We start from the raw sequence: 213,144 nt of genomic DNA, 5'->3' as shown, positions 1-213,144 counted from the left end.
TCATAAAAAACTGCACCTTACTTTGTTGAGTGTCCAACATTTGGGGTGCAGTTCATATCGCCGCCCGGCTTTATGATTCGTGCTGCGGATATTATAAGTGCACAGGCACCAGAATTTCAGTGGCCACAATCACCACTACCAGCCCCACCAGCACCGGTACAGAAGTACGTTTTACCACTTCAAAAGGTGATATTTTTGCCATACCGGCTACTGCCACCACCACACCCGACACCGGGGATAAAGTACGTCCCAAATTCGAGGCTTGCAGCATCGGGATAACCAGATAGGCCGGATTTATGCCCATTTGAGCTGCCAGTTTCGGGATCAATTCGACAAACGCATAAAACGGCGCATTACCTGACCCGGTTGTCATTGCCGCCAGCATAGTGATCACCACCAGTACCAACATCATAATAATGCCACCGGTGCCAAAAGATTGAGCCAATCCAATCAGACCGCTGATAAAACCGACAGTGCTCAGCCCCTGCGCAAATACCCCTGCGGCGACCAACAGCATCACCACGGTGGCGAATGCATCAGCCATACCGCGGTAAGCGACCTCAAGGCCGGTAAATACGGTTTTTGCGCTAAAACTGCGGATGAACTCAATCACTGCGGCAGCCAGCATACAGATAACCAAGACCGTGATGATATGCAGCTCTGGCCCCCACTTACCATCAAAAATCAGCACGCCAATAATGGGGGTGAAAGGTAAAATGGCATAAAAGGCTGGCGCATTGGTGGTGATGTCGTTGACATCCATCATCTCATGCTTTTCCTGGCTTTTATTATCCAGATAGCGCTGCCAGAAGAAGTGGGCGATAGCCATACAGACAATCGCGGCAATAGAGATGGGTAAGGTGGTTTTGAAGGCGAAATCGACCAGTGGCATTTCAGAGGCTTTTGCCGCCAATACCACGTCACCAGACGTTGGAGCCAGAATAATAGCTGCCGGTGAGGCGCAAATGGCTGCTGCTGCGCCACGACTAATGCCCACATTGACCATCACCGGGAACAGTGTCGCCATCAGCAGCACCCCTAGCCCGGTTGCAGATGACACAGCCAAAGACATCAGGCAGGCCACAATATAAGCCGCAACCATCAGTAAATAGGGGGAGTTGATCATTTGTAGTGGTTTAGACGCAATCTTGACCACCACATCATTCGCACCGATATGCGTCATATAAGCCGCAAAACCACATAACATCATGATCATCATGCCGAGATCGCCACCACGGCTCATCAGCAGGATTTTGACATACTCAACGATGTCCGTCGCACGCCAACCGGTTGAGGTCGCGCTGGCGGGCAATACGTTTTTGCCCATCAGGGCGCTGATAATTAATAGTAATATACCACCGACCATCAGCACACCGGTTGCTGAATAGCCCTTAATGATATAACGGCCTACGCCAACGGCCACGACAATCCCAATCAAAAGATCTAACATATACCCTCTCTCACCGAATACTCGCCTGTTGCTGTGTATACCCTGTATTTTTGGCGCTGCAATATTGTTCGCGATACGCCAAATGCTTTAGGTATAAGTCTTTATTGTTGTTAAAACGCAGAAATAATTGTTAAAACGCAGAAATAGCCCTGCACTCTGCCCATAGTCCATGGGCGAGTTTATGACATCTATCAATTATTCGCAGAGATTTTAGAAACAAATATCAATTTGTGAGCAGAAGGGAGAATTTTATATTTAGAACAACGAGATTGGCGAACAAGAGTACAACAGAAATATAACAAACAAGCCATCATCTCCGATAAGCATAGCGACTTATCGGAGACCGCTCGCGTTTTAAAATTTATCGATCAACTTTTTAAGATCCTGACTACCGCGGCTGGACTGATTACGCTCAGCCCAATCATTGAGTGCTTTTTTAGCGCGTTGTTGTAATTCACCGCGCAATAGTTGCTCGACATTCAATTGGTAGCTGAGCTGAGTCCATGGCCCATATATACGCAGTGGAATATCGGTATTTTGTAATAGCCTGACCAGGTTATCTTGCCCACTCCAGCCTTGCAGCACCCGCACAGACAAATTCATGTCACACCGTTGTGCCGGTAAATTAAGCGCGCCGCTACCTTTAATGGCGATCAGCTCTGAATCCGCGATGAGATTACTGATTTTCATTGCCCCACGATTGAGTGCCAGATTCGCTTGCAGCTGTTTAACCTCTGTGTAACGCTCGTAACGGTCTTGACCTTTAACATCACTGGAGCTGCGGGTAACCGCTTGCTGAATAAGCTGCTGGATATTCAATCCCTCCAACCGTGCACTGTTCATGCTGAACTGCGCATCACCTTTCCAGCGGTGGTTGAATGACTCAACATTGAGGCCATCCCCCGACAACTGCGCCTTCAGGGAGAATTTACCCGTCATCACCGCTGGTAAACCCGCCGCCTGTAATACCGGTGCCAGTTCCATATGATTTATCACGGGATTGACACTCGCCAGCACCTTTTTACCCGTCACATCCAGTGATCCAGGTAGTGAAAAATCACCGCCCAACCCACTGCCCGTTAAGCGGCTAATCTGCACATCACCGCGCTGATTTGCCCCTTGCAGATGCAATTGATTGACGGTAATTTCGCGATAAACCAGATTATTTGCAGTGAGTGAGATTTGTGCGTTGAAGTCACGTAACGACTGCAAGTCCTGCCCAACATCCTCATCTGCCTGAATCGCGATAACCGGAGCTGTCACGGTAGACTGTTTGCCCGCATCTTTACTGACGGCAGTGCTTTTCGGCTCCCAACCAAAGATAGTGTCAAGGTTGAGATTATCGGCGGCAAGATTGATGGTGTAATCGGGGATGTCGCCCAGAGTGGCTTTAGCACTCCCGGTCAACTGGTTGTTATTGGCGGAGAAACTCAGCTGGTTTAACAATAATTGCTGAATATCACTTTGATAGCTGGCTTGTAATGTCCCCTCACCACTCACGCCACCAACAGGAATATCCGCACCTTCCAATTTATAGGCGAATTGGCTGATATTGGCGCTGAATTGCTGCGGGTAGTGCCGCATATCGGCATCAGCGACCATGGAAAAAGTCACATCCCGCTGATTACGGTTAACGCGGCTGGACAGGGTGATATGCACTTGGCGCTGATCGTCTTGTTTCAGCTCAAGATTGAGATCGCGGACATTGACCTGATCATTATCTGTTCGCTGCCAGATTAGCAGGCTATCGGCTATCTGGACTTTATTGATATCGAGCTTCCAGGCGCGGTGCTCATTGAGTGGCGCACTGCCGGATGGCGCTACTGGTGCGCCGGGCTGCTGCTGAGGCTCACTGTCTGGTGTTAAGCGGATAACCGCCCCTTTCAGCATCACCTGTTTGACATCAAGTTGGTGTGACAGCAGCGGCCACAGTTTGACATCAAGGCGCATGTTTTCAGCACTGACAACCGGCGCTGTCGCGCCCGGTGCGGTCAGTGCAGTTCGGCCAACAATAATGCTGAGTTGTGGCCAGACATGCCAACGTAAGTCGCCCTCCAATTGCAGGTGATAGCCACTTTTCTTCTCGACCTGTTTGACCATGTAAGCACGGAAATCATTAGGATTTACCAGCAATACTAATGCGCTCATTCCTGCCACGATGACAACCAGCAGAATAATTAACGTCGTCAGCAATCGTCTCATGACATCCTCTGTTGTCTAAACAAACTAAAAGTCTAAACAAGCTAAAAGTCTAAACAGGCTAAAATCTCAGCGAGAAAAATGGCTAGTCTTTATCGATCCGACTGGCCACCGCACCTTGTTGACCTCGATATTTTGCATCCTGACGGCTATTGTAAGGGCGGGCAGCCGGACCGGAGAGTGGTTCAAAACTCAGTGCGCCAATGAGCATTCCTGGGCGCAGCGCCAACGGCAATTTACCTGAATTATAGAACTCCAGCACGATCTTGCCTTGCCAACCGGGATCAATTCGGTGTGCCGTAACATGTACCATCAACCCAAGGCGGGCCAATGAGGAGCGGCCATCAAGCCAACCGACCAGATCATCGGGGATAGTCACTGACTCCAACGTCACCGCTAGTGCCAACTCCCCCGGATGCAGGAAGAATGCCTCCCCTTCTGGCAGATTGATCTCATCACTCATGACCCGTTCTAGCGCGGCGCTGACTTCATCTTTCGGGCCGCTTAAGTCAATAAATGCCGCCGTGTGGCCGGTGAAAACACGAAACTGATTACCTAAGCGAACATCGACCGTGGCACCATTGATACGTTCTACCGGTGGACGAGGATCAATACCCAATTTACCGCTGTCCAGCCAAGCTTCTATGTCACGATCGCACAGTCTCATTGCCAAAATCTCCATCAAAATTCACATGTTACAGCTGTATACTACGAAAGCTGCCATATTAAGCAGCAAAGGTCCAGACGAACATTACTCAAAGAACTGACTGATTTTCGCTTTTAGAATATCGATCGCAATTCGGTTCTTGCCGCCGCGCGGAACAATAATGTCAGCATATTGTTTGGATGGTTCTATAAATTGCAGAAACATTGGGCGCACAGTTTTCTGGTATTGAGCCATAACTGAATCCATTGAGCGGCCGCGTTCATTAACATCACGCTTCATCCGGCGCATCAGACAGATATCCAATGGAGTGTCGACAAAGATTGAGAAGTTCATCTCTTGGCGCAGGCGAATATCGGTTAGCAGCAAGATCCCTTCCAGAATAATGACTTTTTTCGGCTCTAAATGGACGGTCTCTTTTTTACGGGTGTGCTCAGTGTAGCTGTAAAGCGGTAATTCAACGGACTTACCCGCTTTCAACCATTGCAAATGTTCCAGCAATAAGTTGTGGTCCATGGCGCTGGGGTGGTCATAGTTGGTTTTGACCCGCTCTTCCATCGACAGATGACTCTGATCTTTGTAATAACCATCTTCAGGGATAACACCAATATGTTGGTCACCGACCTGATCGCGCAATTCACGATATAAGGTGCTCGCGATAAGACTTTTACCGGAGGCAGAGGCACCGGCTATCCCAATAATGACGCACTGGTGTGCTTTGTCAGTCATAAAATTAAAGACCTGATTACGAAGTGTGAGGGGGAGACAAAGCACGTGAGGTGCTTCGAGCGCGCCAATTATAGGGAGTTAGCCGGTTCGATGCCAGCCCTATACCCTGCGTACTTGAAATTACAGCGGTGTTGACCGCGCTCACTTCCCGAATCACTGACCTGTGTCAGCTCATCGGGATGCATTCGTTTGCCGCCTACCTGTAATTCCAATAACGCCGATATATCAATAAAGCCGCTTCTATACCGCTCGGAATGAGATTTCCGTTGGGATCGCTTCACCTTGCCAGTACATTTCTGCGGCAACATTGGAGGCCAACTGGCGATAGATATCAGCAAATTCACTATCAGGGTGGCTAATAACTGTTGGTTCGCCACGATCAAGGTCTTCGCGCAGTGAGATATGCAGTGGGATTTGACCCAATAGCTTGCAATGGTATTTCTGCGCCAGTTTCTCGGCACCACCAGTACCGAAAATAGGCTCCAGATGGCCGCAATTGCTGCAAATATGCATACTCATATTCTCCACGATACCCAGCACTGGCACATGAACTTTCTCGAACATCACGATGCCCTTCATGGCATCTATCAAGGCGATATCTTGTGGGGTTGTCACCACCAGCGCGCCTGTCACCGGAATGTTTTGCGACAATGTCAGTTGGATATCACCGGTCCCCGGCGGCATATCAATCACCAAATAGTCCAGATCCGGCCATAGGGTATCTTGTAGCATCTGCATCAAGGCCTTGCTGGCCATTGGGCCGCGCCACACCATGGCGTTCTCGTCTGTCACCAGATAGCCGATGGAGTTAGTCGCCAGACCATGGGCGATAATCGGTGCCATGTGCTTGCCATCAGGTGAGGTTGGCCGCTGATTCATAGTGCCCAGCATGTTCGGGATCGAAGGGCCATAAATATCAGCATCCAAAATACCGACTTTCGCCCCCTCCTCCGCCAATGCCAGTGCCAGATTCACCGCGGTGCTCGATTTCCCTACGCCGCCTTTGCCGGAGCTGACCGCCAGAATATTGCGCACCCCTTTGATGCCCGGCTGGTCATTGGCGCGTTTTAGCGTGGTGATGTTGTGCGATAGCTTCCAGTCAATGGCTTTAGCGCCAGTTACGGCCAACAACTCTTCACTGACGCTCTCTTTCAAAACGTCAAAACCAAACTGCCAGGCAAAAGGCATCACCAGCTCGATATGGAGCACATTGTCCAATAAGGCACAGTGATGAATGGCGCGCAGCGTGCCGAGATCCTTTTGCAGGGTTGGATGAATAAAGGCGGTAAGAACCTTTGAAATTTGTGATTGCAGCAGATCAGCGGTGGTCTGCTCAGGGGATTTTTGGCTCATCCCGGCTCCTTGAATTTATCGTTATTAACCTATGGATAATAACAATAGTGTACCAGAACTCGTTAGCGCCTGTGTGGGCCGAATAGTGAGAAAATCGGCTCAGGCCACATAACCGTCAGGGTTAATAACCAAATTGACTGAAAACAGGTGAAAACCTATTCGTTATGACTTAAGGCAAGATGCCGACCGCCTTACCCTAGCGGCAAACCGGCTTATCGGTTAACATCAAAGACCCTTTAATCGACATAAAGAAAGCAATTTCCCACTATGGCTCAAGTCGCGAAAAAAATATTGGTGACGTGCGCGCTACCATACGCTAACGGTTCTATTCATCTCGGTCACATGCTCGAGCACATCCAGGCAGACATCTGGGTCCGTTTCCAGCGAATGCGCGGCAACCAGGTTCATTTTATCTGTGCAGATGATGCTCACGGCACTCCAATCATGTTGAAAGCTCAGCAATTGGGTATCGAACCGGAGCAGATGATTGCCGAAATGAGCCAGGAGCACCAACAGGATTTCGCCGGTTTCGCTATCAGTTATGATAACTATCACTCCACCCACAGTGATGAAAACCGTGAACTGTCGAGCCTGATATACAGCCGCCTGAAGGCAAACGGCTATATCAAAAATCGCACAATTTCTCAGCTCTATGATCCTGAGAAAGGCATGTTCCTGCCCGATCGTTTTGTTAAAGGCACCTGTCCGAAGTGTAAAGCGCCAGATCAATACGGCGATAACTGCGAAGTCTGCGGCGCGACCTACAGCCCGACGGAACTTATCGATCCGAAATCTGCTGTTTCCGGTGCTACACCGGTGATGCGCGAATCTGAGCACTTCTTCTTCGATCTGCCTGCATTCAGCGACATGCTGCAAGCCTGGACGCGTTCCGGCGCACTGCAAGAGCAAGTTGCCAACAAAATGCAGGAGTGGTTTGAATCGGGTCTGCAACAGTGGGATATCACCCGCGACGCACCTTATTTCGGTTTTGAAGTGCCAGATGCGCCGGGTAAATATTTCTACGTGTGGCTAGATGCACCAATCGGTTATATGGGGGCGTTTAAAAACCTGTGTGACAAACGGGGTGATTTGGACTTCGATGAGTTCTGGCGTGAAGGCGCTGAAACCGATCTTTATCACTTCATCGGTAAAGACATCGTTTACTTCCATAGCCTGTTCTGGCCGGCGATGCTGGAGGGCAGTAACTTCCGCAAACCCACCAACCTGTTCGTCCATGGTTATGTCACGGTCAACGGCGCAAAAATGTCGAAATCCCGTGGCACATTCATCAAAGCGGGCACTTACCTAAAGCATCTGGATGCCGATTGCCTGCGGTATTATTATGCCGCGAAGCTCTCTTCCCGCATTGATGATATCGATTTGAATCTGGAAGATTTCGTCCAGCGCGTTAACGCCGACATCGTCAACAAAGTGGTGAATCTGGCCTCCCGTAACGCCGGTTTTATCAACAAACGTTTTGCGGGCAAGTTAGCCGACCAACTGGCAGATCCCGCGCTGTATAAAACCTTCACCGATGCAGCTGTCAGCATTGCTGATGCCTACAACAGCCGCGAATCAAGCAAAGCAATCCGTGAAATCATGGCGCTGGCTGATGTTGCCAACCGCTATATTGATGAGCAAGCACCTTGGGTGGTGGCGAAAGAAGAGGGCCGTGACGCCGAGTTGCAAGCCATCTGCTCTATGGGCATCAACTTGTTCCGCGTGCTGATGACTTATCTGAAACCGGTATTGCCATCCCTCAATGAACGTACTGAGGCTTTCCTCAATACCGAACTGACGTGGGATAGCATTGAACAACCGCTGCTGGGCCACCAGATTAATGGCTTTAAAGCGCTGTTTAATCGTATCGATTTGGACAAGGTAAACGAGATGGTCGCCTCTTCTAAAGAAGATATGGCGGCGACGGTGGTGGCAACCGGCCCATTAGCCGATGACCCGCTTCAGGAAGTTATCAGCTTCGATGATTTTGCTAAAGTAGATATGCGTATCGCGCTGATTCAACAAGCAGAATTTGTCGAAGGCTCAGATAAGTTACTGAAACTAACCCTGGATATCGGTGGCGAAACCCGCCAGGTATTCTCTGGCATTCGCTCGGCGTACCCGGATCCAAAAGTGTTGAAAGGCCGTTTGACCATGATGGTGGCAAATCTGGCTCCACGCAAAATGCGCTTCGGTATTTCTGAAGGCATGGTGATGGCAGCAGGCCCTGGCGGCAAAGATATCTTCCTGCTCAGCCCAGACGCTGGCGCTCAGCCAGGTATGCAAGTGAAGTAAAATAGAGTGATTTTACCACTATGCCGATGAGGGAGACCTGATCGGCATTTTTTTTCCTTTCCCGCATAGTTATCAGTGGTTCCCGTCACCCGCCCCTTAAGTCCCCCCGCCCTCGTCTTTGCTGCTTGTTTAGGCCATCCAAACTAAAAGATATAACGCGATCGAAAAATTCATAACAAAGTTAATTCCTTATCAAAAAAGTTATGGTTATGATGCTGCACAGAGACAGATAGACGTCTAGACACAAAGATAGCTATAACAACAACAGCAACACACACATTGCCTAACTTATCGACACCATGACGGAGTTCCGGATGAAAAAAATTGCTTCCCCATTACTGGCCCTGAGCCTGCTGACGGCCCTGCCGGCATTCGCTGCGGACACCGCCACGCTAGCCTCGATCCCTGATGCTATCGCCAAACATCAAGGGCAGATTAAGATCGCGGTGATCCGTAATTTGGGGTCTGACGACAACACTACACAGTTTCTCTCTGGCGTGTTGAAAGAGGGCAAAAAGCTCGGTTTCAAGGTGGATACTTTCTTGAGCAACGGTGATGACGCCCGTTTTCAGGACTTTGTGAATCAAGCTATCAGCCAAAAATATGATGGCATTATTCTTTCTCAAGGCCGTGATCCTTACTCAACTGAGCTGGTGAAGCGCATTGCGGCCAGCGGCATCGCCGTCTCGGTGTTTGACACCGCGATCCAGGGCGAGATCCCCGGTCTGACAGTGACTCAGCAGGATGATGCTTCCCTCACCAATGAATCCTTTGGTCAATTGGTCAAAGACTTCAATGGCAAAGCCAATATTATCAAACTGTGGGTGGCCGGTTTCCCACCAATGGAGCGCCGTCAGGCGGCTTACCAGGCGCTGCTGAAACAGCATCCGGGCATTAATGAGCTGGAGTCTATCGGCGCTGTCTCTTCGGATGTTCAAGGTGATACCGCCAATAAAGTGGGTGCAGTATTGGCGAAATACCCGAAAGGCAAAATTGACGCTATCTGGGGTACTTGGGATGCATTCTCTCAAGGCGCTTATAAAGCCTTACAGGAGAATGGCCGTACCGAAATCAAACTGTACAGCATTGATATCTCGAATCAGGATCTGCAACTGATGCGTGAAGCCAATAGCCCGTGGAAAGTCAGTGTCGCCGTAGACCCTAAACTGATCGGTGCGGTGAACTTGCGTCTGGTTGCCAAGAAAATTGCGGGTGAAGCCACACCTGCCAGCTATGAGTTCCGCGCCGCCTCCATTCCTCAAGCATTGCTAGCCAGCCAACCCGGCCCGGTTAACGTGGCCGGTTTGAGTAAAATCATTCCCGGCTGGGGCCAATCTGATGACTTTAACTCACCCTGGTTTGCCACCCTTGCGGCTAAAAACGCGCAGTAACGGCCAGCAGTCACGGTAGAGAGTCACGGTAGCTAATCACAGTAAGCAAGGGGCCAACATGGCCGATTGATTTGGAGTGAAATAGATGGCAACACAAGGAACCTTGCCGACACCAGAATACAGCCGCAATATGCGGCTGATTGGTCATAGCGATCAGGGCGGTAAACCAGATGGTGTGCAGGTCATGGTACATCGTGGTTACGCCTATGTCGGCCATATGGTGTCACAAGGGGTATCGATTATTGATGTCCGGGACGCGAAAAATCCGCGCACTGCCGGTTTTATCGCCGCACCCGCCAATACCTGGAATGTACACTTACAGGCCCATGATGACCTGCTACTGGTGATCAATGCCCGCGACCTGTTTGCTGAGGCCAGTTTTGCCGAAGAGAAGGTCTATTACACCCGCTCGGTGGCACAGACCCTCAGCACCCGTCAGGAGGGCCGTAACTGGAGCGCCGGATTACGTATTTTTGATATTTCGACACCGGATAAACCGCGCGAAATCAGCTTCCTGCCGCTTGATGGCATCGGCATTCACCGCATCTGGTACGTCGGTGGGCGCTGGGCCTATGTCTCTGCGCTACTCGATGGCTACAGTGATTACATCTTCCTAACCATTGATCTGGCTGACCCACAAAACCCCCAGGTTGCAGGTCACTATGCGCTACCCGGTATGCACACTGCCGCCGGTGAACAAGCCAACTGGCCAGAGGGCAAACGCTACGCACTGCATCATGCCATTATCAGTGGTGACACGGCCTATGGCAGTTGGCGCGATGGTGGACTGACCCTATTGGATGTCAGTGATCGGCACGCGCCCAAACTGATTAGTCATCGTAACTGGAGCCCTCCTTTTGGCGGTGGCACCCATACCGCGCTGCCACTGCCCGACCGCGACCTGCTCGTGGTGCTGGATGAGGCGGTACTGGATAATCAGGAAGATGGTGAGAAGCATATCTGGCTGTTCGACATTCGCGAGCCAAGCAATCCGGTGAGTATCTCGACCTTCCCCATCCCTGATGAGCGGGATTATGTAAAAAAAGGTGCACATTTTGGCCCCCATAACCTGCATGAAAACCGCCCGGGTAGTTTTATCAGCTCATCACTGATTTTTGCCACTTATCAGAATGCCGGTGTCCGCGCTTATGACATCAGCAACCCCTATCAGCCGAAGGAAACTGGCGCTTTGGTGCCCGCCGCACCGGAAAAAATGATGGATAAACGCCCCGGTCGCCCGCAAGTCATTCAGTCATGTGATGTATTTGTTGATGCGCAAGGGATTATCTACAGCACTGATTATAATGGTGGGCTATCAATCATCGAGTACTTAGGTTAAAAATCCCCTTCGCCCTTGAAGTTGCAGGGGTGTTAGCTACGCGCGCTTACCCGAATCACTGACCTGAGTCAGCTCATCGGGATGCCCTCGCTTGCTGCCTACCTGCAACGCCAATGACTTTGGGCAAGCTTATTACTGGCAGCTCTACTGTTTGCAAAATATATTTCCGCGCCCCCCTCTCTCTTCTCGCCGCAATAGTCTAATGTAATTGGTTGAGCTGCTGTCGTCGTGCTGTGCGCGTGCCATTTTTATTAGAAAATCCGCATAAAAACAGTTTGTTATCCAAATAATTACAAATAAGAAAATACCATGAAAGGATTTCCATCGCGTGTCACCAATCTGCTGATTGCTTCGCTGGTGTTAACCATTGGTCGAGCCGTTACCCTGCCCTTTATCACCATTTATCTTGCTGAGCATTTTCAACTGGCGCCGGATAAAGTTGGGCTAGTGCTAGGGGCGAGTTTGACATTGGGTATTTTCACCAGTCTATATGGCGGCTATCTGGTGGATAAATTCAATAAAAAGCAGTTGATCTTGCTGGCAATCACACTGTTTGCGGCCACCTTCTTTACACTGCCGTGGATAGAGCATCCGGCCTGGATTATCTTGATTTTGGCCCTGCTGCACTCGGCTTACTCGGTCTATGGCATCGCCATTAAAGCCTGCTTTGCCGACTGGCTACCGGTCAACGAACGCATCAAAGCCTTTTCTGCCAACTACACGCTAGTCAATGTCGGTTGGGCGGTCGGCCCGGCGTTAGGGGTATTAGTGGTCAATATCGGCCCGCAAGTGCCATTTATCATTTCAGGCGCACTGGCATTGCTGGTTGCCATCACCCTAAAATTCAGGATTAGTAGCACCGATATGTCAGCCGCTAAACCGACACTGACCGAACCCGCACCTGATTTTCGCCAAACATTCCGCATCTTGCGCCACGATAAGCGACTGATTTATTTCACCCTCGGCGGCATGTTTAGCGCAATTGTCTTTGGCCAATTCTCCGGCTATTTATCGCAATATCTGATTACCGTTGCCGATGCCCAATTTGCCTATCAGGTGATTGGGGCGGTCATGACCGTGAATGCCGTGATTGTGATCACCCTGCAATACCTATTGAGCCGCCGCATGAACCAGCAGAATTTAATGCGCTGGTTGATGCTCGGCACCCTGTTCTTTATCATCGGATTGCTTGGGTTTATGGTCGCGCAGGACTCAATCCCGTTATGGATGCTGGCAATGGCGATCTTCTCATTAGGCGAGATTATTGTTATTCCGGTCGAGTACTTGTTTATTGATTTTATTGCGCCCGCGAATCTTAAAGGCAGTTACTATGGGGCGCAAAATCTCGGTCAACTGGGCGGGGCTGTTAACCCCGTGCTTTGTGGTTTTCTGTTAGCCTATACTGCGCCGCAGATGATGTTCTATATGCTGATTATCGCGGCTATTCTCGGACTGGCCTTTTTCTATCGCGGTTATCTACTGGCTAAAACACCCGATGCTGGCCGCCAGCAGAATCAGTCGTGATTGGCATAGTTCCATTAAAATTATTCATAGTGTGATGGCTGGCACATAACCAAAGTTAATTGTATGATGAATACATTCCGTTACTCAGGACCCTCTCTATGCGCAATGTGACTTCACTTTGCTGGCAGTATTTGCGGGCTTTCGCCATTATTTACCTCTGCCTATGGATCGGTAAATTTGTCGCCTTGCTACTGCCCATCACCATCCCCGGCAGTATCATCGGTATGCTGATTCTGTTTACTCTGCTTGCATCGCAAATCTTGCCCTCAAGCTGGGTTAAGCCCGGTTGCCGCATACTGATCCGCTACATGGCGCTGCTGTTTGTCCCAATCGGTGTCGGCGTGATGCAGTATTACGATCAACTCACCAAGCAATTCGGCCCCATTGTCGTCTCCTGCTTTGTCAGCACCCTGATCGTGATGTTAGTGGTGGCGTATAGCTCACATTATGTCCACCGCGAGCGCAAAGTTATCGGCTCTCCAACCCATACGGAGGATGACAAATGATCAGCAACTTATGGTGGTCACTGCCACTGACCTTAATTGTCTTCTTCGCTGCCCGCTATCTGGCCCGCTGGCTAAAAATGCCGCTGCTTAACCCATTATTGATATCTATGGTTGTGATCATTCCATTGCTGTTGGTCACACAGATGCCCTACGCCAACTATTTTGCTGGCAGCAAAATCCTAAATGACCTGCTACAACCGGCGGTGGTGGCATTGGCTTTCCCGCTCTACGAACAGTTGCATCAAATTCGCGCGCGCTGGAAATCCATCATAACCATCTGTTTTATAGGCAGTATTACTGCCATGGTGAGTGGCACCGCCGTGGCCCTGTGGATGGGGGCGACACCCGAAATTGCCGCGTCAGTATTGCCTAAATCGGTGACAACCCCCATCGCCATGGCAGTGGCCGAATCTATTCATGGTTTACCGGCTATCAGTGCGGTATGTGTGATTTTCGTCGGTATTCTGGGGGCGGTATTTGGTCACAGCTTGCTGAATTTATTGAAAATCACCACTAAAGCCTCGCGAGGTTTGGCGATGGGGACGGCTTCCCATGCTCTGGGTACCGCCCGCTGTGCTGAGTTGGATTATCAGGAGGGCGCGTTCAGCTCGCTGGCACTGGTTATCTGCGGGATTATCACCTCACTGGTGGCCCCATTCTTATTCCCAGTGCTGCTGCATCTATTTGGCTAATTGCCCGTCCCTGACGGCGGTTAATCACCAAAAATAATGCATAAATTTGAGATACATCTCTCACTAGTTATTTTACTTGCATAAATTTCATATATAACGGGATCTGAATCACACTAATAGCCTCCTAAGCTGCCTAAAATAGCTTCCCGTTATAATTGGAGAAAATCCTATGCAAGCACGTTTTCACGCCCCTTGGGCTGAGCTGCCCGCTGCACTGCAATCCGCACTTGAACCTATTCTGAGCGCAAACGATTTCCCTGCCATGCTGACCGCCGATCAAGTGAAAACGGTGAAAGAGATCAGTGAGTTAGATGACGATGCGCTAGCTTTCGCATTGTTACCACTGGCTGCCGCTTGCGCACTCACGCCTATATCCCACTTTATGGTCGGTGCCATTGCTCGCGGGAAAAGCGGCAATCTCTATTTCGGTGCCAATATGGAATTTAGCGGCGCGCCATTGCAGCAAACCATCCATGCCGAGCAGTGTGCGGTCACTCACGCCTGGCTACGTGGTGAAACCGGTCTGGTCTCCATTACCGTCAATTACACGCCTTGTGGCCACTGCCGCCAGTTTATGAATGAGCTAAACAGTGGCACTGACTTGCAAATTCATCTGCCAGGCCGCCCTGCGTCTACGTTGGGCCAATATCTACCGGATGCCTTCGGCCCGAGAGATCTGGCGATCACCACCCTGCTAATGGACCCGGTGGATCATGGTTACTCGGTGGCAGCAATCGATCCTCTGACACAAGCCGCACTTCATGGCGCTAACCATAGCCATGCTCCTTACAGCCTTTCTCACAGTGGTGTTGCCGTCGAACTGGCTGATGGCACGATTTACACTGGCCGTTATGCTGAAAACGCGGCATTCAACCCAAGCCTGCCACCACTGCAAGCCGCATTGATTCTGACGAATCTCTCCGGCAAAGATTGCGGTGCTATTCGCCGCGGAGTGCTGGTTGAAGGTAATAACGCGATTTTAAGTCAGTGGGATGCCACCCATGCAACACTGGCGGCCTTAGGTTGCTCAGAGGTCAACCGCGTCACTTTTTAATTTGGTTATTTTTTAAGCCAAAAAGAGCTAATTTTCTGGGGTTATATCGTTAACCCCAGTTCACCAAACAACACATTCCCGCCGTTAATAACTAAATCTGCAAGATAACTCGCATTTCTACCAGTGACCGACATATTTAACTAACAAAAGCTGTACATATTTCTCTTATCTTTTAGGATCTGGGCAACTACCTGATAACGTCAACTATCTGATAACGTCTAAGAGTAAAACTCATGGAACTTGAATACGAAAGTAAGCGCCCCCTCTATATCCCCTACGCCGGTCCTATCCTGTTAGAATTCCCTCTGCTGAACAAAGGCAGCGCCTTCACCAACGATGAGCGCAACCATTTCAACCTGCACGGCTTATTGCCGGAAGCGGTTGAAACCATTGAAGAACAAGCAGAGCGTGCTTACCGGCAGTATCAGGATTTCAAAAACGACGACGATAAGCATATTTATCTGCGCAATATCCAGGACACCAACGAAACCCTATTTTATCGCCTGCTGGAAGCTCATCTCAGTGAGATGATGCCCATTATCTACACGCCAACTGTTGGTGAAGCATGTGAACACTTTTCGGATATTTATCGCCGTGCACGTGGGTTGTTTATCTCCTACCCCAATCGTGAACACATTGACGATATGCTGCAAAACGCCACCAAGCAAAACGTTAAAGTTATCGTGGTGACCGACGGTGAACGTATTCTTGGCCTTGGCGATCAGGGCATTGGCGGCATGGGTATTCCAATCGGTAAACTGTCACTCTATACCGCATGTGGTGGCATCAGCCCAGCGTATACTTTGCCAGTGGTATTAGATGTTGGCACCAATAACCCACAACGACTGAATGACCCGCTGTATATGGGCTGGCGTCATCCGCGTATTTCCGGTGACGAATATTATGCTTTCGTGGATGAATTCATCCAGGCAGTAAAACGCCGCTGGCCAAATGTGCTATTGCAGTTTGAAGACTTCGCTCAGAACAATGCCACCCCGCTACTGAACCGCTACCGTGATGAGCTGTGCTGTTTCAACGATGATATCCAAGGTACAGCAGCAGTGACCCTCGGCAGCCTGATTGCCGCCAGCCACGCGGCAGGCAGCCAGTTGCGCGACCAAACTGTCACCTTCCTTGGGGCCGGATCTGCCGGTTGCGGTATTGCAGAACAGATCATCGCGCAGATGATTTCAGAGGGGTTGAGTGAAGAGCAAGCTCGCGGGCGGGTCTTTATGGTTGACCGCTTCGGCCTGCTGACCGACAAGCTGCCGAATTTGTTGGCTTTCCAAAGCAAATTGGTACAAAAAAGTGATGCGCTGCAAAGCTGGAGTTTAACCAGTGACTCAATTTCACTGCTGGATGTGGTGCGCAATGCCAAACCAACCGTGCTGATTGGTGTTTCAGGCCAGCCGGGGCTGTTTACGGAAGAGTTGATCCGCGAGATGCACCAACACTGCCCACGGCCAATCGTGATGCCACTCTCCAACCCGACATCACGGGTTGAAGCTCGGCCAGAAGATATCATTAACTGGACTGATGGTGCCGCGCTGGTCGCGACCGGTAGCCCATTCTCACCGGTTAGCTATAAAGAGAAACTCTATCCGATTGCTCAGTGCAACAACTCCTATATCTTCCCCGGTATTGGCTTAGGTGTGCTGGCATCCGGTGCCAAACGTGTCACCGACGGAATGTTGATGGCCGCCAGCCGCGCATTAGCAGAGTGCTCACCGCTGGCACTTAACGGCGAAGGCGCGTTACTGCCCAATATCGATGATATTCAGGCCGTATCAAAAACAATAGCCATGCAGGTCGGCAAAGCTGCGCAGTTACAAGGTGTCGCTATTGTGACCTCAGAAGAAGCACTGGCGAAAGCCATTGAGCATAACTACTGGCAACCGCGGTATCGCACTTATAAACGCACCTCGTTCTAAACCTAATTCGGCCTGTGCTTCGGCATGGGCCGAGTAATGAGCGCAGCCAACACACCTGCAGCTTGAAAGATGACAATTATCCCCAATAGATTTCGAGTTGCAGGAAGGCGGCAAGCAAGAGAATCCCGATGAACTTACATCAGTAAGTGATTCGGGTGATTGAGCGCAGCCAACACACCTGCAGCTTGAAAGATGATGGGGATAGGTATTGCGCAACATGGACGGGTACAGTAGCCTTGCAACTATCACCAGTGAGTTGAATGCATCGAAGGCCAGAGAATGTGGAAACGCCTGATTATTAGCTTAATTATCATCGCAGGGTTGCTGATGGTCACAGCTATTGCGCTCGATCGCTGGATCAGTTGGAAAACTGCCCCCTTTATCTATGACGAGCTACAAGATTTGCCCCACCGACAGGTTGGCGTAGTACTAGGCACCGCCAAATATTATCGTACTGGTGGCATTAATCAGTTTTATCAATATCGCATTCAAGGCGCGCTAAATGCTTATAACAGCGGTAAGGTTAGCTACTTACTGCTCAGTGGCGACAACGCCCTGCACAGTTATAACGAGCCGATGACCATGCGCCGTGACTTGATCGCCGCCGGTGTTGCACCGGCTGATATCGTGCTGGATTACGCCGGTTTCCGCACACTGGACTCCATCGTCCGCACGCGAAAAGTCTTTGATACCAATGATTTTATTATCATTACTCAACGCTTCCACTGCGAACGGGCGCTGTTTATCGCTCAGTATATGGGAATTCAGGCGCAATGTTTCGCTGTACCATCGCCAAAAGATATGCTCAACGTTCGAGTACGCGAAATCTTTGCCCGCCTTGGTGCGCTATCTGATCTCTATATCCTGAAACGCGAACCCCGCTTCCTCGGGCCATTAATCCCTATTCCGGCGGTACACATCATACCGGATGACGCCCAAGGCTACCCCGCCGTCTCGCCCGAACAACTCGTCGAGCTAGAGCACCGACTGGCGCAAGAGAAACAGAAAACCACCCCCCCCTGAACCCGCAACAAAATGAGTTCTGGCAGACTGCTGACAAAACCCGATGACTCGATCTGGAACGGAGAGGACGGGTAGAAGAGTAAAGCGTCCGCGCCAGGGATGGCGCGGCTCGAGCCTCTAGGGACGGATTGACGGCGTCTTTACGATCTAGCTGTTCTCTCCGCAACCGGCACTTTGTCAATAACCTCGTTCTGGGTTTGGTTTTTGAATAGGTTTGGTCTTCGCCTTTGATCTTGAGCGCAATTAGAGGATGGGGAGGTGATCGCTTCGGTTGACATGAGATCGGTGTTCACTTGGCCTCCCGCGCCTCAACCGCCAGCAAAAACTAATCCCTTTGCCCCAAAAACAGCCCCACATCACTCTCAACCTCCCCCATCTCCTGCAACAACTGCAAGGTCTCCAGCGCCTCATCCTCATCCAGCCGACTCATCGCAAACCCCACATGCACCAACACCCAATGGCCGATCAATGCCGCGCTGGCCTGTGCATCCTCGGCCACCAGCATAATATTGACACTGCGCCGCACGCCGCACACATCCACCCACGCTGTACCCGCCTGCGTCTCATCCAATGCCACAATTTGCCCTGGAATACCTATACACATAATCTGGCCCCGCTCTCTTCCCGCCGCACTGTTCTAGCTATAAAAAGTAAACTCATTCCACCTCCAACCGCTTAATCATCACCCCATCATCCGCGGCACCAAGACGTAAATGGCTCCCCGCGCACAACGGGCAGCGCGTCACTTTGCTGCTAAGCAAATTAACCTCCTGCTGGCAGTCGTGGCACCACACCTGCGACTGCTGCTGGCTAAGGTGTAACACGCAGCCTTCCGCCAGCGTGCCACGACACACCAGCTCAAAACAGAACACCAATGCCTGCGGCTCGACACAGGAAAATGCACCAGTCTCCAGCCACACGCCGGTAATCCGCTGCGCGCCATGCAGTCGCGCCTGCTGCTCCATCATGGTAATCGCGTTTTGGCACAAGGTTATCTCATGCATGACTCTGCTGCTCCTGTGGTGATTACTTTGTGCGAGGTATTGCTTTGTGCCAAGTGATGCAAAGAATATGCCAGCAATACAGTGCTTTTTCGTAGTTCGTTACCCGATATAACAATCTGATAAATAAAGTTATTAGCCAGGTTTTCTGCACGACAGATTCATCATGCGAATAATCACTGTCGAAGTGTCATCGTCGAGCATGGCTTTCGTCACTAATGTCGACACTTCAGGCTGGCAACCATCCTGTTTTTACGGCCTTTTACCTCTCGGTTCACTCGCTGCCATTGGCCTAAGCCACAGCCAACGGGCCTCCACGCGGCTTTTCCCGCCGCCGCTACCGTGCTGGCACAAAATATGCTTTAGATCTGGGAAATGATCGCTATCAGCCTGACTGTCACCAGCTTTTTGTCCCGGAGGGTATGGCTATGAACCGCTTTGTGATTGCGGAGCCGAGGCTTTGTATTGGATGCAATACCTGCATGGCTGCTTGCAGTCAGGTGCATAAAGCCGAGGGTTTACAAGAGCATCCCAGATTGACCGTGATGCGTAACGCCACGGTTACGGCACCAATTCTCTGTCGCCACTGTGAGGATGCGTGGTGTGCACGGGTTTGCCCGGTCAATGCCATCACCCTGACCAATAACTCGGTTGAATTGGATGAAACCACCTGCATCGGCTGCAAACTCTGTGGCATCGCCTGCCCATTTGGCGCGATCACCCCGGCGGGCAGCAAACCCTTGGCGGTGCCGGAAACTTTCCCGGAATACATTCCGATGACCGAACTGTCCGATGTGCCGTTCAGCCCAGCCAACATGAACCCACTCCTCGCCTGGAACGCGGGGGTGCGCATGGTGGCGGTGAAATGTGACTTATGCCGCTTCCAGCCCCAAGGACCGGAGTGTGTGCGGGTCTGCCCGACCAATGCCCTGATACTAGTGGATGAACAGAGCATTGAACAGGCGAATCGGACTAAGCGCATGGCGGCGGCCAGTGGGTTAGCAAATGACCTGCCCTTTATGGCTATAGACAGCGCCCCCGCCATCTCTCACGAGGAGCAGAAAAGATGATGACTTCACTTGAGCTATTGTGGCTCTCTTTATTGCTCTATCTGGCAGGCGCGCTGCTCTCTTTACTGTTGGCACGGCGCGAAACCCTCGCGATTTATGCCTCTGGGCTGGCTTCATTGCTAGGTGGCATAGCCGGTCTGTTGGCCGCCGCGCCCACCTTGCTGGGTGGCGACATTATTACTTTTGCCACTGCGGGGCCATTCCCCTTCGCGACATTCAGTCTGCGCCTTGACCCATTGGCCGCCTTTATGCTGCTGGTGATTTCATTGCTGGTGGTGATAACCGCACTCTACTCATTGGCCTATGTGCAGGAGTACAAAGGGCGCGGTGCCTGGGGTATGGGGGTGTTTATGAACCTGTTCATCGCCTCGATGGTGGCACTGGTGGTGGTGGATAACGCCTTCTATTTCATCGTGTTTTTCGAAATGATGTCGCTGGCCTCATACTTCCTGGTGATCGCCGATCAGGACGACGATGCCATCAGCGCCGGTCTACTCTACTTTCTGATTGCCCATGCCGGTTCGGTACTGATTATGGTCGCCTTCTTCCTGCTCTATCGCCTCAGCGGCAGTCTGGAGTTTGCCGCCTTCCGGCAGGCGGATCCGCAACCGGTTATGGCCTCGATTATCTTCTTGTTGGCCCTCTTCGGCTTTGGCGCCAAAGCGGGGATGCTGCCTCTCCATGGCTGGTTACCGCGCGCGCACCCTGCCGCCCCATCTCATGCCTCGGCCTTGATGTCCGGTGTAATGGTGAAAATTGGCGTCTTCGGCATCATCAAGGTGGGCATTGATTTACTGGGTGCCAGCCAACTGTGGTGGGGAGTGGTGGTGCTGGCATTCGGCGCGATGTCGTCGGTGTTGGGGGTGCTCTATGCGCTGGCGGAGCACGATATCAAGCGGCTGCTGGCTTATCACACGGTAGAAAATATCGGCATTATCCTGATGGGCGTCGGGGTCGGCATGATAGGTATCGCCAGCCAACAACCGGTATTGGCCGCTTTGGGTCTGCTCGGCGCGCTCTACCATCTGCTTAACCACGCCGTTTTCAAAGGGCTGCTGTTCCTCGGTGCCGGTGCCATCATCTACCGCGTGCACACCAAGGATATGGAGAAGATGGGGGGGCTAGCCAGAGTGATGCCTTACACCGCGCTGGCCTTTTTGGTCGGCTGTATGGCTATCTCGGCTCTACCGCCTTTCAATGGTTTCGTCAGTGAATGGTTCACCTATCAATCACTGTTTACCATGACCAAAGATGGCGGTTTTATGATCCGTCTGGCGGGGCCGATTGCCATCGTGATGCTGGCTATCACCGGCGCACTGGCGGCGATGTGCTTCGTGAAAGTGTACGGCATCAGTTTCTGTGGCCTGCCGCGCACCGAAAAAGCAGCCCTTGCGCGGGAGGTGCCGTGGCCGATGACCGCCGCCATGCTGCTGCTGGCGCTGCTCTGTCTGGCGTTGGGGATCGGCGCGACTCAGGTGGCTCCGGTTATTGCTCGCATTGCCGCGAGCCTGATCACTGCCCCACAAATGCCCGCTCTACAGGTGGCGCAAGGGGCGGTGCTGTTCCCGCAACATAGCTCGCAGGCGATGCTCTCCACCCTCTACATCTTCTTTGGCTTACTTATCTTGCCGCTGGTGATTTTACTGGTCGCCCGCCTCTACAAAGGCAGCCGGCTGGCATTTCGTCATGGCGGCGACCCTTGGGCCTGCGGTTATGCCTATGAGCAGGCGATGACCGTCTCCGCCGGGGGCTTTACTCAGCCACTGCGGGTCATGTTCGCCCCGCTCTACCGGATGCGCAAAAAGCTGGACCCGGCACCGATGATGCAGAGTGCGCTGGAGCACTCAATCAGCGGCGCAACACGGGTGGAACCAGTATGGGACGACAAAGTTGTGGCCCCGCTTATCCGCCTGATCCAATGGCTCAGCCAGCGTATTCAATGGCTGCAACAGGGTGATTTCCGCCTCTACTGTCTGTATGTGGTCGCCGCGCTGGTGATCCTGCTGATTGTGGCGGCTATTTAAGGAGACGAGCAATGCCAACTACTGATATGCCGGCGCTCTCTATGATTGCCTTCGCCTGTGGGCAGGCGCTTTTCATGCTGGCGCTGGCTCCGTTGATGTCGGGTATCTCCCGCATGGTGAAAGCCCGAATGCACTCTCGCCGTGGGCCGGGGGTGCTGCAAGAGTATCGCGATTTAGCCAAGCTGCTGAAACGGCAAGATGTGGCACCGGCCAATGCTGGCATCATCTTCCGCCTAATGCCCTATGTGCTACTGGGCAGCATGTTGCTGATTGCCATGGCGCTGCCGATTTTCACTCTGGCCTCGCCGTTTGGGGTAGCGGGAGATCTGATAGCGCTGCTCTATCTGTTCGCGCTATTCCGCTTCTTCTTCTCACTGGCTGGCCTGGATAGCGGCAGCATCTTCGCCGGTATCGGTGCCAGTCGTGAGTTGACGCTGGGGGTGCTGGTGGAACCGACGCTAATCCTCTCGCTGTTAGTGGTCGGGCTGATTGCCGGCTCCACCAATATCGGCACCATCAGTACCGCCCTGTCTGAGGGCCACTGGCAGTCGCCGACCGCCACCGCGCTGGCGTTGCTGGCCTGCGGTTTCGCGGTATTTATCGAGATGGGCAAAATCCCGTTTGATGTCGCCGAAGCTGAGCAAGAGCTACAGGAGGGGCCGCTAACTGAATACTCCGGCGCGTCACTGGGGCTGGTCAAGTGGGGTATCAGCCTCAAGCAAGTGGTAGTGGCGCAACTGTTCCTCGCGGTGTTTATCCCGTTCGGCAAGTTGGCGGTGCTCAGCGGCCCTGGCCTGCTATGGGCGCTGGTGGCCTGCGTTGCCAAATTGGCGCTGATATTTGTCCTCGCCTCCATAGTGGAAAACAGCATCGCCCGTGGGCGCTTCCTGTTGACCTCCCGTGTTACCTGGCTGGGGTTTGGCGTTGCCGCCCTCTCCCTGGTTTTCTATCTCACCGGTCTTTAAGGCGCTAATAACCTCATCATGGAGAACATGGCTCTTATGAACATAGCCCTTATAAACACAGCCCTTATAAACATGGCCCCGATGAATATAGCCCTGGCGACTATTTTGCTCCCATTTGCGGGGGCTATCCTCACCGCCTGTCTGCCACAGCGCATGGCGAAATGGTCCTGTACCCTCTTTGCGCTGCTGGCCACCTTGGGTACAGTGCTGTTGGCCTATGGCTACTTAGCCGGCGGGAAGATTGATGTCACCTTTGAACTGATTCATTACGGTGATATAGCGCTATTTGGTCTGACTATCGACCGCATCAGTACACTGATTGCTTTCGCCGTGGTGTTCCTCGGCCTGCTGGTGAGTCTCTACTCCACGGGTTATTTGACACTGGGGAATCGCGAGCACCCGCACGAAGGCACCAACCGCTACTACGCGCTGCTACTGGTATTCATCGGTGCAATGGCGGGTTTGGTTTTATCATCCACCCTGCTGGGCCAGCTGTTCTTCTTTGAAATCACCGGCGGCTGCTCATGGGGATTGATTGGCTACTACCAGAGCCAAAAGTCCCTGCACTCGGCGCTAAAAGCGCTGTTGGTGACTCATGTGGCGGCCATCGGCCTCTATTTGGCGGCGGCGGTGCTGCTGGTCAACACCGGCACCTTTGCCCTGACAGCGCTGGCACAGTTAGATAGCAGCACCAAAATCATCGTGTTCGGCGGTATCTTGTTTGCCGCGTGGGGGAAATCAGCCCAGCTACCGCTGCATATCTGGTTACCCGATGCAATGGAAGCGCCGACCCCTGTCAGTTCCTATCTGCACGCCGCGTCAATGGTCAAAGTGGGCGTCTATATCTTTGCTCGCGCCATCTACTCGGCGGGCGACGTGCCGCAGATTATCGGCACTGTGGGCATGGTGATGGCGGTTATCACGCTGATTTATGGCTTCTTCATGTATCTGCCGCAAAAAGATATGAAGCGGCTGCTCGCCTACTCCACCATTACCCAGCTCTCTTACATCTTCTTCGCGCTGTCACTGGCGATCTACGGCTCGAAAATGGCCTTTGATGGCGGCATTGCCTACATCTTTAACCATGCCTTCGCCAAGAGTCTGTTCTTCCTGGTGGCGGGTGCGCTGAGCTACAGCTGCGGCACCCGCATGTTGCCGAAACTCAAAGGCATCATGGGCAAAATGCCGCTACTGGGGGTGGGATTCTGTGTCGCCGCGCTGGCGATAACCGGAGTGCCGCCATTCAACGGCTTCTTCAGCAAATTCCCTATTTTTGCCGCCGGCTTCTCACTGTCGCACGAACATTGGTTGCTGATCCCGCTGCTGCTCTTGGCGCTGATTGAGTCAGTGGCGAGCTTCGGCTGGTTTCTCTACTGGTTCGGGCAAACCGTGCCGGGCAAGCCATCAGAAGAGGTCGCCAGTGCCAAACCACTGCCGCTGGCGATGCAGGCAGTGCTGGTGATACTGGTGATCATGTCAGTGTGCTCAAGCTTTATTGCCGTCGCCTGGCTCGGATAAGGGAGTAAAAAATGACCGGAACACTATTCATCGACAATATTGCCATCAACAATCTTGTCATCAACAATCTGGCAGGGCTGCTGATCATTACCTCGCTGCTGGTAATTATCGTGAAGAGACCCGCCACTTCAGCGCTGTTTTATGCTTTGCAGTCACTGGTTTTGGTACTGATTTTCCTGGTGTTGGCTGAAACACTCAACGCCCATGAGTTGTACCTGTGGTCGTTAACCGCCTTTATCACCAAGGTGCTGCTGGTGCCGTGGATTATGTACCGCGCCTTTCGCCAGATGGAGGACCCCAAAGCCAATGGCGGGGTGATTGGCACTGCCAGCCTGATTTTTATCGCCGCCATCATCATCTTGCTGAGCTACTTCGTGGTCGAGCCGGTGCAGTTGCCGATGGTCAGCGCCCTGAAACCGGCACTGGCGGTATCACTGGGGCACTTCCTGATTGGCCTGCTCTGTATCGTCACCCAGCGCAATATTCTGAAAAATATCTTTGGCTACTGCCTGATGGAGAATGGCGCGCATTTGATGCTGGCGCTGCTGGCCTTTCGCGCACCGGAGCTGGTCGAGATTGGCATTGCCACCGATGCCATCTTCGCGGTGGTGGTGATGACGTTTATGGCGCGCAAGATCTACCGCACGCTGCACACGCTGGATGTTAAACAACTGACGGCGCTAAAGGGGTAATGAAATGAGCAATACTGACCTGCTGTTGTTACTGCTGGCGATACCTCTGATAGCCTCACTGCTGGCCTTTGCCTGTCGCGCCCTGGGCAGTGCCGCCCGCATGTCTTCCACTTGGGTGCATTTTATCGGCATCAGTTTGCTGCTGCTGGTGGCCTTAACGCTGGTGTGTCGGGTGGCCCTCGGCGGGGAGATTCTGGCGGCTCACCACTGGCTGCATATCGACAGCCTCAGTGCACTATTTCTCGCCATTCTGGGCATTATCGGTTTTATCACCGGCCTCTACTCGCTCGGCTATATGCGCCATGAAGTGAATAACGGCGAAATTACCGTCGGCACACTGTGCAACTATTATGGTTTCTTCCATCTGTTCCTGTTCACCATGCTGCTGGTGGTCACCAGTAATAACCTGATCCTGATGTGGGTGGGCATTGAAGCCACCACCCTCAGTTCGGCCTTTTTGGTGGGGTTATATGGTCAGCGATCCTCGCTGGAAGCGGCCTGGAAGTACATTATTATCTGTACCGTGGGGGTGGCGTTTGGGCTGTACGGCACGGTGCTGGTGTACGCCAATGCCGCCAATGTGCTGGCAGATCCCGGTAGTGCCATTTTCTGGACGGTGGTCGCTGAACACGCCAAAGAGCTAGATCCCAGCCTGATGCATCTGGCGTTTGTCTTTATCCTGATTGGCTTTGGCACCAAAACCGGGCTGTTCCCGATGCACTCATGGCTACCGGATGCCCACAGCGAAGCGCCCAGCCCCACTAGTGCGCTGCTATCTGCGGTGCTGCTCAACTGCGCCCTGCTGGTGATCATCCGCTATTACATCATTATCAGCACCGCTATCGGGCCGCACTTCCCGCAAATGCTGCTATTGGTGTTCGGCATGATGTCGGTTGCCGTCTCCGCGCTCTTTATTCTGGCGCAGCGCGACATGAAACGCCTGCTGGCCTACTCCAGCGTCGAGAATATGGGGCTGATTGCCGTGGCACTGGGGATTGGTGGCCCGCTGGGGGTAGTGGCCGCGCTGTTCCACACCTTAAATCACAGTCTGGCAAAAACCTTGCTGTTCTGTGGCTCCGGTAATGTGCTGCTAAAATATGGCACGCGGGATATGGGGGTGATTAAAGGCATTATCCGCGTCGCTCCCCTCACCGCAGTGTTACTGGCCGGTGGCGCACTGGCGCTGGCGGGGATGCCGCCATTTAGCCTATTTATCAGCGAATTTATGCTGGTAGCCGCCGCCATTAAAGCCGGCCATCTCTGGCTGGTGATTGTGCTGTTGTTGCTGCTGACACTGGTGCTGGCCGGATTGGTGCGCATGATTGCCAGCACGGTGCTGGGCACCCCGCCACCTGCGGTCAGCAAAGGTGAGCTGGGGATCCTCACCACTGCGCCGATGGTGATTTTACTGCTGCTGATGCTGCTCCTCGGGGTGCATATTCCCTCGCCAGTGACCCGTTTACTCACCGATGCGGCACAGATTGTTCTCAAAAGTGACAGCAGCGCCCCCCTTGAGCAGCCCTTTATGTTGCCGTGGCAATCGCGCGCCACAATAACAGCAATTTCTCCGGCTCAACCGGCCCCTTCCGGCGCAGATACCCATACCGCCCTGCAACTTACCCCGACACGTCAGGAGATGTAACGTGACTCACGAAACGCCCATTTCAGCCAATACGGTTTCAGGTCAGCCGCTGCCAAATCAGCCACACAGCGGTGAAAAGTTGGGGGCCGCCTATGTCGCCCGCCTGCGTGAACAATTTCCGGCGGCAATCCTCGATGAGGAGTGGCAGACCCACGACCAACTGACCATTACCATTAAGCTAAACAGCCTGCCGGAGGTGGTGGAGCACCTCTATTACCAGCAAGGTGGCTGGCTGTCGGTGCTGTTCGGCAATGATGAGCGCAGCTTGAATGGCTATTTTGCCATTTACTATGTGCTATCGATGGAGGGGCGCGAACAGTATGGCGCACAGACTGGAAAACGCTATGGCGACAAGTGCTGGGTGATTGTCAAAGCGCTGGTAAGCCCTGAACGGCCTGAGTTCCCGTCCGTCACACCGCGGGTTCCGGCGGCGGTTTGGGGTGAGCGCGAAGTGCGCGATATGTATGGCCTGCAACCGGTGGGTCTGCCCGATGAGCGCCGTTTAGTGCTGCCCGATGATTGGCCGGATGATCTCTATCCGCTGCGCAAAGACACCATGGATTATCGCCAGCGCCCCACACCAACCAGCGACACCGAAACCTATCGGTTTGAGAATGAAGCGGGCAGCAGTAGCCGCGTGGTGCCGATTGGCCCGATGCACATTACCTCCGACGAACCGGGTCACTTCCGCCTGTTCGTTGATGGCGAAGATATTATTGATGCCGACTACCGCCTGTTTTATGTCCATCGTGGCATGGAAAAACTGGCTGAAACCCGCATGGGCTATAACGACGTCACCTTCCTATCAGACCGTATTTGCGGCATTTGCGGCTTCACTCACAGTGTGGCCTACACCTCATCGATTGAGAATGCGCTGGGCATTATCGTGCCGCCACGGGCGCAGATGATCCGCACCATTTTGCTGGAAGTGGAGCGGCTACACAGCCATCTGCTCAATATCGGTTTGTCTTGCCACTTCGTCGGTTTCGATACCGGTTTTATGCAGTTTTTCCGTGTACGTGAAAAAGCCATGACCATCGCCGAGATGCTGACAGGGGCGCGTAAAACCTACGGTCTGAATCTGATTGGCGGGGTACGCCGCGATATCCTGAAAGCCGATCGCATTAAAACCCTACAGTTGGTGGCAGAGATGCGCGCCGATATCGGCCAGTTGGTGGATATGCTGATGAGCACTGCCAATATTGAGCAGCGCACTGTGGGTGTTGGCCTATTGGATCGAAAAATTGCCCGCGATTTCAGCCCGGTCGGCCCGATGATCCGCGCCAGTGGTTTTGCCCGCGATATGCGCCACGACCACACCTACGCCAACTATGCCAATGTGCCTAAAGAGCTGTTTAGCCTTGATGGCTGCGACGTGAACTCACGCCTGCTGGTGCGGGTGCGGGAGTTCTTTGACTCGCTGGTGATGATTGAATATGGCCTAAACCATATGCCAGGCGGCCCATTGCTGGAAGAGAGAGTCCACTATCAGCCCTACAAGTTTGCCCTCGGTTTCTCCGAAGCCCCCCGTGGCGAAGATGTGCACTGGAGCATGACCGGCGATAACCAAAAACTGTTCCGCTGGCGCTGTCGGGCCGCCACCTACGCCAATTGGCCAGTGCTGCGCTATATGCTGCGCGGCAATACCGTCTCTGACGCGCCACTGATCATCGGCAGTCTTGACCCCTGCTACTCCTGCACTGATCGGGTCACTTTGGTGGATGTGCGCAAGCAGAAATCCGTCACTGTGCCCTACAAAGAGATCGAGCGTTATGGCATCGAGCGCACCCATTCGCCGCTCAAATAGAGGGATGAATAATGTTAAAACTGTTTAAAACCATCCTGAGAGTCGGCGATACCACGGTGAAATATCCGTTTGAGCCGCTTGAGGTCAGTCACGGGTTTCGTGGCAAACCACAATATGATGCCGCACAGTGTATTGCTTGCGGCGCCTGTACCATGGCCTGCCCGGCCAATGCGCTGACCATGGAGACAGATATCGTCAGCGGGACTCGCCAGTGGCAGTTGTTCCTTGGGCGCTGTATTTTCTGCGGCCGCTGTGAAGAGGTCTGCCCGACCCGCGCGATTGTGCTGTCGCCAGAGTTTGAGCTGGCGGTGTTCAATAAAGCGGATTTATATCAACGCGCCAGCTTTACTCTCACCGATTGCCAGCAGTGTCAGAGACTTTTTGCGCCGAAAAAAGAGGTGGATTATGTCATGGCGCTGCTGATCCATTCAGGAGTGAGCGCGGAGGATGTTGAGCGGCAACGCCCCCATTTTGAAACCTGCCCTGAGTGTAAGCGCCAACACAATATCATCGGCAATAGCAATATCGCCATGAAGAGCAGTATCTCCATGAGTAACAGTATTTCCATAAATAACAGTATGATAACGAATCACCAGTGCGCAGGGGGGAGCCATCCATGAGCCAGCCACATTCATCAAAACCGGCTTGGGGGCATCATGTTAGCCAGCCGGTTGCGCTTGATCCTGCTATCGCGCAGCTAAAAAGTAAATTGCTGAAAGATATCAAACGCTCCGCCTATGTCTATCGGGTGGATTGCGGCGGCTGCAACGGCTGTGAAATTGAGATTTTCTCCTCGATTACGCCGCTATTCGACACCGAGCGTTTTGGTATCAAGGTCGTCGCCTCGCCGCGTCATGCGGATATCTTGCTGTTCACTGGAGCAGTCACCCGCGCTATGCGCAGCCCCGCGCTGCGCGCCTATCAATCGGCACCAGATCCTAAAATCTGCATCTCTTACGGTGCTTGTGGCTGCGGCGGTGGCATCTTCCACGACCTCTATTGTGTCTGGGGCGGCAGCGATACCATTGTACCAATTGATGTTTATATCCCCGGTTGCCCGCCGACACCGGCCGCCACCCTTTATGGCTTTGCGGTGGCGCTCGGCCTGCTGGAGCAAAAACTCAGGGGGGAAGAGAGTCAGGAGGCCGCTGACGAGCGGGTCGCCCTGATTCACCCTGATGCACCGCTGACACTACGTGTACTGCTGGAGCGTGAAGCACGCCGCATGGCCGGTTATCGCCACGGGCGGGAGATCACTGACCGCTTTTTGTCACTGCTGGTCAATCAGCCCTTGCCCGGGCTAGAGCAGCGCTGCCAGCGCTATCTCAGTCAGCAAGATGATCCGCGCCTGAGCGAGATATTTGCCAGCCTGCAACAGATCACGTTAATGCAACTGGCGGGGGGCCTCAGCTATGAGCGCTAAGGTGATTTTTTATGCGCTGAACCAGAAGTTTCTCGACAGTGACGATCAGATGCCCGAACAGGCGCAGCAGGTGATCTATTACTCACTGGCGATCGGCCACCATGTGGGGGTAATTGATTGCCTGAAAGCGATAATGGAGTGCCCGCTGGCCGAGTATGAGCAGTGGTTCAGCCAGTTGCCTGAGGGCGAAGCGCGCCGCAAAATGGCTGGCCTACTGAAGTTTGGTGAAATCACCATCGACAGCACCCACACCCAGTTGCTGGCGAAGGCTTTTGCGCCACTGGCGGAAGATGCCGCCTCACTCCATCGGCCCTGGAGCCAACAACTGCTGCAAACCCTGTACGATATCGAGCAGGAGCCGGCCATCTACTTAATGGTGAAACGCCGCCCATGAGCCATCTCAATGCAGTCACAAATCTAGTCTTAACCGTCGGCAACAGCATGATGGGTGATGATGGCGCAGGCCCGTTGCTGGCTGAGCGCATGAGCCAGCAGCCCTTAGCGAATTGGCAGGTGATTGATGGCGGTTCAGCGCCGGAAAACGTGGTACATCGTATCCGCGCCTTACACCCCACGCGGCTGATTATCGTGGATGCGGCGGATATGGCGTTAGCCCCGGGGGAGATTCGAATCATTGATCCCGAGCGAATTGCTGAAATGTTCATCATGAGCACCCATAATCTGCCGCTCAATTTTCTGATCGATCAGCTCAAGGAGGATATTAGTGAGGTGATTTTCGTCGGCATCCAGCCGACACTGGTCGCGTTCTACTTTCCGATGAGCGATATCGTCAAACAAGCCGTAGAAACACTCTATCAACAGCTGCCCCACTGGCAAGGTGACGGCGGTTTTACCCATCTTTAATTGAGTGACGGTGTGACGTCGTCAAATTTGCCGACGTCACACCCACCGACAGTTTCCCGCATTTCGCCCAACCGCATAAAATCCCAACAAATTCCTTATAAAACAAATAGATTTATTCACTTTCACTTCACTCATTCAACTTGGCATAAACCATGCAATATGTAGGTGAATATCGCGGTAGGGCCATGTGTCCAGACTGCTCAATTTATACCCCATCGATTTCAAGGTGCAGCCAACACACCTGCAACTTGAAAGATGAAGGGTAAGGAGATTAAACAATGAACCGGTTCATAATCGCCGACCCCAAAAAGTGCATTGGCTGCCGCACCTGTGAGGTCGCCTGTGTGCTGGCACACAATGGTGGCCGGCTGGAGGCCATGACCAAGGCCAATTTCGCTCCACGGCTGAAAGTGGTTAAAGGGTTGAATGTCAGTACCGCCATTATGTGTCGTCACTGCGAAGACGCGCCCTGTGCCAATGTTTGCCCGAACGGCGCGATTGTGCGAGCGGCTGACAGCATTCAGGTGCTGCAAGAGAAGTGCATTGGCTGCAAAACCTGCGTCGTTGCCTGCCCGTACGGTGCCATGAATGTGGTGACCAAACAGGTCGAAGTGATGTTCAACGGCCTCTCGCAGGGTTTTTGCCTCAAAGCCGAAGCGCAGAAATGTGACCTGTGCGAAGGGCGCGCTGCAGGACCGGCCTGTGTTTCTGTCTGCCCAACTCAAGCGCTACATATGATTGGCCGCGACACCCTGCAAGCCATGCTGCGCAAAAAACAGATGCGCGCCGCGCTGGATGAAGCCAACGAGATGAACTTCTAAGCCGATACTGCGGCTTCAAGAACGAAGGATAATTAATTATGCACAAGGCACTCACTGTTTGTCCTTACTGCGGCTCTGGCTGCAAAATCAACTTATTGGTTGAAAACGGCAAAGTCGTCGGCGCACAGGGCGCTAATGGGGTCACCAATCAAGGTGAACTCTGCCTAAAAGGCTACTACGGCTGGGATTTTCTCAATGATACCAAGCTACTGACGCCACGGCTGAAACAGCCGATGATCCGTCGCCAAAAAGGCGGCACACTGGAAGCGGTCTCTTGGGATGAGGCCATCGAGTTCGCCAGTAGCAAGTTGCGGGCGATTAAAGAGAAATATGGCCCGGAAGCCATTATGCACACCGGCTCATCCCGTGGGCCGGGCAATGAAACCAACTATGTGATGCAAAAATTTGCCCGCGCAGTGACCGGCAACAACAACATTGACTGCTGCGCCCGTGTTTGCCACGGCCCGTCAGTGGCGGGTTTGCAAGTGACACTGGGCAATGGCGCGATGAGCAACTCAATCTGCGAGATTGAAGAGACCAAATGCATTTTGGTATTTGGCTACAACGCCGCCGACCCCCACCCGATAGTCGCCCGCCGTATCCTCAAAGCCAAAGAAAAAGGGGCGAAAGTAATTGTTTGCGATCCGCGCCATATCGAAACAGCGCGTATAGCGGATTTGTGGCTGCCACTGAACAACGGTTCAAATATGGCGCTGGTTAATGCCTTTGCCAACGTGTTGATAAGTGAAGAGTTATACGATAAAGATTATGTCTCGCGCTATACCGAAGGTTTCGACGAATATCGCGAAATTGTCGCTAAATACACCCCTGAGTATGTCGAGGGTATCACTGGCCTGCCAGCGCAGACTATCCGCGAAGCAATGCGCATCTATGCCGCCGCGCCATCTGCCACCATTTTGTGGGGCATGGGCGTGACCCAATGGGGTCAGGGCGTGGATGTGGTTAAGGGATTATCAGGATTGGCGCTACTGACCGGCAACCTCGGTCGCCCGAATGTGGGTGTCGGCCCGGTACGTGGGCAGAATAACGTGCAAGGTGCCTGTGACATGGGCGCTCTGCCCAATATGTATCCCGGCTACCAGCCCGTTACCGATCCCGCCACACTGGAGAAGTTTGCCAAAGCCTGGGGCGTCCCCTCCCTGTCCGGCAAAATCGGCTACTCATTGACCGATGTGCCGCACAAAGTGAAAGAGGGCAAAATCAAAGCCAACTACGTGATGGGCGAAGATCCGCTGCAAACGGAGCCAGACCTTTCGATGATGCGCGAAGCCTTCAGCGAGCTGGAGCTGCTGATTGTGCAGGATATCTTTATGACCAAAACCGCCGCCGAGGCGGATGTGATTTTCCCTGCCACTTCATGGGGCGAACATGAGGGGGTCTACTCCGCCGCCGACCGGGGTTTCCAGCGCTTTGAAAAAGCGGTTGATGCTCAGGGTGACGTGAAACCGGATTGGGAGATCATCAGTCTGATGGCGACCGCCCTCGGCTATCCGATGAAATATCACAATACCAAAGAGATTTGGGACGAGCTGCGCGAACTCTGCCCGCTCTATTACGGCGCAACCTACGAGAAAATGGCTGGATTGGGCTATATCCCGTGGCCATGTACTACCGAGGATAGCCCCGGTACGCCGTGGTTATATGCCGATAATAAGTTTGACCGCCCCGGCGGTAAAGGATTGCTGTTTGCCAGCGAGTGGCGGGCACCAATGGAGCAGGTTGATGAGGATTACCCACTGGTGCTTTGTACCGTGCGCGAAGTGGGCCACTACTCTTGCCGCTCAATGACCGGTAACTGTTCGGCGCTGCAAACATTAGCCGATGAGCCGGGTTATGTGCAAATCAGTCCGCAGGATGCAGAGAAACTGCATTTGCGGGATCAACAGCTGGTCTGGGTTGAGTCGCGGCGCGGCAAAGTGATCACGCGGGTTTCCGTCAGTGAGCGCATTAATGTTGGCGCGATATATATGACTTACCAGTGGTGGATTGGTGCCTGTAATGAGTTGACCTTGGACCATCTTGATCCTATCTCTAAAACACCAGAGTACAAGTATTGCGCGGTGAAACTGGAGGCAATTTCGGATCAGGGCTGGGCGGAGAATTATGTCCAACAGGAGTATAGCCAGTTAAAAGCGCGGTTAAGTAGAGCAGCCGCCGTTAATTGAAATAGTGATGACTCACTACACGGCGTATAAGCTGTAGTGAGTCAAAGATTGACCACGCCCTGGAGCAGTTCGGCGACTTACGCCGCTAGGATCCCAACGGCGTGTTCCCCCTTGATTCAACTTTATTGGTTATCAGCCCGGAGAAAAATAGATTTACTCAGCCATTCCATCCTCTTCTTCAATACTTTTTACTGATATTCCTAATCGTTGCATACGGGATAACAAGGTGGTGCGTTTTAACCCCAGTTTGATTGCCGCTCCTTTTGCGCCAGCGACCACACCGTTGGTCTCCCGTAATACGCGAATAATGCGTGCACGTTCAGACTCTGAAAATTCCGGCTCTTCGCTTTCAGGTAATAGCGTTTTACGAACGGCCCGTTCCGCTGCGGGTTTGGCGACCTCTAACGGCGATAAATGATATTCCAACTCTTGTAACTGTAAATTCAGCGTGGTGCCTCGACTGAGAATTACCGCTCGCTCAATTACATTCTCCAGTTCGCGAATATTCCCCGGCCAGGGTAAACGACTCAGTAAACGTAATGTTTCACTGGGAATAGTATCGATGACGCGATTCATGCGTTTGGCTATTTTCTTAGTGAAAAATTTCACCAGCAGGGGGATATCTTCTGGCCGCTCGCGTAGCGGGGGGATCACAATAGGAAAAACATTGAGTCGATAGTAGAGATCACTGCGATATTCGCGATTGACCATCATCAATTTTAAGTCACGATTAGTTGCTGCAATCAGCCGAACATCCACCGGAATAATTTTACTGCCCCCCAAACGCTCTATTTCCCGCTCTTGTAATACCCGCAGGAGTTTCGGTTGCAGCTCCAGGGGAATATCCCCGACCTCATCGAGAAAGAGTGTACCGCCATCGGCCATCTCAAATCGGCCAATACGCTGTGATGACGCGCCGGTATATGCCCCCTTTTCATGACCAAACAGATCACTCTCCATTAATCCGGAGGGGATCGCCGCACAGTTCATTTTCACCATGCGCTTATTCTTACGCTGGCTTAAATTATGGATCGCGCGGGCGATTAACTCTTTACCGGTGCCGGTTTCGCCGAGGATCAGCACCGTGCAATCACTGGACGCCACCATTTCGACTTGTTCCAGCACCGCTTTAATACCAGCACTATGACCAATTATTTCGCCAAACTCCTCATTATGAATAATCTGATCCGTTAGATAGAGATTCTCATTTACCAGTGAGTCTTTCAGACGGCTAATTTCGTTATAAGCTAAGGCATTGTCGACTGCAATAGCAATGCGGGCGGCGATTTGCCGTAATAGTTTGAGATTGCTGTCGGTGAAAATATCACTCTGACATTGCGCCAGTGTTAATATGCCCAGCATCTTATGGCCAAAAAAGAGTGGCAGTAGGCAAACCACCTGCAAACCCTCATCCAGCATATTCGCCAATTGTTTATCTTCGGGGGCCAGGAGAGAAATATCCGCCAGATTAACCAGCAATAATTCCCGACGGTGTAAAACTTGTCCGGCTAAGGTGCCGGTGATATCCATCCTAGCTTGCTGATGCTGCACTGTTTTACCCGTTTGGTAGCGGGCCGAAAAGAGATGCAGTTTATTTTTATCGTCTTGGCTGCCACATATCGCCAGACTGATATAATCGATATTGAAAAAGCGGTGTATCTCTTTCGAAACCTCGGCCGCTAAGACATCCAATTCCAATTTAGAAATAACCGTATTAGTGACATCCACTAATATTCGGTAGTGATCCCGTTCAAAACGCAGTTTTTCACGTTCAGAAAATGCCCGATTTATTTCAGAGATATTATCAACCGCAATGGCGACCACATCAGCCAATAATCCCAGAAAAGTCATCGCCTGCTCATCGAATTCACTGTCGTCAGTCTTAATAAACTCAACACAACCTGACCAGTGATTATCATGGCCCAAGGGAAAATGACAGCCTGCATGTAGCCGCTGATAAGGTCCCAAATTACAGACAGACCCAAACTCCCTTTGCATACGCTGATGATCACTCTGCAAAGGTATTTGTTGCTGCCATGCCAGAGCACCGGGGCCTTCAGCAAACAGGATATTCTGCGACCCCGTGACTATATGGGTGGCATCATCATGGGTATAAAGAGTTATTTGGTTATACAGCGGATTAAGCAGCAATAAATTAACACGTTGAAAACGCACTACCGAAAAAGAGAGTTTTTTTAGCTCATTAACTAACTCGGTGATATCTCGGAGTAATAATAATTTTTTCGATACCGTGAATAGTGTATCTTGCCAAACCTGAGCCAATGTGGGACGGGGTAGTTTTTTTGCGCTATCCATATATTCCCAAAGTCATTAAGCCCAAAAATAGATGGTGGATACTTTAAGGTATTGAAATAAAGAAATATATATTAACCCGCGATAAGCTTGATCTGGGTTAATAAACAGTTTCATCAGAATTTATTGTTCTCCCCGCCTATTGAAATCACTTCTCATTTACATCAAAAAGAAAAAAACCAGTCCGGATACTCCCAGACTGGCTTTCATTTTTATCGTGACTTTACGGCCAATAATCGATTATTTCTTCTTCGCGTATTTCAGTGAGTCCAGTGCTACTGCAAAGATAATGATCGCACCCTTGATAATGTATTGCCAGTAAGGGTTCACGCCGATATAAGTCAGCCCGTAGTTAATGACGGTAAAGATAATAACCCCAGTCACCACGCCGATAACCGTACCGACACCACCGCTGAAGGAGACGCCGCCTACCACACAAGCCGCGATCGCATCTAGCTCATACATAAACCCGAGGTTGTTGGTCGCACTACCGATACGACCAGCTTCCAACATCCCGCCGAATGCATAGAACACACCGGACAAGGCGTAAATCATGATTAAGTTCAGTGGCACATTCACACCAGAAACTTTTGCCGCTTCTGGGTTGCCGCCGATGGCAAAGATATTTTTGCCAAAGCGAGTTTTGTTCCACAATACCCAAACAAAGCCGATAGCAATGAGCGCATAGAAGGTAATGTAGGAGAGTTTGAAATCACCAAACCGTAAGAATCCTTGCGCAAAGGTTGAGAATGCAGGGTCAAAGCCCGCAATTGGTGATGCGCCAACAAAGTCGTAATATAGGGAGTTAATACCGTAAACAATAATCATCGTACCCAATGTGGTAATAAAGGGAGTCACATTCAGATAAGCGATGATAATACCGTTGACCAGACCAATAATCGCACCAATCAGACAGACGGTTAAGATAACAATTGGGATGGGTACAGTCTGTAAATCAGGGAAAACTTTATTAACGTTGTCCATGGCTTGCAGCATAGTTGCAGCAACTACCGCCGCCAAACCTACCTGACGACCGGCTGACAGGTCCGTCCCTTGAGTCACAATCAGACCCGCTACACCCAGTGCGATAATAATACGCACGGAAGATTGGGTCAGAATATTACTTAAGTTCATCAGGCTTAAAAATGTCGGGTCCTTGACAATAATTATTGCCAGCAATACGAATAACACGACGTAAATCCCGCTCTCTTTAAGGTAAGTGAGCATACTTTTCTTATTTAACGCATTCATAATAAGAACCTTCGACTAGATTAGAGATGCAAGGATGCAAGGCGTAATATTTCATTTTGCGTGGTTTGTTTGGTTTCAACAATTCCTGCAACCTGACCATTACTCATTACCAAAATTCTGTCAGTGATCCCTAATAGCTCAGGCATTTCAGAGGAGATAATAATGATCCCTTTGTTTTTCTTCGCTAGTTCAGTCATTAACTGATAGATTTCAAACTTCGCACCGACATCAATCCCCCGAGTCGGCTCATCCAACATTAATATTTCTGGTTGAGTCAGTAGCCAACGGCCAATAATTACTTTCTGCTGATTACCACCCGATAAAGAACCAATACTGGTACGGTGACCCGGCGTTTTTACTCGCATCGCATCGATAACCCATTGGGTATCGCTCTTCATGCGCGTATTATCCAGCAGCCCAAATTTATTTTTATAGTTACGAATATTAGAGATTAGGGAATTAAAACCCACATCGAGATAAGCGTAAATCCCGGTTGACCGGCGCTCTTCAGTCACCAGTGCAAATCCATGATTAATGGCTTCATTAGCACTGTGGTTATTAATATTTTTGCCATGTAACTTAATGGTTCCGGATACTTTTTCGCGGATACCAAATAAGGTTTCAACGATATCAGTACGTTTTGCTCCCACCAGCCCGGCAATACCCAAGATCTCGCCTTTATGCAAATCAAAGGAGATATCACGGATAGAGGGTTGGCGTAGCGAGGTCAAATTCTTCACTTCCAGAATGACTTCACCGGGCGTATTCAGGCGATCAGGGAAACGTTGGCTCAGTGAGCGCCCCACCATCATAGAGATTATCTGATCCATGGTCAGCCCTTCCAGCGGCTGAGTGGTAATCCACTGACCATCACGTAATATCGTGATTTCGTCGCACAGCTGGAATATCTCTTCCATTTTGTGGGAGATATAAACAATTCCGCAGCCACGCTCTTTTAATTTGCGGATAATCGTAAAGAGGTGATTAACTTCTTTCTCTGTCAATGAGGACGTCGGCTCATCCATAATGACGATTTTGGCATTGTAGGAGAATGCTTTGGCTATCTCGATCATTTGCATTTGCGATACTGATAACGTGGCAACTTTATCGCGAGGATCAATATCAATATCCAATTCATCGAAGATGGCTTTGGTATCTTTGTACATTTTATCTTGATCGACAAAGAAACCTTTAGTTGGGTAACGACCCAGCCACATGTTGTCCATCACTGTACGTTGTAACACCAGGTTTAATTCCTGATGTACCATAGAGACACCATGCTCTAATGCTTCTTTCGAACTTTTAAACTCTATTTCTTGCCCCTGAAAGATGATACTTCCGGAGTCTTTTTTATAGATACCAAATAGACATTTTAATAACGTCGACTTACCGGCACCATTTTCTCCCATTAATGCATGGATTGAATTTGGCCGCACTTTAAGATTTACGTTATCTAACGCCTTTACACCCGGAAATGATTTATTGATATTACTCATTTCCAGCAACCACTCGCGGGGTTGTGCTGTATTAATATCGGCCATAGTTATACCTGGCTAAGAACCGCCACCGACTTGCTGGGTATATTCCCACCCACCAATAAGTGCGCACTCTAAAATAGGGATCAATGCAACAAAAAAACCTTCAGCCCCGGTGCCAGACTCCGTATACCGAATTCTCGGTGTCGGGGCCAGAAGGTTAATGACTTTCCACCCTTAATACTTGGGTGTATATCTTGTATCGCTTGTTATTTAGTAAACTGAGACAAGTTATCTTTATCAACACCGACATACGGAATACGGACGATTTTATTGTCGATTTTCCAGGTCGTGCCTTCAGCGGCAGGTTTACCGGCAGCCAGGTTTTTAGCCAGATCAAATGTCGCTTTAGCCTGATTGTTGGCATCGTTCAACACAGTACCGGCCATTTGACCTGATTTCACCATCGCTAACGCTTCTGGCAAGGCATCAACACCGAACACTGGAACGCTGGTTTTGTTGTGCGCTTTCAAGGCTTCGACTGCGCCCATTGCCATCGCATCGTTGTTGGCAATAACCACTTCGATTTTGTTTGCGTTAGGGCCAGATAACCATGCATCCATCTTATCTTTGGCCTGCGCGGTATCCCACATTGCGGTATCTAACTGTAACTGTTGAGTAGGAATACCTTTTTCATTCAATGTCTTAATCACGTAGGTGGTACGCGCTTCAGCATCTGGATGACCCGGTTCGCCTTTCAGCAACACAAATTGAATTTTGCCGTCTTTATTCAGATCCCATGCTGGGTTGGCTTGCCAGTGTTTAGCAATCAACTCACCCTGAATCACACCGGACTCTTTAGAGTCAGTACCCACATAGTAAGCTTTGTCATAGCTATCCAAGGCCTTACGTGAAGGTTCTTTGTTATAAAACACAATCGGTACATCGTTTGCGCGGGCTTTATCGATAACCACAGGTGCTGCTGCTGGGTCAACCAGGTTAATTGCCAGCGCTTTTACACCCTTAGCCAGCAACACGTCGATTTGATCGTTTTGCTTGGACTGGTCATTCTGCGAGTCATTCATCAGTAAGGTAACGTCAGGAGATGCTTTAGCATCTTTCTCTATCGCTTTACGGACCACGGACATAAAGTTGTCATCATATTTATAGATGGTGACACCAATACGGGTATCAGCTTGAGCAGCCGCGCCAAATAACATGCTGGCAGCCAGGGTTGCTAATGTGAAAACCTTCTTATTCATTTGTATCTCCGGGTTTATGTAGGGTAGTACAGGGTGATAACACCATCGCCTAACGAGAGAAAAACTGTCGTCAAACGGCTGACACTGAATATTTATCGTCCTTGAGCGCACTCCACTCCGAAAAAGCCGCCTGAGTCGTCATAAACCATGTCATTTACAAACAAGTTGTTTGCGGAACACATGCCTGTAAATCGCTATTCTAAAACCCGCTACCGTCTGTTTTTTTATCCGGTAACCGATGACATATTGATACATTCAGGTAGAAAACAGCTAGAGCATAGACGGCTCGTTGTTAAGAATCTGTGAATTTTCTCACAGATTGAAAACGGTTACACAAGAATAAATACTCAACTAGTGAGCGACCCCACAAATTGCGACAGAATGCCGTGGCACCAACGTCGGGGTAAAACAGTAGGTCGCCTGAGGATCTAGGGGGCGGCTGGCACCTTCCAGAGCCAGTTCTGTGGCTAAAGTTGCCATAGAAACAATCGGATAGCGGATTGTGCTGAGTTTGGGGCTGGTATAGCGAGCAATGGGGATGTCATCAAAGCCCACCAGCGAGAACTGCTCAGGGACACTGATACCGTTCTCTTTCAGTGCAGCCAATGCACCAGCAGCCATTGAGTCGTTATAGGCGAACACCGCACTGAGCTGTAAATTGCGCCCCAACAAGTCAATCATGGCACGCTCTCCCCCTGCCAAATCTGGCGTACCATAGGCGCGCCAACTGTCTAGAGCAGTGATACCGGCAGTCTCAAGTGCATTCAGGTAGCCGGTCTGGCGCTGCATGACATCATCAATGGGGTGATTTGAACCGAGGAAACCAATACGCTGATGACCCTGTTTGAGCAACAACCGACACGCCATTTGCGCACCGCTAACATTGTCTAATCCGACACAGCGATGCTCAAAACCAGGAATAATTCGATTAATCAGAACCATGCCGGGAACTTGCTCTAAAAAGCCGATTAATTCGCCGTTACTCAATGCCTTAGCGTGCACAACCAACGAATTACACCGCTGACGGAGTAGCACCTCAATGGCATGGCGCTCTTTATCGGCCTGATGGTAACTATTGCCGATCAACACATATTTTTGGTGCCGTTGAGCAACCGTGTCTACCGCTTTCACCAAGGCACCAAAAAAGGGATCAGAGACATCCATGACCACCACACCAACTGTGTCGCTGCTTTGTGTCGCCAGCGCCTGTGCATTGGCATTCGGGCGGTAGCCCAGTTCAGACACCGCTTTCAGCACCGCGGCACGGGTTTCTGGCCGGATAGCCGCGCTATTATTGAGAACTCGGGATACCGTCGCCAGCGAAACACCAGCCCGTGAGGCCACATCGCGAATGGTAATACTGTTGCCAGATGAATGCAGAGCGGCCATGACCTTATCCTATCAATCAGTCACCATGCGCGCGTTAGTATCAACCGGGCATGGCAGGTGGCCTATCCTACCCAGTTTGTTGAATTTGCCACGTGAAATACGTCACAAGAAAGAAAACGTTTACATACAAATTTGTAACCCGCTCATCATTTTTATATTGTGGACGTATTCAGGGCTTAGTGTTGCGAGGTTGTAACGATTGACCACAGGCATACGAAGTCAATTTTCGCCATAGCCATTCGACCGGCCCTTGGGGAAAATAAGCTAGCCAAAACAGAGAGAAGAGAATGTTACACAGCCAGACCAGCGGTACTACTGCCAACAACTGCAAGCGGTCAAGTTGCTGGTATAAGCCGAAGTGATAGAAGAGCAGCGTGCATATCAATGTTTGTAGCAAATAATTGCTTAGCGCCATTCGACCAACCTGTGACAGCCAATGGCTAACACGCCAGCCGGACAAGGTCGGCCAGAAGCCATAGAGTAATGCCAGATACCCCACCGCCTGTAATGGCGCCCCCAACTCGCGGGGGACTTGTAGCAAAAAGCCCGTCCAGCGGTAATCCCAGCCGACAGCCCATTGCAGCGCCACACCCGGTATCTGGATGAGCAATGAAAGCGGTATCAAACAGGCCGCAATCAGCCGGTAGTGGCGCAAGCTGAATTCACCGCGCAGCCAGCCGGAACGCATTAATCCTGCACCAAATAGCATGGAACCGGCCAGTTCCCAGCCATATTGCGCGCCGATGGCGATCAAATTGGATGACAACAGATCCAGCCGATTCTTCCACGCCTCCATCCCACCTTGTAGCTTCCAGAATTGCTCATATTGCAGATCTGCTGGCCCCGGTTGCCAGAAGCGGCCCGGCTCCCCGCTGGTGACAAATCCCAGCAGCAATAATACCGCGACCCCAAGCAGGTAAAGCACCGCACCAGTACGCAGTAAACTGGCGGCATCTTTGGCATCACGGATCATTCGCCAACACACCAGACCAATCAAACCATAAGCAAATAAGATGTCTCCATCCCAGAAGAAGATGCCGTGAATCAATCCCAGTAACAGCAACAAAGAGAGGCGTGCCCGTATCCAGCCCTTACCCCGCTTAAGCAGTAGTTCGAGGCCCGCGCCAAACAAAATGGCAAAAATGGACAAAAACTTCGCCTGCGCCACAATATCGAGAATGGCCCAGCTCCAGCTATCAGACAGTGAGGGCAGCCCCAGATAGGCGGGATTTAGATAAGCAGCCTTTGGCAGGCCAAAGGCGCTGATATTGAGCAGCAGAATGCCAAGAATGGCCAGCCCGCGCGCACTGTCTAACGTTGCGATGCGTTGACGCATACCTGACATCCTGTGTATGGGCACCCATTGGTGCCCTCTCTGGCAAAAGGCTAATTAGCCGTTGTGGTGTTAGCTATTATGACGAACAGCGCGCAGGAACTCCTGGCGAGTATTCTGGCTGGATTTGAATAATCCGCCTAATGATGTGGTGGTGGTGGCACTGGTTGCATCACGGATGCCCCGTGCTTTGACACAATAATGCACCGCATCAATCGAAACAGCGACATTATTTGTGCCCAATAGCGTCTGTAACGCCAGCAGAATTTGCTGCGTCAATCGCTCCTGCACTTGCGGGCGCTGGGCGAAGAACTGCACGATGCGGTTGATTTTGGATAACCCAATCACGCTATCTTTAGGAATATACGCCACCGTGGCTTTACCATCGATAGTCACAAAATGATGTTCGCAGGTGCTGGTGAGGGTGATATCCCGTACCGTGACCATCTCATCGACCTTCATTTTATTCTCAATCAAGGTGATTTTGGGGAAATTTTCGTAATCCAGTCCGGAGAAAATCTCATCAACATACATTTTGGCAATACGTCTTGGCGTATCGGCCAGGCTGTCGTCAGTTAAATCCAGATTCAATAATTGCATGACTTGCGTCATATGCTCTTGAATCAAAGTCTTGCGCGTTTCGGCATCTAACTCTTGCTTGCGCAATGGGGTTTCGAGGCCACGAGCCAGCAGCGCTTCATGAACCAACTCAGCTTCTTTACTTAGCGATGACATTCTTTTCTCCAACAGGCTACGCGTCTGGGCGAGATAAACATGATGCAGATCACACCCAGATTTTGCTCCACACTGTAGTTGAGAGCAAAATGATTATCCAGTGATTGTTATTCATATCCAATGGTTCTTTCTGTCATGATGAGCGCGCGGCCTCTGCTTATCCCTTAGCCGCCAATCCCACCACCACCGCTTCACGGGCGCGAGCTGGCGTTTTAATCACCAGTACACCGGCAATAATCAGCGCAACCACCGCCACATAGAGCGCCGGTTCCAGCCGATGGGTTAATGCGGTAGAGATAGCCGATAGTATCGGGCCGACCAGTTGCCCAATGGCATAACCCGTCGTCAACAACCCAGCCATATAGCGGGTATGTTCTGGTGCCAACTCACGGCCATGCTGCAATGAAAGCTGAACCACACTGAGGAAACCGCCACCGGTCAATAGTGCACCTAATGCCAACCCACTGACTCCTGGAACTAACTCGGCACAGAGCACCCCCAGCGCCTGAACCCATAATGTCAGCGCCAAACGGGTTTGTGAGGTCAAACAGTGGCGAGTCAAAATACCGATGGTGATCCCGATGACCGCCGCCCCGCCGAACACCGGCCAGACGAACTGAGCAAACAGGCTGTCGGGGAAACGCGCGCTGGCCATTTGTGATAGGAAGGTTGCGGGCAGAATATAGCCAAACCCCGCCAGACTGTAGCTCCAAACCAGACGTTTTAGCGCCGGGGTTAAGGTCAGCGGAACCGCAGCAATATGGGGGCGATGTAACTCTCCACTCCGTGGCAGATTGATACTTATGGCGGCAATAATAATCAGCGCCAATACGCCATACACTGTCCAGGCTTGTGCTGCTGATAACTCATAACTATGGATAAACACGGCAAGCATACCGCTGATGAATATACCGGCCCCCGGCCCGGCAAATACGGCGGCGCTAAGCGCGGGGCGACCAAAATGCGCCAGACGTTCATTGGTCCAGGCCGCAATCAGCACCATCGACCAACCACTGGCCCAACCAATGACAAAACGCACCACCCCATGCCACCACGGCCCGTCAACCACCGCCGACAGCAGAGTGAGGGCTACTGCCCCCCACAGCCCCAGCCATAAGCGCCGTTCAACATGGCGACTGGCCCGCATGGCATCAAAGGCACCAAACAGATATCCCAGATAATTAAAGGCCGCAACTAACCCCGCGCCGGTCAGGGTGAATTGATGCTCTGCAATCATCAGTGGCACTTGTGGCGTAAAAGCAAAACGCCCAATCCCCATTGCAACGACTAATGCCAGAAAGCCACTTATTGCGATTCTTAATGCCATCCACCCCACCTATTCATTACTCTGCCAGCAGATCTTTCTGCCAGTCCATTAAAAGAGAGTTGCCAATATCATGCCTGAGCATTAGAATCACAAAAAATGAATAATACTCACAAAGTTCATCACGAAAAGAGAATGTATATGGATCTGACACAGCTACGCATGTTTTGCTGCGTGGCGGAAACCGGTTCCGTTGCCAGAGCAGCGGAGCAGATGCACCGCGTCCCTTCAAATTTAACTACACGCCTGCGTCAGCTTGAAATTGAGCTGGGCGCAGACCTGTTTATCCGCGAAAAGCAGCGCCTACGGCTGTCCCCCATGGGCCATAATTTTCTCTGCTACGCCAACCGAATTCTGGCGCTGAGCGAAGAGGCGATGCGCATTACCCATGCGGGTGAGCCGGCAGGCCACTTTCCACTCGGCTCAATGGAGAGCACCGCTGCAACCCGTCTGCCCAATTTGCTGGCGGCTTATCACCAGCGCTATCCCAAGGTCTCTTTGTCGCTGACCACTGGGACTTCAGGTGAAATCATTGAGCAAGTCCGTGCCGGAACCCTAGCGACAGCCCTGGTCGATGGCCCAGTACAGCACGATGAGCTGCACGGCTGCCGCTCTTTCGAGGAGCAACTGGTGATCATTTCTTGTCTCGACCACCCACCTATTCTGCAAGCTCGTGATGCCGTGGATGAGACCCTATTCGCCTTTCGCCCCAGCTGTTCTTACCGACTGCGGCTGGAAAGTTGGTTCCGTCAGGCGGGTGTCCTGCCGGGCCATATTATGGAAATTCACTCCTACCATGCCATGCTAGCCTGTGTGGCAAGTGGTGCCGGGCTGGCGCTGATCCCACACGCCGTATTGGCGCTATTACCGGGCCATGAACGAGTACAAGTCCATCAATTACCAGCAGATATTGCCGATACCGCCACCTGGCTTATTTGGCGTAAAGACGCCTTTAGCCCCAATGTCCGCGCACTGAAAGAGCTGATCATTGAGCAGATTGAGACCCATTGATTGAGCAAGCAAAACTGAAGTTTCCGGTCATAATCTATACAAGGTAGGTTGCCGCTTTCCCGAAAGAACATGCGCAACATATATGATACATAAAGAATATATTTATATAACACACATTACAAAGAAGCTATAGGAGCAACACCATGGAGATGATTAAAACCCGCGCTGCAGTCGCATGGGGACCAAACCAGCCGCTGTCCGTTGAAGAAGTTGATTTGATGCCACCACAAAAAGGCGAAGTGCTTGTACGAATTGTCGCCAGTGGGGTTTGCCACACTGACGCCTACACCCTATCGGGCAAAGATCCTGAAGGGATATTCCCGGTGATCCTCGGTCATGAAGGTGGCGGGATTGTTGAAGCTGTGGGTGAAGGAGTGACCAGTGTTGCTGTCGGTGATCACGTGATCCCGCTCTACACGCCTGAGTGTGGCGAATGTAAATTCTGCCGCTCCGGTAAAACCAACTTGTGCCAGGCTATCCGCAGTACACAGGGCAAGGGCTTGATGCCGGATGGCACCACCCGCTTCTCTAAAAATGGCCAGCCAATCTTCCATTACATGGGTACTTCAACCTTCTCTGAGCTGACAGTGGTGCCAGAAATATCACTGGCAAAAATAAATAAAGAAGCGCCATTAGAAGAAGTTTGCCTATTGGGCTGTGGCGTCACCACCGGCATGGGTGCTGTGATGAATACCGCCAAAGTCAAACCCGGCGATACCGTCGCTATCTTCGGCTTGGGTGGCATTGGTTTATCTGCCGTTATTGGTGCACAAATGGCCGGTGCTAGCCGAATTATCGGCATCGACCTTAATACCAGTAAATTCGAGCTGGCCCGCAAACTGGGCGCGACTGACCTGATCAACCCGAAAGATTATGATAAACCTATCCAGGATGTAATTGTCGAGCTGACCGATGGCGGTGTAGATTTCTCATTTGAATGCATTGGCAACGTCAATGTCATGCGTTCAGCGCTTGAGTGCTGCCATAAAGGCTGGGGCGAATCAGTAATTATTGGTGTCGCCGGTGCTGGCGAAGAGATCTCAACGCGCCCATTCCAGTTGGTGACCGGCCGTGTATGGCGTGGCTCTGCATTTGGTGGCGTAAAAGGCCGCTCAGAATTGCCGGGCATTGTGCAGCAATATCTGGATGGTAAGTTCGCTCTGAGCGATTTCATTACCCATACCATGGGCTTGGATCAGATCAACGAAGCTTTTGACTTAATGCATGAAGGCAAATCCATTCGTACCGTGATTCATTTTGATCAATCGGCACAAAACCATTCTCTGCAAAACAAATAGAGCAAGGAGGCAGACAACGCATGAATACGTCACTTGAACTTCTCGAAGAGCACCGGATGTTTGGTGGATGGCAGCAACGCTATCGCCATGCCGCCAGCAGCCTGAATTGTAATATGACTTTCAGCATCTATCTGCCACCACCCCGGGATGATAACCCACCGCCAGTGCTCTACTGGCTGTCGGGGCTAACCTGTAATGATGAAAATTTCACACTGAAAGCAGGCGCACAGCGAGTTGCCTCTGAACTGGGATTGGTACTGGTAATGCCCGATACCAGCCCACGTGGCGAAGGCGTTCCTAATGATGATGGCTATGACTTGGGTCAGGGGGCGGGGTTTTATCTGAATGCAACACAAGCCCCTTGGTCGACACATTTTCGGATGTACGACTATATCAGCCAAGAGTTGCCCGCCCTGATCCGCCAACACTTTAGTGTTAGTGAACGTCAATCGATCAGTGGTCACTCAATGGGCGGTCACGGAGCGCTGATGTTGGCGCTGCGCAACCCGCAGCAATATCAGTCAGCCTCTGCTTTTGCGCCGATAGTGAATCCGTGTCAGGTGCCTTGGGGCCGCAAAGCCTTTACTGCCTATCTGGGCAGTGATGAAAGCCAGTGGCTGCAATATGACAGTTGCCATTTACTGACCCATGCAGAAGTTCAGCTGCCGATGTTGGTTGATCAAGGCAATGGCGATCAGTTCCTTGCCGAGCAGTTGCAACCAGCAAAATTAGCCGAACTGGCGCGCCAGCGTGACTGGCCGCTGACTTTGCGTATTCAGCCAGGTTATGATCATAGCTATTTCACCATAGCGACATTTATTGAAGATCATCTGCGCTTCCATGCTGGGTATTTACACCCATAACAGGGATAACTAACTGGATTATTTATTATAAATACCTTAAGCCCCTGCGGGGCTTTTTTATTTAATAGTGGATATCGAAAGTTATTCTCGTTACGTTAATAACCAATAAGCAATCAATACAATAAGAAAATTAATTAAGCATTATAAAACTCACTGCAAAAAAACGTTGATAAAATAGTGAAAAAGAATTACAAATAACTAGCTCAATAGATACCAAGATTGAGCGACCTCTAAAGGAAATTATTCAAATGGAGAATTATATGTATACTTCACACCAATCAGATAGAAAAAGAAACAATAGCAACTTAATGACATTAAAAGCTAAGTTAGAATCGTTAGAACAATCATTTAAAAGTAATTCACTCTCTATTAGTGACAATGAAATTGAAAATATAAAAAACAGCAATCACAACAACAAAATAACGGCCTGGAACTGGTCAAAAAGCTTTACACAACAATAAAGTAGCCAATGAAATCATTTAGTGAAAATAGATTAAGATGCTTTTATAAGCATCTTAATCTTAATAACAACCTTTTGAGATATTAATCCATTTGAAAATTACACCTCAATGAGGTGACAACAATTAGTATAACCATTAACGATAAATAACATCATCACTAAAATCTATTAAGGCCAGTGGATATCTCCCATGCTAACAAGTGAATTTTTCAATGACCTGAAGCTAAGCCCGCTATCAAGCCTGTTAGCAATAATAATAACGGCTATTGGATTGATATCATCTTTTCTGGTATTACTCCTTTACCTAACAGATTATCGCATTGAAAAACACAATAATAACTATAATGACATCTATAGGGTAGAGACCGTATTTAATCTACCTAACGGGGAAGAGGTTAAATCAGCGCAAGTCCCTCTACCACTTATTTCCGTACTAAAAAGTGATAAAAACATTAAGCAAGTGGATTATATCGTACGGATACTTACCCGTTTGCAGGTTAATGATAAGGCATACTCAAATGTTGATATCTATGCAGTTAGCACTAATTTTTTCAACACATTAAATCCTTATCAACAAAAAAACCTCTATCTGGCAAAGAATGAAATTATCATCACCCCTGAATTTAATCAGCAATATCTCCATTTGGATGCCCCTAAAGGGCAGATCATTACATTAGGGGATAAAGAGCAATATATCATTAAGGATGTCGTTGAACTCAACGCATCTAGCCGTTTTAAAACCACAGCAGTTATTGCCTTCTCCCCCGAGATTATTGAAGGTTATCATGATAAAAGACATGACTGGTATGATACGCATGTCTATGCTTTTATCACTATGAAATCAGCTATAAAACCCACTCCTGAGCAATTAAATTCGCACATTATCCGACACGCACCTCAACTCTCTGGCGCCCCCTTTAGCCCTGAAGAATTTATTCAACTTTCCGCCCGAAACATTACCGACATTCATTACGATAATGCATTACCAGATGAAATAAGCACCGTAATTTCAGTCTCTTACTTAAATACTCTATATGCCTCAGGTGTGTTTGTTTTTTTTGCGACGATGATGAATTTTTTCAATATTAACAACGTAATAAATACAAATAAGAGAAGCAGTTTTTATATAAAGAAAGCAGTTGGTGCATCCCACTATCAGTTACTCACTGAATCAATCCTTATCGCGACATTACAAACAGCATTTATGCTGTTACTTGTTCTGTTCATTTTAATCTCTCTCACGCAATTTTCAGATAGCATCAGGGAGTTGATGTTCATTCAAGGCGAACGCGATTTCTTAACCGCGTTCGCCATAACATCAGTAGCGACTTATGTTGCTATTTTACTCGCCCACTGTATTTTTCTGTCTGTTTTTATTTTCCCCAACAACACCTATGACATCAGCCCTTATGCTCAACAACCTCGCTTACGCTATATACATAGTATTATGTTTTGCATACAGATTATTATTGCTGGTACCATCATATACTTATGGGCAGGTATAATGACGCAGATGCGTTTTATGCAAAATGACAACTTTGGCTATGAAAAAGAAAACGTAGTGACATTTGCATTAAGTGATGAATTGAAATCAAAAACAATCATAAACAGTTTACAAGATGAATTAAGAAGCACTATTGGAATTGATAATATCGCTATGAGTAGCTGGCGACCATTTGATATGTCGCGCACTAACACCGCGGTATTCCATCATAATCAGCAAGAGAAAGACAAACTGGGTACAGTTAACTCACTCACCGCAGATAAGAATTTCATTAACACCTGGGGAATGAAAATAGTGGCAGGTAAAGAGAACCCACTATTACCCAGCGACGACAGCAATGTGCATCATGCTATTGTCACAAAATCGTTCATAACTTTAATGGGATTACACTCCTATGATCAGGTGCTTAACAATCTATTTTATATTAACGAAAATGGTTCTCAACAAGCAGTCAGGATACTGAAAGTGATAGATGACTTTTATCTAGCAGATCGAGAAGATGCCCCCTCCCCCTTACTTATTTTTATTAAAAACAGTTCCCAGCGCTATGCTGTAGTGAAACTAAAAAACATGCAAGATATGGGGGGGTTAGAGAAAATATTAGAGCGCTACAATATCAATACCGAGCAGATAAAATCAGTTAATAACCTACATAAAGAGCACTTCAATAATAGTATACTAATGCAAGAAACGATTAACATAGTCACTTTACTCTCAGTGATATTAATATTTATAAGCACAGTAATTACGGGGATCTCAGAAACAAAACGACTTGAAAATACATTAAAAATAATGGAGTCAATTGGAGGGTCAGCTTACACCAATATAATTTTCTTTATACAAGAAAACATCACACCTATCATTACAGCAATGATAATATCACTCCCCATAAGTTTTTTATTATTAACTCAGTGGCTAAACCAATACAGCCAGATTAAAGGATCATCCTATATCTATGGAGCAGGTTCACTTATTAGTTTTATTTTAAGCATTATTATTGTTATGGCTATCACACTCATTTTTAGCATCAACATGCTGAATAGAGAATCAAAGAAATAAAAATTATGGATATAAACATTGAGAAGAAAAACATTGTGAGCAAAACTGTTAAGTTAATCATCTTTTGTGTATTACTTCTATTTATTGCTTGCTTTTATTATCTATCTACAACCCAACGCACTTTACTTATTTCTAGAGATGATGCAATTTTTCATACTATTCAACCAGAAGTATATCAAGATTTATTGATTACTCGAGCCATCACAGTGCCAAAAGAGAGCATAATTGTATCAAGTGAACGAGGTGGCAAAGTGACTGAAATCGTTAAGCAAGCTTTTGATACTGTTGCTAAAGGTGATGTCATTGCCCGCTTATCTAACTATGAATTTATGCTAGAAACGACATCCAGAATAGCGAGTATTACCGAACAAATAAATAACCTGCGTAATATGAAAATGCAGATGGAACAAGATAGCCGAGACACGAAAATCAGTTTACAAGAGGCTCAACATCAAATAGCCATCATTTCTAAAGGATTAATGAGACATCAAGTACTTGATAGAAAATCCATGATTGCAAAGTCAGAGTTAGAGTACCAAACAGATATGTTAAAAAACTGGAAAATAAAAAGCAACATATTGAGAGAACACAATAATAAAAACAACGAGTCACTCCCTCTACAATTTATAAATATAGATAATTCTATTTTATTACTTGAGAAAATGTTGGGGGTAATTGAAAAAGGTATGGAGCAATTAGTTATTACTGCATCTATTGATGGAACTTTATCCGTCTTGGATATTGAATTAGGCCAGCAAATAAAACCAGGCGAAAAAATTGCAGTAATAGACAATTTAACATCATATTATTTCAATGTTTACTTCAGTGAGTACTATCTCGATAAAATCAAGCCACAAAGCCATATTACTTCCCCCATAAATGGTCAAGACACCCCACTGCTTATTGAGTCGGTATCCACTATTGTTGAAAATGGAAAGTTCAAGGCAAAACTGATCCCACTTCAAGAAAGCACCATGAAACTTAAAAGAGGACAATCTATTGAAATACAAATCCCATTACAAGAAGAGAGTAACAATGTGCTACTAGCACCGACTGAGAGTATTTTATCAGATAAGCACGGAGATAATTTTGTCTATATTTACCAGCCAGAATATGATCATGCGATTAAATCTAAAGTTGTCGTTAAATATCGCAATGCGATGAAAGTAGAAATCACATCTGGATTGAAGGCAGGACAAAAAATTGTATCGCCTCCTGCGGCCAATAATAATGAATACGATATCATTGAGTTCAAATAATATGTTAAATATGCAGAATGCTGAAAAGTGCTACACCACCAAAACGATTAAAACCAAAGTTCTTAGAGAACTCAACTTTAGGGTAGAAAAAGGTGATTTTGTTTCAATTATGGGGCCATCTGGATCGGGTAAATCAACACTACTTAATATCATTGGTATGTTTGATAGCCTTGATAGTGGATCCTTCTCCCTGGCTGGAGAGAATATTATCGGCATGAGCCACTCGCAAAAAATAACCTTAAGAAGAGCGCTAATAGGCTATATATTTCAATCATTTAACTTAATTCCTCATTTATCCATTTTTGACAATGTTGCATTACCACTTAAGTATCGTGGTGTTGCCAAAAAAGAGCGAGTTGAACGAGTTAATCAAGCTTTGAATCTTTTTAATATTGATAATCGGCGAAATCATAGACCTATGCAACTATCCGGGGGCCAACAACAGCGAGTGGCCATTGCCAGAGCAATGGTTTCAGAACCTGGATTATTACTGGCTGATGAGCCTACCGGAAATTTGGATAGTAAAAATGCCCGCTTGGTCCTTCAGCAATTAAAATATATAAATCAAAAAGGAACTACAGTTATTATGGTTACGCACTCAGATGATGCGGCAACATACGGAAACAGGATTATAAACATAAAAGATGGCAAACTCACATGACAAAATAGGAGTATACTATGGGGAGTGTAATACCGATAAAAAACATTGATTACGTTCAAATAAACGATATAAATCTACAGGAGTTGGAAAGACTCGATAAATGTGAATACAAGGAATTATCAGCTTATCTTATTGGTAGAATACCAGCAGAACAATTGCTCGATACTATTGAATTGGATATCTTCAATGAAGAGATAAATAAAAATATTTCAGCAAAAACTATTAAAGCAAAAAAACTCGTCATCGTATTGAAAGCAACTCGTCTATGTAACCTTCGTTGTACCTATTGCCATTCATGGGCTGAAGGTCCGAATCAAACGGTTTCATTTCAGACACTCGTCCGGACAGTACGGCAAATACTTGCCATTCCGAATGTTAACAGATTTGAGTTTGTCTGGCATGGTGGAGAAATTACACTATTGAAACCAGATTTTTTCAAAAAACTTATTTGGCTGCAACAACAATTTAAGCGACCTGAGCAATATATAACCAACACCATGCAATCAAATTTAGTCAACATTTCAGATGAGTGGTTAATATTTATCAGAGGCATCGGTATGAATGTCGGAATTAGCCTTGATGGCGTACCAGCTGTGAATGATAAGCGGCGCGTTGACTATCGAGGAAGGGGAACATCTGATCGTATTGCAAAAGGGATAAAAAAACTTCGCCAACATAATATTTTATATGGTGCGCTCATTGTTGTTGACCGAGACGTTTATCAAACTAATATGAGGGAGATGCTAGACTATTTCATCTCAATAGAGCTAACCAATATTGAATTCTTGAATATTGTCCCCGATAATAGGTTGGTTAAAGGTGAGCATATAGATAGTAGCTTTATCAGCTATGGTGATTTTATCCAGTTTCTATCAAACTTGTTTAATATTTGGGTAAAGGGCTACCAAGGGAAGATAAATATTGCTGTTTTTGACGATTTTATGAAAGTACTGAAAAACCCAAAAAACAAACCGGCAGCATGTTATTGGTCTGGAAATTGCTCACAAGAGATAATTACCTTAGAACCCAATGGTGATATCTCTCCCTGTGACAAATATGTAGGTGATAAAGACAGCATCTACGGCTCATTATTACATACTGATTTAGCTGATTTATTAGCTTATTCATCACACAATCAACAGGCCATCAATGAAGAGAACGAGGCGACAGAAAAAATGCGCCATTGTCAGTGGTTTTCTATCTGCCACGGTGGTTGCCCCCATGATCGGGTGATTAATCGCAAACATACCGAAGGATATAATGATACATGCTGCGGGACTGGAAAATTACTGGCAACCATACAGCGCTATTTAGCCAATACTCACTAAGGCTACATGCATTGTGACTATCGTATACACCAGAAAATTGTTATTAACCGCATTCCACCTGTCAATTAAGAGGTGGAATGCCAGTTATGTTGGCCTTTTAAGGCTAAAACGCCGACTCCGGCTGTAATAGAAAAGCTTGCTCCTCAGCACTGGATACTCGCCCGAGAATATGATTACGGTGCGGGTAACGGCCAAAACGATCAATAATCGCTTTATGGCGCAATTCATAATCTAGTTGAAGCTTATTACCTAATTCGGTATATAACGTCAACGCTTGCTGGTGAATTAATGCTGATTCTGAATGCATAAAGGGCATATACAGAAAACCACGTTGTATATCAGATAGCAGACCCGCCTGACCACTGCTAACGGCCTCTTGTGCCAGCACTAACGCCATGCCATCACAGGAGAAAGATGTGGGAAGATCACGAAACATATTTCGGCTGAACTGATCTAATACCAATATTTCAGCCAAACGCCCTTCAATATTTTGCCGCCAATGCGCCAGTTCCCCCTTTGATGCGGCCTGCCAGACAGAACCAAAATGCTGGCGTAGATGGGCATCAAAATCCTCATCCTTTTTAAACCACAACGCCGAGTCCATTTCACTAAACCAGAATTTAAGAATTTTTTGATAGTCCATATATCCCCCTGTTTCGTCAGACGACGATAAATGCCAATGAAAAAGAGCCGCGTCTATCAAGACAGTCTCAGTCTGTGGCCTCCATCCATTCACCCACTATACATTCTCTGCCATAATGGCTCTCTTATTTGGTAGCTCTGCATCCGCCATACCCTTAGCAGGGTGCACACAGACCACGGAGTTCAGCATGGATCACTGTAATACCTCGGATTTACTCTCTCTGGAACAAGCACTGACAAAAATGCTGTCACAGGTCACGCCATTGCAAGCAACAGAAATTGTCCCGTTAACCAATGCTGCGGGGCGTATCACAGCCCGTGCAATAATTTCCCCCATCTCTGTCCCCCCTTTCGCCAATTCGGCTATGGACGGTTATGCTGTGCGCTGTAATGAGCTTAGCAGTGGAGCGCCATTAGCGGTGTCCGGTAAGGCTTTTGCAGGCGCGCCATTTAAAGATGCCTGGCCCGCCAATACCTGTATCCGCATTATGACCGGTGCCCCTATTCCTGCGAAGGCCGATGCGGTCATCATGCAAGAACAGGCAGTGGTGACCGAACAAGGTGTCACATTTAATGGCAGTGTGCATATCGGGCAAAATATCCGTTTAGCGGGGGAAGATATCGAACAAGGTGCGGCAGTGTTCCCCGCTGGCGTAAAATTAGGCGCAGCGCAACTCCCCTTGCTGGCATCATTGGGGATTGCCGAAGTCACGGTTTTCCGCACTTTGAAGGTCGCTATTTTCTCTACTGGCGATGAGTTACAACCTATCGGGCAACCGCTGGGCGAAGGGCAGATTTATGATACCAATCGCTTTGCGGTGCGCTTAATGCTGCAACAATTAGGATGCCAAATCATTGACCTTGGAGTCATCCCTGATGATCAGCATGCATTGCGTAAGGCATTTGAGCAAGCCGATGGTACTGCGGATCTGGTTATTAGTAGCGGCGGCGTCTCAGTCGGTGAAGCGGATTACACCAAACAGATGCTGGAAGAGTTAGGTGATATCGGTTTCTGGAAATTGGCAATCAAGCCCGGCAAACCTTTTGCTTTTGGCAAATTAGAGAATGCCTGGTTCTGTGGCTTACCGGGTAACCCGGTCTCAGCGGCCCTAACCTTCTATCAGTTAGTGCAACCGCTGATTGCCAGGCTCTCCGGCCACTCTGAGTGGCATCCGCCAGTGCGCCTGAAGGCAAAAGCAGTGACTAAATTAAAAAAATCCCCAGGTCGTTTGGATTTCCAGCGCGGGATTTTCTCTACCAACGCCAACGGCGAGCTGGAAGTGCGTACCACTGGCCATCAAGGGTCCCATATATTTAGTTCATTTAGTCAGGGTAATTGCTTTATCGTGCTGGAACGGGAACGTGGTTCAGTTGAAATTGGCGAAGTCGTTGAAATAGAGTTATTTAACGCGCTGCTAGGGGGCTGAGATGTTGCCTGAACTTTCCGATGCACAAGCCCTGCGTTACAACCGGCAAATCGTCCTGCGCGATTTTGATTTTGACGGTCAGGAAAAGCTTAACGCAGCTAAAGTGTTGATCGTTGGGTTGGGCGGTCTTGGGTGTGCGGCAGCACAATATCTGGCAGTGGCAGGGGTGGGCCATCTTACCCTGCTGGATTTTGATAGGGTTTCTCTGTCCAACTTGCAACGGCAGATTCTGCATCGTGACAACCGTATAGGGATGTCTAAAGTGGCCTCTGCGGCGCAGACACTATCAGAGATGAACCCCCATCTGACACTGAAAACAGTTGATGCCCAGTTAGATGACGAGCAACTCGCTATCGCCATTGCTGAACACCAATTAGTGTTGGATTGCACGGATAATGTCGCCAGCCGCGAACAATTGAATCGTCTGTGCCATGCACAACGTAAGCCACTGGTTTCAGGCGCTGCCATTCGGATGGAGGGGCAAATCAGTGTCTTCACCTATCAGGAGAATCAGCCCTGTTATCGCTGCCTTAGCCGATTGTTCGGCGATAACGCGCTCACCTGCGTTGAAGCTGGGGTGATGGCCCCATTAGTAGGTATTATCGGTAACTTGCAAGCAATGGAAGCGATAAAATTACTGGCCAATTATGGTCAGGTGATATCAGGCCGTATATTGATGTACGACGCCATGACCGCAGAATTTCGCAGTTTAAAACTGGCAAAAGATCTCAATTGCGAGGTTTGCAGCAAGATTTAGCGGGGTTCAGTGCAAAAAAAAGCTGATGCAATGCATCAGCTCTCTTATTAATACCCGATCAGATAATCAGGACTGAATACCCTGGCTACGCAGATAGTCTTCGTAATTGCCGGTAAAGTCGATCAATTTTCTTGGTGTCATTTCAATCACTCGGCTCGCCAATGAACTGACGAACTCACGGTCATGGGAAACGAAGATTAACGTGCCTTCGTACATTTCCAATGCCATGTTAAGCGCTTCAATCGATTCCATATCCAAATGGTTGGTTGGCTCATCCATTACCAGAATGTTAGGGCGCTGCATCATCAACTTACCAAATAACATCCGCCCTTTTTCACCACCAGACAAGACCTGTACTTTCTTCTTGATGTCATCCTGGCTAAACAGCAAACGGCCCAACACACTGCGCACAGCCTGCTCGTCATCTTTTTCCTGTTTCCACTGGCTCATCCAGTCAAATACCGTCAGATCGATCTCAAAATCGCTGGCGTGATCCTGCGCATAGTAACCTATCTTACTGTTTTCAGACCATTTTACGCTGCCAGAATCTGGCTCATAATCCCCTACCAACGTTTTCAGCAATGTCGATTTACCGATACCATTTGGCCCGAGGATAGCCACTTTCTCACCCACTTCTAGACGCAGATCCAGTTTTTTAAACAGCGGGCCGTTATCAAAACCTTTCGTCAACAATTCAACTTCCAGCGCATTGCGGAACAATTTTTTATCCTGATCAAAGCGGATAAACGGGTTCTGACGGCTAGACGCTTTTACTTCATCAAGCTGAATTTTATCAATCTGGCGGGCGCGTGAAGTGGCCTGTTTGGATTTAGAGGCGTTGGCACTAAAGCGGCTTACAAAGGATTGCAGCTCAGAGATTTGGGCTTTTTTCTTGGCGTTATCAGAGAGCAGACGGTCGCGAGCTTGAGTCGCAGCCGTCATGTACTCATCATAGTTACCCGGATAAACACGCAGTTCGCCGTAATCCAGATCCGCCATGTGGGTGCACACCATGTTTAGGAAGTGACGGTCATGGGAAATAATGATCATGGTGCTGCTACGTTCATTCAGCACTTGTTCCAACCAGCGGATAGTATCGATATCCAGGTTGTTGGTCGGTTCGTCGAGTAACAAAATTTCTGGGTCTGAGAACAGGGCCTGCGCCAGCAAAACACGCAATTTGAAGCCGGGAGCGATTTCGCTCATCAAACCATAATGTTGCTCAACCGGTATACCGACGCCGAGCAACAATTCACCGGCACGGGCTTCTGCGCTGTAACCATCCATTTCACCATAGGCAACTTCCAGATCAGCCACTTTATAGCCGTCTGCTTCGCTCATTTCAGGCATGGCGTAAATGCGGTCGCGCTCTTCTTTTACTTCCCACAATTCGCCGTGACCCATAATAACGGTGTCCAGCACTGTGTTGTTTTCAAAGGCGAATTGGTCCTGACGTAATTTACCCAGGCGCTCATTTGGGTCAAGGAATACGTTGCCGCCGCTTGGTGCCAGATCACCACCAATAATTTTCATGAATGTGGATTTACCACACCCATTAGCGCCAATCAGGCCATAGCGATTACCGCCACCGAATTTTACTGAAATGTTTTCAAACAGCGGCTTGCTGCCGAATTGCATGGTGATATTGTTAGTACTTAGCACAGAGCTCGCTCTCGATTGGATTACTGAATAGGGATATTCAAGAATTATAGAAAATGTGATTCGGCGCGCATTATGCCACAAGATGGCAAGAGTATCGCCTGCAGTTTTGCACGAAATCTCAGCAGGGGGGATAAATCCGAAGATGAACGGCGGTTTTAACCGAGGTTGTTACGAACTATCTACAGTAAAAAGAGGCGAAATCGCCCCTAAAGTCACCTCAATAGACACTTAAGCTATCAGTGCTATGCCCCATCGACACATTGCAATGCGCGCTGTTTATCCAGCAAAAAAGGTCGCAAATAGCCCACCGTATTCGACATCGGTAACACCTCTTCGCTGAGACGAATATTCAGCACATGGCAAATATAGTGACGCCGGTGCACTATTCTTTGCCAAACCTCTGGATAATGGGTCGCAAGGTCATGACGCAGCTGTTGATCCGCCAGCGCAATACACTCCTCAGCACTCACCCCGGCATAACCTTTTACCGCAGGAATAATATCGATTTGGAATAACATACCACTGCTGATTATCTCTTGCGAATCACTATAAATAGGTGAACACAACCACTCTTCATCAGCCACTAAATGACCGGGATTTAATGACCAGTGATATTGCGATTTAGGGAGTACTGCCTCAACGAGCGAGTACATCTCTTTACCCGACATGCCAATACGAATATTTTCCAGCCAGGACACTACCGCGGTGTAATAAGGGATAGCGACTTTGTCGAGATAATCCCTTTCTGCTAAAGGCAGTTCATCCGCATGATGGGCAGCATACCCGGTTCGGCTACTCAGGCCGCCTTTAAACCCAGTGGTCAATGAAATCTTATCGCCAAGTTGCACCGCTTTATCTCCGGGATACAAATTAGCTTTATCAAAACGCGCACCTGTGGCTGCAATCATCACCACGGTATTCGGTTGCCCTTCGTCAGCAAGATAACTGCCCAATTGTTTTTCTGTTTTACCAATCTCTACGGCAGCCAGTGCCTTAAGAATACAATTAGATGCCAGATTCGCCCCATATTCATAATGTGCCAATTCATTAGCATTATTGGTGACTCTAGCCGCTGTATCACTGCCAATAAACAGAGCAGTAGCATTAATCACCACCGTGGTTGGTGAAACGGATTGCTTAATCGCATCGACAATAAAATACGGAATATCAAACAGCTGGCTATTATCGTCTCGTTTGCTGGTAAAGAGTTTCCATCCAGCCACCCCGACTTTTTTAGCCTGCTTAATACCAGTATCAGCCAACAACTCAGCCAATGTCTTGCTGTTTTCCATTGGCTGATTTGGCAGAGAAAAATAGGGAACATGAACGCCGATATTCTCCACTCTGGCATATTGCGATAACTTTAAATTCTCGTTGCCTAGTAATAAATAAGTCTCCCCTGAGACATGCAGCACCATCGCTGCTTCTTCAAATCGGGGAATAAACCCGGCCAGATACTCAAAGTTACCGCCATGCTCTTTGTCAGCATAAACAAATAGGTAATCGATACCCGCCCGCACCATATTGCTGATAATTTTGGCTTTGCGAGCAGCAATGGTGCTATCACTAATCGCGACCTTGGATACAGCGTTAAAACTTGATGGTGCATCAATAGGGTTAAGTTTTACCTGGCGCTTAGTAAGCATCTTTTCCATAGCCATCATGACCCTCATTAGTTAATTTAAAATCATCTGCCCAGTTATTTCTTTTGCGCTATAACCATTTAGCATCACGGGTAAAGGAGATGGTTAACCAGCGATGGGGGCCGGATTCACCAATCGCATGGGAGATTTCATCACGTATTTTGTCAAAATAGGGAACACCACTGTTTTCCATTTCAGGCGGTATAACGACATGAATTTCAACAAATAAGCCTCGACCAATACGAGTGGCGTAATGTGAGTAATCAATAAATTTATATTTCGCCATAAGCTTATCCATTAAGTTTTCCATGGACGTATCTAAGGTATCTGGCGTCATTTGTAATACTTCACGCACTGCCGCGATCACCGTTTTTATTGGAACAGGTATCAGTATCAGGGTTAACAGTGCTAATACGCTGGGGTCGGTATAGACAATTAAATGCTCATAACGAGTGCCTTCCATGCTCCAGGAGAGTAAAAAGGCCACCAATAGCGCAGAACTAATGCAAGCTGACATCAGCCAGCTCTTGGTATCCAGCGCTATTAGCTCAGACTTAACGCGCTTATTCAAACGATGCTGTTTTAAGAAGATGGTAAAACAGAAAATGCTAACAACCAGAGCATAAACAATCGCCCAGCCGAGTTCTAATTCTCGACCGCCATCGATAATACCTTTAATAGCATTAACAAATGCATACAGACAGAGGAAAGCCAATAAGCTGCCATTAAAAGCCAATACCAGCGGCTCTACATGCCAGAAACCATATTGAAAGCGCCGACTATTCGGTTGACCTAGCAGTCGTGAAACCAATAAGGATAAACTGCACATGCCCGCATCTAAGGCAGAGAACATACCATCAAAAATAATCGACATCGAACCACAAACAATACCGAAAACAATCCCCATAATGGCAATAATCAAAGTACAAAAAATCGATCGCCGTAAAATCTGCTGTTCAAGTTTAGTGTCATGTAGCATAAGTGGAGCCTGCTCACTGAGTGTCGTCATGGTTACAACCTATTTTTATTCCAACTTATTGTTTATTATAATTTATTAATTTCAATGCAGCTTGATATATGAATCACGATAAGAGCAGTGAAGATAAGTCAGAGCTAATAGTAGTTTGTCATATTATTCTATTTTTGCCAGTAAATTAGTCTGTCATCTTCAACACGATAGCTTGTTAATTCCTTGTTTTTATTTATTTTAAGTTTTATGGTTTTTGTTATCAGCGAGTTTATGCCGTCAACTTTCATTCTGATAGCATTAATAAAGGTTTCATTTTCATCTTTATCCTAGAGCCACCAGCCAGTAGATCTTTATACTTAAACTCTAATAACAGAGTTCATTAATTCTAATAACATATCTATGGGATTAGAAAAATAATTAGCACCAGTAAATGAGTAGAAGTTGTTATTCGTCAAGAATGCTATTTCTGCATCTAGATATTATCCAAGGTTTCGGTAATACCCGCTTCGGGGGAAATATGGCGACTAAGCTTAATATCCTATTAGTACATGGCGCCTGGGCTGATGGCTCACAATGGCGGCATATTATTCCAGCACTGCATGCCATGGGTCACCGGGTTATTGCAATTCAGAATCCGCTAACTTCATTGGCAGATGATGTTGAGCGGACTATTAAGCTAACAACCGCATTATATGGCCCAACACTATTAGTTGGTCACTCTTATGGCGGCATGGTGATTACTCAGGTCGGGCATCTGCAAAATGTGGTTGGAATGGTCTATCTCGCAGCTTTCGCTCCCGATGCCGGTGAAAGTTTATCCAGCCTCTTTGCCTTGCGTAACCCCCCCATTGGCGCAGCATACATTCGCCCCGATGATAATGGTTTTTTGTGGATCGATACTGATAAGTTCCATGAAATCATGTGCCAGGACGTTGATGAAAACGAAGCATTGGTGATGGCTTTGGTGCAAAAACCCTTAGCAGCACGTGCTTTTACTGATAAATCTGCCCAGCCAGCCTGGCGGGTGAAGCCTTGCTGGTATCAGGTTTCGACCGAAGACCGGATGTTGCCGGTAGAAACACAGCGCGGATTTGCCGAACGAATTCAGGCACAAATTGTGATTGAATTGCCTGCCAGTCACGCCTCACATATCTCTCATCCACAGCAGATCATTGACCTGATTGCCGCTGCGGCAAACGCAGTGAGATAATCTTTGCGCTGAACCTCATACTGAAATGAGTGCGGGTGCAAGGACAAAACGCATCACTGCCCCATGCCAATAGACGCAAAAAATCCGCCCGAGAGCGGATTTTTATCAAACACAGCATTTCAACATTAAAGCTGGATGCTGATACTCCTAAGCAGTTGCTTAGAAAGTATAACCTACGCCAGCAACCCAAGTACCAACGTCAACATTGCGGATACGGCTCTGCTCGTAAGAGACGTCCAAAGCAACGTTTTGGATTGGGTTGAACTGCATACCTGCACCATAGGTGAAGCCGTAATCGCTGGTGCTGTTTTTGTCGTTAGCAGAAGTTGGGAAGTTCTGGCTGAAACGGCCATAACCCACACCAACCAGGCCATAGATGCTAGCCCAATCATTGATACGGTAAGCTGGACCAGCGGTGATCGCGTTATATTGCGCTTTGTTGTAAACAGAGGCGCTGTCACCGAAGCTGCTTTTTTCAGTGTGAGTGAAAGAAGTGATGTAGCCCAGTTGGGAATCGCTCCACTCATAACGGTATTTCAGGTTGAAACCTGAAGATTTGTTAGCAACACCTTGGTAATCGCTCTGGGCATAACCACCAGAAACGGTGCTTTGACCTGCAAAAGCTGAACCTGCAGATACTGCTAATACACAAGCTGCTACCGCTGAAAGACATGTAATTTTAATCATAACCACCTCGAAAGACGCAAATTTTTAGATGAAACAAGAACACCATGAAATTATAACAACAAATAGTAGGAAACTCTGCTTACTAATGATTGTCTAATCATTTATTTGGTGTAACAAACAATTTCAAGTATCTTCCATCTTACTAATACGCTTACGATTTTGCCCTATTCTACACCTTTATGTGACAGCCATCACCAAAAGCCATTTCAGACGACTCTTAATTTTCAAGCTCAAATAAGCAGCAAAAATCGCGCTAAAAAACAACAAGCGCAGAAATAATTATTTTTTTATCGCTTTTGGCGAGGTGTTGGTGATTTTCAAACACTCTGCTGACATTTCATTTACACTGCCAATGACTGATACCTAATACTTTTCTTTGAGGCTCAAAAGGATGTCTTTGTCTCCTCCATCTAAACATTCACTCCCGCTGCTCCCTATTTTCTTGCTGGTGATCGCCATGATCTCAATCCAGAGTGGCGCATCGCTAGCGAAAAGTTTGTTCCCGCTGGTTGGCGCTCAGGGGATAACCTCGTTGCGACTCGGCATCGGCACACTGATTCTATTTGTTATTTTTAAGCCCTGGCGGATGCGGTTTGAAGCCGGTAGCCGTTTGCCCCTGCTGGTCTATGGCGTGACACTCGGTGGAATGAACTTTCTGTTTTACCTGTCACTGAAAACAGTACCACTGGGCATTGCTGTCGCGTTAGAATTCACCGGCCCTTTGGCCCTGGCGATGCTCTCCTCTCGCCGGCCGGTAGATTTTATCTGGGTAGGATTAGCCGTTCTGGGCCTCTGGTTCCTGCTACCACTAGGGCATAACGTCGGCACCATCGACCTATTCGGCGCAGCATGTGCACTGGGTGCGGGTGCCTGCTGGGCGCTCTATATTATTTCCGGACAGAAAGCGGGCGGCGATCATGGGCCGGGGACTGTTGCCATTGGCTCGCTAATTGCTGCACTGGTTTTCTGCCCCATTGGTGTGGCATATAACGGAATGGCGCTGTTCGACCCCGCCATTCTGCCGATTGCCTTGGCAGTCGCCATTCTGTCCACGGCACTGCCCTACTCACTTGAAATGGTTGCGCTGACCAATCTCCCTACTCGCACATTCGGCACATTAATGAGTCTGGAACCTGCACTGGCGGCAATTTCAGGATTAGTGTTCTTAAACGAGCATCTGACATTGATTCAATGGATGGCACTGGCATCAATCATCTGCGCCTCTATAGGCGCAACACTGACTATCAGACCCAAGCCACAGCTTGATAACATTACCTGAGAAGGGGCATAAGGTGGAGATTAGAGCTGCAACAACCGCAGATTTTGCTGAAATCTGGCCGCTATTTCAGGCGGTGGTGAGTGGCGGGGATACCTATGTATTCAGCCCCGATACACCGGAACAAGATGCCTACGACTACTGGTTTGGTGCGGGTGTCCGCTGTTTTGTCGCCGTACACCAGCAGCGTATTGTGGGGGTGTATAAGCTCATCAATAACCAGCGCGACTTAGGTGCCCATGTGGCGAATGCTTCATTTATGGTTGATGGGCAAGCGCGTGGCTTGGGGGTCGGCAAAGCACTCGGCCTTCATTGCATTGAGCAGGCGACCGCACTGGGCTACCGGGCCATGCAGTTTAACTTTGTCGTCAGCACCAATACTCTGGCTGTCGCGTTATGGCAAAAGCTAGGTTTTAAGATTATTGCCACCCTGCCAAAAGCCTTTAACCACCGCCAACTCGGTTATGTCGATGCCTATGTGATGCATCGGGTATTGGAGCCAAACTCGCACTAATTCCCCTTATTACTCCCAACGTTATTTTTATTTATTGCACGCCAACCCAGTCATTTCGCGGGTTGGCGTTTTTTATCGATTATTTTTCATTTTTTTTGCATCCAAAACCACAGGCTGATTCGTATAGGTAGATGTGAGGCAAGACTTCACCTCAACCATCTTAAAAGGAATACATTATGAAAACGCCTATTCGTACCGCTATCTGTGCTTCCTTGCTGTTCAGTACTGTTTCTATGGCCGCTATGATGTCCGAAACTGTCATGGTGGGTGGTGCTTCAATGTTCCCCAGCAAAAACATTATTGAGAATGCGGTGAACTCAAAAGATCACACCACCTTAGTGGCGGCGGTTAAAGCTGCGGGGTTGGTTGATACCCTACAAGGTCCTGGGCCCTTTACCGTGTTCGCGCCCACCAATGCCGCGTTTGCAAAATTGCCCGCAGGTACTGTTGAAAGTTTGGTCAAACCAGAAAATAAGGCCATGCTCACCCAAATCCTGACCTATCACGTGGTTGCGGGTAAGTACGATATGAAACAGCTAGAGAGTAAAATTAAAGCCGGTGGCGGGAGCGCCGAGCTGAAAACAGTCAACGGCCAATCACTATGGATTATGAATAATGGGCCGCATAACATTCAGCTTAAAGATGGCAAAGGTAACATCGCCAATATCAGCACCTATGATGTACAACAGAAAAATGGTGTGATCGATGTGATTGATACTGTTCTGATGCCTAAATAAAACCCGTCTATACTGGGTGCAGTGTCTCACTGCACCTGACGGATTTTTAGGGATTGGCGCATGAATGAATGTTCTGTGGAACAACAAGTCGGACTGATAGATGCCATTGCCAAAGGCGATCAGTCCGCGTTTGAGAAGCTTTACCGTTTGACCTCCCCCCGATTATTTGCGATCGCCTTACGTATGCTGCGTAACCACGCCCGTGCAGAAGAAGTTTTACATGACAGTTTTCTCACCGTCTGGAACCGGGCTGATAATTACAACGCCCAGCTCAGCGCACCACTGACCTGGTTGACCCATATCGTACGCAACCGGGCAATAGATCTGATGCGCGGCAGTGATAATCGTCTGCAAACACTTGACGCCGATGCAACGGATGCACTGACCGATAGCGCGCTGACACCACTGGCACAATTACAACAAGACGGCGAGGCTAAACAACTGGCAGACTGCTTAGCACATCTGCCCGCAGATCAACGCCAAAGTATTATGCTGGCTTATTATCAAGGGCTTTCTCATGGGGAGATCTCTGTTCATTTACGGCAACCCCTTGGTACGATAAAAAGCTGGATACGTCGTGCACTGGACCACCTAAAGGGCTGTGTAGGCTTATGAAAAACAGACGCGAATATGACTCAGCACTGGCCGCAGAGTATGCATTAGGCACCTTACGTGGCCTGGCACGGATGCGTTTTGAACGCCGCTTCCGTCGTGACCCACGGCTGGCGGCAGATGTTGCCAGTTGGCAGAGCCTGTTTACTCAACTGGACAATCAGCTCGCCCCTTTGGAGCCGCCTGAGCGCGTTTGGAAACGCTTAGCGCTGGAGCTACCACAAATCAATGTGCGCCACATCAAACGTCATCGTTGGTCATATGCCGGCTGGGCGGTCGCCGCTGGCCTGGCCGCACTCCTCATCGTGCCGCGTCTATTGGTGGAACCCCCTACCGCGATACCGATAGCCGTGCTATCAAATAGCCAGCAAAATAGCCAATGGGTGGTCAGTTTGGAAAAATCGACCCGCAATTTAACCTTAACGCCACTGAATCCAGTCGCGGTAAGCAGCAATAACAGCCTTGAGCTGTGGAGTATTCCTGCCGGTGAAAAGCCGCACTCATTGGGGTTGCTCAATACCAGCGGGCCGACACAACTTATATTGGCTGAAAACCAGCTAACCGATAACTCACTGTTGGCGATTAGCCTTGAGCCTCACGGGGGCTCCCCGACCAGTCAGCCAACCGGGGCGGTGTTGTTTAGCGGGCCATTGCAGAATCTGTAACATGCCCTTTTTATCTGGCGCGGCGACTGACGTCGACACCATCCCCTGTTGGCCGCGCTCAAGCATCCATATCACTGCGTTTTTTATTTCGGAGGCCATTCATGCAAGACTGGGACCCTGATTTATATCGCCAATTTGAAGCAGAACGTACCCGCCCGGCTAATGATCTGTTAGCGCAGATTGATATTGCCACACCGCGCTACATCAGTGACTTAGGCTGTGGGCCTGGCAACTCCACTGAATTGCTGCGCCAGCGCTTTCCCCACGCCCAGCTTGTCGGCATTGATAACTCGGTAGCGATGTTGGCGAGCGCGCAACAGCGCCTCCCTGATTGCGCTTTTCTTGAGGCAGATATCCGCCAATGGCAGCCTCCCCAACCACAAGATATTATCTATGCCAATGCATCATTACAGTGGCTAACTGACCATCAGCAACTGTTCCCACATCTGTTTTCTCAACTGGCACCGAACGGGGTACTTGCTGTGCAGATGCCGGATAATCTGGATGAGCCTAGCCATCGTGCCATGCGCAAGGTCGCGGAAAATGGGCCATGGCAACAGGCACTACAAGAAGCTGGGGCCACGCGGGCAAAAGTGCTCGCCGCCAGCCAATATTATGATTTACTGGCCCCCGCAGCTGAGCAGGTGAATATATGGCGCACCACCTATTATCATCCAATGCCCTCTGCTCAGGCGATTGTGGAGTGGCTACGCGCCACCGGCTTACGACCATTTCTGGAGCCGCTCTCTGAAGCTATGCGCTTAGATTTCCTGCAAGATTATCTGACCATTATTGATGCCGCCTATCCGCCACTCGTTGATGGCCGGCGTTTACTGGCATTTCCGCGCTTATTTATCATCGCCCGCGCGCGTCCATAATCCCACAATAAATACCGGTTAATTTAATTGGCCGGTATATCGCACTGATAAAACAACAATAAAATAGTCAATGGTGAGAACTATTTGTTTTTCATTAATTAATAATGTCTCAACTTAGCGTCAGCATAAAATACTCATGCAAAATATTGAAAATCATTTAAATAATAAAACAGATATAAATCACAGCGATAGTCATTATCAATTAGACATAAAAATAAAAGTGACACTATTTTATCAATGAAACACCAAATTACATTTTCAAACACTTTCGGCAGCTGGCTATTTAATTGATAGGCGCTATCTGACCTGCAAAATTAAATATCTTTGTTATACTTATTGCGGTGAAGAAATTGGCAATCAACTCAATAAAGGGATACCTATTATGAGTACAGCAAAACTGGTAAAAGCAAAATCTTCTGAACTAATCTATACCCGTAATGACGTTGATGAACATGATAAAACGCTGACGATTAAGCTATTAAACCAGATGGTTATTCAGTTTATCGACCTGTCGCTGATCACCAAGCAGGCTCACTGGAATATGCGCGGTGCGAACTTTATCGCGGTCCACGAAATGCTGGATGGCTTCCGCACGGCGATTAATGATCACCTGGATACTTTTGCCGAGCGCGCGGTCCAATTAGGTGGCGTGGCACTGGGTACAGCTCAGTTGGTTACCGATAAAACCCCACTGAAGAGCTATCCGACCCATATTCATAGTGTGCAAGAGCACCTGAAAGAGTTGGCTGATCGCTATGGTGTGGTCGCAAACTTCATCCGCAAAGCCATCGCTGAAGTCGATGATGAGGCGAGCGCCGACATGTTTACCGCTGCATCTCGTGATCTGGATAAATTCCTGTGGTTCCTTGAGGCAAATATTGAGTAATCACCCCCATTGCTATCTAACATACCGGCCATTTGCCAGATGACCGGTATTTGAAAGATGACTCGATCGATAACGGCGAGGACAGGCAGAAGAGTAAAGCGTCCGCGCCAGGGAGGGATTTATGGCGTCTTTGCGATCAGCCTGTTCTCTCCGCTGTGGGTACTTTGTCAATAACCTCGATAGGGCCGGTTAACCGGCCCACAATTAACGGAGATCATATGGCAAGTGGATGGGCCGGAGACGGCGCAGTACAAGATCAAATTGACTCCACCCTTGAAGACGCCGTTCAGCGCGCACGACAGGCTCTTGGCAAAGGCGAGAGTGAAATCTACTGCCTAGAGTGTGGGCAAGCCATTCCCGAGGCGCGACGAACCGCGCTGGCTGGTGTGAAGTATTGTCTGGCCTGCCAAAACGAATTAGATAAGCATCAGGCGAACCATGCCGGCTACAACCGCCGTGGTAGCAAAGATAGCCAACTCAGATAGCCCCCGCACGACTCACTCCCAAGCTGCACCCTTTTCAAGCAAAAACTCGATACAGTTAACAACATTGTTGCATAAGTGTTATTTATCGATTGTTTCTTATTGATTGACGAGTTAATAATAAGTAAATATATAGTTTGTTGCACCACAATGATAATCACGCACCATTTTGGTGAGTCAGTATGGTGCAAGAAAAGCTTGCTAAGTAGTTTCAGGCTAACTACCCAAAACAAACTCTTTATTTTTAAATAAGTTGCATTTCTGGCACGATCTTTTCATATTGCTCCCTGAAATATAAAAATGGATCTCTTTGCCCCAAGTTATTGCATCGCAGGTTAACTGCGATGTCGGTACAAAAGGTATATCCACAAAAGCACAAAGGAACACCCACTTATGAAGTCACTTGTTAAAGTTTCATTGGTCGCACTCGCGCTGGCCTTTGCCGTTAGCTCCCACGCCGCAGAAAAAGAGTTGATTGTTGCTACAGATACCGCTTTCGTCCCATTTGAGTTCAAACAAGGGGATAAATACGTCGGTTTTGATATCGATTTATGGGATGCCATCGCGAAAAAACTGGATGTGAAATACACTCTGAAACCAATGGATTTCAGTGGCATCATTCCTGCGCTGCAAACCAAAAACGTAGATCTGGCACTGGCGGGTATCACCATCACCGACGAACGTAAAAAAGCGGTCGATTTCTCTGACGGCTACTACAACAGCGGTCTGCTGGTCATGGTCAAAGCGGATAACAACGACATCAAAGGCGAAGCGGACCTGCAAGGCAAAGTGGTGGCAGTGAAAAGCGGCACCGGCTCTGTTGATTACGCTAAAGCCAACATCAAAACCAAAGACTTGCGTCAATTCCCGAATATCGATAACGCCTATCTGGAGTTAGGAACTGGCCGTGCTGATGCAGTATTGCATGACACACCCAACATCCTGTACTTCATCAAAACTGCCGGCAATGGTCAGTTTAAGGCCGTGGGCGACTCCATTAAAGCTCAGCAATACGGCGTGGCATTCCCGCAAGGCAGTGACCTGCGTGACAAAGTTAACGTAGCTCTGAAATCTCTGAAAGAAGACGGCACTTACGCTGCAATTTATAAAAAATGGTTCGGCGTAGAACCTAAGTAATTCATTTTTGCCGTTTTTAGACCAGGAGAATATCCATGCAGTTTGAATGGAGCGCTATTTGGCCCGCCATCCCAATCCTGCTTGAAGGCGCCAAATTAACCCTATGGATTTCGGTCCTGGGGTTGCTTGGCGGCCTGATTATTGGGGTTATAGCCGGTTTCGCCCGCGCTTACGGTGGCTGGCTGAGCAGAAATATCGCATTAGTATTTATTGAGCTGATCCGTGGCACCCCCATTGTGGTGCAGGTGATGTTTATTTACTTTGCCTTGCCGATGATGATGCCAGTGCGCATCGATCCTTTCTCAGCCGCCGTTGTGACGATTATTATTAACTCAGGTGCTTATATCGCGGAGATCACCCGTGGTGCGGTGCTGTCAATCCACAATGGCTTCCGTGAAGCGGGTCTGGCGCTAGGTTTATCCAAACGCGACACCTTGCGTTACGTGATTGCCCCTCTGGCCCTGCGCCGTATGCTGCCACCACTGGGTAACCAATGGATCGTCAGTATCAAAGACACCTCACTGTTTATCGTGATTGGCGTAGCAGAACTGACTCGTCAGGGTCAGGAAATTATCGCCGGTAACTTCCGCGCCATGGAGATATGGAGTGCGGTGGCGGTGATCTACCTGATAATCACCCTGGCTCTGAGCTTTGTTCTGCGCCGGTTAGAAAGAAAGCTGAAAATAATATGATTGAATTCAAAAATGTCTCCAAACACTTTGGCAAGACCCAGGTGCTCCACGACATCAATCTGAATATCACCCAGGGAGAGGTGGTGGTGATTATTGGTCCTTCCGGCTCGGGTAAATCAACCCTGCTGCGGTGTATCAATAAGCTGGAAGTGATTACCAGTGGTCAATTGATTGTCGATGGCCTGGATGTGAATGACCCCAAAGTTGATGAACGCCTGATCCGTCAGGAAGCTGGCATGGTGTTCCAACAGTTTTATCTGTTCCCACATCTGACCGCACTGGAAAATGTGGCCTTTGGCCCGATCCGGGTCCGTGGGGCATCTAAAGAGGCGGCGAATAAGCTGGCGATGGAGTTATTGACCAAGGTGGGGCTGGCAGATCGTGCTCACCATTTCCCGGCAGAGTTGTCGGGCGGTCAACAGCAGCGGGTGGCAATAGCCCGTGCTCTGGCGGTAAAACCCAAATTGATGCTGTTTGATGAGCCGACCTCCGCGCTGGACCCGGAATTACGTCATGAAGTCTTGACCGTAATGAAAGATTTAGCCGAAGAGGGCATGACGATGGTCATCGTCACCCATGAAGTGGGCTTTGCCCAAAAAGTGGCATCGCGTCTGATCTTTATCGATAAAGGCCGGGTAGCGCAAGATGGTGAACCAGACAGTCTGATCTCCAATCCGCCAAGTGAACGTTTACGGGAATTCCTGCAACACGTCTCCTGATGTACAGTTTAGTACTAGTCTAAAATAGAGCGGGCGGGCACCTTAGGATCCCGCCTGTTTTTTGTCTGGCAAGCTGGTCATAGATGGGGTTGCTGATTCTTGACCTGCGCAAATGCGGTCATTAACTTCACCACATCCTGCATACCGATATTGACCTGATTGATAACCTCGCCAGCATCTTGCGTTAGCACCACCCCGCCCCCCGCCTGTTCGACACAGGTTCCCATGCCTTTCATCGCTGCCATCACGCCGCTCTGAATAGTCTTGGTCATCCGTTCTATCTCGGTTGCCGCCTTGCGTGAGTGCTCTGCCAGCAAGCGAACTTCACTTGCCACCACAGAGAAGCCCTTACCATGTTCACCGGCATGGGCTGCTTCAATCGAGGCGTTGATCGCCAATAAATTCGTTTGCGATGAGATTTTGCGAATAGCTTCGACCATGGTGCCAATCTCTTGCGAGCAGCGGCCCAAATCACTGACCACATCCGAGGTTTCGCGCGCAATAGACTCCACCTCCTGCATACCGCGTACTGCCTGTTGAACAATCTCAGCGCCCTGTGAGGCGGAGCGGTCGGTGGTGAGTGATAGGTGGTGTACATCACGAATTAGGTTCTCTTCATGCTCCTGTTGCAGCATCAGTTGCGTGATATCCTGCGCAATTTTCACCACTTTGATGACCTGCCCTTCATTGTCCATAATCGGGTTATAACTCGCTTCCAACCATACCGGCTGACCCTGGCTATTCACCCGCTCAAAGCGCCCAACAATAAACTCACCGCGTGCTAAACGCTGCCAATGTTGGCGGTACTCATCTGAGTGGGCAAATTCTGGCGTGCATAAAATCTGATGCGATTTATGCTGAATATCGGCCAGCGAATAACCAATCACACTCAGCAGATTATCGTTCGCCGCCAAAATAATACCTTGTGGGGTAAAGGTAATCATGCCCATCGAACGATTAAGCGCTTTCAATAAACTCTGGTGCTCCTGTGATTGCAAAATTCGCTCGGTGATGTCATTAGCGATCTTGATAATCTCCACCACCCGCCCTTGGCTATCCAGTACTGGTGTATAAGTTCCCTGCAACCAGATAATGCTGCCATCTTTACGTATCCGCTTAATATTATCGGTTATTGGTCGCCCGTCATTGAGCAATTGCCAGTGACGACGATATGCATCACTAAGCACATATTGCGGATCACAAAACAGTTTATGGTGCTTGCCGATCACCTCATCCTGCTGATAACCCATCGCCTGTAAAAATAGCTTATTAGCATGTTTTACCGTGCCATCGGGCTTAAAGATGATCATTGGGACAGCGTTATCAATCGATGTTAGTTCAGCGCGTGGGGACACATGAGATGAGTTGAAGTTGAACAACATAAGTTGAGTCCTTCTGATGAATGATTGAGCAGCAAATAAACCATATGCCTTTCAACGTGCTTTCAACGAATTGCACGGTAAATCCCAGAGAACCTTAATGGCTTCCCTTGAGATTTTATTCTTCACCCTGGACGATGAGGTATTTGAATTGATGAAATCAAAATACGATAAAAAAAATCAAAATAACCCTGTGCTTGCCAGCGATATTGCCTAACTAAGATTTATCTTAATTAGCATAGACTAAGGTATTGGGCTTTGCAGGTATCGCGATAATAAGGAAATAAACTGTGGGGAATGGCGTTATTACGGTATTTAACACTCGCACATGTTAAATACCGCGAAAATCAGGAGCAATGAGTATTGCAGGCCGCTAACACCCTTGCGGCTTCAAGAGCGAAGGGTCTGCCCAAAGTTATTGGCGCAGCTAACACCCCTGCGGCTTCAAGAACGAAGGGCCTCCCCAAAGTTATTGGAGTTGCAGGTAGGCAGCAAGCGAGCGAATCCCGATGAGCTTACACCAGTAAGTGATTTGGGTAAGTGAACGCAGCTAACACCCCTGCAGCTTCAAGAACGAAGGGTCCAGCGCTCAGACCTCCAAACAGCCTGCTCCTCTGGCGTCAGAAAAGTCCATGCTACAAAACGACTCACTTTCTGACCCTGTGCCATATCAATGGTGCGAACTTCAACTGCATTGGCGTAGCGCAGAGCATGATAGATAGCGGGTAACGTCGTTTTCTTAGAGATCAATGAGGTAAACCAGAAACAACTCTTCGCTTTAGTGGCGCTTTCCACCACCATGCGGCTGACAAAACCCTCTTCGCCGCCCTCGCACCACAACTCGCTATTTTTGCCACCAAAGTTTTGCACCGGCTTGGTAGCAACTTCACCTTTACCTAATTTATGCAGCTTACGGCGTGTTGTGGCTGCGGCCTCTTCTGCCGAGCCGTGGAATGGCGGATTGCACAATGTGGCATCGTAACGCTCATTCGCTGCCAGAACTCCCTCGAAAATGGCCTGCGGATCTTTTTGATGCTTCAAGCGCAGGGTATTTCTTAGGGTCGGGTTCATGGATACCACCATTTTTGCCGCGCTCAGTGCTTGCGGATCAATGTCAGTACCGGTAAAACGCCAGCCATATTCACGCTGACCAATAATCGGGTAGATGCAATTAGCACCAACACCAATATCCAGCAGCGCAATATTTTTACCTGCCGGGATCACCCCGTCATTGCAGCTGGCTAATAGATCAGCCAAATGATGAATATAATCAGCGCGTCCAGGGATTGGCGGGCATAAAAAATCAGCGGGGATATCCCAGTATTCAATACCGTAAAAATGTTTCAGTAATGCCCGATTCAGCATTTTCACTGCCAAAGGATCGGCAAAATCGACAGAAATATCACCATAGGCATTCGGGGCCAAAAAAGGGATTAACTCTGGGCAACTCACTGAAAGCGCATCAAAGTCATAACGCGAGCGATGACGATTCCGGGGATGCAATCCGCTTTTTTCTTTGGGGAATACTTTTTTGTTTTCCATCGTACTGACTCTCTAATCGGCATTTTCTGGCGCGTAAGATAGCATAAATCGCCCTAAAGCGGGTGTCATCCCGTGAGTGGGGCAACTGACCTGAGTTGAATGGCATTATGTGCTGGCCTCTCAACCAACACTGCCGGGCTACGTTCATCAGCCACCTACGGTTATCAACTGAACACTTAATGTCATTATCCCTCTCCGTCATCTCTCCCTATGCTCACTCATACGACCTGGATATCGTACCTGCGAAAGCGCATCGGTCTGGGGCGACCTTTTTTTCCTTCAGGAGAAACCAACATGACCCACACTCACTTGTCTGCCCATCCCGGAGAGCCTGACAGTCGGCTTGATACTACTCTGCCTGCACCCGGGCTGCGCGAAGCTTCCGGGGGGGCCATTCAGCTTAGCGAACTCGGCACGAAAAAAACCGTCAATGTGGATATTCTTCCCTGGCCCGGAATGGCCGGAGGTCAGTATGTCACTCTGCGCTGGTGGGGGGTTCTACCCGACATCAATCTGTTGGGGCCCACCTATAATAAAGGCAAAGCCGTGTCGGCAGGCACCGTGGATAAAGTCATCACTTTCCCGGTCGATATCGCCACTTATCTGAAGCCCTATGCCGATGGAGGTACATTGTACCTGAGCTACGATGTAGATGGTGTCTACTCAGAGGAAGAGCACATTGGAGTGGATGTCCCGCCGGTGAGTCAACTGGCAGCCCCGGTGATTGAAGAAGCGCTGGCGGGTGAAATTGACCCGCTGGAGCCGGATCTCCTCACCCTAACCGTCCCACCTTGGCCCGGAATGGCAGCAAAAGACAAACTGAGTTACCTCTGGCGGGGTACCCCCCCGTCGGGCGACCCGGTGATCCTGACGGACAGTATGCCTGTACCAAAGGCGCTGGTCGGTGAGCCAGTCAGTTTTGACTGCGAAGCGGCAGAGGGTGCGCAGCCGTTTGACGGCGGGACGGTAGAGGTCTGGTACGAGGTGGAGCCGGTGGCCGGTGGCGACACACAGGTGTCATTACATCAGACTTACCGGGTGGGCGAAGCCGCCCCGCTAACTGCCCCGGTGATAGAGGAGGCAGACGGTGACCAGCTTGACCCAGAAAGACTAATCGGCGGGGCCCAGGTGCGTATCAGCTACCCGCTGATAGCCGCCGGAGACAAGGTACAGCTGGAGTGGATACCCGTTGATGCGGCGGGGACTCCGGGGCAGGTATACAAGTCACCGGCCAATTTGGTGAGCGCAGTGGACGTTGCCCAGGGATATATCCGCGTCCAGGTGCCAACCGCCCAGATTGACCCCTATCTGGGCGGTTCGGTGGATCTGCGCTACGCGGTCAACGACGACAGGCTGTCGTCCATGGCGCACTACAGTATCCAAAAACTGGTTCATGTCGGCAATCTGTGGGTGGTGGGGGCCAGAGGTAGTTCGGCCTCCTATCATCAGGGTTCGGGCTGTCTGGTGGCCCAGGACCAGACCACCCGGGCGCTGCTCAAGGCGAACTGGCAGTATGAGGGGCTGCCCGAGGTGAGCACTGGCGTGCGCTTTATTGATACCCACCCAGAGCTGGAGCTGGTCGTCAGCGTCGGCAACGAGGTGGTGCGGTTACGACCGCAGAACATAGCCCTGTCTAGTGGTGCCTGTGCGGTGGTGCTCAATGACGGTAGCGTGGCGGCCTGGGGGGGTTACGTTTACCCGGGCGACGCAGCCACGGTGGCCAGCCTGCGCGATATTGTCCAGGTGGTCGGGGGCCAGTCTACCTTTGAGTCACTGGGCGCCGACGGCAGCGTGGCAGCCTGGGGGTATGACTTCGCCGGGGGCAAAGTACCACCAGCGGTAGCGGGCCTGCGCAATATCGTCCAGGTGGTCGCGGGGGGGAGTGCCTTAGCGGCACGGTGCGCGGACGGCAGCGTGGTGGCTTGGGCGAAGGATGCCAATAATGGGGGCACAGTGCCGCCGGCGGTGGCGGGCCTGCGCGATATTGTGCAGGTGGTCGGGGGCCAGTCTACCTTTGCGGCGCTGCGGGCAGATGGCAGCCTGGTGGCCTGGGGAAATCCCGACGATGGGGGTACTGTATCGCCGGCGGTGGCGGGCTTGCGCGATATTGTGCAGGTGGTCGGGGGGGATTATGCCTTTGCGGCGCTGCGGGCCAACGGCAGCGTGGTGGCCTATCCCTACTACGCGTTCGGTGGCGACACGGCCTCAGTGGCGGGCCTGACCGATATTGTCCAACTGGTCGCGGGGGAGACTGCCTTTGCGGCGCTGCGCGCCAACGGCAGCGTGGTGGCCTGGGGGAAACCAGACAGTGGGGGCGCGGTATCGTCGGCAGTGGCAGGCCTGAGCGATATTGTCCAACTGGTCGGAAGTGGGAGTGCCTTTGCGGCGCTGCGGGCGGATGGCAGCGTGCTCGCCTGGGGGGATCCTGCCCGTGGGGGGACGGTTTCCAATGAGGTGGCTGGCCTGAGCGATATTGTCCTACTGGTCGGGAGCTCGTATGCTTTTGCGGCTCTGCGCGCCAACGGCAGCGTGGTGGCTTGGGGGAATCCTGACCTTGGCGGCACAGTGCCAGCCGAGATTACCGCACTGCATAACCTACGGGCAGTCTACGGCGGTTACGGAGTCCTTGCCGTACTGGATGATGCCGGTGTTCCAACCTCCTGGTCGTCCGTGACGAACAGCCCCCCTGCTGGGGTGGCGGGCAATGTGAGTTACACCATGCCGGAGCGGCCCAAACTGCGCCAGCTGAAGTAACTGCTCTACGAGCGGGGGACAGCGGAAGTCCCCCGCTTTATCAGGGCCGTGGGTATATTCACTCAATAACCGCACCGCACCGTGACAGAAGCTGTAACGGTCAATGATTACCAAACACGGTAAATTTTACCGCTCTCTATCCCTTCAACACTGCGCTGATACGCCATGGCCACCCGGCTGCCCGGAACACTTTCAAATCCCGGGAAGAAGGGGCCGTAGCTCTCTTCGGCTTCGGTCAGTATGGTTGGGCTAACCGCGTTAATCCGTAATCCCGGCAGCTCATTTGCTACCGCGCTGACAAAACCTTCCAGTGCGGCATTCACGGTGGTGGCATTCACCCCATCGCGGATGGCATTCTGCGCCAGTATGCCGGTGGTTAGGGTAAAGGAACCTCCTGGATTCAGGTACTCCTTGCCGATCATCACCAGTTGTACCTGCCCCATGAGTTTATCATGCAGCCCAGATTGAAACTGTACGGCCGTCATCTCGCTAAATGGCCCAAAGTGAACATTTCCTGTGGCAGCCACAATCGCATCAACATGGCCGCTTTGCTTAAACAGGGCGCGCACACTCTTCTCATCTCTGATATCAACCTGCAAATCGCCCTGCGTTTTTCCAACGCAGATGATGTCATGCCGATCCTTCAACTTTTCTACTATTGCACGCCCAATGGTTCCACTGGCTCCGATAATCATCACTTTCATTTTGATTTTTCCTGTTGTTAAGTTAGATGAAGGGAATCAAAGATCCCCCTCAGTCTGGCACTGAGCAAATCAGACAACAAGCCACGAGAAAAACTACATTTTTTCAATCTGTTGCAGCGCCTGCTCGACAGAGTCAGCCTGCCTCGCCGCCACTAAACAGCACGCCAACTGTTTCTGGATCGCGTCAGGGATTGGGATCTCGCCCGTCAGGCAGCGCTCAATCCAACCTGCGGTTACCGCCGCCTCTTTCGACGCGGGCAACTCAGGCTCCGTCAGCTCCGGTTGGCGATCGAGTAAAATTTGCTGTTCGCCCCCATTGATATAATGGATCGACGAGCTGCGTAATGGGCTGGCATAGACCTCCCCTTCACTACCTTGCTGCAACAACGCGGGTGCATTGATCGTCTGGAAGAAGCCCCCGACTTTTTGCATATATTCAGGGTGGGACACACTGGCTAGCCGCAGTGCTTCGTCATGAATGAATGGTGTGGCCAGTTTTGCCAGCGTGTGGCTACTGTTTCTCACCCCCATGCGCCAGCGTTGCTGCAATTGATTGTCCAATGGCGCGGAGAGTGCTGACACCGGGATAAACACGGGCAATCCACTATCCAGCCGCTGTTGGGCTTCTGCTGCGGTGAGTGACCACGGGATATTCAGCTGTTGGAAAATCTCGGCACTGGTCACCCGGCTGCTATCTTCGGTCACGCCGTGCACCACCACCGGCAGGCCAAGACGCGAGAGCAATAGTGCCAGTAAGGGGGTCAGGTTGGCTTGCTTGCGAGCACCATTATAGCTTGGGATCACCACCGGTAACGGGTGGCCCGCCGGTGCGCGCAGTGTCATCACCTGCTCTTGCATCGCCTGATAAAAGCCCAAAATCTCCTGCCCGGATTCACCTTTGATCCGAAAGGCTATCAGGATGCCACCCAACTCCAGCGCCGGAACTTGCTCTGCCAACATGGCTTTGTACAGCTCATAAGCCGTCGGCTGATCCAGATCGCGGGCATGGTTCTTACCGCGCCCAATCTCTTTGATAATTTTGCTGTAATCCATGGTGCGGTATTACCCCTGTCATGACCTGTTAAACATAAATCAGATTAGATATTACCGAAACTCTATCACTGATAGTAATAGATATAGCCAAATAGTTACCACTGCCGTTGTGGTGTAACAGCCACAATCAATGCATCAAGGATATCAATCGGCTATGCTGCTTTTAGTGACGGTGCCACTGGTGGGTTTATGAGGGGGGTTAGTTGGCATGAGAGCAGGCCACTGCTGAGATAAACGACAGCAGTGGCCTGAAGATTATTGCGGCTTACTCAGCTCTTCCGGTGGGCTGAACAGAACACGATAGATGGCACCGCCCAAGGCTCCTCCCACTAAAGGGGCGAGCCAGAATACCCATAGTTGTTGCAAGGCAACGCCCCCGGCAAAGATAGCCACGCCGGTGCTACGTGCAGGATTTACCGAGGTATTATCCACCGGGATACTGATTAAATGAATCAGTGTGAGACATAGGCCGATAGCCAGTGGTGCCGCCGCCGCCGGAGAACGTGTATCGGTCGCCCCCATAATAACCATCACAAACCCCATGGTCAGCACCACCTCGGCCACCAGCACCGCTTGTAAGCTATACCCCCCCGGTGAGCGCTCACCAAAACCATTGCTGGCGAATCCGGCAGTGACATCAAAACCCGCTTTACCACTGGCGATTAAGTACAAAATTGTCGCACCCGCTAGCCCGCCCAGCACCTGCGCCACGATATAGGGTATTAATTGCGAACCAGAGAAGCGGCCACCGACCCATAAACCCAGTGATACTGCCGGGTTAAAATGTGCGCCAGAGACATGCCCCAATGCATAAGCCATGGTGACCACCGTCAGGCCAAATGCCAGCGCCACCCCGAGAAATCCAATCCCCGCCACCGGGAACATAGCCGCCAAAACTGCACTACCACACCCGCCTAACACCAACCAGAAAGTGCCAATAAACTCTGCCATTAGCTGTTTCATGCTGTTTCACCCCTGCCTGATAAATATGTCGATAGCAGTTAGCGCAACCGCTAACCCACCACCTGCTATTTACGCCGAAGGTACTACCAGGCTTAACTTGTTAGGGTCAGCTCCCCAGCGGCTTATTTAATCTTAGTCACTGATTTTATGCCGATAGGGAAAGATTTCAGATGAAATGACTTTTTATATAAATAATTAGGTAAAAAGAGGGTTAGTGAGCCAAAAACCAAACTTTACCCCCGTTTCTTACGCCCTCTCTTCCCTGCTGGCTTAACGGGCAGCGTTATCGCAGGTGCCATCTTCCCCTCCGGCATATCGGGTTGCTCAATGGGGAAGATAGGTAGCGCGGCCAATAGTCGTGACCCATAACCTTTGGTTAATAAGCGCCTATCATAAATCACAATTTCACCGTGGCACTGATTACTGCGGATCAACCGCCCAACCTGCTGAATCAGGTTAAACGAGGCACTTGGCAAGCTTTGCACTTCAAATGGGTAGCGTTTCAGCGACTTCAGCCACTCCCCCTCCGTGAGGATCACGGGGCTGTCGATAGGCGGGAACGATATTTTGTGGATATGAACCTGAGTCAGTAATTCACCCTTCAAATCCAATCCTTCGGCGAATGATTGCAGGCCAATCAATACACTGGCAGTGCCGCTATTGACCCGTTTACGGTGCTCCTCGACCAGCCGATAGCGCGGTTGATCCCCCTGTACCAGCAGCATTAGACGTAAATCCGTCACATGGCTGAGGAAGGTTTGCATTGCCCGGTGGCTACTGAACAGGATCAGCATCCCCTTATGCCGCCCACTGGCCTGCTGGGCGCGGAAAAAGTGCGCCATTTCAGCTAAATGTTCAGCCTCATGGGCTATGGTCGGCTCAAAGCGCATTTTGGGAATAATCAGCTTCCCTTGCTCAATATGGTTAAACGGCGATGACAGCGCGGCGAAGCGATCTCCGGCCTTTTCGCTCAAGCCACTCAGCTCTTGCAAACGTGCAAAGCTATTTAACGAGCGCAATGTCGCGGAGGTCACAATCACATGGGGCACTTTACGCCACAGCATTTTATCGAGTTGATCGCTGACCCGTATCCCCACGCAGTGAAAATAGAGGTGCGTTTGGTTTTCGCGATAATCGCGGGTGATCCATTTGGAAATGGGCGCATTCGAGGCTTTGGCCATCGCCGCCAGCCGCCAAAGCTTGTTCATGGCCTCCAGATAGCCCAGCGTCCGGCTCATTTGGATAATCGCCCGATGCAAACGGACAATGTCATGCTTACCGGTCTGTTCGCTCAAATCATTGAGCACAAACTCGGCCAAACCGCGTAAGGCATCTGTCAGCTTAAATAATTTGGCGCAATCCTCCGTCAAACTGCCCGGTAACTCGCCCATCTCAAAACGGTATACCGCCGGGCTACCATCGGCTGGCAGCAGTTGACTCACCTGCTGCTCAACACTCAGCATCAGCTCACGCAACTGCTCACAATGATCTTTCAGGCGCTCCGGATTCGATAAACTGGGGGGATTTTTTGGCCGATACTGCACCATGCATTGATCCACCAGTCGCACAATCATATCCAGCTGCATATTGGCAAAAACGGCGGTAATTTCACCTTCAATTTCAAGGGCATCCCGCGCCACATCCGGCAAATGGTGGCCTTCATCCAGCACCAATAGCAGTTCTTTGGGATTGGGCAACACAGATTCAGTTTCCAGCGCCGCCATCACCAATGCATGATTGGCGACCACCACATCAGCACTCTCTATCTCTTTGCGGGCAATAAAGAACGGGCATTCACGAAAATAGTGGCAATTGCGCCCCAGGCAGTTGGCTTTATCAGTGCTTAATTTGGCCCACAAGCTGTCACTGAGTGACAACTGATGATGGTCGCGCAGCCCGTCCCAGAGATGGCTGTTCAGTGATTTAGTGAGCGCCAGACAGGTAGCTTGCTCTTCACCGTTGGCGGGGGCCAGTTCATCACCGAGAAACAGGGAGAGATCCCCCTGCCCGGAAACATCCGTGCACATTGCCGCCAGATTGCGCGGACACACATAACGCCCACGCCCAAAAGCACCGGTGAATTTAAGATCGGGAATAATTTTCTTTAGCAGCGGCAGATCTTTGCTGTAAATCTGATCCTGTAGTGCCACGTTAGCGGTACTGACCACCAACGGCTTGCTTTCTGCCCGACCAACCGCAATGCCGGGTATCAGATAGGACAAGGTTTTGCCGACACCGGTCGGTGCCTCAATAGCCAAATGGCGGCCAGCGTCGCCCGCCAGCGTTTTCGCCACTTCGGCTATCATCTGGCGCTGCGGCGCGCGGGAAATAAAATCGGGGATCTGCTGCGAAAGCGCCTTATACCACTGACTTATTTGTTCTTTTACTGCTGGGGACAACGCCATGCATATCTTATCTAAACTGAATGTTGCCCTATTGTCCCACACCATAACGCCCACGTCAGCCTGAAAGCACAGCAACAGTAGTTGAAATCCGCGACTTGCGCCAATGACAGTGGGATGAAATTTACGCAATGTCGCAGTTATTTATGATTTGTCATAAATATATCACACAGATGCGGTAAAAATTCTGCGCTGGACGAATTCAGACAGATATTGGATACAGCAGAAAATTTAACCATTCGCGTTTTTTCAAATAAGAGAAACAGGGCAAATTATGAAACGTAATATTCTGGCAATCCTGGTACCGGCTTTATTAGTTGCCACTACATCACACGCAGCAGAAATTTATAATAAAGATGGCAATAAGCTTGATTTATACGGAAAAGTAAAAGCATTGCATTACTTCTCTGATAATAATAAAAGTGATGGCGACAAGTCTTACGTCCGTTTTGGTTTTAAAGGTGCCACTAAAATTACTGACGATCTGACCGGTTACGGCCAATGGGAATATAACATTGCTGCTAACTATGCTGAAAGCCAGGAAACAAAAGATAACAAAACACGTTTAGCTTTTGCTGGCTTACGTTACGGTAAATTAGGCTCAATCGATTATGGTCGTAACTACGGCGTATTATATGACGTCGCCGCCTGGACCGATATGTTGCCTGAGTTCGGCAATGACAGCTACACCAGAACCGATAACTTTATGACTGGCCGTACAACCGGTGTGGCAACTTACCGCAATACAGATTTCTTCGGTCTGGTTGATGGTTTGAAATTCTCTCTGCAATATCAAGGCAAAAACGGCAGCGAAACAGAAAGCAATAACGGCCGTGCCGATGCGACCAAACAGAATGGCGACGGCTTCGGCATCTCCTCTAGCTATGAAATTGGTGCGGGTGTGAGTGTTGGTGCGGCCTATGCCTCATCTAACCGTACCACCGCACAAAAGAGTGGCACCTTCGGTAAAGGCGATAAAGCTGATGCCTGGACTACCGGTCTGAAATATGATGACAACGGCGTTTATCTGGCAGCAACTTATGCCGAAACCCGTAATATGACACCTATTTCTGGCACTGCGGTGATTAATAATGTTTCAACCAGCGTAAGTGGTTTTGCTAATAAAACCCAAAACGTGGAATTAGTCGCTCAATACCTGTTTGATTTCGGCTTAAAACCTTCATTGGCTTATGTTCAATCTAAAGGCAAAGATATCGAAGGTATCGGCGACACTGATTTAGTAAAATATGTTGATATCGGTGCTTCTTATTACTTCAATAAGAACATGTCCACCTATGTGGATTATAAAATCAACCAACTGAGTGACGATAATAAGCTAAAGCTGAATACCGATAACGTTGTGGCTGTCGGCCTGGTTTATCAGTTCTAATTACCCTGCATCGGTATTATCCTCATTGCTTTACTGTTTGAATGCTTCATTGTGATTGGTAAGTTTAATCTGTTACTTGTTATTATGCCGGGATAATTCCCGGCTTTTTTTATTTATCGGTAAACGACTATTTTATCCACAAATAACTCTTTGTGAACAGACGATTAATCTGAGCTCACCGCCAATAACCTCGATTCGCGCAGTGCCTCAGCAACCGCACCTCTTCGTTTTGTATCGTCAGTAGAGGAAAAATCTGCGCCTTGAATCCATCGCTGGTAGCGATTTTCACCTAAACCTTTATCAGCCTGAATCATCAGTGGTACCAAGCGGACGCCGATATGATCAAGGCTGCGATAGGGCCATTTCTTCTGCTCATCCGAAAAAGGGGCCATAAAATCAAGCGCCTTAATCAAACCGCTGCCATTGGGTGTTTGGTAACGCCACAGATCGATATGGACTTTATCAGCCAGTTGGGCCATCAAAACCGCCGCTTGTAAGCTGAAATAGCTGTAGTGGAAAGAGCGAGTTCGCGCCAACTCCAGCGGCTGTGAACCCTCTGCGGCTAACTGGGTGTCTAGTTTAGTTTTCAGCAATTCAGCCATCTCGGCCACCACCTTGGGCTGTTGCAGATACCAGGCAATACCGGCCACTTGTGCCGCATACCAGTTGCCGTGATTATTCTGCGCCGCCGCCTCTTTTTTACCTGCGGGGCTATTTTGTAGCCACTGTAGATACTCCGTCATCCATTGCCGCATTTGACTCTCATCATCTGCGGTCCAGAGCTGATTTTGCTGTAACATAATCAGCGAATCGACAATACGGGTAGCAAAATAGCGCCCATCCAGCACCCCAGTACCACGCCCGGTAGCAATTCCGGGCACGCCCTGAGCAAAATTGAGATTCGGATCCATGCGCGTTTGCGGGGCAATAAACCAAGTGCGGATCATGCTAATGGCTTTATCGGCATACTGCTGCTGGCCGGAAAAATACCAGGCTAGCGTCAATGCCTCAACCTGGGCGGTAAAATCAGCCAGCCTGACACCATCACTGTCAGCATTTTTACTCGCCGGATTAATCTGCCCATCTTTACGCACCCAAGGTAGGCCATCACTTTTTTGGCTATCTGGCCACCAATACGCACTGAGGCTGAGATAATCATGTTTAGAGCCGCTAGGTGGCATCATGCTTTTCTCCATGACACTTTGATCCGGCTGTTTCAGTGCTCTATCCGCTTGTTGCAGTAGCTGCTGATAGGCCTGCATGGTCTCCTTCGATGCCTGTTTCTGTGCAATCGCCAGTTTATTATGCTGCAACTCGCGGGCCGATAGAAAAGCATACTCATGTTGCGCGGCATCTGCGGGCATGGTGATGAATGTAAATAGCAGCATTAGTCTAACGAAAAAACCGCCAAAAATGATGGGGTTAATGCCAAACTGCCGCCCCCTGCATAAAGAGATTACAACCATAAATCATTCACCTTGTCTGATAAGCAGAAATAACGGCAAAAGCCATACCTAAGATATGGATCGAGCTTTATGCATCATGCCCGAAGCATTTTTAGCTTTCATGGGAAAGATAGGTTTTGTCACTGCTTATGAACCCAGCAACCATCAACTTCAAGAATAACCCCCTGTTTTAGCGTAAAAATTAGGCGAATATTTAAAACGTAAAAAAACGATAAAAACCTTTGCTTACCAGCACTATTCTCATGTTTACTGGTGCATCTCTGTTTTACTGCCCTTTTCTTATTGAATAACTATGTTAAAGCAAAATAGCCGTAATCTGTGGTTGCTGGTCGGTTCACTCTTCACCTTATATTTCGTTTGGGGTTCAACTTATCTGGTCATCCGCATCGGGGTGGAAAGCTGGCCACCGCTGATGATGGCTGGCTTACGCTACCTGATCGCTGGGGTGTTACTGTTCAGTTTCCTTGCCATCCGAGGCCATGCTCTACCCACGTTGCGCCAATGGATGGGCGCCAGTGCCATCGGCATCTTATTATTGGCCATCGGCAATGGGCTAGTTACCATCGCCGAACACCGACACGTCCCTTCCGGCATTGCTGCCGTCATGGTCGCGACCGTACCGCTATTCACTTTATGTTTCAGCATGTTATGGGGTATGCGCAATACAAAACTGGAGTGGTCTGGAATTGCTCTCGGTCTGGTCGGCATCATATTACTAAATACCGGCAGCAACTTATTGGGTAACCCAATGGGTGCGGCCCTGATATTGCTGGCTTCTGCCAGTTGGGCATTTGGCTCGGTCTGGAGTTCACGTCTGGCATTGCCAAGTGGGGCGATGTCCGGCGCTGCGCAGATGTTGGTTGCAGGGGTGGTGCTGTTAATTGCCAGTACATTAAGTGGCGAAGAGCTGAATCAAATGCCAAGTATGGGCGGCATTCTTTCATTGCTTTATTTGATTGTTTTCGGCTCAATGCTCGCCATCAGCGCCTATATGTATTTGCTGAAGAGTGTCCGTCCGGCGGTGGCAACCAGCTACGCCTATGTGAATCCGGTAGTTGCTGTGTTGCTGGGTATCGGCTTTGCCGGTGAAAGTTTATCGACCACTGAATGGTGTGCATTAGCGGTGATTGTTTCTGCGGTGGTATTGGTCACGCTGGGGAAATTTCTGTTTAAGTCGCGTTAATCTTTTCGCATCAAGAGTGCAACACAGTTGTTTCATTGAGTGAACAGGCTATAATTCCCGCTGGTTAGATAAAAGTGAAAATAATTATGCTAAGAAAAGCACTCATTATCCTGATTGCGATAATGGCTCTGAGTTCATTAGGTGGCGTTTTTCTGGCTGGGCTGAACATTTATACCCGTTCAACCACGCCACATGAAACTGAAACCACAGAATCCTCCCCACTGTCTGATATCGGCCCGGCGGGCTTATCCAACAATGGTCAAGAGTCCCCGTAGCGCCCATTAATCACAGGGTATAATCATTCCCCCTGTGATTAATAATCAAACACAGTCACAACGACTGCTTCAATACCCAGATATAATAGTGCCCGTCTTTCTGCTCGGAACCTTCCAAAATCTTCTCGAATCCGGGAAAATGCCAGCCCCAATCAGCAAGGCTTCGAATGTAGCGCAACCACGGCTCATCATCACGCCCAAAACTCTCCCCCGGCATCACGATGGGAATACCCGGAGGGTAAGGAATTACGCCGACGGCAGAGATGCGCCCTGCCAACTTGTCTAGTGGCAGCAACTCACAACGCCCAGCCATATGTTCTTGAAAAGCCTGACGAGGTAAGGTTATCGGAGTGGGTAAATGACTGAATGCCTCCGCCTGCAGCTTATCTATCTCACTGATTTTCATATAAGCAAACATGGTGTCACACAATTGTTTCAGACCAATATGCCCGTATTGCTGCGGATAGCCTTTAGCCAGATTAGGCAGGCAAATCGATACTGGCGTATCGCTGTCATAGTGCTGCTTGAACTCCAGCAGCACATTGATTAGTGTGCCCCACTTCCCTTTGGTCACCCCTACCGAAAACAGGCACAACACCATAAAGTCAGTGGTTCGCGAAGGCACAATCCCCCGTTGCCCGAGGAATTCCGTCACCACCGCCGCGGGGATCCCCTTGTCGACCAAGCGGCCATCATCCCCCATGCCCGGCACCATAATCCCAGCCTTAATGGGGTCTAGCATGCACCAATCATCCTCTAATTGGTCAAAACCATGCCACGACTCACCGGGTTTGAGTACCCAGCAGTCAGGATCAGTGGTTAACTGCTCTCTTGACGCTTGCGCAAAAGGAACCCGCTTACCACTTTTACTCTCAGTGATCTCCGGCGCATTCCAGGGTTTAAAGAACCACTCACCTTGTTGGGCAAAAGCGTCATATGCACGTGCCAGCGCTAAGCGGAAATCGACCGCTTCATTGATAACCTCTTGCGTTAACCCCTGGCCTTGATCCCCCTCCATCATCGCCGCCCCCACTTCATTGGCGGCAATAATGGCGTAGAGCGGCGAGGTGGTGGACTGCAACATATAGGATTCATTAAAACGTGAGTGCTCGATGGGTTTTTTACCATTTCTCACGTGGATATAAGAAGCTTGAGATAGTGCTGCCAGTAATTTATGTGTTGATTGCGTGGCAAAAACAGTCGGCCCCTGCGGATCATGATCGGTGGGAGCGCCGCGCATGGCGAAGCGATCACGATAAAGAGGATTAAAGCGCGCATAGGCATACCACGCCTCATCGAAATGAATCTGATCGACACTTTTGGCCAATAGATCTTGTGCTTGTTTCGCGTTATAGCACATGCCGTCATAGGTACAATTGGTGATCACTGCATAGACAGGTTTACTCTCTGAAATCAATGCCTTTAGCGGATTCTGCGCGACTCTCTCGACAATGGCGGCAGGTTGAAATTGGGCTTTGGGGATAGGGCCGATAATGCCATAGCAGTTGCGGGTTGGGATAAAAAATACCGGTAATGCCCCGGTTAACACCAACCCCTGCTCAATAGACTTATGGCAGTTACGGTCACATAACGCTATCTGCTTATCACCCACTACCGCCGTCATAATGGCGCGGTTAGAACCGGAAGTGCCATTGAGCATTGAGTAGCTGATATGCGCACCAAAGATTTGTGCCGCATAGGCCTCGGACTCTTTTATTGGCCCGCTGTGGTCAAGTAACGAACCCAATGATGCCCGCTCGATCCCGGTATCTGAACGAAACAGATTTTCGCCAAAGAAATCCAGAAACTCGCGCCCCACGGCACTCTTACTGAATGCCACGCCCCCCTGATGGCCCGGTGCGGCCCAGGAATACTCAGGGTTATCTTGCGTGTACTGCAACAGGGCTTTGGTAAAGGGGGGTAATAACTGCTGATAATATTTGCTAATCAATGCATTGGCACGGGCAGCAATAAATTCGGCTGTATCTTCATGCATCCAGACAAACTCATTGACCAGCTTCATGGTATCTAAATTCAAGCTATCAATACATGAATGCTCCGCCATCAATAACACCGGAATAGATTTATTGCGGAGGCGAATATCTTGCAGCAGAGCAAATGCCTGACTGTGGGATTCATCATCATTACCACCGGAAGTCCAATCGACAAAAATACAGCACAATGAAGCATCCGACGCCACCGTTGCCCGGCCATCTTCAAATGTCGCGGCAGCGATGACATTGAAATTGATATCATCCAACGCAATAATGAGTTCGTTCACCGCCCGACCATTAGCGGTAGTGAAATCACGAATATTACTGTCGACGACTAAAACGTTACGCTTTTTATGGCTACTTAAGTCAATCATTGCATTGGTCCTTATTCGCTATGATTTATCACATTGCAACAATGATGCCCAATCAATTAGCGGGTAACCCTGATTACTGAGCACTCTTAACAGGGGAATCGAGAGGGAATGGGTTTTTATGGGTACGGTTATAATTGAATGTGTATAGGGCAGTGATAACCATTAGAGTTACGAATGACCACATCACCTCGTTAGCCCCCGAACCGATGACAGCCCAAATACAATAGACAAAAGCGATCAGGGTAATGCCGACATAGGTGTTTGCTCTTGACCCTAAATGACCATGCCCCACCAGCAATAACGCAGCGCAAGTATACAAATACGGAACTAGCGTAAAAATAACAGAAACAGAAGAGACTAAACCAAACTCTTTAGCGGCATTGGGCGAGATACTGCTGATTTGGAATATCGTCATCAGAACCCCCAGGATCAGTAGCCCCGCGACAGGTGTTCCGGACTGGTTAACCTTCCCAAATATCGGCGGGAATAACCCATCATCAGCGGCCGCTTTGGCCGTTTGCCCGGCAACCAATGTCCAGCCCCCTAGCGAACCTAAGCAACCTATTGCCGCACAGAGTGAAACTATTGCGCCAGCGGTGTCCCCTAGGGCAAGACGTGCAGCGTCGCCAAAAGGTGATGCTGATACACGTAACTCCGCATTAGGGATCATGCCCATGATAGCGCTGCTGGAGAGGAGATAGCAGACGGCAGCAATCAACACGCCCCCCACAGTGGCAATCGGCACATTACGCTTGGGATTTTTCACAACACCGGCAGCCACTGAGGCCGTTTCTACCCCAATAAATGACCATAACGTGACATTTAGAGTACTTTGAATTGCGCCCAAGGTGCCCAAACCGCTGACATTCCAGGCGGCCATATAAATTTCGCCTTTGAACCAGAACCAGCCAAATAGTGCGATGCCAACAATAGGTATCAACGCTAGCGACGTGGCAACCGCTTGTACTCGGGTAATCATTTTAGGCCCAACAATATTCAGTCCAACAAATATCCACAGAACCACAACACAGGTAATAGTTAATACCATTGGCTCTTTCAATATTGGGAAGAAATAGCTGAGATAACCAACACCAATAACTACCATCGCAATATTGCCAATCCAGCAGGCTAACCAGTAGAGAACATTGGTCTGATAACCTAAAAATGGGCCAAAAGCTCGCCGCGCATAAGCATAGGAACCGCCCGGGCTATCATCCAAAGATGACATTTTGGCATAAACCATTGAAAGTGCTAATGCACCAACAATCGTCACCAGCCACCCCCAGATGGCTATTCCACCCGTTGAAGCTAAACTAGCCGGTAATAAGAATACGCCAGACCCCATTATATTCCCTGCAACCATAAGGGTTACGGGAATAAGCCCGACCTTTTGATCATCTGTAGACATAGGTAATCCTTACAAACGCCTATAAAAGAGTAAAAATGAGAATAGATATTTTCTGCAACTATAAATGTAGCTGATATAAGGTATAAATAAAGAAAATCTAGAATATAAATAATAACACTTATATAACCTGAGATATTTAAATCGTTACTGGATAAATAATTGATTACATAAATTATTTAATATGAAAACTTAATCTATATATTAACAGCAAATATAATTACATATAGTGGGAATATATTATTAAGGTATTGTCATGCCCGATGCAAAAGCGGTTGCTTACATCTGCTTAATGACGTTCTAAGCCGCTCAAGGTAATAGACTAAATGTTTTACTCAATAACTTATCTTTAGCTAACGCGGCCTCAGCCCCATTGACCGCACCATAAATCAGCATAGCTTCCTGCTGCTCATAAAAACGACAGAAGATAGTCAGCCAGCCTCACTACGGGAAGCGTTGATCATTCACGCCAACCTGACAACCGCCGACTCAAACGCGAAAAAATCATATCCGTAATTATTGCCAATAGTGCGACAACAACCGCCCCCTGAATAACATAGGCGGTATTAAAACCACTTAGGCCAATAATGATAGGAGAACCCAGCGTTTTTGTCCCGACGGTAGAAGCAATAGCGGCAGTACCAATATTGATAATGACCGATGTTCGAATACCCGCCACAATAACCGGGGCGGCTAGAGGCAATTCAACCCGCCACAAAATCTGCCGGCTACTCATTCCCACCCCTTGCGCCACCTCGCGGATACCTCGCGAAACAGACTCAATACCGGTGATCGTCCCTTGTAAAATGGGTAATAGGCCATACAGCACTAAAGCGATAATTGCAGGTTTCTCACTAAACCCCATCACAGGTACTGCAATGGCAAGTACCGCGACCGGTGGAAAAGTCTGCCCCATCGCGACAACAGTTTCCACCACTGAACGAAACTCTTTCCCTGCTGGACGAGTCACTGCAACACCAGCACTAACGCCAATCAAAACAGCGATAATACTGGAGGCCACTACCAGCATGACGTGAGCGACGACCAGTGACCAGAAGGTATCTTGCAGATAGACGGGTCTATCGAGACTGGGAAATAGAGCAGCAAAAAAACCGTGTAGGGAGGTCATGCCAAAAACCAACCCCGCGAGCAGAAGCACCGCCCAACAGAGCGGGTCTGTTAACCCATTCAGTAGCCAAAATGCTCCGCGTTTAGAGGCGGCTCTCTTTATATCACTGGCGTTGGTCGCCCCAAATTTCACACGCCCCCCTTATCTGCTATTAAATCAGCAAAATAGATCACACCTAATGGCTTGCCATGTTCATCGATCACAGGCAATTTATCCGTCTGACGTGACACAAACAGAGAAAGCGCTTCACGCAGACTGGTTGTACCGAGTATCGGCAACCCTATCAGCGTTTCACCGCGTCTGACCCGTTGTTCAACCCAGCCAAGTGATAGCAACTTAATACCGAGGTCACTACGACCAAAAAAATCACGGACAAAATCATTGGCGGGTTGAGTCAACATTTCAAATGGCGTTCCTTGCTGGATGACTCGCCCCTCATCCATCAGGACAATGCGGTCAGCCAGGCTCAGCGCCTCATCGATATCATGGGTGACCAGCACGATAGTTCGCCCCGATAATTGGTGGATACGGCTAATCTCGAACTGTAATGCTGAACGCGTCACCGGATCTAGTGCGCCAAATGGCTCATCCATCAATAAGACTTCCGGATCAGCGGCCAAAGCCCGCGCGACACCGACTCGCTGCTGCTGCCCACCAGAGAGCTGATGGGGGTAGCGATGGAGAAATTGTTCTGGCTCCAGATGTAATAACTCAAGTAACTCTTTCACCCGCTGGCGGATACGATCCTGTGGCCATTTTAGTAACTGCGGCACAGTGGCGATATTGCGCTCCACAGTCCAGTGTGGAAATAAACCTATGGATTGAATGGCATACCCCATCCGCCGCCGTATATCTTCCGGTTTATAATTGCGGATCTCTTCACCGGCAAAATGGATCTCCCCTTCATCATGCTCAATAAGTCGGTTAATCATCTTCAGTGTGGTCGACTTGCCAGAGCCAGAGGTCCCAATCAATACGGTGAACTCCCCTTTGGCAATCTGCAACGTCAGGTTATCTACCGCCCGTTTGCCGGCAAAATATTTACTTACCTGATGGAAATGAATCATCGATTTGAAGTATCCATAAAAATAACGATGAATTTAAACAGTGAGTCAACCATGACTGCCATCACTATCACCGGTATCACGCCCAGTAGCACTAAGTCCAATGCGCTACTCAGCAAACCTTGAAACATAATCGCCCCTAGCCCGCCAGCACCAATTAATGCAGCCACGACAGCAAGCCCTACCGTTTGCACCGCAATAATTCGAATGCCGGACAAAATAAGCGGCATTGCAATAGGTATTTGCACCCAAAAGAATAGCTGGCTGCGGGTCATCCCCATACCTTGGGCTGACTCGACAACACTGTCCGGAACAGACTCTAGCCCCGCAACCACACTGCGAACTAGCGGTAACAACGCATAAAGCACCAGTGCGATAATCGCTGGTGCCAGACCGATACCGCTAACACCGTGATCTGCTAACCATGGGACTGCCGCAGCCAGCCCCGCCAAAGGTGCAATGAGCAAGCCAAACAAGGCAATTGATGGGATGGTTTGGATAATATTCAATGTTGAAAAAATAGTGCTTTGAAAGCGGCGAGAGCGAAAACAGAGCAAGCCAAGGGGGATGCCAATAAGTACCGCGGGTACTACCGTAGCCAATAGAATCTGAAGGTGTTGCCAGAGGGCATCATCAAACACATCCTGACGATTAACGTACTCTTTCATTAGCGAAAGTTGATCTAGTTGCCCTGTTGCCAGCAATACCACTACCGGTAAAACCAGCAAGATATTGGCCAAACTGCGCCAGAGAGGATTGACAATAGCGCGGGACAAGCTATCCACCGCAATCAATATGCTTAATCCACTCATTAGCCAAAACCCGCCGCCTAACGAGGTGCGAGCAAGGCTATCTTCCCCCCCTGTAAGCTGTGTGGCCGTTCTCCCTGCCAGCAGCAGCAAGCCAAACAGTAGCACCTCGGCAAATAAGAGTGTTGACCCATGCAGCACAATGTTTTGTTTACAAAAAGCACAGGCAAGCAGTAGCAATATAGGAGCTAACAGCCACCAAACCGAACCTGTTATCAACGACATTAGCGCGATCCCCTGCCCGGAAATCAGCCTATTCGGTGCATGACTAACAAAAGAGAGCCCTATCCCAGATAAAACCAGCAAAATAACCAGTGCTAGCAGGACTCGGTTTTTAACGGCCATAAAAATCCATCTCCATGACAGGTAATCTTAATTACAATAACGGATCACCTGTGTATTTGAATGGCACTACAGACTGCTAGCTATAACACCATCCCTAACGCACGCGGTTACCCTTTAACGAAGCCTTTTTCTTTCAGGTAATTAGCTGCCACTCGCTTCGCATCCTGACCTTCAACCGCGATACGCGCATTCAGTTTTTGTAACGTCGGGCCATCCAGAGTGGCAAATACTGGGTTGAGTAACGCAGGTATCGTCGGATGTTGTTTCAGTGTGGCCTCACGAATAATCGGTGTTGGCGCGTAAATAGGTTGCACCCCTTTGGGATCTTCCAGCGTCTGTAACCCTAAAGCCGCAACGGGGCCATCTGTACCATAGGCCATGGCCGCATTAACACCAGAAGTTTGCTCAGCAGCGGCTTTAATCGTCACCGCTGTATCACCACCTGCCAGTGATAACAGCTGGTCTTGATTCAATTTAAAACCATAAGCTTGCTGAAAAGCAGGTAAGGCATCAGGGCGTTCAATAAACTCGGCAGAGGCCGCCAGTTTGAATTTCCCCCCTGCAGTAATCCATTTACCCAGATCATCCAAGGTTTTCAAATTATTCGCTTGAGCTAAATCCTGACGCACTGCAATGGTCCAGGTGTTATTTGCTGGCGCGGGCGAGAGCCATACCAATTTATTTTTCTCATAATCCAGCGCTTTTACTTTCTCATAGCCCGCCTTGCTATCCTTCCAGGCAGAGTCTTTCTCATCAGAGAAGAAAAAAGCACCATTACCAGTATATTCAGGGTAAATATCAATTTCACCCGCAGTGATGGCACTACGCACCACTTTGGTGGTACCTAACTGTGATTTATTGGTGGTTTTTATCCCATTGGCATCTAGCACCTGCACAATAATATTGCCTAACAATGAGCCTTCGGTATCAATTTTTGAACCAACACGAACAGTATCTGCCGCATGGGATACACCACTTAATGCCGCCACCATCACTGCAAGCAGCGCAAAAATCCCGCTACGGGGTAGGGTCTTTGCCATGTTTACCTCTATATGCTTAAGGGTTAGTAAAAGTTCAAACCTGAATGTTTCCAGAGCCTGGTCGTCTGAAAGTATGAAGAGCAACTACCATTAACAAATCAGTAACCATATTAGATTTAGTCTAAAACAAACCAAATAACCAATTGATATTAAATATATTATTAGTACACACCAACCTGACGGGCCAATCTACTTTAGATATAACAGTATGATTGCTAAGTATTTAAGCAAAATTTTGTTACTTAGGAACATGAGTAAGATGACATTAATCACTGTATATAACAACAGTTAATTTCAAGTAACGGGAGAGATTGAAAAGAGTTCTACGGCCAAGGATTTAAATTGATGAGTGGCTTTCAATTGGCGAAGAGCAATGACGCTAATATGTAGGGGGCTGGCACGGTGACTGGAGTGCAGGCATTGATGAAGGATCCGCGCGTTCCCGCGTCAGTCAATCTGAAAGTAAAATTAGCGAGTCAAATTTTAGGCTTGCGCATCAATTCGTCGCCGTATTATATGCACAAAAAAAGTAAAGCGAGGAAAGACCCCTACCTGTAAGCGGCCTTTCCCAAATGACATCCTAACAACAGTGCTAGAGCTCTTCACCGTTACTGGAGATCACCTTCTTATACCAGTCAAAACTTAATTTACGTGAGCGCGCCATGGTGCCGGTGCCGTCATCGTTTTTATCCACATAGATAAAACCATAACGTTTGCTGTATTCACCGGTGGTAAATGATACACAATCAATACAGCCCCACGGGGTGTACCCCATTAACTCAACGCCATCTTCAAATACCGCTTTCTTCATCTGTTCAATATGCGCTTTCAGATAAGCAATGCGATAATCGTCGTGCACCATACCGTCATCGGCCACTTTATCAATTGCACCAAAACCGTTTTCAACAATAAACAACGGCTTTTGGTAGCGCTCATACAATACGCTCAGTGAATAACGCAAACCGACCGGATCAATCTGCCATCCCCAGTCTGAGGCCTTGACGTGCGGGTTAGGGACACTGCCTTCAAAGCCAGAAAGTGAGTTGCCACTCCCCGGATTGACCGCAGATACCGCATTACTCATGTAATAGCTCAGCCCCATGTAGTCAGCACAGCCCTCACGCAGAGCCTCGAGATCGCCCTCTTCCATATGGATAGTGAATCCACGGCGCCCCCACTCATTCAGGATATATGACGGATAGTAGCCGCGCATATGGACGTCACCGAATAGATAACGCTCACGCATGGCTTCGACCGAATACATCATGTCATCTGGATGGCATGAGAAGGGATAGAGCGGCACCATCGCGACCATACAGCCAATTTTGAACTCGGGATTAATGGCATGACCGAGTTTTACCACTTTGGCACTGGCAACAAACTGATGATGCAGCACTTGGTACATGGTCTCTTCCGGGTTCTCCTGCTCGGTGAATATCACGCCCGAGCAGCAATAGCCGAACAATGGATATTTCCAGTTGCGTTGGTTATTGATCTCGTTGAAGGTCATCCAATATTTTACTTTGCTTTTATAGCGTTCCATCACCACTTCGCTGAATTTCACGAAGAAGTCGACCACTTGACGGTTTTTCCAGCCACCGTACTCTTTAACCAAATGCCACGGCATCTCGAAGTGAGATAAGGTAATAACCGGCTCGATACCATATTTCAGCAACTCATCAAACATGTCGTCGTAGAATTGCAGGCCCGCTTCATTCGGTTGCTGCTCATCACCGTTCGGGAAGATGCGCGTCCAGGCAATGGAGGTGCGGAAACACTTGAAGCCCATCTCAGCAAATAACGCGATATCCTCTTTGTAATGACCATAAAAATCAACGGCTTCATGGTTCGGATAGCGGTAACCCTCCTGCACGCCATCAGTCATGACACGATCAACACCATGCGCGCCGCCGGAGAGCACATCGGCGATACTCACGCCTTTGCCGCCTTTATCCCAACCGCCTTCGACCTGATGTGCGGCGACTGCGCCGCCCCATAAGAAATCTTGCGGTAATTGTTTGTGATTCATAACTTTCTCCCTTAGCACTACGGGCAACTATGCACCCTGAAAATGGAAATCAACGGCGGGTAATGACCCGCCTGAGGATTAAAACTATTTTAGCCCTGATTCATCTGCGCCTGAACAATCGGCGTCTCAGGAGCTTTCGCGCTTTGCTCCGCGCTCTCTGGTTCATCACTAAAACCAACCAACCAGGTAAAAACTGCACCTAATACGAATGCCACCGAGATAGAGAGCAGGAACCCGAGGAACTGTGCCATATGCCCCTCTTTAAAGAAGACCGGCAGCACGGCGATACCTGGCAAACAGTAACTCCACGACACAGCATTAAATGAACCGGCAATCGCCCCGCCAATCCCACCTGCAGCACAACTGCACAAGAAAGGTTTTTTCAACCGTAAAGCTACGCCATAAATTGCCGGCTCGGTAATCCCGAACAGTGCCGTAATACCTGCCGACAATGAAATACCTTTCATTTCGTGGTTGCGGGTTTTTAAGTAAACGCCAAACATGGTGCCCGCCATGGCAAATACCGCGGAAGCTTGCAGGCCGGTAAAGGTGTCATAACCCAGAGTCGCGTAGTTGCCGACCGTGACCGGCGTAATCCCCCAATGGACACCTAAGGTGACCAATGGCTGCCAGAAAACCCCGACCACAAAGCCCGCAATAGCTGGACTAAGGTTATAAAGTGTGTTGTAAACCCCACCAATGGCCCCGCCAATCAGATTACCGATCGGGCCGAAAACCAACAGCGTTAATGGCACCATGATGGCGATACAGAACATCGGGGTGAACAGGTTACGCACCACCATCGGTAAGATGCGCTCGAAGAAACGCTGCACATAAGACATCGCCCAGACCATTAAAATGATCGGGATAACCGAGGCGGTATAACTCAGGTATTGCACGGGAATACCGAAGAAATCCAAAGTCGGAGACGATAAAGGAATACCGACAATGGTATTTAGAATATGGGCAACCTGCGGATTATTCACCGCTTCATGCATCAGTTGCTGAATAGCTGGGTCAGCTGAATTCACCGTGATGATTTTATTGGCCGTCAGCATATTCATATAATCAGGGCTGATCAGTGCACAGGCGGTAATAACGGCGGTAAAGGGGTTAACATTGAATTTTTTCGCGGCGGTAAAGGCCACCATCACCGGCAAGAACGTAAAACCGGTCCATGAAACAAAATTCAAAATACGGTAGGTTCCGCTCGCCGCATCCATCCAACCGATCGCGGCAAGAAAAGAGATAATCCCCTGCAAGATACCGCAGGCCGCCAACGGGTAAAGAAAGGGGGCGAAGATACTGGAGATGATATCCATCAGGCGGCTAACAATACCCACCTTCGGTGCAGCTACTGGAGCGCTCTCATCGATACTTATCAAACGGGTAACGTGCTTATAGGCATCGCCGACGTGATTACCGATCACCACCTGCATTTGCCCGCCCGCTTCAATCACGGTAATAACACCTTTAACGCGATTTAACCGTTCTTTGTCGACAACCTTATTATCTTTCAATATAAAACGTAAACGTGTCGCACAATGTGTGACAGTAATCACATTATTATCACCGCCAATATATTTAATAATTTCCTGAGCGGTCAATCCATAATCAATTGCCATTATTAATCTCCTGTCGCGGGTACTGAGTATAAGGTAAGTAGAACGTTATTGGCTTATTATTAGTATTTTTATTTGACGCAGAGTGGAGTTTAGCAAAAAGAAAAATGAAGTCACGATATAACAAAAATCGCGATTTGGAATATGTCACATGTAAAAAACACCCTGTTTTAGGGTGCTTTTTTATGCGTTATTTGCGGGAGTTTCTTGCCAATGGTTTCAATAATATATAACACCGGAATTTGAGTGGTAATATTATAATGCCCTTCAAGGACAATAGGCGGCATATGGTAAGAGATATTAAGGTCAGCCATTTTAGCCAACGTCGAGTTTTCACTGTTGGTTAGACTGATTATTTTACATTTGTGCAGACTAAACTGATTGGCAATGCGAATAATCTCTTCTGTTTCACCGGATACCGAGAGAATGATAGCAATGGCATCCTGATACATATCACTGTTAATAGGATAGTAGGGATCATCAATATAAGTGCTAAACTTACCAATATTAGAGAAGAAACGCGCGCTATATTTCCCCAGAGCACCAGAGGTACCAATGCCAACAAATATAACTCTATTTGATGCGGCTATTTGGGCTGCCGCAGTATCAAGTAATTCATCAAACTCACTATTATTAATACTTTTAAAATAGCTAATTATTTCACTGATACCAAAACTGACTGGCGGTTTGTCATCGTGTTCTAAATAGAGCTTAAAACGAACCCGAAATTCAGAGTAACCATCACAATTCATTTTCTTGCAGAAACGTAACACCGTGGTGGTAGAGACACCCGCAGCATCCGCCAGTTCTCTGATGGTCATATACATCACTTTGTCGGTATTTTTTATGATGTAGTTATAAACAATCAATTCCAGTTCGTTAAGCGCTGATATTTCTTTATATGTAAACATACTGATACCTGAAACGATGTATTGACCTTAGATACGCGAATTTAGCATGAAACGAAGGGACTAACGAGGGGGGCGTGGTTGTAGGGCGACAATCGTGGCGAGCCGTGAGCAAATACAGCTCCTGAGTCTGTTGCTAACGTTAAGCACAATTATAATGTGGTTTATAGATTCTCATTCTGAGAATAAAGAGATACATGCCAAAAAACTCTAACCGACTGAAAATTATGTTTAAACCAAGGAGGTAAGCACTGGAGACATCCCATTAATCATGATTTCTCGTCCTAAAATAACGATAATCACGTTGTTTTATTTTAAAGTTAACTGTATATTTAAACAGTTGTTTGTTCATTTAGGAAAAATCCATGCGTGTTGAGTTGATTTATGACAAACGGAATGTCGCCGGCCTTACCAATGCTGGTGAAATGATTAAGGCAGAACTGACTAAACGTGTGCATCGTGTGTTTCCAGGTGCCGAGGTTAAAGTCAAAGCAATGCAAGCTAACGGCATCAATACGGATGCCAACAAGCAAGAGAAATCAGTACTCAATCGCCTGGTTGAAGAAATGTTTGATGAAGCAGACGAATGGCTCGTTACTGAGTTTTAATATGAAGTCACCCGGGTTACCCAGCCCGGGATAGACTGTTTTTTATGCTATTCTAAAAAAGTAAGTACCGATTAATATTTTTAATATTCTTTTAATCTTTAATTTAAAAAATTAAATCTGTATCAATGTTATTTTTCATTATCGATATTTAAGAAAATTAAAGGTCAGTAATGAAATATAGTACATTGGTAAAAAAAAACGCATCTGCGTTAGCACTGCTTATGACATGTCATACTGCCGCTGCCAGTTACCATTCGGGCAGCACAGATAATGTCACGATTAGCGCCTCGTTGGGGTTACTCAATGCAGAATCACAAGAGTTTGTTTATCAACCTGGAAATAGTGGCCATAAGCTTAGCCAATTAGATTGGAAAGCGAAGAACATCCCAATTATCAAGATGGATATATCATGGGACCTATTATCCAATTTAACATTAACTGCCCAGGGTTGGAGTACATTATCATCAGGTGATGGGGCAATGGATAATTACGATTGGTTAAACCAAAATCAAACCCAGTGGTCCCATTGGTCTCACCATGAAAAAAACAATTTGAATTACGCCAACGAAATTGACCTTAATGCTAAGTTTTGGCTTTTGAATGAGAAAAACTATCGTATTGGAGTAATGTCAGGCTATCAACGGAATAATCATAGTTGGGCGGCTTATGGCGGAGAGATTAATTATAATAATGGCATTCAAATAGGTAAACTCGCCGACAGTGCAATTACCATCGGTTATAAGCAGAAATTTGATATGCCCTACCTTGGTATGGCAGGCAGTTATCGCTACCAGGATTTTGAGTTGACGACTTTATTGAAGTACAGCCGTTGGGTTAATGCTAATGGTAGTGATGAGCACTATCTACGTAATCTATCATTCAAAGATAGTAGTAAGCTCTCTCGCTATTACGCGGTTACCCTTGGTGCAGGTTATTACCTGACCCCGAATACCAAGTTATTTGTTGAAGCGGCCTGGAATCGCTACACCGAAGGCAGAGGAAAGGCGCAAATGTTCAACCATACCACGGGGGCATCAACAGCTATTTCCGATGGTGCGAGTATCGCTCACCAAAGCCAAACGATCTCTTTGGGGATCCAGTATAAATTTTAATTACGTCAATAACCTTTCATTACATCAATAACCTTTCATTACATCAATAAACTGTAATTACCCCATCCCAGCATCAATGCGCCGTGTACACAGTCGCTATGCCCGCATTGACGCTGAATTTATACTTTAATATCACTATTTTTTTCAACATTTTTTTCATTCTTATCATTAATTTTTAAGCGATCTAATTAGCAAGTTTATGTTTTTATTAGATATCGATAGCAACAAAATCCTCCACAGCTGTCACTGTTACATAAAGAAGCATTAACAATAGCGCACTTATCGCCGCTTATTACTGTGACTCAGCTCAAGTTTTTCCCTGCCAAGCCGTTATCTGAATCATGCCTTCCCATCTATTTAGGACGCTCTATGCTTGATTCCATTCGTTCACGTATCTTGGCAGCCTGTATCATCATCGTGGCAGGCTCTCTCGCCATTAACACTTATTTTAACTACTCAGTTGCCAACAAATATAACAACAGCGCAATCGATAACACTCTAACCGCCGTGACGGCGAGTCATGGTGTCGGGATTGCGGACTGGGTGGCGACTAAAACACAAATGATTGTGTCGCTGAAAGATAGCGCACTGACAGCTGACCCGACGGCAGCACTGCGTCAGGTTGCCGCTGCGGGCAACTTTATTAACGTTTATATTGGTTACGCCAATAAGACAGCCACTTTTTCTAATCCCGATGGTATCCCCGCAGGTTACGACCCCACTGGGCGGCCATGGTATTTACAAGCGGTTAAAGCCGGTAAACCCGTGGTAACACCGCCATATGTTGATGCGGGAACCCACCAATTAGTGGTGACCTTTGCCTTACCTATTATTCAGGATGGGAGTGTGAAAGGGGTATTAGCCGCTGATGTGACTATGGATAGCGTAATTGCAAACGTGAAATCCATACACCCAACGGATGACAGCTTCGGCATGTTAATTGATGCCGATGGCACCATTATCGCGCATCCGGATGCACAGTTAACCCTTAAGCCGCTGAGTGAAATCGCGCCGACATTAGAGCTTAAGACTCTATTGAGCGCGGTTGATCCTATTGTTGCCAACATTGGTGACCAGAGCAAATTGCTGCTCGCGCAGTCTGTTCCTGACACTCAATGGTTTACCGTGGTGGCACTGGATAAAGCCCATGCCACTGTCGGTATGCGCTCATTGTTGACAACATCACTGGTCACGCTAATTGTCATTATTTTAATCGCCGTGGTGATTATTAGCTTAATTACCCAGCGCGCCCTACTCCCCCTGAATCATGTGCATAAAGCGATGGATGCTATCAGCTCTGGTGCAGAGGATTTAACCCGACGTTTACCGGTCGAAGGCCGCGATGAAGTGGCGAAAATCGCCCAGTCATTTAACCAATTTGCCGACAAACTCAGCACCGTGATGGCGCAAATCCGCGATACCAGTGAGTCGGTGCGGATTGCCGCTAATGAAATTGCGGCGGGGAATCAGGACTTATCAGGCCGAACAGAGTCCGCCGCTGCCAGCTTGCAGCAAACCTCGGCCGCATTAGAGCAGATTTCAGCCACCGTGGCCCAGTCGGCCAGTGCCGCAAGGCAAGCAAATACCGCCGTGCTCTCTGCTGCGAATGATGCTTCCCGTGGCGGCGAGGTGATAGCCAAAGTGATTACCACCATGGAGTCGATTGAGGCCGCATCGGGCAAAATCGGCGATATTACCAGTGTCATCGATGGCATAGCTTTCCAAACCAATATTCTGGCACTGAATGCGGCGGTAGAGGCGGCACGCGCCGGTGAGCAAGGACGTGGTTTTGCTGTGGTCGCGGGTGAAGTTCGCACACTGGCACAGCGCAGTGCGCAGGCGGCAAAAGAGATCAAAACCCTGATTGAATCCACCGTCAGCAGCGTCTCTTCAGGTTCGGGTCAAGTCCGCCTGGCCAGTAACACCATGACCGAGATTGTCAGCAGCGTGTCTGATGTCACGACCATTATGTCGGAAATCACCAACGCGGCAGATGAACAAATGCGTGGCATCCATGAGATCAATAGTGCAGTTGCGCAATTGGATACCATGGTGCAGCAAAATGCGGCACTGGTTCAGGAATCGACGGCGGCATCTGCGGCATTACAGTCTCAGGCGGGCGATTTGACCGAGGCAGTGAATCAATTCAGGATCTAGTTCGACACCCAACATTTGAATCATTATCTTTTGGTTTCAGCGGGTTATCTCGCCCGCTGAAACGCCTTTAACCCAGTAAGATCCGCGCACCAATTTTAATCGGCGCAAAATTATCATTCGTCACACCCGCGGCAGATAGCGCCAGTTTGAGTTGCTGTGGTGGCTCATCTAATGATTCATCTGCCAACTCAAACACCCCCCAATGAATAGGCACCGTTATCGGTTGCTGCAATTGCTGAAATAACTGCACCGATTGCTGCGGGTCCATATGTTGCGCCTGCATAAGCCAGCGTGGGGCATAAGCGCCAATCGGCAAAGCCGCATAATTGAATGGCCCTAACCTTTCACCAATGGTCAGCAGTTGCGGGCAATAGCCCGTATCTCCGGTGAAATAGAAGTTAATCTCACCACGTTTGAGCACCCAACCCGACCACAATGTGCGGTTGCGATCCCAAGGTGTGCGCATGCTCCAATGGCGGGCTGGTACACAATGAAACTCAAATTCGGCGGCAAGCTGTGTCTCCCACCAATCCAGTTCGTGAACATGACGAGCGCCGTGTTGCAGCAACCAATTTTTTAACCCCAGCGGGGCCAGAAAGGTAATTTCAGGAAAGCGACGCAGTAATTGCGTGATGGTCGTCACATCCAAATGGTCGTAGTGATTGTGGGAAATCACCACCACATCAATCGGCGGCAGTGCCTTTACCCGCGCGGGGACCGGTGTTTTGCGGGCTGGCCCGTAAAAATTCAGCGGTGAAGCGCGGCTGGAGAGCACCGGATCAAATAGCACGGTTTTTCCACTGACACGTAGCAAGAGCGAAGCATGACCCAGCCACCATAAGGCATCTTGCTGACCACTGAAATCGGCCTCTTGCCACCAGTCGCTGACGAATTGCGCATACCCCTGCTGAGGCGGTTTGGGCAGTGACTGGCGTTTTCGCTCTTCACGCCAGCGTTTCAAATCTTGCGGATGATGAATGACCGGCTCCAGATTCTGGAATCCAAACTCAGTGTGGTGTGGCTTACTAGCATCATAATAGGGGTTTTTCTTCGCCATTTTACATCCTTCACTGCTAGCCACGACGGCAGCTCACATTCATTCATGGGCTATGCCCGTAATAATTCATTGGTGCTCAATATTGATACTCTATCACGCTGAGCAGTAGACCTAATGCTAGTGATGATATTTCACTCTGCAGATTAAAATCTTGCCACACTTGTCACGGTCATGGTTGGCGTAAAAAGGCATTATCACTTATTCGTATTCTCATGGATATTTCGTTTTTTGCCGAAAATCCCCATCCACCACTAAATTGATTCATATCAATTTTTACTTTAATTCACGCCATTTCAGGTCGCAAAACCCTTTTTCGTGATCAAACACTCATCTTTAAAAACGCCACGCCTATATAAAGAAAACGATTATCCATTTTTAATAAAACATTGTTTCACTTTGAGGTGGCGGTAAAAATGAGTAAAGAGATTTCAACAAGGCATACGTTAGCGTACGGGAGTGCCAACTTATTGGGCAGTGGAGCGTTGGCAATCAGTGGTGCCTGGCTGATGTATTTCTACACCACCTTTTGCGGGCTATCTGTCGTAGAGGCAGCCACTATTTTTTCAATCGCCAGCATTATTGATGCCATTAGTAACCCAGTTATGGGTTATATCACTGATAACTTCTACAATACCCGTCTGGGCCGCATATTTGGCCGCCGCCGCTTCTTTATCTTACTGGGGATCCCGCTGGTATTGGTCTACCCCATGCTCTGGATGAGTGGCTTCGGATTCTGGTATTACCTGCTAACCTATGCGCTGTTTGAACTGATTTACACCTCCATCATGGTGCCTTACGAAACGCTGGCCACCGAGATGACCACTGATTTTGCCAAGCGCTCTAAGTTAACCGGCTCCAAAGCGATTTTCGGCAAAGTGGCTAACTTTTTGGCCGCCTTTATTCCCGGCCAGTTTATTGCTATTTACGGCAAAGACTCCGCAACCCCCTTCCTTTATACCGGTATCGCCTACGGCCTGATTATGTGCTGCGCGATGATTTGGCTCTACAGCTCCTCCTGGGAGCGTCCGGCCAGCGAAGTGGTGCGGGAAACCACCAGCAGCTTGGGTCAGGCGCTGAAAAAACTCTGTGTGGATATGGCGTCAACCTTCCATCTGCGTATTTTCCGCAAACATCTGGGCATGTATCTGTTTGGTTTCGGTGCTGAATGGTTGTTCGCTTCCGCATTTACCTACTTTATTATTTTTGGTCTGGGCCAGGATGCCGCACTGGTTTCTCAGCTCAATAGTTTCAGCTCAATCATGCAGTTGATCTCTACTGCCATCTTTATCGGCATCTGCGTCAAGATGGGCTTTGCTCGCCCATTCCGTATTGCCCTGCAAGTGGTGATAGTCAGTGTAATTGCCTATGCCGCGCTCTATTTCACCGGTTGGTCTCAAACCACAACCGTAATTGTGCTGTTCTGCATCACTGCTGTTTTCGGCTTAAGCACTGGCGGCATTTATTACATTCCGTGGACGGTCTATACCTTCCTGGCCGATGTCGACGAAGTATTAACTGGTCGTCGCCGCGAAGGGATCTACGCTGGCGCGATGACCTTCGCCGGTAAAATGGTGCGCTCGATTATTGTCTTCGCCATGGGTTGGACGTTAAGCCGCTTTGGCTTTGTCTCTGGGCAATCGAGCCAGCCAGAAGTGGCGGTGCAAGCGATCGTTGGCGTATTTGCCATCGGGGTGATCTCACTGGCGCTAGTCGCTATTTACTACACCACCCAGATGAAGCTGGATCGCAAAAATCATAAAATTCTGCTGGAGGAGATTGAGCGCATCAAAGGTGGTGGGGCTATGGCGGATATCCCAGCCCATGCCCGAGTGGTTGCTGAAGAGCTAACCGGCTGGAAATATGAGCAGTGCTGGGGGAATAACCCTCTGGGCATGAAGGAATCAACAACGGTGATCCCTAAACCCGTGACTGAAAGTTAATTGTTACCTATCATAATCCACCGCATCGGCCCTCTCCGATGCGGTTTTTTTGGTCTAAAAACCTTGATTGGTCAATTTCCGCGCTTTTCTGCCATTATTATCGCGATGCCTTGCCCGGTAATGTAAATTATTTGCCTACCAGATAATTTTCAGCATGTTTTATTTATATATCCGATTACTATAACTCCACGACCACTTATTTTGCTTTCTGAACATGGATAAAAGAGTGCTGAAATATTTCTCCTCCTCACTGCTGGCCGCAGCCCTATTCACCATCCCCTTGCATAGCAAGGCTAAAACTGAGCTGTTGGCCTCACAAGTTGTTGATCAACATGCCGAACATATTTTCTATAACAGTGGTGCCATGGGGATGGCACTGGTGGTTATCGATAACAATCAAGTGGTCAACCGCAGTTTTGGCGAAACCAAACCCGGTAACAACCTGCGCCCACGCCCAGACTCATTAATTCGTATTGCATCAATTACCAAGCTGATGACCAGCGAAGTGATGGTTAAGCTGGCCGATGATGGCACAGTGAAACTGACCGATCCGTTGCGGAAATACGCGCCTAAGGGCATCACAGTCCCCTCTTATAATGCAAAGCAGCCGATAACCTTGCTGAATCTGGCGAGCCATACCAGTGGCTTGCCGCGTGAGCAACCCGGCGGCCCGCAAAAAAGACCGGTGTTTACCTGGCCGACCAAAGATAATCGCTGGCAGTGGCTAAAACAGGCCAATGTGACCGTGCCGCCAGGGGTCAGAGCCGCTTATTCCAATTTGGCCTACGACTTGCTGGCCGATGCGTTATCACGAGCCTCTGGCAAGCCTTATACCAGCCTGCTACGAGATAAAATCACCGCCCCGCTGGGCATGAAAAATACCACCCTCACCCCGACGGCAGAGCAATGTAATCGGCTGATGGTGGGCGTTGGTAGCAGCCGCTGTGAAAATACTACCGCGGCTGCTGGCAGTGGCGGAGTCTACTCAACGCCAGAGGATATGCAGCGCTGGATGCAGCAATTCTTATCTTCTGATAACAGTGCGCGCAAAAGTTCAGCCAAACGTGAGCAGACGCTCTATTTCCAGCGCCGAGACCTGACCTCACTGAAGGGCATGGATGTTGCGGGTCAGGCCGATGCATTGGGTCTGGGCTGGGTTTACATGGCTCCGAATGCAGACCTGCCGGGGATCATGCAAAAAACTGGAGGTGGCGGTGGCTTTATTACCTATATGGCGATGATCCCAGAAAAGAACATTGGCGTTTTTGTGGTGGTGACCCGCACTCATCTGACGAAATTTAGCAATATGAGTGATGGCGTGAATCAGCTGGTCGCGCAGTTGGCGAAGAATGGCTGACTTGATGGGCGACAGTGGTAACCCTGCCGCCGCAGTGACAAGGTGAAAAGCAAAAACCCTGTTATCTGAATAAGATAACAGGGTTTTTTATTGGTGCCGGCACCAAGAGTCGAACTCGGGACCTACTGATTACAAGTCAGTTGCTCTACCAACTGAGCTATGCCGGCGTAATTTGGCGGAAGGATAGAGATTCGAACTCTAGGACCTGTTACAGTCGACGGTTTTCAAGACCGTTGCCTTAAACCACTCGGCCATCCTTCCAATGAGCGGGATTATGATCTATAGCGTGATGATATGTCTAGTGTTTCATTTAAAAAAATTTGAAATTTGATTCGTTTGGTTAAACTTCATGCCGAAAATGGTCAAAAAAAACCAATTTGTTCAAATAGTGGGCGCAAAAGGATCCAGTCACGATAGGCGCTTGCCTGCACCAGAAACAAAAAAACGCGGCCAAATGACCGCGTTTTGTCTCAGTACTTATCCTGCTAGCAGAATTAGAACTGGTAAACCAAACCTACTGCTACGATATCATCAGTGTTGATACCGGCATTTCTGGTGAATTCATTTTCATCCAGCAGGTTGATTTTGTAATCAACGTAGGTGGACATGTTTTTGTTGAAGAAGTAAGTTGCACCGACATCAACGTATTGCACCAGATCCTGGTCGCCATAACCATTGCCCAAATCTTTACCTTTTGATTGCAGGTAAGCCACGGATGGGCGCAGACCGAAATCAAATTGGTATTGAGCCACTAACTCAATGTTTTGCGCTTTGTTAGCAAAACCTGAATTATCGCTTTTGAAGTTACCGAAACGAGTCAGGTTGTATGTTTGGGCATAAGTAGCCGCCAGATATACGTTATTAGCGTCATATTTCAGACCACCACTGTAGGCATCAGCACGATCACCATTGCCAAACAGCATCTGATTTTGCTCGGTAGTACGTTTAGAGCTAGACATCGCCGCAGCCGCACTCACACCCCAGCCCAGGTCATAAGATAGTGACATACCGTAGCCGTCACCATTCTGGCCCTTAACATCACGACCATTGTTGCTTTCCGTCGGGCTACCATTTTTACCCTGATATTGCAGAGCAAAGTTTAGGCCATCAACCAAACCAAAGAAGTTGGTGTTACGGTAAGTCGCCAAACCGTTAGCACGTTGCGACATGAAGTTATCCGCGCCGTAGGTATCACCACCGAACTCTGGTAGTACGTCAGTCCATGAGGTGACGTCGTACAGCACACCGTAATTACGGCCATAATCCAGAGAGCCGTAATCAGCAAATTTCAAGCCAGCAAAGCCAAGACGAGTAAAGTTGCCTTGGTCTTGATCTTCAGCTTTATTCAGATTTGCCTGATATTCCCACTGACCGTAACCGGTTAGTTGGTCACTGATCTGTGTTTCGCCTTTCAGGCCAAAACGCATATAAGACTGGTCGCCATCTTTGCTCTTGTCGTCAGAGAAATAGTGCAAACCATCGACTTTGCCATACAGATCCAGTTTGTTACCGTCTTTGTTGTAAATTTCAGCCGCGCCTGCACTACCTGCAACTAATAAAGCGGGAACAAGCAGGGAAAGAACTCGAAGTTTCATCGTTATTATCCTCTATTATTAGGTCTAACTATGCCACTGCTCTTGCGAGCATATAATCCCAACGGGGTTATTCTATTGTGGTAATAATATCTGGATTAATCCATACAGAAAATGCTACCAAGTTGGAGATAGTGTTTCATATAACCCAAAAAGTATTTCTAAATGTAAATTAGCGCGAACTTTCACAAAAACAAGAAACACGTAAAATATAGCATTAATTGTCAAATATAAATATCATATCAATATAAAACAATAACTTACTAAAAAAACTTGCGTAGCACAAATTGATAAGTAATATACTAAACCCTGGAGCTATAATAGCTCTGCTATCATCATTATTTTTTATATTACTTTCATTGTGGCTCTCGCAGCCAGATAATTCGTTAGTTGACGGCCGGTCTTTTGACCGGCTTTTTTATTGCCTGAGATATATATAGTGAAGTATATTTATAATGCTAGATATATTAACAAAATGAAATAATATAATTATAATATAGTTACGAAATTATATTTAAGCACGAATAGCTTAACTAGTAAGGCTAATAATCAGACTAATCGGTTAACTATTACTCAGCTATTTATTGCATTTATTAGCTAATAATTATCACTCTACCGCCAATAACAAGGTGCCATAGCGGTAGAGTGTTAGCCGGTGATATTAGCGCTCCCGCAGTGATTCCTTCACTTTATTAAGGGGTTTTATCAGGTAATCCAAAACTGTTTTTTGGCCCGTTTTAATTTCTACGCTAGCGACCATGCCAGGTAATATCGGAAATGATTTACCAGCTTTATTCATCAGTTCAGCTCTATCAGTACGAACGTAGATGCGGTAGTAAAATTGGTCGCGCTTAACCTCATCTTGCAGCGTGTCCGGCGAGACCGTCTCCACCACGCCCTCCAGATTGCCGTAGATAGATGAATCATAAGCCGTTATCTTTACCGTCGCTGGTAATCCGGGCCGGATATAGGCGATATCACGCGGATTAATCCGTGTTTCGATGAGTAGCTGCTCTTCGATAGGGACTATCTCCATCAGTTTACCGCCAGGTTGCAACACCCCGCCGACGGTTGAGACCTGAATGTCTTTCACGATACCGCGCACCGGTGAAATCAGCGTCGTGCGGGTCAGTTGGTCCTGCTTACCTGAGACCACCTGCAACTGCGCGTCCAGATCTGCATTGTTTTTCACCTGCTCCTCTCTGGCCCTAACCGCATACTGGTTGCGCGCTTCATCTATTTTACCGCGCAGATCACTGATCTGCCGCTAATGCCGATGCCGCCGGCAATCGCCAGAAACCCCAGCGCCCCCGCCAGTAGCCCAGCCGAGCTGGCACTACTGCCCAACGCCAGGCCAGCGACACTGTCGATTGTGGTAAATTCCGGCACCAAGAGGGTTTCACCGGCCACCGCGGCCCCTATCGCGGCAGGGAAAGTGGTATGTACTGGCGGGTTGACGCCGTCATCAAACACCAACTCGCTATAATTGCCCTCACCATCGGTGGTGAAAAAGTGCTGATAGCGCACAGTGGTGCCATCTTTCATGTGCAAAATCAGGTCACTGCCCTGACGTTCATAACTAGTCACCATGGCGGGTGTGCCATGGATACGCACAATGCTCAATCCGTTGAGTGCCACAACTTGCTGGTTTCCAGCAACATGTGAGATAACCGCCCCATTTTGGCGAGAGATAATATCAATTGAAGCATTGGTTAGATTCGCCATGGTTAACCTCAAAAATCAAGCAAGACACTGTCTCCACGTAAGAACATACCGGGGGGACCCCGATAAGTCGGACGCAGGAGGGTAAAATAAACACCTCACAAAAGAGGGTTTAAGCTTGTTTCTGGTGTGGTTAACAACAAAGGAATCAGCGCAATGAGTACATTTGATTTTTATACTTATTTTTAATGTGTTTTTGAACAATGAGTTCACGAATCACTACTTAATATATAAGTAGATATTTCAAAAACTGTACAATAAAATTTTTCATTTAACTTACAATCATTAAGATGAATAAATGATAATACGCTGATAAAAAACGCCTAAAATGGCGAAAGAGTTATCGTATAATATATTGATAAATAACAAAACTAATCATTTTAACGCAAAGTGTGCAACTGAGCATCAATCAAGAGATCCGCGCTATCCCCATCATAAGTTACATCATTAAATTTAATGATTTAATGCTACAATTGTGTAACATTGAGCATATCTATAGTTTAACTTTTCGACTGTTTTTAACCTGAACCGCCATCGCGTTCATAATTTGAGCAAAAACGAAGGTGAAGGGGCAATCCTATGCATTAGACCGCCAATTATTCTGCTAATCAGATAAATCCCTTCGACCCGCATTTCGCTTTATGATAGAAACGTCTGTCTATATTGATCATTCATAATAATCACAGACTCTAATACCTCATGAGCTCCGAATTACGCCAACAAACCATAGGTCAACAATCAAATCAGCCGGGTGTTGCACAGCAAATCTCGACCCGACTGGCTTTCTTTATCGCCGGATTGGGCATGGCCGCCTGGGCACCACTGGTGCCTTTTGCCAAGGAACGTATTGGCCTTAATGATGCTTCGCTGGGTTTACTGCTGTTGTGCATTGGTGTCGGCTCGATAATGGCCATGCCTCTGACCGGCGTGCTCACGGCAAGATGGGGGTGCCGGGCGGTGATTTTACTGGCGGGCGCGGTATTGTGCCTCGATCTCCCCTTGCTGGTACTTATGAATACCCCGATGACCATGGCCCTTGCCCTGCTCATCTTCGGGGCCGCGATGGGTATAATAGATGTCGCGATGAATATTCAGGCTGTCATTGTTGAAAAAGCCAGTGGCCGGGCCATGATGTCCGGCTTTCACGGGCTGTTCAGTGTCGGCGGGATTGCCGGGGCAGGTGGCCTGAGTGCACTATTGTGGCTGGGCCTCACACCACTGACGGCGATTATGGCGACGGTAGTATTGATGATAATCCTACTGTTGACCGCCAATAAAAACCTGTTATATGGCAGTGGTGAACCCCATGATGGCCCACTATTTGTGTGGCCGCGTGGTTGGGTTATGTTCATCGGTTTTTTATGTTTTGTGATGTTTCTCGCCGAAGGTTCAATGCTTGACTGGAGTGCCCTCTTCTTGACGACGCTACGGGGCATGGAGCCATCACAAGCGGGGATGGGCTATGCCGTATTTGCGATAGCCATGACACTGGGCCGCTTAAATGGTGATCGGATTGTCAACGCCTTGGGCCGATACAAGGTACTATTAGGCGGCAGTCTGTGCGCCGCGATTGGGATTATGACGGCAATATGTGTTGATAGCTCAATTGCCGCTATTATTGGTTTTATGCTGGTGGGGCTGGGCGCATCCAATGTGGTGCCCATTTTGTTCACCGCCGCCGGCAACCAAAACGTGATGCCCGCCAATCTGGCCGTGGCGTCCATTACCACTATCGGTTACGCCGGTATTCTGGCTGGCCCTGCGGCAATTGGTTTTGTCGCACAACTGAGTAACTTATCGGTCGCTTTTGGCTGTGTGGCGCTGCTGTTACTGACAGTCACAGCCAGCGCCAGAGCCGTCACGCGCTAACCCAGGATATGCAGTCTCTCTATGCAAAATAACTCGTTATCTACCAGTTCAGCTAAGATCACCCGCTGCTTCTGGCTGTTTATCGTATTGCTGCTCATTACCATCGGGCTGTATGGCTACAACTATACCAATGCTTATCTGACAGAAAAAAAGCACGCACTAACCTATATCGCCAGCGGTTTGCAGCAACGCATTGATGATTATCGCTATCACACCTACCAACTCTATGATTTAGCGAATAACCCGGACGTCGCTGAGAAAGTCGTCCTCTCGGCGCAAGAGATCCGCCTGCGTCCTGATATTTACTATATTGAGAAACCACGTAGAAAAACGGATGCGGTCATTTTTGGCAATCACCAGCCAGCGACCCTGGCTATGGCGTTGCAGATGTCTGACTACCTTGATAGCCACTGGGGATCACAGAATGATACCTACTCAATGTATTATCTTAACGGCCAGGATAATAGCCTGACGCTGATTACCACTCAGGCGCTAAAAGAGGTCACCTCGCGCTTTAAAGAGAGCTACCTGACGGCCGCGGCTGAATCCCGACGGGCAGAAATGCTACAACAGGCCAATACCTTAGATGAGCGCGAGAGTTTCTCGCCGCTGCGAAAACTACGTTTCCAGAATGCCTACTATTTCACCCTGAGAACCACCTTTAACCACCCAGGGCATCTGGCGACTGTTATCGCTTTTGATTTGCCGATCAATGACTTAATCCCGCCGAATATGGCGCGGTCTAACTTCTTGCTGCAAAAAGATAAGACGCCGATTAATGAAGGCATGGCACCTGAAGATGTCGCCGCCGCCAGTGTGACACTCAATGGCTACTGGGTTGAGTTCTCCGCCCCTTTGGCTAATGCCACACAGAGAATCGTTTATCGTGTCCCGATTAATCTGTTAGCCATTGATTTACTGAGGAATAACTTCTGGCTAATTCTGACCAATATCTTGCTCTTGGCGTCAGCAGTGTTAGGTATCTATTTCGTTCGCCGCCAATACGTTCATCCAAGTGCGGATATGGTCGAAAAATTAGAGGTGCAGAAATCACTGAGTCAGGAAATTATAACCAACCTACCCCAAGGGTTACTGGTCTATAACTTTAGCAATAACACCGTCGTCGCCAGTAATCAGATTGCCGATAATCTGATGCCGCACCTTAATATGCAAAAAATTGCGCATATGGCGGAGCAGCACCACGGGGTGATTCAGGGCACCGTGAATAATGAAGTTTACGAAATTCGCATGTTCCGTAGCCAAATATCACCGGAAACCTATCTATTCCTGCTTCATGATCAGGATAAAGAAGTGTTGGTGAATAAAAAGCTGCAACAGGCAAGGCGTGAATACGACAAGAGTCTACAAGCGCGTAAGCTGATGCTACATAATCTAGGGATTGAGCTGAATCAACCGGTCAATACTCTCAATCAAATTGCCCATCAGTTACAAAACAGCACTAACTTACAGCAACAACAAGAGCTGACGGCCAAATTGATTGCGCAATCAGATACCATTATTGAATTGATTGAGAACATCACTCTACTCACGCGCCTGGAAACACAAGATTGGCAGCCTGAGCAGCACAGCTTCTCACTGTCGGCATTAATTGATACCCTTCTGTTAGAGATTCTGCCCGCCATTAATCAAAAAGGTTTAACACTCTTTAATCACTATCGTGCCGATATTAATCAAAATTACACGGGTGATGAAAATGTATTACGTAAAATACTTTCACTACTGCTGCACTACTCCATCATCACAACTGATTACGGCAAAATCACACTCAATGTAGATCACGAACCGGACCATCCAGAGCAACTGATTATTCAGATAACGGATACTGGTGCCGGTATATCTGATGAAGAGATCAGTAATCTTAATTATCCTTTCCTCAGCCAAACTTTGGTCGACAGATACAATCATGGCTCGGGGTTAACCTTCTTTTTATGTAACCAATTATGTAGGAAATTAAACGGCCAATTAGAAATTCGCAGCAAAATCGATATAGGTACTCGTTATACCATTCGCTTAACTATACCTATCGAAAATGAGCAACAAGAAGAGCAAGAGAAGTTATTAGATGGAGTGACGGCGTTATTAGATATAACCTCGGAAGAAGTGCGCTTAATCATCACCACATTATTGGGTTCATTCGGTGCAAACTGCATTATTGCCGATGATCGCCTACCGGGCCGAGATTACGACGTCACGTTAACTGATAATCCTCAACACTATGATAATTTTACCTTATTACTGACTTCAGATGAGGTGGGATTACAACAGTTACAAGATAACTATATCCGGGTAAATTATAATTTAGGCAGTGCTGTTATTGATGCAATACTATTATTAATTGAACAACGGATTTTATCAGATGAATCACAGGAAGAGTCTGAATCTATTGCTGAAAATGATATAAGCACCTATGAACAACAACTAAAATCCAGCGACTATTATTCCTTATTCGTTGAGACAGTACCGATAGATCTGAAGAAACTGTATACTGAACTTCAGCAACGTGATTTCATATCGCTTTCGCAGACTGCACATCGATTGAAAGGCGTATTTGCTATGTTGAACCTGGTACTCGGCAAGCAGCTATGTGAAACATTAGAACAGCATATCGCAGATGGCGATCGGTTGAAGATCGAAAATAGCATCAGTCAAATTGATTCTTTCGTCACCAGACTGTTGCAGCAAGGTAACCCATAACTATGAACAACCTTAATGTAATTATTGCTGATGACCATCCAATTGTTTTGTTTGGCATCCGAAAATCGCTTGAACAAATTGAATGGGTCAATGTTGTTGGGGAATTTGAAGACTCAACATCACTTATTAACAATTTGTCTAAACTAGATGCCAACGTGTTAATTACTGACCTCTCCATGCCTGGAGACAAGTATGGTGATGGCATCACACTGATAAAATATATAAAACGTCATTACCCAGACTTAGCCATAATTGTTCTAACGATGAATAATAATCCGGCTATTCTTAGTTCTGTTTTGGACTTGGACATTGACGGGATCGTATTAAAGCAAGGCGCACCAGCGGACTTACCTAAGGCATTGGCAGCATTACAAAAAGGGAAAAAGTTCACCCCTGAAAGTGTGGCTAAATTGCTGGAAAAAATCAGTGCCAATGGTTACGGTGATAAGCGCTTGTCACCGAAAGAGAGTGAAGTTTTGCGATTATTTGCTGAAGGTTTCCTGGTAACAGAGATCGCCAGAAAGCTTAATCGCAGCATTAAAACTATCAGTAGCCAGAAGAAATCGGCGATGCTAAAACTGGGTGTGGATAATGATATCGCCCTACTAAACTATCTTTCTTCAGTAACTATCAGCCAGGTCAATAAAGAAGAAGAATAGCTGTTTCCAAGCCCGGTATTGCTCAGCAGCACCGGGTTTATTTATCCCCTCTCCTACCCATTCAGATTATTCATTAATTTTCTTTATTGCTAAATTTCTCTTTATTTCTAACTTTATCACCCAAAGTCATTGGCGTTACAGCAAGACAGCAAGTGAGCGAGTGCCGCTAACACAGCTGTAGCGTCAAGGGCGCAGGGTTTAGCGTGAGCGCCATATCCTAAGTTTATAACCCAAAGTCATTGGCGTTACAGCAAGGCAGCAAGTGAGCGAATCCCGATGAGCTTACTCAAGTAAGTGATTAGGGTGAGCAAGTGCCGCTAACACAGCTGTAGCGTCAAGGGCGAAGGGTTTAGCGTCAAGGGCGAAGGGTTTAGCGTGAGCGCCGCACCTTATCACTGTAATAGCGCAACATCTGCCGCAATGTATCCAGTGTTACTGGCTTAGATAAACAGTTATCCATGCCCGCTTCAATACAGCGCTGCTTGCTTTCAGCCAGTGCATTCGCGGTGACACCAATGACCGGGAAGTGATGATTCAATTGCCGCAAACGCTGAGTTAAACGATAACCATCCATGTTCGGCATATTGACGTCAGTCAGCACAATATCAACACTATTGGCACTCAGCACCGCCAGAGCATCCAGCCCATCATTCGCCGTCATCACTTGATAGCCCAATGCTGTGAGCTGATCGGCCAATAGCCGGCGATTAATCGGATGGTCATCCACCACCAGAATTTGCAGGTCGGCATTATCATCTTGGTTGGCTTTCGGCGCAGGTAGCTGTAATGGCGTATTGTCGGCCACCGACAGAGGTTCCAGCAATATCCGATCCAATAACGGGATAATCTCTAGCAGAGTAGATGTGCTCAGCAACCAATAACCTGGGCGCGTTTCTTGCGGCAAACCGATATGTTCGATAGATAGCTGGATCCAGGTCGATAGTGGCGCGCTGATTTGTGGCAAATAATCACAAATCAACACTTGATCATTCAGAGGCTGATCGAGACTATAGCGCCGCGCGGTGGCACCAAAATGCCCCAGGAGATCAAATAAGTAGCGCTCAAGACGCGCATTACGAATATCCAACCACAGGGTTTTCCCTTGCCAGCGATAACTCTGTGGTAGCACGGAATTATTGGCTTCATCTCTGTTTTCGGCTAAATAGAGTGGAATGCGGATAGCAAAAATACTGCCCATCCCTAACTCAGAGATCACCTCAACATCCCCATCCATCAAGTTGACCAGCTTCTCGCAGATAGCCAAACCTAAACCTGTTCCCTGGAAATGGCGCTGCACGCCAGTGCCTATCTGGAAGAAAGGATCAAAGAGCTGGTTTAACTCACGTGAATTAATGCCGACCCCGGTATCGCGCACTCGGAATTCCAAATAATCGCCACGAACCCGAACTTGCAGGATGATACAGCCGGTATCGGTGAATTTAATTGCGTTATTCAATAAGTTAGAAATCACTTGTTGCAGGCGAACAGGATCCCCCACCATCACTCGCGGGACATCCGGCTCAATAAAGCAGTACAAACCCAGGTGTTTTTTAACCACGAGCGGCAGATAGTTAGCGGAGATATGCGTGATCACTTCGACAGTAGAGAACTCACTTGGCTCAATTTTCAGTTGTTCAGACTCGATTTTAGAAAAGTCGAGTATGTCACTGATAATTTTGAGTAATAAGCCAGACGAGTTGTTCATCGCCGTCACCAGGCGGTCAACACCGTGCGGGAGCTCTTTGGTTTGCAATAAATCGAGGTTACCAATAATCCCATACAGTGGGGTACGCAACTCATGGCTGACAGTGGCCAAAAACATCGATTTGGATTGGCTGGCCTGCTCTGCTGCTGCGGCCATCTCTTGCAGTGACTCTTCCATTTTTACCCGCGAACTGACATCCACCAGCACGCAAATAGCCACATCTTCATTACGGTAGCGAGAGTGAACAAAGCTAATTTGCAGATTATTGTTATTACTGGTCATCACATCGACAAAATTCGCCTGCTGTTCACAGATAATACGTGTGATACGTTCGCGATCTTCGTTTGTCAGCAAATTAATATAGTTATGCGCTAACTCATTACTGAGGATATTGGTCCCATCACTGATACGCAGGATGGAGATACCCACCGGAGCAGAGGCCACAATTTTGCGGTTAAACTGCTCGTGCTCCTCCAGCCTCAAGGCGTTATCTTCAGCCGGATGGAACATTTTTCTTTCAAACAACCAGGCTAAGGTAAATATCACTACCGCAGAGAGTATATTCAGCAGTAACGCATTAAAAATAAAGAGTTTGAATGTTTCAATTATTGTTCTTACCGGCAAGGAATAAGCAATACTGAGGGTCGACGGCAACAAACTCTTTTTCAGCAGAAGATTATTATAATCATCGACATAACCGAAATAAGATGGAGAATCAGGATAGTCATCCAGCATTGAAGCATGGCGATCCCCGGTTGCCAGTCGCAATACCGGTTCATTGTCCTGATCCAACAAGGTCACACCAATGGGCAGCGGCCCAGAAGAGATAAAATCCTCCAGACGAATCGTTTGCTCAGTGCCGACCAATGCCTCTAATTTGTTACCCACATACAACGGGCTAAGCACATACAGCGTACCAATCTCTGGGCGCACACCAGGAACCACCCAATACAGTGCGCTATCTTTATCCTGACCATTGGCGTCACGATATTTTAAAATATGTTCATTCAGTGACTTAAGCAGATTTTCCTGATCCATTGGCGTATTGCGAATATCGAAATCCACCATGCACAATGTGTCGCTACCGATAAAGAAGATGCGGTTAAGATCATAAGCGGCAGCGAAATTCTCCTTCCAGTACAGAATAAGGTTACTGAGCGAATTGAGTGATAAGTGGCGAGAGGTGTTAAGCGCGGCACAATCAGCATCCGGATTGAGCGGATAATATTTTGGCGCTGTCTTGTTTTTGATGAAGGCACCCGCGGCGATATCGCTGCTCGCCGAGTTGTTATTTAACCTATTTTCCGCCATATATTTGATATCGCGGATAATGTCGGAAGAGTGCCGGATGTAACTCTGCGCCAACTCAAAGTTAGTATTATATTCCTGACGAATATCAGATTTTTTCTCATTTAGAATGTTCAGGATATAAAACGTAGTCAGCAACGCACCAAGTGACCATAGCATGATGGCCAATACCCGAAACAGGTAGCGGGAGATTTTCAGTGTCGTGCGAAATGAAGAGAGATATTTCAATCTGATACCTGGTGAAAGCATCGCCACAGAGGCTGCATGATTTACAGAATACACTACCCATAACACATAAAAAAGCCAGCACGTAGGCTGGCTTTTGTTTTCATCGAGTCACGCTGCGGCTAGTAAGTTCACCGGAGCAATTAACTGCCCCGGATACCTCATCAGCGCATTATACGTTCTCGTCTTCTACATCATCGTCTTCAGCTTCATCATCTGCTGCGTCGTCTTCAGCATCATCTTCCGGCGCGTTCAGTGCGGCGTTTTCATCGCCGCCCTCTTCACCTTCCAATGACTCGCCATCAAGGATGTCATCATCCTCTTCCGGTTCGGCGACACGTTGCAGACCGACCACATGCTCATCTTCAGCAGTACGGATCAGTGTCACGCCCTGGGTGTTACGACCCACAACGCTCACTTCTGAAACTCGGGTACGCACCAAAGTACCGGCATCAGTAATCATCATGATTTGATCAGTTGGTGCAACCTGAACGGCACCGACAACCTTACCATTTCGCTCACTGACTTTAATGGAGATAACCCCCTGAGTCGCACGGGACTTGGTTGGATACTCTTCCACTGCGGTACGTTTACCATAACCATTTTCAGTCACAGTCAGGATTTCGCCATCACCACGCGGAATAATCAGAGAGATAACCCGATCATCGCCATTGAGGTTGATACCACGTACACCGGTTGCGGTGCGGCCCATCGAGCGGACCTGCGTTTCTGGGAAGCGAACCACTTTACCCAATGCGGAGAACAGCATAACTTCATTGCTGCCATCAGTCAGATCCACACCGATCAGCTCATCGCCTTCATTCAGATTGACGGCAATAATACCGGCACTGCGTGGGCGGCTGAACTCGGTCAATGCTGTCTTCTTCACAGTACCGCTAGCGGTTGCCATAAAGACGTGACGACCCTCTTCATACTCCCGCACCGGCAGAATGGCGGTAATACGCTCATTCGGCTCAAGCGGCAATAAGTTGACGATTGGGCGACCACGGGCCCCACGGCTGGCTTCTGGCAACTGATAGACTTTCATCCAGTAGAGACGGCCACGGCTGGAGAAGCACAAAATAGTGTCGTGGGTATTGGCAACCAACAGGCGATCAATGAAGTCCTCTTCTTTGATGCGCGCAGCTGACTTACCTTTACCACCACGGCGCTGAGCTTCGTAATCCGTCAGCGGTTGGTATTTGACGTAGCCCTGATGGGACAGTGTCACAACCACATCTTCCTGATTAATCAGATCTTCGATGTTGATATCAGAGGTGTTGGCCGTGATTTCAGTACGACGAGCATCGCTATATTGCTCTTTAATTGCCACTAACTCTTCGCGGATAACTTCCATCAGGCGCTCTGGGTTTTCCAGAATAAAGATCAGCTCCGCGATGGCGGTCAGCAGCTCTTTATACTCATCCAGCAGTTTTTCATGCTCCAGACCGGTCAGTTTCTGCAAACGCAGATCCAAAATAGCCTGAGCTTGCTGCTCGGTGAGGTAATACTTGCCGTCACGGATACCGAACTCTGCTTCCAGCCATTCAGGGCGGGCAGCATCACCACCGGCACGTTCCAGCATAGCAGAAACGTTCCCTAACTCCCACGGACTGGCAATCAAGCCGGCTTTCGCCTCCGCAGGGGTCGCCGCACGGCGAATCAATTCGATAATCGGATCGATGTTAGCCAAGGCAATGGCCAGCGCTTCAAGGATATGTGCGCGGTCACGTGCTTTACGCAGCTCAAAGATGGTCCGACGCGTCACCACTTCACGGCGGTGGCGCACAAAGGCAACCAAAATGTCTTTCAGGTTCAGTAATTTAGGTTGCCCTTGAGACAGAGCCACCATATTGATACCGAAAGTCACCTGCAATTGCGTCAGCGAGTAGAGGTTATTGAGCACCACCTCGCCGACTGCATCACGTTTGATCTCAATCACGATACGCATGCCGTCTTTATCAGACTCATCACGCAGCGCACTGATGCCTTCTACCCGTTTCTCTTTCACCAACTCGGCGATTTTTTCAATCAACCGCGCCTTATTCACCTGATAGGGGATCTCGTGAATAATAATGGTTTCACGGCCCGTTTTAGCGTCCGCTTCCACTTCACCACGGGCACGGATATACACCTTGCCACGGCCAGTACGATAAGCTTCTTCAATACCACGGCGACCATTGATAATGGCGGCTGTTGGGAAGTCTGGCCCCGGAATATATTCCATCAGCCCTTCGATGCTGATGTTTTCATCTTCGATATAGGCCAAACAGCCATCAATAACCTCAGAAAGGTTATGTGGCGGAATATTGGTTGCCATCCCAACGGCAATACCTGACGAACCATTAACCAACAGGTTAGGGATACGTGTTGGCATGACCGCAGGGATCTGCTCAGTGCCATCGTAGTTCGGCACGAAGTCGACGGTATCTTTTTCTAAATCCGCTAACAATTCGTGAGCAATTTTAGACATACGGATTTCGGTATAACGCATCGCTGCGGCGGAGTCGCCATCAACGGAACCGAAGTTACCCTGCCCATCCACCAGCATATAGCGCAGTGAGAACGGCTGAGCCATACGCACTATAGTGTCGTAGACCGCGCTGTCACCATGCGGGTGATATTTACCGATAACGTCCCCAACTACACGGGCCGATTTTTTGTATGGTTTATTCCAGTCATTGCCCAGTACATTCATCGCGAACAGTACGCGACGGTGAACCGGCTTCAGTCCATCCCGGACATCTGGTAAAGCACGTCCGACAATAACGGACATCGCATAATCCAGATAGGAGCTTTTCAGCTCTTCCTCGATGTTGACCGGTGTTATTTCTCTGGCAAGGTCGCTCATTGAGCCGCTATCCCTCTACTAATTACCGGATTTAAAGGTACGAAACTATATCACAAAACCCCAATTTTGGCGAAACTACATTGCGCTTAACTCTTAGCGACAAAACTGCGCCAATTGATGGGGAACATGTATAATCCGCGCAAAGAAACAGAACAGTGAGAACTCTTCATGCGTGTAGACACCACAGCCCCTCAACACAATGTCGACGAGCAAGAAATCGCTAAATTTGAAGCGGTTGCCTCCCGCTGGTGGGATTTGGAAGGTGAGTTTAAGCCTCTCCATCGCATTAATCCCCTACGTCTCGATTATATTTTGCAGCGCTCAGGCGGCATTTTCGATAAAAACGTGCTGGACGTCGGTTGCGGCGGCGGCATTCTGGCAGAAAGCATGGCACATGAAGGTGCACAGGTCACTGGGCTGGATATGGGCTATGAGCCGCTACAAGTGGCGCGACTACATGCACTGGAGAGCGGTGCCAAACTGGATTATGTGCAGGAAACGGTTGAAAGCCATGCGCAAAAGTTGCCACAACATTACGATGTGGTGACCTGCATGGAGATGCTCGAGCACGTTCCTGACCCGGCTTCCGTTATCCGCGCCTGTGCGCAATTGGTCAAACCTGGTGGGCATGTTTTCTTCTCAACCATTAATCGCAATACCAAATCCTGGTTGATGGCGGTGGTCGGAGCGGAATATGTATTGAAGATGGTGCCGAAAGGCACTCATGATTCGAAAAAATTTATCCGCCCATCAGAACTTATCGGCTGGGTCGATCAAACCCCACTGCAGGAACGCCATATTATCGGGCTGCATTACAATCCGATAACAGACCATTTCAAGCTGGGTCGCAATGTTGATGTAAATTATATGGTGCATACTCAAAGGGAAGAGAACAGCGCTCACGAGTGAAGTATAAAAAATCAAATAATAGCCGATAGATTTCGCCTTGTAGCAAGGCGGCAACATAACTAATCCCCAGGAGCTTAGTCCACTAAGTGACTGGGGTGAGTTAGGGCAGCCAACACCGCTACGGCGTGAAAGATGAAGGGGATTTTTCTAATGTTTAATAAACCGGCAAACGATCAAATTTTTAAGATTTTCAGTAAAATCTTATCCCCTAGATTGACAGTAGGTAAGCCCCAGTAATGACGCAGCTTGAGGGCCATTTGTAACAATTCCCCCCCAAGTTATCCACACAATTGTCCGATGTTGTTCACTTGCTAAAAGACGTAATACTCACTATCTTGTTATCTAACCAACACCCACCCCCTATATATTGTGTTTACATACTGAGCAATGACACTACTCGCGGCCTAAAAATGCAGCGTGGCGTTTGCTTGGCTTACAGGGTATGAACACACGGAAGGTAAAAGATCACATGAACCAAAGCCTACTTGTTACTAAACGCGATGGCAGCAAAGAGCGCATCAATCTGGATAAAATCCACCGGGTCATCGACTGGGCCGCAGAAGGTTTACATAACGTCTCGGTTTCTCAAGTAGAATTGCGTTCACACATTCAGTTTTATGATGGCATTAAAACTGCCGATATCCATGAAACCATCATCAAAGCCGCCGCTGACCTTATCTCCCGTGATGCGCCGGATTATCAATATTTAGCCGCTCGTCTGGCCATTTTCCATCTGCGAAAAAAAGCCTACGGCCAATTTGAACCACCAAAACTTTTCGCCCATGTGACGAAGATGGTGGAGATGGGTAAATATGACAAACATCTGCTGGAAGATTACACCGCAGAAGAGTTTGAACAGATGGACACTTTCATCGACCATTGGCGCGATATGAACTTCTCCTACGCTGCAGTTAAGCAGCTGGAAGGCAAATATCTGGTGCAGAACCGCGTGAGCGGCGAGATCTATGAAAGTGCCCAATTCCTGTACATGCTGGTTTCCGCTTGCCTGTTCTCTAACTACCCGCGCGAAACCCGGATGGATTACATCAAACGTTTCTATGATGCCATTTCGACCTTTAAAATCTCGCTGCCAACGCCAATTATGTCTGGTGTTCGTACCCCTACGCGCCAGTTCAGCTCTTGTGTGTTGATCGAGTGTGGCGACAGTCTGGACTCTATCAATGCCACCTCTAGCGCCATTGTGAAATATGTGTCACAACGGGCCGGTATTGGTATCAACGCGGGCCGCATCCGTGCGCTGGGCAGCCCAATTCGTGGCGGCGAAGCCTTCCACACCGGCTGTATTCCGTTCTACAAACACTTCCAGACCGCGGTGAAATCCTGCTCACAGGGCGGCGTACGAGGCGGTGCGGCAACCTTATTCTACCCGATGTGGCATTTAGAAGTTGAAAGCCTGCTGGTGCTGAAAAACAACCGTGGCGTTGAAGGCAACCGCGTACGTCATATGGATTACGGCGTACAAATCAACAAGCTGATGTATCAACGTCTGCTGAAAGGTGAAGATATCACCCTGTTCAGCCCGTCAGATGTACCGGGGTTGTATGATGCATTCTTCGCCGATCAGGATGAATTTGAGCGCCTTTATGTCAAATATGAGCAGGACAGCAGCATCCGTAAACAGCGGGTAAAAGCGGTTGAGCTATTCTCTCTGATGATGCAAGAACGTGCTTCTACTGGCCGTATCTATATCCAGAACGTGGATCACTGCAACACCCATAGCCCATTTGACCCGAAAGTGGCACCGGTACGTCAGTCAAACCTGTGTCTGGAAATTGCTTTGCCAACCAAGCCGTTGAATGACATCAACGACGAGAACGGCGAAATCGCGCTCTGTACCTTGTCGGCGTTCAACCTGGGTGCCATTGATAGCCTTGATGATTTAGAAGATCTGGCGGTGCTGGCGGTACGTGCGCTAGATGCCTTGCTCGATTATCAAGATTACCCAATTGCTGCGGCACAGCGTGGCGCAATGGGCCGTCGTACCTTGGGTATTGGCGTGATTAACTTTGCTTATTATCTGGCAAAAAATGGTGTGCGTTACTCTGATGGCAGTGCTAACAATCTGACTCACCGCACTTTTGAAGCGATTCAATACTACTTATTGAAAGCCTCAAACGCGCTGGCCCGTGAGCAAGGTGCCTGCCAGTGGTTCAACGAAACCACCTATTCGCAGGGCATTTTGCCGATCGACACCTATAAGAAAGATTTGGATGCCATCAGCAACGAACCCTTGCATTATGATTGGGAGACGCTGCGTAAAGAGATTCAGACCCATGGTCTGCGTAACTCCACGCTCTCTGCGCTGATGCCTTCTGAGACATCATCGCAAATCTCCAATGCCACCAATGGTATTGAACCACCGCGCGGTTACGTCAGTATCAAAGCCTCTAAAGATGGTATCCTGCGTCAGGTTGTCCCTGAATATGAGCGTCTGAAAGATGCTTACGAACTGCTGTGGGATATGCCAAATAACGACGGTTACCTGCAACTGGTTGGTTTGATGCAGAAATTTGTCGATCAGGCGATATCGGCGAATACCAATTACGATCCAACCCGTTTCCCGTCAGGCAAAGTGCCGATGAAGCAGTTGCTGAAAGATTTGCTGACCACCTACAAATTTGGCGTGAAGACCCTTTACTATCAAAACACCCGTGACGGTGCTGATGATGTGCAGGAAGATATTCAAAGCCAGCCGGGTGATGATGACTGCGAAGGCGGTGCATGTAAGATCTGATTTAGCATTCAGGCCCTTGATGACAGAAAATGTGGTCATCAGGGGACTTATCTTTATTTGCCCGTTGCTTGTCCCCTGAGGAAATCATGGCCTATACCACTTTTTCACAAAATAAAAACAATCAGTTACTCGAACCCATGTTCTTTGGTCAATGCGTCAACGTGGCGCGTTTCGATCAGCAAAAACACGCTATTTTCGAAAAACTGATTGAGAAGCAGCTCTCTTTCTTCTGGCGTCCAGAAGAGATCGACGTCTCACGGGATCGTATTGATTACAACGCGTTGCCCGATCACGAAAAACACATTTTTATCAGCAATCTGAAGTACCAAACCTTGCTGGACTCCATCCAGGGCCGTAGCCCTAACGTCGCCTTATTGCCGCTGATCTCTATCCCTGAGCTGGAGACCTGGGTCGAAACCTGGTCATTCTCTGAAACCATTCACTCTCGCTCTTACACACATATCATCCGCAATATCGTTAACGATCCGGCGATTGTTTTCGATGATATTGTGACCAACGAAGAGATCCTTAAGCGGGCAAAAGATATCTCGGCGTATTATGACGATTTGATTGAAATGACCAGCTACTACCATCTGCTGGGAGAGGGTAGCCATCAGGTCAACGGTAAAACCGTGGTCGTCAACCTACGTGAGCTGAAGAAACAGCTCTATCTCTGCCTGATGAGTGTCAATGCGCTGGAGGCGATCCGCTTCTATGTCAGCTTCGCCTGCTCATTTGCGTTTGCAGAACGCGAACTGATGGAGGGCAATGCCAAAATCATCAAAATGATCGCCCGTGATGAGGCACTGCATCTGACCGGTACTCAACATATTCTTAATTTGATGCGCTCCGGTGAAGATGATCCGGAGATGGCTGAAATTGCTGAAGAGTGTCAACAACAATGCTATGACCTGTTTGTTCTGGCCGCACAACAGGAGAAAGAGTGGGCAGAGTACCTGTTCCGTGACGGCTCTATGATTGGCTTGAACAAAGAGATTTTATGCCAATACGTTGAATATATTACCAATATCCGTATGCAAGCTGTAGGTCTGGGTGTGCCGTTTAATACCCGCAGCAACCCAATTCCCTGGATCAACTCCTGGCTCGTCTCCGATAACGTGCAAGTGGCCCCGCAAGAAGTTGAAGTCAGCTCCTATCTGGTCGGCCAGATTGACTCCGAAATCAGTGCTGACGACCTGAGTGATTTCGAGCTGTAATTGATGAAGTCTATCGTGACGTTGAGCACCACAGGTGCTCAACTTAACCGCCCTGCTAATAGCCGCAACTTGCTGGAAACCCTCGAACACCATCAGGTACAGATTGAGTATCAATGCCGCTCTGGCTATTGCGGCTCTTGCCGCCTGCGCTTACTCAAGGGTGAAGTTTGCTATTCACAGCAGCCCCTGGCGTTTGTTCAACCCAACGAAATCCTGCCCTGCTGCTGTCAACCGCTAGGTGATATCGAAATCGAGCTGTGATCATCATTGATTAAACCAATCGGACTTCACCTATAATCATTATGGCGAATAGATGATATTTTACTTCCGGTATCATAATCATAGGGAATAAAAATGAAACTAGTGTCAATCGCACTCAGCAGCCTGTTAATGGCAGCATCGGCCAGCGCTCTTGCTGCTACAGAGTTACCGCTCAATCAACAGCAGCCATTAGAAAAAATCGCGCCTTACCCTACGGCTGAAAAAGGCATGACCCGCCAGGTGATTTTCCTTGATCCACAAAAAGATGAATCACGCTTCAAAGTGGAACTGCTGATCGGTAAAACTCTGGAGGTTGACTGCAACCGCCATATGCTAGGCGGCAATCTGGAGACCAGAACTTTGTCTGGCTGGGGCTTTGACTATCTGGTGATGGATAAAATTTCAGAACCCGCCTCCACCATGATGGCCTGCCCAGACAATAGCCGTCACCCGCAGTTTATCGCTGCCAATCTCGGTGACGCCGCCATGCAGCGCTATAACAGCCGCCTGCCGATTGTGGTTTATGTACCACAAGGTGTAGAGGTGAAATACCGGATTTGGGAAGCAGGTGAAGAGGTCAGAAACGCGCAACTGAAGTAATGTCACTCTGGTGGTTCAAAATTAAAACTATCAAAATACCCATTCAACTGAGTGGGTATTAAAATTCTTATCGTTAGGCAGAATAAATAGTTATACCAGATAGACCCCGATTAATAGGGGCTTGCTGTCAAGGTAGGGGCAAGGCGTTGCACTGTTTGTGGCGGTGAAAAAACACCTTCGTAGTCACGAACCTTGCGATCAAAATCAGCTGCAATATTAATCAGTTGGCTCATGTCGTCATGAACAAATGGGCTATCAGACAACATCACTTCTGTGTCAGCAAAAATAAAATCCTGCGCGTCAAGATGCTCGACATCCAGTCCATCCAGGTAGGCCAACTCGAGACTCTTACCCTCAGCGTCTAAAGCTGCGGATTTGATATCCACCCCCTGAATCAGAGCCAGCCCATTAATAACCATCGAACTCCGCTTTATCAGAGTTAATTCACTGAAATTACGAATACCCACGGCGCTTAAATCAATTTTATCAATACCGTGACGGAAGCCCTGCACCGCATTGCCATACCGCCACTCCCCCTCCTGCGGCGTCACGACAAAGATGCTGGGTTTGGCGTTTTCCCGCTGATAGACCTTACCCACCAATGAAGCGACCATTTTATTGTCAACGAAAGATAAGCTGACACCGCCTCCTCCCCCATTGAGCATGATCTCCGTTTGCTTGGCAGCGGCGGGTTTATCCATCAGATCTGGCTTCAATACTGGATTATCTATCCTTATGCTGCTATCAAAGTAGCCAGCGGGAGGTGTAAAAGTATCCGCAAAGTGAAAATGGTGCGCCTTCAGTGCCGCCACTTCTCTATCCTTGATAATAATATGTTGATTATCATTCAGTTGCACCATCACATCCTGCTCTTCTTGCTTAAACTGCAATGCCCTGAATGTCTTATCGGCAAAACCGATCAAATGAATAACCTCTCCTCTATTGGCATCAAAGTTCACAATCCAGTCACCGCCGCTAGCGCGTTTGCGCACCACAAAAATTTCTCTTCCTGCGCCACCCGCCAACAGGTTTAATCCACGTCCACCATCAAGCACACTATGCTGCCGCCCTGCGATTAAAATATCGTTGCCATCACCACTCATCAGATTATGGATCCTCTCCGGGGAGCGCAGCGTCAACTGGGTATCGCCAAGACTCGCTTCGCCAGTGAGCAAATTGACCTTCACATCAGCCGCTATCGCCGCCATATTCAGCGTATTGCGACCACCCCCATCGTCACTATCATGCAGAAATACCCGCGTTGGCTCCTGTGCAACCAGTGCGGCAAACTCATCAGTATAAAAGTAGGTATTATCACGGCTAATCGAATTGCCAAATAGCCGTATTGACCAATTTTTCAGCTCAACCGGTAGACCGTTTTTAGCATTTTTAACCACCAGTCGCCATTGGCCACCCGAGTGCTCACCCCGTTGTAATGTCGACATAAATGTATGGTTAAAATCACCGGCGATCTCGCTGCCAGTATCAACATCACCACCACTGCCAGCCGTTTTTTTCTCTACGCCATCCAGCAGGATGCTTTGGGTGCCATTCGGCGAGATAAGTGTCACCGTCAGATCCCCCAAACGCCCCACATTGGCACTAAAATCAACTTCAACCTGCTCCACCTCGATCTCGCCCTTAAGAATGACGGATGCTGCCCTGGTCATCCCTGCCAACAGCGACTCTTCTGCCGAAAACTGCTGTTGTGCCTGCAAAACCTGCTGATTCGCATCACTCCTTTGGTGAGTCCAGCTTTCCGCCAGACGCACTGCCGCCCGCGCATCTACCGCACCAAAACCATAATCATGACTCACCTGCATTCCGCCGCCGTTCCAGTGGGTTGCACCATTAGTGCGCCATTCACTGGTCGGGTCTTCAACCCGCCGTGCCGATAGCGCGAGGATCGCCTGCACATCGCGATAGCCGAGATTCGGATTGGCCTGCAACATCAGCGCCACGATAGCGGAGACTATCGGCGCGGCAAAACTGGTGCCTTGTTCCGTGCTGTACTGCGCACCAAACACCGCACCGCGTTGTGCGGTGATTTGTTGACTGCTGGAGAGGATATGGCTGCCCGGCGCTGAGACCAGCAAACTGGCCCCAGGGTTGGAGAAGGGGGCGCGGTGGCTCTGGAGAGTTGAAAGGTCCGCTTTGGTATTCATCGCCGCCACCTGAATAGCAAAGCGGGAGTTGCTCATCAGCGACCCTTGGGTGCTGCCGCCCTGCTCGCGTTGATTGCCGCCGCTGGTGACAATAATGGTGCCCAATCCCCCACGACCATTGGCTGCGGCATAGTGCAGTGTCAGATTGAGCGTATTCGCCAGATTAATCATGCCGCTGGAAACATTGCTGATGGCAAATCCATGTTTGAAGCCCCAGCTGTGGTTCACGACATCATAGCTGGACATCTTACCTAGCGTGGTTAAATCCGCACCATCGTTGCTCAGATAGTGGCCACCCAGTGTGGCTTCATGGGCAACACCCACCCCGCCCAGATGATTTTTTGCCGCCACCATCACGCCAGCCACCATAGTGGCATGATTGGAGACCTCCTCGGGCAGTACGCCGCTTCTCTTCTGTGTCGCCAGCCAGCCGGGATCGACATTGGCGGCTAAATCGGGGTGGTTAGTATCAAAAATCATCGGACCCGTGGCAAACTGACCACCGGGTTCAAACTGACCAATGCGCACCCCTTTGCCGGTATAGTCCTGCCAGATGGGGATCACATTGATCTCGTTGAGATAACTCTGCTTGATAAACTGAGGATCGCTGGGAATATCCGCGCTGCGCAAGACCACCGTTGCCCGCACGGTCGCTGACTCTCGGCTGGAGAGATCAAACACGGAAAGTGCCGGGTCCCCAGTCGCACTTTTCACTTCATATTTAAAACTCATCACTCCGGTAAATCGGCTATCCGGCGTGAATAGCACATTACCATCATCCTTAAGCTGCACCGTGCCGCCCGCGGCGTCACTCACCTTAGCGATGACCAATTCCGTCTCAGGATCAAAGCGAAAATCATTACGCAGCAGCGCTCGCGCCGGAATATCCGTACCCTGCAAGCGGCTGATGGGGTTGCCGTTGCCGTAAATTAAAACATCGTTAACCGGAATAATCGTCTGCGCATCCAACTCTACCGCCGAAATATCGGCAAAATTCAGTTTTTGAATACGCTTCAGTGTCAGTGTGCCATCACGGCCCGCCACCCGGTCCTTCACCTGATAGCCGCTCTCCGTGCGGGTAATGGTGTAATCTGCATAGCTGCCGTGCAATGCCAGCACATTAATCCCCTCTCCGCCATCAATCAGCGCATCCCCCTGACCGGCCACAATCACATCATTGCTCTTATTGCCATAAATGCGATCCGCACCGCCTCCGGCGTGGATAATACTGCCCTGCTCGGATGCATATATTGTGTCGCCCTGCGGCCCGGCATAGATAACCGCTTTGCCACTGCCGCCGACAATCAGGTTCTTACCACGACCGCCGCTCAGCACATCATTACCGCCCCCGCCGACCAGCGTACTATTGCCGCTACCGCCCTGAATAAACACGCTGTTATTGCCACCGCTGATAATAATGTCATTCCCATCGCCCCCCTGAGCAAGGGTAATGCCACTGCGCGCCATATTAAGGGCAACACCTTTATCGCCGGTGATCAGCACGGTATCTGCCCCACCTTTCCCCTGGATGTAGCGGGTATCATCACTGGCGCTGATAACAAACACGTCATTACCAGAATTTCCCGTATAGGTATTGCGACCGCCGCGCCCGACTAACCAACTGCCCTCAGGGCTAGCTATCAGGTCATCATCCCCCCTCGCGCCATAGACATTATTGGCCTGTAGCCGTGCGGCATTGAGTGTTTCACCCTCATGATTGAAACTGACGTAGGCCGTGGTGGTGGCCTCATCGCTGCTTGAGGTTAACAGTGCGCCATCATCAAGTGGTGTCACCCGGTTGCTGACCGATGACCCGACAAAGTTCACCGCCAAAACCTCTTGCTGCTTATCATTGATGGTGAAAAGCCCGCGAGCGACAATTTGGTTACCTTTACCATCATCACGGCCAACCTGGGTCGCCGCCACATCAATACGCGAGATCCCCCACTCATCCAGCGTTTTCAGTTCACCCTCATCGACCTGACCATTGTGGGAGATATCCTGCCAAACACGTAATTTCGCCCAAACGGGATCGGCAGAGTCTATAACGCCATTGCCATCATTATCATCCTCAGCTAGTGCGGCAAAACCATGCTCAAAAAGCTTCTGCCCCGGCAAACCATCTATTCCCGCTGTACCGCCATAATATTCCGAATAGATCTGGCTGATATTATCAATCTTCCCACTGCCATTATCGATAACCAGCATTCCGCTCTCTGGCCCAACCCAGCCGGTGCGTTTTAAGCTGCCGCTATTATCGATATCAAATAATACCCCCTCCCTCAGGCCGCTCATTTTCACGCCGCGACCGGAGAGATCCAATAATAGCGGATCAACATAGGTATTAACGGTGGTTTGCGCGGATAAGCCATTGAGTGTCGCAGCATCAAACAGGCCGGTCTCCGGCAACATATATGCCGGCTGTTCAAGATAGTAATCAGATAAATAACGGCTGGGCTGCACATTGGGATCTAACTGAATTTCGCCGGGACGAACACCACCCGAGGCCATGCTGCCCATCTGCACCGAGGCAAAATCGGTTTTATCCAGCGTGCCATCGGTAAAGGAGAAACTGTGGGTCGGTTTATTCACCAGATAACCGTTAGTCACATCTCGCTGTAGCTGATCTTCATCGGCAATACGCCGGGTGGCTTGTGGCGTGGGGTTAATCTCAATTTCAATATTACACTGCGGTATGACAATCGAGGTCTCATCGTCAGCGCTAAAGAGTTGATTGGTAGCGGTTTTGCCTAAAGCCCAGTAGCCAGAGGGGGAGTCAATAATTGAAAACCATCGGCGGGACGTTTTCCGGATAGCCTCGGGGGAAAACATGGAAGATTGGGCCATCATATTGTAGGTTTCAAAAGAGAGTTTTAATTCTTTAGCCGGTTTCCCTGCTGCATTAAGCACATGCTGCCAATAAGTTGGCCGGCTTGTCTCTTGGATAGCATTAAAAACGGGATCTAATGTCCAGGTTTCTGGAGGGAGTCCATGTCTTTTAAATTCTTCATTATGAAACTTCCATGCCTCTTTATGATTAATATCACCATAAAGAATACCATCGCTGGATTTTTTCAATCTACTATCTAGTGTATCAAGATATCCACCCGCCATATCAAAGCGAATATTCTTAAGGTGAACTTCTGTTATTGGCTTATTATGCTCGGCAGCAGTGCGCTCCATATAGTAAATAGCCATGGCACCCGCTAATGAGTCCCCCCTGGCGACACCATTAGCCAATACGGCATAGCGATCGCCTTTGCTGGCCAAATAGTTATACATCGGGCCAGGATCTTTACTCTGTTTATGAGACTCTAATATCTCTCTGGCGCAGGCCAGCTCGGTGGCGGTAAGTTTTAATTCTCCTGCATTTCTATTTTGCTGTAACATAATTATCGTCCTTAATGCTTAATATGCGCTAAAAGAAACTGCTGGGTGCTGCTCACAATGGTTTTCCACTGTGGTAATTTTTCCACTGTAAAAGTAACCTTAACAAGAGAGCCTATTTCTGACATCACAAAAAGAGCTTCACAGATATAATATCGTTTCTCCAGCGGGAGCCAGATACAGTCAAAAATGACGGGTATTCGCCCATCAATCTCTTGCCAGTAATAACCATTAACATCTTCATCAAATCGATAAGGATCATTCTTCTCTACTGGGGGATAACGGGTTATTTTCTTGGTCATTTTGACATAAAAAAGCCCCAAGTCATCTCTGTAAATCACAGGATCAAATGTTTTATCTTTTCGTTTTTCAAGATAAAAATCACGCCTATAAGTAATATCTCTATCGGGTCGCCTTAATGGCTCGACACTGATAGTTAACCCTTCAAATCTCAACTGCTGTTTATACCACTTTGATTTATCTCCGGGCTGCATATCTGGCCAACTGGTTATCATCGGCAAGACAACAAAATTAGCATCACAACCTTTTTTATTATTAATAAAATCGGGGTCCCAGGCACTGGCCCCCTCATACTCTGCCCAGTAAATAATATAGCTCTGCGGCACCTCCATCACATGACCATTAAACTTACCGCAGACAAACCCCGGCCGATTATCGGCATAACTTAGCGTGGATAGCATTAATAAAATAATTGCCGAATATAAATTATATATCAATAATCCATTGCCATTTGATTGATGGCACATTATTACCCCCTTACTTTTTAATATGCGATAAAAGAAACTGCTGGGTACTGCTCACAATATTTTTCCACTGTGGTAAATTTTCCACTGTAAAAGTAACCTCAACCAACGACCCTATTTCCGACATCACAAATAGTGCATCACAGATATAATATCTCTTCTCCAACGGGAGCCAGAGACAGTTAAATACCACATCTACTCTCCCTTCATTTTCTGACCAATAATAACCATTAATATCCTCATCAAACCAATAGGGGTCACTCTTATCTTGTTGACTTGACCGGATTAATTTCTTGGTTACTTTAGTAAAATACAATTCTAAATTATCCATATAAACAATCGATTCAAAAATCTTATCTTTTCGCTTTTCAAGATAAAAGTCACGCATGTAATTAATATACTTATCAGATCGCTTTAATGGTTCCACACTTATTCTTAGCCCTCCAAATTCCTCCCTATATTTATACCAGTTTGATTTATCACCAGGTTGCATATCTGGCCAACTGGTTATCATCGGCAAAACAACAAAATTAGCATCACAACCTTTTTTATTATTAATAAAATCGGGGTCCCAGGCACTGGCTCCCTCATACTCTGCCCAGTAAATAATATAACTCTGCGGCACCTCCATCACATGACCATTAAACTTACCACAGACAAATCCCGGCCGATTATCAGCAAAAACAACACTCATCGAGATAATAAGCAAAATAATAAAAACCAAAAATAATTTGCACGCCAATTTAAAATAGATATAAGACCAGAAAAATAAATTCAGCATAATAGCATCCTGATTAAAGATAAAAATGTATCTGGTATTTATCTATTACACAAGAAGCAGACTATAAATGAAATTCTTAAAAAACGGCCAGCGGAATATAATAATATATATATTCAAATGTTCGGGTAATTAGGGGAAATAATCGCATCTACAGGTTGAAAAAATGGCAGGTAAATATCCAAAGGGGATTCAGGCGCTTTTCTGCGCCTGAGGATAGATATTCGTCGTCTCTGTTTAACTATAAAATCTCAACCACTTCCAGCCAACCGTGCTGCCCGCAGACCGGGCTGCCTGTTAGCCAGCGGCGCAACATATCCAATGCCAGCATGGCGCTGCTCTCCTGCCGAGTCCGCAGACCATGGCGGCTGGCCTGATACCGCACCCGCTGAGCAAATGTTCTTTCCGGGGTATGCAGCACCACACCCAGGCAATCATTTTGCATCGCACTTACTGCCAATACTAGCTGGGCACCGCACAGCATCGATAGTGACTGGGCGCGGCTAGCAACCTCGGCTAATGTCTCCTGGCAATGGGCCGGTAGCAGCTCGCCGCCCACCAGCGGTACAGCCGCACTCTGCAACTGCCAGTGCATTAATCCGCCGGTAAATTGCTCACTGACCGCCAATAATAGGCCGCGTTGTGTCAACTGCTCGGCCAGCAGTGCCGGTAAGCCCTGGGTGCCTTCAAATAGGGTGCTATCGCCCGCCACCGCCCTGACCTGCTGCCACAGCTGCTCCATCGCCGGACGCGCCGCAGCAGGCCCGGTCAACTTCAATTCAATAATCGGGGCGGAGGAGCGATAACCCAGCACCACGCCCTCCGGCAGTGGCAGCGGATCTAGCTCTAGCGCCAGATCACTCTCTGAGCGGCCAAAGGTGGTCATCCGTAAGCACAATGGCGGTTCAGCGACATCAAAGTGCTGGCGTAAACGCGGCATAATCTGCTGTTCCACCATCACCTTAAATTCTGATGGCACGCCGGGGGTGAAAAACATCAAACATTTATTCAGCCGCAGCGCGAAGCCACAGGCCGTGCCGACCGGGTTATCCAGCATCTCCGCATTGGCTGGAATATGCGCCTGCTTGCGGTTGGTCGCCGACATCACCCGCCCGCGTTCGTGAAAAAAAGCCTCCATGCGCGCAATCCATTCCGGATGCTCAATCAGCTCCGTCCCGGCGGCACGGGCGGCGGCCAATGCGCTCAAATCGTCACTGGTTGGCCCAAGTCCACCATTCACAATCAGCACATCCGCCACCTGGCTACGCTCTGCTAGCACCTCGATAAGTGCCGAGAGTGAGTCACCGACGGTCTCTCTGCTGCTGATCGGCAAACCCTGATTAAAAAAATAGTCCGCCAGCCAGGCGGCGTTGGTATCAATAATCTGCCCATGCAGCACTTCATCCCCGGTGCTCAACATCTCCACTCTGATCATTTTATTCTCCGTTGGTGCCCATGCGTTGCTACCCATAATCGTTACTTTATGAATCCCATCACTTAAACACAATCATTTCCCGCCGGGAGAGTAGATAACCACAATAAAGTGCGCTTCTTCTGCACCTTCAATATCGTAACGATATATTTACACTAATCGTAACGTCGATTTGACACAAACAGGCCAATCCACTACCCTGCTGCACTCAATAATTCCAATAAATTGTCATCTAGTAGAGGAAAGCGTGAAGAATCGCACTCTGGGCAGTATATTTATCGTTGCAGGGACCACTATTGGTGCTGGCATGTTGGCAATGCCACTGGCGGCGGCCGGGGTCGGTTTTGGTGTCACCCTTGCTCTGCTAATTTCTCTTTGGGTATTAATGTGTTACACCGCGCTGCTGTTAGTTGAGGTTTATCAACATGAAGCGGCTGATACCGGGCTTGGGACTTTAGCCAAGCGCTATTTAGGTCATCGGGGGCAATGGCTCACCGGTTTCAGCATGATGTTTTTGATGTATGCACTGACCGCAGCCTATATCAGCGGTGCAGGTGAGTTGCTGGCCACCAGTATCAGCCAATGGACCCAGCAATCATTTCCCACCTCTCTTGGTGTATTACTGTTCACCTTAGTTGCCGGTGGCGTGGTTTGTATCGGCACACATTCAGTCGACCTATTCAATCGCATCTTATTTAGCGCCAAGATTATCTTTTTGATTGTGATGCTGGCCCTAATGATGCCGCATATCGAAAAAACCAACTTATTGACCTTGCCACTGGAACAGGGGCTAGCGCTCTCTGCAATCCCGGTGATTTTCACCTCATTTGGCTTCCACGGCAGTGTGCCGAGCATCGTCAATTATATGGGTGGCAATATTCGTAAGCTGCGTTGGGTATTTATTATCGGCAGTGCTATTCCGCTGATTGCTTATATCTTCTGGCAGTTGACCACCCTTGGGGCCATCTCCTCCCAGACCTTTGTCGGTATTCTGGCGCAGCAAGCTGGACTAAATGGTTTATTACAGGCGGTGCGCGATGTTGTTGCCTCACCACACGTTGAGCTGGCGGTACACCTGTTTGCCGATTTAGCCCTGGCCACCTCCTTCCTTGGCGTGGCGTTGGGGCTGTTTGATTATCTGGCAGATCTATTTAAGCGCCGTAACTCCGTGCGTGGCCGCCTGCAAACCGGCGCAATTACCTTTACGCCTCCTTTGCTGTTCGCGCTGTTTTACCCCCGTGGTTTTATTATGGCGCTGGGTTTTGCCGCCGTCGCTTTGTCGGTATTAGCTCTGATTCTGCCGGCGATGCTGGCGTGGAAAGCGCGTAATATCCATCAGGGAAGTTATCGAGTCTGGGGCGGGAAACCGGCACTGGCAGCGGTATTTGCCTGCGGCGTGGTGGTGATTGGTATTCAGGTAGGGATTGTCACCGGCGCATTACCGGCCGTCGGATAATTCAGGCCATACATAAAATTACCATGGTATTACTCAAAGTCATTGGAGTCGCAGGTAGGCAGCAAGAGAACGCATCCCGATGAGCTTACATCAGTAAGTGATTCGGGTAAGTGAACGTAGCTAACACCCCTGCGGCGCCAAGGACGAAGAATAATTAAAAATGCAAACCGGCTCCGATATACACCCCATCCGCCACACGATTATCCCGCTTTCCTTCTTTGCCTTCCATGTTGATGTAGCGATAGCCGACATCAACAGTGAGTGGGCGGAAGAGATTCCAGCGCAGGCCGCCGTTGGCTTCGCTATAGGATTTCATGCCGCTGGTCAGCTCTTCCGGGGCGAAATAGCCCTCGCCGTACAGGGTGAATGATTTGTTGATGGGGTAAGTTAGCCCGCCACCAATCGCGATGGCACCGCCATTGCTGCCATCTTCCGGTGACATATAGATGCCTTTGCCGCCTACAGTCGCCATCATTGGGCCAATAGGGAGATTGAAGCCCAGCCCCAGCCCATAGATATCACCGTCGTGATCACTGCGCGCCCAGTTACCACTGATAGCCAAACCACCGGTATTGGTTCCCAGACCAAAACCTAAGTTGGTGTAATCACGGCCAGTTTCGGCGTTAAAACTCACAGCGCTGGCGGAACCCGCCACAAACAGCAGACTAGCTGCACACGCGATCAAATGCTTATTCATATTTTTCTCTCATTATTCGTGATGTCACCTGTGAGCAGATTGCCGCAAACAGGTCTCCCTACGTCGAGTTTAACCGAAAAAAACACCATAAATACACGTAAAAAACGATTAAATAACACAGTATTTCAAATGATTGTAAATACTCATTCAATTGAAGTCACCTATGTTGGCAATAGTAATGATAAGTCCCACCTATTTGCTGAATGCGACCAATAGGGCTACAACTAGTGTGGAGATCAAAGAATCACCCCCCTGTTGTTGGTTAAATTATTATCTTGTCAATCAGGCTTTTGGCGAAATCTAATGCTTTTAAACACCCGATAAGTCAATCAATTCAATAGTGATAATGGAGAGGATGATGAGTAAAAAGAAAGGATTAACAACCGCAGCGGGCGCGCCCGTTGTTGATAATAATAATGTCGTCACTGCTGGCCGTCGTGGCCCCATGTTACTGCAAGATGTCTGGTTCCTGGAAAAACTGGCCCATTTTGATCGTGAAGTGATCCCAGAGCGCCGTATGCATGCAAAAGGCTCCGGTGCCTACGGTACTTTTACCGTCACCCACGACATCACCCAATATACCCGCGCCAAAATCTTAGCCGAAGTGGGCAAACAGACTGAAATGTTTGTCCGCTTTTCAACCGTGGCCGGTGAGCGTGGTGCTGCCGATGCTGAACGTGATATTCGTGGCTTCGCCATGAAATATTATACCGAGGAGGGGAACTGGGATTTAGTCGGCAATGACACACCAGTGTTCTATCTGCGTGACCCGCTGAAATTCCCGGATCTGAACCACGTCGTGAAACGTGATCCGCGCACCAACCTACGTAACCCTACCTATAAGTGGGATTTCTTCTCCCAGTTGCCCGAATCCTTGCACCAACTCACCATCGATTTCAGTGACCGTGGCTTGCCAAAATCCTACCGTCACATGCACGGTTTCGGCAGTCACACCTTCAGTTTTATCAATGCTAACAATGAGCGCTTTTGGGTGAAATTCCATTTTCGCTGCCAGCAAGGCATTGAAAATCTTATGGATGATGAAGCTGAAAAACTGGTCGGCAGTGACCGGGAAAGCTCTCAGCGTGATCTGTACGAAGCCATTGAACGCGGTGATTTCCCTCGCTGGAATCTACAAATTCAGGTGATGCCAGAGCATGAAGCATCCCAGACCCCCTATAACCCATTTGATTTGACCAAAGTGTGGCCACACGGTGACTATCCGCTAATTGACGTGGGTTTCTTCGAGCTAAATCGCAATCCAGAAAACTACTTTGCTGAAGTGGAGCAATCCTCATTCAACCCAGCCAACGTGGTGCCGGGGGTGAGTTTCTCCCCTGACCGCATGTTGCAAGGCCGCCTGTTCTCTTACGGTGATGCGGCGCGCTATCGTTTAGGTGTGAACCATCATCAGATCCCGGTGAACAGCGCCAAATGTCCATTCCATAATTATCATCGCGACGGCGCGATGCGCGTTGATGGCAACAGCGGCAATACGGCCACTTACGAGCCAAACAGTTTTGGCCTGTTCCAGGAGCAACCCGATTTCAGCGAACCGCCATTAACCCTGGAAGGGGCTGCTGATCACTGGAATCACCGCGAAGATACTGATTACTTCTCACAGCCACGGGCGCTATTTAATCTGCTGAGTGCAGAAGAGCATCAGCGGATGTTTGCCCGTATTGCCGGTGAGTTGTCACAGGTTCCGGAGGAGATCCAACGGCGTCAGGTTGCGTTATTTAGCCAGGTGCATCCGGATTATGGTGATGGGGTGAGGAAGGCATTGGGGTTAAATTAATATTTTTTTTGGTTGATGATCGATTAGGTGATCGGTTTGGTTGATAGTTGGTTTGGTGATCGATTTGGTGATCGGTTCGGTTGTCAAAACTTCACCGCTCATCTTGCCTCCGATGAACCAACCGCCAAAGGGGTTACAAGCGCGTAACCCCCTTGGAACCCCTGCGCTAGCGCACGTATCGCTTGCCCACTTCGTGGGTGCCCTCGCTCATCATTACGCTGACGGACCGCCGTGATTCGCTCCTGCTCAAGCACGGCTCGCTCGGCATCCATGCCTCACGTCCTACCTTCATTCTTCACTCGGCAGCTCAAATGTGCTTTTAATCTTGAGCGCAATCAGGAATATTGTCGACGAGGATGGAGGGTAGAGTGAGCGGGCAGGACGCCCGCGAAAAGCGCGCTTGAGCATGGATGCGAATCGCGCTGGCTCGTCAGCCCGAAAGACGTGGGAGGTTTACCCGCAGGGCAATATTTCGCGCAAGCCGCAGGTGCAGGAGGGCCGGCCTGCCCTCCTGCTCGGTTGAGGCGACGAGGGTCAGGTGATCACTGAACGACTATCAACCGAAACCAGATCCAGCCACAAAATTAATAAGTAGTCGCCTCGACACCTTAATCCCTCCCCCCTTCAGCACCTCCGGCAGACGATAAAACGCCACTGGGCGCTGAAACACCGCCAATTGCGGCGCTAGCCAATCTGCCAATGCCCTATCATCCACGGCTTCATCGGCATCAATCACCGCCACGGATCGGTGACCGAATTCACTGTCAGCGACAGGGACAACAAAGGCTTGCTGCACGCCGGGATAGTGCAATAAAACCCGCTCGATATCCTCCGGCTGAATCCCCTCACCACCACTGAAAAACAGGTTATCCAGCCGCCCGATAATGTGTAGTTCACCTTGCTGCCATTCACCACGATCACGCGTACAAAACCAACCATCATCGTCGCATATTGGTCGTAACTGCCCCTGCTGCCAATAACCGGCGGCCAGGCAATCAGCTCTCACCCACACTTCATTTTCTACCAATTTAACCTCACGACGCGCCAGTGCCACCCCCACACCGGGCAGGCCGTCAGCGCGTTTGGCGCACACCGTCGAGGCCGCTTCAGTCAAACCATAACCGCACCAGCAGCGGATACCTCGGGCCTCGGCCTGTTGTGTCAGCTCGGTGGGGATCATCGCGCCGCCCAACAGCACCTCTTTTAGGGTTAACGCCGCGCCCTCACTCAATAATCGCCATAACTGCGTGGGAACCAGCGAGGCGTGGCTGCATCCACTCAGCGCGGCTGCCAGCGGCTCGCCCTCTGGCACCGCCAAGGTCGCGCCAATACTTAACCAGCGCCAGACAATACCTTGCCCTGAGACATGAAACAGCGGTAACGATAACAACCAGCTATCTGTTGGCGTGAAATCCATCAGCTGTAACACACCATCCGCACTGGCTAAATGGGCCGCCACGCTATGCACTGCCGCTTTGGGTAGGCCAGAGGAGCCGGAGGTGAGTGTCATGGTCGCCAGCCGTTGGTTATCCCATACCACTGCGGGGTTAGCCGTGCTCAGCGCCGCCGCATTATCCGTGCTCAGTGCCAGCGGAGTAAAAGCCAGGTGCGCCGGTAAAGGAGCCGCCAGATCCAGCATAAAATCGACATTCAGCTGCGGTAACAGCTGTGCCAATAGCACCTCGGGGAGTTGCGGATTCAGCGGCAACACACGGGCGCCGCACTGTAACGCCGCCAGATACGCCAGCAACAGCGAGTAGCTGTTTTTACCCCGCACTACCACACCACTGCCGCAACTCACGCCCTGCTGCTGGAAACCAGACGCCAGATCATCAATATCAGCCGCCAGTAGCTGCCAACTGATCCGTTGCGACCCCGCAGCTATGGCTATCGCCTGGGGTCGGAGATTGGCCCAATGTCTCCATGGAGAGACGGATTGCCACGGCCAATCATTTAGCTGTGCCATAGCACGTCCAGTTGATCCACCGTCATTAGCGGCAGATTGCTCTCCGGCCATGGGCGCAACAGCTGCGCTTGCATCAACTCCAGTGTATCCAGCCCCGGCACCGTGGATGGCGTCAGCCAATGGGCCAGGCGCGCCAGTTGGGTCAGGCCCAGACTCGACTCAATACTGGAGCTTATCACCGCGACCAAACCCGCCTGATGCGCTTGTTGCACCAGCTGTTGGCAGCGAGCAATGCTGCCCACCAGTGTCGGCTTGATCACAATCGCCGCGACACCCGGCTCAGCTTCAACCTGAAAATCAGCTTCACGGACACTCTCATCCCAGGCAATGGCGATCCCGGTGTCGCGCGCAAATTCGCGGGATCCCGCGCGGCTCTTGCAAGGCTCTTCCAGGAAGGCGATGCGCGAGCGCAGCTCAGGATTGACATATTTGGCAAAGCCATCCGCTTTGGCGCGTGTCCAGCTGCGATTAGCATCCAGCCGCAATTTCAGGTCGGGCAACGCTTCCAGCAGCACATTGACAATCATGCCATCGCGCACCGCCTCATACAGCCCAACTTTTACCTTAGCGACTTTCTCACCCGGCAGCGCCTGTAGCACCGCGAACAGCTCATCCGGATCCCCGGTACACAGAGGGGCTTTGCGGTAATCCGCCGCCAGTGGCAAGCTTTGATCCAGCTCCGCCAGTGCGCAGCTAAGACCGAAAGCCACACAAGGCAGTGCGCCGAGATCCGGCACCTCGCCACTCACCCAGCTTTGCAGCCAACTGGTCGCCGCCGTTTGTGCTTCAGCCACCGTCTCCTGACTGAACTCCGGTAAGGGGGCTATCTCTCCCCAACCGGTCTGCTCGCCCTGCTGTAATTTAACCAGCAAACCATCGCGATTTTTCAGCCGCTGATGGCGCAGGATCACTCCCGCGTCCATCGGTATGCTGTAGCGGTAAAGTGTGGCCGCACGCATTATGGATTACGCTTGAATTTGCTGAAGTCCGGCTGGCGTTTTTCGTTGAATGCGTTACGCCCCTCTTGACCCTCTTCGGTCATATAGAACAGCATGGTGGCGTTACCGGCCAGCTCTTGCAGACCCGCCTGACCATCGCAATCCGCATTCAGTGCCGCTTTCAAGCAGCGCAGCGCCATCGGGCTGTTTTCCAGCATTTCACGGCACCAGCGCACCGTCTCTTTTTCCAAATCGGCTACCGGCACCACCGTGTTGACCAGCCCCATATCCAAGGCTTGTTTGGCATCGTATTGGCGACACAAGAACCAGATTTCGCGCGCTTTTTTCTGGCCAACAATGCGCGCCATATAAGCCGCACCCCAGCCGCCATCGAATGAGCCAACTTTTGGCCCGGTTTGGCCGAAGATGGCGTTATCTGCCGCGACAGTCAGGTCACACATCATGTGCAATACATGGCCGCCACCAATGGAGTAGCCAGCCACCATGGCGACTATCGGTTTTGGGCAGGTGCGGATCTGGCGCTGGAAATCCAGCACGTTCAGGTGATGAGTGCCAGTGGCATCCTGATAGCCGCCGTAGTCGCCACGGACCTTCTGATCACCGCCGGAACAGAAAGCTTTTTCGCCTTCGCCGGTCAAAATGATCACGCCGATATTGTCATCATAGCGGGCATCAGCCAGCGCCTGAATCATCTCTTTAACTGTGAGTGGGCGGAATGCGTTACGCACATGGGGGCGGTTAATGGTGATCTTGGCGATACCATCGCTGGATTTGTGATAGCGAATATCTTCAAACCCGGTAGAGCAATCTTGCCAATCGATGGCGGCATACAGTTGTTCTTCGCTCGGATAAAGCATAGTAAGCATTCCTTTAACGGGAGAGGGGTGAAAATGAGGACTGTGATAGAAACGAAAGGACCTGCGCGGCAAATGCACCGGGGTTAGCACGGTGAGCATTGTGTCCGGCGCGGGCCAGTGTGCGTAATGGCAACTTATACTGTTCAGCCAATTGCTGGAATTTATAGTCGCGCTCCCCGCACAGATAGGTGTAAGGGACGCGCAGGCGCTGCAGGGCGGGCAAGAGCCATGGCTGATGCCCCAAAGAGGTAGCTTCGAGCATCTCAGCCACCGCCGGGCCGCTATTGTTGGCACGTAATAGCACCAATTGCTCGCGCTGTTGGGCGTCTAAATCAGCAAATACGGCTTGTTGATACCAGTCGGTCAGCACTTGCGGCAGAGGTTCAAGGCGAAAACGCTGCGCCCATTGGTGGTCGTTTTGTCGGCGCTGATGGCGCAACTCATCGCTTTCCAATCCGAGGTTTCCCCCTTCGACCAATAGTCCCTGCAAGCCATGATGGCTGCCATAGCAGGCGTGATACATCGCAATTCTGCCGCCTAAAGAGTAGCCTGCCAGCCAATACTCGCCAATGCCGTTAGCCTGCAATGTTTGCGTTAACTGGCGGCTTATATCAGCAAAACCGTCGGTGGTCAGGGCGACAGATTTGCCGTGACCCGGCAGGTCGACCAGCAGCGAGGGGGTGTCACCGCACAGCTCGGCCACGGGCAGCCAATCCTCGCCACTGCCCAGCAGACCATGTAACCATACCAGCCACGGCCCGGCGTGTTGCTGTGTGGCAGATTGGGGATGAGCGGCGAGTTTGCGACAAGCTAGCGTCATAGTTGAACCACCTGTTGCAGTAATTGTTGCACTGTTTCGGCCCCCTGACTTGGCGGCACCGCTATCTCGATCAGTGTCACACCACCTTGTAGCCAGCACTGCTCGACCCGCTGCTGTAGTGCAAGCCAGCTCTCAGGGCGAGCATAATTCAGGCTAAACATAGCGGCGGCATGTTCAAAATTGACGTTTTGCGGCATACAGTAGAAGCGCTGGCGATCGGCCTCTGGTGTCGGCAGCAGTGAGAAGATCTGCCCACCATTGTTGTTCACCACCAACAGCACCATCGGGGCCGAACTTTGGCGCAATAACGCCAGCGCATTCAGGTCATAAAGGGCGGAGAGATCACCGACGACCGCCAGTGTCGGTTTGGCGCTCGCGCGCTGGACACCCGCCGCCGTCGATAACAGACCATCAATGCCGCTGGCGCCACGATTGCTGTAAACCGGATAGCCCACAGGCAGTTGGCCGAGCGCATCAATGAGGCGAACAATCAAACTGTTGCCGACAAACAGCTGGCCGTTTTCGGGCAAAAGTGCCGCCAATTGATGTGCCACTGCCGCCTCGCTGAATTGATCGTTCAGCACTTCTGCCACATGGAACTGCGCTTTTTGCGACAATTCAATCAGTTCAGCAGCCCAAGGGAGACGGCGTTGCGCTGGATGCTGCTCCAGCCACTCATTCACCGGTGAAATAATTCTGCGCCCACGGTGATTGGCCGGATCAAGGCGACCCGGTAGATTATCCACCAGCCAATACTCTTGTGGCTGACACTGCGCCTGCCACTGCAACAGCCGTTTGCCCGTCAGGCTGCTACCAAATTGCAGCACCAGCTGTGCCTGATTCAGCACTTGCTGTGCATCCTGACGCCCCAGCCACAGATCTGCACAGGGTAGCGGTTGACCGGTTTGCGATAGTACATCGCCAATCAGCGGCCAGCCCAACAGCTCCGCCCACTGTGCCAGTTGTGCGCCCTCTTCTGCCGTCATACGCCCGGCAATCACCACACCGCGCTTTTGCCGCCAGAAAAACCAATCAGGCTGCGGCATCTGCGGTAGATTGCGTGATTGCCGCAGCCACGGATGGCTATCTTGCCACCAGTCGCCCAGAGTGGCTGACCAGTCGGCATAGCACTGCTCATCGCCGCCATAGAGCGGTTCAGCAAAGGGGCAATTAATGTGCAGGCCGCCATGGTGCAATTGCGCCATCGCACTATCGAGGGTCGCTACCAACCAGCTGGCGGCAATATCCGGCGTCGGCCGGGGCAGATTGATGCTGACAGTGGGGTGGCTGGCAAACAGCCCTTGCTGGCGAATAGCCTGATTGGCACCGCAGTCGATCAATTCTGGTGGGCGATCGGCGGTCAGGAAGATCAGGCGCTCACCGGTTAGCCCCGCTTCGATCAGCGCCGGATAGAGATTGGCCGCTGCGGTGCCGGAAGTGACAATCACCGCCACCGGCTCAGTAGAGGCTTTCGCCAACCCAAGTGCCAGATGACCCAGTCCGCGCTCATCAAAGTGGGTGTGACAAACCAGCGCCGGATTCGCCGCCGCCGCCAAGGTTAGGGGTGTCGAGCGGGATCCGGGCGCAATACAGATATGACGCACGCCGTGGCGGGTTAACGCCTCCAGTAGCAATGCCGCCCAACGACGGTTAAAAACACTTGTCGACATGATTCGCCCAAAAGTCAGTTAACAGACACTACGACCCGACAGTCAGCATGAGGAGTGCGATTTATCCTCTGCAAGCCCGGAGTGGCTGAGTTAATGGTTAAAATTCTACCCCTCTATACCAGAAGAGAGCCGGCGAATAACCTATTAGCCACAGTCTACACCTGGCATCAGGGGGCCACAATCCGCCCACATAACGAGTGCGGTTAATTGCGACATGTTAGGTTTTACTCTCTTGCTGACTATCGAGCAAGGTGCGCAATCCCGCCGATTTATGGTTAATCTCTTGCCACTCCAGCTCAGGGTCAGATCCCGCGACAATACCAGCACCGGCATACAGATTGACCCATTGATCCTCTACCCATGCCGAGCGCAGGGTGACACTGAACTCCGACTGTTGCCGTGAAAGATAGCCCGCAGAACCGGCATACCAGCCACGGGAAAATGGCTCGTTCTCGGCAATAAACTGGCGGGCGATATTGCGCGGTAGACCAGCCACCGCGGCCGTCGGTTGCAGTCGTTGCAGGCAATCAGTATCACTGGCGCAATTGAGCTGCGCATGGATGCGGCGGCGCAGATGCTGCACTTTGCGCAATCGGACTATCTCTGGCGGCATAACATCCACCGCCGCAACACCGCCTTGTAACCGCTGGCAAATATCATCAACCACCAGCAAATTCTCGCGCTGATTTTTTTCATCACCCATTAACCAGTCAGCCAGCGCCGTAGCTTGCTGATGGTCATCATCATTAGAGGTCGTGCCCGCCAGAGCTTCCGTTTCCAGATGCCATTTCTGACGCAAATAGAGGCGCTCAGGGCTGGAACCTAAAAATGCCCGCTGAGCATCAAAGCGCAGCATAAAGTGGAAGCAGTGGTGGTTGACCTGGCGGCTAGCCGCCATAAAGGCGCAACAGGACAGCGGTTTATCGAGAGTTAAGCGGGTGGCGCGCGCCAGAACCACCTTCTCCATCGCCTGCTGCTCAATGCTGCTCAGAGCCTGCTGAATCAGGCTGCGCCACTGCGGATACTCCGGTACATGGCTGGCATGTTGCACCTGAACATCCAGCGCGGGGAGCGGTTTGGCAGCGACCAGTTGATCGATAAAGGCGATAGCCAGTAGCGCATCTTGCTGTAGGGAGCAGTCGCTCACCAGATTGAGGGTCACATGGGTACGGTTGCCACGGCGCAAAATTTCAATTCGCGGGAGAAACAGAAAACTGGTCTGCGTCTGTTGCAGCGCACAAGCTTCGGTGTCAGCGGAGGGGAGGACCAGGCTCACCGGCTCGAAGGCATTCAGCCCCCAAATCCGTAATCCCGTGGCATCAATGTTTTGTTTTATTAGCTCATGCTGCTGGATAAAGGCATCCGCAGATAGCACATCGTTAAATTGGCGGGTTTGCCCACAAACGGCGGCCTCTTCATGGCCTTCACGATGGTGCCAATAGAATTGTGGGAAATGGCATTGCGCAGCCAGCCACTCCAAGAGTTGGCTCCCCACCTGACCCGAGGCGGGCAAGATAATTTGCCGAATACCTGCCTGGTCAGGGAAACCGGCACGTAACTTCTGCCGTAATTCGCCCAACAAACCAGAAAGTTGTTTCACGACCACCTCGGCAAATCAACAGAAAGAGTGGGATTATACGGGCCGTGAATAATAATAAAAGTCTGATTCAAAAGTTATTGTTAGTTATCACACTAATATTTGATATTGATGTTTTTATATACTCAAGAAGGAGTATCAGGTGAGCATTGGTATTGGATGATTTATGCTCAGGGTGGGATAAGCCCATCCTCTTAAGGCCTTATTGTGTTGCAATGGCGGCATCACCAAAATCTTCGATATCCTGCGACTAGGAATATCACGAAGATATAGGTTATCTCCGTGATATTTGTCATATTAGTCATTTATTTACGTTATGCCGGAACAATACTCCATTGCTGGGTTTCAGTCAGCATCGCTACCAATGAATAGACGTTACCTGAGTATTTCAGCTCACTGGCATTGGTCACAGTTTGGGCTAATACTTGCCCCATTTGAACTCCTTGGCCGGCGGCAATGTAATAGAGCGGTTCCGGTGTATAAATTTGAGTGGTATTGGTTAAGACTTGCTGCACAAAAGCTCCCTGTCCTGACATACCAATCCCCGTGGAATAGATATTGTTTGGCATGTTGCTGCCTTCCAAAATAGTCAACTTACCCGCTTGCCCACCGCTCGACAGATTACTAAAGGTCGGTGTGTTATTTGCAGTGTCAAATGTCACCTGATTATTTCCTGTCGGATCAGCATCTAATACCGCGCCAGCCTCAAAAACTACCCCATCCGTCAGCGCACCCGTTCGCCCCCAGATAAATGAGTAATCAATTGACCATTTGAAAGTGAAAAAGCTATTAGGTGCAACTTTGAATGGCGAGGCCTGCCAGGCTAAAGAGAATACCTCTGAGGGCTGATTAGGCATTTTTTGATATAAATAGACAATCCAGGCCGATGGAGACTGATTAATAAATTTGACTTGATAGGGCGTACCATTAGATGAGTATGTTGATAGATCAAGTGTATTACTCATAATAGATTCCTTATGATTTATATATTAACTATATTTAGCCATATTAAATAAAGACTGTGTGAAGTCGATTCATTTATCATTAAAAATGAATCCCTATTTACTGAGTAAAAATAGCATCATAGCGCTACAGCGGATATATCACTTCAAGCGCTAAATAAGCTAAGGCATTGAAATTAAACACTAGGTGACAAGGCACCTATGAGAGTACTTATGATTGCCGCCGTCTAAATATGATAGAACATAAACAAACAAGTATTGTTACGCTATTGTTTATGGTTGCTTATATTTTTGGAAGCGTGACTTGCATCACGAATTTTATTTATTGGTTACATATTCTCATTTAAGTAAAATGATATTATTAACGTTAATTATGTATATTAGTTTATATATGATGGTTGTCTCAATATTAAATAGAAGAACAATAATAATCTTAATATAAAAACGGCCCATTTAAGGACCGATAATGAAATTGAAATGATTTTAATTAAGTCGTCACGAAAATAGTTATTCCGCTAAAATAGCGACTCCTTGAAAATATTTCAGCGCCGCGCCAGTAATAGCCCGAAAACCAAGCCGACCGTCGCGCCAATTCCCACGCTGCACCAGGGTTTTTCATGGACATAATCATCAGTACAGCACGCCAGTGCTTTCGCCCGTTTGATATAGCATTCATTGCGGCCACTCAAACGGCTCTTTACCTCCTTTAATGCTCTCTCCGCTCTGGCCTTGATCTCCTGATAGCTCTCATCTGCGGCATCGCCCGAGGCGCGCAGCACCTCCTCCAGAGTATCGGTCAGCATCGTCAGATCATCATCCAGCGAGGTTTGCTGTTCTTTATCTCGATTCATATGCATTCTCCATGAGTGAAAAAAGGGCATCTCATCAGTATAGTCGAAATGACTAAAAACGAATGCAGCACGCCCCCTGCTCTGCCCCAGTCACTTGTTCACGCAGCGCGCCAAATAGCTCACGGCCACATCCCACATGGAACGCCGAGATATCCGGCAGTGTTGGGTGGCGTGCTGCCAGCTCAGCTTCATTCACCAGCAGCGCAAGCTCCCCACTAACACCATCCACCCGCACCCGGTCACCATTACGGATTTTTGCCAACAGGCCGCCGCAATAGGCCTCAGGAGTCACATGAATGGCCGACGGCACTTTACCTGACGCACCGGACAGTCGGCCATCAGTGACCAGCGCCACCTTAAAGCCGCGATCCAACAACACCCCCAAGGGGGGCATCAGTTTATGTAGCTCCGGCATACCAATGGCCCGTGGCCCTTGATAGCGCACCACCACCACACAATCGCGGTTCAGCTCGCCAGATTCAAAGGCGGCCCCGACATCATGCTGACTCTCAAACACCACCGCAGGCCCCTCAATAATCTGATGATCACGAGGAACCGCCGAGGTTTTCATCACTGCCCGCCCCAGATTGCCGCTTAAAACTTTGGTGCCACCATGGGCCGAAAAGGGCTGGGCGATACTGGCAATAACTGAGTCATCCAGTGAGTGCTGCGGCCCACTGCGCCATTGCAGTTGCCCATTATCCAAATAGGGCTCCTGCGTATAACGATGTAGACCAAATCCCGCCACAGTGTGGACATCTTCATGCACTAAACCGCCTTGCAGCAGCTCTTTTATCAGTAAGGCAACCCCGCCTGCGGCCTGGAAATAGTTGATATCCGCCGGGCCATTGGGGTAGATCCGGCATAACTGTGGCACCACTTCCGATAACTCGGAGAAATCATCCCAATCAATAATAATGCCCGCCGAGCGCGCCATCGCCACCAGATGCATGGTGTGGTTGGTCGAACCGCCAGTGGCCAATAGCGCCACCATGCCGTTGACCACCACCTTTTCATCCACCAATTGCCCCACCGGCAGATAGTTACCACTACTTTCAGTCAGTCGTGTCACTTGCCGCGCCGCGGCGGCAGTGAGCGCATCACGCAGTGGGGTGTTGGGTTGGATAAAAGAGGAGCCGGGCAAATGCAGCCCCATCACCTCCATCACCATCTGATTGGAGTTGGCAGTGCCGTAAAAAGTACAGGTGCCCGCGCTATGATAAGAGGCGGATTCCGCCTCCAACAAGGCGTGTCTGTCCACTTTACCCTCAGCAAACAGCTGGCGAACCCGCACTTTCTCTTTATTGGACAGTCCCGTCGCCATTGGCCCTGCGGGGACAAAAACCGCCGGTAAGTGGCCGAATGACAAGGCGGCCATCAGTAATCCAGGCACAACTTTGTCGCACACCCCAAGATAGAGCGCGCCATCAAACATATTGTGTGACAGGCCGATGGCCGCTGACATGGCGATAACATCGCGGCTCATCAGCGACAACTCCATGCCATCCTGCCCTTGTGTCACGCCGTCACACATCGCGGGGACGCCACCCGCCACCTGCCCGACGGCACCGACCTCATGCAGTGCCTCTTTCAGTTGTTGCGGATAATATTCATAAGGTTGATGAGCCGATAGCATGTCGTTATAGGAAGTAATAATGGCAATATCGCTGCGCACCATGCTCTTCAGCGCGGCTTTATCTTCCGGCTGACAAGCGGCGAAGCCGTGAGCCAGATTGCCGCAGGCCAGTTGTGAGCGGTGGACTGTATTCTCTTTTGCCGCGCTGATACGTTGCAGATAGGCCGTGCGGGTCGGTGCAGATCGCGCAGTAATACGCTGTGTGACATGGGTGAGAGTCGGGTTCATCACCACTCCTTATTCGCTCAGGGGAGCCAAAAGCTCAATACTGCCCGCAGGCAAGCCGATAAACTCCGCCAGTACCTGTAACAGCAAATTGTGATCATCCAAATGTGGTGCGCCGGAAACATTAACGCTGCCAATAATACCCGCCGGTTTAACCTGCAACGGGAAGCCACCACCCAGCGCGGCATAGTCCCGCAGGCTAACCCCATAGCGAGCTTCCAGTGAGGTTTGGCGCTGTTGTAACATCAATCCTGCGGCATAGGAGCTGGTATTTAGCAGCTCCACTACATTGCGCTTGCGCCGCAACCAATCATGATTTTCTGCGCTGGTGCCGGGCATGGTATAGCTGAATAAGGTTTGGCGATTGACGGTGATATCGATAGCCAATGCCGCACCTTGCCGTTCCGCTTGCCGCTTTATTTTTTCACCTAACTGCCAGGCGATTTCGTGATCGAAATGCATCAGTTGTAATCGTTGCTGATGCTGTTGGCAGGCAATGAGTTGCTGCTGTAAATTCATGACACTCTCCGGTGATAGACAGCAGGCGGTATCAGGGTATCCAGCCGATACCGCCTGGCGGATTTAAGCGCGTTTGACCTTAACCAGCCCTTTGCCCGCAATACCCTTGCCCTGCGTTTTAACTTCAACATCGCACTCTTTTGGTAATGTCAGGGTAATCAACCCGGCAATAATCAAGGAGCCTGCTAACATGCAAACCGCCGCACTCTGGCCATAGAAGAAGATCATCACGCCGACCAGATAGGGGCCGCAAAATCCGCCGAGATTACCTAAGCCATTGATGACACCCCGTGCGCCACCGGCCACTTCTGGCACGGCAATGCGCCCTGGGATAGACCAGAATGGGCTGGTTGCGGCTTTGAGGAAGAAACCACACACCACCAGCGCCAGATAGGAGATCAACACGTTATGGCGGAAAATCACCGAGGTCACCAGACCGGCGGCGAAGCAGAACAGTGAAATCATAATCAGCAGGCGGCGTTTACCGGTTCTATCCGACAGGGTGGAGATGGCATAAATCCCAGCGGTAGTGGCAATAAACGGCAGAATAGCCAGAATACCGACCGAGGCCATATTACCGCCGGTCAGATTTTTCAAAATGGTTGGCAGCCACAGGGTGTAACCATAATCCCCGGTTTGATAAAAGAAGTTCAGCGCCACCAGTTTCATCAGCCCTTTATTCAGGAACACGGCTTTTAATGGGGCATTGGTCACCGGCGCATCAAGCATCCGCTCTGCGCGTTCCCGTGACAGCTCAGTGACCAGATAGTCGCGCTCTTTTGCGGATAGCCATTTCGCCTCTTCAGGGCGGTCACTGATAACAAACCACCACATCACCAGCACGATGGCGGACAGGGAACCTTCAAGGAAGAACAGCCAGCGCCAGTCGAGTGCATTGATAATAAAGCCGGACAGTGGCGCGGTGAACATACCACCGATGGGGGCGAACATCATGACGAAAGCATTGGCGCGGCCAATTTCACGTTCCGGGAACCAGTTACTCACCATGGTCAGGACCACCGGTAGCATACCGCCCTCAGAGACCCCCAGCACAAAGCGCAGGAATAACAGTTGATAATGGTTGGTGACAAAACCGGTCAGAATCGAGACGACGGCCCAGACCGCCAGAGAATAGGCAATGAATTTTCTGCCGCTGCCATGTACCGCAATACGGCCACCCGGCACTTGTAAAAATAGATAACCAATAAAGAAAATACCGCCCGCTAAGCCAGCCATTTGACTGGTAATCGCCAGATCACTCTCCATACCGCCAGGTAGCGCAAAACTAATATTGACCCGGTCCATAAAAGAAATAATACAAGCAATCATTATTGGCACAATAACGCGGAACCAACGGGCATTAGGGATCTTACTGTCCATATAAACACGCCTCATGATAATAGCTAAGCATTACCCTGCATCGCGCATAAAGACGCAGGGAATACCGAAAGCAAATAAGGAATATTTGCAGTTGTTAATTAAACTTCACAAAATGTTTTTATTATTACTATGACTTTATTTTTTAATAAACAATTGCGGTCGGTGCCTGCTCACCCGAAAAATTGGCATGAATATTTGAGAATACAATATCGCTCATTTGAATACGCGTCTCTTTTGTTGCGCTGGCGATATGGGGCAGTAACACGACATTATCCATCTCAATTAATGCCTGTGGCACATTCGGCTCATCGGAAAATACATCCAGACCCGCACCGCCAATATCTTGCTGTTGCAGTGCATAAATTAAATCATCCTGATTAACCATGCTGCCACGGGCAATATTGATCAGCATCCCATGATTTGGCATCGCCGCAAAAATAGCTTTATCCACCAGACCGGCACTCTCTTTCCCACCCGAGATAGCCACCACCAGAATATCGCTCTGTTGCGCCAGAGTGATTAAATCTGGCACATATTGATATGGCAGACTCTCAATCTGTACCCTATCGGTATAGGTAATTTGCATATCAAAACCAGCGGCACGGCGGGCAATGGCCTGACCAATACGCCCCATACCAAATATCCCTAGGCGTTTACCGGTCACTTTGGACGCTAATGGCAAACTGCTGTGTGGCCACTGACCCGATCGCAGGAATTTATCGGCCTGACATAAGCGGCGCGAGGTGGCAATAATCAGTCCCAGTGCGGTGTCAGCCACATCATCTGTCAGCACACCCGGTGTGGTGGTCACAATGATTTTGCGCTCACGGGTATAATCCAGATCCACGGCATCAGTTCCGACACCGAAGATTGAGATAATCTCCACTTCAGGTAATAACGCCAGAACTTCGTTGGTCACGCCAATATCACCACGGGTCACGATACCTTTAATGTTAATACCCTGCTCAGCCAGAAACTCCGCGTGATCCGCCATCTGGAAGAGTTTGTGAACAGTGAAGTTTTGTTCCAATTTCTCCGTCAGATAGTCCATTACTGGAGCGATGATTAATACGGCTTGTTTGGCGCTGGATTGCGTGCTGTTTTTCATTACGAGTACCTGACCATGTCAATAAATCAAAGAAACCAGAATGGCGAGAGGTCATCATCGGATGATGCAGCCATTCAGCGAATGTCGTTATGAGACCTGTTTTCAATGTTTTATTTTGTGATGTGGGTCACTGTAAATCATGTTAAGAAAACATGTTACCGGTAACGTGACCTATCTATCATAGTTCGAGCTGAATTGTTTCAGCTAATCAAGTGAGCGTTAATCATTTATGTAAGGCATTTACTAAAATGTTATCAGCTGCGGTAATTTGTTATGGCGGGAATCAGGTAACAGCAAGGGAGATAATGAGAAGTGAATGGCTGCAATTGCAGCAAACAGTAGCAGAAAATGTGGGGTGACCACCCGTGTAGAAATGGCTGTAACCTAAATAGTGCCACCAAGTGAAATCCGATAATGGAGGTCAACCTGTTCAATTGTCGGGATATTTTTAATTTTTTTAATCAAAATTTCAGCGGCAACTTTACCCATTTCAAAACGTGGCGTGGTGACACTGGCCAGCACTGGCGTGGTTGCCTGACCAATATCCAACCCATGAAAACCGGAAATTGCCATTTCAGCGGGTATCGCCATGCCCAATTTTAAGCACTCTTGTAACACTCCCACCGCCATATCATCATTAGTACAGAAAATAGCATCGGCCTGTGGATACATTTGTCGTGCCAATGCCAACATCCCGGCCCCAATAGAGACCGAAGAGACTTTATTGGGCGTAATATGTAATGGCGTGAAACCAGCGTCACTCATTGCCTGGCTATAACCTTGATAACGCTTGCGATCACGCATATCAGACATGGAACCAAAATAGACAATATTCTGTTTTCCACTGGCTAGCAGTGTTGCGGTCATATCGTAGGCGGCCTGATAATTATTGAACCCGACGGTGATGCGATTAAATTGCGGCTCCAGATCCATCACTTGGGCAATTGGAATTTCTGAAGCATTCAGATATTTATCAGCGCGTAAAGTATGTTCGGAGTCCGTGAGTATCAAACCGGAAATCTGGCAGGAGAGTAGATTAACTATCTGCTCCTCTTCACGCTCTTTACTGTAGTTATAGTTAACCACCAGCGTCTGGTAACCACTGGCGGCAGTCACTGACTCAATACCCGCTAATAAATCGGAGAAAATCTGGTTATTAAAGGAGGGCACCAAAATTCCTATACGCGGACTTTTTTGATTAAGACCCGTTTCCCCTTCAGAATCAGCACTGTAGTTGACTTCAGCCATCACCTGAGCAATGCGCTTACCGGTTTCTGGTGCCACTTTTTCCGGCGTGCGCAAATAGCGACTGACTGTCATTTTAGTCACGCCGGCAAGTAACGCGATATCCTGTAACGTAACACGCTGGTTTTTCATGGCAAATACCTGGAACAAGAGGGCGGGATGGGTAAAGTGATTATGCACTGTTAACTGGTGCAATGAAAAGCATGTTACGGGCTAAATATACCATAACAATCCTACTGATCATTATTAAGTTATTTTATTATCAATAAGTTAATCTGCAAGCTGTTAATGAAATGGGCAAAGCCTCGGCTAACGGCGCTCTTTTTCTATCCTCAAGGCGATATTGCTCACGTAAGCGGTAACAACTTGTCGTAACATGATTTAAAGTGATCTGCATCACAGTTTGGTAAGGCGGAAAACGTTCTGATAGAGACATGTTTTCAGACGGTCAGTTTAATGGGAATACCGCCAATCGGATTTCCATCAGTTTAAAGCAATTTTAGGAAATAATAACGATTTTATTATTCGTGATTTTATTGCCGAAATTTAAGTTATTACTGTATTCATTCAACAGTAATCAACCATGATATTTATTTTACATGTCGCTTGATTAGCGCCATTAGGAATTAAAAATGAAGAATCTATTTTCGTTAGAAAAACGCAAAGTATTGATTACAGGTTCAGCACAAGGCATCGGATTTTTATTAGCAAAAGGGTTGGCCGAATTTGGTGCGGAAATCATTATTAATGATATCACCGCCGAGCGGGCAGAAAAAGCCGTTGCTGAATTACGCGCTAGCGGATTTGTTGCTCATGCGGCGGCCTTTAATGTGACTAATCATGATGCGGTTAATGAGACCATCGAACAAATAGAGAGCAGCATTGGCGCTATTGATATTTTAATTAATAATGCCGGCATTCAACGCCGTCATGCTTTTACTGAATTCCCAGAAAAAGATTGGGACGATGTTATTGCCGTAAACCAGAAATCAGTATTTTTGGTTTCACAAGCGGTCTCCCGTTATATGGTTAAGCGCCAACGCGGAAAAATTATCAATATTTGCTCCATGCAAAGTGAATTAGGTCGCGACACTATCACGCCTTATGCTGCCTCTAAAGGCGCGGTCAAAATGCTGACTCGCGGTATGTGTGTCGAGCTGGCCCGTTACAACATTCAGGTCAATGGTATCGCCCCTGGTTATTTCAAAACCGAGATGACAAAAGCGCTAGTCGACGATCAAGCCTTTACCGATTGGTTGTGTAAACGTACGCCAGCGGCCCGCTGGGGGAACCCGGAAGAGCTGATTGGTGCTGCGGTGTATCTGTCATCCAAAGCCTCTGATTTCGTTAATGGTCATCTACTGTTTGTTGATGGCGGCATGTTGGTCGCAGTCTGATAGGCACAGAGGAAAGATATGTCTGGTAAATGCATTATTGTCATGGGTGTCTCCGGCACAGGTAAATCCTGTGTGGGTCAGGCGCTGGCGCTGGCCCTTAACGCCAAATTTATTGATGGTGATGACCTGCATCCCCGCGCCAATATTCAGAAAATGGCATCAGGTCAGCCACTGAATGATCAAGATCGCGCCCCCTGGCTTGAGCGGCTAAGTGACGTGGCCTATAGTTTGCAACAAAAGAATGAAGTGGGTTTTTTGGTCTGTTCGGCCCTGAAAAAACAGTATCGTGACCGCCTGCGCGAGGGGAACCACGGCATCCGTTTTTTGTGGCTGACCGGTGATTACGATTTAGTGCTGCACAGAATGCAGCAACGCGCCGGGCATTTTATGCCAGAGAGCCTGTTAAAGAGCCAGTTCACGACATTGGAAGCCCCTGGGGCCAGCGAACCGGACATCATTCCCATTGATATCTCGCCTGACATTGCCGGTGTTGTTGAACACTGCATTGCCGCGCTAGAGCAAGAAACAACATCAGCAGAAAATAATATCAACCATTGTGCTTAAGTGCCCGGCATGATGGACACGCAGGAATATAGGAATAGTTATGATACTTGATGAACTGAAAAACGCGGTGAATAACCCTCTTTACCCGGATGCTATCCGCCGCACACTGGCCACCATCAGCAAGATGGATTTAGCCAATCTTCCCGCTGGGGAACAAGATATTGAAGGCCGCGAGATTTACCTAAATCACATTATTGCCGCGTCCAAACCATTGTATGAGCAAGCCCCTGAATTACATCGTTATTATATTGATATTCATATTCTGTTGGAAGGGAGCGAGGTAATTGGTGCTTCACCATCAGCTCAAGGCCAGCGCCCGACGATGGATTTTGATACCGAGCGAGATTATGGTTTGTTTGAAGGAATTACCACCGAAACCTTGTTAACACTGGCTCCTGGCGATATCGCCCTGCTGTTCCCTGGTGAGTTACATCGCCCAATGGGAACGTTGGGAGAGGTAGCACCGCTGCGTAAGATTGTGGTTAAAGTAGCAAATCATCTTTTGTGATTCGGTGTTATTTCGGTTGATAGATACCGGATCAGGTTTCGGGACATATCAACCGAACTAGATCACTAATCAATATCAACCCCAGGCTCCAAAGGACTCCTCCCTTGCTGCTCCCGCCGGGCCGCCAACCACAATCCACTGTTCTTCATGACATAGCCAAATACCACCCCGACTAACAGCGAGACAATGACGAGTTTCCAATCACCATTACCGGCGAAAGTGGCGCAAGCACCGATAAAGGTGCCGGGAACAAATGCTAGCCACTGCTGGCAAGCTTGGATGCACATCAAAAACGCTACAATGCCAGTCAGAACATAGCCAAGGATGGCCCATTCAGGCTGCAAGGCGCTGCCCTGAATAATCATCATTGCCCAGAATACCCCGCTCATGCAGGTTAACAGGGTAATCAGCAAACCTTTCAATCCGCCTTGTGGGCAGGCAAAATAGGCGGTACAGCCGAGGAAACCCGCCCAGCTGATTAGGCCCAGGCTGACCGCAACCCACCCCCAGAGACCAGAGAGAATGCCGGTGGTAATGGCAATCATCAGAATAATGTTCATCAGCATTGACCTGCGCAACAAAGGTTAAAAGAGAAAGTGTATTGCGTGAAAGTTGCGCAGTTTACCTGAATCCAAAGTGTTTTTTGAGATTTAAATCTCAAAAATACTGAATGAACAACATTCAATACATTTTTTTTGTGACATGATTCACACTAACTGAGAGAAATATATTGCATCACGCGCACTAGTAGGCCGGTTCAACACTTTTTCCAACTCGCTATCAGATAGTGATTTGGTATATTCTAATTGTCCAATGACGCTATTCACAACACTATTAATGAGGGTTTCTAACTCTTCCATTGACGGTAAAAACAGACTTTCGGCTTGGTGCTCATAATATTTTACTATCAGAGGATAAAATATTTCAGGCTCTACGCTGTAGCTAGCATGTTTATTTATATGAGCAGTCAAATCAGAAGAAATATGTTCATTGCCACTGACAGAATCCAGCAACTTGATTTTTTCATTTGTTTCTCCCAATTTAGACATACTGTCTTTTAGCTCATTTATTATTAGGTTTCCAAGATCTATAAATTTTGAATATGAAGAAACCGCTCTCTCACACGTTAAATCAACCTTTCCAATGATTTCATTAACAACATGATTTTTAACGAACTTAACCAGTTCCAGTCTCATTTCAGGTCGTTCTTTTGATATGCCACCGACAAAGTCACACTGTGATCTTTCAATAAGATAACTACATGAATCTTCATCCTTTTGTGCTTTTAAAAGAAAAAAATCAAGGTGTTCTTTGCTTTTATTCACCATTTTATCTATTTCTATTGGAACGGAAAGTTTATCACTGACAGTTTTGTCTTTTTCTTCCTTATTTAAACGACTAATTAGATTATTAATTACAACGCCTTCATTCTCACTAAATACTTCCGGCTTTGCCTTTAAAAAAGACTTATCGTTAGGATCATGATTAATTAATTCTTTGGCAGCATGAAAACCTCGAGAAACATAACTCACTACACCCATAAATATCACCTTAATAACATTTCCACCATGAGCCCCCATTAATGAGGCTACCTATAAGCCTCTATTTTATGTAAATTCAGCATGTCATCGCATCCACTATTAACCCCACCCCAACCTTAAACAGCCTTAATTTCGCGGAAAATCTGCGCGGGCAATAAAGACGGACAAGAATAAACACACCGGCGCAGCCACAATAAATAAGGTATTGGTGGCCACCAACAAACTACTGCGGTCAATTATCACCCCCAGTAACACCGGAACCCAGTTGGCGGTGTAGGCAATGACATAAAACAGCGACAACAAACGCGCATGACTGGCTTGCGGTGAAATCAAATTCACCAGTGCGGCACTGCCAACAAAGATAGAGCCGAACGCATAGCCCGTCACCACCATGCCCATCCCCGCCAAAAGCAATGAATGGAAGTGAACCGCAGCCGCAAAAGCTATCACAGCAACCCCTTGAGCCAGACAGCCGGAGTACAGTGAGAAACGGCTATCCAAATTGCGGCTGACTAATTGGCAGATACCGGCAATCACCAGATATAACGCGATGACATAGCCAAATAACCCTTTGCTTTGGACTGATAACAACTGCTCTGCAATGGCCGGCCCGATCGCCAGAATACTGGCAGCAACGGCCCAAGAGACAAACAGTGCCGCCGCACAAAGGAAGAATTTACTGCCGCTCAGCCGTAGGCCAATGAGCAAGCGGCTATCTTGCGAGCGCGGCCCACTAGTAGAGTGTGGGATAACCACCGCAACGTGCTTGGGCCAGAAAAATGCCACTCCCAGCGCGGCCGTCATAGCCATCACAATAATTAAAACAAACGGCACCACTGTCGGGTGGAAATTGGCTTGCAGTGACAAACTGCTAAATACCGGCCCCAACGCCAGTCCGACGGTAAAAGATAAGGTGGCAATCAATGCCGCGCGTTTACCGCCATCAGGCGGGCAAAAACGAATCAAGGCCAGATTTGCTGCGCCAGTCAGCGCCCCGGTTCCAATCCCCGCTAATAATCGCGCCATAAACATTAGGCTGAAAGAACCAGCAACGGCGAATAACCATGCGCCCCCCAGCACCGCGCCCAGCGCGGGCAGAATCATCAGCCGCAGGTCTGTCACTTTCCCGGCCAGATTCCCTACCGCAAACAGTGAAATCAACACCCCCGCAGCATAAGCGCCATAGATCATAGTCAAACTGACCGAGGTTAAGGCCAGTTGTTGCTGATACAGCGGATAAAGCGGTGTTGGCGCGCTGCTGTTAAGTAGTGCCGCGGTCAATGCCAGTGCAATGAAAAATAGCACCGAAAAATAGGTAGTCGCCGTGTGGCTAGCGGGTGCGGTGCGGGTTAATGCCTCAGTCATCATTGGCTCCTGAAACTGCGCGATAAGTACAAGATATTGTCAGTACGACAAATTGAAAACAGGGCATTATACGGAGGGCATCGGCAAGTCAGTATCTGCAAGAATGCATCAGAGTGATGCATTTATTTCTCAGCCGAATCGCCGTTAGCTATAATCCTCCCCTATCCCACCCAACAACTCAGAGACGCTATCAATGAATTGGGATGATGCCAGATTCTTCCTTGCCATCGCGCGTAAGGGCAGCTTGCGCCAGGCAGCCCATGAGCTACAGGTGGATCAGGCCACTGTCGGCCGTCGAATCACCACCTTGGAACAGGTTCTGGGCGCGAAGCTGTTTATCCGCACACCAAAAGCCTTTACCCTCAGCCCGCTAGGAGAACAGGTGCTGGCTGAAGTTATGGTGATGGAAAATGCCGCGCAAAGTATTGGCCGCAAAGCCTCCAACAGTGATAGCCGCTCACAGGGTATTGTGAGCATCGCCACTACCGACACCTTGGCTGAAGCCTTTGTGCTGCCCGCCCTCAAGCAGCTACACCAGCATTATCCCGAGATTACTCTGCGGGTGCTGACGGGCATTGATATCTCTGATATTGCTTATCACAGTGTCGATCTGGCCATTCGCGGTATCCGCCCTGATGATAATGAGCTGGTTATCAAGCGGTTGGCAACTATCGAGATGGGCCTGTATGCCAGCCGTGATTATTTGGCCCGCTGCGGCGAGCCACAACGGGGTGAACATTTTCGTGGTCACGAACTGCTGCTATTTCCGCGGCAATCTGTGCCGCGCCACTGGCAAGATTTGTGCGGTGAAACCTTGGAAAATCCCCATGTGGTGCTGGAGAGTAATTCTCAGCAATTGTTGCGGGCTGCAGCACGTAAAGGGGTGGGTATTGGCTTGCTGTCGTGCTTTTTGGCTAATAATGACGACGAGCTGGTGCGCATCTGGCCAGAGCAACAAGATTGGGTGGATATCTGGTTGGTGGTTCACCCGGATGTACAGCGGGCGGCCAGAGTGCGGGCGGTCATCAGTGCGCTTGAGATAAGCTTTAGCGGTGCCCGTCACCCATAAAACAAAACCCCCGGCCAGTTTTGCTGAACGGGGGTTGGACTTGCCGATTTAACAATAAATTACATCAGCGGTTGAGCCAACTGTACCAGCGAAATCAATGGCTGCGGGTAGATACCCAGGAACAGCACCAAAATCGCGGAAATCAGCACCACCACACCACCGGCAGTCAATGCCCAGTTGTTTGGTGTATCACGCACCAATTTTTCCGGCGCGCTGAGGTACAAACTCACCGTCACGCGCAGATAGTAGTACAGACCAATGGCACTGCCCAAAACCACGGCACCGGTCAACCACCACAGGTTGGCGCTGACACCCATTGCCACCACGAAGAATTTGCCGATAAAGCCCAGTGTCATGGGGATACCCGCCAGTGACAGCATCATCACCGTCATCACCGCAGAGAGAATGGGCTTATGCCAGAACAACCCGCGATAAGAGAACAGGGACTCCGCATCCGGGCCTTTGTACGGGCTGGACATCAGGCTGACGACACCAAAGGCACCCAGGCTGCTGAACAGGTAACCGGCCAGATAGACGCCGACGGTTTCCAGTGCCAGCTGATGGGTCTGCACCGCCACCAGCGCAATCAGCAAGTAGCCAAGGTGCGCGATAGAGGAGTAGCCCAGCAGGCGCTTGATGTTGGTCTGGCTGATCGCCATCAGGTTACCGAACAGAATCGACGCCACGGCAATCAGTGAGAGCACTAAACGCACCGCTTCACTGTCGGCGGCTGGCGCGTATAGGAACAGGCGCATCACCACCGCAAAGATGGCAATCTTGCTGGCGGTGGCCAGGAAGGTGGATACCGGAGCAGGTGCACCCTGATAAACATCTGGCGTCCAGAGTTGGAACGGCACCAACGACAGCTTAAAGCCAAGACCAACAATCATCATCCCGAGGCCTGCCAGGATCAGCGGCTGGTGGATAGTGGAGTCACTCAGGCTCTTGCCCAAACCGGCGAAAGACAAGCTACCAGACTCAGCATACAGCAGCGCCATACCAAACAGCAGGAATGACGACGCCGCCGCCGACAGCAGCATGTATTTGATACTGGCTTCCAGTGAGCGCTTCTGGCGATAGGCATAACCAATCAGCCCGAACAGCGGCAGCGAGATAAGCTCAATACCGAGGAATAGCGACGCCAAATGGTTAGCGCTCGCCAGCAGAATGCCCCCCATGGTGGCAATCAGCACCAGCAGGTAGAACTCTTCGCGGTTATCCGGATAGCCATTTAGCCACGGATAAGCAAAGGTGCTGGTCGCCAGACTGGCAACAATCACCAGCCCGGTATAGAACATCGCATAGCCGTCAACCCGCATCAGCGGCGTGACATCCATTGGCCCGACCTGCCCAACGAAATAGAGGGAGAGCAGCGCCAGGTTTAGCCCGATAACCGTCAGGGTGGCGTTGATAAAGTGATCGCGTCGCCACGCAATGGAGAGCATCACAACCACCACCGTCAATCCGACGATCAACAGCGGTAGCATTGCGATCAGTTGTTGAGGAGTTATTGTCATGGCGAATTACGGCCTTGTAGTTGTAAGAGATGGAACTGGAATAGATGAGGCATTGAACCACTGTTGCACATTACTCATCGCAGCATGAGAGGTGTCGAGAATCGGCTGCGGGTAAACCCCGAGCAACACCAGCAACACCACTAACAGCAGGATGATAGACAGCTCCCTTGCACTCATGCCCGGTAACGGCTCTTCTGATTTTGGCGCGCCGTAATAGGCACGTTGCATCATGACAAGCGCGTAAACCGAAGCAAAAACCAGCCCAAAAGTAGAGATAATGGTAATCACTGGAACAACCTGGAAGCTGCCGAACAGGATCATAAATTCGCCGACGAAGTTACCAGTACCCGGCATCCCCAGGGTGGCCACTGCGAAGAACAGCGACAGCGCAGGCAAGTATTTGATTCGCCCCCACAGGCCGCCCATCTGGCGCATATCACGGGTATGCAGGCGCTCGTACAACTGGCCGCAGATGATGAACATACCGGCGGCTGACAAGCCGTGAGCAATCATCTGAATAACCGCCCCCTGATAGGCCAGTTGGCTGCCGGTGTAGATGGCAATCAACACGAAGCCCATGTGTGACACGCTGGTGTAAGCAATCAGGCGCTTGATGTCGGTCTGGCAGAAGGCCATCCATGCACCGTAGAAAATGCCGACAACACCTAGCCACATGGCAATCGGCGCGAACTCAGCGGATGCATTCGGGAACAGTGGCAGGCTGAAACGCAGCAAACCATAGGCCGCCGTTTTCAGCAAAATCCCGGCTAAGTCAACAGAACCCGCTGTTGGCGCCTGACTGTGTGCATCGGGCAACCAGCCGTGCAGTGGCACCACCGGCATTTTTACCGCGAAGGCGATAAAGAAGCCCAGCATCAGCAACCATTCCACATTGTGGGACATCGGCGTTTTCAGCAGATTTTCGTAGTTGAATGTCCAGATACCGGTGGCGTTATAGTGCACAAACACCAACCCCAAAATGGCAATCAACATAATCAAGCCGCTGGCCTGGGTATAGATGAAGAACTTGGTTGCCGCCGCGATGCGGGTTTTACCGTCTGATGCTTTGTGACCCCACAAGGCAATCAGGAAGTACATCGGCACCAACATCATTTCCCAGAAGAAGAAGAACAGGAACATGTCGATGGCGAGGAACACGCCGATGACCCCACCCAGGATCCACAACAGATTCAGGTAGAAGAAGCCCTGATTGCGCTGAATTTCACGCCACGAACAGAGGATAGCCAAGGCACCGAGCAGCCCCGTCAGCACCACCATCAGCAGTGATAGGCCATCCAGTGCCAGATGGAACTCAATGCCGAACCGTGGGATCCACGGCAAGGTGAATTCTGACTGCCACTGCGGGATACCCGCCGGATTAACCAGTGAATAGTTGCCCTGCCCCCACAATAGCAGGGAGAGTACCAATGTCAGCCCCATCGCGAACAGCGCTATCCAACGCGGAACTTTAGTCCCGAAGCGCTCACACTGCCAAGACAGCAGACCGCCGATAAAGGGGAGAAGAATTAGCCAAGGTAATAGCATGGCGTTTTGTGTCCCTAATTAAACGAAAAGCAACAGAGCCAGTACGACGACTGCACCCAAACCCATAGACGCGACATACCAACGCACCTGTCCATTTTCACTGACGGTCAGACCGCGATTACTCCAGCGCGAAAGTATCGCCGGGGTATTCATCAGTGAGTTCAGCGGATCACGCTGCAGCAGTTTTGCAATCCACAGATACGGGCGAACAAATACATTATGGTAGAGCCAGTCGAAGCCCCACGCGTGGAACCACCAGAGCGTAAAGAAGCGGCCCGGCGCACTTTGCGCGATGCTATTGACCCACTGACGTTTGCCCAGATACAGGAACGCGGCCAACGCAATACCAATCACCACCAGCACGCCGGAGAAGATTTCCAGCGGCATTTTGCCCTCTTCACCAAAGTGAAGCTCTGGCAACACGCCCGCCAGTGGCGGTGTTATCAGCGCGCCAACAAAGGTCGACAGCACCAGCAACACTATCAGCGGCAGATTGTGGGTGATCCCTTTGACCGGATGCGCTTTAGTTTTTGGCTCGCCATGGAACACAATGAAAATCATCCGGAAGGTGTAGAGTGCGGTGAGGAGTGCCCCAACCAGCCCGGCAACCATCAGATTGATATGGCCACTGGCCAATGCGCCCCACAGAATTTCGTCTTTACTGTAGAAGCCGGCAGTGACGATTGGCAATGCTGCCAGCGCCGCCCCGCCCACCAGGAAGCAGATATAGACCAATGGAATGGTTTTACGCAGACCGCCCATTTTGAAGATATTTTGCTCGTGGTGACAGGCCAGAATCACTGAACCGGAAGAGAGGAACAGTAGTGCTTTAAAGAAAGCATGGGTCATCAGATGGAAGATAGCTGCATCCCACGCCTGAACGCCCAGCGCCAGGAACATGTAGCCAATTTGGCTCATGGTGGAGTAGGCCAGCACCCGCTTGATATCGGTTTGCACCAGTGCCGCGAAACCCGCCAGCACTAAGGTGACCGCTCCGATAATCCCCACCAGATGCAGCACTTCCGGTGCCATCAGGAACAGACCGTGAGTGCGGGCAATCAGATATACACCCGCAGTAACCATGGTGGCCGCATGGATAAGCGCGGAAACCGGTGTCGGGCCAGCCATTGCATCTGCCAGCCAGGTTTGTAACGGCAATTGCGCCGATTTACCGACCGCACCACCGAGTAGCATCAGTGTCGCCCAGGTAATGGCGGTTCCGCCCATCTCCAGTTTCTGCGGTGCCAGGATCATCAGCTCACGGATGTTCAGTGTGCCCAGCTCTTGGTACAGAATGAACAGCGCGATAGCCAGGAACACGTCACCCACGCGGGTCACGATAAAGGCTTTCATCGCCGCCGCGCCGTTAGCCGGGTTGGTGTAGTAGAAACCAATCAGCAGGTAACTGCACAGCCCCACGCCTTCCCAGCCCAGATACATCAGCATCAGGTTGTCCGCCAGCACCAGAACCACCATGCTCGCGATAAACAGGTTGGTGTAGGCGAAGAAGCGGGAGTAGCCCTCCTCCCCACGCATATACCAAGAGGCATACATGTGGATCAGGAAGCCCACGCCAGTCACCACCGACAACATAGTGAGCGACAAACCATCCAGCGTTAGGGTCAACGGAATATTGAAGGTGCCGACCGACATCCAGTTCCACAGTGTTTGGTTAAACACCTGTACCCCAGTGGCCTTTTGACTGAGGAAGTCCACCGCCACATAGAGTGTCACCAGCGCCGTCAGACCAATCGAACCCACCCCGACAGTAGCAGAGGTATTTTCAGACCAGCGCCCACGGGAGAATGCCAACAGCAAGAAGCCCAGCAGTGGCAGCAGAATTGTTAAAAATAGTAGGTTCATCCGCGCATCTCACTGACTGTATCGATATTCAGAGTATGACGGCGACGATACAGCTGTAGCAGCAGTGCCAGACCAATACTGGCCTCCGCTGCCGCCAGCGTGATCGCCAGGATATACATCACCTGACCGTCAGCCTGCCCCCAATAACTGCCCGCCACCACGAAAGCGAGCGCCGCTGCATTGATCATCACTTCAAGGCTTATCAGCATAAACAGCAGATTGCGACGGATCAGCAACCCCGTTAGCCCTAGCACAAACAGAATGGCCGCCAGAATCAGGCCATGTTGTAGAGGGATCATGCTTGTTCCTCCGTTTTTCTTTTCGCTGATTCGCTCGCGCCCAGCACTTCGCCCGGCTTATGCTCACGCCCGATATGGAAGGCAACCACCAGACCGGCCAACAGCAGCATTGACGCCAGTTCAACCGCCAACACATAAGGGCCAAATAGGCTGATACCCACCGCTTTGGCATCGACCATTTCGCCGCTAATACCAGAATCTGTAACCGAGCTAATGGCATAGATCAGTACCGACAGCAGCACCAGCGCCAGTAAGCCGGGGCCTATCCATAGGGTCGGTTTCAGCCAGTCGCGCTCTTGTTGCTCGACGTTGCCCAGGTTCAGCATCATCACCACAAACACGAACAGCACCATAATGGCCCCCGCGTAAACGATGATCTCCAGCGCACCAGCAAAGTAAGCCCCCAGCGAAAAGAACACCGCAGAGATAGCCAGTAACGAAATAATCAGGTACAGCAGCGCATGTACCGGGTTGGTATGAGTGATAACGCGAATAGTCGCCACCACTGCCACCAATGCTGCAATATAAAATGCAAATTCCATGGAAGCTGGCTCCTAAGGCATCAGACCTTTAACGTCGATCGGTTTGGCTTCATTTTCGGCTTCGCCTTTCGGCTTACCGTCAACCGCCATACCGGACATCCGGTAGAAGTTATATTCCGGATATTTACCCGGACCCGAGATCAACAAGTCTTCTTTCTCATACACCAGATCCTGGCGCTTAAACTCACCCATTTCGAAATCCGGCGTCAGCTGGATAGCGGTTGTCGGGCAAGCCTCTTCACACAAACCACAGAAAATGCAGCGGGAGAAGTTGATGCGGAAGAACTCCGGATACCAGCGGCCATCTTTATGCTCTGCTTTTTGCAGCGAGATACAGCCCACCGGGCAGGCAACCGCGCATAGGTTACAAGCAACACAGCGCTCTTCACCATCAGGGTCGCGCGTCAGCACGATGCGGCCACGATAGCGCGGCGGCAAGTAAACCGGCTCTTCCGGATACATTTGGGTTTCGCGCTTGTGGAAGGCATGAAGGCCAATCATCCACAGGCTGCGCACTTGGGTGCCGAAACCAACCACTAACTCTTTCAACGTCATGGTTCATTCACCCCTTATTGAGCGTTGTACAAAATGACCGCGGCAGTCGCCAGCAGATTCAGCAGGGTCAACGGCAGGCAAACTTTCCAGCCGAATGACATCACCTGGTCATAACGTGGGCGCGGCAAGGAGGCACGGATCAGAATGAACATCACCATGAAGAAAGCCGTTTTCAGCGCAAACCAGATAAATGGCGGCAAGAACGGGCCTTGCCACCCCCCGAAGAACAAGGTGACTATCAGCGCGGAGACAGTCACGATACCAATGTATTCACCGACGAAGAACAGACCGAATTTCATGCCGGAATATTCAATGTGGTAACCATCGGCCAACTCTTGTTCCGCTTCTGGCTGGTCAAAGGGATGACGGTGACAGACGGCAACACCTGCAATGGCAAAGGTCAGGAAACCAAAGAATTGCGGGATAACATTCCAGACGTGCTCCTGAGAGTTAACAATATCCTGCATGTTAAACGAGCCAGCCTGTGCCACGACCCCCATCAAGGATAAGCCGAGGAACACTTCGTAGCTCAGGGTCTGCGCCGAAGCACGCATCGCCCCTAACAGAGAGTATTTGTTATTACTGGACCAACCGGCGAACAGCACGGCGTAAACCGCCAGTCCTGCCATCATCAGGAAGAATAAAATGCCGATATTGAGATCCGCAACCGCCCAGGTCGGGCTGACCGGCACGATGGCGAAAGAGAGTAGCAGCGAAGTAAAAGCAATCACCGGAGCCAAAGTAAAGATAGCGCGGTCGGAGAACTTCGGCACCCAGTCCTCTTTGAAGAACATCTTGATCATGTCAGCGACCAGCTGCAATGACCCGCCCCAACCCACACGGTTTGGCCCGTAACGGTTCTGGAACAGGCCCAGCAGACGGCGTTCACCGAAGCTCATAAATGCGCCACAGGTCACTACCACCAACAGAATCACCACCGCTTTCAGGACAGAGATTAAAATCTCAATCAATTCAGGGGTAAACCAGCTCATAGTCCTGCCTCCCGCAGATTCTCAACGCGCGCACCCACCAGAATCGGTGGGATCCCCGGTAAGCCAAGCGGCAAGCCGACCTGACCTTGAGCCAAGGTTTCACTCAAGCGCACGGGCAAACGCAAGGTTTGGCCCGCACAGCTGAACTCCACCAGCGTACCGAGGTTAACCCCTAACTGCGCCGCATCGGCTGGGTTGACCATCACATAAGGCTCTGGCATCCGTTGTTGGATCACATCCGAGCGTTGGGACATCTCTTCGCTACCAAACAGATGGTAGTAAGGGGCAATCTGCCAGCTTTCGGCATGGGCGGCAAAGGCCGGCGGGACTGAATCGAAGTAGCCGAGTGTTCCCTCTCCTGCTTCAATCAGACGCACACCCGGATCACCAAAGCGCAGGTTGCCGCCCACTTCCGCCTGGAATTTGTTCCATGCTTGCGGTGAGTTCCAGCCCGGCGCCCAGGCAAATGGGATCTGCTGACGATCCGCCAGCGGGCTGTTGTTCCCCTCCATCGAGAAGGCAAACGGCGTGTCGATATCCTGCGGCTGACGCGGTTCGTGCACACTGATATCTGCGCGCATCGCGGTACGGCCACTGTAACGGATAGGTGAACGTGCCAGTTTCTGCCCACGAATGCGGAAAGTCGCATCCGGTGCGGCTGCAACCATCCCTTCCAGCTGTGGCAATGCCGCCACACAAGCTTGAATCACGTGATCCAGCTGGGTCCAGTCCACATGACGGCTGGTATAGGTTGAGTGCAGCGAGTGCAGCCAACGCCAGCTCTCCAGCATGATGCTGTGGCTTTCTGGTTTTTTCGGGTCGTCGTAATAGGTGGGATCATAAACCTGGAAGAAGCGCTGAGCGCGGCCCTCCTGATTGACCAGTGTACCGTCGCTTTCAGCGAAGCTGGCGGCAGACAGAATCAAGTTCGCTTTGTCCATGATGGCGGTGCGCTGATGATCAACCACAATCAGGTTGGCAACTTTATCCAATGCCACATCAACTTTGTCTTTCGCTGCATGGCGATAGAGGTCATTTTCCATCACGATGGCGGTATCGGCTTCACCGCTGGACAACTGCGCCAGTGCTTGATCCAGTGAACCGCCACCCATCATGGCCAGACCCATGCTGTTAGCGGCACTGGCAACAAAGGTGATGCCGACATCAGCGCCACGGCCTTTCAGGGCTTTCGCCACGTTGGCTGCCGCTTCAATGATGGCATCACTACCTGCACTACTGCCGGTAATGATTAGCGGTTTTCTCGCACCGGCCAGCGCCTGCACGATAATATCCACTTTGCCTTTCAGCTCTTTCGCCAAATCATCAACCGCAGGCGCAGAGTCATCCAGCGCGTGGGCGATGGCGAAGCCTAAGCGGGCTTGATCGTCTACTGGCGCACGATAGTTCCATGCTGCGATATCATCCATGCGGGTATTATCCACGTTGGTGATAAACAGCGGATGTTTCGCGTGCTGACCAATGTTCATGATGGCGGCAATTTGCCAGTCAGCCACTTTCTGGGCAGCGGCCATTTCGCGGGCTTTGCCTTTCACCGCCTGGCGAACTGAGAGCGCAATACGCGCGCCAGTCTGGGTCAAGTCTTCACCCAGGATCAGCACTGCATCGTAGCTTTCAATTTCGCGCAGTGACGGCGTATAAACTCCGCCTTCTTGCAGGACTTTCAGCATCAGTTGCAGGCGTCGTTGTTCGCTGGCGGCGATACCGGTATAGAAGTTTTCCACGCCGACCAATTCGCGCAACGCAAAGTTGCTTTCTAAACTGGCGCGTGGTGAACCGATACCGATGGTTTTTTTCGCCTGACGCAGAATATCCGCCGCCCCTTGCATCGCCTGTTCGCCGTTGAGGTGGATCCAGTCATTGCCACGCAGTTGCTGCGGCTGACGTGGGCGGTCTTTGCGATTGACGTAGCCGTAACCAAAGCGGCCACGGTCACACATAAAGTAGTGGTTCACGCTGCCGTTATAGCGGTTTTCAATACGGCGCAATTCACCATAGCGCTCGCCCGGGCTGGTGTTACACCCCACACTGCACTGCTGACAGATACTTGGCGCGAACTGCATATCCCATTTACGGTTATAACGCTCGGAGTGGGTTTTATCGGTGAATACGCCGGTCGGGCACACTTCTACCAGGTTACCGGAGAACTCGCTTTCCAGCGTGCCGCTCTCAGTACGACCAAAGTAGACGTTATCATGCGCACCGTAGACACCTAAATCGGTGCCATCAGCATAATCTTTGTAGTAGCGCACACAGCGATAACAGGCGATACAGCGGTTCATTTCATGAGAGATGAACGGGCCGAGATCCTGATTCTGATGAGTACGTTTACTGAAGCGATAGCGGCGGAAACTGTGTCCGGTCATCACTGTCATATCTTGCAGGTGACAGTTACCCCCCTCTTCACAGACCGGGCAATCGTGCGGATGGTTTGTCATCAACCATTCAACCACACTCTCGCGGAACGCTTTGGCTTCGCCGTCATCAATGGAAATAAAGGTTCCATCAGTGGCCGGGGTCATACAGGACATCACCAAACGCCCACGGGTATCATCGGCGTTTTGGTATTGCTTTACCGCACATTGGCGGCAAGCGCCGACGCTTCCCAGCGCCGGATGCCAGCAAAAGTAAGGAATATCGAGTCCCAGGGAGAGACAAGCTTGTAACAGGTTGTCGGCCCCGTTTACGTCGTATTCTTTGCCGTCTACATGTATCGTAGCCATATGCATGCTTCCAAGTGACTTGTGCGTGAACACGTTTAATGTCTGTACGACGACCTTAAAACGGTTCGTTTACAAGCGTTAATCAAAAATTCTGGCTCTTGCTGAAAACAGCAAGGGCGTCAATGCGGCTACCAGCGTGCTTTTAAAAGGTTTGGCTGAATACCGGCTATGGCTCGGGTGTTGCCATAGTCCTTAGCTGCGATCCCGGCTTCGAACTCTTCCCGGAAATATTTGATCGCACTTTGTAGTGGTTCAACCGCGCCCGGCGCGTGAGCACAGAAGGTTTTGCCTGGCCCTAAGAAGCGGCACAGCTGCTCTAGTGTCTCAATGTCGCCCGGCTGACCTTCGCCGCGCTCCAGTGCGCGCAGGATCTTCACGCTCCATGGCAAGCCATCGCGGCACGGGGTACACCAGCCACAGGATTCACGGGCAAAGAACTCTTCCAGATTGCGCACCAAAGGCACCATGCCAATTTCGTGGTCTACCGCCATCGCCAGCGCGGTGCCTAAACGGCTACCTGCTTTGGCGATATTCTCGAAGTCCATCGGCAAATCCAGATGGTCAGCGGTCAGGAAGTCAGTCCCTGCCCCGCCCGGCTGCCAGGCTTTGAATTTCAGGCCATCACGCATACCACCGGCGTAATCTTCCAGAATTTCACGGGCGGTGATACCAAATGGCAATTCCCACAAACCCGGATTTTTCACCCGGCCAGAGAAGCCCATCAGTTTGGTGCCAGCATCGTTACTTTTACCGGCGGTGATCCCCTGATACCACTCAACGCCATGCTCAAGAATGGCGGGCACGTTACACAGGGTTTCCACGTTATTCACGCACGTCGGCTTACCCCAAACACCCGAAGAAGCGGGGAAAGGTGGCTTGGAACGTGGGTTGGCGCGGCGGCCTTCCAGCGAGTTAATCAGCGCGGTCTCTTCACCGCAGATATAGCGGCCAGCACCGGTATGGACTATCAGCTCAAAATCAAAGCCGCTGCCCATGATGTTTTTGCCCAGCAAGCCAGCTTCGGTTGCCTCGGCAATAGCGCGGCGCAAATTCACCGCCGCTTCGATATATTCGCCACGCAGGAAGATGTAGCCACGATAGGCTTTCAGCGCAAAGGCACTGATCAACATCCCTTCCACCAGCAGATGCGGCAATTGCTCCATCAGCAAGCGGTCTTTATAGGTGCCCGGCTCCATCTCATCGGCATTGCACAACAGATAGCGGATGTTCATGCTTTCGTCTTTCGGCATCAGGCTCCACTTCAAACCGGTGGAGAAACCTGCACCGCCGCGGCCTTTCAGACCCGCGTCTTTGACTAAGTTAACAACATCAGGTGGTGCCATGCCTTTTAAGGCTTTTTCAGCGCCCAGGTAACCGGTTTTGCTGCGATATTCATCCAGCCACACTGGCTGTTTGTCATCACGTAAACGCCAGGTCAGCGGGTGCATTTCCGGTGTCCGAATAATCTCTTTATTAAACCCCGTGGCTTTGGTAAAACCTGAATTAGCTGTCATGGATATTGCTCCAGTAACTTCTCGATATCTTCAGGTTTCAGGTAGCTGTGGGTATCGTCGTCAATCATCATGGTGGGGCCACGATCGCAGTTACCTAAACAGCAGGTTGGCAGCAGTGTAAAGCGGCCATCAAAGGTGGTTTGGCCCGGCTGAATGCTGAGTTTCTTCGAAATCGCGGCCTGAATCCCCTGATAACCGGTGATATGGCACACCACACTGTCACAGTAGCGGATCACATGACGCCCTACCGGTTGGCGGAAGATCTGACTGTAGAATGTGGCTACCCCTTCAACATCACTGGCCGGGATACCCAGCACTTCAGCAATGGCGTGAATCGCCCCATCCGGCACCCAGCCACGCCCTTTCTGCACGATTTTCAGTGCTTCGATTGACGCAGCGCGGGCATCTTCGTAATGGTGCTTTTCATGTTCGATAGCATCACGTTCTTCAGCACTCAACTCGAAAACGTCAGTTGTAGTCGCCGGTTCAGCCGCATTGACTGCCAAGTCCACCACATCTTGGTTCTCTTTTTGATCCTGAGTCTCTTTTTGGTCACTCATAATTAGCGGTCCACATCAGACATTACAAAATCGATACTGCCCAGATAGACAATCAAGTCAGATACCAGGCTGCCACGGATAACCGATGGGATCTGCTGCAAATGAGCATAGCTTGGTGTACGTATCCGAGTGCGATAGCTCATGGTGCTGGCATCACTGGTCAGATAGTAGCTGTTGATCCCTTTGGTCGCTTCAACCATTTGGAATGATTCGTTAGCTGGCATCACCGGACCCCATGACACTTGCAGGAAGTGGGTGATCAGCGTTTCGATATGTTGAAGCGTGCGCTCTTTCGGCGGCGGTGTGGTCAGCGGGTGGTCAGCCTTGAATGGCCCCTCTGGCATGTTTTTATAACACTGCTCCAGAATGCGCAGGCTTTGACGCAACTCCTCCACTTTCAACATCACGCGGTCATAACAGTCGCCGTTATTACCGATGGGCACTTCAAAATCAAAATTTTCGTAGCCGGAGTATGGACGCCATTTACGCACATCAAACTCAACACCCGTCGCACGTAAACCAGCACCGGTAACGCCCCACTCCAACGCCTCTTTGGAATTATAGGCGGCAACACCCACAGAACGCCCTTTCAGGATGCTATTCTGCAATGCCGCTTTGACGTAGGAGTCCAGACGTTTTGGCATCCAGTCGAGGAAGTCACGCAGCAGACGATCCCAACCACGCGGCAGGTCATGTGCCACGCCACCAATCCGGAACCAGGCCGGGTGCATACGGAAACCGGTGATCGCTTCAACCAAATCGTACACTTTCTGACGGTCAGTAAAGGCGAAGAACACCGGCGTCATTGCGCCAACGTCCTGGATAAAGGTACTGATGTAGAGTAAGTGACTGTTGATACGGAAGAGTTCGGATAACATCACGCGAATGGTGTCGACCCGCTCTGGCACTTTGATACCGGCCAGTTTTTCCACTGCCAATACGTATGGCATTTCGTTGACGCAGCCGCCGAGGTACTCGATGCGGTCGGTGTACGGAATATAGCTGTGCCAGGATTGGCGCTCGCCCATCTTTTCCGCGCCACGGTGGTGATAGCCCACATCCGGCACGCAATCGACAATTTCTTCACCATCAAGCTGCAACACGATACGGAATGCACCGTGTGAAGAGGGGTGGTTCGGGCCGAGGTTAAGGAACATAAAGTCCTCGTTTTCGGTCCCGCGCTTCATACCCCAATCTTCCGGTTTGAAGGTCAGTGACTCCATCTCCAGATCCTCTTTCTGCTTGGTCAGCACAAAGGGATCGAACTCGGTAGCACGGGCTGGGTAATCTTTACGCAGCGGGTGACCTTCCCAGCTCTGCGGCATCATAATGCGCGTCAGATGTGGGTGACCATCAAAGGTAATACCGAACATCTCCCAAGTTTCCCGCTCATACCAGTTGGCATTAGGGAAAATCTTGGTGGCTGTGGACACGTGCAAGTCTTTTTCAGACAGCGCCACTTTCAGCATGATGTCGCGGTTGCGTTCGATGGAGAGCAGATGATAGAAAACAGAAAAATCCGCTTCAGGAAGACCCTGGCGGTGAGTACGCAGGCGCTCATCCACACCATGTAAGTCAAACAGCATGACGTAAGGCTTAGGCTGTTTTCTTAAGAACGACATTATTTCCAGCAATTGTTCACGCTTCACCCATACCACGGGCATACCGGTACGGGTCGCTTGAACAACAAAGGCCTCAGGCCCAAAACGGTTCGACAGTTCACCAATCACCGGATCATCAAGATGTGAGCTGGTCTGCCATGCTGGCTGGGTGCTGTCGGACGTCGTTAAATCGGTCATTATTTATTTACCACACTGTTTTTTCACCACACTGAATGTGTCATTTTGTGGTCATTTGCCGCACACATGTTCTGGATAAAAACAATTCCATCCAAAAACAAATCACTTACGCACAAAAAATCCAACACCGAAAGTCGGGTTAGATCTCGTCAGGTGTACGCAAGTTAGTTACTGCAATTCGTTCAGCATGCTTACGTTCTCTTTCTGGCTGCATATTGGCGCGGTAAACACCTTGATCACCCACAACCCAAGAGAGAGGACGGCGCTCTTTACCAATAGACTCCTGTAGCAGCAACAGTGCTTGCATATAAGCTTCCGGGCGCGGTGGACAGCCAGGAATATACACGTCTACTGGTAGGAATTTATCCACGCCTTGTACCACGGAGTAGATATCGTACATGCCGCCTGAGTTGGCACAGGCCCCCATGGAGATAACCCATTTTGGCTCGAGCATTTGTTCATACAGACGCTGAATAACCGGGGCCATTTTGGTGAAGCACGTACCGGCCACCACCATGAAGTCGGCCTGGCGCGGAGAAGCACGCAGAACTTCTGCACCGAAACGGGCCACGTCATGTACCGCAGTGAACGAGGTCACCATCTCGACATAACAACAAGAGAGGCCGAAGTTATACGGCCAAAGAGAGTTCTTACGCCCCCAGTTCACCATGTCATGCATGGCGTTCTCAAGTTTACCCATGTAAACACTACGGTGGACATGTTGCTCGAGAGGATCGCCGCTGACGGTTTCCTGAGTTTGCAGGGGGTAACGGTCGTTCTCACCGTTAGGGTCTATGCGGGTGAGCGTATAGTCCATGTTAATGCCTCGCTGTATTTATTGGCGTATATCTGGATGACTGCTGGCGTATTTGACTATGCTCGGTTTGCTCACGCGGCGATTAGAGCGCACAGGAGTCCAATCTAGAGCGCCGATACGCACCAGATAAACCAAACCAGCCAAAAGCACCAAAATGAAAATGGTTGCTTCGATAAAGCCTACCCAGCCGCTCTCACGAATTGAGATTGACCACGCATACAGGTACAGGGCTTCAACATCGAAAATAACGAAAAACATGGCGACCAGGTAAAACTTGGCAGATAAGCGCATACGCGCTGAACCTACCGAGTCAATACCAGACTCATAGGGGACGTTTTTGGCACGGGCCCGAGCTCTCCCGCCCAGGAAGAACGCACCCAACAGCATCAAACCGCACAGTCCGATTGCGCCAATCAGGAATACAGCGAACGCCCAATGATGAGCGATAACTTCAGTGGTTGTTGACATACGCATTGCTTACTCATCAAAAGTGGTGTCGGACATCCTGCTCTTGTATTGGCAGTTAGTGCACCACATCGATTCAAAGGGAAGGATAAAAACCACACAAAACACACTGTCTTTACAACTGTTTAGCCAGTGTTTTACTGTGGGCTTTTTACTCCTTTCGGTAACCTTTTGTCAACTTAGACAAAAGTAACTACAGATTAATTTACAAGTGCACGATCTTACTTAACATTTGGTGCGAACTCGTAAGCTAAATCGAGTCAGTAATTTGTTAAGTCAGAACATACACATATAAGCCAACCAGTATAGTTCGCATTAACTATACCATTGTCTCAGGAATAACCGGTTCTTCCACTCACTAGCTAGGGGTATTTTTTTGATCCAGAACACGTTTTGAGTGTTATTTAATAAATATTCACTATGAAAAGTTGCACGTTAATATTTATTAATAATGAAACGATGTTTTGATTAAATTAATTCGCCAATAAATGAGAATGAATATTAGTTACGTTTATCTTTAGTTAACGTCATTTTTCTTATGTCGATAAACAGCCATAAGTAAATAAAACGACGTTCTGAGCATAAAATTAATATGAGACAGGAATAAATCTGATTTTTATTATCAAATAAATTAAAAAGCCCCTAAAATTAGGGGCTTACAATATAGTGTTTGTGTTGAACTCTTAACTTATATCGTCTATTAGATAATCAGAATCCAGAACCCGATCTGAGTCAGACTGTAAACCATGTTGATGACCCGCCTGCATGGCATCGAAAATGGCTAATGCCAATTCATTGTCACACTGACTGCTTTTACAGAGTGAATAGTGAGTTTCAGGCAGGCGAGGTAGCCCTTCTGTTTCACCCAGCACCCGTAAATCAGGACTCATCATCTCTATCGGTCTGGCGGTCACCCCCAGCCCTGCCCTAACTGCCGCTCTAATGGCAGAAAGCGAAGAGGCAACATAGGCTATCCGCCATGCAATACCCGCTTTGGTGAGATGCTCTATTGCCATATCACGGAAAGGGCTTGGCTCATCCATCACCACTAAAGGAACTGACTCGCCGGGCTGGAACTGATAGTCGGCGGAACAGTACCAAAGTGTCGGTGATGTTCTCAAAATTACATGAGGATGAGTGTCGACCTTAGCCGTCGTAATAGCCAGATTCACCTCGCTAGTATTTAGCATATCGGCGATAAGCGGGCTGCGTTTTACCCGCACATCTATCGCCAGCCGAGGATATAGCGTCGCCACCCGGTTCAGCAAAAAGGGTAACAGCGTATCGGCAGTATCATCAGATGCACCAATAACGAGCGACCCTTCTATATTGCTGTACATGAGTGACGTACAGGCTTCATCGTTAAAACGTAAAATTTTTCTGGCATAGCCGAGTAACTGGAGACCATGTTCAGTGAGTAATTTGTTACGCCCATGACGGGCAAATAACTCCTTACCAACTAACTGTTCTAACCGTTGCATTTGTTGGCTAACCGCTGACTGAGTTCGACAAACCGCTGCAGCAGCAGAGGCAAAAGTATTCAAGTCAGCAACAGCTACAAAGGTTCTAAGCAGATCGAGGTCGAGATTAATTATCGGACGATTTGCATTTGTCATAGTGTATTCTTCACTTTTTTGAATTCTAATTACAAACTACCCTGGTGTTTAAGTATTAGCGCCATCAATAAGGGACAACGCTAAGTATGACAGTACCCCACTCATTAGAGTAGGGCAAAAAATTTACTTATATTTCGTTACCGCTATCTCTTTTTAAAAAAAACTATTGGCTAAGTTATGCAGTTGTTTGTGAATACGCTCATAAAAAACCACTAAATCTTCGATTACTGAAGATTTTTTTGCTTCAGTAATCTCACTATTCGAGGCTGATTATAAGAGTTGGAGACCCATTTTAATTAAAAGGCCAAGACTATCTAACTGAAATAATATTAAAAAATCTCAATGTATTACTCTGCACTTTTTTTATCTAACTTAGGTAATTCAAACAGTAACGATTGATAACCATTAAGATCCTCTAAGTTAACATTAATTATTCTTAATAGTTTTCCTATTTACAAATTTATCCTAACCCACACCGCAAGAATATGTATGATGATATAAACTGTTGGATTGAGATTCTTGCCTTTAAAAGGCAGCATCAATAGGGAGGGTTAACCACCATAACGGCAACTCTTTGTTGCAAAGAGAATCCCCTTCCCTCTGTAAAAGCTATTTTTTTGTTAGCTATTGTGTATATCCAAATCGGCCAGGATAAAACTTCAGATAAATTCATCAATCACGCATAACTGATAAGGGCATAACGGTAAAATACCATTAATGTCATTTCCCGCTTTCGGCCAACCCTCATTTGAAATAAAAACAGCCATTCGCGCTAAAGATGTGCATAGAACTTCAAAAAGCAGCGGCGTCGGAGTACATTGAATGCCTTGCAGTGTTCCACGCTGAGGACACGCTTTTACCAGCAAAAGGCTCAATTTTTTATGTCCCCCATTGAGAAATCCAACAAGCTGGACAACGTTTGTTACGACATTCGTGGCCCAGTGCTAAAAGAAGCTAAGCGTCTTGAAGAAGAGGGTAATAAGGTTCTGAAACTGAACATCGGCAACCCTGCCCCGTTTGGTTTCGATGCACCAGATGAAATTCTGGTGGATGTGATCCGTAATTTGCCAACGGCACAAGGCTATTGCGACTCCAAAGGCCTATTTTCGGCGCGCAAAGCCATTATGCAGCACTATCAGGCCCGTGATATGCGCGACCTGACAGTCGAGGATATCTACATTGGGAATGGTGTTTCTGAGCTGATCGTGCAATCCATGCAGGCATTGCTGAACATCGGCGATGAAATGTTGGTGCCAGCACCGGATTACCCGTTATGGACAGCGGCGGTTTCGCTGTCAAGCGGTAAAGCCGTGCACTATATGTGTGATGAAGAGTCGGGCTGGTTCCCTGATTTGGATGATATCCGCAGCAAAATCACCCCGCGTACCCGTGGGATTGTGATTATCAATCCGAACAATCCGACTGGCGCGGTATACAGCAAAGAGCTGTTGCTGGAGATTGTCGAAATCGCCCGCCAGAACGACCTGATTATTTTCGCCGATGAGATCTACGATAAGATTTTATATGACGAAGCGCAGCATCACTCTATTGCTGCACTGGCACCTGACTTACTGACCGTCACCTTCAATGGTTTGTCCAAGACTTACCGCGTTGCTGGTTTCCGGCAGGGCTGGATGGTACTGAACGGGCCGAAAAAGCACGCCAAAGGTTATATTGAAGGCTTGGAAATGCTGGCGTCAATGCGGCTGTGTGCCAACGTGCCAATGCAACATGCGATTCAAACTGCGCTGGGCGGCTATCAAAGTATCAGTGAGTTTATCCAACCGGGTGGGCGTTTATATGAACAACGTGATCGCGCCTGGGAGCTGATTAACCAGATACCCGGTGTGTCCTGCGTGAAACCTCAAGGCGCACTGTATATGTTCCCACGCATTGATCAGAAACGTTTTAACCTGAAAGACGATCAAAAGCTGGTATTGGATCTGCTGTTGCAGGAAAAAGTATTGTTGGTGCAAGGCAGTGCCTTTAACTGGCCGTATCCCGATCATGTGCGGATTGTAACCCTACCCCGCGTGGACGAACTGGAAATGGCGGTTGGCAAGTTGGGACGCTTCCTGGAAAGCTATCACCAATAATTGCTATTATAATAGTTATGAATGACAAATAATATAATGAATTAATAAAAATATTATTTGTCATAAATATTCATCTAGCTAAATATACATTTCACATCATCTTGTAATATACCCAGTATTGGGTGTGGAATAGTTAAAAAATCTATCTAAACTAATTTGACTCATCCAAAAGTGAGTCTAATAGACTTGAGTAGCATTGATAAAAACTTTATTAATTTTATATTTAAAACACAGAATGCAACACATCAGATTTATCAAACTTACCATGCATATAAAATATACAAAAGGTGATTATTATGAAATATATAAAATCGATATCGCTATGTGGTTGTTTACTCTCGGCTCTCCTTGTAATGGCTCCCATTACAGGACAGGCCCAGCTACTGAGACCTGATCATATACCGAGACCTGCATTTTGTACTAAACCGGTACATAAATGGAATGTACATGATATTCTTATGGCACCGCTTAGAGGGTTTATGATTATATTTAATCGCTCATGTGACTAAATAAGTTATAACATCTCTGTAGTTAACACCTATTCAAGTCTATTTCAATTTATAGTTTTCAAAGTTATAATTTTTCTAAAAAAACGGCCGGTAATATAAGTCGCAATAGGATTTAATTCCCTACTTAGAAATAATGGCGTAGAAATCATCAGTTATATAATACTGAAAAATTAATGATTAATTAGTATTATCGGTCAAGACTGTCAGCAAGTGAACTTAAACAATCAGTCAATTGGTTGAGATGTGCGCAGCCACCGCACTGCAACTTCAAGCACGATGGGTATATAATGTCGCTACAGAGCCATCTCGGCATCCTATGGTTGCCGATAGAGAATTGAGATTAACATGAGCCACTTTTTTGCCCATCTATCCCGTTTGAAGCTGATTAACCGCTGGCCGCTGATGCGCAATGTCCGCACTGAAAATGTGTCTGAGCACAGCTTGCAGGTGGCATTCGTCGCTCATGCGTTAGCCATCATTAAAAATCGTAAATTTAATGGTAATCTCAATGCCGACCGTATCGCACTGCTGGCGATGTACCACGATGCCAGCGAAGTGATTACCGGGGATTTACCTACACCTATCAAGTATTACAACCCGCAGATTGCCCATGAATACAAGAAGATAGAGAAAGTCGCACAGCAAAAACTGATCGAAATGCTGCCGGCAGAGTTGCAGCACGATTTTCGCTGTCTGCTCGATGAGCACTACTACAGCGAAGAAGAAAAAGCACTGGTTAAACAAGCCGATGCCCTGTGCGCTTACCTCAAATGTCTGGAGGAGCTATCCGCAGGCAACAACGAATTCATTCAAGCCAAAGCACGGTTAGAGAAAACCCTCGCCATGCGCCAAAGCCCAGAGATGGATTATTTTATGGAAGTATTCGTCCCTAGCTTCAGCCTCTCACTTGATGAAATCAGCCTCGACTCACTGGATTGACCAGCAATTCATCATTTGGGGTTTTAGGTTTTTATCTTAAAAGCATATTTTAGCTGCCGAGTGAAGATTGTAGGCAAAGAAAACGGGCAGGAGTAAATGGATTAGCCACAGTCATTGGCGTTACAGGGGCAGCGAGTACCGCTAACCCTCTGTAACCTCAAGAACGAAGGATAATCAAAACGGAAATAGCACCGGCACCACCATCACACTCACAATCATCACTAATATCGTAAATGGCACCCCCATGCGGACAAAATCACCAAATTTATAGCCGCCGGGGCCTAAAACCAGGGTATTAACCGGCGAGGAGACCGGCGTCATAAATGCAGCCGACGCGGCGATACCAATAATCATGGCGAATGGATACGGGGAAAGTGACATCTCACGGGCAGCCGCAATCGCGATTGGGGCCATCAATACCGCCGTTGCCGTATTGGAGATAAACAGTCCAATCGTGGCGCAAAGCACAAACAAGCACAGTAACATCACGCGCGGCCCCATCCCACCGGCCACATCCATTAGCCCCTGCACAATCAAATCTACCCCACCGGTTTTCTGGAGGGCCTGCGCAAAGGGCATCATCCCGATAATCAGAATTAAGCTCGGCCAATGGATCGAGCGGTAAGCACTCTCCATATCAATGCAACGGAACTGCCCCATCAACAGACAGGCCACCAATGCCGCAATCACATTCGGCACTTCATCAGTCAGCATCATCGCGACCATCAACGCCAGACAGAACAGAGCATGAGGCGCTTGGGAGATGGCAGGAGCCACTTCGTCAACTTCAGCAGGCAGATTCAGCACGATAAAATCGCGCGTTTTTTGCTGCAACTGGCGGATCAGTTTCCAATCACCAATCACCAGTAAGATATCGCCAAACTGTAATTTCTCATCGACCAGTTTGCCTTCCAAAGTTTTACCGTTGCGACGGATACCCACCACATTCAGGCCATAGCGGGTGCGGAAGGTGACCTCACGTAAGCTGTTGCCCAATAAGGCGGAGTCAGGAATAAGCGACACTTCAGCCATCCCGACGTTGCGGGACTGCTCGGAGAAATATTCACCGCGCAGCACCAGTGGCTCTAGCATTTGCTCAGTACAGAACTCGCGCAAATCGACGTCGCAATCGGACATATCAATGAGCAGCACATCGTTTTCGTGCAGCTCCGATGAACTGGTGGCGCTGACCATCACGCGTCGAAAGCGCTTCCAACGTTCGATCCCCACCACGTTGGCACCATAGCGAGCGCGCAGATGCAGCTCATCGAGTGAGCGACCAATCAGCGGGGAGTTGTGGCGGATAGCCAGGCGGCGAGCGCGGCCTGTCAGCTTATAATCGCGGATAAGATCACGAAAGGTGCGGCGCTTCCACTGATCTTTTTCTGAGTGCTCCTGTTTGCCCCCCAGCCAGCGGCGGGCCACTAACATATAAGCGACCCCCATCAGTAAAATGATGATGCCTATCGGGGTGACGCCGAAGAAGCCAAATCCTTTAATGCCTTCCCGCAGCAATTCGCTGTTGACTACCATGTTTGGTGGCGTCGCGACCAGTGTCATCATGCCACTAATCAGGCCAGCAAAACTCAGGGGCATCATTAATCGCCCCGGCGAGATTTTCATCCGGCTGGCAACACTCAGTACCACCGGGATAAATATCGCCACCACACCGGTCGAGCTCATAAAAGCGCCCAAACCGGCGACGGTAACCATCAATAACGCCAGCATTTTGGTTTCACTGTGGCCCGCGACTTTCACCAGCCAATCCCCGACCTGATAGGCAACACCGGTTCTAACTAACCCATCACCAATAACAAACAGCGCCGCGATCAATATCACATTGGGGTCGCTGAATCCGCTGGTGGCCTCAGCAAGAGACAAGGTGCCACTCATCACAAAGGCGATAATCACCAACAACGCCACGACATCCATTCGCAATTTATTGGTGGTAAACAGCACAATAGCTATCAGCAGTAGCGTCAACACCCACAATAGTTCGCTGTTCAAAATGGCCTCGTTGGCAAAAAGTGAAGAGAAATTTCCGGTTTTGGCAGTAAAGCATTAAATTCAGCAGCGGCCGCTGTCCAAGATCAATAATGGCCTGCTAATTTATGAGCTTACCACTCAATAAGTCTATTAATCGTACTTTTTTTCAGAAAAAACAGTCATCAATTTGTGATGCACTATTCACCAGTTAAAAAAATGTCACTGAAACATTCAGATATTCATGTGCATTTAACCGCCTGACTATACTGATAATAGTCAATGGCGAGCAGTCATTGGATTCTCTGGGCGGGAGCAGTGAATGATTAATATTACGGATTATCCGATTGTCCTTTTTCTGCTGTCATGTGGGCTGTTGTATAGCGCCGCCTATATCGGTCAGGCTTTCTTTCGACGTGGGCGGGATCTGGACGATAATATCCGCGAAAATTTTACCGTTATCCAAGGGGCGACACTCACCCTGCTAGGCCTGATTATTGGTTTCAGTTTTTCGATGGCCATCAATCGCTACGATCAGCGTAAGAATTATGAGGAGGCGGAAGCCAATGCGATCGGCACTGAATATCTGCGTACCGATTATTTGCCTGCGGCATCCAGCGCCACCACCAAAGCGCTATTAGTGCACTATCTTGATCAACGGATACTTTTCTATACCACGCGCAATGAAACCCATCTAACGGCGATTAATAACCAAACCAATCAACTGGAGAGCGCCCTGTGGGTTGAGTTGCTGGAATCGGTGAATCAGCGCCCTGATCCCGTCAGAGCTTTGGTGGTTTCGGGGATGAATGATGTTTTAAATTCAGCGGGTTACACGCAGGCCGCTTGGTGGAATAGAATTCCGCACGCCGCCTGGCTGTTGATGCTGATTATTGCGGTTTGTAGCTGCACTCTGGTGGGATATGGTTCCAAACAGGGCAAAAATGGCAAGATCATGACCTTGATATTGCCACTGGTGATTTCGTTCTCTTTTATGTTAATCGCCGATATTGATAGCCCACGCGGTGGGATTATTCGCGTGAAGCCGCAAAACCTGCACAGTCTGGAAGAGAGTTTGCCGCCTCTCATCCACCCGCAGCAATAAAGCAAAAGAGCGCCAGCTGGCGCTCTGAGGTTAATGACAAAGTGTCAGCGGCGGAGAGGACAGGTAGATCGTAAAGACGCCGTAAATCCATCCATGGAGGCTCGAGCCGCGCCATCCCTGGCGCGGACGCTTTACTCTTCTATCTGCCCTCACCTCTTGAGATCGAGTCGTCGAGGTTTGTCAGCAGCCTGAGATCGGTTAAGCATAATCCATCCGGCGAACAATGGCCCCATTCGCGGTGGCTGCAACAGCAATTTGCTCAAGTGATGTGAGCACCAGATCAACCTGATCCAGTTTTGGCGTGTCAGCAGGTGCATTCACCGCAATCACTTTGCAGCCCGCCGCCAGCCCTGACAAAATCCCCGCTGGCGCATCTTCCACCACGATGCAATCCGCAGGTGCCAGTCCTAAACCCTCAGCCCCCAACAGATAGGCATCAGGCTTGGGTTTTCCGTGTTTCACCAGTTCGGCGGTGACAAAAACTTTAGGTTCCGGCAAATGGCCCGCGGCACGGCGCGCTGAGGCAACCGGCACCGAACCTGAGGTTACAATCGCCCAGGGGATCGACAGAGTGTTCAGCCGCTCCAACAGTGCGACAGCCCCCGGCAGGGCGGTCACACCATCAGTGTCGTTGGCTTCAATGTGCTCTAATGCCAGAAACTCGGCCTGAAGTTCAGCATCACTTGCGCCTGGCATAAAATGGCGAAGAGAGGTAATTGCTTGTTTGCCATGGATAAAATCTAGTACTTCCGATGGATTGATACCGCGACTTTGCGCCCAGCCAATCCAGGCTCGTTCAACAGCAGGTAATGAATCGACCAGAGTCCCGTCCAAATCAAAAAGAAAACCTTTACACTCCACAAGCACATCCTCGTCTTTTTTTGTAAACCAATGACTTCAATCTGCCCTATCAGGCATTAATAATTTGCGAAATCTCAACGGCGCTCAAATGATATTGGCGCGGGCATGATTGCCAGATAGCCAGCATACGTTGATATTTGTCCCACATTGGGGTTTGAGAATTAAAACCGTGTGTGCCGGAGTCAAAATGGGTATAGCGCCCTTCGGTGTTGACCATAAAACGCACATAACTCAGGTAGCGGGATTCGGTGGCAGCATCGAAACCGAGGAACGCGATACGGCGCTCATCCAAATCCTGCTTATCTTTCAGATTGCCCCAGGAGACTTGCAGCGCGTGGTGCATCTCCATGATATTAATGATGGTCCGGCAAGTCTCTTCGCTCATTTCACCAAAATCGCGGTCCAGTTCACGCATCTGCAAACCAAAGCCACGTTCGACAATCGTTTGCTGGCGGCGATAGCGCTCAGCGTTTTCTGGGTCCAGCATGGTCATCATCTTGTACTGATTCGACAGAATCAATCGTTGGGCGTTGGTCATATCCATCACTAAACTCCTAAGACATAAATAATGAGGAAATCATCGCACACAGGCTTAGCCCATACTTTGATTTGACAGGGGATTTTGCGCAGCTAATCCCCTGAGGCTAGAGATCATCGAGAAACGTTTTATCCAGCTGTTTAAATGCGCGTTTCAGTACATCTGCCAGTGACTGATAAGTCGGCGTTTGTTCAACTGGCGCAACGGCCTTCCCTGCTTCAGCTAGCTTGTTACGTACTTCGTGGAACCACTGTAATAGGGTTGGCGGTAGCGGTGTAATCGCACGTTTACCTAACCACCATAAACCTTGCAGTGGTAAACCACAGGCGAACAGCGCTGTGGCGATGGCGGGGCCCAATTGGCCGCCGAGCGCTATCTGCCAGGTCAGAGTAAAGATGGCCAGCGGAGGCATAAAGCGAATGCCAAAACGTGTCGCGGTTACCACCCGATTCTCCGGAAACATCGGAGCCAGGCGCTTGTCCGCAGGCCAGGTCTTCATATAGTGCTGACCTCGTTGCAGTACTTGAAACCAATTTACGGTATCAGAGGGTTTTATTGTCATGGCTCACCTCAACTTCACAAGCAAAAATTAAAATATTTTTTGTAACCCACAAACTAAAAATTAGTCTGTTAAATATATTTTGTTTTTAGGCGACGCTATCGGTATCCTAGCTCGGCCTTTTGGCCGCTAGAAGATGACGATAAATATGTCAACTTTTTGCAGCATTTAAATCAATTTTGTTAAATCGCAACAGTTTTTGACCACCAGGCGTTAACGTTTAATACGCGATTTTTCCATCATCATGCCTTTTTTGCTATCGCATGATGTTAATCATTAATGTCGACACCAATTTGCGCTACGCTTTTGGACAGATTGACGTTTTATTAACCACGTGTTTTTCGCTGTTTTTGCAAAAACAGATGTCGAACACGACTATAAATAGGTACTTCCATGTCGAGTAAGCTAGTACTGGTTCTTAACTGCGGTAGCTCTTCCCTAAAATTTGCTATCATCGACGCGACCAACGGTGAAGAACACCTCTCTGGTTTAGCCGAATGCTTCCATCTGCCGGAAGCCCGCATCAAATGGAAAATTGATGGTGGCAAACAGGAAGCAGCATTGGGTGCTGGTGCAGCACACAGCGAAGCACTGAATTTCATTGTTAATACTATTCTGGCACAAAAACCAGAGCTTTCTGCTCAACTGACTGCTATCGGCCACCGCATTGTTCATGGTGGCGAGAAATTCACCGCATCAGCTATCGTTACTGACGAAGTTATTCAGGGTATCAAAGATTCTATCCCGTTTGCACCACTGCATAACCCCGCTCACCTGATCGGTATCGCTGAAGCATTGAAATCCTTCCCGAATCTGACGAATAAAAATGTCGCGGTCTTTGACACGGCCTTCCATCAGACCATGCCGGAAGAGTCATATCTCTACGCCCTGCCGTACAGCTTATACAAAGACCACGGTATCCGTCGCTATGGCGCACACGGCACCAGCCACTTCTATGTGAGCCAGGAAGCCGCTAAAACCCTGAACAAACCGCTGGAAGAACTGAACGTTATCACCTGCCATTTGGGCAACGGTGGCTCAGTCACTGCGGTGCGTAATGGTAAATGTGTTGATACTTCTATGGGCCTGACGCCACTGGAAGGTTTGGTTATGGGCACCCGTAGTGGTGATATCGACCCGGCAATCATTTTCCACCTGCATGATTCAATGGGGATGAGCGTTGATCAAATCAACAAGCTGCTGACCAAAGAATCAGGTCTGCTGGGTCTGACTGAAGTCACCAGTGACTGCCGTTATGTTGAAGACAACTATGAAACCAAAGCCGATGCACGCCGCGCAATGGATGTGTTCTGTCACCGTCTGGCAAAATATATCGGTGCTTACACCGCGCTGATGGATGGTCGTCTGGATGCCGTTATCTTCACCGGTGGTATTGGTGAGAATGCAGCCATGGTACGTGAACTGACGCTGGACAAACTGGGCCTGCTGGGCTTTGAAATTGACCACGAACGTAACCTGGCTGCGCGTTTTGGCAAATCAGGCACCATCACTAAAGATGGCAGCCGTCTGGCGCTAGTTATCCCAACCAACGAAGAGTTGGTTATCGCACAAGACGCCGCCCGTCTGACTGCATAAGTCTCCTCAAAACACCGCAGCCTTCTGGCTGCGGTGCTACTTTTGACTAACGAGCAATCGTATAAGAGGTTTAGCCGTGTCCCGTACAATAATGTTGATCCCTACCGGCACCAGCGTTGGTTTAACCAGCGTCAGCTTGGGTGTCATCCGCTCCATGGAACAAAAAGGTGTACGCCTGAGCGTATTCAAGCCCATCGCGCAGCCACGTGCTGGCGGTGATGCACCTGACCAAACTACCACCATCATTCGTGCCAACTCCAGCATCACTGCTGCTGAGCCACTGAACATGGGTTATGTGGAAACCTTGCTGAGCTCTAACCAGCAAGACGTGTTGATGGAAGAGATTGTTGCCCGTTATCACGAAAACACCAAAGATGCAGAAGTGGTGCTGGTTGAAGGTTTAGTGCCAACGCGCAAACATCAGTTTGCCAATGCGCTGAACTATGAAATCGCCAAAACCCTGAATGCAGAGATCGTGTTTGTTATTGCCTTGGGCAATGATTCACCTGACCAATTGAAAGAGCGTATCGAACTGGCTCGTTCCAGCTTCGGTGGCAGCAAAAACAAAAACATCACCGGCGTTATCATTAACAAACTGAATGCCCCGGTGGATGATCAAGGCCGTACCCGCCCTGACCTGTCTGAAATCTTTGATGATTCCACCAAGGCCAGTGTCGCGAACATCGATCCAAAACAGCTGTTTGCCAATAGCCCGATCCCCGTTCTGGGCTGTGTGCCATGGAGCTTCGAGCTGATTGCGACCCGTGCTATCGATATGTGTAAGCATTTGAACGCGCGCATTATTAACGAAGGTGATATCAAGACTCGCCGCGTTAAGTCCGTCACGTTCTGCGCCCGCAGTATCCCGCACATGCTGGAGCACTTCCGTCCGGGTTCTCTGCTGGTGACCTCCGCAGACCGCCCAGACGTGTTGGTTTCTGCTTGTCTGGCGGCAATGAATGGTGTGGAAATCGGTGCCATCCTGCTGACTGGCGGTTATGACATTGATGAGCGCATCAATAACCTGTGCGCACGCGCCTTCCAGACTGGCTTACCAGTATTTATGGTTGATACCAACACCTGGCAGACCTCGCTGAGCCTGCAAAGCTTCAATCTGGAAGTTCCTGCCGATGACCATGAGCGTGTTGAGAAGCTGCAAAACTATGTTGCCAGCCATATTAGCAGTGAGTGGATCGACTCTCTGAGCGCCACCTCTGAGCGTTCACGTCGCCTGTCACCACCAGCATTCCGCTATGAGCTGACCGAATTAGCACGTAAAGCCGGCAAGCGCATCGTGCTGCCAGAAGGTGATGAGCCACGTACAGTTAAAGCGGCCTCTATCTGTGCTGAACGTGGTATCGCGACTTGCGTACTACTGGGTAATCCGGAAGAGATCCAACGTGTTGCTGCGGCTCAAGGTGTTGAGTTGGGTAAAGGCGTTGAAATCATCGATCCGGTTGCTGTGCGTGAGCAATATGTTCCGCGTCTGGTTGAGCTGCGTAAGAGCAAGGGCATGACCGAAGTGGTGGCCCGTGAACAGTTGGAAGACAATGTGGTTCTCGGCACGTTAATGCTGGAGAAAGGCGAAGTTGACGGTCTGGTTTCCGGTGCGGTTCATACCACCGCGAACACCATCCGCCCACCGTTGCAGTTGATCAAAACCGCACCGGGCAGCTCACTGGTCTCTTCTGTGTTCTTCATGCTGCTGCCTGACCAGGTTCTGGTTTACGGTGACTGCGCGATCAATCCAGACCCAACTGCTGAGCAACTGTCTGAGATTGCTATTCAGTCAGCTGATTCTGCGGCAGCATTCGGTATCGAACCGCGTGTGGCGATGATCTCTTACTCTACCGGTAATTCCGGTGCGGGTAGTGATGTCGAGAAAGTGCGTGAAGCGACCCGTTTGGCACAGGAAAAACGCCCGGATCTGATCATCGATGGCCCGTTGCAGTATGATGCGGCAATCATGGCCGATGTAGCTAAATCCAAAGCGCCTAACTCACCGGTTGCGGGTAAAGCGACGGTATTTATCTTCCCAGACCTGAACACCGGTAACACCACCTATAAAGCGGTACAACGTTCTGCTGACCTGATCTCAATCGGGCCGATGCTACAAGGCATGCGTAAGCCAGTTAACGACCTGTCCCGTGGTGCCTTGGTTGACGATATCGTCTATACCGTGGCGCTGACGGCTATCCAGTCTGCACAAGCTGACGCCGCCTCTTAATCTCAGGATTGAGTGCATCAGTGGTAAAAGAGACGCCAGCCTTGTGCTGGCGTTTTTGTTTGCTATATCAAAAAGTTGATTCAAGTACTTTGCCGCAGTTCGAATTTATAGCTGAAACTCTGGCTAATAGGTTCATCCGCTTCGTTGGCGTCGTCACTATCCAACAGATCAATCAGCATCTTACCGGCTTCTTTACCCATCTTTTTGTAGTCAATGCGCATTGAGGTTAAGGTCGGATGGGTTTGATCACAGCTATCTGACCCGTCGAGACAGGCCACCGCGATACCTCCTGGGATTTTGAGTAGCCGCCGCTGGCACTCGAATAACACGCCGAGCGCAATATCTTCGTGGCTACATATCACCGCGTCCAGTTCAGGTTGGCGCAACAGCATCTCCGTCAGCGCATAGCGGCCAAACTGCAAACTGGCCACCTCTGGCGTGGTGACGGTTTGATCGGCATTCTTATAGTGCTCCAGCATCGCTTTGTGCCATCCATTGAGCTGTTGGCGTTGCAAACGGTTATCCATATGCGCGCCAATATAGCCAATATGGTGATAGCCGCGCTCTAGCAAGTGGCGACTTAGCTCATAGGCGGACTCAAAAAAAGCCGCCTCAAGAGTGATTTTAGCCCCTTTGAAGTCGGAACCTACCACATTGACCGTTGGAATATTCGCCCGTTCGAGTAGTTGATAGGTTTTATCGGCCAGCTGTGAGCCGAATATCACCACTGCCGCTGGACTACTTTGCAGCAGTGTCATCAATATTTCCGCTTCTTTGCGCTGGTTATATTCATGGCAGCCCAACAATAGCTGGAACTCATTCTTATTCAGAATTTGTTGCAGCGCCTGCATAAAGCGGGAGCTGGCTTTATCGGTTAATGACGGAATTAAAACGGCGACAGTGTCGCTGTGCCCTGATGCCAATGCGCCAGCAGCACGGTTAGGAATATAACCAAGAGTTTCAACCGCTTGCTCTATCTTCTCCCGTAATTTATCTGAAACCTGCTCCGGCGTTCGCAGCGCTCTGGAAACAGTCATCGACCCTACTCCGGCGTAGTTCGCCACGTCAGATAGAGTGACCCGCCCGGTATTACGGCGCTTGCGCGTTTTTTCCATGCTGATTTCCTGCCTGATTAAAATGTCTTGTCGGGTTAAAACCAGCCCTTCCTGACTGGCTTCGACAATACATTGCATTGTATATGGCTTATTCGGAGATAGCCAAAGCCCATAAAGTGACAAATGATAGCGCTATCACAAATTTTGATAGCGCTATCAGGTAGCGCTATCAATTGAGATATCCATCACATTAATGGCAGTGATAACTATCTACTCTCAGGTTAACAGCCATCGGGAGTCATCAATATCATGTTAAAAACCCTGTTAACGCCTGACGTCATTCAAGTGCTCAGCCAGGCCAAAGATTGGCGTGATGCCATCGCGATTTCATGCCAGCCGCTGATTGATAATGGTTCAATTGAAGCGCGTTATGTTGAGGCAATTTACCGCTCCCATGAAGCTATTGGCCCGTATTACGTGGTCGGGCCGGGGATTGCCATGCCACATGCCCGCCCGGAAGAGGGAGTAAATAAGCTCTCTCTGGCATTAACCGTCATTACCGAGGGCGTCACTTTTAATGCAGAAGGGAACGACCCGGTAAAACTGCTCATCGTGTTAGCCGCGACAGACAGTACTAGTCATATCGAAGCTATTTCTCAACTCGCTCAGTTGTTCGATAACGATAACGATGTACAAGCCTTACTTAATGCCAAAACGCAGCAGGATATTTTGTCGGTCATTGCGCGTTACTAATCATGGTATTGAGTTTGGGTCATAATTTTAAGGGGAAAGAAAATGAAAATTACAGTGGTTTGCGGTAATGGTTTGGGCACCAGCCTGATGATGGAAATCAGCATCAAAAGTATTCTGAAAGAGTTGGCCGTCAGTGCAGAAGTGGATCATGTCGATCTGGGCTCAGCTAAAGGGACGCCGAGTGATATTTTCATCGGCACCAAAGATATTGCTGAGCAATTAGTGGCGCAAGCCGTTGGTGGCAAGATAGTTGCGCTCGATAACATGATCGATAAGAAAGCCATGAAAGAACGTTTGTCTGTAGCATTAACTGAATTAGGCGCGCTGTAACTGGAGGCTAGCATGGATTTCTTTCGTTTTTTAATGAGTGATGTTCTCTCCGAACCAGCAGTACTGGTCGGTTTGATCGCTTTAATCGGTTTGATTGCCCAGAAAAAACCGGTAACCGAGTGCATTAAAGGCACCGTAAAAACCATCATGGGTTTTGTTATCTTGGGCGCAGGTGCGGGTCTGGTGGTTTCATCTCTGGGTGATTTTGCCAATATCTTCCAGCACGCTTTCGGCATTCAGGGCGTCGTGCCCAATAACGAAGCCATTGTGTCTGTGGCGCAGAAGAGTTTCGGTAAAGAGATGGCGATGATTATGTTCTTCGCTATGGTAATCAATATCCTGATTGCCCGCTTTACCCCGTGGAAATTCATCTTCCTGACCGGCCACCACACCCTATTTATGTCAATGATGGTCGCCGTTATTTTGGCAACCGCCGGGATTAGTGGTGTGACACTGATTGTTATCGGTTCACTGGTGGTTGGGGTGGCGATGGTGTTCTTCCCAGCGATTGCCCACCCTTACATGAAAAAGGTCACCGGTTCTGATGACGTGGCAATCGGCCACTTCTCTACCCTGTCTTATGTTCTGGCGGGCTTTATCGGCAGCAAATTCGGCAATAAAGAACATTCAACCGAAGACATGAATGTGCCTAAAAGCCTGCTGTTCTTGCGTGATACACCGGTCGCCATCTCCTTTACCATGTGTATTATTTTCATCGTGACCTGCCTGTTTGCTGGGCCTGAAGTGGTGAAAAGCCTGAGCGGTGGCAAAAACTGGTTTATGTTCTCGCTGATGCAATCCATTACCTTTGCTGCGGGCGTGTACATCATTCTGCAAGGTGTGCGAATGGTGATTGCCGAGATAGTCCCTGCGTTTAAAGGGATCTCAGACAAATTAGTGCCTAACGCTAAACCGGCGCTGGATTGCCCGGTAGTCTTCCCATACGCGCCAAATGCAGTATTGGTCGGCTTCCTGAGCAGCTTTGCCGCTGGCCTTATCGGAATGTTCGCGCTCTATTTGATGAATATGACCGTGATTATCCCCGGTGTCGTGCCTCACTTCTTCGTCGGCGCAGCCGCCGGGGTGTTTGGTAATGCCACTGGTGGACGCCGTGGTGCTATTTTAGGTGCGTTCGCTCAAGGTTTGCTGATTACCTTCCTGCCAGTGTTCCTGCTGCCAGTTCTGGGTGATATCGGTTTTGCTAATACCACATTCAGCGACGCTGACTTTGGTGCTTTGGGTATTTTGCTGGGTATTATTGTTAGATAATCAGTGAAATAGCGGTAAGAAAGCGGCCCCCCAATGTTAGGTTGATATCCTATATTGGGGGGCCGTTCTGTTTAGGCGCTTAGTTTTTACGATTGAACGACACGCTTTTTATCTGCGCATACACCCACTGACCCGGTTTCAACCCCAGTTCGTCACGCGCCCAAGGGGTGACCCGCGCCCATAACCATTGCTCGCCAACCGCAAGTTTGACATCTACCTGCCCATCGACCTCAAGGCATTCGGCTATTTTTACCGGTAAGATATTGCGGATACTGCTGTTTTGCGGTGGCTGCAACACTAACGAGACATCGGCAGCATTGATTCGAATGCGCATTGAACCGCCCTCTGGCGCATCCAGCTTACTGACCCACAAGCGCTGATCAGCTAACGCCAGTGCGGTCATGGCATAACGTTCGTGATGACCAATCACACTCACTCGCAATATGCTGCTCGGCTCTTCGCGCTGCAACCAAGGGCGCAGTGCACTGCTGGCCCACACCTCCTCCAGCCCGCCGACAGCACGAACTTTACCGGCATCCATCACCACCACCTGATCCGCCAGCCGCAATATTTCATCCATGCTATGGCTGACATACAAAATGGGCGTGTTTACATCTTGCGCCAGGCGCTCAAGATAGGGTAGCAGTTCGCGTTTGCGCGGCAGATCCAGCGAGGCTAAAGGCTCATCCATCAGCAGCAACTCAGGGGCCGTGAGCAGTGCGCGACCAATGGCGACCCGCTGTTTCTCGCCACCGGACAGGGTCAGCGGAAAGCGGCTTAATAAGGGTTCGATACCCAGCAGGCCGACAATAGAGTCAAACTGCCCGCGCATCGAAGGAGCCATGCCGTACTGTAAGTTGCCCCGCACCCGATAATGGGGGAACAGGCGCGCATCCTGAAAAACATAGCCTACGCGGCGTTTTTCTGGTGGCAGATAAATTTGCTGCGCCACATCCACCAGCACCCGACCATTGAGCACCACTTTGCCTTGCTGTGGGCGCGTCAGGCCACCAATCACATTGATCAGCGATGTCTTACCCGCACCGGACAACCCAAAAATCGCGGTAATGCCCTGCGCCGGTAAATCCGTGGCCACCTGCAGATGCAAATCACCCAACTGTTGACTGAAATCCAGCTCTAGCATGGGACCCCCATGCGTTTTTTACCCCAACGGGCCAGCCATTCGGAGAGCAGCAGTGACACCAATGACAAAATAATGGCGATAACACACAGTCGCGCCGCCGCAGCTTCCGCTCCGGGCGTTTCAATCAGCGTGTACATCGCCAGTGGAATGGTGCGGGTCTCGCCGGGAATATTGGAAACGAAAGTGATGGTTGCACCAAATTCCCCCAGTGAGCGGGCAAAAGAGAGCACCGTGCCGGCAATCACCCCCGGTAAAGAGAGCGGCAGCGTAATAGTGAAAAACACCCGCCACGGATTGGCACCTAAAGTGCGGGCCGCAAGCTCCAAACGGGTATCGACCGCTTCCAGCGCCAGCCGGATAGCCCTGACCATCAACGGAAAAGCCACCACCGCCGAGGCCAACGCCGCACCGCGCCAACTGAAACTGAAATTGATGCCAAACCAGCTATAGAGCCATTCGCCAATAAAGCCGCGCCGGCCCATGCTGATCAATAGCAAGTAGCCAATCACCACCGGCGGTAGCACCAGTGGCAAGTGGATCACGCTGTCTAACAACGATTTACCGGGGAAACGGCAGCGCACTAAAATCCATGCCATTAAAATACCTAATGGCAAGCTGCACGCCACCGCCACACCGGAAACCTTCAGGCTAAGAATAATGGCCTGCCATTCATACTCACTCAATATCATTCGCGTGGGGTAAATCCATAATTTTTGAAAATAGTTGCCGCAGCAGGGCTTTTCAGATAATCATAAAAAGCAGTGACGGTCGGATTTTCATGGCCTTTAACTATCGCCATTGGGTATTCAACCGGCTTATGACTGGCTTCCGGGAATATCCCCACAACTTTAACTTTCTTACTGGCTATCGCATCAGAACCATAGACAATACCCAGTGGCGCTTCTGCCCGTTCGACCAGCGCCATTGCGCTGCGGACATTGTTAGCACGGGCCATTTCTGGGGCTAAAGTTGACCAGGCACCTAAATTCTCCAGTGACTCTTTGGCATAAATCCCGGCAGGAACATGGTCAGGATCGCCCACCGCTAAACGGCCGCCATCCAACAATTTTTTCCAGTCGGTTTTTTTATCAATGACCACTTTATCAATTTTGCTCTCTTGTGGCGCGATCAATACCAGCTCATTGCCTAATAAAGTATAGCGCGTATTGGCAACAATTTGCTGTTTATCAATAGCATAATCCATCCATTGCTGATCCGCAGAGATAAAGAGATCTGCGGGCGCGCCCTGCTCAATCTGGCGTGCCAGGGTGGAGGATGAGGCGAAAGAGGCGACCACATCCACCTGCTGCTCTTTTTTATACTGCGCGGCAATATCTTGCAGTGCATTGGTCAACGAGGCTGCCGCAAAAACAGTAATGTTCTCTGCAGCGAACGCGGTGCTGGAAAATGTTGCCAGCAGTGCCGCACTCGCTACCCATTTACTCACTTTACCATATTGATTTTTCATGTTGTTCTCCGCATTAATGAGGTCGCTATATAGATTGAAATATAACGTAACATCCTCAGCAGGTCATGCAGTTTATCGGCAAGATGTGAGGTAACTTGAGTTGTAACAATATGGGGAGAGATGAAGCGAAGCATAAAAACGAAAATGCCCAGCATAAGCGCCGGGCATTAAAATTCAGAATCAGATTAAGAGCGTTCTTTGGTGTGGCCGGTTTTAGAGATGATGTTAAACACCTCGCCCAGCCCATAGATCATACCCAAAATCACTGCCATCACCACGGGCACCATGACCACGGCAAAAAGCAGACTTTTCAATAAATCTAACATGCCAGCCTCTCATTACTGCTTATTGAGCGATAACCTAGATTATCACAATAACTATCATCTATCATTTGCTGTAAATTATATCAGCAATGAATGAATCCTGTTATTTTAACTAATAGCAAAAAAATGTAACCTGCCAAACGTGCGATCTGCCTATAAACAGGTAGTTAGGGCATAATACCTCTTTCCCGCTGGAGCAAAATAGACATGCAGGCAGAAATCCTACTGACATTAAAACTTCAGCAACGGCTGTTTGCCGATCCCCGCCGCATTTCATTGCTGAAACAGATACAGCACACCGGATCTATCAGTCAGGGGGCAAAACTCGCCGGTATTAGCTATAAAAGTGCCTGGGATGCCATCAATGAGATGAATACTTTGGCGGAAGAGATACTGGTGGAGCGGGCAACTGGCGGCAAGGGCGGCGGCGGCGCACATCTAACCCGTTACGGTGAGCGCTTAATTCAGCTTTATGATTTGCTCGCGCAGATCCAGCAAAAAGCCTTTGATACGCTAAAAGATGATTCGATGCCACTCGATAGCTTACTGGCCGCTATTTCTCGCTTTTCGCTGCAAACCAGCGCCCGTAATCAATTTTTCGGCACCGTGATTGAGCGCGACCACCAGCAGGTTCAGCAGCACGTCAATATTCTGCTATCAGACGGCAAAACTCGTTTATCCGCAGCAGTGACCCAACAGAGCGCCGATCGGCTGCAACTTTCAGCGGGCAAAGAGGTGTTGGCATTGATAAAAGCGCCGTGGGTAAAGCTGGTCACCGATCAGGCACTGGCGGGTGCCGCAGATAACTCACTAGCGGGGACGGTCGCCAGCATCGAACCGGGCCACGATCACAGCGAAGTTATAGTGACCTTAACTGGCGGTGCCAGTCTCTGTTCAACACAAAACAACAGTGAATTACACCAACTGAATTTACGTGTCGGCAGCTCTGTTATTGCTCAATTCAATGCTGATCGCGTCATTATCGCGACACTTTGCTAAATAATTCAGCTCAGTTATTAACCGTGAGTGTTGTATTGCTTATTGACATTCCGGCCCTTTCCGCTTATCCCTAACACTCTTATTGTGTTGCAAAATGTGGGAAGGGTGATGTCTGAGTTGCATATATCGCAAGGTTGTTTTCGCCTGAGTGACACCCGGACACTCATCGTGCCAGAGTTATCTATCTCTGTTAGTGATAAAGAATTGTCGGGCGATCAGCAACAATCTGGCGATAGTTGGGCATTTGTTGGGGCCAATGGCAGCGGAAAATCTGCACTCGCCAAAGCATTATCAGGGGAGCTAACCCTGCTAAACGGCAGCCGCCAGAGTAATTTTCACCATACGGTGCGTTTGTCATTCGAGCAGCTCCAGCAGTTAGTCAGCGAAGAGTGGCAGCGCAATAACAGTGACCTGCTCAGCGCAGATGAAGATGATACCGGGGGCACCACCGCTGAAATTATTCAGGAAGAGTGCCGGGATCCGCAGCGCTGCCAGCAGTTAGCCGGGCAATTTGGTATCAGTCACCTACTCTCACGTCGATTTAAATATCTCTCTACCGGTGAAACCCGCAAAACAGTGTTGTGTCGCGCACTGATGGCACAACCGGACCTGCTGATCCTGGATGAACCCTTCGATGGGCTGGATGTCACCGCCCGCGCGCAGCTAGCAGGCATGTTATCCACCCTCTCTGCGCAAGGTGTGACACTGATTCTGGTACTCAATCGCTTTGATGATATCCCTGATTTTGTGCAGTATGTCGGCGTGCTGGCGGAGTGCCATCTGACCCATACCGGCCCACGTCAACAGATTCTATCTGAAGCCCTGATTGCCCAACTGGCACACAGTGAAAACCTGGATGGCTTGTCGCTCCCCGAAACAGAGCATCCACAGCAGCTCGGCTTACCGCAAGATAAGCCGCTGATTATATTGCGTAATGGGGTGGTGGCGTACAATGACCACCCTATTCTGCACAACCTGAATTGGCAGGTAAATCCCGGCGAGCACTGGCAAATTATCGGCCAGAACGGCGCGGGGAAATCAACCTTACTCAGCCTGATTACCGGTGACCATCCGCAAGGCTACAGCAATGATCTGACACTGTTTGGCCGCCGTCGTGGCAGTGGCGAAACCATCTGGGATATCAAGCGTCATATTGGTTATGTCAGCAGTAGCCTGCATTTGGACTATCGGGTCAGCTCTAGTTTGCGTAACGTCATTTTGTCCGGCTTTTTCGACTCTATTGGTATTTATCAAGCTGTATCCGACCGCCAGCAACAGTTAGCCGATGAATGGCTGGCCCTGTTGGGCTTCTCTGCCTCCGCCGCCAATCAGCCTTTCCACAGCTTATCCTGGGGGCAACAACGGCTGGCATTGATCGCACGGGCGCTGGTTAAACATCCGGCACTACTGATCCTTGATGAGCCATTACAAGGTTTAGATCCGCTTAATCGCCTGTTAGTCCGCCGTTTTATCGATGTGATGATCGGCGAGGGGGAGACACAACTTTTGTTCGTTTCTCACCATGCGGAAGATGCACCACAGTGCATTACTCACCGCCTAACCTTTATTCCCGAAGGTGATATCTATTACTATCGTCAAGAGAAGTTACCCCGCTAAATCGCCTATGTTATGATCTCCTGCGTCAGCCATTATCAGTGCTGATAGTGGGTAATGAACCATTCAATAAAGGGATTATTTATGTGGGGTATCCTGGCGGCTTCGCTGCTTTTTTTATCCATTAACCGGGTTCTTGCCCTGTTTCTCCTGGCCTCTTCACTGTCGATTGCCTTTTATCACGGCGTCCTGACACTGCCCTCAGCCGCATTTTTGCTGGTGACCCTGATAGTTGCGCTGCTACTAGATAAATACCGCCCGCAGAAATGGCTGGCTGTCGGGCTGGAAACCCTGCTGGTATTGGCTTCCATCGCGCTCTTGCTACATCTGGTGCCCGGCTTTAATAATCTCAAAGTGCTGGATAAAGTCACGGTAGGGCCGCTCAGCGCGCTATTTACCATGTACTACAACCTTGATAAAGCGCTGATCCCCTTTATTTTGCTGGCTTGCCTGCCCACGCTGTTTGTTGCCAAAAATCATCCATCAATGAGCCGAATGGGCTGGATTGGATTGATTGTCAGCATGCCCGCATTGCTACTGCTGGCCGTCGCCTTGGGTGGCCTGAAGGTTGAGTTGCACACCCCAGCATGGATTGGCTCCTTTGTGGTCGCCAATCTCTTTTTTGTCTGTTTGGCTGAAGAAGCCCTGTTCCGTGGCTATTTACAGCAGCGTTTGAGTCAGTGGTTGGGTGGCTATCCGGCACTGATAATCACTGCCCTGCTCTTTGGCGCGGCACATTTTGCGGGCGGTCCACTATTAATGATATTCGCCACGCTGGCGGGTTTGATTTACGGCCTGGCATGGCTGTGGAGTGGTCGTTTATGGATAGCTGTAGCATTTCATTTCGCGTTCAATCTGCTGCACTTACTGTTCTTCACCTATCCGCTCTATTTATCGCACTAGCATTGGTTGGCGAGGTTGCCACTGATCCAATCCGCACTTTCAGCGCGGATTGGATCAGCATCACCGGCAGGACATTCCTGCTGAATTGATGGATGGGAACGCTACCACTTCAGTTATCATTGTCACCACCGAGATTTTTGTGATTTTCTGCCTATCCTTGCTCATTCCGCTGTCTTTATACTGCAACAGAGAATAAGCTGGGATAAAATTGAGTGTAAACGATTCCATTATTGAGCGCAGATCACCTTTTTGCCGATAATGGCGTGCTATCTTTCTTAGACCAAAGTCATTCGAGGAGTCTTTTATGTACGTTCTGGTAACAGGTGGTAGCGGTTACATCGGTAGCCATACCTGTGTGCAATTGATTAAAACTGGTCATAAACCAGTGATCCTCGACAATCTTTGCAATAGCAAATCCAGCGTGTTAGATCGGATAAATAGCCTAACTGGCTATACACCTCAACTTTATCAGGGTGATATCCGTGATCGCGCATTGCTCGACAAAATCTTCGCGGCTCATCCTATTCATGCCGTCATTCATTTTGCTGGCCTGAAAGCCGTGGGTGAATCGGTCAGCAAGCCATTGGAATATTACAATAATAATGTCTACGGCACTTTGGTCTTGTTGGAAGCGATGCGCGCCGCTCAGGTCAAAAACTTTATCTTCAGCTCATCCGCCACGGTTTATGGCGATCAGCCGAAAATACCTTACGTCGAAAGCTTCCCAACAGGCTCCCCATCCAGTCCCTATGGCCGCAGTAAACTGATGGTTGAGCAAATTTTGCAAGATGTGCAACTGGCTGATCCACAATGGAATATGACGATCCTGCGCTATTTCAACCCGGTCGGCGCACATCCGTCAGGGCTGATGGGTGAAGACCCGCAGGGCATCCCAAATAATCTGATGCCATTTATTGCGCAGGTTGCCGTCGGCCGTCGTGAATCACTGGCGATATTCGGTAATGACTACCCCACCCCTGATGGCACTGGGGTGCGTGATTACATTCATGTGGTCGATTTAGCCGATGGTCATGTGGCGGCGATGAAAAAACTCCACAATCAGCCCGGCGTACATATTTTCAATCTGGGTGCCGGTGTCGGCAGCAGTGTCCTGCAAGTGGTCGAGGCGTTTACCAAAGCTTGTGGCAAGCCGCTGGCCTACCACTTTGCCCCACGTCGCGAGGGCGATCTGCCCGCTTACTGGGCTGATTCGACCAAAGCCGCAGAACAGTTGGGCTGGCGCACCAGCCGCTCACTTGACGAAATGGCGGCCGATACCTGGCGCTGGCAATCCAACAATCCGCAGGGCTATCCCGATTAAGGTATTGTTATGACTGATTTTAACCCTGTGGATCATCCACATCGCAGATATAACCCACTGAGCGATCAGTGGGTGCTGGTCTCGCCCCATCGGGCCAAGCGCCCATGGCAAGGCCAGCAAGAAGCACCGGCGACGGAGAGTCTACCTGCGCACGATCCTGACTGTTTCTTATGCCCTGGTAATACTCGGGTGACGGGAGATGTCAACCCTGACTACGCCTCCACCTATGTGTTTACCAATGATTTTGCCGCGCTAATGCCCGATACCCCCGATGCGCCGCAGAGCGAAGATCCCCTGATGCGCAGCCAAAGCGCACGCGGCACCAGCCGTGTTATTTGCTTCTCACCAGATCACAGCAAAACCCTGCCACAGCTGACCCTGCCGGCACTGGAAGATGTGATTCAGAGCTGGCAACAGCAGAGTGCTGAGTTAGGTAAAATTTACCCGTGGGTGCAAGTATTTGAGAATAAAGGCGCGGCGATGGGCTGCTCGAACCCCCATCCCCATGGGCAAATTTGGGCTAATAGTTTCCTGCCGAATGAAGCTGCGCGCGAAGACCGCCTACAGCGGGACTATTTTCAGCAACATCAGTCACCAATGCTACTCGATTATGCTGAACGTGAGCGCCGTGACGGCAGCAGAACGGTGGTTGAAACCGAACACTGGTTAGCGGTGGTGCCCTACTGGGCGGCATGGCCATTTGAAACCTTGTTGCTGCCAAAGGTGCAGATATTGCGCTTAGAGGATATCTCGTCAGCACAGCGCGCTGATCTGGCTATCGCGCTGAAAAAACTGACCAGCCGCTACGACAATCTCTTCTCGTGCTCCTTCCCCTATTCAATGGGATGGCACGGCGCGCCCTATGGTATTAATCGCACTGATAGCAGCAGTGACACCGATAACAGCAGCGACAACAACGCGCACTGGCAGTTACATGCTCACTTCTACCCGCCACTACTGCGCTCGGCGTCGGTACGTAAATTTATGGTGGGTTATGAAATGCTGGCCGAGACCCAGCGCGATCTTACAGCAGAGCAGGCGGCTGAACAGCTGCGGGCAGTCAGTGATGTTCATTATCGAGAAGGCGGAGTCAAATAATGAGTTTAAAACAGCATACCCAGGCTATTTTCCGCCAACAGTTTAACCGCGACGCTGAGGTAACCATTAAAGCGCCAGGCCGCGTCAATCTCATTGGCGAACATACCGATTATAACGACGGTTTTGTGCTGCCCTGCGCCATTGATTATGAAACGGTGATCAGCTGCGGTAAGCGTGATGACCGTCAAGTTCGGGTGATTGCCGCGGATTATGACAATCAGCAGGATATTTTCTCCCTTGATGCCCCCATAGTGCCGCACCCTGAATACCGCTGGGCAGATTATGTGCGCGGCGTGGTGAAGCATTTGCAACTGCGCCATGCCGATTTTGGTGGCGCAGATTTGGTGATCAGCGGCAATGTACCACAGGGCGCGGGCCTTAGCTCCTCGGCATCATTGGAAGTGGCGGTCGGTCAGGCGCTGCAATCACTCTACCAGTTGCCGCTCAGTGGCGTGGAGCTGGCACTGAATGGCCAGGAAGCTGAAAATCAGTTTGTCGGCTGTAACTGCGGCATCATGGATCAGTTGATCTCCGCACTGGGTAAGCAAGATCACGCGCTATTGATCGATTGCCGCACGCTGGAAACCCGCGCAGTGCCGATGCCGGCCAATGTCGCGGTGGTGATTATTAACTCCAATGTGAAACGGGGTCTGGTTGATAGCGAATACAACACCCGCCGTCAGCAGTGTGAAACTGCCGCCCGCTTCTTTGGGGTCAAAGCGCTGCGCGACGTCGATCCTAATCTATTCTTCTCCATTCAGGATGAGCTAGATCCGGTGGTCGCTAAACGCGCTCGCCATGTGATTACCGAAAATGAGCGCACACTGGCGGCCGCTGCTGCACTGGCCGCTGGTGACTTGAAATTGATGGGGCAATTGATGCAGGAGTCTCATATTTCGATGCGTGATGATTTCGAGATCACAGTTCCACCGATCGATAGCCTGGTGGATATTGTTAAATCGGTGATTGGGGAGCAAGGTGGTGTTCGTATGACTGGCGGTGGTTTTGGCGGCTGTATTGTCGCGCTAATGCCAACCTCGCTGGTCGAGCAAGTTCGAGTTACCGTCGCGCGCGAGTATCCGGCACATAGCGGCGGCAGGACAGAAACCTTCTACGTATGTCAGGCCTCACAAGGAGCGGGTTTATGCTGAAAAACGACGCTGCACCGCCAGGCAGTGTTGACCAGTTAGCACCGGATGGTCACCCCTTTGCAATCACCAAGTTGCGCAATAAGTCAGGTATGAGCGTGACGCTGATGGACTGGGGTGCTACCTGGCTATCGGCGATACTGCCGCTGAAAGCGGGCGAAAAACGCGAACTGCTGCTGGGTTGCCAAACCCCCGCTGACTACCTGCATCAGGCGGCATATCTCGGTGCCACGGTTGGCCGCTACGCAAATCGCATTGCTAACGCGCAAATCACCGTGGAGGGGCAAACTCTGCAACTGATACCGAACCAAGGCCCTAACCAGCTTCATGGTGGGCCAGAGGGGTTCCATGCCCGTCGCTGGCAAAAGGTTAAGCAGGATGAGAAGCAGGTCACCTACCAACTGCATTCGCCTGATGGTGATCAGGGCTTCCCCGGCAATCTGACCGCTGAAGTACAGTATCTGTTAACCGAAGATAACCGATTAGAGATCCACTATCAGGCGCAGGTGGATAAGGCTTGTCCAGTGAATCTGACCAATCATGCTTACTTCAATCTTGATGGCGAAGGGCGTGATGTTCGGGCACACCGTTTACAGCTGTTTGCCGACCGCTACTTACCCGTCGATAGTGATGGCATCCCAACAGGCGGGTTGGCGAATGTTGAGAAAACCGGCATGGATTTCCGTCAGCCGAAAACATTGGCGCGCGACTTCCTGCAAGATCGCTGTCAACAGCGGGTGAAAGGGTATGACCATGCTTACCTGTTACACCGCACCTGTGGTGCCACAGAGAGCCCGGCGGCACATTTGTGGTCATCTGACCATTGCGTACAACTGAGTGTCTACACCACAGCTCCGGCGTTGCAGCTATATAGCGGCAATTTCCTTGGCGGTACGCCATCGCGCCATGGTGGAACCTATGCCAACTACAGCGGTGTGGCACTGGAGAGTGAATTCCTGCCCGATAGCCCGAACCACCCCGAATGGCCGCAACCAGATTGCTGGTTGAAACCGGGGAAAACCTACCACGCGACCACCGTTTATCATTTTATCGCCCTGTAACTTTTTTTATATGCGGCCGCCGACTAAGCTTAATGGCATCTGTCAGGCGGCCGGTTCCGCTGTTGCCTGCCCTTTCAGACTCCGAAATAGCTTATAACCCATGGTTAAATAAAGGGAACTCCCATCAGTATACCCAAAGTCATTGGAGTCACAGCCAGGCAGCAAGTGAGCGCATCCCGATGAGCTGACTCAAGTCAGTGATTCGGGTAAGTGAATGCAGCTAACAACCCTGTGGCTTCAAGAATAAATAAAAGATACCCAAAGTCATTGGAGTCACAGGTAGGCAGCAAGTGAGCGCATCCCGATGAGCTGACTCAAGTCAGTGATTCGGGTAAGTGAATGCAGCTAACACCCCTGTGGCTTCAAGGACGAAGGGTATTTTTGCAGAATCGATTCATCTCATACCCTTACGTTAACGTAAAAAATTGGTTATGGTTAAACACAAACGATTGCTGTTAGCGGCAATCCGGCAATATAATGATAATAGTTATCATTGAATCATTTGAGGAGTTCGAACTATGGCAGTAACAAAGCTGGTTCTGGTACGTCACGGCGAGAGTCAATGGAACAACGAAAACCGTTTCACCGGTTGGTATGACGTTGATTTATCTGAGAAAGGCCGTACTGAAGCAAAAGCAGCGGGCAAGCTGTTAAAAGACGAAGGCTTCGCTTTTGATTTCGCTTACACCTCAGTGCTCAAACGCGCTATCCACACTTTGTGGAGCATTCTGGATGAGTTGGATCAAGCCTGGTTGCCAACAGAAAAAACCTGGAAGCTGAATGAGCGTCATTACGGCGCGCTGCAAGGTTTGGATAAATCAGAAACTGCGGCTAAATATGGTGATGACCAGGTTAAGCTGTGGCGTCGCGGCTTTGCTATCACACCACCAGCACTGGACAAAAGTGATGAGCGCTTCCCAGGCCATGACCCACGTTATGCAAAATTAACCGATGCTGAGCTGCCAACCACTGAAAGCCTGGCACTGACTATCGATCGCGTAATCCCTTACTGGGAAGAGGTGATCAAACCTCGCATTGCCAGCGGCGAGCGCGTTATCATCGCCGCCCACGGTAACTCTCTGCGTGCTTTGGTAAAATATCTTGATGATCTGAATGAAGAAGAGATCCTTGAGCTGAACATCCCAACTGGCGTGCCATTGGTGTATGAGTTTGATGAAAACTTCAAACCAATCAAACACTACTATCTGGGCAACGCTGAAGAGATCGCCGCTAAAGCAGCGGCGGTTGCCAATCAGGGCAAAGCAAAGTAATTATCCCTGATTAGCGCCATTAAAAAACCCCCGTTCATCATCGATGCCGGGGGTTTTTGTTTGCCTGCCTAATCATTTACCCAGACAGTTTGGATGCAAACAGCGCTTACTGACGGCGAGCTTTCACCGCGCTAGCCAACTGACGCAGCAACACTTCCGTATCTTCCCAGCCAATACAGGCATCGGTAACACTCTTGCCGTAAGTCAGTGGCTCACTACTTTCCAGATCCTGATTGCCTTCCACCAGATGACTTTCAATCATCACGCCCATAATGGATTTTTCACCCTGAGCAATCTGGCGGCAAACATCAGTTCCCACTTCCATCTGTTTTTTGAATTGCTTGCTGCTGTTGGCATGGCTGAAATCAATCATGATTTGTGGTTCAAGGCCCGCTTTGCTTAGCCCCTCTTTAACTGCTGCAACATGTGCGCTGCTGTAGTTTGGCTCTTTGCCGCCGCGCAGAATGATATGGCAATCGTCGTTACCGGCAGTATTGACTATCGCTGAATGGCCCCATTTGGTCACAGAGAGGAAGCAGTGCGGCGCACTGGCGGCATTGATAGCATCAATGGCAACTTTAATCGTGCCATCAGTGCCATTTTTAAATCCAACCGGGCAAGAGAGGCCAGACGCCAGCTCACGGTGAACCTGAGATTCCGTGGTACGTGCACCAATGGCACCCCAGCTCATCAGGTCAGCCAGATATTGCGGGGTGATCATATCCAAAAACTCACCCGCCGCCGGTAAGCCACTATCGTTAATATCCAGCAGCAACTTACGGGCGATACGTAAACCGTCATTGATGTCGTAGCTACCATCCATATGCGGATCGTTAATCAGACCTTTCCAGCCCACCGTGGTACGCGGTTTTTCAAAATAGACTCGCATCACCACTTCCAGCTCACTTTGCAGCTCTTCACGCAGCGCCAGCAAACGGGTCGCGTACTCTTTTGCTGCCTGAGTATCATGAATCGAGCATGGGCCGATCACCACCAATAGACGGTCATCATGCGCGCGCAAAATATTGTGGATCGCTGTGCGGGTCTTGGATACGGTTTCTGCTGCATTTTTGCTGGCAGGAAACTTCTCTAACAGGGCAACAGGGGGCAGGAGTTCCTTAATTTCATTAATCCGTAGGTCATCATTCAGGTAATTCATAGCTCTTCCATTAAGTCTTGTGACGATCATCGCACAACATCTATCTGTACCAATATAGTTGAACCAATTTAGCTGGTGAATTGAACGCTGTAAATCTACTTTGTCGCTTTAGATGTTGAACACGGATTAACCTGAGTTAAAGCCAGTAAGGCAAACTCGCCCCTAAGACCTATACTCAACAACAATTTATCGGCGTAGTTAATTCACGGTTTGAATCCAACTCTACCAGCGTTAACATAAACAAACTGTTATCAGCACCTATCTCATGGTCAAAGGATAAACATGACGGCATCCTCACTTTTCCTACCAAACAGCAATAGCAAACGTCTGCTGATCGCCTTCGCTGTCACCACCACATTTATGGTCGTCGAAGCCATCGGTGGCTGGTTATCCGGCTCGCTGGCGCTGTTGGCAGATGCGGGGCACATGCTGACTGACTCTGCCGCATTATTCATCGCGTTGATGGCTGTACACTTTTCGCAGCGGAAGCCCGATTCCCGCCATACCTTTGGCTATTTGCGGCTGACGACGCTGGCCGCTTTTGTGAACGCCGCCGCATTAGTCTTGATCGTCGTGTTGATTGTCTGGGAGGCAGTCCAGCGCTTCGTCTCCCCCCATGAAATCATGGGCGGGCCGATGTTAATCATCGCCATTGCGGGGCTATTGGCGAATATCTTCTGCTTCTGGATCCTTCATCGGGGCGAGGAAGAGAAAAATATTAATGTGCGCGCTGCGGCCTTACATGTCTTGGGGGATTTATTAGGCTCAGTCGGGGCGATCATCGCCGCCGTCGTGATCCTGACCACCGGTTGGACGCCAATCGACCCTATTTTGTCAGTATTGGTCTCTGCGTTAGTGCTACGTAGCGCCTGGCGACTACTGAAAGAGAGTTTCCATGAATTGTTGGAAGGCGCGCCGCAGGAGATTGATATCGCGAAACTGCGCAAGGACTTATGCACCGACATATATGAAGTGAGAGATGTCCATCACGTTCATCTATGGCAAGTCGGTGACCAGCGGCTTATGACGCTGCATGTGCAGGTGATCCCCCCAAGGGATAATGATGAATTGCTGCAACGTATTCAGCACCATTTATTGCATCACTACAATATTGGTCACGCCACCATTCAAATGGAGTACCAGAGCTGCGAAACACCCGACTGCTCGATTAATCAGGCGACTCCGGCGGGTAGTCACCACCACCATCACTGATGGCAAACAGCCAGGCCGAAAGCTCCACAATCGGATACCTACGGCCTGATCTATGCTATTCATCAATGCTACTGCCCACCAATCCTACGATCCACCAAACTATTGAACTGGGATATTACTCACCCTGAACCGACAGCGGACGTGAATGATTCCGCGCCGCACTCTTAATCCACAACCACGAACCGTTCAGGGCAATCAGCGTCAATATTACATACTCCAGCGCCATGGCATACACCCCTTGATAGGCGAATATCGCGACACTGATCACGTCAATCACCACCCAAATCAACCAGTTTTCAACATATTTACGGGTCATCAGGATCATTGCCACAATGGACAAGACCATCATGGTGGAGTCCCAGAATGGGAAAGCATCAGGTTGCAACTCAGGCATTTGCACATTGGCACCTAAGCTCTGCATCGCCGTCACCGCCACGCGAGTCAACCAGGCAAATACGCTATCAATATGCAGTGTCATCAAGGCTATACCTATGACGCAGACCGCCGCCCAACCCAATGCCTTGGGCAAAGATAACCAGCGAATCTTCAACTCAGCCTGATTATCAGGGGTTTGTTTGCTCCAGGCATACCAGCCGTAAATATTGGCGACGAAGAAGAACAGCTGTAATAGCAAGCTGGCATAGAGCTGGATCTGGAAGAAAATCACCGCGAACAGTGTCACGTTAATCAAACCAAACAGATAGTTGATGATCTTCTCTTTGCTGGCAAACCAGATGCACAGCAACCCAAACAGCGTACCAATCGCCTCAATCCATGAAAGGTCATAACCGCCCGCACCCAGCGGAATATGCACCAATATATTGCCTGTACTGAAGAGATCCATTTGGCATCCTTTTAGCAGTCACCCTTTGTATTTGGGTATTAATAATAAGTATTAAGGCCAGTTAATCGAATTCACAACTTAAGCATTGCCTTTGATCTGCAACTTCAGCTGGTTGGCAAAATCCAACATGCGATTTAGCGGTATCAGCGCCTGCTGACGCAACTCTTCATCAACATCTATCTCGTGCATCACCCCGCCCTGCTCCAGCCCTTCAGCAATGGCTCTGAGGCCGTTCATCGCCATCCACGGACAATGGGCGCATGTTCTGCATGTCGCGCCTTCACCTGCTGTTGGCGCTTCAAATAACTCTTTATCCGGGCAAGCCTGCTGCATCTTGTAAAAAATACCGCGATCGGTTGCAACGATCAATTTCTGCTGCGGCAAGGTTTTTGCCGCCTGAATCAGTTGGCTGGTTGAACCAACAGCATCCGCCATATCGACGATCGCCTGAGGAGACTCCGGATGGACCAGCACCGCCGCGTCAGGGTGCAGGGCTTTCATACGGGTCAGTGCCTGGGTTTTAAACTCATCATGGACGATACAGGCACCCTGCCAGCATAAGATATCTGCCCCGCTCCTCTTCTGCACGTAGTTGCCCAAATGGCGGTCGGGCGCCCAGAGGATTTTCTCGCCCAAGCTATCGAGATGCTCGATCAACTCAACAGCAATACTCGAGGTGACCACCCAGTCAGCTCTGGCCTTTACTGCCGCCGAGGTATTGGCATAGACCACCACGGTGCGATCAGGGTGGCTATCACAGAAGGCGGCAAATTCATCAATCGGGCAACCTAAATCCAGCGAGCACTCGGCATTCAGGGTGGGCATCAATACTCGCTTCTCTGGATTGAGAATTTTGGCCGTCTCCCCCATAAAGCGCACGCCGGCGACCAATAGGGTCGAAGCCGGATGAGTATTGCCAAAGCGCGCCATTTCGAGGGAGTCAGCGACGCAGCCACCGGTCTCTTCTGCCAACGCCTGAATTTCGGGATCGGTATAATAGTGAGCGACTAACACGGCATCGCGTTGCTTCAGCAGTGTTTTGATTTTCTCACGGTAAAAGGCTTTTTCATCCACATCCAGAGGGACTGGCCGTGGAGGGAAAGGGTAAATAGCCGCATTCACATCAAAAATTTCGCTCATCGCTCACATCTCTGTTGCCAATCATTCCGACGCCACCAACCATTGCTGACTGCCAGTAGAATTGGTTTGTTTTTTATCCTAAACAAAATAACCAATATTTAGCGAAAAGTCGCTCGATATTGTCCGATAATGGCAAAAATGTTTAATGGAGTTAAAAATGAAGTGGAAAATAGAGTGATAGAAGGGCTGTAGGAAGATTATAGGGGGTGATATTTGGGGGCTGGAAGTAAAAATATAAATTGGAGGCTTGGGAGGAGAATGGTTCAGGCGACATAAACATAATGGTGGGCCGTGCGGGATTCGAACCTGCGACCAATTGATTAAAAGTCAACTGCTCTACCAACT

At 49.5% G+C, this 213,144-nt stretch carries 172 protein-coding genes, 2 tRNA genes and 1 pseudogene; 84 read left to right on the top strand and 91 right to left on the bottom strand.

From position 1 onward, the window contains the following. Positions 1-91: 91 nt before the first annotated feature. From dcuC to apbC, 5 genes are all read right to left on the bottom strand, one after another. Complete coding sequence (gene dcuC / locus AACW11_RS17120; RefSeq protein WP_212584910.1) at positions 92-1,450, bottom strand: anaerobic C4-dicarboxylate transporter DcuC; 1,359 nt, start codon at positions 1,448-1,450, stop codon at positions 92-94. Between the two features lie 354 nt (positions 1,451-1,804). Further along, positions 1,805-3,652: an outer membrane assembly protein AsmA gene (gene asmA, locus AACW11_RS17115; RefSeq protein WP_212584909.1), complete on the bottom strand. Its 1,848-nt coding sequence runs from the start codon at positions 3,650-3,652 to the stop codon at positions 1,805-1,807. An 82-nt stretch (positions 3,653-3,734) separates the two neighbouring features. Further along, positions 3,735-4,316, bottom strand: coding sequence for a dCTP deaminase (gene dcd / locus AACW11_RS17110; RefSeq protein ID WP_032813097.1), 582 nt, complete (start codon positions 4,314-4,316; stop codon positions 3,735-3,737). Between the two features lie 84 nt (positions 4,317-4,400). Then, on the bottom strand, positions 4,401-5,042 hold the full coding sequence (gene udk / locus AACW11_RS17105; protein ID WP_212584908.1) for a uridine kinase: 642 nt from the start codon (positions 5,040-5,042) through the stop codon (positions 4,401-4,403). A gap of 240 nt (positions 5,043-5,282) precedes the next feature. Further along, the gene (apbC, locus tag AACW11_RS17100) at positions 5,283-6,395 is read right to left on the bottom strand and encodes an iron-sulfur cluster carrier protein ApbC (RefSeq protein WP_212584907.1); all 1,113 of its coding nucleotides are present in this window, start codon (positions 6,393-6,395) and stop codon (positions 5,283-5,285) included. Between the two features lie 267 nt (positions 6,396-6,662). On the opposite strand from apbC, the gene metG reads away from it, so the two are divergent. The 9 genes from metG (at position 6,663) to sanA (ending at position 18,150) form a co-directional block, all read left to right on the top strand. Beyond that, complete coding sequence (gene metG, locus AACW11_RS17095; protein ID WP_212584906.1) at positions 6,663-8,690, top strand: methionine--tRNA ligase; 2,028 nt, start codon at positions 6,663-6,665, stop codon at positions 8,688-8,690. A gap of 314 nt (positions 8,691-9,004) precedes the next feature. Then, on the top strand, positions 9,005-10,081 hold the full coding sequence (locus AACW11_RS17090; RefSeq protein WP_212584905.1) for a sugar ABC transporter substrate-binding protein: 1,077 nt from the start codon (positions 9,005-9,007) through the stop codon (positions 10,079-10,081). A gap of 85 nt (positions 10,082-10,166) precedes the next feature. After that, complete coding sequence (locus AACW11_RS17085) at positions 10,167-11,420, top strand: LVIVD repeat-containing protein (RefSeq protein ID WP_212584904.1); 1,254 nt, start codon at positions 10,167-10,169, stop codon at positions 11,418-11,420. Positions 11,421-11,729: 309 nt separating this feature from the next. Then, entirely contained in the window at positions 11,730-12,944 is a 1,215-nt protein-coding gene (locus AACW11_RS17080) for an MFS transporter (RefSeq protein WP_212584903.1), read from the top strand. Positions 12,945-13,042: 98 nt separating this feature from the next. Continuing rightward, positions 13,043-13,450, top strand: a complete 408-nt coding sequence (locus AACW11_RS17075) for a CidA/LrgA family protein (RefSeq protein ID WP_212584902.1) — start codon at positions 13,043-13,045, stop codon at positions 13,448-13,450. Beyond that, positions 13,447-14,142 (top strand): CidB/LrgB family autolysis modulator, encoded by a 696-nt coding sequence (locus AACW11_RS17070; protein ID WP_032898525.1) that lies wholly within the window; start codon positions 13,447-13,449, stop codon positions 14,140-14,142. Before AACW11_RS17075 ends, AACW11_RS17070 begins: the two co-directional genes overlap by 4 nt. Positions 14,143-14,311: 169 nt before the next feature. Next, positions 14,312-15,196 (top strand): cytidine deaminase, encoded by an 885-nt coding sequence (gene cdd, locus AACW11_RS17065; protein ID WP_212584901.1) that lies wholly within the window; start codon positions 14,312-14,314, stop codon positions 15,194-15,196. A gap of 233 nt (positions 15,197-15,429) precedes the next feature. Next, on the top strand, positions 15,430-17,127 hold the full coding sequence (locus AACW11_RS17060; RefSeq protein ID WP_212584900.1) for an NAD-dependent malic enzyme: 1,698 nt from the start codon (positions 15,430-15,432) through the stop codon (positions 17,125-17,127). A 279-nt stretch (positions 17,128-17,406) separates the two neighbouring features. Further along, a complete protein-coding gene (gene sanA / locus AACW11_RS17055; protein ID WP_212584899.1) occupies positions 17,407-18,150 on the top strand; it encodes an outer membrane permeability protein SanA in 744 nt (247 codons plus the stop codon). A 325-nt stretch (positions 18,151-18,475) separates the two neighbouring features. Here the strand turns inward: sanA and AACW11_RS17050 are convergent, their stop codons facing one another. Both AACW11_RS17050 and hypA read right to left on the bottom strand, forming a co-directional pair. Further along, on the bottom strand, positions 18,476-18,754 hold the full coding sequence (locus AACW11_RS17050; RefSeq protein ID WP_212584898.1) for a HypC/HybG/HupF family hydrogenase formation chaperone: 279 nt from the start codon (positions 18,752-18,754) through the stop codon (positions 18,476-18,478). 52 nt (positions 18,755-18,806) lie between these two features. After that, positions 18,807-19,154 carry a hydrogenase maturation nickel metallochaperone HypA gene (gene hypA, locus AACW11_RS17045; protein ID WP_212584897.1) on the bottom strand — a complete coding sequence of 116 codons (348 nt, stop codon included), beginning with the start codon at positions 19,152-19,154 and terminating at the stop codon, positions 18,807-18,809. A gap of 425 nt (positions 19,155-19,579) precedes the next feature. Between hypA and AACW11_RS17040 the strand changes: the two genes are divergently transcribed. The 13 genes from AACW11_RS17040 to fdhF all read left to right on the top strand — a co-directional run bounded on the left by AACW11_RS17040 (position 19,580) and on the right by fdhF (position 34,163). Further along, on the top strand, positions 19,580-20,221 hold the full coding sequence (locus AACW11_RS17040; protein WP_212584919.1) for a 4Fe-4S dicluster domain-containing protein: 642 nt from the start codon (positions 19,580-19,582) through the stop codon (positions 20,219-20,221). Continuing rightward, a complete protein-coding gene (hyfB, locus tag AACW11_RS17035) occupies positions 20,218-22,245 on the top strand; it encodes a hydrogenase 4 subunit B (RefSeq protein WP_212584896.1) in 2,028 nt (675 codons plus the stop codon). The genes AACW11_RS17040 and hyfB overlap by 4 nt, the downstream gene beginning before the upstream one ends. 11 nt (positions 22,246-22,256) lie before the next feature. Beyond that, positions 22,257-23,210, top strand: coding sequence for a respiratory chain complex I subunit 1 family protein (locus tag AACW11_RS17030; RefSeq protein ID WP_212584895.1), 954 nt, complete (start codon positions 22,257-22,259; stop codon positions 23,208-23,210). 81 nt (positions 23,211-23,291) lie between these two features. Next, entirely contained in the window at positions 23,292-24,728 is a 1,437-nt protein-coding gene (locus AACW11_RS17025; RefSeq protein WP_212584894.1) for a hydrogenase 4 subunit D, read from the top strand. Positions 24,729-24,739: 11 nt separating this feature from the next. Then, positions 24,740-25,420 carry a hydrogenase 4 membrane subunit gene (hyfE, locus tag AACW11_RS17020; protein ID WP_212584893.1) on the top strand — a complete coding sequence of 227 codons (681 nt, stop codon included), beginning with the start codon at positions 24,740-24,742 and terminating at the stop codon, positions 25,418-25,420. Positions 25,421-25,424: 4 nt separating this feature from the next. Continuing rightward, the gene (locus tag AACW11_RS17015; RefSeq protein WP_212584892.1) at positions 25,425-27,062 is read left to right on the top strand and encodes a hydrogenase 4 subunit F; all 1,638 of its coding nucleotides are present in this window, start codon (positions 25,425-25,427) and stop codon (positions 27,060-27,062) included. A 1-nt stretch (position 27,063) separates the two neighbouring features. Further along, positions 27,064-28,869 carry a hydrogenase large subunit gene (locus AACW11_RS17010; RefSeq protein ID WP_339379068.1) on the top strand — a complete coding sequence of 602 codons (1,806 nt, stop codon included), beginning with the start codon at positions 27,064-27,066 and terminating at the stop codon, positions 28,867-28,869. A gap of 11 nt (positions 28,870-28,880) precedes the next feature. Then, positions 28,881-29,489, top strand: a complete 609-nt coding sequence (gene hyfH, locus AACW11_RS17005) for a hydrogenase 4 subunit H (RefSeq protein WP_212584891.1) — start codon at positions 28,881-28,883, stop codon at positions 29,487-29,489. Next, on the top strand, positions 29,486-30,292 hold the full coding sequence (nuoB, locus tag AACW11_RS17000; RefSeq protein WP_054872897.1) for an NADH-quinone oxidoreductase subunit B family protein: 807 nt from the start codon (positions 29,486-29,488) through the stop codon (positions 30,290-30,292). Before hyfH ends, nuoB begins: the two co-directional genes overlap by 4 nt. After that, complete coding sequence (locus tag AACW11_RS16995) at positions 30,282-30,686, top strand: formate hydrogenlyase maturation HycH family protein (protein WP_032897695.1); 405 nt, start codon at positions 30,282-30,284, stop codon at positions 30,684-30,686. The genes nuoB and AACW11_RS16995 overlap by 11 nt, the downstream gene beginning before the upstream one ends. Beyond that, a complete protein-coding gene (gene hycI / locus AACW11_RS16990; protein WP_054872896.1) occupies positions 30,683-31,156 on the top strand; it encodes a hydrogenase maturation peptidase HycI in 474 nt (157 codons plus the stop codon). The genes AACW11_RS16995 and hycI overlap by 4 nt, the downstream gene beginning before the upstream one ends. A gap of 278 nt (positions 31,157-31,434) precedes the next feature. Next, complete coding sequence (locus AACW11_RS16985; RefSeq protein WP_212584890.1) at positions 31,435-31,977, top strand: 4Fe-4S dicluster domain-containing protein; 543 nt, start codon at positions 31,435-31,437, stop codon at positions 31,975-31,977. A 38-nt stretch (positions 31,978-32,015) separates the two neighbouring features. Then, entirely contained in the window at positions 32,016-34,163 is a 2,148-nt protein-coding gene (gene fdhF / locus AACW11_RS16980) for a formate dehydrogenase subunit alpha (protein WP_212584889.1), read from the top strand. Positions 34,164-34,316: 153 nt separating this feature from the next. On the opposite strand, the gene flhA is transcribed toward fdhF, so the two are convergent. The 8 genes from flhA to AACW11_RS16940 form a co-directional block, all read right to left on the bottom strand. Next, positions 34,317-36,479, bottom strand: a complete 2,163-nt coding sequence (gene flhA / locus AACW11_RS16975; RefSeq protein ID WP_212584888.1) for a formate hydrogenlyase transcriptional activator FlhA — start codon at positions 36,477-36,479, stop codon at positions 34,317-34,319. A gap of 237 nt (positions 36,480-36,716) precedes the next feature. Further along, the gene (mglC, locus tag AACW11_RS16970) at positions 36,717-37,727 is read right to left on the bottom strand and encodes a galactose/methyl galactoside ABC transporter permease MglC (RefSeq protein WP_004388732.1); all 1,011 of its coding nucleotides are present in this window, start codon (positions 37,725-37,727) and stop codon (positions 36,717-36,719) included. A 20-nt stretch (positions 37,728-37,747) separates the two neighbouring features. Next, complete coding sequence (mglA, locus tag AACW11_RS16965; protein WP_212584887.1) at positions 37,748-39,268, bottom strand: galactose/methyl galactoside ABC transporter ATP-binding protein MglA; 1,521 nt, start codon at positions 39,266-39,268, stop codon at positions 37,748-37,750. A gap of 203 nt (positions 39,269-39,471) precedes the next feature. Further along, positions 39,472-40,464, bottom strand: a complete 993-nt coding sequence (gene mglB / locus AACW11_RS16960) for a galactose/glucose ABC transporter substrate-binding protein MglB (RefSeq protein ID WP_212584886.1) — start codon at positions 40,462-40,464, stop codon at positions 39,472-39,474. A 351-nt stretch (positions 40,465-40,815) separates the two neighbouring features. Beyond that, positions 40,816-41,853 (bottom strand): HTH-type transcriptional regulator GalS, encoded by a 1,038-nt coding sequence (gene galS / locus AACW11_RS16955; RefSeq protein ID WP_212584885.1) that lies wholly within the window; start codon positions 41,851-41,853, stop codon positions 40,816-40,818. Positions 41,854-42,022: 169 nt separating this feature from the next. Beyond that, complete coding sequence (gene yeiB / locus AACW11_RS16950; RefSeq protein WP_212584884.1) at positions 42,023-43,189, bottom strand: DUF418 domain-containing protein YeiB; 1,167 nt, start codon at positions 43,187-43,189, stop codon at positions 42,023-42,025. A 69-nt stretch (positions 43,190-43,258) separates the two neighbouring features. Next, a complete protein-coding gene (gene folE / locus AACW11_RS16945) occupies positions 43,259-43,921 on the bottom strand; it encodes a GTP cyclohydrolase I FolE (RefSeq protein ID WP_005273844.1) in 663 nt (220 codons plus the stop codon). Positions 43,922-44,078: 157 nt separating this feature from the next. Then, the gene (locus AACW11_RS16940) at positions 44,079-45,248 is read right to left on the bottom strand and encodes a YbfB/YjiJ family MFS transporter (RefSeq protein ID WP_212584883.1); all 1,170 of its coding nucleotides are present in this window, start codon (positions 45,246-45,248) and stop codon (positions 44,079-44,081) included. Between the two features lie 138 nt (positions 45,249-45,386). On the opposite strand from AACW11_RS16940, the gene ptrR reads away from it, so the two are divergent. The 8 genes from ptrR (at position 45,387) to darE (ending at position 54,688) form a co-directional block, all read left to right on the top strand. Next, a complete protein-coding gene (gene ptrR / locus AACW11_RS16935; protein ID WP_212584882.1) occupies positions 45,387-46,256 on the top strand; it encodes a putrescine utilization regulator PtrR in 870 nt (289 codons plus the stop codon). 143 nt (positions 46,257-46,399) lie between these two features. Continuing rightward, entirely contained in the window at positions 46,400-47,554 is a 1,155-nt protein-coding gene (locus tag AACW11_RS16930; RefSeq protein WP_048616371.1) for an S-(hydroxymethyl)glutathione dehydrogenase/class III alcohol dehydrogenase, read from the top strand. Between the two features lie 20 nt (positions 47,555-47,574). Next, positions 47,575-48,417: an S-formylglutathione hydrolase gene (fghA, locus tag AACW11_RS16925; RefSeq protein WP_212584881.1), complete on the top strand. Its 843-nt coding sequence runs from the start codon at positions 47,575-47,577 to the stop codon at positions 48,415-48,417. A 260-nt stretch (positions 48,418-48,677) separates the two neighbouring features. Next, positions 48,678-48,878 carry a darobactin family peptide antibiotic gene (gene darA / locus AACW11_RS16920; protein ID WP_212584880.1) on the top strand — a complete coding sequence of 67 codons (201 nt, stop codon included), beginning with the start codon at positions 48,678-48,680 and terminating at the stop codon, positions 48,876-48,878. Between the two features lie 189 nt (positions 48,879-49,067). Beyond that, positions 49,068-51,440, top strand: coding sequence for a darobactin export ABC transporter permease subunit (darB, locus tag AACW11_RS16915; protein WP_212584879.1), 2,373 nt, complete (start codon positions 49,068-49,070; stop codon positions 51,438-51,440). 5 nt (positions 51,441-51,445) lie between these two features. After that, positions 51,446-52,699, top strand: coding sequence for a darobactin export ABC transporter periplasmic adaptor subunit (gene darC / locus AACW11_RS16910; RefSeq protein WP_212584878.1), 1,254 nt, complete (start codon positions 51,446-51,448; stop codon positions 52,697-52,699). A 1-nt stretch (position 52,700) separates the two neighbouring features. Then, on the top strand, positions 52,701-53,360 hold the full coding sequence (darD, locus tag AACW11_RS16905; RefSeq protein WP_212584877.1) for a darobactin export ABC transporter ATP-binding protein: 660 nt from the start codon (positions 52,701-52,703) through the stop codon (positions 53,358-53,360). A 17-nt stretch (positions 53,361-53,377) separates the two neighbouring features. After that, positions 53,378-54,688 carry a darobactin maturation radical SAM/SPASM protein DarE gene (darE, locus tag AACW11_RS16900; protein WP_212584876.1) on the top strand — a complete coding sequence of 437 codons (1,311 nt, stop codon included), beginning with the start codon at positions 53,378-53,380 and terminating at the stop codon, positions 54,686-54,688. A gap of 103 nt (positions 54,689-54,791) precedes the next feature. Here the strand turns inward: darE and AACW11_RS16895 are convergent, their stop codons facing one another. Continuing rightward, positions 54,792-55,331 carry a DUF924 family protein gene (locus AACW11_RS16895; RefSeq protein WP_212584875.1) on the bottom strand — a complete coding sequence of 180 codons (540 nt, stop codon included), beginning with the start codon at positions 55,329-55,331 and terminating at the stop codon, positions 54,792-54,794. Between the two features lie 187 nt (positions 55,332-55,518). Here AACW11_RS16895 and moeA point away from each other — a divergent pair, with 187 nt between their 5' ends. Together moeA and moeB are read left to right on the top strand one after the other, a co-directional pair. Next, positions 55,519-56,757, top strand: coding sequence for a molybdopterin molybdotransferase MoeA (moeA, locus tag AACW11_RS16890; protein ID WP_212584874.1), 1,239 nt, complete (start codon positions 55,519-55,521; stop codon positions 56,755-56,757). 1 nt (position 56,758) lies between these two features. Then, on the top strand, positions 56,759-57,514 hold the full coding sequence (moeB, locus tag AACW11_RS16885; protein WP_212584873.1) for a molybdopterin-synthase adenylyltransferase MoeB: 756 nt from the start codon (positions 56,759-56,761) through the stop codon (positions 57,512-57,514). Positions 57,515-57,580: 66 nt separating this feature from the next. Here moeB and AACW11_RS16880 read toward each other — a convergent pair whose 3' ends face one another. The 3 genes from AACW11_RS16880 to AACW11_RS16870 form a co-directional block, all read right to left on the bottom strand. Then, positions 57,581-59,176 carry an ABC-F family ATPase gene (locus AACW11_RS16880; RefSeq protein ID WP_212584872.1) on the bottom strand — a complete coding sequence of 532 codons (1,596 nt, stop codon included), beginning with the start codon at positions 59,174-59,176 and terminating at the stop codon, positions 57,581-57,583. 242 nt (positions 59,177-59,418) lie between these two features. Next, complete coding sequence (locus AACW11_RS16875; protein WP_212584871.1) at positions 59,419-60,831, bottom strand: M24 family metallopeptidase; 1,413 nt, start codon at positions 60,829-60,831, stop codon at positions 59,419-59,421. Between the two features lie 58 nt (positions 60,832-60,889). Then, entirely contained in the window at positions 60,890-61,828 is a 939-nt protein-coding gene (locus AACW11_RS16870) for a cation diffusion facilitator family transporter (RefSeq protein ID WP_212584870.1), read from the bottom strand. Between the two features lie 478 nt (positions 61,829-62,306). On the opposite strand from AACW11_RS16870, the gene AACW11_RS16865 reads away from it, so the two are divergent. Next, a complete protein-coding gene (locus tag AACW11_RS16865; protein ID WP_212584869.1) occupies positions 62,307-62,999 on the top strand; it encodes an alpha/beta fold hydrolase in 693 nt (230 codons plus the stop codon). 159 nt (positions 63,000-63,158) lie between these two features. Here the strand turns inward: AACW11_RS16865 and ompX are convergent, their stop codons facing one another. Then, positions 63,159-63,686 carry an outer membrane protein OmpX gene (ompX, locus tag AACW11_RS16860; RefSeq protein WP_005273890.1) on the bottom strand — a complete coding sequence of 176 codons (528 nt, stop codon included), beginning with the start codon at positions 63,684-63,686 and terminating at the stop codon, positions 63,159-63,161. Between the two features lie 391 nt (positions 63,687-64,077). On the opposite strand from ompX, the gene rhtA reads away from it, so the two are divergent. The 11 genes from rhtA to glnQ all read left to right on the top strand — a co-directional run bounded on the left by rhtA (position 64,078) and on the right by glnQ (position 72,284). After that, a complete protein-coding gene (gene rhtA / locus AACW11_RS16855) occupies positions 64,078-64,965 on the top strand; it encodes a threonine/homoserine exporter RhtA (RefSeq protein WP_054872887.1) in 888 nt (295 codons plus the stop codon). A gap of 13 nt (positions 64,966-64,978) precedes the next feature. Then, complete coding sequence (locus AACW11_RS16850) at positions 64,979-65,476, top strand: GNAT family N-acetyltransferase (protein WP_212584868.1); 498 nt, start codon at positions 64,979-64,981, stop codon at positions 65,474-65,476. Positions 65,477-65,652: 176 nt separating this feature from the next. Continuing rightward, positions 65,653-66,213 (top strand): fasciclin domain-containing protein, encoded by a 561-nt coding sequence (locus AACW11_RS16845; protein ID WP_212584867.1) that lies wholly within the window; start codon positions 65,653-65,655, stop codon positions 66,211-66,213. Between the two features lie 60 nt (positions 66,214-66,273). Next, a complete protein-coding gene (locus AACW11_RS16840) occupies positions 66,274-66,828 on the top strand; it encodes a sigma-70 family RNA polymerase sigma factor (RefSeq protein ID WP_212584866.1) in 555 nt (184 codons plus the stop codon). Next, a complete protein-coding gene (locus tag AACW11_RS16835) occupies positions 66,825-67,490 on the top strand; it encodes an anti-sigma factor (RefSeq protein WP_212584865.1) in 666 nt (221 codons plus the stop codon). The genes AACW11_RS16840 and AACW11_RS16835 overlap by 4 nt, the downstream gene beginning before the upstream one ends. A gap of 101 nt (positions 67,491-67,591) precedes the next feature. Next, entirely contained in the window at positions 67,592-68,368 is a 777-nt protein-coding gene (tam, locus tag AACW11_RS16830) for a trans-aconitate 2-methyltransferase (RefSeq protein WP_212584864.1), read from the top strand. A 382-nt stretch (positions 68,369-68,750) separates the two neighbouring features. Beyond that, positions 68,751-69,254, top strand: a complete 504-nt coding sequence (gene dps, locus AACW11_RS16825) for a DNA starvation/stationary phase protection protein Dps (RefSeq protein ID WP_212584863.1) — start codon at positions 68,751-68,753, stop codon at positions 69,252-69,254. Positions 69,255-69,472: 218 nt separating this feature from the next. After that, entirely contained in the window at positions 69,473-69,739 is a 267-nt protein-coding gene (locus AACW11_RS16820) for a DksA/TraR family C4-type zinc finger protein (RefSeq protein WP_212584862.1), read from the top strand. Between the two features lie 390 nt (positions 69,740-70,129). Further along, positions 70,130-70,873: a glutamine ABC transporter substrate-binding protein GlnH gene (glnH, locus tag AACW11_RS16815; RefSeq protein ID WP_212584861.1), complete on the top strand. Its 744-nt coding sequence runs from the start codon at positions 70,130-70,132 to the stop codon at positions 70,871-70,873. 35 nt (positions 70,874-70,908) lie between these two features. Further along, entirely contained in the window at positions 70,909-71,565 is a 657-nt protein-coding gene (glnP, locus tag AACW11_RS16810) for a glutamine ABC transporter permease GlnP (RefSeq protein WP_004709093.1), read from the top strand. After that, positions 71,562-72,284, top strand: coding sequence for a glutamine ABC transporter ATP-binding protein GlnQ (glnQ, locus tag AACW11_RS16805; protein WP_212584860.1), 723 nt, complete (start codon positions 71,562-71,564; stop codon positions 72,282-72,284). The genes glnP and glnQ overlap by 4 nt, the downstream gene beginning before the upstream one ends. Positions 72,285-72,361: 77 nt before the next feature. Here glnQ and AACW11_RS16800 read toward each other — a convergent pair whose 3' ends face one another. Further along, positions 72,362-73,666: a methyl-accepting chemotaxis protein gene (locus AACW11_RS16800; RefSeq protein ID WP_212584859.1), complete on the bottom strand. Its 1,305-nt coding sequence runs from the start codon at positions 73,664-73,666 to the stop codon at positions 72,362-72,364. A gap of 564 nt (positions 73,667-74,230) precedes the next feature. Continuing rightward, positions 74,231-75,205: a 23S rRNA (adenine(1618)-N(6))-methyltransferase RlmF gene (gene rlmF / locus AACW11_RS16795; protein ID WP_212584858.1), complete on the bottom strand. Its 975-nt coding sequence runs from the start codon at positions 75,203-75,205 to the stop codon at positions 74,231-74,233. 294 nt (positions 75,206-75,499) lie between these two features. Between rlmF and AACW11_RS16790 the strand changes: the two genes are divergently transcribed. Further along, positions 75,500-77,959: an RCC1 domain-containing protein gene (locus AACW11_RS16790; protein WP_212584857.1), complete on the top strand. Its 2,460-nt coding sequence runs from the start codon at positions 75,500-75,502 to the stop codon at positions 77,957-77,959. Positions 77,960-78,066: 107 nt separating this feature from the next. Here the strand turns inward: AACW11_RS16790 and AACW11_RS16785 are convergent, their stop codons facing one another. From AACW11_RS16785 to dinG, 4 genes are all read right to left on the bottom strand, one after another. Next, entirely contained in the window at positions 78,067-78,663 is a 597-nt protein-coding gene (locus AACW11_RS16785; protein WP_212584856.1) for a short chain dehydrogenase, read from the bottom strand. Positions 78,664-78,756: 93 nt separating this feature from the next. Beyond that, complete coding sequence (gene ybiB / locus AACW11_RS16780; protein WP_212584855.1) at positions 78,757-79,716, bottom strand: DNA-binding protein YbiB; 960 nt, start codon at positions 79,714-79,716, stop codon at positions 78,757-78,759. Positions 79,717-79,971: 255 nt separating this feature from the next. Further along, positions 79,972-80,679, bottom strand: a complete 708-nt coding sequence (gene aqpZ / locus AACW11_RS16775; RefSeq protein WP_212584854.1) for an aquaporin Z — start codon at positions 80,677-80,679, stop codon at positions 79,972-79,974. 233 nt (positions 80,680-80,912) lie between these two features. After that, positions 80,913-83,084: an ATP-dependent DNA helicase DinG gene (dinG, locus tag AACW11_RS16770; protein ID WP_212584853.1), complete on the bottom strand. Its 2,172-nt coding sequence runs from the start codon at positions 83,082-83,084 to the stop codon at positions 80,913-80,915. 271 nt (positions 83,085-83,355) lie between these two features. Here dinG and ompF2 point away from each other — a divergent pair, with 271 nt between their 5' ends. Further along, positions 83,356-84,471: a porin OmpF2 gene (gene ompF2, locus AACW11_RS16765; RefSeq protein ID WP_212584852.1), complete on the top strand. Its 1,116-nt coding sequence runs from the start codon at positions 83,356-83,358 to the stop codon at positions 84,469-84,471. Positions 84,472-84,635: 164 nt separating this feature from the next. Here ompF2 and AACW11_RS16760 read toward each other — a convergent pair whose 3' ends face one another. Further along, the gene (locus AACW11_RS16760; RefSeq protein WP_212584917.1) at positions 84,636-85,859 is read right to left on the bottom strand and encodes an alginate lyase family protein; all 1,224 of its coding nucleotides are present in this window, start codon (positions 85,857-85,859) and stop codon (positions 84,636-84,638) included. A gap of 370 nt (positions 85,860-86,229) precedes the next feature. Between AACW11_RS16760 and yedA the strand changes: the two genes are divergently transcribed. Continuing rightward, positions 86,230-87,120 (top strand): drug/metabolite exporter YedA, encoded by an 891-nt coding sequence (gene yedA / locus AACW11_RS16755; RefSeq protein ID WP_212584851.1) that lies wholly within the window; start codon positions 86,230-86,232, stop codon positions 87,118-87,120. An 86-nt stretch (positions 87,121-87,206) separates the two neighbouring features. Next, positions 87,207-87,395, top strand: coding sequence for a hypothetical protein (locus AACW11_RS16750; RefSeq protein ID WP_032815427.1), 189 nt, complete (start codon positions 87,207-87,209; stop codon positions 87,393-87,395). Positions 87,396-87,450: 55 nt separating this feature from the next. Here the strand turns inward: AACW11_RS16750 and AACW11_RS16745 are convergent, their stop codons facing one another. The 9 genes from AACW11_RS16745 to AACW11_RS16705 all read right to left on the bottom strand — a co-directional run bounded on the left by AACW11_RS16745 (position 87,451) and on the right by AACW11_RS16705 (position 100,117). After that, positions 87,451-89,763, bottom strand: a complete 2,313-nt coding sequence (locus tag AACW11_RS16745; RefSeq protein WP_212584850.1) for an Orn/Lys/Arg decarboxylase N-terminal domain-containing protein — start codon at positions 89,761-89,763, stop codon at positions 87,451-87,453. Between the two features lie 73 nt (positions 89,764-89,836). After that, positions 89,837-91,171 carry an arginine/agmatine antiporter gene (gene adiC / locus AACW11_RS16740; RefSeq protein ID WP_212584849.1) on the bottom strand — a complete coding sequence of 445 codons (1,335 nt, stop codon included), beginning with the start codon at positions 91,169-91,171 and terminating at the stop codon, positions 89,837-89,839. A gap of 457 nt (positions 91,172-91,628) precedes the next feature. Further along, positions 91,629-92,297: an ABC transporter permease gene (locus AACW11_RS16735; protein ID WP_249192772.1), complete on the bottom strand. Its 669-nt coding sequence runs from the start codon at positions 92,295-92,297 to the stop codon at positions 91,629-91,631. Between the two features lie 128 nt (positions 92,298-92,425). Continuing rightward, complete coding sequence (locus AACW11_RS16730; protein WP_212584848.1) at positions 92,426-93,364, bottom strand: ABC transporter ATP-binding protein; 939 nt, start codon at positions 93,362-93,364, stop codon at positions 92,426-92,428. Next, positions 93,361-94,515, bottom strand: coding sequence for an ABC transporter permease (locus AACW11_RS16725; protein WP_212584847.1), 1,155 nt, complete (start codon positions 94,513-94,515; stop codon positions 93,361-93,363). Before AACW11_RS16725 ends, AACW11_RS16730 begins: the two co-directional genes overlap by 4 nt. A gap of 107 nt (positions 94,516-94,622) precedes the next feature. Beyond that, positions 94,623-95,555: a glycine betaine ABC transporter substrate-binding protein OsmF gene (gene osmF, locus AACW11_RS16720; RefSeq protein ID WP_212584846.1), complete on the bottom strand. Its 933-nt coding sequence runs from the start codon at positions 95,553-95,555 to the stop codon at positions 94,623-94,625. Positions 95,556-96,147: 592 nt separating this feature from the next. Continuing rightward, on the bottom strand, positions 96,148-97,584 hold the full coding sequence (locus tag AACW11_RS16715) for a 6-phospho-beta-glucosidase (protein WP_212584845.1): 1,437 nt from the start codon (positions 97,582-97,584) through the stop codon (positions 96,148-96,150). 89 nt (positions 97,585-97,673) lie between these two features. Continuing rightward, positions 97,674-99,209, bottom strand: coding sequence for a PTS transporter subunit EIIC (locus tag AACW11_RS16710; protein ID WP_212584844.1), 1,536 nt, complete (start codon positions 99,207-99,209; stop codon positions 97,674-97,676). A gap of 167 nt (positions 99,210-99,376) precedes the next feature. Next, a complete protein-coding gene (locus AACW11_RS16705) occupies positions 99,377-100,117 on the bottom strand; it encodes a MurR/RpiR family transcriptional regulator (protein ID WP_212584843.1) in 741 nt (246 codons plus the stop codon). A gap of 362 nt (positions 100,118-100,479) precedes the next feature. Here AACW11_RS16705 and AACW11_RS16700 point away from each other — a divergent pair, with 362 nt between their 5' ends. From AACW11_RS16700 to AACW11_RS16690, 3 genes are all read left to right on the top strand, one after another. Further along, positions 100,480-100,722, top strand: coding sequence for a DinI-like family protein (locus AACW11_RS16700; protein ID WP_049599321.1), 243 nt, complete (start codon positions 100,480-100,482; stop codon positions 100,720-100,722). Between the two features lie 170 nt (positions 100,723-100,892). Next, on the top strand, positions 100,893-101,834 hold the full coding sequence (locus AACW11_RS16695; protein WP_212584842.1) for an omptin family outer membrane protease: 942 nt from the start codon (positions 100,893-100,895) through the stop codon (positions 101,832-101,834). A 369-nt stretch (positions 101,835-102,203) separates the two neighbouring features. Next, the gene (locus tag AACW11_RS16690) at positions 102,204-103,991 is read left to right on the top strand and encodes a methyl-accepting chemotaxis protein (RefSeq protein ID WP_212584841.1); all 1,788 of its coding nucleotides are present in this window, start codon (positions 102,204-102,206) and stop codon (positions 103,989-103,991) included. Positions 103,992-104,058: 67 nt separating this feature from the next. Here the strand turns inward: AACW11_RS16690 and AACW11_RS16685 are convergent, their stop codons facing one another. Next, positions 104,059-105,048 (bottom strand): MBL fold metallo-hydrolase, encoded by a 990-nt coding sequence (locus AACW11_RS16685; protein ID WP_212584840.1) that lies wholly within the window; start codon positions 105,046-105,048, stop codon positions 104,059-104,061. Positions 105,049-105,461: 413 nt separating this feature from the next. On the opposite strand from AACW11_RS16685, the gene AACW11_RS16680 reads away from it, so the two are divergent. Next, positions 105,462-106,988: an MFS transporter gene (locus tag AACW11_RS16680; protein WP_212584839.1), complete on the top strand. Its 1,527-nt coding sequence runs from the start codon at positions 105,462-105,464 to the stop codon at positions 106,986-106,988. 214 nt (positions 106,989-107,202) lie between these two features. Continuing rightward, positions 107,203-108,345: a D-alanyl-D-alanine-carboxypeptidase/endopeptidase AmpH gene (ampH, locus tag AACW11_RS16675; protein ID WP_212584838.1), complete on the top strand. Its 1,143-nt coding sequence runs from the start codon at positions 107,203-107,205 to the stop codon at positions 108,343-108,345. 91 nt (positions 108,346-108,436) lie between these two features. Here the strand turns inward: ampH and AACW11_RS16670 are convergent. From AACW11_RS16670 to AACW11_RS16650, 5 genes and pseudogenes are all read right to left on the bottom strand, one after another. Beyond that, a tRNA-Thr gene (locus AACW11_RS16670) sits at positions 108,437-108,512 on the bottom strand. 6 nt (positions 108,513-108,518) lie between these two features. After that, positions 108,519-108,606: transfer RNA gene (locus AACW11_RS16665), tRNA-Ser, on the bottom strand. Positions 108,607-108,839: 233 nt separating this feature from the next. After that, the gene (locus tag AACW11_RS16660) at positions 108,840-109,940 is read right to left on the bottom strand and encodes a porin OmpC (protein ID WP_212584837.1); all 1,101 of its coding nucleotides are present in this window, start codon (positions 109,938-109,940) and stop codon (positions 108,840-108,842) included. A 658-nt stretch (positions 109,941-110,598) separates the two neighbouring features. Next, positions 110,599-111,204, bottom strand: a pseudogene (locus AACW11_RS16655) (HlyD family efflux transporter periplasmic adaptor subunit); the annotation flags it as partial. After that, positions 111,174-111,662 carry a BapA prefix-like domain-containing protein gene (locus tag AACW11_RS16650; RefSeq protein WP_212584836.1) on the bottom strand — a complete coding sequence of 163 codons (489 nt, stop codon included), beginning with the start codon at positions 111,660-111,662 and terminating at the stop codon, positions 111,174-111,176. The gene AACW11_RS16650 and the pseudogene AACW11_RS16655, both read right to left, overlap by 31 nt. 696 nt (positions 111,663-112,358) lie before the next feature. Between AACW11_RS16650 and AACW11_RS16645 the strand changes: the two genes are divergently transcribed. From AACW11_RS16645 to rcsB, 3 genes are read left to right on the top strand one after another with little or no spacing between them, the layout of a single operon-like run. Next, positions 112,359-113,528: an MFS transporter gene (locus tag AACW11_RS16645; protein ID WP_212584835.1), complete on the top strand. Its 1,170-nt coding sequence runs from the start codon at positions 112,359-112,361 to the stop codon at positions 113,526-113,528. Between the two features lie 21 nt (positions 113,529-113,549). Further along, complete coding sequence (gene rcsD, locus AACW11_RS16640; protein WP_212584834.1) at positions 113,550-116,243, top strand: phosphotransferase RcsD; 2,694 nt, start codon at positions 113,550-113,552, stop codon at positions 116,241-116,243. Positions 116,244-116,245: 2 nt separating this feature from the next. Next, complete coding sequence (rcsB, locus tag AACW11_RS16635) at positions 116,246-116,902, top strand: response regulator transcription factor RcsB (protein WP_004875319.1); 657 nt, start codon at positions 116,246-116,248, stop codon at positions 116,900-116,902. A gap of 370 nt (positions 116,903-117,272) precedes the next feature. Here the strand turns inward: rcsB and rcsC are convergent, their stop codons facing one another. Beyond that, positions 117,273-120,143 carry a two-component system sensor histidine kinase RcsC gene (gene rcsC, locus AACW11_RS16630; RefSeq protein WP_212584915.1) on the bottom strand — a complete coding sequence of 957 codons (2,871 nt, stop codon included), beginning with the start codon at positions 120,141-120,143 and terminating at the stop codon, positions 117,273-117,275. A gap of 169 nt (positions 120,144-120,312) precedes the next feature. Further along, complete coding sequence (gene gyrA, locus AACW11_RS16625; RefSeq protein WP_212584833.1) at positions 120,313-122,991, bottom strand: DNA topoisomerase (ATP-hydrolyzing) subunit A; 2,679 nt, start codon at positions 122,989-122,991, stop codon at positions 120,313-120,315. Positions 122,992-123,159: 168 nt separating this feature from the next. Here gyrA and ubiG point away from each other — a divergent pair, with 168 nt between their 5' ends. From ubiG to eco, 5 genes are all read left to right on the top strand, one after another. Further along, the gene (ubiG, locus tag AACW11_RS16620) at positions 123,160-123,900 is read left to right on the top strand and encodes a bifunctional 2-polyprenyl-6-hydroxyphenol methylase/3-demethylubiquinol 3-O-methyltransferase UbiG (RefSeq protein ID WP_212584832.1); all 741 of its coding nucleotides are present in this window, start codon (positions 123,160-123,162) and stop codon (positions 123,898-123,900) included. Positions 123,901-124,369: 469 nt separating this feature from the next. Then, entirely contained in the window at positions 124,370-126,655 is a 2,286-nt protein-coding gene (nrdA, locus tag AACW11_RS16615; protein WP_212584831.1) for a class 1a ribonucleoside-diphosphate reductase subunit alpha, read from the top strand. A gap of 86 nt (positions 126,656-126,741) precedes the next feature. After that, entirely contained in the window at positions 126,742-127,872 is a 1,131-nt protein-coding gene (nrdB, locus tag AACW11_RS16610) for a class Ia ribonucleoside-diphosphate reductase subunit beta (protein ID WP_212584830.1), read from the top strand. A gap of 3 nt (positions 127,873-127,875) precedes the next feature. After that, complete coding sequence (yfaE, locus tag AACW11_RS16605) at positions 127,876-128,133, top strand: class I ribonucleotide reductase maintenance protein YfaE (RefSeq protein ID WP_212584829.1); 258 nt, start codon at positions 127,876-127,878, stop codon at positions 128,131-128,133. 93 nt (positions 128,134-128,226) lie between these two features. Next, positions 128,227-128,733 (top strand): serine protease inhibitor ecotin, encoded by a 507-nt coding sequence (gene eco, locus AACW11_RS16600; RefSeq protein WP_212584828.1) that lies wholly within the window; start codon positions 128,227-128,229, stop codon positions 128,731-128,733. Between the two features lie 110 nt (positions 128,734-128,843). Here eco and AACW11_RS16595 read toward each other — a convergent pair whose 3' ends face one another. From AACW11_RS16595 to AACW11_RS16580, 4 genes are all read right to left on the bottom strand, one after another. After that, a complete protein-coding gene (locus AACW11_RS16595; RefSeq protein ID WP_212584827.1) occupies positions 128,844-134,288 on the bottom strand; it encodes a S8 family serine peptidase in 5,445 nt (1,814 codons plus the stop codon). A gap of 11 nt (positions 134,289-134,299) precedes the next feature. Beyond that, positions 134,300-135,052: a hypothetical protein gene (locus tag AACW11_RS16590; protein WP_212584826.1), complete on the bottom strand. Its 753-nt coding sequence runs from the start codon at positions 135,050-135,052 to the stop codon at positions 134,300-134,302. A gap of 10 nt (positions 135,053-135,062) precedes the next feature. Further along, positions 135,063-135,743: a hypothetical protein gene (locus tag AACW11_RS16585; RefSeq protein ID WP_249192771.1), complete on the bottom strand. Its 681-nt coding sequence runs from the start codon at positions 135,741-135,743 to the stop codon at positions 135,063-135,065. A 325-nt stretch (positions 135,744-136,068) separates the two neighbouring features. Next, positions 136,069-137,262: a nicotinamide mononucleotide deamidase-related protein YfaY gene (locus tag AACW11_RS16580; protein ID WP_212584825.1), complete on the bottom strand. Its 1,194-nt coding sequence runs from the start codon at positions 137,260-137,262 to the stop codon at positions 136,069-136,071. 244 nt (positions 137,263-137,506) lie between these two features. On the opposite strand from AACW11_RS16580, the gene tyrP reads away from it, so the two are divergent. Beyond that, a complete protein-coding gene (tyrP, locus tag AACW11_RS16575; RefSeq protein ID WP_005279743.1) occupies positions 137,507-138,715 on the top strand; it encodes a tyrosine transporter TyrP in 1,209 nt (402 codons plus the stop codon). 154 nt (positions 138,716-138,869) lie between these two features. Here tyrP and AACW11_RS16570 read toward each other — a convergent pair whose 3' ends face one another. Beyond that, on the bottom strand, positions 138,870-139,412 hold the full coding sequence (locus tag AACW11_RS16570) for a YfaZ family protein (RefSeq protein ID WP_212584824.1): 543 nt from the start codon (positions 139,410-139,412) through the stop codon (positions 138,870-138,872). A gap of 358 nt (positions 139,413-139,770) precedes the next feature. Between AACW11_RS16570 and AACW11_RS16565 the strand changes: the two genes are divergently transcribed. Further along, entirely contained in the window at positions 139,771-141,210 is a 1,440-nt protein-coding gene (locus tag AACW11_RS16565) for a catalase (RefSeq protein WP_212584823.1), read from the top strand. A 556-nt stretch (positions 141,211-141,766) separates the two neighbouring features. On the opposite strand, the gene menE is transcribed toward AACW11_RS16565, so the two are convergent. From menE to AACW11_RS16500, 13 genes are all read right to left on the bottom strand, one after another. Then, complete coding sequence (gene menE, locus AACW11_RS16560; protein WP_212584822.1) at positions 141,767-143,176, bottom strand: o-succinylbenzoate--CoA ligase; 1,410 nt, start codon at positions 143,174-143,176, stop codon at positions 141,767-141,769. Then, positions 143,164-144,135, bottom strand: coding sequence for an o-succinylbenzoate synthase (gene menC, locus AACW11_RS16555; RefSeq protein WP_212584821.1), 972 nt, complete (start codon positions 144,133-144,135; stop codon positions 143,164-143,166). Before menC ends, menE begins: the two co-directional genes overlap by 13 nt. Continuing rightward, positions 144,135-144,992 carry a 1,4-dihydroxy-2-naphthoyl-CoA synthase gene (gene menB / locus AACW11_RS16550; protein WP_212584820.1) on the bottom strand — a complete coding sequence of 286 codons (858 nt, stop codon included), beginning with the start codon at positions 144,990-144,992 and terminating at the stop codon, positions 144,135-144,137. Before menB ends, menC begins: the two co-directional genes overlap by 1 nt. 13 nt (positions 144,993-145,005) lie before the next feature. Next, positions 145,006-145,812: a 2-succinyl-6-hydroxy-2,4-cyclohexadiene-1-carboxylate synthase gene (gene menH / locus AACW11_RS16545; RefSeq protein ID WP_212584819.1), complete on the bottom strand. Its 807-nt coding sequence runs from the start codon at positions 145,810-145,812 to the stop codon at positions 145,006-145,008. Then, positions 145,809-147,482, bottom strand: coding sequence for a 2-succinyl-5-enolpyruvyl-6-hydroxy-3-cyclohexene-1-carboxylic-acid synthase (gene menD / locus AACW11_RS16540; RefSeq protein WP_212584818.1), 1,674 nt, complete (start codon positions 147,480-147,482; stop codon positions 145,809-145,811). The genes menH and menD overlap by 4 nt, the downstream gene beginning before the upstream one ends. A gap of 217 nt (positions 147,483-147,699) precedes the next feature. Further along, positions 147,700-149,082, bottom strand: a complete 1,383-nt coding sequence (gene menF / locus AACW11_RS16535) for an isochorismate synthase MenF (RefSeq protein ID WP_212584817.1) — start codon at positions 149,080-149,082, stop codon at positions 147,700-147,702. A gap of 311 nt (positions 149,083-149,393) precedes the next feature. After that, positions 149,394-150,044, bottom strand: coding sequence for a protein RhiA (locus AACW11_RS16530; RefSeq protein WP_212584816.1), 651 nt, complete (start codon positions 150,042-150,044; stop codon positions 149,394-149,396). A gap of 539 nt (positions 150,045-150,583) precedes the next feature. Then, positions 150,584-150,892, bottom strand: a complete 309-nt coding sequence (gene elaB / locus AACW11_RS16525; RefSeq protein ID WP_212584815.1) for a stress response protein ElaB — start codon at positions 150,890-150,892, stop codon at positions 150,584-150,586. A 52-nt stretch (positions 150,893-150,944) separates the two neighbouring features. Next, entirely contained in the window at positions 150,945-152,756 is a 1,812-nt protein-coding gene (gene edd / locus AACW11_RS16520; RefSeq protein WP_212584814.1) for a phosphogluconate dehydratase, read from the bottom strand. A gap of 9 nt (positions 152,757-152,765) precedes the next feature. Next, the gene (locus AACW11_RS16515; protein WP_212584813.1) at positions 152,766-153,272 is read right to left on the bottom strand and encodes a heme-degrading domain-containing protein; all 507 of its coding nucleotides are present in this window, start codon (positions 153,270-153,272) and stop codon (positions 152,766-152,768) included. Between the two features lie 63 nt (positions 153,273-153,335). Next, complete coding sequence (locus tag AACW11_RS16510; protein WP_212584812.1) at positions 153,336-154,652, bottom strand: MFS transporter; 1,317 nt, start codon at positions 154,650-154,652, stop codon at positions 153,336-153,338. 142 nt (positions 154,653-154,794) lie between these two features. Beyond that, positions 154,795-155,760, bottom strand: coding sequence for a 2-hydroxyacid dehydrogenase (locus AACW11_RS16505; RefSeq protein ID WP_212584811.1), 966 nt, complete (start codon positions 155,758-155,760; stop codon positions 154,795-154,797). Between the two features lie 384 nt (positions 155,761-156,144). Beyond that, entirely contained in the window at positions 156,145-157,137 is a 993-nt protein-coding gene (locus tag AACW11_RS16500) for a substrate-binding domain-containing protein (protein WP_212584810.1), read from the bottom strand. Positions 157,138-157,637: 500 nt separating this feature from the next. Here AACW11_RS16500 and idnO point away from each other — a divergent pair, with 500 nt between their 5' ends. The 3 genes from idnO to AACW11_RS16485 are packed head-to-tail and all read left to right on the top strand — an operon-like array spanning position 157,638 to position 159,474. Then, a complete protein-coding gene (gene idnO, locus AACW11_RS16495; protein WP_212584809.1) occupies positions 157,638-158,402 on the top strand; it encodes a gluconate 5-dehydrogenase in 765 nt (254 codons plus the stop codon). Positions 158,403-158,420: 18 nt separating this feature from the next. Next, entirely contained in the window at positions 158,421-158,966 is a 546-nt protein-coding gene (locus tag AACW11_RS16490; RefSeq protein WP_212584808.1) for a gluconokinase, read from the top strand. A gap of 40 nt (positions 158,967-159,006) precedes the next feature. Then, positions 159,007-159,474 carry a YhcH/YjgK/YiaL family protein gene (locus AACW11_RS16485; RefSeq protein WP_049559704.1) on the top strand — a complete coding sequence of 156 codons (468 nt, stop codon included), beginning with the start codon at positions 159,007-159,009 and terminating at the stop codon, positions 159,472-159,474. Between the two features lie 65 nt (positions 159,475-159,539). On the opposite strand, the gene AACW11_RS16480 is transcribed toward AACW11_RS16485, so the two are convergent. From AACW11_RS16480 to AACW11_RS16470, 3 genes are all read right to left on the bottom strand, one after another. Continuing rightward, on the bottom strand, positions 159,540-160,034 hold the full coding sequence (locus AACW11_RS16480) for a DUF1097 domain-containing protein (RefSeq protein ID WP_145538880.1): 495 nt from the start codon (positions 160,032-160,034) through the stop codon (positions 159,540-159,542). 147 nt (positions 160,035-160,181) lie between these two features. Next, positions 160,182-161,015 (bottom strand): hypothetical protein, encoded by an 834-nt coding sequence (locus tag AACW11_RS16475; protein ID WP_212584807.1) that lies wholly within the window; start codon positions 161,013-161,015, stop codon positions 160,182-160,184. 126 nt (positions 161,016-161,141) lie between these two features. Continuing rightward, entirely contained in the window at positions 161,142-162,383 is a 1,242-nt protein-coding gene (locus tag AACW11_RS16470) for an MFS transporter (RefSeq protein ID WP_212584806.1), read from the bottom strand. Between the two features lie 190 nt (positions 162,384-162,573). On the opposite strand from AACW11_RS16470, the gene AACW11_RS16465 reads away from it, so the two are divergent. After that, positions 162,574-163,449: a LysR family transcriptional regulator gene (locus tag AACW11_RS16465; protein WP_212584805.1), complete on the top strand. Its 876-nt coding sequence runs from the start codon at positions 162,574-162,576 to the stop codon at positions 163,447-163,449. A gap of 59 nt (positions 163,450-163,508) precedes the next feature. On the opposite strand, the gene nuoN is transcribed toward AACW11_RS16465, so the two are convergent. The 14 genes from nuoN to rovM form a co-directional block, all read right to left on the bottom strand. Continuing rightward, positions 163,509-164,966 carry an NADH-quinone oxidoreductase subunit NuoN gene (gene nuoN, locus AACW11_RS16460; RefSeq protein WP_032898288.1) on the bottom strand — a complete coding sequence of 486 codons (1,458 nt, stop codon included), beginning with the start codon at positions 164,964-164,966 and terminating at the stop codon, positions 163,509-163,511. A 6-nt stretch (positions 164,967-164,972) separates the two neighbouring features. Then, positions 164,973-166,511, bottom strand: coding sequence for an NADH-quinone oxidoreductase subunit M (gene nuoM / locus AACW11_RS16455; protein WP_212584804.1), 1,539 nt, complete (start codon positions 166,509-166,511; stop codon positions 164,973-164,975). Positions 166,512-166,529: 18 nt separating this feature from the next. Then, entirely contained in the window at positions 166,530-168,374 is a 1,845-nt protein-coding gene (gene nuoL / locus AACW11_RS16450; protein WP_212584803.1) for an NADH-quinone oxidoreductase subunit L, read from the bottom strand. Then, positions 168,371-168,673, bottom strand: a complete 303-nt coding sequence (gene nuoK, locus AACW11_RS16445) for an NADH-quinone oxidoreductase subunit NuoK (protein ID WP_032815102.1) — start codon at positions 168,671-168,673, stop codon at positions 168,371-168,373. The genes nuoL and nuoK overlap by 4 nt, the downstream gene beginning before the upstream one ends. Next, positions 168,670-169,215 (bottom strand): NADH-quinone oxidoreductase subunit J, encoded by a 546-nt coding sequence (gene nuoJ / locus AACW11_RS16440; protein WP_005276386.1) that lies wholly within the window; start codon positions 169,213-169,215, stop codon positions 168,670-168,672. Before nuoJ ends, nuoK begins: the two co-directional genes overlap by 4 nt. A 12-nt stretch (positions 169,216-169,227) precedes the next feature. Beyond that, a complete protein-coding gene (gene nuoI, locus AACW11_RS16435; RefSeq protein ID WP_004391656.1) occupies positions 169,228-169,770 on the bottom strand; it encodes an NADH-quinone oxidoreductase subunit NuoI in 543 nt (180 codons plus the stop codon). A gap of 14 nt (positions 169,771-169,784) precedes the next feature. Continuing rightward, positions 169,785-170,762, bottom strand: a complete 978-nt coding sequence (gene nuoH, locus AACW11_RS16430) for an NADH-quinone oxidoreductase subunit NuoH (RefSeq protein WP_032815101.1) — start codon at positions 170,760-170,762, stop codon at positions 169,785-169,787. Next, positions 170,759-173,503 carry an NADH-quinone oxidoreductase subunit NuoG gene (gene nuoG / locus AACW11_RS16425; protein WP_212584802.1) on the bottom strand — a complete coding sequence of 915 codons (2,745 nt, stop codon included), beginning with the start codon at positions 173,501-173,503 and terminating at the stop codon, positions 170,759-170,761. Before nuoG ends, nuoH begins: the two co-directional genes overlap by 4 nt. 128 nt (positions 173,504-173,631) lie before the next feature. Next, positions 173,632-175,017, bottom strand: a complete 1,386-nt coding sequence (gene nuoF, locus AACW11_RS16420) for an NADH-quinone oxidoreductase subunit NuoF (protein ID WP_212584801.1) — start codon at positions 175,015-175,017, stop codon at positions 173,632-173,634. Beyond that, positions 175,014-175,577, bottom strand: coding sequence for an NADH-quinone oxidoreductase subunit NuoE (nuoE, locus tag AACW11_RS16415; protein ID WP_249192767.1), 564 nt, complete (start codon positions 175,575-175,577; stop codon positions 175,014-175,016). Before nuoE ends, nuoF begins: the two co-directional genes overlap by 4 nt. Before the next feature lie 2 nt (positions 175,578-175,579). Continuing rightward, positions 175,580-177,376, bottom strand: a complete 1,797-nt coding sequence (gene nuoC / locus AACW11_RS16410; RefSeq protein ID WP_212584800.1) for an NADH-quinone oxidoreductase subunit C/D — start codon at positions 177,374-177,376, stop codon at positions 175,580-175,582. Positions 177,377-177,515: 139 nt separating this feature from the next. Further along, on the bottom strand, positions 177,516-178,193 hold the full coding sequence (locus AACW11_RS16405) for a NuoB/complex I 20 kDa subunit family protein (RefSeq protein ID WP_002210278.1): 678 nt from the start codon (positions 178,191-178,193) through the stop codon (positions 177,516-177,518). Between the two features lie 18 nt (positions 178,194-178,211). Next, a complete protein-coding gene (gene nuoA, locus AACW11_RS16400) occupies positions 178,212-178,667 on the bottom strand; it encodes an NADH-quinone oxidoreductase subunit NuoA (protein WP_032898292.1) in 456 nt (151 codons plus the stop codon). A gap of 674 nt (positions 178,668-179,341) precedes the next feature. Continuing rightward, positions 179,342-180,274, bottom strand: coding sequence for a virulence transcriptional regulator RovM (gene rovM, locus AACW11_RS16395; RefSeq protein ID WP_212584799.1), 933 nt, complete (start codon positions 180,272-180,274; stop codon positions 179,342-179,344). An 881-nt stretch (positions 180,275-181,155) separates the two neighbouring features. Here rovM and AACW11_RS16390 point away from each other — a divergent pair. Next, a complete protein-coding gene (locus AACW11_RS16390) occupies positions 181,156-182,370 on the top strand; it encodes a pyridoxal phosphate-dependent aminotransferase (protein ID WP_212584798.1) in 1,215 nt (404 codons plus the stop codon). 854 nt (positions 182,371-183,224) lie between these two features. Further along, positions 183,225-183,818 (top strand): 5'-deoxynucleotidase, encoded by a 594-nt coding sequence (gene yfbR / locus AACW11_RS16385; RefSeq protein WP_005276407.1) that lies wholly within the window; start codon positions 183,225-183,227, stop codon positions 183,816-183,818. 174 nt (positions 183,819-183,992) lie between these two features. Here the strand turns inward: yfbR and AACW11_RS16380 are convergent, their stop codons facing one another. Continuing rightward, positions 183,993-185,825 (bottom strand): SLC13 family permease, encoded by a 1,833-nt coding sequence (locus AACW11_RS16380; protein ID WP_212584797.1) that lies wholly within the window; start codon positions 185,823-185,825, stop codon positions 183,993-183,995. Positions 185,826-186,123: 298 nt separating this feature from the next. Here AACW11_RS16380 and AACW11_RS16375 point away from each other — a divergent pair, with 298 nt between their 5' ends. Continuing rightward, the gene (locus tag AACW11_RS16375; protein WP_212584796.1) at positions 186,124-186,906 is read left to right on the top strand and encodes a bestrophin-like domain; all 783 of its coding nucleotides are present in this window, start codon (positions 186,124-186,126) and stop codon (positions 186,904-186,906) included. 198 nt (positions 186,907-187,104) lie between these two features. On the opposite strand, the gene AACW11_RS16370 is transcribed toward AACW11_RS16375, so the two are convergent. From AACW11_RS16370 to yfbV, 3 genes are all read right to left on the bottom strand, one after another. Further along, positions 187,105-187,767, bottom strand: coding sequence for a sugar phosphatase (locus AACW11_RS16370; protein ID WP_212584795.1), 663 nt, complete (start codon positions 187,765-187,767; stop codon positions 187,105-187,107). Between the two features lie 49 nt (positions 187,768-187,816). Beyond that, on the bottom strand, positions 187,817-188,311 hold the full coding sequence (locus AACW11_RS16365) for a YfbU family protein (protein ID WP_212584794.1): 495 nt from the start codon (positions 188,309-188,311) through the stop codon (positions 187,817-187,819). A 100-nt stretch (positions 188,312-188,411) separates the two neighbouring features. Next, positions 188,412-188,867, bottom strand: coding sequence for a terminus macrodomain insulation protein YfbV (gene yfbV, locus AACW11_RS16360; RefSeq protein WP_212584793.1), 456 nt, complete (start codon positions 188,865-188,867; stop codon positions 188,412-188,414). Positions 188,868-189,257: 390 nt separating this feature from the next. Between yfbV and ackA the strand changes: the two genes are divergently transcribed. Then, positions 189,258-190,460, top strand: coding sequence for an acetate kinase (gene ackA, locus AACW11_RS16355; RefSeq protein WP_004878179.1), 1,203 nt, complete (start codon positions 189,258-189,260; stop codon positions 190,458-190,460). Positions 190,461-190,551: 91 nt separating this feature from the next. Further along, a complete protein-coding gene (gene pta, locus AACW11_RS16350) occupies positions 190,552-192,687 on the top strand; it encodes a phosphate acetyltransferase (protein WP_212584912.1) in 2,136 nt (711 codons plus the stop codon). A gap of 80 nt (positions 192,688-192,767) precedes the next feature. Here pta and AACW11_RS16345 read toward each other — a convergent pair whose 3' ends face one another. Then, positions 192,768-193,802, bottom strand: coding sequence for a LacI family DNA-binding transcriptional regulator (locus AACW11_RS16345; protein WP_212584911.1), 1,035 nt, complete (start codon positions 193,800-193,802; stop codon positions 192,768-192,770). Between the two features lie 249 nt (positions 193,803-194,051). On the opposite strand from AACW11_RS16345, the gene AACW11_RS16340 reads away from it, so the two are divergent. The 3 genes from AACW11_RS16340 to AACW11_RS16330 are packed head-to-tail and all read left to right on the top strand — an operon-like array spanning position 194,052 to position 196,094. Next, complete coding sequence (locus AACW11_RS16340; protein WP_212584792.1) at positions 194,052-194,495, top strand: PTS sugar transporter subunit IIA; 444 nt, start codon at positions 194,052-194,054, stop codon at positions 194,493-194,495. Positions 194,496-194,537: 42 nt separating this feature from the next. Beyond that, a complete protein-coding gene (locus AACW11_RS16335) occupies positions 194,538-194,825 on the top strand; it encodes a PTS sugar transporter subunit IIB (RefSeq protein WP_004877260.1) in 288 nt (95 codons plus the stop codon). 12 nt (positions 194,826-194,837) lie between these two features. Beyond that, complete coding sequence (locus tag AACW11_RS16330; RefSeq protein WP_005277900.1) at positions 194,838-196,094, top strand: PTS ascorbate transporter subunit IIC; 1,257 nt, start codon at positions 194,838-194,840, stop codon at positions 196,092-196,094. Between the two features lie 79 nt (positions 196,095-196,173). On the opposite strand, the gene modC is transcribed toward AACW11_RS16330, so the two are convergent. From modC to AACW11_RS16310, 4 genes are all read right to left on the bottom strand, one after another. After that, positions 196,174-197,238 carry a molybdenum ABC transporter ATP-binding protein ModC gene (modC, locus tag AACW11_RS16325; RefSeq protein ID WP_212584791.1) on the bottom strand — a complete coding sequence of 355 codons (1,065 nt, stop codon included), beginning with the start codon at positions 197,236-197,238 and terminating at the stop codon, positions 196,174-196,176. Then, positions 197,232-197,927 carry a molybdate ABC transporter permease subunit gene (gene modB, locus AACW11_RS16320; protein WP_048619714.1) on the bottom strand — a complete coding sequence of 232 codons (696 nt, stop codon included), beginning with the start codon at positions 197,925-197,927 and terminating at the stop codon, positions 197,232-197,234. Before modB ends, modC begins: the two co-directional genes overlap by 7 nt. Then, complete coding sequence (modA, locus tag AACW11_RS16315) at positions 197,924-198,706, bottom strand: molybdate ABC transporter substrate-binding protein (protein ID WP_212584790.1); 783 nt, start codon at positions 198,704-198,706, stop codon at positions 197,924-197,926. Before modA ends, modB begins: the two co-directional genes overlap by 4 nt. Positions 198,707-198,891: 185 nt before the next feature. Next, positions 198,892-199,032, bottom strand: coding sequence for an AcrZ family multidrug efflux pump-associated protein (locus tag AACW11_RS16310; protein ID WP_005158974.1), 141 nt, complete (start codon positions 199,030-199,032; stop codon positions 198,892-198,894). 204 nt (positions 199,033-199,236) lie between these two features. Between AACW11_RS16310 and modE the strand changes: the two genes are divergently transcribed. The 8 genes from modE to gpmA all read left to right on the top strand — a co-directional run bounded on the left by modE (position 199,237) and on the right by gpmA (position 208,444). Beyond that, a complete protein-coding gene (gene modE, locus AACW11_RS16305) occupies positions 199,237-200,028 on the top strand; it encodes a molybdenum-dependent transcriptional regulator (RefSeq protein ID WP_212584789.1) in 792 nt (263 codons plus the stop codon). 108 nt (positions 200,029-200,136) lie between these two features. After that, complete coding sequence (gene modF, locus AACW11_RS16300; RefSeq protein ID WP_212584788.1) at positions 200,137-201,645, top strand: molybdate ABC transporter ATP-binding protein ModF; 1,509 nt, start codon at positions 200,137-200,139, stop codon at positions 201,643-201,645. An 81-nt stretch (positions 201,646-201,726) separates the two neighbouring features. After that, a complete protein-coding gene (locus tag AACW11_RS16295; protein ID WP_212584787.1) occupies positions 201,727-202,545 on the top strand; it encodes a CPBP family intramembrane glutamic endopeptidase in 819 nt (272 codons plus the stop codon). 304 nt (positions 202,546-202,849) lie between these two features. Further along, a complete protein-coding gene (galE, locus tag AACW11_RS16290; RefSeq protein WP_212584786.1) occupies positions 202,850-203,866 on the top strand; it encodes a UDP-glucose 4-epimerase GalE in 1,017 nt (338 codons plus the stop codon). Positions 203,867-203,875: 9 nt separating this feature from the next. Next, positions 203,876-204,964 carry a galactose-1-phosphate uridylyltransferase gene (gene galT, locus AACW11_RS16285; RefSeq protein ID WP_212584785.1) on the top strand — a complete coding sequence of 363 codons (1,089 nt, stop codon included), beginning with the start codon at positions 203,876-203,878 and terminating at the stop codon, positions 204,962-204,964. After that, the gene (gene galK / locus AACW11_RS16280; RefSeq protein WP_212584784.1) at positions 204,964-206,115 is read left to right on the top strand and encodes a galactokinase; all 1,152 of its coding nucleotides are present in this window, start codon (positions 204,964-204,966) and stop codon (positions 206,113-206,115) included. Before galT ends, galK begins: the two co-directional genes overlap by 1 nt. Further along, positions 206,109-207,173: a galactose-1-epimerase gene (gene galM / locus AACW11_RS16275; protein WP_212584783.1), complete on the top strand. Its 1,065-nt coding sequence runs from the start codon at positions 206,109-206,111 to the stop codon at positions 207,171-207,173. The genes galK and galM overlap by 7 nt, the downstream gene beginning before the upstream one ends. 518 nt (positions 207,174-207,691) lie before the next feature. Next, positions 207,692-208,444, top strand: a complete 753-nt coding sequence (gene gpmA / locus AACW11_RS16270) for a 2,3-diphosphoglycerate-dependent phosphoglycerate mutase (protein ID WP_004877283.1) — start codon at positions 207,692-207,694, stop codon at positions 208,442-208,444. A gap of 106 nt (positions 208,445-208,550) precedes the next feature. Here the strand turns inward: gpmA and aroG are convergent, their stop codons facing one another. Beyond that, entirely contained in the window at positions 208,551-209,603 is a 1,053-nt protein-coding gene (aroG, locus tag AACW11_RS16265) for a 3-deoxy-7-phosphoheptulonate synthase AroG (protein ID WP_212584782.1), read from the bottom strand. Positions 209,604-209,885: 282 nt separating this feature from the next. On the opposite strand from aroG, the gene zitB reads away from it, so the two are divergent. After that, complete coding sequence (zitB, locus tag AACW11_RS16260; protein ID WP_212584781.1) at positions 209,886-210,815, top strand: CDF family zinc transporter ZitB; 930 nt, start codon at positions 209,886-209,888, stop codon at positions 210,813-210,815. Positions 210,816-210,930: 115 nt separating this feature from the next. Here the strand turns inward: zitB and pnuC are convergent, their stop codons facing one another. Together pnuC and nadA are read right to left on the bottom strand one after the other, a co-directional pair. After that, on the bottom strand, positions 210,931-211,659 hold the full coding sequence (pnuC, locus tag AACW11_RS16255; RefSeq protein WP_212584780.1) for a nicotinamide riboside transporter PnuC: 729 nt from the start codon (positions 211,657-211,659) through the stop codon (positions 210,931-210,933). 78 nt (positions 211,660-211,737) lie between these two features. After that, positions 211,738-212,799: a quinolinate synthase NadA gene (gene nadA, locus AACW11_RS16250; protein WP_212584779.1), complete on the bottom strand. Its 1,062-nt coding sequence runs from the start codon at positions 212,797-212,799 to the stop codon at positions 211,738-211,740. Positions 212,800-213,144 lie beyond the last annotated feature (345 nt).

The sequence above is a fragment of the Yersinia sp. Marseille-Q3913 genome, from assembly GCF_963892745.1.
Classification (GTDB): domain Bacteria; phylum Pseudomonadota; class Gammaproteobacteria; order Enterobacterales; family Enterobacteriaceae; genus Yersinia; species Yersinia bercovieri.
The sequence above is the reverse complement of the archived record's forward strand: the minus strand, read 5'-3'. Positions and strand labels throughout refer to the sequence as shown.

Excerpts from the sequence above, each read along its gene's own strand:
- dcuC (WP_212584910.1), bottom strand. The coding sequence starts at position 1,450 with ATGTTAGATCTTTTGATTGGGATTGTCGTGGCCGTTGGCGTAGGCCGT.
- asmA (WP_212584909.1), bottom strand. The coding sequence starts at position 3,652 with ATGAGACGATTGCTGACGACGTTAATTATTCTGCTGGTTGTCATCGTG.
- dcd (WP_032813097.1), bottom strand. The coding sequence starts at position 4,316 with ATGAGACTGTGCGATCGTGACATAGAAGCTTGGCTGGACAGCGGTAAA.
- udk (WP_212584908.1), bottom strand. The coding sequence starts at position 5,042 with ATGACTGACAAAGCACACCAGTGCGTCATTATTGGGATAGCCGGTGCC.
- apbC (WP_212584907.1), bottom strand. The coding sequence starts at position 6,395 with ATGAGCCAAAAATCCCCTGAGCAGACCACCGCTGATCTGCTGCAATCA.
- metG (WP_212584906.1), top strand. The coding sequence starts at position 6,663 with ATGGCTCAAGTCGCGAAAAAAATATTGGTGACGTGCGCGCTACCATAC.
- AACW11_RS17090 (WP_212584905.1), top strand. The coding sequence starts at position 9,005 with ATGAAAAAAATTGCTTCCCCATTACTGGCCCTGAGCCTGCTGACGGCC.
- AACW11_RS17085 (WP_212584904.1), top strand. The coding sequence starts at position 10,167 with ATGGCAACACAAGGAACCTTGCCGACACCAGAATACAGCCGCAATATG.
- AACW11_RS17080 (WP_212584903.1), top strand. The coding sequence starts at position 11,730 with ATGAAAGGATTTCCATCGCGTGTCACCAATCTGCTGATTGCTTCGCTG.
- AACW11_RS17075 (WP_212584902.1), top strand. The coding sequence starts at position 13,043 with ATGCGCAATGTGACTTCACTTTGCTGGCAGTATTTGCGGGCTTTCGCC.
- AACW11_RS17070 (WP_032898525.1), top strand. The coding sequence starts at position 13,447 with ATGATCAGCAACTTATGGTGGTCACTGCCACTGACCTTAATTGTCTTC.
- cdd (WP_212584901.1), top strand. The coding sequence starts at position 14,312 with ATGCAAGCACGTTTTCACGCCCCTTGGGCTGAGCTGCCCGCTGCACTG.
- AACW11_RS17060 (WP_212584900.1), top strand. The coding sequence starts at position 15,430 with ATGGAACTTGAATACGAAAGTAAGCGCCCCCTCTATATCCCCTACGCC.
- sanA (WP_212584899.1), top strand. The coding sequence starts at position 17,407 with ATGTGGAAACGCCTGATTATTAGCTTAATTATCATCGCAGGGTTGCTG.
- AACW11_RS17050 (WP_212584898.1), bottom strand. The coding sequence starts at position 18,754 with ATGTGTATAGGTATTCCAGGGCAAATTGTGGCATTGGATGAGACGCAG.
- hypA (WP_212584897.1), bottom strand. The coding sequence starts at position 19,154 with ATGCATGAGATAACCTTGTGCCAAAACGCGATTACCATGATGGAGCAG.
- AACW11_RS17040 (WP_212584919.1), top strand. The coding sequence starts at position 19,580 with ATGAACCGCTTTGTGATTGCGGAGCCGAGGCTTTGTATTGGATGCAAT.
- hyfB (WP_212584896.1), top strand. The coding sequence starts at position 20,218 with ATGATGACTTCACTTGAGCTATTGTGGCTCTCTTTATTGCTCTATCTG.
- AACW11_RS17030 (WP_212584895.1), top strand. The coding sequence starts at position 22,257 with ATGCCAACTACTGATATGCCGGCGCTCTCTATGATTGCCTTCGCCTGT.
- AACW11_RS17025 (WP_212584894.1), top strand. The coding sequence starts at position 23,292 with ATGAATATAGCCCTGGCGACTATTTTGCTCCCATTTGCGGGGGCTATC.
- hyfE (WP_212584893.1), top strand. The coding sequence starts at position 24,740 with ATGACCGGAACACTATTCATCGACAATATTGCCATCAACAATCTTGTC.
- AACW11_RS17015 (WP_212584892.1), top strand. The coding sequence starts at position 25,425 with ATGAGCAATACTGACCTGCTGTTGTTACTGCTGGCGATACCTCTGATA.
- hyfH (WP_212584891.1), top strand. The coding sequence starts at position 28,881 with ATGTTAAAACTGTTTAAAACCATCCTGAGAGTCGGCGATACCACGGTG.
- nuoB (WP_054872897.1), top strand. The coding sequence starts at position 29,486 with ATGAGCCAGCCACATTCATCAAAACCGGCTTGGGGGCATCATGTTAGC.
- AACW11_RS16995 (WP_032897695.1), top strand. The coding sequence starts at position 30,282 with ATGAGCGCTAAGGTGATTTTTTATGCGCTGAACCAGAAGTTTCTCGAC.
- hycI (WP_054872896.1), top strand. The coding sequence starts at position 30,683 with ATGAGCCATCTCAATGCAGTCACAAATCTAGTCTTAACCGTCGGCAAC.
- AACW11_RS16985 (WP_212584890.1), top strand. The coding sequence starts at position 31,435 with ATGAACCGGTTCATAATCGCCGACCCCAAAAAGTGCATTGGCTGCCGC.
- fdhF (WP_212584889.1), top strand. The coding sequence starts at position 32,016 with ATGCACAAGGCACTCACTGTTTGTCCTTACTGCGGCTCTGGCTGCAAA.
- flhA (WP_212584888.1), bottom strand. The coding sequence starts at position 36,479 with ATGGATAGCGCAAAAAAACTACCCCGTCCCACATTGGCTCAGGTTTGG.
- mglC (WP_004388732.1), bottom strand. The coding sequence starts at position 37,727 with ATGAATGCGTTAAATAAGAAAAGTATGCTCACTTACCTTAAAGAGAGC.
- mglA (WP_212584887.1), bottom strand. The coding sequence starts at position 39,268 with ATGGCCGATATTAATACAGCACAACCCCGCGAGTGGTTGCTGGAAATG.
- mglB (WP_212584886.1), bottom strand. The coding sequence starts at position 40,464 with ATGAATAAGAAGGTTTTCACATTAGCAACCCTGGCTGCCAGCATGTTA.
- galS (WP_212584885.1), bottom strand. The coding sequence starts at position 41,853 with ATGGCCGCTCTGCATTCATCTGGCAACAGTATTACCATTCGCGATGTG.
- yeiB (WP_212584884.1), bottom strand. The coding sequence starts at position 43,189 with ATGCGTCAACGCATCGCAACGTTAGACAGTGCGCGCGGGCTGGCCATT.
- folE (WP_005273844.1), bottom strand. The coding sequence starts at position 43,921 with ATGTCATCGCTAAGTAAAGAAGCTGAGTTGGTTCATGAAGCGCTGCTG.
- AACW11_RS16940 (WP_212584883.1), bottom strand. The coding sequence starts at position 45,248 with ATGGCATTAAGAATCGCAATAAGTGGCTTTCTGGCATTAGTCGTTGCA.
- ptrR (WP_212584882.1), top strand. The coding sequence starts at position 45,387 with ATGGATCTGACACAGCTACGCATGTTTTGCTGCGTGGCGGAAACCGGT.
- AACW11_RS16930 (WP_048616371.1), top strand. The coding sequence starts at position 46,400 with ATGGAGATGATTAAAACCCGCGCTGCAGTCGCATGGGGACCAAACCAG.
- fghA (WP_212584881.1), top strand. The coding sequence starts at position 47,575 with ATGAATACGTCACTTGAACTTCTCGAAGAGCACCGGATGTTTGGTGGA.
- darA (WP_212584880.1), top strand. The coding sequence starts at position 48,678 with ATGTATACTTCACACCAATCAGATAGAAAAAGAAACAATAGCAACTTA.
- darB (WP_212584879.1), top strand. The coding sequence starts at position 49,068 with ATGCTAACAAGTGAATTTTTCAATGACCTGAAGCTAAGCCCGCTATCA.
- darC (WP_212584878.1), top strand. The coding sequence starts at position 51,446 with ATGGATATAAACATTGAGAAGAAAAACATTGTGAGCAAAACTGTTAAG.
- darD (WP_212584877.1), top strand. The coding sequence starts at position 52,701 with ATGTTAAATATGCAGAATGCTGAAAAGTGCTACACCACCAAAACGATT.
- darE (WP_212584876.1), top strand. The coding sequence starts at position 53,378 with ATGGGGAGTGTAATACCGATAAAAAACATTGATTACGTTCAAATAAAC.
- AACW11_RS16895 (WP_212584875.1), bottom strand. The coding sequence starts at position 55,331 with ATGGACTATCAAAAAATTCTTAAATTCTGGTTTAGTGAAATGGACTCG.
- moeA (WP_212584874.1), top strand. The coding sequence starts at position 55,519 with ATGGATCACTGTAATACCTCGGATTTACTCTCTCTGGAACAAGCACTG.
- moeB (WP_212584873.1), top strand. The coding sequence starts at position 56,759 with ATGTTGCCTGAACTTTCCGATGCACAAGCCCTGCGTTACAACCGGCAA.
- AACW11_RS16875 (WP_212584871.1), bottom strand. The coding sequence starts at position 60,831 with ATGGAAAAGATGCTTACTAAGCGCCAGGTAAAACTTAACCCTATTGAT.
- AACW11_RS16870 (WP_212584870.1), bottom strand. The coding sequence starts at position 61,828 with ATGACGACACTCAGTGAGCAGGCTCCACTTATGCTACATGACACTAAA.
- AACW11_RS16865 (WP_212584869.1), top strand. The coding sequence starts at position 62,307 with ATGGCGACTAAGCTTAATATCCTATTAGTACATGGCGCCTGGGCTGAT.
- ompX (WP_005273890.1), bottom strand. The coding sequence starts at position 63,686 with ATGATTAAAATTACATGTCTTTCAGCGGTAGCAGCTTGTGTATTAGCA.
- rhtA (WP_054872887.1), top strand. The coding sequence starts at position 64,078 with ATGTCTTTGTCTCCTCCATCTAAACATTCACTCCCGCTGCTCCCTATT.
- AACW11_RS16845 (WP_212584867.1), top strand. The coding sequence starts at position 65,653 with ATGAAAACGCCTATTCGTACCGCTATCTGTGCTTCCTTGCTGTTCAGT.
- AACW11_RS16840 (WP_212584866.1), top strand. The coding sequence starts at position 66,274 with ATGAATGAATGTTCTGTGGAACAACAAGTCGGACTGATAGATGCCATT.
- AACW11_RS16835 (WP_212584865.1), top strand. The coding sequence starts at position 66,825 with ATGAAAAACAGACGCGAATATGACTCAGCACTGGCCGCAGAGTATGCA.
- tam (WP_212584864.1), top strand. The coding sequence starts at position 67,592 with ATGCAAGACTGGGACCCTGATTTATATCGCCAATTTGAAGCAGAACGT.
- dps (WP_212584863.1), top strand. The coding sequence starts at position 68,751 with ATGAGTACAGCAAAACTGGTAAAAGCAAAATCTTCTGAACTAATCTAT.
- AACW11_RS16820 (WP_212584862.1), top strand. The coding sequence starts at position 69,473 with ATGGCAAGTGGATGGGCCGGAGACGGCGCAGTACAAGATCAAATTGAC.
- glnH (WP_212584861.1), top strand. The coding sequence starts at position 70,130 with ATGAAGTCACTTGTTAAAGTTTCATTGGTCGCACTCGCGCTGGCCTTT.
- glnP (WP_004709093.1), top strand. The coding sequence starts at position 70,909 with ATGCAGTTTGAATGGAGCGCTATTTGGCCCGCCATCCCAATCCTGCTT.
- glnQ (WP_212584860.1), top strand. The coding sequence starts at position 71,562 with ATGATTGAATTCAAAAATGTCTCCAAACACTTTGGCAAGACCCAGGTG.
- AACW11_RS16800 (WP_212584859.1), bottom strand. The coding sequence starts at position 73,666 with ATGTTGTTCAACTTCAACTCATCTCATGTGTCCCCACGCGCTGAACTA.
- rlmF (WP_212584858.1), bottom strand. The coding sequence starts at position 75,205 with ATGGAAAACAAAAAAGTATTCCCCAAAGAAAAAAGCGGATTGCATCCC.
- AACW11_RS16790 (WP_212584857.1), top strand. The coding sequence starts at position 75,500 with ATGACCCACACTCACTTGTCTGCCCATCCCGGAGAGCCTGACAGTCGG.
- AACW11_RS16785 (WP_212584856.1), bottom strand. The coding sequence starts at position 78,663 with ATGAAAGTGATGATTATCGGAGCCAGTGGAACCATTGGGCGTGCAATA.
- ybiB (WP_212584855.1), bottom strand. The coding sequence starts at position 79,716 with ATGGATTACAGCAAAATTATCAAAGAGATTGGGCGCGGTAAGAACCAT.
- aqpZ (WP_212584854.1), bottom strand. The coding sequence starts at position 80,679 with ATGAAACAGCTAATGGCAGAGTTTATTGGCACTTTCTGGTTGGTGTTA.
- dinG (WP_212584853.1), bottom strand. The coding sequence starts at position 83,084 with ATGGCGTTGTCCCCAGCAGTAAAAGAACAAATAAGTCAGTGGTATAAG.
- ompF2 (WP_212584852.1), top strand. The coding sequence starts at position 83,356 with ATGAAACGTAATATTCTGGCAATCCTGGTACCGGCTTTATTAGTTGCC.
- AACW11_RS16760 (WP_212584917.1), bottom strand. The coding sequence starts at position 85,859 with ATGCTGCTATTTACATTCATCACCATGCCCGCAGATGCCGCGCAACAT.
- yedA (WP_212584851.1), top strand. The coding sequence starts at position 86,230 with ATGTTAAAGCAAAATAGCCGTAATCTGTGGTTGCTGGTCGGTTCACTC.
- AACW11_RS16750 (WP_032815427.1), top strand. The coding sequence starts at position 87,207 with ATGCTAAGAAAAGCACTCATTATCCTGATTGCGATAATGGCTCTGAGT.
- AACW11_RS16745 (WP_212584850.1), bottom strand. The coding sequence starts at position 89,763 with ATGATTGACTTAAGTAGCCATAAAAAGCGTAACGTTTTAGTCGTCGAC.
- adiC (WP_212584849.1), bottom strand. The coding sequence starts at position 91,171 with ATGTCTACAGATGATCAAAAGGTCGGGCTTATTCCCGTAACCCTTATG.
- AACW11_RS16735 (WP_249192772.1), bottom strand. The coding sequence starts at position 92,297 with ATGACCTCCCTACACGGTTTTTTTGCTGCTCTATTTCCCAGTCTCGAT.
- AACW11_RS16730 (WP_212584848.1), bottom strand. The coding sequence starts at position 93,364 with ATGATTCATTTCCATCAGGTAAGTAAATATTTTGCCGGCAAACGGGCG.
- AACW11_RS16725 (WP_212584847.1), bottom strand. The coding sequence starts at position 94,515 with ATGGCCGTTAAAAACCGAGTCCTGCTAGCACTGGTTATTTTGCTGGTT.
- osmF (WP_212584846.1), bottom strand. The coding sequence starts at position 95,555 with ATGGCAAAGACCCTACCCCGTAGCGGGATTTTTGCGCTGCTTGCAGTG.
- AACW11_RS16715 (WP_212584845.1), bottom strand. The coding sequence starts at position 97,584 with ATGAATCACAAACAATTACCGCAAGATTTCTTATGGGGCGGCGCAGTC.
- AACW11_RS16710 (WP_212584844.1), bottom strand. The coding sequence starts at position 99,209 with ATGGCAATTGATTATGGATTGACCGCTCAGGAAATTATTAAATATATT.
- AACW11_RS16705 (WP_212584843.1), bottom strand. The coding sequence starts at position 100,117 with ATGTTTACATATAAAGAAATATCAGCGCTTAACGAACTGGAATTGATT.
- AACW11_RS16700 (WP_049599321.1), top strand. The coding sequence starts at position 100,480 with ATGCGTGTTGAGTTGATTTATGACAAACGGAATGTCGCCGGCCTTACC.
- AACW11_RS16695 (WP_212584842.1), top strand. The coding sequence starts at position 100,893 with ATGAAATATAGTACATTGGTAAAAAAAAACGCATCTGCGTTAGCACTG.
- AACW11_RS16690 (WP_212584841.1), top strand. The coding sequence starts at position 102,204 with ATGCTTGATTCCATTCGTTCACGTATCTTGGCAGCCTGTATCATCATC.
- AACW11_RS16685 (WP_212584840.1), bottom strand. The coding sequence starts at position 105,048 with ATGGCGAAGAAAAACCCCTATTATGATGCTAGTAAGCCACACCACACT.
- AACW11_RS16680 (WP_212584839.1), top strand. The coding sequence starts at position 105,462 with ATGAGTAAAGAGATTTCAACAAGGCATACGTTAGCGTACGGGAGTGCC.
- ampH (WP_212584838.1), top strand. The coding sequence starts at position 107,203 with ATGGATAAAAGAGTGCTGAAATATTTCTCCTCCTCACTGCTGGCCGCA.
- AACW11_RS16660 (WP_212584837.1), bottom strand. The coding sequence starts at position 109,940 with ATGAAACTTCGAGTTCTTTCCCTGCTTGTTCCCGCTTTATTAGTTGCA.
- AACW11_RS16650 (WP_212584836.1), bottom strand. The coding sequence starts at position 111,662 with ATGGCGAATCTAACCAATGCTTCAATTGATATTATCTCTCGCCAAAAT.
- AACW11_RS16645 (WP_212584835.1), top strand. The coding sequence starts at position 112,359 with ATGAGCTCCGAATTACGCCAACAAACCATAGGTCAACAATCAAATCAG.
- rcsD (WP_212584834.1), top strand. The coding sequence starts at position 113,550 with ATGCAAAATAACTCGTTATCTACCAGTTCAGCTAAGATCACCCGCTGC.
- rcsB (WP_004875319.1), top strand. The coding sequence starts at position 116,246 with ATGAACAACCTTAATGTAATTATTGCTGATGACCATCCAATTGTTTTG.
- gyrA (WP_212584833.1), bottom strand. The coding sequence starts at position 122,991 with ATGAGCGACCTTGCCAGAGAAATAACACCGGTCAACATCGAGGAAGAG.
- ubiG (WP_212584832.1), top strand. The coding sequence starts at position 123,160 with ATGCGTGTAGACACCACAGCCCCTCAACACAATGTCGACGAGCAAGAA.
- nrdA (WP_212584831.1), top strand. The coding sequence starts at position 124,370 with ATGAACCAAAGCCTACTTGTTACTAAACGCGATGGCAGCAAAGAGCGC.
- nrdB (WP_212584830.1), top strand. The coding sequence starts at position 126,742 with ATGGCCTATACCACTTTTTCACAAAATAAAAACAATCAGTTACTCGAA.
- yfaE (WP_212584829.1), top strand. The coding sequence starts at position 127,876 with ATGAAGTCTATCGTGACGTTGAGCACCACAGGTGCTCAACTTAACCGC.
- eco (WP_212584828.1), top strand. The coding sequence starts at position 128,227 with ATGAAACTAGTGTCAATCGCACTCAGCAGCCTGTTAATGGCAGCATCG.
- AACW11_RS16595 (WP_212584827.1), bottom strand. The coding sequence starts at position 134,288 with ATGTTACAGCAAAATAGAAATGCAGGAGAATTAAAACTTACCGCCACC.
- AACW11_RS16590 (WP_212584826.1), bottom strand. The coding sequence starts at position 135,052 with ATGTGCCATCAATCAAATGGCAATGGATTATTGATATATAATTTATAT.
- AACW11_RS16585 (WP_249192771.1), bottom strand. The coding sequence starts at position 135,743 with ATGAGTGTTGTTTTTGCTGATAATCGGCCGGGATTTGTCTGTGGTAAG.
- AACW11_RS16580 (WP_212584825.1), bottom strand. The coding sequence starts at position 137,262 with ATGATCAGAGTGGAGATGTTGAGCACCGGGGATGAAGTGCTGCATGGG.
- AACW11_RS16570 (WP_212584824.1), bottom strand. The coding sequence starts at position 139,412 with ATGAATAAGCATTTGATCGCGTGTGCAGCTAGTCTGCTGTTTGTGGCG.
- AACW11_RS16565 (WP_212584823.1), top strand. The coding sequence starts at position 139,771 with ATGAGTAAAAAGAAAGGATTAACAACCGCAGCGGGCGCGCCCGTTGTT.
- menE (WP_212584822.1), bottom strand. The coding sequence starts at position 143,176 with ATGGCACAGCTAAATGATTGGCCGTGGCAATCCGTCTCTCCATGGAGA.
- menC (WP_212584821.1), bottom strand. The coding sequence starts at position 144,135 with ATGCGTGCGGCCACACTTTACCGCTACAGCATACCGATGGACGCGGGA.
- menB (WP_212584820.1), bottom strand. The coding sequence starts at position 144,992 with ATGCTTTATCCGAGCGAAGAACAACTGTATGCCGCCATCGATTGGCAA.
- menH (WP_212584819.1), bottom strand. The coding sequence starts at position 145,812 with ATGACGCTAGCTTGTCGCAAACTCGCCGCTCATCCCCAATCTGCCACA.
- menD (WP_212584818.1), bottom strand. The coding sequence starts at position 147,482 with ATGTCGACAAGTGTTTTTAACCGTCGTTGGGCGGCATTGCTACTGGAG.
- AACW11_RS16530 (WP_212584816.1), bottom strand. The coding sequence starts at position 150,044 with ATGAGTAATACACTTGATCTATCAACATACTCATCTAATGGTACGCCC.
- elaB (WP_212584815.1), bottom strand. The coding sequence starts at position 150,892 with ATGAATCGAGATAAAGAACAGCAAACCTCGCTGGATGATGATCTGACG.
- edd (WP_212584814.1), bottom strand. The coding sequence starts at position 152,756 with ATGAACCCGACTCTCACCCATGTCACACAGCGTATTACTGCGCGATCT.
- AACW11_RS16515 (WP_212584813.1), bottom strand. The coding sequence starts at position 153,272 with ATGAATTTACAGCAGCAACTCATTGCCTGCCAACAGCATCAGCAACGA.
- AACW11_RS16510 (WP_212584812.1), bottom strand. The coding sequence starts at position 154,652 with ATGGACAGTAAGATCCCTAATGCCCGTTGGTTCCGCGTTATTGTGCCA.
- AACW11_RS16505 (WP_212584811.1), bottom strand. The coding sequence starts at position 155,760 with ATGAAAAACAGCACGCAATCCAGCGCCAAACAAGCCGTATTAATCATC.
- AACW11_RS16500 (WP_212584810.1), bottom strand. The coding sequence starts at position 157,137 with ATGAAAAACCAGCGTGTTACGTTACAGGATATCGCGTTACTTGCCGGC.
- idnO (WP_212584809.1), top strand. The coding sequence starts at position 157,638 with ATGAAGAATCTATTTTCGTTAGAAAAACGCAAAGTATTGATTACAGGT.
- AACW11_RS16490 (WP_212584808.1), top strand. The coding sequence starts at position 158,421 with ATGTCTGGTAAATGCATTATTGTCATGGGTGTCTCCGGCACAGGTAAA.
- AACW11_RS16485 (WP_049559704.1), top strand. The coding sequence starts at position 159,007 with ATGATACTTGATGAACTGAAAAACGCGGTGAATAACCCTCTTTACCCG.
- AACW11_RS16480 (WP_145538880.1), bottom strand. The coding sequence starts at position 160,034 with ATGAACATTATTCTGATGATTGCCATTACCACCGGCATTCTCTCTGGT.
- AACW11_RS16475 (WP_212584807.1), bottom strand. The coding sequence starts at position 161,015 with ATGGGTGTAGTGAGTTATGTTTCTCGAGGTTTTCATGCTGCCAAAGAA.
- AACW11_RS16470 (WP_212584806.1), bottom strand. The coding sequence starts at position 162,383 with ATGATGACTGAGGCATTAACCCGCACCGCACCCGCTAGCCACACGGCG.
- AACW11_RS16465 (WP_212584805.1), top strand. The coding sequence starts at position 162,574 with ATGAATTGGGATGATGCCAGATTCTTCCTTGCCATCGCGCGTAAGGGC.
- nuoN (WP_032898288.1), bottom strand. The coding sequence starts at position 164,966 with ATGACAATAACTCCTCAACAACTGATCGCAATGCTACCGCTGTTGATC.
- nuoM (WP_212584804.1), bottom strand. The coding sequence starts at position 166,511 with ATGCTATTACCTTGGCTAATTCTTCTCCCCTTTATCGGCGGTCTGCTG.
- nuoL (WP_212584803.1), bottom strand. The coding sequence starts at position 168,374 with ATGAACCTACTATTTTTAACAATTCTGCTGCCACTGCTGGGCTTCTTG.
- nuoK (WP_032815102.1), bottom strand. The coding sequence starts at position 168,673 with ATGATCCCTCTACAACATGGCCTGATTCTGGCGGCCATTCTGTTTGTG.
- nuoJ (WP_005276386.1), bottom strand. The coding sequence starts at position 169,215 with ATGGAATTTGCATTTTATATTGCAGCATTGGTGGCAGTGGTGGCGACT.
- nuoI (WP_004391656.1), bottom strand. The coding sequence starts at position 169,770 with ATGACGTTGAAAGAGTTAGTGGTTGGTTTCGGCACCCAAGTGCGCAGC.
- nuoH (WP_032815101.1), bottom strand. The coding sequence starts at position 170,762 with ATGAGCTGGTTTACCCCTGAATTGATTGAGATTTTAATCTCTGTCCTG.
- nuoG (WP_212584802.1), bottom strand. The coding sequence starts at position 173,503 with ATGGCTACGATACATGTAGACGGCAAAGAATACGACGTAAACGGGGCC.
- nuoF (WP_212584801.1), bottom strand. The coding sequence starts at position 175,017 with ATGACAGCTAATTCAGGTTTTACCAAAGCCACGGGGTTTAATAAAGAG.
- nuoE (WP_249192767.1), bottom strand. The coding sequence starts at position 175,577 with ATGAGTGACCAAAAAGAGACTCAGGATCAAAAAGAGAACCAAGATGTG.
- nuoC (WP_212584800.1), bottom strand. The coding sequence starts at position 177,376 with ATGACCGATTTAACGACGTCCGACAGCACCCAGCCAGCATGGCAGACC.
- AACW11_RS16405 (WP_002210278.1), bottom strand. The coding sequence starts at position 178,193 with ATGGACTATACGCTCACCCGCATAGACCCTAACGGTGAGAACGACCGT.
- nuoA (WP_032898292.1), bottom strand. The coding sequence starts at position 178,667 with ATGCGTATGTCAACAACCACTGAAGTTATCGCTCATCATTGGGCGTTC.
- rovM (WP_212584799.1), bottom strand. The coding sequence starts at position 180,274 with ATGACAAATGCAAATCGTCCGATAATTAATCTCGACCTCGATCTGCTT.
- AACW11_RS16390 (WP_212584798.1), top strand. The coding sequence starts at position 181,156 with ATGTCCCCCATTGAGAAATCCAACAAGCTGGACAACGTTTGTTACGAC.
- yfbR (WP_005276407.1), top strand. The coding sequence starts at position 183,225 with ATGAGCCACTTTTTTGCCCATCTATCCCGTTTGAAGCTGATTAACCGC.
- AACW11_RS16375 (WP_212584796.1), top strand. The coding sequence starts at position 186,124 with ATGATTAATATTACGGATTATCCGATTGTCCTTTTTCTGCTGTCATGT.
- AACW11_RS16365 (WP_212584794.1), bottom strand. The coding sequence starts at position 188,311 with ATGGATATGACCAACGCCCAACGATTGATTCTGTCGAATCAGTACAAG.
- yfbV (WP_212584793.1), bottom strand. The coding sequence starts at position 188,867 with ATGACAATAAAACCCTCTGATACCGTAAATTGGTTTCAAGTACTGCAA.
- ackA (WP_004878179.1), top strand. The coding sequence starts at position 189,258 with ATGTCGAGTAAGCTAGTACTGGTTCTTAACTGCGGTAGCTCTTCCCTA.
- pta (WP_212584912.1), top strand. The coding sequence starts at position 190,552 with ATGTTGATCCCTACCGGCACCAGCGTTGGTTTAACCAGCGTCAGCTTG.
- AACW11_RS16345 (WP_212584911.1), bottom strand. The coding sequence starts at position 193,802 with ATGGAAAAAACGCGCAAGCGCCGTAATACCGGGCGGGTCACTCTATCT.
- AACW11_RS16340 (WP_212584792.1), top strand. The coding sequence starts at position 194,052 with ATGTTAAAAACCCTGTTAACGCCTGACGTCATTCAAGTGCTCAGCCAG.
- AACW11_RS16335 (WP_004877260.1), top strand. The coding sequence starts at position 194,538 with ATGAAAATTACAGTGGTTTGCGGTAATGGTTTGGGCACCAGCCTGATG.
- AACW11_RS16330 (WP_005277900.1), top strand. The coding sequence starts at position 194,838 with ATGGATTTCTTTCGTTTTTTAATGAGTGATGTTCTCTCCGAACCAGCA.
- modC (WP_212584791.1), bottom strand. The coding sequence starts at position 197,238 with ATGCTAGAGCTGGATTTCAGTCAACAGTTGGGTGATTTGCATCTGCAG.
- modB (WP_048619714.1), bottom strand. The coding sequence starts at position 197,927 with ATGATATTGAGTGAGTATGAATGGCAGGCCATTATTCTTAGCCTGAAG.
- modA (WP_212584790.1), bottom strand. The coding sequence starts at position 198,706 with ATGAAAAATCAATATGGTAAAGTGAGTAAATGGGTAGCGAGTGCGGCA.
- AACW11_RS16310 (WP_005158974.1), bottom strand. The coding sequence starts at position 199,032 with ATGTTAGATTTATTGAAAAGTCTGCTTTTTGCCGTGGTCATGGTGCCC.
- modE (WP_212584789.1), top strand. The coding sequence starts at position 199,237 with ATGCAGGCAGAAATCCTACTGACATTAAAACTTCAGCAACGGCTGTTT.
- modF (WP_212584788.1), top strand. The coding sequence starts at position 200,137 with ATGTCTGAGTTGCATATATCGCAAGGTTGTTTTCGCCTGAGTGACACC.
- AACW11_RS16295 (WP_212584787.1), top strand. The coding sequence starts at position 201,727 with ATGTGGGGTATCCTGGCGGCTTCGCTGCTTTTTTTATCCATTAACCGG.
- galE (WP_212584786.1), top strand. The coding sequence starts at position 202,850 with ATGTACGTTCTGGTAACAGGTGGTAGCGGTTACATCGGTAGCCATACC.
- galT (WP_212584785.1), top strand. The coding sequence starts at position 203,876 with ATGACTGATTTTAACCCTGTGGATCATCCACATCGCAGATATAACCCA.
- galK (WP_212584784.1), top strand. The coding sequence starts at position 204,964 with ATGAGTTTAAAACAGCATACCCAGGCTATTTTCCGCCAACAGTTTAAC.
- galM (WP_212584783.1), top strand. The coding sequence starts at position 206,109 with ATGCTGAAAAACGACGCTGCACCGCCAGGCAGTGTTGACCAGTTAGCA.
- gpmA (WP_004877283.1), top strand. The coding sequence starts at position 207,692 with ATGGCAGTAACAAAGCTGGTTCTGGTACGTCACGGCGAGAGTCAATGG.
- aroG (WP_212584782.1), bottom strand. The coding sequence starts at position 209,603 with ATGAATTACCTGAATGATGACCTACGGATTAATGAAATTAAGGAACTC.
- zitB (WP_212584781.1), top strand. The coding sequence starts at position 209,886 with ATGACGGCATCCTCACTTTTCCTACCAAACAGCAATAGCAAACGTCTG.
- pnuC (WP_212584780.1), bottom strand. The coding sequence starts at position 211,659 with ATGGATCTCTTCAGTACAGGCAATATATTGGTGCATATTCCGCTGGGT.
- nadA (WP_212584779.1), bottom strand. The coding sequence starts at position 212,799 with ATGAGCGAAATTTTTGATGTGAATGCGGCTATTTACCCTTTCCCTCCA.